The 210,222-nt window shown below is 72.6% G+C and carries 188 protein-coding genes, 7 tRNA genes, 2 pseudogenes and 1 riboswitch (1 of these 198 running past the window's edge); of the genes and pseudogenes, 58 read left to right on the top strand and 139 right to left on the bottom strand.

Features of this window, described 5'->3' with window-relative positions; all coding sequences use genetic code 11:
• Positions 1-425 precede the first annotated feature (425 nt).
• Both EV284_RS31055 and ptsP read left to right on the top strand, forming a co-directional pair.
• Positions 426-875, top strand: coding sequence for a PTS glucose transporter subunit IIA (locus EV284_RS31055; RefSeq protein ID WP_031180261.1), 450 nt, complete (start codon positions 426-428; stop codon positions 873-875).
• 88 nt (positions 876-963) lie between these two features.
• Positions 964-2,634, top strand: a complete 1,671-nt coding sequence (ptsP, locus tag EV284_RS31050) for a phosphoenolpyruvate--protein phosphotransferase (protein ID WP_130340027.1) — start codon at positions 964-966, stop codon at positions 2,632-2,634.
• An 84-nt stretch (positions 2,635-2,718) separates the two neighbouring features.
• Here ptsP and EV284_RS31045 read toward each other — a convergent pair whose 3' ends face one another.
• Both EV284_RS31045 and EV284_RS31040 read right to left on the bottom strand, forming a co-directional pair.
• Positions 2,719-3,615, bottom strand: coding sequence for a hypothetical protein (locus EV284_RS31045; protein WP_130340025.1), 897 nt, complete (start codon positions 3,613-3,615; stop codon positions 2,719-2,721).
• Positions 3,616-3,641: 26 nt separating this feature from the next.
• Positions 3,642-4,913, bottom strand: a complete 1,272-nt coding sequence (locus tag EV284_RS31040) for an MFS transporter (RefSeq protein WP_278045874.1) — start codon at positions 4,911-4,913, stop codon at positions 3,642-3,644.
• 45 nt (positions 4,914-4,958) lie between these two features.
• Between EV284_RS31040 and EV284_RS31035 the strand changes: the two genes are divergently transcribed.
• Positions 4,959-6,278 (top strand): aminotransferase class I/II-fold pyridoxal phosphate-dependent enzyme, encoded by a 1,320-nt coding sequence (locus EV284_RS31035; RefSeq protein WP_130340023.1) that lies wholly within the window; start codon positions 4,959-4,961, stop codon positions 6,276-6,278.
• Between the two features lie 7 nt (positions 6,279-6,285).
• Here EV284_RS31035 and EV284_RS31030 read toward each other — a convergent pair whose 3' ends face one another.
• Positions 6,286-8,253 carry an acetoacetate--CoA ligase gene (locus EV284_RS31030; RefSeq protein WP_130340021.1) on the bottom strand — a complete coding sequence of 656 codons (1,968 nt, stop codon included), beginning with the start codon at positions 8,251-8,253 and terminating at the stop codon, positions 6,286-6,288.
• 211 nt (positions 8,254-8,464) lie between these two features.
• Between EV284_RS31030 and EV284_RS31025 the strand changes: the two genes are divergently transcribed.
• Complete coding sequence (locus EV284_RS31025; protein WP_130340077.1) at positions 8,465-10,786, top strand: glycoside hydrolase family 31 protein; 2,322 nt, start codon at positions 8,465-8,467, stop codon at positions 10,784-10,786.
• On the opposite strand, the gene EV284_RS31020 is transcribed toward EV284_RS31025, so the two are convergent.
• The 6 genes from EV284_RS31020 to EV284_RS30995 form a co-directional block, all read right to left on the bottom strand.
• A complete protein-coding gene (locus EV284_RS31020) occupies positions 10,780-11,313 on the bottom strand; it encodes an NUDIX domain-containing protein (protein WP_130340019.1) in 534 nt (177 codons plus the stop codon). The genes EV284_RS31025 and EV284_RS31020 overlap by 7 nt on opposite strands.
• A 75-nt stretch (positions 11,314-11,388) precedes the next feature.
• On the bottom strand, positions 11,389-11,997 hold the full coding sequence (locus tag EV284_RS31015) for an ATP/GTP-binding protein (RefSeq protein WP_130340017.1): 609 nt from the start codon (positions 11,995-11,997) through the stop codon (positions 11,389-11,391).
• Positions 11,975-15,643, bottom strand: coding sequence for a hydantoinase B/oxoprolinase family protein (locus EV284_RS31010; RefSeq protein ID WP_130340015.1), 3,669 nt, complete (start codon positions 15,641-15,643; stop codon positions 11,975-11,977). Before EV284_RS31010 ends, EV284_RS31015 begins: the two co-directional genes overlap by 23 nt.
• 24 nt (positions 15,644-15,667) lie before the next feature.
• On the bottom strand, positions 15,668-16,066 hold the full coding sequence (locus tag EV284_RS31005) for a DUF742 domain-containing protein (RefSeq protein ID WP_130340013.1): 399 nt from the start codon (positions 16,064-16,066) through the stop codon (positions 15,668-15,670).
• Positions 16,067-16,075: 9 nt separating this feature from the next.
• Positions 16,076-16,510, bottom strand: a complete 435-nt coding sequence (locus EV284_RS31000) for a roadblock/LC7 domain-containing protein (RefSeq protein ID WP_030810398.1) — start codon at positions 16,508-16,510, stop codon at positions 16,076-16,078.
• Positions 16,507-19,206, bottom strand: coding sequence for a nitrate- and nitrite sensing domain-containing protein (locus EV284_RS30995; RefSeq protein WP_130340011.1), 2,700 nt, complete (start codon positions 19,204-19,206; stop codon positions 16,507-16,509). The genes EV284_RS31000 and EV284_RS30995 overlap by 4 nt, the downstream gene beginning before the upstream one ends.
• 417 nt (positions 19,207-19,623) lie before the next feature.
• Between EV284_RS30995 and EV284_RS30990 the strand changes: the two genes are divergently transcribed.
• Positions 19,624-20,154 carry a hypothetical protein gene (locus tag EV284_RS30990; protein WP_130340009.1) on the top strand — a complete coding sequence of 177 codons (531 nt, stop codon included), beginning with the start codon at positions 19,624-19,626 and terminating at the stop codon, positions 20,152-20,154.
• Positions 20,155-20,398: 244 nt separating this feature from the next.
• Positions 20,399-21,961: an APC family permease gene (locus EV284_RS30985; RefSeq protein WP_130340007.1), complete on the top strand. Its 1,563-nt coding sequence runs from the start codon at positions 20,399-20,401 to the stop codon at positions 21,959-21,961.
• Here the strand turns inward: EV284_RS30985 and EV284_RS30980 are convergent.
• From EV284_RS30980 to EV284_RS30965, 4 genes are all read right to left on the bottom strand, one after another.
• On the bottom strand, positions 21,953-26,602 hold the full coding sequence (locus tag EV284_RS30980) for a hypothetical protein (protein ID WP_130340005.1): 4,650 nt from the start codon (positions 26,600-26,602) through the stop codon (positions 21,953-21,955). The two genes, EV284_RS30985 and EV284_RS30980, sit on opposite strands and share 9 nt — an antisense overlap.
• A 39-nt stretch (positions 26,603-26,641) precedes the next feature.
• Positions 26,642-27,514 carry a hypothetical protein gene (locus tag EV284_RS30975; RefSeq protein ID WP_130340003.1) on the bottom strand — a complete coding sequence of 291 codons (873 nt, stop codon included), beginning with the start codon at positions 27,512-27,514 and terminating at the stop codon, positions 26,642-26,644.
• A 94-nt stretch (positions 27,515-27,608) separates the two neighbouring features.
• Positions 27,609-29,138 (bottom strand): hypothetical protein, encoded by a 1,530-nt coding sequence (locus tag EV284_RS30970; protein ID WP_130340001.1) that lies wholly within the window; start codon positions 29,136-29,138, stop codon positions 27,609-27,611.
• 95 nt (positions 29,139-29,233) lie between these two features.
• Positions 29,234-29,926 (bottom strand): GntR family transcriptional regulator, encoded by a 693-nt coding sequence (locus tag EV284_RS30965; protein WP_130339999.1) that lies wholly within the window; start codon positions 29,924-29,926, stop codon positions 29,234-29,236.
• A 130-nt stretch (positions 29,927-30,056) separates the two neighbouring features.
• On the opposite strand from EV284_RS30965, the gene EV284_RS30960 reads away from it, so the two are divergent.
• The 5 genes from EV284_RS30960 to EV284_RS30940 are packed head-to-tail and all read left to right on the top strand — an operon-like array spanning position 30,057 to position 34,471.
• A complete protein-coding gene (locus EV284_RS30960) occupies positions 30,057-31,361 on the top strand; it encodes an MFS transporter (RefSeq protein WP_130339997.1) in 1,305 nt (434 codons plus the stop codon).
• Complete coding sequence (locus EV284_RS30955; protein WP_130339995.1) at positions 31,358-32,197, top strand: putative hydro-lyase; 840 nt, start codon at positions 31,358-31,360, stop codon at positions 32,195-32,197. Before EV284_RS30960 ends, EV284_RS30955 begins: the two co-directional genes overlap by 4 nt.
• Positions 32,198-32,226: 29 nt before the next feature.
• On the top strand, positions 32,227-32,994 hold the full coding sequence (locus EV284_RS30950) for a 5-oxoprolinase subunit PxpA (protein ID WP_130339993.1): 768 nt from the start codon (positions 32,227-32,229) through the stop codon (positions 32,992-32,994).
• Complete coding sequence (gene pxpB / locus EV284_RS30945) at positions 32,991-33,608, top strand: 5-oxoprolinase subunit PxpB (protein ID WP_130339991.1); 618 nt, start codon at positions 32,991-32,993, stop codon at positions 33,606-33,608. Before EV284_RS30950 ends, pxpB begins: the two co-directional genes overlap by 4 nt.
• Positions 33,605-34,471: a biotin-dependent carboxyltransferase family protein gene (locus EV284_RS30940; protein WP_130339989.1), complete on the top strand. Its 867-nt coding sequence runs from the start codon at positions 33,605-33,607 to the stop codon at positions 34,469-34,471. Before pxpB ends, EV284_RS30940 begins: the two co-directional genes overlap by 4 nt.
• A gap of 34 nt (positions 34,472-34,505) precedes the next feature.
• Here the strand turns inward: EV284_RS30940 and EV284_RS30935 are convergent, their stop codons facing one another.
• Positions 34,506-35,924, bottom strand: a complete 1,419-nt coding sequence (locus EV284_RS30935; protein WP_130339987.1) for a HEAT repeat domain-containing protein — start codon at positions 35,922-35,924, stop codon at positions 34,506-34,508.
• A gap of 306 nt (positions 35,925-36,230) precedes the next feature.
• Positions 36,231-36,623 carry an ankyrin repeat domain-containing protein gene (locus EV284_RS30925; RefSeq protein ID WP_130339985.1) on the bottom strand — a complete coding sequence of 131 codons (393 nt, stop codon included), beginning with the start codon at positions 36,621-36,623 and terminating at the stop codon, positions 36,231-36,233.
• A gap of 220 nt (positions 36,624-36,843) precedes the next feature.
• On the opposite strand from EV284_RS30925, the gene EV284_RS30920 reads away from it, so the two are divergent.
• The 3 genes from EV284_RS30920 (at position 36,844) to EV284_RS30910 (ending at position 40,730) form a co-directional block, all read left to right on the top strand.
• On the top strand, positions 36,844-37,038 hold the full coding sequence (locus EV284_RS30920) for a hypothetical protein (protein WP_030810431.1): 195 nt from the start codon (positions 36,844-36,846) through the stop codon (positions 37,036-37,038).
• Positions 37,039-37,127: 89 nt separating this feature from the next.
• Positions 37,128-38,735 carry an ATP-binding protein gene (locus EV284_RS30915; RefSeq protein WP_130339983.1) on the top strand — a complete coding sequence of 536 codons (1,608 nt, stop codon included), beginning with the start codon at positions 37,128-37,130 and terminating at the stop codon, positions 38,733-38,735.
• A gap of 213 nt (positions 38,736-38,948) precedes the next feature.
• Positions 38,949-40,730 carry a hypothetical protein gene (locus tag EV284_RS30910; RefSeq protein WP_130339981.1) on the top strand — a complete coding sequence of 594 codons (1,782 nt, stop codon included), beginning with the start codon at positions 38,949-38,951 and terminating at the stop codon, positions 40,728-40,730.
• Between the two features lie 122 nt (positions 40,731-40,852).
• Here EV284_RS30910 and EV284_RS30905 read toward each other — a convergent pair whose 3' ends face one another.
• Positions 40,853-42,358, bottom strand: coding sequence for a PLP-dependent aminotransferase family protein (locus EV284_RS30905; protein ID WP_130339980.1), 1,506 nt, complete (start codon positions 42,356-42,358; stop codon positions 40,853-40,855).
• 102 nt (positions 42,359-42,460) lie between these two features.
• Between EV284_RS30905 and EV284_RS30900 the strand changes: the two genes are divergently transcribed.
• From EV284_RS30900 to EV284_RS30885, 4 genes are all read left to right on the top strand, one after another.
• On the top strand, positions 42,461-43,114 hold the full coding sequence (locus EV284_RS30900) for a hypothetical protein (protein ID WP_130339979.1): 654 nt from the start codon (positions 42,461-42,463) through the stop codon (positions 43,112-43,114).
• Positions 43,111-43,878 (top strand): glycerophosphodiester phosphodiesterase, encoded by a 768-nt coding sequence (locus EV284_RS30895; RefSeq protein WP_130339978.1) that lies wholly within the window; start codon positions 43,111-43,113, stop codon positions 43,876-43,878. Before EV284_RS30900 ends, EV284_RS30895 begins: the two co-directional genes overlap by 4 nt.
• A gap of 63 nt (positions 43,879-43,941) precedes the next feature.
• The gene (locus tag EV284_RS30890; protein WP_130339977.1) at positions 43,942-45,288 is read left to right on the top strand and encodes an MFS transporter; all 1,347 of its coding nucleotides are present in this window, start codon (positions 43,942-43,944) and stop codon (positions 45,286-45,288) included.
• A gap of 267 nt (positions 45,289-45,555) precedes the next feature.
• A complete protein-coding gene (locus EV284_RS30885) occupies positions 45,556-45,930 on the top strand; it encodes an RNA polymerase-binding protein RbpA (protein WP_003977404.1) in 375 nt (124 codons plus the stop codon).
• 101 nt (positions 45,931-46,031) lie between these two features.
• On the opposite strand, the gene fxsA is transcribed toward EV284_RS30885, so the two are convergent.
• The 4 genes from fxsA to EV284_RS30865 all read right to left on the bottom strand — a co-directional run bounded on the left by fxsA (position 46,032) and on the right by EV284_RS30865 (position 50,119).
• Positions 46,032-46,598, bottom strand: a complete 567-nt coding sequence (gene fxsA, locus EV284_RS30880; RefSeq protein WP_130339976.1) for an FxsA family membrane protein — start codon at positions 46,596-46,598, stop codon at positions 46,032-46,034.
• Between the two features lie 87 nt (positions 46,599-46,685).
• Positions 46,686-47,474: a polyprenol monophosphomannose synthase gene (locus EV284_RS30875; protein WP_130339975.1), complete on the bottom strand. Its 789-nt coding sequence runs from the start codon at positions 47,472-47,474 to the stop codon at positions 46,686-46,688.
• Between the two features lie 535 nt (positions 47,475-48,009).
• A complete protein-coding gene (locus tag EV284_RS30870) occupies positions 48,010-49,614 on the bottom strand; it encodes an amidohydrolase (RefSeq protein WP_130339974.1) in 1,605 nt (534 codons plus the stop codon).
• Between the two features lie 61 nt (positions 49,615-49,675).
• Positions 49,676-50,119, bottom strand: a complete 444-nt coding sequence (locus tag EV284_RS30865; protein WP_130339973.1) for an Lrp/AsnC family transcriptional regulator — start codon at positions 50,117-50,119, stop codon at positions 49,676-49,678.
• Between the two features lie 245 nt (positions 50,120-50,364).
• Here EV284_RS30865 and EV284_RS30860 point away from each other — a divergent pair, with 245 nt between their 5' ends.
• Both EV284_RS30860 and EV284_RS30855 read left to right on the top strand, forming a co-directional pair.
• Positions 50,365-50,808: a hypothetical protein gene (locus EV284_RS30860; RefSeq protein WP_130339971.1), complete on the top strand. Its 444-nt coding sequence runs from the start codon at positions 50,365-50,367 to the stop codon at positions 50,806-50,808.
• Between the two features lie 77 nt (positions 50,809-50,885).
• Positions 50,886-51,119, top strand: coding sequence for a hypothetical protein (locus EV284_RS30855; RefSeq protein ID WP_130339969.1), 234 nt, complete (start codon positions 50,886-50,888; stop codon positions 51,117-51,119).
• Here the strand turns inward: EV284_RS30855 and EV284_RS30850 are convergent.
• The 5 genes from EV284_RS30850 to EV284_RS30830 all read right to left on the bottom strand — a co-directional run bounded on the left by EV284_RS30850 (position 51,082) and on the right by EV284_RS30830 (position 57,434).
• Entirely contained in the window at positions 51,082-52,254 is a 1,173-nt protein-coding gene (locus EV284_RS30850; protein ID WP_130339967.1) for an acyl-CoA dehydrogenase, read from the bottom strand. The genes EV284_RS30855 and EV284_RS30850 overlap by 38 nt on opposite strands.
• 251 nt (positions 52,255-52,505) lie before the next feature.
• Positions 52,506-53,159 carry a TetR/AcrR family transcriptional regulator gene (locus tag EV284_RS30845; protein WP_130339965.1) on the bottom strand — a complete coding sequence of 218 codons (654 nt, stop codon included), beginning with the start codon at positions 53,157-53,159 and terminating at the stop codon, positions 52,506-52,508.
• 88 nt (positions 53,160-53,247) lie between these two features.
• Positions 53,248-54,618 (bottom strand): peptidase C39 family protein, encoded by a 1,371-nt coding sequence (locus EV284_RS30840; protein WP_130339963.1) that lies wholly within the window; start codon positions 54,616-54,618, stop codon positions 53,248-53,250.
• 274 nt (positions 54,619-54,892) lie between these two features.
• A complete protein-coding gene (locus EV284_RS30835) occupies positions 54,893-56,434 on the bottom strand; it encodes an amino acid permease (protein WP_130339961.1) in 1,542 nt (513 codons plus the stop codon).
• 43 nt (positions 56,435-56,477) lie between these two features.
• Positions 56,478-57,434 (bottom strand): hypothetical protein, encoded by a 957-nt coding sequence (locus EV284_RS30830; RefSeq protein ID WP_130339959.1) that lies wholly within the window; start codon positions 57,432-57,434, stop codon positions 56,478-56,480.
• Positions 57,435-57,688: 254 nt separating this feature from the next.
• Here EV284_RS30830 and EV284_RS30825 point away from each other — a divergent pair.
• Positions 57,689-58,319 (top strand): annotated as a pseudogene (locus tag EV284_RS30825) (hypothetical protein).
• A 435-nt stretch (positions 58,320-58,754) separates the two neighbouring features.
• Entirely contained in the window at positions 58,755-60,617 is a 1,863-nt protein-coding gene (locus EV284_RS30820; RefSeq protein WP_130340075.1) for an AAA family ATPase, read from the top strand.
• 184 nt (positions 60,618-60,801) lie between these two features.
• Here EV284_RS30820 and EV284_RS30810 read toward each other — a convergent pair whose 3' ends face one another.
• The 9 genes from EV284_RS30810 to EV284_RS30770 form a co-directional block, all read right to left on the bottom strand.
• The gene (locus EV284_RS30810; protein ID WP_130339957.1) at positions 60,802-61,920 is read right to left on the bottom strand and encodes a hemolysin family protein; all 1,119 of its coding nucleotides are present in this window, start codon (positions 61,918-61,920) and stop codon (positions 60,802-60,804) included.
• Positions 61,917-63,251 carry a hemolysin family protein gene (locus EV284_RS30805; protein ID WP_130339955.1) on the bottom strand — a complete coding sequence of 445 codons (1,335 nt, stop codon included), beginning with the start codon at positions 63,249-63,251 and terminating at the stop codon, positions 61,917-61,919. Before EV284_RS30805 ends, EV284_RS30810 begins: the two co-directional genes overlap by 4 nt.
• Before the next feature lie 293 nt (positions 63,252-63,544).
• A complete protein-coding gene (locus EV284_RS30800; protein WP_130339953.1) occupies positions 63,545-64,015 on the bottom strand; it encodes a PH domain-containing protein in 471 nt (156 codons plus the stop codon).
• Between the two features lie 15 nt (positions 64,016-64,030).
• Entirely contained in the window at positions 64,031-64,879 is an 849-nt protein-coding gene (gene hisG, locus EV284_RS30795; protein WP_130339951.1) for an ATP phosphoribosyltransferase, read from the bottom strand.
• A gap of 60 nt (positions 64,880-64,939) precedes the next feature.
• Positions 64,940-65,212: a phosphoribosyl-ATP diphosphatase gene (locus EV284_RS30790; protein WP_006378313.1), complete on the bottom strand. Its 273-nt coding sequence runs from the start codon at positions 65,210-65,212 to the stop codon at positions 64,940-64,942.
• Between the two features lie 34 nt (positions 65,213-65,246).
• On the bottom strand, positions 65,247-65,732 hold the full coding sequence (ribH, locus tag EV284_RS30785) for a 6,7-dimethyl-8-ribityllumazine synthase (RefSeq protein WP_030810496.1): 486 nt from the start codon (positions 65,730-65,732) through the stop codon (positions 65,247-65,249).
• 45 nt (positions 65,733-65,777) lie between these two features.
• Positions 65,778-67,112: a bifunctional 3,4-dihydroxy-2-butanone-4-phosphate synthase/GTP cyclohydrolase II gene (locus EV284_RS30780; protein WP_130339949.1), complete on the bottom strand. Its 1,335-nt coding sequence runs from the start codon at positions 67,110-67,112 to the stop codon at positions 65,778-65,780.
• Positions 67,109-67,750 carry a nicotinamide mononucleotide transporter family protein gene (locus EV284_RS30775; protein WP_130339947.1) on the bottom strand — a complete coding sequence of 214 codons (642 nt, stop codon included), beginning with the start codon at positions 67,748-67,750 and terminating at the stop codon, positions 67,109-67,111. The genes EV284_RS30780 and EV284_RS30775 overlap by 4 nt, the downstream gene beginning before the upstream one ends.
• Entirely contained in the window at positions 67,747-68,352 is a 606-nt protein-coding gene (locus tag EV284_RS30770) for a riboflavin synthase (RefSeq protein WP_130339945.1), read from the bottom strand. Before EV284_RS30770 ends, EV284_RS30775 begins: the two co-directional genes overlap by 4 nt.
• 154 nt (positions 68,353-68,506) lie before the next feature.
• Positions 68,507-68,637: riboswitch (FMN riboswitch) on the bottom strand.
• Positions 68,638-68,954: 317 nt separating this feature from the next.
• Here EV284_RS30770 and EV284_RS30765 point away from each other — a divergent pair.
• Both EV284_RS30765 and EV284_RS30760 read left to right on the top strand, forming a co-directional pair.
• A complete protein-coding gene (locus EV284_RS30765) occupies positions 68,955-69,695 on the top strand; it encodes an NAD(P)H-binding protein (protein WP_130339943.1) in 741 nt (246 codons plus the stop codon).
• A gap of 128 nt (positions 69,696-69,823) precedes the next feature.
• On the top strand, positions 69,824-70,036 hold the full coding sequence (locus tag EV284_RS30760; RefSeq protein WP_130339941.1) for a hypothetical protein: 213 nt from the start codon (positions 69,824-69,826) through the stop codon (positions 70,034-70,036).
• Between the two features lie 6 nt (positions 70,037-70,042).
• Here the strand turns inward: EV284_RS30760 and EV284_RS30755 are convergent, their stop codons facing one another.
• Positions 70,043-71,230: an ROK family transcriptional regulator gene (locus EV284_RS30755; RefSeq protein ID WP_130339939.1), complete on the bottom strand. Its 1,188-nt coding sequence runs from the start codon at positions 71,228-71,230 to the stop codon at positions 70,043-70,045.
• A 121-nt stretch (positions 71,231-71,351) separates the two neighbouring features.
• On the opposite strand from EV284_RS30755, the gene EV284_RS30750 reads away from it, so the two are divergent.
• Positions 71,352-72,566: an MFS transporter gene (locus tag EV284_RS30750; RefSeq protein WP_130339937.1), complete on the top strand. Its 1,215-nt coding sequence runs from the start codon at positions 71,352-71,354 to the stop codon at positions 72,564-72,566.
• Here the strand turns inward: EV284_RS30750 and EV284_RS30745 are convergent.
• The gene (locus tag EV284_RS30745) at positions 72,526-72,984 is read right to left on the bottom strand and encodes an acyl-CoA thioesterase (RefSeq protein ID WP_130339935.1); all 459 of its coding nucleotides are present in this window, start codon (positions 72,982-72,984) and stop codon (positions 72,526-72,528) included. The genes EV284_RS30750 and EV284_RS30745 overlap by 41 nt on opposite strands.
• Positions 72,985-73,205: 221 nt before the next feature.
• Here EV284_RS30745 and EV284_RS30740 point away from each other — a divergent pair, with 221 nt between their 5' ends.
• From EV284_RS30740 to EV284_RS30730, 3 genes are all read left to right on the top strand, one after another.
• Positions 73,206-74,612, top strand: a complete 1,407-nt coding sequence (locus tag EV284_RS30740) for a solute carrier family 23 protein (protein WP_130339933.1) — start codon at positions 73,206-73,208, stop codon at positions 74,610-74,612.
• A gap of 91 nt (positions 74,613-74,703) precedes the next feature.
• Positions 74,704-75,390: a DUF5995 family protein gene (locus EV284_RS30735; RefSeq protein ID WP_130339931.1), complete on the top strand. Its 687-nt coding sequence runs from the start codon at positions 74,704-74,706 to the stop codon at positions 75,388-75,390.
• A 112-nt stretch (positions 75,391-75,502) separates the two neighbouring features.
• Complete coding sequence (locus EV284_RS30730) at positions 75,503-76,435, top strand: LLM class F420-dependent oxidoreductase (RefSeq protein WP_130339929.1); 933 nt, start codon at positions 75,503-75,505, stop codon at positions 76,433-76,435.
• A 35-nt stretch (positions 76,436-76,470) separates the two neighbouring features.
• Here EV284_RS30730 and EV284_RS30725 read toward each other — a convergent pair whose 3' ends face one another.
• From EV284_RS30725 to fmt, 14 genes are all read right to left on the bottom strand, one after another.
• A complete protein-coding gene (locus tag EV284_RS30725; RefSeq protein ID WP_130339927.1) occupies positions 76,471-78,168 on the bottom strand; it encodes an NAD(P)/FAD-dependent oxidoreductase in 1,698 nt (565 codons plus the stop codon).
• Positions 78,169-78,217: 49 nt separating this feature from the next.
• Positions 78,218-79,012 carry a carbon-nitrogen hydrolase family protein gene (locus EV284_RS30720; RefSeq protein WP_130339925.1) on the bottom strand — a complete coding sequence of 265 codons (795 nt, stop codon included), beginning with the start codon at positions 79,010-79,012 and terminating at the stop codon, positions 78,218-78,220.
• Between the two features lie 183 nt (positions 79,013-79,195).
• Complete coding sequence (locus EV284_RS30715) at positions 79,196-79,576, bottom strand: DUF742 domain-containing protein (RefSeq protein ID WP_242625872.1); 381 nt, start codon at positions 79,574-79,576, stop codon at positions 79,196-79,198.
• A 6-nt stretch (positions 79,577-79,582) separates the two neighbouring features.
• Complete coding sequence (locus EV284_RS30710) at positions 79,583-80,020, bottom strand: roadblock/LC7 domain-containing protein (protein ID WP_086693336.1); 438 nt, start codon at positions 80,018-80,020, stop codon at positions 79,583-79,585.
• The gene (locus EV284_RS30705; protein WP_130339923.1) at positions 80,010-82,214 is read right to left on the bottom strand and encodes a nitrate- and nitrite sensing domain-containing protein; all 2,205 of its coding nucleotides are present in this window, start codon (positions 82,212-82,214) and stop codon (positions 80,010-80,012) included. The genes EV284_RS30710 and EV284_RS30705 overlap by 11 nt, the downstream gene beginning before the upstream one ends.
• A 106-nt stretch (positions 82,215-82,320) precedes the next feature.
• Positions 82,321-82,773 (bottom strand): Lrp/AsnC family transcriptional regulator, encoded by a 453-nt coding sequence (locus tag EV284_RS30700; protein ID WP_030810550.1) that lies wholly within the window; start codon positions 82,771-82,773, stop codon positions 82,321-82,323.
• Between the two features lie 29 nt (positions 82,774-82,802).
• Complete coding sequence (locus EV284_RS30695; protein ID WP_130339921.1) at positions 82,803-84,287, bottom strand: amino acid permease; 1,485 nt, start codon at positions 84,285-84,287, stop codon at positions 82,803-82,805.
• A 309-nt stretch (positions 84,288-84,596) separates the two neighbouring features.
• The gene (locus tag EV284_RS30690) at positions 84,597-86,039 is read right to left on the bottom strand and encodes a GuaB1 family IMP dehydrogenase-related protein (protein ID WP_165425683.1); all 1,443 of its coding nucleotides are present in this window, start codon (positions 86,037-86,039) and stop codon (positions 84,597-84,599) included.
• 126 nt (positions 86,040-86,165) lie between these two features.
• Entirely contained in the window at positions 86,166-86,501 is a 336-nt protein-coding gene (locus EV284_RS30685; protein ID WP_130339917.1) for a barstar family protein, read from the bottom strand.
• Positions 86,498-86,950 (bottom strand): ribonuclease domain-containing protein, encoded by a 453-nt coding sequence (locus EV284_RS30680; RefSeq protein ID WP_130339915.1) that lies wholly within the window; start codon positions 86,948-86,950, stop codon positions 86,498-86,500. Before EV284_RS30680 ends, EV284_RS30685 begins: the two co-directional genes overlap by 4 nt.
• Positions 86,951-87,076: 126 nt before the next feature.
• Positions 87,077-88,120: a sugar-binding domain-containing protein gene (locus EV284_RS30675; RefSeq protein WP_030810559.1), complete on the bottom strand. Its 1,044-nt coding sequence runs from the start codon at positions 88,118-88,120 to the stop codon at positions 87,077-87,079.
• Between the two features lie 90 nt (positions 88,121-88,210).
• Complete coding sequence (gene rpe, locus EV284_RS30670; protein WP_130339913.1) at positions 88,211-88,897, bottom strand: ribulose-phosphate 3-epimerase; 687 nt, start codon at positions 88,895-88,897, stop codon at positions 88,211-88,213.
• Between the two features lie 156 nt (positions 88,898-89,053).
• Positions 89,054-90,472 (bottom strand): transcription antitermination factor NusB, encoded by a 1,419-nt coding sequence (locus tag EV284_RS30665; RefSeq protein ID WP_130339911.1) that lies wholly within the window; start codon positions 90,470-90,472, stop codon positions 89,054-89,056.
• Positions 90,473-90,553: 81 nt separating this feature from the next.
• A complete protein-coding gene (fmt, locus tag EV284_RS30660; protein WP_130339909.1) occupies positions 90,554-91,486 on the bottom strand; it encodes a methionyl-tRNA formyltransferase in 933 nt (310 codons plus the stop codon).
• 342 nt (positions 91,487-91,828) lie between these two features.
• Between fmt and EV284_RS30655 the strand changes: the two genes are divergently transcribed.
• A complete protein-coding gene (locus tag EV284_RS30655; protein WP_130339907.1) occupies positions 91,829-92,356 on the top strand; it encodes a hypothetical protein in 528 nt (175 codons plus the stop codon).
• A 62-nt stretch (positions 92,357-92,418) separates the two neighbouring features.
• Here EV284_RS30655 and EV284_RS30650 read toward each other — a convergent pair whose 3' ends face one another.
• From EV284_RS30650 to pyrR, 14 genes are all read right to left on the bottom strand, one after another.
• Positions 92,419-94,566, bottom strand: a complete 2,148-nt coding sequence (locus EV284_RS30650) for a primosomal protein N' (RefSeq protein WP_130339905.1) — start codon at positions 94,564-94,566, stop codon at positions 92,419-92,421.
• A gap of 111 nt (positions 94,567-94,677) precedes the next feature.
• Positions 94,678-95,886 (bottom strand): methionine adenosyltransferase, encoded by a 1,209-nt coding sequence (gene metK / locus EV284_RS30645; protein WP_130339903.1) that lies wholly within the window; start codon positions 95,884-95,886, stop codon positions 94,678-94,680.
• Positions 95,887-96,149: 263 nt separating this feature from the next.
• A complete protein-coding gene (coaBC, locus tag EV284_RS30640) occupies positions 96,150-97,352 on the bottom strand; it encodes a bifunctional phosphopantothenoylcysteine decarboxylase/phosphopantothenate--cysteine ligase CoaBC (RefSeq protein WP_130340071.1) in 1,203 nt (400 codons plus the stop codon).
• A 127-nt stretch (positions 97,353-97,479) separates the two neighbouring features.
• Positions 97,480-97,752, bottom strand: a complete 273-nt coding sequence (rpoZ, locus tag EV284_RS30635) for a DNA-directed RNA polymerase subunit omega (protein ID WP_030810584.1) — start codon at positions 97,750-97,752, stop codon at positions 97,480-97,482.
• A gap of 84 nt (positions 97,753-97,836) precedes the next feature.
• Positions 97,837-98,430, bottom strand: a complete 594-nt coding sequence (gene gmk / locus EV284_RS30630; RefSeq protein WP_130339901.1) for a guanylate kinase — start codon at positions 98,428-98,430, stop codon at positions 97,837-97,839.
• Between the two features lie 60 nt (positions 98,431-98,490).
• Positions 98,491-98,814, bottom strand: a complete 324-nt coding sequence (locus tag EV284_RS30625; protein ID WP_030810589.1) for an integration host factor — start codon at positions 98,812-98,814, stop codon at positions 98,491-98,493.
• 256 nt (positions 98,815-99,070) lie between these two features.
• A complete protein-coding gene (gene pyrF / locus EV284_RS30620; RefSeq protein WP_130339899.1) occupies positions 99,071-99,910 on the bottom strand; it encodes an orotidine-5'-phosphate decarboxylase in 840 nt (279 codons plus the stop codon).
• On the bottom strand, positions 99,907-101,013 hold the full coding sequence (locus EV284_RS30615; protein WP_130339897.1) for a quinone-dependent dihydroorotate dehydrogenase: 1,107 nt from the start codon (positions 101,011-101,013) through the stop codon (positions 99,907-99,909). The genes pyrF and EV284_RS30615 overlap by 4 nt, the downstream gene beginning before the upstream one ends.
• A 78-nt stretch (positions 101,014-101,091) precedes the next feature.
• A complete protein-coding gene (carB, locus tag EV284_RS30610; RefSeq protein WP_130339895.1) occupies positions 101,092-104,400 on the bottom strand; it encodes a carbamoyl-phosphate synthase large subunit in 3,309 nt (1,102 codons plus the stop codon).
• Complete coding sequence (carA, locus tag EV284_RS30605) at positions 104,393-105,547, bottom strand: glutamine-hydrolyzing carbamoyl-phosphate synthase small subunit (protein ID WP_130339893.1); 1,155 nt, start codon at positions 105,545-105,547, stop codon at positions 104,393-104,395. The genes carB and carA overlap by 8 nt, the downstream gene beginning before the upstream one ends.
• The gene (locus tag EV284_RS30600) at positions 105,544-106,128 is read right to left on the bottom strand and encodes a hypothetical protein (RefSeq protein ID WP_130339891.1); all 585 of its coding nucleotides are present in this window, start codon (positions 106,126-106,128) and stop codon (positions 105,544-105,546) included. Before EV284_RS30600 ends, carA begins: the two co-directional genes overlap by 4 nt.
• Positions 106,125-107,411: a dihydroorotase gene (locus EV284_RS30595; RefSeq protein WP_130339889.1), complete on the bottom strand. Its 1,287-nt coding sequence runs from the start codon at positions 107,409-107,411 to the stop codon at positions 106,125-106,127. Before EV284_RS30595 ends, EV284_RS30600 begins: the two co-directional genes overlap by 4 nt.
• A gap of 5 nt (positions 107,412-107,416) precedes the next feature.
• A complete protein-coding gene (locus tag EV284_RS30590) occupies positions 107,417-108,397 on the bottom strand; it encodes an aspartate carbamoyltransferase catalytic subunit (RefSeq protein ID WP_130339887.1) in 981 nt (326 codons plus the stop codon).
• A gap of 91 nt (positions 108,398-108,488) precedes the next feature.
• Complete coding sequence (gene pyrR, locus EV284_RS30585) at positions 108,489-109,061, bottom strand: bifunctional pyr operon transcriptional regulator/uracil phosphoribosyltransferase PyrR (protein ID WP_031180175.1); 573 nt, start codon at positions 109,059-109,061, stop codon at positions 108,489-108,491.
• A gap of 252 nt (positions 109,062-109,313) precedes the next feature.
• On the opposite strand from pyrR, the gene bldD reads away from it, so the two are divergent.
• Positions 109,314-109,814 (top strand): transcriptional regulator BldD, encoded by a 501-nt coding sequence (gene bldD / locus EV284_RS30580; RefSeq protein WP_018549006.1) that lies wholly within the window; start codon positions 109,314-109,316, stop codon positions 109,812-109,814.
• Positions 109,815-109,963: 149 nt separating this feature from the next.
• On the opposite strand, the gene nusB is transcribed toward bldD, so the two are convergent.
• The 18 genes from nusB to EV284_RS30490 form a co-directional block, all read right to left on the bottom strand.
• Entirely contained in the window at positions 109,964-110,398 is a 435-nt protein-coding gene (nusB, locus tag EV284_RS30575) for a transcription antitermination factor NusB (RefSeq protein WP_130339885.1), read from the bottom strand.
• A gap of 2 nt (positions 110,399-110,400) precedes the next feature.
• The gene (efp, locus tag EV284_RS30570; protein WP_130339883.1) at positions 110,401-110,967 is read right to left on the bottom strand and encodes an elongation factor P; all 567 of its coding nucleotides are present in this window, start codon (positions 110,965-110,967) and stop codon (positions 110,401-110,403) included.
• Between the two features lie 49 nt (positions 110,968-111,016).
• Positions 111,017-112,123: an aminopeptidase P family protein gene (locus EV284_RS30565; RefSeq protein WP_130339881.1), complete on the bottom strand. Its 1,107-nt coding sequence runs from the start codon at positions 112,121-112,123 to the stop codon at positions 111,017-111,019.
• 70 nt (positions 112,124-112,193) lie between these two features.
• Complete coding sequence (locus tag EV284_RS30560; RefSeq protein ID WP_130339879.1) at positions 112,194-113,069, bottom strand: Pro-rich N-terminal domain-containing protein; 876 nt, start codon at positions 113,067-113,069, stop codon at positions 112,194-112,196.
• Between the two features lie 165 nt (positions 113,070-113,234).
• Complete coding sequence (aroB, locus tag EV284_RS30555) at positions 113,235-114,326, bottom strand: 3-dehydroquinate synthase (RefSeq protein WP_130339877.1); 1,092 nt, start codon at positions 114,324-114,326, stop codon at positions 113,235-113,237.
• Positions 114,323-114,841, bottom strand: a complete 519-nt coding sequence (locus EV284_RS30550) for a shikimate kinase (protein WP_130339875.1) — start codon at positions 114,839-114,841, stop codon at positions 114,323-114,325. The genes aroB and EV284_RS30550 overlap by 4 nt, the downstream gene beginning before the upstream one ends.
• On the bottom strand, positions 114,838-116,022 hold the full coding sequence (gene aroC / locus EV284_RS30545; protein WP_130339873.1) for a chorismate synthase: 1,185 nt from the start codon (positions 116,020-116,022) through the stop codon (positions 114,838-114,840). The genes EV284_RS30550 and aroC overlap by 4 nt, the downstream gene beginning before the upstream one ends.
• A 179-nt stretch (positions 116,023-116,201) precedes the next feature.
• Complete coding sequence (locus tag EV284_RS30540; protein ID WP_130339871.1) at positions 116,202-117,041, bottom strand: shikimate dehydrogenase; 840 nt, start codon at positions 117,039-117,041, stop codon at positions 116,202-116,204.
• On the bottom strand, positions 117,022-118,656 hold the full coding sequence (gene mltG, locus EV284_RS30535; protein WP_130339869.1) for an endolytic transglycosylase MltG: 1,635 nt from the start codon (positions 118,654-118,656) through the stop codon (positions 117,022-117,024). Before mltG ends, EV284_RS30540 begins: the two co-directional genes overlap by 20 nt.
• 122 nt (positions 118,657-118,778) lie before the next feature.
• The gene (gene ruvX / locus EV284_RS30530) at positions 118,779-119,243 is read right to left on the bottom strand and encodes a Holliday junction resolvase RuvX (RefSeq protein WP_130339867.1); all 465 of its coding nucleotides are present in this window, start codon (positions 119,241-119,243) and stop codon (positions 118,779-118,781) included.
• Between the two features lie 11 nt (positions 119,244-119,254).
• Complete coding sequence (alaS, locus tag EV284_RS30525; RefSeq protein WP_130339865.1) at positions 119,255-121,927, bottom strand: alanine--tRNA ligase; 2,673 nt, start codon at positions 121,925-121,927, stop codon at positions 119,255-119,257.
• Positions 121,927-122,274: a hypothetical protein gene (locus EV284_RS30520; protein ID WP_030810645.1), complete on the bottom strand. Its 348-nt coding sequence runs from the start codon at positions 122,272-122,274 to the stop codon at positions 121,927-121,929. Before EV284_RS30520 ends, alaS begins: the two co-directional genes overlap by 1 nt.
• Before the next feature lie 8 nt (positions 122,275-122,282).
• Positions 122,283-122,726 (bottom strand): DUF948 domain-containing protein, encoded by a 444-nt coding sequence (locus EV284_RS30515; RefSeq protein WP_031180163.1) that lies wholly within the window; start codon positions 122,724-122,726, stop codon positions 122,283-122,285.
• Between the two features lie 180 nt (positions 122,727-122,906).
• Complete coding sequence (gene rpsD / locus EV284_RS30510) at positions 122,907-123,521, bottom strand: 30S ribosomal protein S4 (RefSeq protein ID WP_018549020.1); 615 nt, start codon at positions 123,519-123,521, stop codon at positions 122,907-122,909.
• A gap of 343 nt (positions 123,522-123,864) precedes the next feature.
• A complete protein-coding gene (locus EV284_RS30505; RefSeq protein WP_130339863.1) occupies positions 123,865-125,220 on the bottom strand; it encodes a replication-associated recombination protein A in 1,356 nt (451 codons plus the stop codon).
• Positions 125,221-125,280: 60 nt separating this feature from the next.
• A complete protein-coding gene (locus tag EV284_RS30500) occupies positions 125,281-125,937 on the bottom strand; it encodes a vitamin K epoxide reductase family protein (protein WP_130339861.1) in 657 nt (218 codons plus the stop codon).
• Between the two features lie 223 nt (positions 125,938-126,160).
• Positions 126,161-127,420: a histidine--tRNA ligase gene (hisS, locus tag EV284_RS30495; RefSeq protein WP_130339859.1), complete on the bottom strand. Its 1,260-nt coding sequence runs from the start codon at positions 127,418-127,420 to the stop codon at positions 126,161-126,163.
• Between the two features lie 14 nt (positions 127,421-127,434).
• Positions 127,435-128,142, bottom strand: coding sequence for an MBL fold metallo-hydrolase (locus EV284_RS30490; protein WP_130339857.1), 708 nt, complete (start codon positions 128,140-128,142; stop codon positions 127,435-127,437).
• A gap of 191 nt (positions 128,143-128,333) precedes the next feature.
• On the opposite strand from EV284_RS30490, the gene EV284_RS30485 reads away from it, so the two are divergent.
• Together EV284_RS30485 and EV284_RS30480 are read left to right on the top strand one after the other, a co-directional pair.
• Positions 128,334-129,158 (top strand): peptidylprolyl isomerase, encoded by an 825-nt coding sequence (locus tag EV284_RS30485; protein ID WP_130339855.1) that lies wholly within the window; start codon positions 128,334-128,336, stop codon positions 129,156-129,158.
• 168 nt (positions 129,159-129,326) lie between these two features.
• Positions 129,327-130,556 carry a DUF349 domain-containing protein gene (locus tag EV284_RS30480; protein ID WP_130339853.1) on the top strand — a complete coding sequence of 410 codons (1,230 nt, stop codon included), beginning with the start codon at positions 129,327-129,329 and terminating at the stop codon, positions 130,554-130,556.
• 70 nt (positions 130,557-130,626) lie between these two features.
• Here the strand turns inward: EV284_RS30480 and EV284_RS30475 are convergent, their stop codons facing one another.
• From EV284_RS30475 to pgsA, 15 genes and pseudogenes are all read right to left on the bottom strand, one after another.
• Complete coding sequence (locus EV284_RS30475) at positions 130,627-133,143, bottom strand: bifunctional (p)ppGpp synthetase/guanosine-3',5'-bis(diphosphate) 3'-pyrophosphohydrolase (RefSeq protein ID WP_130339851.1); 2,517 nt, start codon at positions 133,141-133,143, stop codon at positions 130,627-130,629.
• A gap of 237 nt (positions 133,144-133,380) precedes the next feature.
• Complete coding sequence (locus EV284_RS30470) at positions 133,381-133,920, bottom strand: adenine phosphoribosyltransferase (RefSeq protein ID WP_130339849.1); 540 nt, start codon at positions 133,918-133,920, stop codon at positions 133,381-133,383.
• Positions 133,917-135,026 carry a protein translocase subunit SecF gene (secF, locus tag EV284_RS30465; RefSeq protein ID WP_130339847.1) on the bottom strand — a complete coding sequence of 370 codons (1,110 nt, stop codon included), beginning with the start codon at positions 135,024-135,026 and terminating at the stop codon, positions 133,917-133,919. The genes EV284_RS30470 and secF overlap by 4 nt, the downstream gene beginning before the upstream one ends.
• A 3-nt stretch (positions 135,027-135,029) precedes the next feature.
• Positions 135,030-136,811: a protein translocase subunit SecD gene (gene secD, locus EV284_RS30460; RefSeq protein ID WP_207229175.1), complete on the bottom strand. Its 1,782-nt coding sequence runs from the start codon at positions 136,809-136,811 to the stop codon at positions 135,030-135,032.
• A gap of 144 nt (positions 136,812-136,955) precedes the next feature.
• On the bottom strand, positions 136,956-137,498 hold the full coding sequence (gene yajC, locus EV284_RS30455) for a preprotein translocase subunit YajC (RefSeq protein WP_130339843.1): 543 nt from the start codon (positions 137,496-137,498) through the stop codon (positions 136,956-136,958).
• Positions 137,499-137,661: 163 nt separating this feature from the next.
• On the bottom strand, positions 137,662-138,732 hold the full coding sequence (gene ruvB, locus EV284_RS30450) for a Holliday junction branch migration DNA helicase RuvB (RefSeq protein ID WP_130339841.1): 1,071 nt from the start codon (positions 138,730-138,732) through the stop codon (positions 137,662-137,664).
• A 30-nt stretch (positions 138,733-138,762) separates the two neighbouring features.
• The gene (gene ruvA / locus EV284_RS30445) at positions 138,763-139,368 is read right to left on the bottom strand and encodes a Holliday junction branch migration protein RuvA (protein ID WP_130339839.1); all 606 of its coding nucleotides are present in this window, start codon (positions 139,366-139,368) and stop codon (positions 138,763-138,765) included.
• Complete coding sequence (ruvC, locus tag EV284_RS30440) at positions 139,365-139,940, bottom strand: crossover junction endodeoxyribonuclease RuvC (protein ID WP_130339837.1); 576 nt, start codon at positions 139,938-139,940, stop codon at positions 139,365-139,367. The genes ruvA and ruvC overlap by 4 nt, the downstream gene beginning before the upstream one ends.
• Positions 139,941-140,145: 205 nt before the next feature.
• Entirely contained in the window at positions 140,146-140,898 is a 753-nt protein-coding gene (locus EV284_RS30435) for a YebC/PmpR family DNA-binding transcriptional regulator (RefSeq protein WP_031180147.1), read from the bottom strand.
• Positions 140,899-140,978: 80 nt separating this feature from the next.
• Positions 140,979-141,584 carry a pyridoxal 5'-phosphate synthase glutaminase subunit PdxT gene (pdxT, locus tag EV284_RS30430; RefSeq protein WP_130339835.1) on the bottom strand — a complete coding sequence of 202 codons (606 nt, stop codon included), beginning with the start codon at positions 141,582-141,584 and terminating at the stop codon, positions 140,979-140,981.
• An 11-nt stretch (positions 141,585-141,595) separates the two neighbouring features.
• Positions 141,596-142,501, bottom strand: coding sequence for a pyridoxal 5'-phosphate synthase lyase subunit PdxS (gene pdxS / locus EV284_RS30425; protein ID WP_030810697.1), 906 nt, complete (start codon positions 142,499-142,501; stop codon positions 141,596-141,598).
• A 127-nt stretch (positions 142,502-142,628) separates the two neighbouring features.
• Positions 142,629-143,171 (bottom strand): membrane protein, encoded by a 543-nt coding sequence (locus EV284_RS30420; RefSeq protein ID WP_030810699.1) that lies wholly within the window; start codon positions 143,169-143,171, stop codon positions 142,629-142,631.
• Positions 143,168-144,376 (bottom strand): glycosyltransferase family 4 protein, encoded by a 1,209-nt coding sequence (locus EV284_RS30415; protein WP_130339833.1) that lies wholly within the window; start codon positions 144,374-144,376, stop codon positions 143,168-143,170. Before EV284_RS30415 ends, EV284_RS30420 begins: the two co-directional genes overlap by 4 nt.
• Entirely contained in the window at positions 144,373-145,281 is a 909-nt protein-coding gene (locus EV284_RS30410; protein WP_130339831.1) for a phosphatidylinositol mannoside acyltransferase, read from the bottom strand. The genes EV284_RS30415 and EV284_RS30410 overlap by 4 nt, the downstream gene beginning before the upstream one ends.
• Positions 145,278-146,001, bottom strand: a pseudogene (gene pgsA / locus EV284_RS30405) (phosphatidylinositol phosphate synthase). The gene EV284_RS30410 and the pseudogene pgsA overlap by 4 nt, the downstream one beginning before the upstream one ends.
• A 224-nt stretch (positions 146,002-146,225) precedes the next feature.
• On the opposite strand from pgsA, the gene EV284_RS30400 reads away from it, so the two are divergent.
• Positions 146,226-148,424, top strand: coding sequence for an elongation factor G-like protein EF-G2 (locus EV284_RS30400; protein ID WP_130339827.1), 2,199 nt, complete (start codon positions 146,226-146,228; stop codon positions 148,422-148,424).
• A 197-nt stretch (positions 148,425-148,621) separates the two neighbouring features.
• Complete coding sequence (locus EV284_RS30395; protein WP_130339825.1) at positions 148,622-150,265, top strand: hypothetical protein; 1,644 nt, start codon at positions 148,622-148,624, stop codon at positions 150,263-150,265.
• A gap of 35 nt (positions 150,266-150,300) precedes the next feature.
• Here the strand turns inward: EV284_RS30395 and EV284_RS30390 are convergent, their stop codons facing one another.
• Positions 150,301-150,861: an HIT domain-containing protein gene (locus EV284_RS30390; protein WP_130339823.1), complete on the bottom strand. Its 561-nt coding sequence runs from the start codon at positions 150,859-150,861 to the stop codon at positions 150,301-150,303.
• A gap of 67 nt (positions 150,862-150,928) precedes the next feature.
• Between EV284_RS30390 and EV284_RS30385 the strand changes: the two genes are divergently transcribed.
• Entirely contained in the window at positions 150,929-151,588 is a 660-nt protein-coding gene (locus EV284_RS30385; protein WP_130339821.1) for a potassium channel family protein, read from the top strand.
• Between the two features lie 31 nt (positions 151,589-151,619).
• Here the strand turns inward: EV284_RS30385 and thrS are convergent, their stop codons facing one another.
• The 3 genes from thrS to EV284_RS30370 all read right to left on the bottom strand — a co-directional run bounded on the left by thrS (position 151,620) and on the right by EV284_RS30370 (position 155,489).
• Positions 151,620-153,596, bottom strand: a complete 1,977-nt coding sequence (thrS, locus tag EV284_RS30380; protein WP_130339819.1) for a threonine--tRNA ligase — start codon at positions 153,594-153,596, stop codon at positions 151,620-151,622.
• A 94-nt stretch (positions 153,597-153,690) separates the two neighbouring features.
• Positions 153,691-154,926, bottom strand: coding sequence for a hypothetical protein (locus tag EV284_RS30375; RefSeq protein WP_130339817.1), 1,236 nt, complete (start codon positions 154,924-154,926; stop codon positions 153,691-153,693).
• Positions 154,923-155,489: a DUF4365 domain-containing protein gene (locus tag EV284_RS30370; protein ID WP_030810724.1), complete on the bottom strand. Its 567-nt coding sequence runs from the start codon at positions 155,487-155,489 to the stop codon at positions 154,923-154,925. Before EV284_RS30370 ends, EV284_RS30375 begins: the two co-directional genes overlap by 4 nt.
• Positions 155,490-155,658: 169 nt before the next feature.
• Here EV284_RS30370 and EV284_RS30365 point away from each other — a divergent pair, with 169 nt between their 5' ends.
• Positions 155,659-156,384, top strand: a complete 726-nt coding sequence (locus EV284_RS30365; protein WP_130339815.1) for a 3'-5' exonuclease — start codon at positions 155,659-155,661, stop codon at positions 156,382-156,384.
• Between the two features lie 73 nt (positions 156,385-156,457).
• Here EV284_RS30365 and EV284_RS30360 read toward each other — a convergent pair.
• The 3 genes from EV284_RS30360 to EV284_RS30350 all read right to left on the bottom strand — a co-directional run bounded on the left by EV284_RS30360 (position 156,458) and on the right by EV284_RS30350 (position 157,397).
• Positions 156,458-156,529 (bottom strand) — tRNA-Val (locus tag EV284_RS30360).
• Positions 156,530-156,811: 282 nt separating this feature from the next.
• Positions 156,812-156,883, bottom strand: a tRNA-Val gene (locus EV284_RS30355).
• Positions 156,884-156,944: 61 nt separating this feature from the next.
• Positions 156,945-157,397, bottom strand: coding sequence for a TIGR02611 family protein (locus EV284_RS30350; protein WP_130339813.1), 453 nt, complete (start codon positions 157,395-157,397; stop codon positions 156,945-156,947).
• Between the two features lie 190 nt (positions 157,398-157,587).
• Here EV284_RS30350 and EV284_RS30345 point away from each other — a divergent pair, with 190 nt between their 5' ends.
• Together EV284_RS30345 and EV284_RS30340 are read left to right on the top strand one after the other, a co-directional pair.
• Positions 157,588-158,001 (top strand): SsgA family sporulation/cell division regulator, encoded by a 414-nt coding sequence (locus EV284_RS30345; protein WP_010351314.1) that lies wholly within the window; start codon positions 157,588-157,590, stop codon positions 157,999-158,001.
• Between the two features lie 288 nt (positions 158,002-158,289).
• The gene (locus tag EV284_RS30340; RefSeq protein ID WP_030810732.1) at positions 158,290-158,850 is read left to right on the top strand and encodes a CGNR zinc finger domain-containing protein; all 561 of its coding nucleotides are present in this window, start codon (positions 158,290-158,292) and stop codon (positions 158,848-158,850) included.
• An 82-nt stretch (positions 158,851-158,932) separates the two neighbouring features.
• Here the strand turns inward: EV284_RS30340 and EV284_RS32870 are convergent, their stop codons facing one another.
• The gene (locus EV284_RS32870; protein ID WP_165425682.1) at positions 158,933-159,085 is read right to left on the bottom strand and encodes a hypothetical protein; all 153 of its coding nucleotides are present in this window, start codon (positions 159,083-159,085) and stop codon (positions 158,933-158,935) included.
• A 189-nt stretch (positions 159,086-159,274) separates the two neighbouring features.
• A complete protein-coding gene (locus tag EV284_RS30335; RefSeq protein WP_130339811.1) occupies positions 159,275-159,715 on the bottom strand; it encodes a hypothetical protein in 441 nt (146 codons plus the stop codon).
• Positions 159,716-159,958: 243 nt separating this feature from the next.
• Here EV284_RS30335 and EV284_RS30330 point away from each other — a divergent pair, with 243 nt between their 5' ends.
• Positions 159,959-160,483: a DsbA family protein gene (locus tag EV284_RS30330; RefSeq protein ID WP_130339809.1), complete on the top strand. Its 525-nt coding sequence runs from the start codon at positions 159,959-159,961 to the stop codon at positions 160,481-160,483.
• Positions 160,484-160,488: 5 nt separating this feature from the next.
• Here the strand turns inward: EV284_RS30330 and EV284_RS30325 are convergent, their stop codons facing one another.
• The 3 genes from EV284_RS30325 to EV284_RS30315 form a co-directional block, all read right to left on the bottom strand.
• On the bottom strand, positions 160,489-161,313 hold the full coding sequence (locus tag EV284_RS30325) for a GNAT family N-acetyltransferase (protein WP_130339807.1): 825 nt from the start codon (positions 161,311-161,313) through the stop codon (positions 160,489-160,491).
• A 70-nt stretch (positions 161,314-161,383) separates the two neighbouring features.
• On the bottom strand, positions 161,384-162,205 hold the full coding sequence (locus EV284_RS30320; RefSeq protein ID WP_130339805.1) for an aminodeoxychorismate lyase: 822 nt from the start codon (positions 162,203-162,205) through the stop codon (positions 161,384-161,386).
• Complete coding sequence (locus EV284_RS30315; protein ID WP_130339803.1) at positions 162,202-163,275, bottom strand: chorismate-binding protein; 1,074 nt, start codon at positions 163,273-163,275, stop codon at positions 162,202-162,204. Before EV284_RS30315 ends, EV284_RS30320 begins: the two co-directional genes overlap by 4 nt.
• A 179-nt stretch (positions 163,276-163,454) precedes the next feature.
• On the opposite strand from EV284_RS30315, the gene EV284_RS30310 reads away from it, so the two are divergent.
• From EV284_RS30310 to EV284_RS30290, 5 genes are all read left to right on the top strand, one after another.
• A tRNA-Gly gene (locus EV284_RS30310) sits at positions 163,455-163,527 on the top strand.
• 38 nt (positions 163,528-163,565) lie between these two features.
• Positions 163,566-163,639 (top strand) — tRNA-Cys (locus EV284_RS30305).
• Position 163,640: 1 nt separating this feature from the next.
• Positions 163,641-163,712 (top strand) — tRNA-Val (locus EV284_RS30300).
• 26 nt (positions 163,713-163,738) lie between these two features.
• Positions 163,739-163,810, top strand: a tRNA-Val gene (locus EV284_RS30295).
• Positions 163,811-163,873: 63 nt separating this feature from the next.
• Positions 163,874-163,945 (top strand) — tRNA-Val (locus EV284_RS30290).
• 52 nt (positions 163,946-163,997) lie between these two features.
• Here the strand turns inward: EV284_RS30290 and EV284_RS30285 are convergent.
• The 3 genes from EV284_RS30285 to EV284_RS30275 all read right to left on the bottom strand — a co-directional run bounded on the left by EV284_RS30285 (position 163,998) and on the right by EV284_RS30275 (position 165,648).
• On the bottom strand, positions 163,998-164,291 hold the full coding sequence (locus tag EV284_RS30285; RefSeq protein ID WP_130339801.1) for a zf-TFIIB domain-containing protein: 294 nt from the start codon (positions 164,289-164,291) through the stop codon (positions 163,998-164,000).
• An 81-nt stretch (positions 164,292-164,372) separates the two neighbouring features.
• On the bottom strand, positions 164,373-165,314 hold the full coding sequence (locus EV284_RS30280; RefSeq protein WP_242625870.1) for an aminoglycoside phosphotransferase family protein: 942 nt from the start codon (positions 165,312-165,314) through the stop codon (positions 164,373-164,375).
• 157 nt (positions 165,315-165,471) lie between these two features.
• Positions 165,472-165,648 carry a hypothetical protein gene (locus EV284_RS30275; RefSeq protein ID WP_086695998.1) on the bottom strand — a complete coding sequence of 59 codons (177 nt, stop codon included), beginning with the start codon at positions 165,646-165,648 and terminating at the stop codon, positions 165,472-165,474.
• Between the two features lie 590 nt (positions 165,649-166,238).
• On the opposite strand from EV284_RS30275, the gene EV284_RS30270 reads away from it, so the two are divergent.
• Positions 166,239-167,549: a serine/threonine-protein kinase gene (locus tag EV284_RS30270; RefSeq protein ID WP_130339797.1), complete on the top strand. Its 1,311-nt coding sequence runs from the start codon at positions 166,239-166,241 to the stop codon at positions 167,547-167,549.
• Here the strand turns inward: EV284_RS30270 and EV284_RS30265 are convergent.
• From EV284_RS30265 to EV284_RS30225, 9 genes are all read right to left on the bottom strand, one after another.
• Positions 167,531-168,352, bottom strand: a complete 822-nt coding sequence (locus EV284_RS30265; protein WP_130339795.1) for an RNA methyltransferase — start codon at positions 168,350-168,352, stop codon at positions 167,531-167,533. The two genes, EV284_RS30270 and EV284_RS30265, sit on opposite strands and share 19 nt — an antisense overlap.
• 31 nt (positions 168,353-168,383) lie before the next feature.
• Positions 168,384-169,619 carry a uroporphyrinogen-III C-methyltransferase gene (gene cobA / locus EV284_RS30260; protein ID WP_130339793.1) on the bottom strand — a complete coding sequence of 412 codons (1,236 nt, stop codon included), beginning with the start codon at positions 169,617-169,619 and terminating at the stop codon, positions 168,384-168,386.
• 175 nt (positions 169,620-169,794) lie between these two features.
• Positions 169,795-173,082: a nicotinate-nucleotide--dimethylbenzimidazole phosphoribosyltransferase gene (cobT, locus tag EV284_RS30255; protein WP_130339791.1), complete on the bottom strand. Its 3,288-nt coding sequence runs from the start codon at positions 173,080-173,082 to the stop codon at positions 169,795-169,797.
• Positions 173,083-173,466: 384 nt separating this feature from the next.
• A complete protein-coding gene (gene cbiE / locus EV284_RS30250) occupies positions 173,467-174,684 on the bottom strand; it encodes a precorrin-6y C5,15-methyltransferase (decarboxylating) subunit CbiE (RefSeq protein WP_130339789.1) in 1,218 nt (405 codons plus the stop codon).
• Between the two features lie 97 nt (positions 174,685-174,781).
• Positions 174,782-175,420: a GNAT family N-acetyltransferase gene (locus EV284_RS30245; protein ID WP_130339787.1), complete on the bottom strand. Its 639-nt coding sequence runs from the start codon at positions 175,418-175,420 to the stop codon at positions 174,782-174,784.
• A 150-nt stretch (positions 175,421-175,570) separates the two neighbouring features.
• On the bottom strand, positions 175,571-176,404 hold the full coding sequence (locus EV284_RS30240) for a MetQ/NlpA family ABC transporter substrate-binding protein (protein ID WP_130339785.1): 834 nt from the start codon (positions 176,402-176,404) through the stop codon (positions 175,571-175,573).
• Between the two features lie 54 nt (positions 176,405-176,458).
• Positions 176,459-177,289 carry a MetQ/NlpA family ABC transporter substrate-binding protein gene (locus tag EV284_RS30235; RefSeq protein ID WP_130339783.1) on the bottom strand — a complete coding sequence of 277 codons (831 nt, stop codon included), beginning with the start codon at positions 177,287-177,289 and terminating at the stop codon, positions 176,459-176,461.
• 76 nt (positions 177,290-177,365) lie between these two features.
• Positions 177,366-178,100, bottom strand: coding sequence for a methionine ABC transporter permease (locus EV284_RS30230; protein ID WP_130339781.1), 735 nt, complete (start codon positions 178,098-178,100; stop codon positions 177,366-177,368).
• A complete protein-coding gene (locus tag EV284_RS30225; protein ID WP_130339779.1) occupies positions 178,097-179,137 on the bottom strand; it encodes an ATP-binding cassette domain-containing protein in 1,041 nt (346 codons plus the stop codon). The genes EV284_RS30230 and EV284_RS30225 overlap by 4 nt, the downstream gene beginning before the upstream one ends.
• Positions 179,138-179,711: 574 nt before the next feature.
• Between EV284_RS30225 and EV284_RS30220 the strand changes: the two genes are divergently transcribed.
• Positions 179,712-180,071 (top strand): hypothetical protein, encoded by a 360-nt coding sequence (locus tag EV284_RS30220; RefSeq protein WP_031180113.1) that lies wholly within the window; start codon positions 179,712-179,714, stop codon positions 180,069-180,071.
• A 1-nt stretch (position 180,072) separates the two neighbouring features.
• Complete coding sequence (locus EV284_RS30215; protein WP_130339777.1) at positions 180,073-180,492, top strand: hypothetical protein; 420 nt, start codon at positions 180,073-180,075, stop codon at positions 180,490-180,492.
• Between the two features lie 22 nt (positions 180,493-180,514).
• Here the strand turns inward: EV284_RS30215 and EV284_RS30210 are convergent, their stop codons facing one another.
• The 3 genes from EV284_RS30210 to EV284_RS30200 all read right to left on the bottom strand — a co-directional run bounded on the left by EV284_RS30210 (position 180,515) and on the right by EV284_RS30200 (position 182,840).
• The gene (locus EV284_RS30210; RefSeq protein WP_130339775.1) at positions 180,515-181,012 is read right to left on the bottom strand and encodes a GNAT family N-acetyltransferase; all 498 of its coding nucleotides are present in this window, start codon (positions 181,010-181,012) and stop codon (positions 180,515-180,517) included.
• A 44-nt stretch (positions 181,013-181,056) separates the two neighbouring features.
• Positions 181,057-181,563: a sigma-70 family RNA polymerase sigma factor gene (locus EV284_RS30205; protein WP_130339773.1), complete on the bottom strand. Its 507-nt coding sequence runs from the start codon at positions 181,561-181,563 to the stop codon at positions 181,057-181,059.
• A 101-nt stretch (positions 181,564-181,664) separates the two neighbouring features.
• Complete coding sequence (locus EV284_RS30200) at positions 181,665-182,840, bottom strand: glycerophosphodiester phosphodiesterase (protein WP_130339771.1); 1,176 nt, start codon at positions 182,838-182,840, stop codon at positions 181,665-181,667.
• 209 nt (positions 182,841-183,049) lie between these two features.
• Between EV284_RS30200 and EV284_RS30195 the strand changes: the two genes are divergently transcribed.
• The gene (locus EV284_RS30195; RefSeq protein ID WP_130339769.1) at positions 183,050-183,799 is read left to right on the top strand and encodes a lysophospholipid acyltransferase family protein; all 750 of its coding nucleotides are present in this window, start codon (positions 183,050-183,052) and stop codon (positions 183,797-183,799) included.
• Between the two features lie 82 nt (positions 183,800-183,881).
• Here EV284_RS30195 and EV284_RS30190 read toward each other — a convergent pair whose 3' ends face one another.
• The 5 genes from EV284_RS30190 to EV284_RS30170 all read right to left on the bottom strand — a co-directional run bounded on the left by EV284_RS30190 (position 183,882) and on the right by EV284_RS30170 (position 189,786).
• A complete protein-coding gene (locus tag EV284_RS30190; RefSeq protein ID WP_130339766.1) occupies positions 183,882-185,405 on the bottom strand; it encodes an MFS transporter in 1,524 nt (507 codons plus the stop codon).
• On the bottom strand, positions 185,402-185,953 hold the full coding sequence (locus tag EV284_RS30185; RefSeq protein WP_130339764.1) for a TetR/AcrR family transcriptional regulator: 552 nt from the start codon (positions 185,951-185,953) through the stop codon (positions 185,402-185,404). The genes EV284_RS30190 and EV284_RS30185 overlap by 4 nt, the downstream gene beginning before the upstream one ends.
• A gap of 54 nt (positions 185,954-186,007) precedes the next feature.
• Positions 186,008-186,979 carry an aldo/keto reductase gene (locus EV284_RS30180; RefSeq protein ID WP_130339762.1) on the bottom strand — a complete coding sequence of 324 codons (972 nt, stop codon included), beginning with the start codon at positions 186,977-186,979 and terminating at the stop codon, positions 186,008-186,010.
• Between the two features lie 89 nt (positions 186,980-187,068).
• Complete coding sequence (gene argH, locus EV284_RS30175; RefSeq protein ID WP_130339760.1) at positions 187,069-188,505, bottom strand: argininosuccinate lyase; 1,437 nt, start codon at positions 188,503-188,505, stop codon at positions 187,069-187,071.
• 87 nt (positions 188,506-188,592) lie between these two features.
• The gene (locus tag EV284_RS30170; RefSeq protein WP_207229174.1) at positions 188,593-189,786 is read right to left on the bottom strand and encodes an argininosuccinate synthase; all 1,194 of its coding nucleotides are present in this window, start codon (positions 189,784-189,786) and stop codon (positions 188,593-188,595) included.
• Between the two features lie 91 nt (positions 189,787-189,877).
• On the opposite strand from EV284_RS30170, the gene EV284_RS30165 reads away from it, so the two are divergent.
• The 5 genes from EV284_RS30165 to EV284_RS30145 all read left to right on the top strand — a co-directional run bounded on the left by EV284_RS30165 (position 189,878) and on the right by EV284_RS30145 (position 194,227).
• Positions 189,878-190,465 (top strand): pyridoxamine 5'-phosphate oxidase family protein, encoded by a 588-nt coding sequence (locus EV284_RS30165; protein WP_130339756.1) that lies wholly within the window; start codon positions 189,878-189,880, stop codon positions 190,463-190,465.
• A 3-nt stretch (positions 190,466-190,468) separates the two neighbouring features.
• Positions 190,469-191,176 (top strand): L,D-transpeptidase family protein, encoded by a 708-nt coding sequence (locus tag EV284_RS30160; protein ID WP_130339754.1) that lies wholly within the window; start codon positions 190,469-190,471, stop codon positions 191,174-191,176.
• A gap of 87 nt (positions 191,177-191,263) precedes the next feature.
• Complete coding sequence (locus EV284_RS30155; RefSeq protein ID WP_165425681.1) at positions 191,264-192,646, top strand: ferredoxin reductase family protein; 1,383 nt, start codon at positions 191,264-191,266, stop codon at positions 192,644-192,646.
• Positions 192,647-192,663: 17 nt separating this feature from the next.
• Positions 192,664-193,431, top strand: coding sequence for an FMN-binding protein (locus EV284_RS30150; protein WP_207229173.1), 768 nt, complete (start codon positions 192,664-192,666; stop codon positions 193,429-193,431).
• The gene (locus EV284_RS30145; RefSeq protein WP_242625869.1) at positions 193,424-194,227 is read left to right on the top strand and encodes an FAD:protein FMN transferase; all 804 of its coding nucleotides are present in this window, start codon (positions 193,424-193,426) and stop codon (positions 194,225-194,227) included. The genes EV284_RS30150 and EV284_RS30145 overlap by 8 nt, the downstream gene beginning before the upstream one ends.
• A 28-nt stretch (positions 194,228-194,255) precedes the next feature.
• Here the strand turns inward: EV284_RS30145 and EV284_RS30140 are convergent, their stop codons facing one another.
• The 6 genes from EV284_RS30140 to EV284_RS30115 all read right to left on the bottom strand — a co-directional run bounded on the left by EV284_RS30140 (position 194,256) and on the right by EV284_RS30115 (position 200,255).
• On the bottom strand, positions 194,256-194,798 hold the full coding sequence (locus EV284_RS30140) for an arginine repressor (RefSeq protein ID WP_030812919.1): 543 nt from the start codon (positions 194,796-194,798) through the stop codon (positions 194,256-194,258).
• Between the two features lie 7 nt (positions 194,799-194,805).
• A complete protein-coding gene (locus EV284_RS30135; RefSeq protein WP_130339752.1) occupies positions 194,806-196,002 on the bottom strand; it encodes an acetylornithine transaminase in 1,197 nt (398 codons plus the stop codon).
• Positions 195,999-196,913: an acetylglutamate kinase gene (gene argB, locus EV284_RS30130; protein WP_130339750.1), complete on the bottom strand. Its 915-nt coding sequence runs from the start codon at positions 196,911-196,913 to the stop codon at positions 195,999-196,001. Before argB ends, EV284_RS30135 begins: the two co-directional genes overlap by 4 nt.
• Positions 196,910-198,061: a bifunctional glutamate N-acetyltransferase/amino-acid acetyltransferase ArgJ gene (gene argJ, locus EV284_RS30125; RefSeq protein WP_130339748.1), complete on the bottom strand. Its 1,152-nt coding sequence runs from the start codon at positions 198,059-198,061 to the stop codon at positions 196,910-196,912. The genes argB and argJ overlap by 4 nt, the downstream gene beginning before the upstream one ends.
• The gene (gene argC, locus EV284_RS30120; RefSeq protein WP_130339746.1) at positions 198,058-199,086 is read right to left on the bottom strand and encodes an N-acetyl-gamma-glutamyl-phosphate reductase; all 1,029 of its coding nucleotides are present in this window, start codon (positions 199,084-199,086) and stop codon (positions 198,058-198,060) included. Before argC ends, argJ begins: the two co-directional genes overlap by 4 nt.
• Positions 199,087-199,205: 119 nt before the next feature.
• On the bottom strand, positions 199,206-200,255 hold the full coding sequence (locus EV284_RS30115; protein ID WP_130339744.1) for a hypothetical protein: 1,050 nt from the start codon (positions 200,253-200,255) through the stop codon (positions 199,206-199,208).
• 199 nt (positions 200,256-200,454) lie between these two features.
• Between EV284_RS30115 and EV284_RS30110 the strand changes: the two genes are divergently transcribed.
• A complete protein-coding gene (locus EV284_RS30110) occupies positions 200,455-201,195 on the top strand; it encodes a VOC family protein (RefSeq protein WP_130339742.1) in 741 nt (246 codons plus the stop codon).
• A gap of 3 nt (positions 201,196-201,198) precedes the next feature.
• Here the strand turns inward: EV284_RS30110 and hchA are convergent, their stop codons facing one another.
• Positions 201,199-202,071, bottom strand: coding sequence for a glyoxalase III HchA (hchA, locus tag EV284_RS30105; protein WP_130339740.1), 873 nt, complete (start codon positions 202,069-202,071; stop codon positions 201,199-201,201).
• Between the two features lie 140 nt (positions 202,072-202,211).
• Here hchA and EV284_RS30100 point away from each other — a divergent pair, with 140 nt between their 5' ends.
• On the top strand, positions 202,212-204,089 hold the full coding sequence (locus tag EV284_RS30100; RefSeq protein WP_130339738.1) for a GMC oxidoreductase: 1,878 nt from the start codon (positions 202,212-202,214) through the stop codon (positions 204,087-204,089).
• Here the strand turns inward: EV284_RS30100 and rox are convergent.
• Positions 204,040-205,518: a rifampin monooxygenase gene (rox, locus tag EV284_RS30095; RefSeq protein WP_130339736.1), complete on the bottom strand. Its 1,479-nt coding sequence runs from the start codon at positions 205,516-205,518 to the stop codon at positions 204,040-204,042. The two genes, EV284_RS30100 and rox, sit on opposite strands and share 50 nt — an antisense overlap.
• Positions 205,519-205,810: 292 nt before the next feature.
• Between rox and EV284_RS30090 the strand changes: the two genes are divergently transcribed.
• A complete protein-coding gene (locus tag EV284_RS30090) occupies positions 205,811-206,968 on the top strand; it encodes an MFS transporter (RefSeq protein ID WP_130340063.1) in 1,158 nt (385 codons plus the stop codon).
• 94 nt (positions 206,969-207,062) lie between these two features.
• Here EV284_RS30090 and EV284_RS30085 read toward each other — a convergent pair whose 3' ends face one another.
• Entirely contained in the window at positions 207,063-208,424 is a 1,362-nt protein-coding gene (locus EV284_RS30085; RefSeq protein ID WP_130339734.1) for a HAMP domain-containing sensor histidine kinase, read from the bottom strand.
• Positions 208,421-209,164, bottom strand: coding sequence for a response regulator transcription factor (locus EV284_RS30080; protein WP_242625868.1), 744 nt, complete (start codon positions 209,162-209,164; stop codon positions 208,421-208,423). Before EV284_RS30080 ends, EV284_RS30085 begins: the two co-directional genes overlap by 4 nt.
• An 82-nt stretch (positions 209,165-209,246) precedes the next feature.
• Here EV284_RS30080 and EV284_RS30075 point away from each other — a divergent pair, with 82 nt between their 5' ends.
• Both EV284_RS30075 and EV284_RS30070 read left to right on the top strand, forming a co-directional pair.
• On the top strand, positions 209,247-209,906 hold the full coding sequence (locus EV284_RS30075) for a DUF4956 domain-containing protein (RefSeq protein ID WP_130339732.1): 660 nt from the start codon (positions 209,247-209,249) through the stop codon (positions 209,904-209,906).
• Positions 209,903-210,222, top strand: the start of a protein-coding gene (locus EV284_RS30070; protein WP_130339730.1) for a VTC domain-containing protein. Its footprint extends 499 nt past the window's final position; the window shows 320 of its 819 coding nt (coding positions 1-320); the start codon lies at positions 209,903-209,905; its stop codon lies off the right edge, out of view. Before EV284_RS30075 ends, EV284_RS30070 begins: the two co-directional genes overlap by 4 nt.

Genomic DNA, 210,222 nt, shown 5'->3' with positions numbered 1-210,222 from the left:
GTTGAGTTCTCAAGGAACGGTCGCTTCCTTTGTACTCACCCTCTCGGGCTTTCCTCCGGGCTTCCCTTCGGTGTTTCCGACTCTATCAGATCTTTTTCCGATCCGATTTCCTCGGTGCTTTCCAGGTTTTCACTTCGGCGTTTCCGCTTCCGCTTTTCCCTTCCGGCGGTCCAAACTCTAGCAGTGTTTTTCCGTGTCCCTGACCAGTCGATCGCAAGCATGCGAGAACTGATCCCGAGTTAGGATCTGACGAGTTTGGGTGCTGCCGAGGGTGAGCGCGCTGTCGCGCCGCCCGGTCTCAGGCAGGACGATGACTGTACACAAGTCCTGGCGACGACGCAAACCCCCGAGGATGGTGGTCTAGACCACTAGCTGCTAACTTCTCTGGGGAACCGCCACCTACCCCACTCATCGGGAGGCCCCCCATGACCAACGTGACGTCCCCCCTCGCCGGACGCGCCATCGGACTGGCCAACGTGCCCGATCCGGTCTTCTCCGGGGCCATGGTGGGCCCCGGCACCGCGATCGACCCCGTGCGTGAGCCCTCCGAGGTCGTGTCCCCGGTGGACGGCGTCGTCGTCTCCCTGCACCCGCACGCGTTCGTCGTGGTCGACGAGAGCGGCCACGGGGTGCTCGTCCACCTCGGTATCGACACGGTCCAGCTCAACGGCGAGGGCTTCGAGCTGCTCGTGAACAAGGGGGACACCGTCGCACGCGGCCAGGCCGTCGTGCGCTGGGACCCGGCCGCGGTCGAGACCGCGGGCAAGTCCCCCATCTGTCCCGTCGTCGCGCTGGAGGCCACGGCCGAGTCCCTCGCCGAGCTGCGCGAGAGCGGTGACGTGAAGACCGGCGACAGCCTCTTCTCCTGGTCCTGATCTCGTTGTCCTGACGGCTCGGCCGTCCTACGGCATGTACGACAACCAACGCGGCGGCGGGGGCCGCCGCACTAGCGGAGACGGTGAGATGGAGACAACGCTGCGAGGCGTCGGTGTGAGCCACGGTGTGGCGATCGGCGAGGTCAGGCACATGGGGACGGCCGTGCTGGAGCCGCCGGCCAAGCAGATCCAGCCGCAGGACGCGGAGCGCGAGCAGGGCCGTGCCCGGCAGGCCGTGGACGCCGTGGCCGCCGATCTGACGGCACGCGGCAATCTGGCAGGCGGCGAGGCGCAGGCCGTGCTGGAGGCCCAGGCCCTGATGGCCCAGGACCCCGAGCTGATGTCCGACGTGGAGCGGCGGATCGCCGTCGGCAGCACCGCCGAACGCGCGGTGTACGACGCGTTCGCGGCGTACCGCGAGCTGCTGGCCAACGCCGGTGAGTACCTGGCGGGGCGGGTGGCGGACCTGGACGACGTGCGCAACCGCATCGTGGCGCGGCTGCTCGGGGTGCCGATGCCGGGTGTGCCGGACAGCGACCACCCCTATGTACTGGTGGCCCGTGACCTGGCGCCCGCCGACACCGCGCTCCTGGACCCGGCGCTGGTGCTGGGCTTCGTGACCGAGGAGGGCGGGCCGACCAGCCACAGCGCCATCCTGGCGCGGGCGCTCGGGGTGCCGGCCGTGGTCGCGCTGCCCGGCGCGGGTGAGCTGCCGGAGGGCACGGTCATCGCGGTCGACGGCAGCTCGGGCGACATCTTCGTGAACCCGACCGGGGAGACGACGGCGCGGCTGGAGTCGGCCGCCGCCGAGCGCAAGGCGGCACTGGCCGCGTCGAGCGGTCCCGGTGTGACGGCGGACGGGCACAAGGTGCCGTTGCTGGCCAACATCGGCGGTCCGGCGGACGTGCCGGCGGCGCTGGAGGCCGGGGCCGAGGGTGTGGGTCTGTTCCGTACCGAGTTCCTGTTCCTGGACGACAGCAAGAACGCGCCGTCCGAGGAGAAGCAGGTGACGGCGTACCGGCAGGTGCTGGAGGCGTTCCCCGAGGGCCGGGTCGTGGTGCGGGTGCTCGACGCGGGTGCGGACAAGCCGCTGGAGTTCCTGACACCGGCTGACGAGCCGAACCCGGCGCTCGGTGTGCGGGGGCTGCGGACGCTGCTGGACCACCCGGAGGTGCTGCGGACGCAGCTGACCGCGCTGGCGAAGGCCGCCGAGGGACTGCCGGTCCACCTGGAGGTCATGGCGCCCATGGTGGCGGACCGTGCCGACGCCAAGGCGTTCGCGGACGCCTGCCGGGAGGCCGGGCTGCACGCCAAGTACGGGGCGATGGTGGAGATCCCGTCGGCCGCGCTGCGGGCGCGGTCGATCCTGCGGGAGGTCGAGTTCCTGTCGCTGGGCACGAACGACCTGGCGCAGTACACCTTCGCGGCGGACCGGCAGGTGGGTGCGGTGTCGCGGCTCCAGGACCCGTGGCAGCCCGCGCTGCTGGACCTGGTCGCGCTGTCCGCCGAGGCGGCGCGTGCCGAGGGCAAGAGCTGCGGGGTGTGCGGTGAGGCCGCGTCCGACCCGGTGCTGGCGTGTGTGCTGACGGGTCTGGGGGTCACCTCCTTGTCGATGGGCGCGGCGTCGATCCCGTATGTGCGGGCGACGCTGGCGAAGCACACGCTGGCGCAGTGCGAGCGGGCCGCGGCCGCCGCGCGTGCGGCGGACAGCGCGGACGAGGCGCGGGCGGCGGCTCAGGCGGTGCTGTCGGGCGAGTAGCCGGTTGCGCGCATACGTGTGTGCGCGCGTGTTCGTGGTGGTCAGGGGCGTCCCAGCCTTCGGGTGGGGCGCCCCTGGCGCGTTTCAGTGGTGGTGTCCGCGGTGGTCCTGGTCGTCGTCCGTGAGGTCGGGGGCCGCGCGGTAGTCCACGCCTGATTCGGGGGCGATGAGGTCGCCGGTGTCGATGTCGGTGCAGTAGGCGTCGAAGACCTCGGAGGCGGTGAGCGGCTGGAGGTGTCCGGCGCGCAGGCGCCAGCCGTGGACGCGGTCGGGGCGGTCCGGGGCGCTGACGCGGATGACGAGGCCGCCGGGGCTTCGGGTGGCGAGGCCGAGGGCGAGGACGCTGGTGAATTCGAGTGCTTCGGCCTGGTCGGGTTCGGCGGTGCCGTCGGCGCCGGCGTCGGCGTGGAGTACGGCGACGAGGGTTTCGGGTGGTCCGGCGACGCTGCACACGAGGTGCCGCGCGCCGGGCGGCGCGGTCTCCAGGACGCGGGCGAGCAGGGCCGACGCGCGGATGAAGGCGGCCCGGCCGATGTCCTCGCCGCAGGTGGCGCAGGGGCCGAGACGGGTCAGGAGGGTGGTGGCGTACTCCCAGGTGGCCTGGCGGACGGCTTCGCCGACGAGGGCGGGCAGGAGTGCGGTGAGGGGTTCGCCCTCGTAGGCGATGGTGGGGCCGAGGGCGGCGAGTTCGGCGGTGAAGCGGCCGCGGCTGGCGGGGGCTTCCGGGTCGATGCCGGTGGCGGTGCAGAACTCGGCGTACTCCTCGGGGTCGAAGAGGGCGAGTGCGGTGTGGCTGCCTTGCGCGGCACGGGCTTTGAGGACGGCTTCCATCTGGCGCAGGTAGGTGGTGTGGTCGTCGAAGGTGAAGCTGCGGTAGCGCCGCATGGCGCGGAAGTCGTGTTCGTCGGTGAGCAGGCCGACGGTGCCCGCGATCTCTCGGCGCAGGACGCGTCGCATGGTCTGGTGGTCGGTGTGCGCCATGGTTTTCCCCCTGTGTGCGCTGTCGATCAGTGCTCACTCACCGTAACCGGGGGCACTGACAACGGGGGCGGGCGGAGCCGGTCGCGGACCAGGCGGTGCTGCATTCCGCAGGTCAGGGCGATGGTGGCGCCGAGAGCGGTCCAGCCGAGGGGGCCGAGGGTGAGGGCGGCGGTCATGGCGAGGGGGCCGAGGGAGCGCTGGGCGGCCTGGGCGAGGCCGTGGACGCCGAGGTAGCTGCCCTGGGCGTCGTCGGGGGCGAGGGCGACGGAGAGTTCCCAGGAGACGGTGGCGTGCAGCATCTCGGCGAGGGTGAAGAGGGTGGCCGAGGCGGTGAGCAGGCAGGTCGCGCGGATCGGGTCGCCGGTGGCGGAGAGGGTCATGGTGAGGCCGCCCAGGGCGAAGACGGCGGCCAGCGGGAGGAGGAGCCGGCGGGAGGCTTCGGTGGTGGCGCCGAAGCGGGCGAGCGGCACCTGGAAGGCCACGACCAGCGCGCTGTTGAGCACGAGCAGCAGGGGTGCGAGGCCGTGCGGGACGCCCGGGGTGTGGGTGATCCAGAGGGGCAGGCCGATCTTGAAGTAGGTGTCGTCGAGGAAGAGCACGGTCTCGGTGCCCACGTAGGCGAGGTAGGTGCGGTCGCGCCAGGGGGTGCGGGGGCGGGCGCGGGGTGTGTCCTCCGCGCTGGCGGCGACGCGGCGCGTGGAGGGGGGTTCGGCGCAGGTGAGGGTGAGGAGGGCGACGAGCACGAAGGAGAGGGCGTCGCCGGTGAGGAGCCAGCGGTAGGCGGCGGCGGTGCCGAGGGTGAGGGCGGCGGCCGCGGCGAGCCCGCCGAGGGCCCAGCCGGCGTTGGCGGCGGTGCGGTTGACGGCCTGGTAGCGGACGCGCTCGGGTCCGGCGACGCGGGTGGCGTACAGCTTGGTGAGGATGTTGGCGGCGCGGTCCCCGAGGGCGCCGAGCGCGGAGTACGTGATCAGCAGGCCGTGATGGTCGGTGGTGAGGAGGGCGAAGGAGGCGACGGCGCGCAGGAGTTGCAGCGCGATGAGGACGTGGGTGAGCCGGAAGCGGTCGGCCAGGCGGCCGCCGAGAGGTGCGCCCGCGATGCCGACGGCGCCGGCGACCGCGGCGAGGGTGCCGATCTGGGCGGCGGAGAGGTGGGAGACGTAGGTGAAGTACAGGACCGAGACGGAGGCCCACAGGCCGCTGCCGATGCGGTCGAGGAGGGTGACGACGAGCATCCGGCGTCCGTCGCGGCCTCCCGGTACGCGTGCTCGGTGGTTGGCTGCGCCGGGCTTCGCGGCCACGGGTCCCCCTTGCCTCGATTTATGTACTGATACATAATCAGCTACGTGGCAACACAATATGAGATCAGCGGTACGACCGCCAAGGGGATTGCGCGTTCCGTCGAACAGGGCGTGTCCGAGGGCGCGTTGACGCCCGGAGCGGCGCTGCCTCCGGTGCGGCGGCTCGCCGGGGACCTGGGGGTGAGTCCGGGCACCGTGGCCACCGCGTACAAGGAGCTGCGGCGGCGCGGGATCGTGGTGACCCTCGGCCGGGGCGGGACGGTCGTGGCGGAGGCGCCCTCGGTGGCCTCCCGGCGCCCGCCCAAGGTGCCCGGGGGCCTGCGGGACCTGGCGGGCGGCCACCCCGATCCAGCACTGCTGCCGGCGCTGGTGCCGCCCTCCCGCCTCTCCCCCGGTGTCCGCTCGCACCGTGCGAGTCCCCGGCTCGCGCGGCTGGAGAGCGCGGTGCGCGAGTGGATCGAGGCCGACGGGGTGCCGGTGGAGCAGGTGACGTTCGCGCACGGGGCGCTGGACTTCGTCGGCCGGGTGCTCTCGGCCGAGCTGCGCCCCGGGGACGCCGTGGCGATGGAGGACCCGGGCTATCACCATCTGCTGGACCTCGTCGCGGCGCTGGGCCTGCGCACGGTGCCGGTCGCGGTGGACGGCGAGGGGATGCGCCCGGAGCAGCTGCGGGGTGCGCTGCGGGCCGGGGTGCGCGCGGTGGTGCTCAGCCCGCGGGCGCAGAACCCGTTCGGCGGGGCCTTCTCACCGGCGCGCCGGGACGCACTGGCCGAGGTGCTGCGGGAGTCGCCGGAGGTGCTGGTGCTGGAGAACGACCACGCGTCGGACATCTCCGCCGTGCCCCTGTGTTCCCTGGCCACGACCGGGCTCGCCCGCTGGGCCCACGTCCGCACGGTGAGCAAGTTCCTCGGCACCGACCTGCGGTGGGCGGCGGCCGCGTGCGACCCGGTGACGCTGGCGAGGCACGACGGGCGGTTGCTGCTGACCTCGGGCTGGGTCAGCCACCTGCTCCAGGAGACGGTGCACGGTCTGCTCACGGACCCCGGCACGCGCGCGCTGGTGGCACGCGCGCAGGCGGAGTACGCGCTGCGCCGGACCGCGCTGGCCCAGGCGCTGGGCGAACGGGGCGTCTGCGCGCAAGGCGGGAGCGGGATGAACCTCTGGGTGCCGGTGCGGGACGAGTCGGCGGTGGTGAACGGGCTGCGGTCGCGCGGCTGGTGGGTCGCGGCCGGGGCGCGGTTCCGGCTGGCGTCGGCGCCGGGGGTGCGGATCACGACGACGGAGCTGGAACCGCCGGAGGCGGTGCGGCTGGCCTCGGACTTCGCGGCCGTGCTGAGCGAGTCCGAGGCCACCTACGGCGGCTGAGGCGGGGTCAGGCGCGCTTGCGGGCGAGTTGCTCGTAGAAGCCGAGCAGGGTCAGGTCGTCGATGGAGCCGGGGTTGACCGCCTTCTCCAGCGGGGTGCCCTGGAGAAGGCGTTTGACCGGGACCTCGATGCGCTTGCCGGTGAGGGTGTGCGGGACACCGGGGACCTCGATGATCTCGTCCGGGACGTGCCGGGGCGAGAGCTGCTCCCGGATGGCCTTCTTCACGCGGTCCCGCAGGGCGTCGTCCAGGGCGGCGCCGGGGGCGAGGTGGACGAAGAGGGGCATCCAGTAGCCGCCGTCGGGCTGTTCGACGCCGATGACCAGGGATTCCTTGATCTCCGGGAGGCGCTCGACCACCTCGTAGATGTCGGCGGAGCCCATGCGGACGCCCTGGCGGTTGAGGGTGGAGTCGGAGCGGCCGTGGATGATCACCGAGCCGCGTGAGGTGACGGTGATCCAGTCGCCGTGCCGCCACACGCCGGGGTAGGTGTCGAAGTAGCTCTCGCGGTACCGGCTGCCGTCGGGGTCGTTCCAGAAGCGGATCGGCATGGAGGGCATGGGGTTGGTGACGACCAGTTCGCCCACCTCGTCCACCAGCGGAGCGCCGCCGGGGTCCCAGGACTGGAGGTCGGTGCCCAGGCCGGGGGCCTGGAGTTCGCCGGTGTACACGGGCAGGGTGGGGACGGCGCCGGCGAAGCAGGAGCAGACGTCGGTGCCGCCGCTGACGGAAGCGATCCACAGGTCGTCGCGGACCTCGTCGTGCAGCCAGCGGAAGCCATCCGGGGGGAGCGGGGAGCCGGTGGTGGCCACGCACTGGACGGTGGAGAGGTCGAAGTCGCGGGCCGGGTGGACGCCCGCCTTGCGGCACGCCATGACATAGGCGGCCGAGGTGCCGTACAGGGTGGTGCCGGTGCGTTCGGCGATCCGCCACTGGGCGCCGGTGTCGGGGTAGCCGGGACTGCCGTCGTACAGGACGATCGTCGTACCCGTGAGCAGGCCGGAGACGAGGAAGTTCCACATCATCCAGCCGGTCGAGGTGTACCAGAAGAAGCGGTCCTCGGGGCCGAGGTCGCAGTGCAGGCCGAGCTGCTTGAGATGCTCGACGAGAATGCCGCCCTGGGACTGGACGATGGCCTTGGGCAGACCGGTCGTACCGGAGGAGTACAGCACCCACAGCGGGTGGCCGAAGGGGACCTGTTCGAAGACCGGCTCGGTGTCGCCGGCCGTCAGCGCGGCCCAGTCCAGGGCGCCCTCGGGGGCGTCGGTGCCGAGCAGCGGGATGTGGACGACCGCGCGCAGGGTGGGCAGTTCGCGGCGGAGTTCGGCGACGGTGTCCCGGCGGTCGTGCTCTTTGCCGCCGTAGCGGTAGCCGTCGACGGTGAACAGGACGACGGGCTCGACCTGCTGGAAGCGGTCCAGGACGCTGCGGGCGCCGAAGTCGGGCGCGCAGGAGGTCCAGACGGCGCCGACGGCGGCCGTGGCGAGCAGGGCGACGACGGCCTCGGGGATGTTGGGCAGGTAGCCGCTGACCCGGTCGCCGGGGCGGACGCCGAGGTCGCGGAGGCGGGCGGCCAGCGCGCCGACCTGGCGGCGCAGTTCGGCCCAGGTCACCGGGCGGGGCTCGTGGGTCTCGTCGACGTACAGCAGCGCGGGATCGTCGGCCCGGTCGTCGGCGGCCCGCAGGGCGTGCTCGGCGTAGTTGAGGGTGGCGCCGGGGAACCACTCGGCGCCGGGCATGGCGCGGTCACCGAGCACGCGCGCGGAGGGCGTGGCGAAGCGGACGTCGAACCACCGGGTGACGGCCGTCCAGAAGTCCTCCGGCTCGGCTACGGACCACTGGTGCAGCGCCGGGTAGCCGCCCTCGGCCGGGGCGCCGTGGTGCTCGGCGGCCCAGGCCTGGAACCGGGTGATGCGGGCACGGGCGATCCGCTCGTCGGTGGGCTGCCAGAGCGGCTGCGGATGCTCGGTGGACATGATGCGGCTCCCGGACTGTACGCGTCGTTGCGTCGTCCGCGCACGGCTGAGGGGTGCGCGGGACAGGGCTGACAGGGACGATGCCATGTGATCGACTTCGGCACCAGGGCACGCCCCCACATGGTGCGTGTGTCAACGATGTGGTCCCACCACGGTGAACGGCAGTTGAACGGCACACGCGCGTGGCACGCACAGTGACAGGGTGAGCAGCATGGACGGTCGTGACCTGGTGCGTTCGTGGGGCGGGGTCGGCGCGGGGCGCGCCGCGCGGGCGATGCGGGCGGTGCGGGCCGCCTGGCACCGCAGGCGCAGCGACGCCGTGGGGCTCCCGCCGAGGGGCGCGGAGCGGGCGCGGGTGCCGGGTGAGGTGGTAGGCGCGGAGCCGGAGCCGGGCGGGGGGCTGATCCGGTTCGCGCGCTCGGAGCTGCGGATCGTGGTGGCGGTCGGCGGGGCGGTGTTCCTCGGCTGGGACGGGGCGGGTCCGGAGCCGTCGTACGCGCTGGCCGGTGGGGCGCCCGAGGTCGATCCCCGGGCGCTGCTGGAGCCGGACAAGGACGGCGGCTGGCGGGTGGTGGCCGAGCGGGTGACCGTCGCGGTGTCCCGGCACGGCGCGGTGGAGATCCGTACGCCCGGCGGTCTGGTGCTGCGCCGGGAACTGCCGCCGCGCTGGTGGGAGCCCCTCGGCGGGGGCGCGGCGCGCTGGACGCAGCGGGCCGAGGTGACGGCGGACGCCCGGTTCTTCGGGCTGGGCGGACAACCCTCGGGGCCCCGGCTGCGCGACGGCTCGTACCGGCTGTGGAACGGGGCGGTGTCCGTGGCGGTGCCGGTGCAGCTCGTGGTGGCGGACGCCTCGGCGCATCTGGTGTTCCACGACACGTCCTGGGACGGGACGGTGGTCCTGCGGGAGGGCGAGGAGGGCGCCGGTTCGGGGCACGACCGGGCCGGGCGCTGCGAGATACGGATGGCCGGTGGTCCGCTGCGCTGCTGGGTGATCGTGGGCACCCCCGCGCGTGTGCTCGGCGCCTGGGCGTCGTTGACCGGCGCGCCCGCGCTGCCGCCGGCCTGGGCGCTGGGACACCAGCACGCGCGGGACTTCGCCGGCGAGCAGGAGGTACGGGCGATCGTCGCGGGCTACCAGGAGCGCGATCTGCCCCTGGACGCCGTGCATCTGGACGCCGGCCACCACGACGGCGGACGCCCCTTCAGCGTCGACCCGGACCGCTTCCCCAAGCTGCCGGTGCTCGCGGAGGAGCTGCGCCGGGACGGCGTGCGGCTGGTGTCGGCCGTCGACGCGGCGGTACGGGTGGTGCCGGGGGACGCGGTGTACGAGGGCGGCTCGGCCGTGGACGCCTTCGTGCGGGACGCGTCGGGGCGGACGGTACGGGGTGAGGGGCGGGCCGGTGAGTCGGTGTTCCCGGACTTCACGCGCGCGTGGGCGCGTGCGTGGTGGGGCGCGCTCTACGAGGAGCGGCTGGAGCAGGGGTTCGCCGGGTTCTGGCACGGCGCCCACGAGCCCCGCGCGGGAGACGCGTTTGGGGAGCCGCCGCTGCCGCGCTCGGCCCGGCACGCCCTGGACGGGGCCGGCGGCGACCACCGGGAGGCGCACAACCTGGACGCCCTGTGCATGGCGCGGGCGGCGTACGAGGGACTGCGGGGACTGGCGCCCGGGGAGCGGCCCTTCGTGCTCTCCCGGTCCGGCTGGGCCGGAACACAGCGGTACGGCGGCATCTGGTCGCCGGGCGTGGGGACGGGCTGGCCGGCGCTCAGGGCGTCGCTGTCCCTGGTGCTGGGGCTGGGTCTGTGCGGGGTGCCGTACGCGGGCACGGACGTCGGGGGGCCCGGCGGTGACGCGTCGCCGGAGCTGTATCTGCGGTGGTTCCAGCTCGGCGCGTATCTGCCGCTGTTCCGCACGCGCACGGGCGCGGATGCGGGGCGGGAGCCGTGGGAGTTCGGGTCGGAGGTGCTGGGGCACGCGCGCGTGGCGCTGCTGGAACGGCGGCGCCTGGTGCCGTACTTCGTGACGCTGGCGCACCTGGCCCGGGGGACGGGGGCGCCGGCTGTGCGGCCGTTGTGGTGGGGGGCGCCGGAGGACCGGGCGCTGCGGGACTGCGAGGACGCGTTCCTGCTGGGTGACAGCCTGCTGGTGGCGCCGGTGCTGGACCCCGGTACCGAGCGGCGGGCGGTGCGGCTGCCCCGGGGGCGCTGGTACGACACGGTGACGGAGCGGGCGTACGAGGGGCCGGGGCAGGTGCTGGTGGAGGCTCCGCGGGGGCGGATTCCGGTGCTCGCTCGCGCGGGTGCCGTCGTTCCGGTGCGCGGTGCGGACGGCACCTTGACGCTGGAGGTGTGGGCGCCCGCGCCGGGGCGGGCCGGGGGCGGCCTGGTGGTCCCGGACACCGGGGAGGCCGAGCGGTACGCCACCCGGTGGGACGGCACGCGCGTGGTCGTCACCCGCGAGGCGGACGGCGGCCCGGCCGAGCCGTCCCGGCCGGTGCGGGTACGGGGGCTCGGCGGGGCCGCCACCGGTCAGTAGCGGCCCTGGAACCAGGCCCGGACGGCCAGGGTGTGCAGCGGGAAGGCGAGTTCCCCGGGGCCGCGCAGCAGGTGCCAGCCCTCGGTCTCGTCGGTGGCGGCGGAGGCCGGGAGCGAGTCCGCCGGGCGTTCCGGGAGGAGCCCGAAGAGCAGCAGATGGCCGTCCGGTGAGCTCATGGCGTCCACCAGCCGCAGGTCGCGGGCGTCGGCCTCGATGCCGGTCTCCTCGCGCAGCTCGCGGACGGCGGCGTGCTTCCAGTCCTCCCGGTCGTCGATGAAACCGCCGGGCAGCGCGACCCCGCCCAGCTGCGGGGCGACGGTCCGGGTGATGGCGACCAGGGCGGCGCCGTGGGTGTCGTACACGGGCTGGAGCACGACGGCCACCGGCAGCGGGTTGCGGTAGGCGGTGGTGCCGCAGGCGGGGCAGGTGCGCGGCCAGCCGGTGACGCCGTCCCCGTAGGGCGCGCCGCAGCTCGAACAGTGGGAACCGGGGCCGGAGTTGGCGGCCGGCTGCTGAATCTCGGACACGCGCGGACTGTATCCGATCACGGCGGGGGTGTCGCGGGGTGCCGGTGGGATGGGTGGGGCGGGATGCCCCAGGGGTCAGGTGGCGAGGGCGCGGCGGCGTTCGGCGGCCAGTTCCATGGCGTGCTGGACGACGCCGATCAGCACGGTCTTGACCGACTCCCGGTCGCGGGCGTCGGTCAGCAGCACGGGCACGCCGGGGTCGAGGTCGAGCGCCTTGCGGACCGACTCGGCGGGGTAACGGGCGGCGCCCTCGAAGCAGTTGACGCCGACCACGAACGGGATCGACCGGCGCTCGAAGTAGTCGACGGCGGCGAAGCAGTCCTCCAGGCGCCGGGTGTCGGCGAGGACGACCGCGCCGAGCGCGCCCTCGGACAGCTCGTCCCACATGAACCAGAACCGCTCCTGGCCGGGCGTGCCGAACAGGTAGAGCACCAGGTCGGCGCGGAGGGTGATGCGGCCGAAGTCCATGGCCACGGTGGTGGTGCGCTTGCCCTCGACGCCGTCGGTGTCGTCGACGGGCCGCCCGGCCTCGGTCAGCAGCTCCTCGGTGCGCAGCGGCCGGATCTCGCTGACCGCGCCGACCATGGTGGTCTTGCCGACGCCGAACCCGCCGGCCACCAGGATCTTGAGCGTGACGGGCTCGACGGGGGGCTTGCCGCGTTCAGCTCGTCGCTCGAAGACCATCGCTCGCTTCTCCTGCTCGGTGGGTGTCGGTGGGCCGGGTGCCGGTGTGGGGGTCGATGTCGGAAGAGTCGGTCGGTGGTCTGCCGTAGCCCCCGCCACCGGGGGTCTCGACGACGAGTACGTCACCGGGCCCGACCTCGGCCGAGCCGCTGGCGCCCAGGTCGGTGACCGTGCCGTCGGCGTGCTCGACCCGGTTGGCGCCGAGGGCGCCGGGTGCGCCGCCCGCCATACCGTACGGGGGGACGCGGCGGTGCTGGGAGAGGGTGGAGACGGTCATCGGTTCCAGGAAACGGAGGCGGCGTACCGCCCCGTCCCCGCCGCGCTGTCGTCCGGCGCCGCCGCTCCCCCGCCGCACCGCGAACTCGTCCAGCCGGACGGGCAGTCGCCACTCCAGGATCTCTGGGTCGGTGAGCCGGGAGTTGGTCATATGGGTTTGCACCACATCAGCGCCCGGAAAGGTGTCGCCCGCACCCGAACCGGAGGCGATCGTCTCGTAGTACTGGTGGTCGTCGTTGCCGAAGGTGACGTTGTTCATCGTGCCGGAGCCCTCCGCCTGCACGCCGAGCGCCGCGTAGAGGGCGCCGGTGATGGCCTGGGAGGTCTCCACGTTGCCCGCGACCACGGCGGCGGGTGGCTCGGGGGCGAGCATCGAGCCGGGCGGTACGACGATGTCCAGGGGGCGCAGGCAGCCGTCGTTGAGCGGGATGTCGTCGGCGACGAGGGTGCGGAAGACGTACAGCACGGCCGCGTGCACGACGGCGGAGGGCGCGTTGAAGTTGGTGCCGAGCTGGGCGGAGGTGCCGGTGAAGTCGATGGTGGCCCGGCGGGCGGCCCGGTCGACCCGCACCCGGACGCGGATGACGGCGCCCGAGTCGGTCTCGTAGGCGTACTCCCCGTCGTCCAGGGCGTCGATGACGCGGCGGACGGATTCCTCGGCGTTGTCCTGCACGTGCCGCATGTACGCCTGGACCACGTCGAGGCCGAACTCCTCGATCATGCGGCCCAGTTCGTCGGCGCCCTTGCGGTTGGCGGCGATCTGGGCGCGCAGGTCGGCGAGGTTGGTGGCGGGGTTGCGCGAGGGGTGGGGGGCGTCGGAGAGCAGCCGGCGGGTCTCCTCCTCGCGGAGGCGGCCGTCCTGGGTGAGCAGCCAGTTGTCGAAGAGGACGCCCTCCTCCTCGATGGTGCGGCTGCCGGCCGGCATGGAGCCGGGGGCGATGCCGCCGATCTCGGCGTGGTGTCCGCGCGAGGCGACGTGGAAGAGGAGCTCGGGGTCCCCGGGCCCGCCGCCGAAGACCGGGGTGATCACGGTGACGTCGGGCAGGTGGGTGCCGCCGTGGTACGGGTCGTTGACGGCGTAGCTGTCGCCGGGCCGCATCCGCGCACCCCGGCGGCGGATCACCTCTTTGACGCTGGTGCCCATGGAGCCCAGGTGGACGGGGATGTGCGGGGCGTTGGCCACCAGGTTGCCGTCCGGGTCGAAGAGGGCGCAGGAGAAGTCCAGGCGTTCCTTGATGTTGACCGACTGGGCCGTGGACTCCAGCTGGGCACCCATCTGTTCGGCGATGGACATGAAGAGGTTGTTGAAGACCTCCAGCAGGACCGGGTCCACTTCCGTGTCGGGCCGGGAACTCTCCGTGACGGCCGTCCGTTCCATCACCAGATGTCCGTGGTCGTTCGGGGCGGCCTGCCAGCCCTCGTCGACGACGGTCGTGGTGCCGGCCTCGGTGATGATCGCGGGGCCGGTGACGGTGTCGCCGGGCGGCAGGTCCTCCCGGCGGTGCAGGGGTACGTCGCGCCAGGCGCCGCCGGTGTGCAGGCGGGCGGTGCCGGGTGCGGCGGGGGTGCCCGCGTAGGGGGCGAGGGCGGAGAGATCGGGGGGCGGGGTGAGGCCGGTGGCTTCCACGGAGAGGGCTTCGACGACGATGCCGCGGTCCAGGGTGAAGGTGTAGGTGGCGCGGTGGCGTTCCTCGAAGTCCCGCCGCATGGTGTCGGGGTCGGTGAGGTCGACGGTGAGGGTGGTGTCGGTGCCGTCGTAGCGCAGCTGGGCGCGGCGTGCGGTGCGGACGCGGTCCTCCGGCACGTCCTCGGCGCGGAGTTGGGCGCGGGCGGCGGCCTCCAGCGCGTCGGCGGTGTCGCGGACGCCGGGCATCGCCGCCTCGGTCAGTGGTGCCTCGACGGACTGCTCGCGCATCGCCGTGACGTCGGCGAGGCCGATCCCGAGCGCGGAGAGGACACCGGCCATGGGGGGCACCAGCACGGTACGGATGCCGAGCGCGTCGGCGACCTGGCAGGCGTGCTGGCCGCCGGCGCCGCCGAAGGTGGTGAGGGCGTAGCGGGTGACGTCGTGGCCCTGCTGGACGGAGATCCGCTTGATCGCGCCGGCGATGTTGGCGACCGCGATGCGCAGGTACCCCTCGGCCACCTGTTCCGGGGTGCGGTCGTCGCCGGTGGCCTCGCGGATCTCGCGGGCGAGGTCAGCGAAGCCGTCGCGTACGGCGCCGGCGTCCAGCGGCTGGTCGCCTTCGGGTCCGAACACGGCGGGGAAGCGGGCGGGCTGGATGCGGCCGAGCATGACGTTGGCGTCGGTGACGGTGAGCGGGCCGCCCGCGCGGTAGCAGGCCGGGCCGGGGTCGGCTCCGGCCGAGTCGGGGCCCACCCGGTAGCGGGAGCCGTCGAAGTGGAGCACCGAGCCGCCGCCCGCCGCGACGGTGTGGATGTCCAGCATGGGGGCGCGCAGCCGGACGCCCGCGATCCGGGTGGTGAAGACGCGCTCGTACTCCCCGGCGAAGTGCGAGACGTCGGTGGAGGTGCCGCCCATGTCGAAGCCGATGACCCGGCCGTGCCCGGCCAGTCGCGACATGCGGGCCATGCCGACGATGCCCCCGGCGGGCCCGGACAGCACGGCGTCCTTGCCGCGGAACTGCCCGGCCTCGGTGAGCCCGCCGTTGGACTGCATGAACATCAGCCGCACGTCGCGCAGTTCGCCGGCGACGTGCCGGACGTAGCGGTGGAGCACGGGCGAGAGGTAGGCGTCGGCCACGGCGGTGTCCCCGCGCGGGACGAGCTTCATCAGCGGGCTGACCTCGCTGGACAGCGAGACCTGCGGGAAGCCGATCCGTCCGGCCAGCTCGCCGACGGCCCGCTCGTGGCCGGGGTGGAGGTGGCTGTGCAGACAGACGACGGCGACCGCGCGGATGCCGTCCTCGTACGCGCGGCGCAGCTCGCCCTCCAGGGCGGCCAGGTCGGGGGCGCGCAGTTCGGTGCCGTCGGCGGCGATCCGCTCGTCCACCTCGACCACGCGCTCGTAGAGCTGCTCGGGCAGTTCGATGTGGCGGGCGAAGAGGTGCGGCCGGTTCTGGTAGGCGATCCGCAGGGCGTCGCGGAAACCTCTCGTGATCACCAGCAGGGTGCGCTCCCCCTTGCGCTCCAGCAGCGCGTTGGTGGCGACGGTGGTGCCCATCCGGACCGCCTCGACGCCCTCCGGGGAGCCGCCGAGCAGTTCGCGGACCCCCGCCACGGCCGCGTCGGCGTACCGGGCGGGGTTGTCGGAGAGCAGCTTGCGGGTGAGCAGAGCGCCGTCGGGGCGGCGCGCGACGATGTCGGTGAAGGTGCCGCCCCGGTCGACCCAGAACTCCCAGCCTGTCACGTCACTACCCCGCTTCCGCGCTGGTCACAGCGCCCGGAGGCCGTCGATCACGTCGCGCAGAATACTCTCGTCCGGCAGCTCGGCCGGGGGCACCGGACGTGTCACGTGGACGAGTCCGGCGTGCACGAGGTCCCCGATGAGGACGCGTACGACTCCTACGGGCAGGTCGAGTCCGGCGGCGAGTTCGGCGACCGACTGCGGTTCGTCCCGGCAGAGGCCGGCGATCTCCACGTGCTCCGGCGCCAGCGTCGGGTCCTCCTCGGGGTCGCCGGCGTCCGGCTCGGTGACGACGACCGCGATCAGGTCGAGGACGTGCTGGCCGGGGCTGCTGGTGCGGCCACGTGTCATGGCGTACGGGCGGACGACAGGACCCGCCTCGTCGTCGAACCAGTGGCCGCCGCTTCTCTGACCCTCTCCGCTCATGTCGTCCGACTACCCGCCCACGGGCGGCTCGCTGCGCGGGGCACTGCCCAGATGGACGCCGACCCGCTTGACCAGCAGCGTCATCTCGTAGGCGACCTGGCCGACGTCCGAGTCCGCGTCGGAGAACACGGCGAGGCAGCTTCCGTCGCCGGCCGCGGTGACGAAGAGGAAGGCGTCGTCCAGCTCGACCACGGTCTGCCGGACGTTGCCCGCCTCGAAGTGACGGCCCACGCCCTTGGCGAGGCTGTGGAAGCCGGACGCCACGGCGGCCAGGTGCTCGCTGTCCTCCCTGGTCAGATCGGTGGACACGCCCATGGCAAGGCCGTCGCCGGACAGGACGACGGCCTTGCGGATGCTGGCGACCCGGTCGACCAGGTCGTCGAGGAGCCAGTTCAGCTCCTTCTTCTTGCTGTCCGTGTGGCCGGTCGCGTTCGGTGCGGTCATCGACCGTCTCCCTCAGTCGTTCCTGGTGCTGTGCCGCTGTGGGCTCGGTCGCCCTCAGCGTTCTCCTCGCGGCCTCGCTCCCAGCCGCGCTGGAGCGACGCCATCCGCGAGCGGACCTCGTCGGCGTCGCGTACGGCGGGCTCGAAGGTGTTCTCGGGGCGCCGGTCGGGCTCGCGCCTGAGCTGCGGCGCCAGGTTGGCCTGGCGTACGCGCCTGGGCAGCGGGGCGGTGCTGTCGGGCGCCGGGCCGGCGGGGGCGGCGGGCCCGTGGGCGGCCGCCGCGCTGATCGGGTCGGGGGTGTCCGGGCCGGTCCGGGTCCGTCGCGGCAGCTCCGGGGGCGGCGCGTCGGCGTCCGCCGACGGGGTCTCGGGCCGTTCGGCGGTGGCGGTCCGGGCGGTCCTGGGCGTGGGGCGCCTGCCGGAGTCGCCCCGGCGGCGGGTGGGCAGCGGGGGCGGGCCGTCGGGCTCGGCGCCGAAGGGTTCGGCACGTGAGGTGACGGGTTCGCCGTGCGAGCTGACCAGCTTGGGCGGCTCCCGCCGGGGCGGCGGGACGAGCGCGGCCGGGTCGTGGAGGTCGGCGGGGGCGAGGCTGCGGGCACGGAAGATGCCGCCGAGTTCGCCGTCGTCGTCCGCCAGCACGCTCGGGAATTCCCCGGCGGGCGCGTCGAGGGCGGGGCGGTCCACCGTGGCGCCCAGGCCGGCCGGCTCGTCGCGTTCCACGGGCCGGGCGGTCCCGCGTTCCCTGGTCCGCTGGGTCTCCTTGGACAGGTCGCCGAGCCGGATGCCGATGCCGTTGGTGTCGGGGGCATCGTCGGTCAGCAGCGCGTCGGGGATGAGGACGACGGCGGTGGTGCCGCCGTAGGGAGAGGGCTGGAGGGAGACGCGTACGTGCTGGCGGCGGGCGAGGCGGCTGACCACGAACAGGCCGAGCCGGTCGGTGTCGGACAGCTCGAACTCAGGGGTCTCCGCGAGCCGCAGATTGGCGTCGAGCAGCGCCTCGGCGGTCATGCCGAGACCGCGGTCGTGGATCTCCAGCGCGAAGCCGTTGGCGACCCGCTCGCCCACCACGTGCACATGGGTGTGCGGGGGCGAGAACAGCGTGGCGTTCTCCAGCAGTTCGGCCACGAGGTGGGTGAGGTCGGAGACGGCGGGGCCCACGACGGCGACGCGGGGCAGCCGGCGCACCTCCACCCGCTCGTAGTCCTCCACCTCGGCGACGGCGGCGCGGACGACGTCCATCAGCCGTACCGGGCGGCGCCACTGGCGGGAGGGGGCGGCGCCGGAGAGGATCACCAGGCCCTCGGCGTGGCGGCGCATACGGGTGGTGAGGTGGTCCAGCCGGAAGAGGTCGGCGAGTTCGTCGGTGTCCTCGGTGCGGCGCTCCATGGTGTCCAGCAGGGTGAGCTGCTTGTGCAGGAGCACCTGGCTGCGGCGGGCGAGGTTGACGAACACCTCGGAGACCCCGGCGCGCAGCTCGGACTGCTTCACGGCGGCTTCCACGGCGGCCCGCTGGAGGGTGTTGAGGGCGCGGCCGACCTCGCCGATCTCGTTCTGGTCGTACTCGGGCCGGGGCACCTCGCTCTCCACGTCGACCGGTTCGCCCGCGGAGAGGCGGCGCATGACGTGGGGCAGCCGGACGGCGGACGCCTCGTGGGCCTCCGTCCGCAGCCGCTTGAGGTCGCGGATGAGGCGGCGGCCGACGCGCACGGACAGCACGAGGGAGACCAGGAGGGCCGCGAGGCCGAGGACGCCGGCGACGGCGGCCTGGGCGATGACGCCGTAGGTGACGGGCCGTACCCGGTCGCGGAAGCGGTGGCCGGCCTGGTCGTCCATGGTGCCGAGGTCTTCGAGGACGCCTCCGGCGACGGCGTGCCAGCTCGCGGTGGTGACACCGCGCGGGATGCCGGCGCCGGTGGCGATGACCTCGCGCTCGGCCGCCCGCAGGGGTGCGGTGGTGGCGTTGCGCCAGTAGCTCTCGTAGCGGCCGCGTTCCGGGGCGGGCAGCAGGGGGAGGCTGACATCGTAGAGGAGGGTGCGCTGGGCGACGAGGTCGGAGACCTCGCGGGCCTCCTCGCGGGAGAGGCTGCCGACCACCAGGGCGGAGCCGAGGAGGGCGTCCTCGCGGGAGAGGAGTTCGCGGGCGCGGCCGGTGTTGACGAGTGCCCCGGCCTGCTTGTCCATCTCGACGTCGTCGACGCCGTCGACCGCGGCGACCAGGGCGTAGCAGGGGTCGACCAGGCGGTTGTAGAGGTCGAGGGCGCCGGCGCGGGTGACGGTGCGTTCCTCGACGCTGCGGCGCAGGGACTCCAGGCCGCCGAGGGCGTCGAGCGCGGTGGTGAGGCGTTCGCCGTCCTCGCCGCGCAGCGCGTCGCGGGTCTCGGGGTTGCGGGCGTTGGCGCGGAGGGTGGCCAGTGCGCGGTCGGTGGCGGTGCGGGAGCGGTGCAGTTCGGCGAGGGCGTCGGCGGCGCGCGGGTCGGCGAGGTAGACGAGGCTCTGCCGGCGCTCGTGCTGGAGGTCGCGGACGGTGTCCTCGGTGGGGTGGCCGATGTCCTTCACGGCGCGTGAGACGCGCAGCGACCGGGCGACCTCACTTCCCGTCAGCACGGTGGCGAACGCCCAGACCACGGTCAGGGCCACCAGCGGCACGAGAAGCAGCGCCACGATCTTCCGGCGGATCGACTTCCCGCGAAACCGCATGGCCTCCCCCAGCTCGACCCCATCACCCGGGGGACGTGTGTCCGACTTGGAACGGCGTGAGCCTACTACCGCCCCACAGGTGTCTCGAAGGCGCGTCTGATGACTGAACTTCCTTATGGCAGGCGGTAGATGGCGAGTTGTCCGGGCATTGGGGGAGATTGCGGCCGTGCCGGGAGGGGCCCAGGGGAAGCGGGCCGAAACAGTACGGACACCGGTTGGCTGGAAATTTTCACAAGTCGGGAATCTTCGAGACGCCTCGTTCGTCGTTCACCTGGGGATACGGGGAGGGAACCGGCCACATCGGCCGCGTCCTTCGACCCGGCCGCGTAAAACAGCGCAAGCCGGGCAGCCACTGGGGAGTCGGGGCCTTCGGGTTCCGGGGCGAGCGGTCTGCCGGCGGTGGGGAGTGACACGGTGATGGGCACGGCTGAGCGGCGCGATGCGCCCGAGGTGGGCGTGGCGGAGCGCCCGGCACGGATTCCGGGCCGGAGGGGTCTGGAGCGCGGGATACCGGCGCACACGCCGGATGGTGTGAGAGCCGGACGGCAGCAGGCCGCGTACCGGCCGCTGTGGGTGGAGGAGCCCGCGAAGCGGCGCCGGATGGCGGACCCGGTGCGTACGGCGGCGGTGCGGGCGGTGCTCATCATCGCGGTGACGCTGATCCAGGCGATGGTGGCGTTCCTGTGCACGCTGGCCGGGTCCTGGGCGGCGTTCCCGATGGTGATCAGCAGCGTGGCGAGCACGGTGGTGGCCACCTGGGCGGTGGTCGACGTCTGGGTTACCCGTCAGGTGTGGAACCAGCGGTACGGAGTGGTCTCCGAGCCCAGCAGCACCGCGCGGCAGCTCCGCCGGGAGCGGCGGGCGGCGCGGCGCCGCGAGCGCACCGCGCGGCGGGACCAGGAACGGATAGCCAGGCGGGCCGGGGCGAAGCGGCTGTCCCACCCCTGAGGTCGCGGGCGAACCGCGCGGGCTCACGTCGTGGCGCTCTCCGCGGCCCGGCCGGGTCGCGCGCCGGGCGCGGAGCTCGCCGCGCCCGGCCACCGAGCGGGAACCGCGCCACGAGATGCCGGGCGCCACATCGGGGCGTTGCGTGGATGGCTGCGGGAGAAGCCGGGCGAACAGGCTCCGTGAGGGCCGAAGCGGGGTAGGACACGGCCACCCCCGTTTCCCTCTGCCCCCAGGAGTCACACCGATGACCAAGGCAGCACCGCCGTCAGATACGCCCGGGCACGACGACAGCGAACTCGCGGAGTTCGGGTACCGGCCCGAACTGAAGCGCACGCTGGGCAACTTCCACACCTTCGCCGCCGGGATCAGCTACATCTCGATCCTGACCGGCACCTTCCAGCTGTTCTACTTCGGCTACGGCAGCGGCGGTCCCGCCTACTGGTGGTCGTGGCCGATGGTGTTCGTCGGCCAGTTCGCGGTGGCCCTGTGCTTCGCGGAGCTGGCGGCCCGGCATCCGGTGGCGGGCTCGGTCTACAACTGGTCCAAGCGGCTCGGCAATCCGCACCTCGGCTGGCTCGCCGGATGGATGATGCTGATCGCGTCCATCGTGTCGATCGCGGCGGTGGCGCTCGCCTACCAGCTCACGCTGCCGCAGATATCGTCCGCCTTCCAGTTCGTCGGCGACGGCACCGGCACCTACGACGTGGCGGCCAACGCGGTGGTCCTGGCCTCCGTGCTGATCCTGTTCACCACGCTGGTGAACGCCTTCGGGGTGAAGCTGATGGCCCGGATCAACACCGCGGGGGTGTTCGTCGAGCTGGTCGCCAGTGTGGTGCTCATCGTCATGCTGGCCGTCCACATCACCCGTGGCCCGCAGGTCGTGCTGGAGACCAACGGCACCGGCGCGGGCCACGGCGCCGGTTATCTCGGCGCGTTCCTCGTGGCCTCGCTGGCGTCGGCGTACGTGATGTACGGCTTCGACACCGCCGCCTCGCTCGGGGAGGAGTCGCTGAACCCGTCCCGCAACGCGCCCCGCGCCATCCTGCGGGCGATCATCGCCTCCTTCGTGCTGGGCGGCCTGGTGCTGCTGCTCGCGCTGATGAGCGTCTCCAGCCTGAAGGGCGACAAGCTGTCCACGGACGGGCTCCAGTACGTGGTGCTGGACGTGCTCGGGCCGACAGCCGGCAAGGGGATGCTGTGGTGCGTGCTGATCGCGGTCACGGTGTGCGCGCTGTCCGTGCACACGGCGGCGATCCGGCTGGCGTTCGCCATGGCGCGGGACAACAACCTGCCCGCGTCCTCGGTGCTGGCCCGGGTGAGTCCGCGGTTCCGGACGCCGGTGGTGCCGGCCGTGGTGATCGGGGTGCTGGCGCTGGCGATCCTGGTGGTGAACATCCGTCAGCCGCAGATCTTCACCGTGGTCACCAGCATCGGCATCATCATGATCTACCTGGCCTACCTGGGCGTGACCGCGCCGATGCTCGTGGCACGGCTGCGCGGCCGGTGGACCCCGGCCGGGGAGGGGCGGTTCTCGCTCGGCCGCTGGGGACTGGCCGTCAACGTGCTCGCGGTGCTGTGGGGCGCGGGGATGACCCTCAACCTGATCTGGCCACGCCCGGCGGTGTACAACGCGAGCGCGCCCTACCACTGGTATCTCCGGTGGGGCGCCGTGCTGTTCGTCGCGGTGATCGCGGGCGGCGGCTTCGCGTACTACTGGTTCGTCCAGCGGCACCGGACGGGGGTACTGGCGGAGCACCGGCTGGAGGTCTCCACCGAGACCTCCGAGCCGGCGCCCGCGTCAGACTGAGGGCACTTCCGCCGGCGGCCGCTTGTACATCCGGGTCGCGGTGATCTCGCTGCGTACGCCGTCCCCGTCCTGGCGCTGCTGCGGCAGGCCCGGCCGGAGGTGCTCCTCCACGCTGATGTACTTCAGCCCGGCCCGGAGGTCGGCGTCGTTGCGCAGCCGGATGACCAGCGGGAACTCGGCCAGCGCGGTGGTGTCGAACAGGCCGGTGGTGTACAGCAGCTGGACGCCCAGCGCGTCGGACACGGCGCGCTGCAGCTCCAGCAGGTAGGTCGCGTTGGCGCGGCCGATGGGGTTGTCCAGGAACAGCGTTCCGGCGTGCCGGTGCCTGTCGCGGCCCCGGTCGTTGGAGCGCAGGGCGGCCATCGTGCAGTAGAGCGCGATGGCCGCGGTGAGCAACTGGCCGCCGGAGAACACGTCGCCCATCTGGCCGACGGGGACCCGCTCGGCGCGCAGGACCGCGTCCGGCTTGAGGATCTCCACCGCGACACCCTTGGGTTGGAGCGCGGCCGCGACCCCGCGCAGCAGCAGGGACATGCCGTCCCGGCGCAGGTCGGAGTTCTTCTTCACGGCGGCCCTGGTGGCCTCGTCGACGACCTCGCCGAGCCGCTCGGTGAGGGTGGCCTGGTCGGGCTCCTCGAAGCGGATGCGGAGGAACTCCTGCCCGGACCACTCGCCGAGCCCCTCGGGCAGCCGGGAGAGCCGCTGGGCGGAGCGGAGGGTGGCGAGGGAGGACTCCACCAGGCCCCGGAGCCGGTCCACGATCGAGTCGCGGTTGCGCTCCAGCTGGGCCAGCTCGTCGGTGAGGACGCGCAGCCGGGGTGCGAAGGCGTCGGCCCACTTCCGGGCGTGCTCGGGCAGCGCGGCGGCGGGCAGTTCGCGGATCTGCTGCCGGGCCGGGGTGCGGACCTGCTCGTAGCGGGTGGAGTTGGCGTGCCGGACCAGGATGTCGCTCGCCTCGCGGACGGCGGTGTCGGCGGCCGAGAGGTCGGCGGCACAGCCGCGCAGCGAGCGGCGGGCCTCGGCGGCGGACTGCCGGGCCTCCTCCAGGGTGCCGGGGTAGGGCTCGGGGTCCTCCCGCTCGTCCTCGGCGGCCGGTTCGCGCAGCAGGTCGCGGAGCATCGCCGCGATCTCGTCGAAGCCGCCCGCGCCGTCCTCGGCGGTGCGGTGCGCCTGCTGGAGTTCGGCGTGCGCGGCGCGGGCCTCGGCCAACGCCTCGGTGTGGGTGGCGAGTTCGGCGGTGGCGGTGCGCAGCAGGGCTTGCGCGTGCTCGGCGTCGCGCGGCCGGCGGTCCTCGGGCAGCTCGGTGTGGGCGTCGCCGTCCTCGGGGGCGTGCCGCTCGGCCTCGCCGCGGAGCCGGCCGAGCTGTTCGCTCGCCGTGGACATGCGGGTCTCCAGCAGTTGCACCAGTTCCTCGGCGCGGGCTGCGGCCGCCTGCCGGGAGGGGCCGTCGGACCCGTCGGGCGACTGAAGGAGCTGTTCGGCGCGGGTACGGACCTTGTTGCTGAGCCGGTCCAGGTCGGCGCGGGCGGCGCTCTCGTCGCTCTCCGCGCGGGCCTGTTCGGCGCGCAGGTCGGCGCCGACGCCGACCTTCTCGTACACCTGCGACGCGGCCCGGTACGCCTCCCGCAGCGCGGGCAGGGACGCCTTCGGGGCGCCGTCCTCCGCTTCGGGCACGTCGTCGGGGGCGCCCGCGATCTCGGCGCGCTCGGCGCGCAGGGCGCGGGCGGTGCGGCGGGCGTCGTCGGCGCCGCGCTGGGTGGCGCGCCGGTCCTCGTCGGCGGCGCGGGCGCGTTCCAGGAAGGACTGGGTACGGGCCTCGGACTCGGCGGCGTCGTCGGCCAGTTCGCGGAGCTTGACCTGCCAGGTGGCGCGTTCGCGCAGCCGGTGGGCGAGACCGGCGAGGGCGTCCGCGACGCGGCTGGCGCGCTGGGCGGCCTGCTGGCGTTCGTCGCGCTGCAAGGTGGCCTCGGCGGCGGTCTCCTCGGCCTCCGCGCGGGCGGTGCGGGCCTCGGTGAGTTCGGCCTCGGCCTCGTCGGCGAAGGCGCGGGCCTCCTCGGCGGCGGCCGCGAGTTCGACGATCCGGCCGGCCGGGCAGCCGGTGCGCCAGGAGGCGAGCCGGGCGGCGAGTTCGCGGTCCTTGCCGAGGCGGGCGGCGAGCGCGCGGATCTCGTCGTCGCGCTCGGTGGCCCGCGCGCGCAGGGCCTGGCGTTCCTCGTCGGCGGCGTGCTCGTCGTGCATGGCCGGGTTCGGCGGCACCAGGAAGACGTCGGTGGGCCGCGCCTCGGCGGCGGGGGCCGGGGCGAGGAGGGCGGCGGCGGTGCCGACGGCGACGGCGGAGCGGGGCAGCAGGGCCGCCTCTCCCAGGGCCTCGCGGGCGCGGGCGTGGGTGTCCGGGTCGGTGATGATCACACCGTCGACCAGCTCGGGGCGGGTGGCGAGGACGCGCGCGTGGTCGGCGGGGTCGACGGCCTGGGCGAGGTAGCGCCAGCCGGGCAGCGCCGGGATGCCGTGCTCGCCGAGGTACTCCACGGTGGCGAGCACGTCGGGGCCGGGCGGCAGCAGGCCGCCGTCGCCGAGCGCGGAGAGGATGCGGGTGTCGTCGGCGGCGGCGGTGCGCAGCTCGAACAGGGTGCGCTCGGCGGCGGACACCGCGTCGTCCAGAAGGCCGCGCAGCTCGTCGGCGAAGCGGTCCAGCTCCTCGGCGGTGAGCGGCCCCCCGTCGGCGCCGTCGCGCACGGGCTCCGGGGCGTCGGAGCCGTCGCGCGGGGCCGGGATGGCGGAGCGGGCGGCGCCGGCGGCGGGCAGACCGAGCAGCTCCGTGAGGCGTTCCTCGGCGGCCAGGGCCTCCGCGAGCCGGCGCTCGGCCGCGTGGGCGCGCTCGGCGGCGGTGGCCGCGTCGGCCGCGCGGGCGGCGGTGAGTTCGGCGCGGGCCTCGGCGGCGGCCGTCTCACGGGCGTGCTCGACGGCCGCGCGGGCCGCCTCGCGGGCCGCGTCCCAGGCGGCGACGGCCGTCTTCTCGGCGTCGCTCGCGGCGAGTGCGGCCCGCGCGGGGTCGGCGTCGGGGGCGGTGTCGTCCAGCCAGCCCGCGCGGACCGCCTCGGCCGTCTCCTGCTCGACCTCGGTGAGGCGCTGGCGCAGGTGCCCGATCTCGCTGCGGGCCCGCTGGGCGTCGGTCGCGGCGGAGGTGGAGTCGCGGTACGCGGCGTCGCTGACCTCCTGGAGGGCGGCGGAGCGCTCCTCCTCCTCGTTGGCGAGCGCCTCGGCGTTCCCGGCGGCGGCGTGCAGGGCGCGGACGAGGTCGACGGCGGCCCTGGCGCGGGCGGCGAGCGCGGGCGCGGCGTCCCGCTCGGCCTCCTGGATGGCGGCGGAGACACGGGCGACCCGGTCGGCGGCGGCGCGGTGGCGCAGCACGACCTCGGCGGCCTGCCAGGCGGCGTGCAGGGTACGGGCGTCGGCCAGCTCGCGCTTCTGCGCGGCGGCGGCCTTCTCCGCGGCGGCAAAGGCCAAGGAGGCGTGCCGGTAGGCGAGTTCGGCCGCGATCAGCGAGCTGCGCCCGCGGGCGCCCTCGGCGTGGGTCACGGTGTCGGCGGCGGCCGTGACCTGCTGGGCGAGGTCGGTGGCGCGGACCCGCTCGCGCACGGCCCGCGCGGAGAGCCGGCGGGCCAGGGTGCGGGTGCGGCGCTCGGCACCGGTGTGCACGTCGCGCGCGCGGGCGCGGGCCTCGGCCGCCTCCACGATCCGGCCGAGCAGGTCGACCGAGCCGGCGGTGAAGTCCCGCTCCGCGATGAGTTCGGCGCGCCGGCCCAGCTTGTCGCCGAAGCCGCCGACGAGGTCGGCCAGCCCGTCGGTGTCGCGGGTGTCGGTGACGGCGCGCAGCAGCAGGTCGGTGAAGTCGGAGTCCTTCTTGACCGCGAAGAGGCCGGCCGCCTCGCCCTCGTCGGCGTTCATCTCCCGCTGGTAACGGAAGAGTTCGGGGTCCAGGCCGAGGTCGCCGAGGTGCTCGGTCCAGCGCTCGTGGATCTCCTCCCAGTGCGCCTCCAGGTGCGGGTAGTTCTTGCCCGCCTCGGTGAGGGCGTCCCGGAAGCCCTTCATGGTGCGCCGGCGCCCCTGCGCCCCGGAGGCGCCCTCCACCAGCGGCCGTACGGCGGTGGACTCCGCGACCGGCAGGCTGTCCAGGCTCAGACCCGGGCCGGGCCGGAACGAGTACCAGGCTTCGGCGAACTTGCGCGGGTCGCCCGAGACCTGACGGCCGCGCCACTCGCTGACCTTGCCGACGACCACGCACTCGCCGGTCTGCACGTGCTGCCACTCCAGCGCGACGTGCCCGCAGTCGTCGGCGAGCAGGAACTTGCGCAGCACGCCGGAGCTGGCGCCGCCCAGGGTGTTGCGGTGGCCGGGCAGCATCACCGAGAAGATCAGCTTGAGCAGGACGGACTTGCCGCCGCCGTTCTCCAGGAAGAGCACACCGGCGGGCGCGGGGCGGCGCGGCGGGCCGACCGGCTCCTCCTCGAAGAACTCCGCCTGCGTGGGCGCCGGGTCGGGCACGGGGGCACCCACGCCGCGCAGGTCGAGCACGGTGTCGGCGTAGCGCGCGCCGGCGGGCCCGATGGAGTAGAGGCGGACGCGGGACAGCTCGTACATGGCGGACTCTCGTGAGGTCTTCGAAAAGGTGCGGGCGGGTCAGGAGTGGAAGGGCAGTCCGGCGTCGGCCACCAGGTCCAGGTCGTCGGTGTCCTCGGCGGGCAGCAGGGTGGCGGTGCCGCCGGTCTCGGTCACCACGCCCAGCTCCAGCAGTTCGCTGAGCGCCGCGCCGCCCGCCATGTCCCGCACCTGCAACTGGTAGCGAGCGGTGGTGCGGTAGGTGCCGCCGTGGTCGTCACCGGTGCGCTGGAGGAACCCGGACTCGGTGAGGAAGCCGAGCGCCTTGGCGACGATGCCGGTGGTGGAGGCGGCCGGGCGCCGGGCGTCCTTGGTGGCGCCGGTGGCGCTGCGCCGGGCCCAGATCCGCCAGGCGGCCTCCAGACCGGGGGCGTCGGTCACCGGGTCGGTGTTCTCCCCGGACTGCTCGGCCCGCTCCTCCAGCCTGCGGCACGCCTGCCGTACGAAGGCGTCGACGCCGTTGACCGTGACGCGCCCGATGTACGAGTCGTCGGCCAGGTCCTCGGGCCGGGGGAAGGCCAGCGCGGCCACGGCCAGGTGGGCCAGGCCGTGCAGGAACCGGTCGGCGGAGTCGGCGGTGGTACGGCGGGCGTAGTCGCCCATCCGCACCGCGAACACCGAGTCCTCGGCGGCCGTCACGGCCATCCCGGCCCGTGGCGACACCTCCAGCACCACCAGCCCCAGCCCGGTCGCCACGGCATCGGCCAGCCGCGCGAACGCCCCGTCCTCCCGGTACCGCCGCAGCAGCTCGGTGTACTCCTGGTCCCGCGCGGGCTGAAGCTTCGGCTGCAGCCCGAACGCCACCAGCCGCGCCGCGTCGGCGGCGTCGGCGGGGGTGACGGCCGGCGGCGCCCCCGGCGCTTCGACGTCACTCCACTCGACGTGCTCGGTCACGACGCAAACTCCTTCACTCTGGAACGGGGGGCAACCACAGCCCACCCAGGGGCGCGGGGAACTGCGCGACCAGCCACGGCGAACGGAAAGCCACTCACCCGGCCACCGCCCGATCGCTGGCCATCCCCGCCGCGTCCAACAAAGCGGTCCCCACGATCAGATCCGCCCCACCGAAGTCGGGGTCATCCAACTCCGTACCGTCATCGACGGCGAACAACAGCTTCGCCTCTCCCTGGCGATAGGCGGTCCCCACAGCGGGACTGGCCGCATGAACAGCCATCAGCGCGACCAGATACGCCAACTCGAACCCCTCGGCAGCCCGAGCCTCCGCAAGCAGCCCCGACAACCTCCGAGGAGCGTCGGCCGGCAGATCCAGCAGAGCCCTGGCGGCAGCCACCTGCTGCTCCGAGAACCGGCTGTCGTCCGGGGTGGCGATCAGATCCGGCTCGGGCATCTCCGCGCCCAGATGCTCCCGCTCGACCGGCGGCGTCAGCAGGATGTCGACCAGATCCCCCACCCGTACCGACACCGGCGTACGCAATCCCACCCCGCTGCCGAAGAACGCGTCGGTGACCCGGATCGCCTGCTGGAGCGGCAACGGCAGGACGGGGGCGACCAGATGCCCGTACAGGTCCATGCCGGAGGTCCCCGTGGGCGTGGCGAACGCCTGCCGGTCCTGCTCCGCGCGGAACAGCGGTCCCGCCTCCAGCAGCCGGGACTGGAGCTGGGTGTGGCGGCGGATGCAGTCCTTGACGATGTCGACCAGCTCGGCCGCGCGCCGCTTGTGCTCCGGCTCCTCCGTCTCGTCGCGGGCCTTGCGGATGTTGGTGAGGATCGCGTTCTCGTGGCGGTAGCGGTCGGCCACGTGGTCCAGCGCCTCGGCGATCATGTCGGGCACGGAGTTGAGCCAGTCGACCGCGCGGACGTTGCGCCGGGTGGCGTCCAGGGCGCGGCGCAGGGTCTCGGAGTACTGCACGGTGCGGTAGCGGGCCTGCTCGGCGGCGAGCTGGGCGTCGGCCAGCCGGCCCCGGTTGATCAACACCTCCAGCTTGACCTCGGCGGCGATCTGGGCGCTGGTGACATCGGTGTCGAGGGCGCCGACGAGGACGTTGACGGCTTCGTCGGTGGTCCGCAGGTACACCGTGCCGCCGGGGCCCGGGACCTCTTCGACGAGCTTGAAGTCGTAGTCGCGGCGGACGTAGCTGCCGTCGGAGGCGAAGGTGCCGTACACCGCGCGGAAGCCGCGGTCGGCGCTGCCGACGTTGATCAGGTTCTCCAGCACCCAGCGGGCCACCCGCTCGTGCTCGGCGGTGGTGCGGTCAGGGGCCTGGGCGGCGATGCGCGGGACGAGCCGGGCGACGATCTGCTCGTGGTCGGCGCCGGTGTCGAAGTCCATGTTGAGCGTGACCAGGTCGATGGCGGCGAGCGCCACCTCGGCCATGCCGTACGTCGAGTACTCACCGGCCAGGTTGGCCTTGCGGGCGTCCAGGTCGTGCAGCGGGGCCGTGCAGGCGAGCGCGCGCAGCCGCCGCGCCAGCCCCTCGTCGGCGGCCGGGCCCGGTGCGGGGCGCGGCGCCGCGCTGAGCTGGGGCGGAACGCTGTCCGTCGGTGCAGGCGAAGTCACGGTGCACAGATTAGGTCCTCGGTCCGACAACCACCCAAACGGTGTGGAAGCGACGGCCGTCACAGCGGCGCGAGAGCCCCTGGCCGAAAGGCGTCTCACTGCTCGTCGACCCGGCGGCGGTAGACCTCCAGCACTCGTTCGAGGGAGTCCGCGAGATAGGTCGACAGCAGTTCCTCCGCTCCGGCCCGGTCGCCGGCGCGCAGGGCGTCGAGGATCTGGCGGTTGCGGGCGAGGTAGGGCTCGTGGAGGCGGCGCGGGTGGTCCACGTGGTGGAAGGCGAGCCGGAGTTCGGCGAAGACGCTGCGCATCAGCTCGTCGGTGCGGTCGCTTCGGGCCAGGGCGACCAGTTCGCGGTGGAAGTGGAAGTTGGCCGTCCCCAGCGATTTCCAGTCACTTTCCCGAGCGGCCGACTCGCCCTCGGCGACCGCCCCGGCGAGTTCGTCGAGGGCGTAGGGGGGTTCGCCGAGGCCGCGTACGACGGCGCGCTCGACCAAAGCGCGGGTGCGGTAGATGTCCTCCACGTCCGCGACGCTCGGCACCCGGACGAAGACGCCCCGGTTGAGTTCGTGCACCAGCAGCCGTTCATGGGTGAGCAGCCGGAACGCCTCGCGCAGGGTGTTGCGGGACACCCCGAGGGCGCCGCCGATGCTGTCCTCCGACAGCCGGGTGCCCGGCGGGAAATAGCCCTCGGCGATCCGGCTCCGGAGGATGTCGGAGACGCGTTCGGCTGTGCTGGTACGGCCCAGGAGGGCGCGGTCGTCGGCCAGTTGACCCCACTGCTCTGCCATGCCCGGAATTCAACCGCAGAGCGGGGGACGAGACAACGTACCCATTGAAGGATCGTTGAACGATCCTCTACGGTGCTCGGCACGGCTCAACGAACCGCACCCCCCTTCACGCTTCTGCGAGGTGCCGCCCATGAGCACGACTCCCCCGCCCCCGCTGACCGCCGTCCCAGACCGGACCGCCCACGAGGAAGGCCCCCTGGGCTGGTTCCGCGCCCTCGGCCCGCGCGGCCGGCGGGCCTTCGCCGGGGCCTTCGGGGGCTATGCCCTCGACTCCTACGACTACTTCACGCTGCCGCTGACCATGGTCGCGCTGGCCGCGTACTTCCACCTCGACAGTGGCCAGACCGGGCTGTTCACCACGGTCACGCTGGTGGTGTCCGCCGTCGGCGGGGCCCTGGCGGGCATGGTCGCGGACCGGGTCGGCCGCGTGCGGGCCCTGATGATCACCGTCGTCACCTACGCGGTGTTCACGGTCGCCTGCGGCTTCGCCCCCACCTACGAGACGCTGCTCCTCTTCCGCGCCCTGCAGGGCCTCGGTTTCGGCGGTGAGTGGGCGGTCGGGGCCATCCTGGTCGCCGAGTACGCGAGCGCGCGGCACCGGGGGCGCACCCTCGGCGTGGTGCAGAGTTCCTGGGCGGTCGGCTGGGGTCTGGCCGCGATCGTCTACACGCTGGTGTTCTCCTTCGTCGGCGAGGACCTGGCCTGGCGGGTGCTGTTCTGGACCGGCGCGCTCCCGGCCCTGCTGGTGGTGTGGCTGCGCCGCCGGGTGCACGACGCGCCGCAGGCCGCGGCGGCCCGGGAACACAGCCCGGGGCGCGGCTCGTTCACGGCCATCTTCCGGCCGGGCACGGCGAAGGAGCCGGGGCTGCTGCGTATCACCCTCTTCGCGAGCCTGCTCTCCACCGGCGTGCAGGGCGGCTACTACACCCTGGCCACCTGGGTGCCGACGTACCTGAAGACCGAGCGCGGCCTCTCCGTGGTCGGCACCGGCGGCTATCTCGCGCTGCTGATCTCCGGGGCCTTCCTCGGCTATCTCACCGGCGGCCTCCTCACCGACCGGCTGGGCCGGCGCCGCACCATCTGGCTGTTCGCCCTGCTGTCGGCGGTCTGTGTGCTGGCCTACGCGAACATCCCGCCCGGCGCGGGCACCCTGCTCCTGGTCCTGGGCTTTCCGCTCGGCTTCTGCATGTCGGCCATCTTCAGCGGCTTCGGCTCCTATCTGAGCGAGCTGTACCCGACACCGGTGCGCGGTACCGGACAGGGCTTCACCTACAACACCGGGCGCGCGGTGGGCGCGGTCTTCCCGACGCTGGTGGGCTTCCTGGCCGACAGCTGGGGCGTCGGCGGTGCCCTGGCGTTCGGCGCGGCGGGCTACGGGCTGGCGGCGCTGGCGCTGTTCGGGCTGCCGGAGACACGCGGACGGGAGCTGGCATGACCCGCCCCGGCCCGACCGGCGACCGTCCGGTGGCCCTGGCCGAGTCCGGCGCCCGCGACTGGAGCCCCCGCACCGCGCGGGCCCGCTTCCGGGCGGGCCTGACCGGTCCCACGGCGGGTGTCGCCGCGGGCCACACGCAGGCCAACCTGATCGCCGTGCCCGCCGACTGGGCCTACGACATGCTGCTGTTCTGCCAGCGCAACCCACGCCCCTGCCCGGTGCTGGACGTGACGGACGCGGGCGCGGTCACCACCGACCTCGCGCCCGGCGCCGACCTGCGCACCGACCTCCCGCGCTACCGCGTGTGGCGGGACGGCGAGCTGGTGGCCGAGCCGTCCGACGCGCGCGCGTACTGGCGGGACGACCTGGTGGCGTTCCTGCTGGGGTGCAGCTTCACCTTCGAGTGGGCGCTGGCCGGGGCGGGCGTGCCGATCCGCCACGTCGAGCAGGGCCGCAACGTGCCGATGTACGTGACCGACCGCCGGTGCCGTCCCGCGGGCCGGCTGCGCGGGCCGATGGTGGTGTCGATGCGTCCGGTGCCGCCGGAGCGTCTGCGGGCCGCGATCCGGGAGAGCGGGCTGCTCCCGGCCGTGCACGGCGGCCCGGTGCACTGCGGCGACCCGGCCGCCCTCGGCATAGCGGACCTGGCGCGGCCCGACTTCGGTGACCCGGTGGACTTGGCGCCCGACGACATCCCGGTGTTCTGGGCGTGCGGGGTGACCCCGCAGGCGGCGGTGACGGCGTCCCGGCCGCCGTTCGCCCTCACGCACGCGCCGGGGCAGATGTTCCTGACCGACGCGCGCGACGAGCAGTACCGCGTGGCCGGCGTCGACTGATCCGCGTGACCCGAGGAGGTTCGTACCCGATGACCGTGACCGGACCGGTCGATCTCAACGCCGACCTGGGCGAGGGCTTCGGCCGCTGGCAACTGACCGACGACGAGGGACTGCTGTCCGTCGTCACCAGCGCCAACGTGGCCTGCGGCTTCCACGCCGGGGACGCGGCAACCATGCGCCGGGTGTGTGAACTGGCCGCCGCGCGCGGGGTGGTGATCGGCGCCCAGGTCTCCTACCGCGACCTCGCCGGTTTCGGCCGGCGCGCGATGGACGTGCCGGCCGCCGAGCTGGCTGCCGAAGTCGCTTACCAGATCGGCGCGTTGGAGGTGTTCGCGCGGGCCGCCGGTGCCCGGGTGGCCTACGTCAAGCCGCACGGCGCGCTCTACAACCGCGTCGTACGGGACGTAGAGCAGGCCGGCGCGGTGGTCGAGGGGGTGCTCCTGGCCGGCGCGCGGCTGCCGGTGCTGGGACTGCCCGGCTCGCGCCTGCTGGAGGCGGCCGGGAAGGCGGGCCTCCGCGCGGTCCCGGAGGCGTTCGCGGACCGCGCCTACACCGACGAGGGCACCCTGGTGCCGCGCGACCGGGAGGGCGCCGTGGTCAGTGACCCGGAGGCGGTGGTGGACCGCTCGCTGGAACTCGCCCGCTCCGGCGAGGTGACCGCGCTCTCCGGCGCCCGCGTCCGGGTACGGGCCCGCTCTCTGTGCCTGCACGGCGACACCCCCGGCGCGGTCGGGCTGGCCCGGCGGGTCCGCACCCGGCTGGCGTCGGCGGGCGTGCCGGTGGAGGCGTTCGCGTGAGGGCGCTCCGGGTGGGCGCGCACGCCCTGCTGGTGGAGGTCGCCTCCGCCGAGCAGGCGCGCGCCCTGCACGCGGAGTTGCTGCGGCGGCGCGCGGCGGGCTCGCTGTCCGCCCGCGAGATCGTCCCGGCGGCCCGTACGGTGCTGCTGGACGGCGTGGACGACCCGGTACGCCGGGCCGCCGAACTGACCGCCGCCGGGCCGCCGTCCGCCCCCGAGGCCGCCTCCGCGCCGATCGAACTCCCGGTCCGCTACGACGGACCGGACCTCGCCGAGGTCGCATCCCACTGGGGCGTGTCCACGCGCGAGGTCGCCGAGATCCACGCGGGCACCGGGTTCACGGTGGCCTTCTGCGGCTTCGCCCCCGGCTTCGGCTACCTCACCGGCCTGCCGGAGCACCGGAAGGTCCCGCGCAGGGCCACCCCGCGTACGGCGGTCCCGGCCGGGTCGGTCGCGCTGGCCGGCCCCTACACCGGGGTCTACCCGCGTGCGTCGCCGGGCGGCTGGCAGTTGATCGGCCGTACGGACGCCGTGCTGTGGGACACCGCGCGGGAACCGGCCGCCCTGCTGGCACCGGGCACGCGGGTGCGCTTCGTCCCGGTGGGGGCGGCGTGACGGACCGTGCGCTGGTGGTGGTGCGGGCGGGCGCGCTGACGACGGTGCAGGACCGGGGGCGGCCCGGCCACGCCCACCTGGGCGTCCCCCGCTCCGGCGCCCTCGACCCGCCCGCCGCCGCGCTCGTCAACCGGCTGGTCGGCAACTCCCCGGACGCCGCGGTACTGGAGACGACGCTCGACGGCTGTGCCCTGCGGGCCCGTTCGGCGGTCACCGTCGCGGTGGGCGGGGCGCCCTGCCCGGTGCGGGTGGGCGGCCGCCCGGCGCCCTGGGGCGCACCGGTCCGGGTGCCCTCCGGCGAGGTGCTGGAGGTGGGGGCCGCGGTGGCGGGGGTGCGGTCCTACGTGGCGGTCGCGGGCGGGGTCGCGGTGGAGCCGGTGCTCGGCAGCCGGGCCACGGACCTGCTGTCGGGCCTGGGCCCACCACCGCTCGCCGACGGCACGGTGCTCCCGCTGGGCCCGCCGACGGCCGCGCCGGCCCGCCTGGACACCGCCCCGCAGCCGGCGCCGCCGGCCGAGCTGGTGCTCCGGGTGACGCTGGGGCCGCGCGAGGACTGGTTCACCCCGAGGGCCCTCGAAGACCTGACGACCCGTATGTACCGCGTCTCCCCGGCCGGCAACCGCATCGGGCTGCGCACGGAGGGGCCCGCGCTGGAGCGCGCCCGCTCGGACGAACTGCCCAGCGAGGCCATGGTGCTGGGGGCGGTCCAGGTCCCGCCGGACGGTCTGCCCCTGGTCTTCCTGGCCGACCATCCCACGACGGGCGGCTACCCCGTCCCGGCGGTGGTCCACCCGGCGGACCTGCCGGGCGCGGCCCAGGCGAGGCCGGGCACGCCCCTGCGCTTCGTACGCGTACGCCGCTGACGGGGCCGCCCTTGATCGGGCGGGCCCCGTCGGCTCACAGCGTCTGCGGGTCCTGTTCGAAGCGGCTGCGGACCGCCGTCTGGACCTCGTCCTCCTCGGCGGGGTCGGCGGCCAGGCGGCGCAGGCGTTCGACGACGCGGGCGTCGCCGGTCTCGGCGTGGCGGGCGGCCAGTTCGCGGGTGGTCTCCTCGCAGTCCCACAGGCACTCGACCGCGAACCCGGCGGCGAAGGAGGGGTCGGTGGCCGCGAGGGCCCGGGCCGCGCGGCCGCGCAGATGGGAGGAGGCCGTCTCCCGGTAGATGTGGCGCAGTACGGGCGCCGCGCAGGCGATGCCCAGGCGTCCGGCGCCGTCCACCAGGGTCCACAGGGTCGGCGCGTCGGGGCCTTCGCCCCGTACGGCCTCGCGCAGGGCGCCGAGGACGAGGTCGCTGTCCTTCGCGCCGCCCCGGCAGGCCAGCACGCGGCCGGCGGCGGCGCCGAGCACGTCGGGCCGCTGGGCCCAGCGGCGGGCGCGGTCGACGGCGGCCGGGGTCCGCATCCGCTCGAAGGCGTCGAGCGCGGCGTCCACCACGACACCGGCTCCGTCCGCGACGGCGGCCTCGACCAGGTCGAGTGTCTCGGGCGCCTCGCTGTCGGCGAGATAGCGCAGCGCGGTGCAGCGGGCGCCGTCGGTGCCGGACCGGGCGGCGGCCAGGATCTCCGGCCGGTCCTCGGGCGCGGCGACGGCGACCAGGCAGCGGGCGGCGGGGACATGGAGGGCGGCCCCGCGCTCCAGGCCCTGCTGGGCCCATGCGAAGACGGCGTCCACGCTCCAGCCGGGGCGGGGTCCGGTGGGCCGTAGCTGCCGCTGCCAGCGGTCGAAGCTGCCGGCCTCACTGGCGGCGCGCACACGGGCGGAGACGGACTCGCGCGGGTCGTCGGCCCACAGCCGCCAGGGCCGCGGCTCGAAGGCGTCGCGTACGACGGCGGCGAGTTCGGCCTCGCCGGCCGGGTCGGTTCCGAAGCGGGCCAGCACGGGGACGGCGAGGGCGCGCAGGCCCGCGTCGTCGTCACGCAGGGCCAGCTCGTCCAGCGCCCAGGCCCAGTTGGCGCCGTGGGCGGCGTACCGGCGCAGCAGGGCGAGCGCGTCGAGCCTGCCGTAGGAGGCGAGGTGGCCGAGGACGGCGAGGGCGAGCCCGGTGCGGGACTCGTCGGTGTCGAGGGCGTCCTCGGGGTCGAGGAGGTGGGCCTCGATGGCGTCCAGGCCGCCGTTGAGATCGAGATAGAGGCGGGCGTAGTAGAGGGAGCGGTTCTCCACCTGCCAGTCGTGGCGGGGGTCGTGGAGGACGCAGTGGTCGAGGGCCTGGAGCGCCTCGGCGCGGGGGGCGGTGAGCGCGTGCAGGGTGCCGTCGCCCCGGCCCCGCTGGAGCAGGCCGAGCAGGGTACCGCTGGGCGCTATGACCGGATCGAACATGGGAAACAGCCTCACATCAAGCGTCGACGCAACCGGGGACCACTCATCACCTGGCCGCGTGACACAACGTCGGAGTGCCCGCCGTCTCTTGCTTGCTGCTGCCCATTTCTCTCTGCCTCTCGTCGGGGCCCCTGGCGGGCCGCTTCACGGCCCGCGTGGTGCGGCATCTCCCGCCCGGCCATCACGTCCGTGAATCACGTCGTCATGATGACCCGCGGTTTGTGCCGCCGCGACCGTATTTACGGCGGTCCCCCTCCGCCTCCCCCTGTCGATCTCCGCCCCCCGAAGGGGCCGGTCTTTGAAGTGTCAGTGCGCGCCGAACAGTTCCAGGAGTTCGATCTTGCCGAACATGCGGGCGGTGTCGATCGCCGAGGGCGTGCCCGCGGCCGGATCGGCGCCGCCGTCGAGCAGCGCCTGGATGACCGCCGTCTCACCCTTGAACACGGCTCCGGCGAGCGGCGTCTGTCCGCGGTCGTTGACCCGGTCGGCGTCGGCGCCGCGCTGGAGCAGTGCCCTGACCGCGTCGGCGTGCCCGTGGTACGCGGCGAGCATCACCAGGCAGTCACCGCGGTCGTTGGTGAGACCGACCGGGACGCCCGCGTCGACGTAGGCGACCAGTTCCCCGGTCCGGCCCTGCCGGGCCAGGTCGAAGATCTTGGTCGCCAGCTCCACGACCTGCGGGTCGGGGGCTTCGCTCATCGGCCGGACCGCCTCTCATGACTTCCGTTCGGGTGAATCGCCAGCGTACTGGCTCGCGCACCGGCGTGGGGGCTCTGCCCGGCCGGGTGACCGACGGCTCCACCACCCGTGGGAAAAAAGCCGAATTTCACCCAGTTGCACCTTTTATCGTATGGATACATTCTGTGATCCTGGAAGTACTCATGGTGACTGTCCCCCCTTCGACACCAGGAGGTCCCAAATGATCCTCTCCATGTCCGGCGTGGTCCTGCTCGGCATCATCGTCTTCCTGTTCTTCCGCAAGGACGGGCTCAAGGGCTCCCACGCCGTCGTCTCGGCGCTGTTCGGCTTCTACCTGGCGAGCACGGCCATCGCGCCCAGCATCAAGGCGGGCGGCGAGAGCCTGGCGAGCCTCCTCGGCGGCATCAAGTTCTGACCGAGCCCCTCCCCCGAGGCCACGCGGACCGGCGGGTCCCGTCCGAGGGGGAGTCTCCCCACGCCCGCACCCACCTCCAGGAGACAGCAGTGGCCCGGCGCCCACTCCCCCGCATTCTGAGCAAGGACAGCGCGCAGCTCGCCCGCACCCAGCTCGCCCGGAGCCGGGAGCTGGCCCGGACGGCGGCCGACAGCGCCACGGACGTCCTCCACCCGCTGATCACCATCTCGCGCGGCCTGCGCCGGCTGGCCCTGGCCGGCCGGGCCAAGGTGGCGGCCACCCCCAAGGACAAGCGGGGCCCGCTGCTGTTCCTGGCAGCCGCCGTGGTCATGGCGGTCGCGCTCATGCCGTACGGTCCGCTGCTGGCCGCCGTGTCCCTGATGGTCGCGGCTGCCTGGTACGGGCGCGACCACGCCCCGGCCGCGCCCGAGGGCCCCGACCCCGCCCGGGCCGAACGGCTCCAGTCGCTCTACGAGGCGCTGGTGCCCTGCTTCTCCACCGCCGACGACCCGGCCCCGCTGTACGCGCACGGCGGCGCGTGGGACGCGGTCTTCACCGAGCACGAGTTCGACGAGGGCGGCCGGCTGGAGCAGATCGTCATCCGCTACCCGGCGTACTTCCCGGACGGCGACCCGGAGTCCCGCGCGCGGGTCGAACGGCTGCTGACCGCCAAGGCGGGCCGCGGCCGGGAGTACCGCTTCGCCTGGGAGGAGGAGGGCAACCGGCTCACGCTGAGCGTCCTCGCCGCCCTGCCCACCGGCATCACCGCCCAGCACTTCGTCACCGCGCCGGGCGAGACGGTGCTCGGCTTCACCGACCCCGACGAGGTGCAGCGCACCCTTCCGCTCTCCTACGGCGAGGAGCGGTGTGACGTGCCTCCGGTGGTCTGGCGCACCGGCAGCCGCTCGCCGGAGCCGCATCTGCTGGTCATGGGCCAGCCCGGCAGCGGCACGTCCACGCTGGTGCGCTCCATCGCCCTCCAGGCGCTGCGGCACGGTGACGTGATGATCGTGGACGGGGGCGGCACCGGCGAGTACTCCTGCCTGATCGGCCGGGAGGGCGTGCTCGCCGTGGAGTGCGCGCCGGCCGGGGCGGTGGCCGGTCTCGAATGGGTCGCGCAGGAGACCGAGCGGCGGCTCCTCGCGGTCAACCAGGCCCGGCAGGCGGGCGGTCCGCCACCGGAGGACACCACGCGTCCCCTGTGGGTCCTCCTGGACCGGCCGACCGTCTTCACCCACCTCGCCGAGGCGGAGCACCGGACCGACCCGCAGGCCCTGCTGCAGGTCCCGCTGCGGCACGGGCGGGCGGCCGGGGTGACGGTGGTGGTGGCCGAGCAGTTCGACAGCGCGGACACCCTGAGCGAGGCGATCGGCCAGCACACCCGCGCCCGGGTGGTCCTCGGCCCGGCCTCCCCGCAGCAGGTGGCCGCCTTCCTGGGCGCCCCGCCGCCCACCACCCCGCCGGACCACACCCCGCCCGGCCGCGGCTACGCCCGCCTCGGCTCCGGCCCGGTCCACCGCCTCCAGGTGCCGGCCACCCCGGACCCCTACGACGAGGCGACCCCGGAACCGGAGCGCCAGGCCGTACTGTCCCTGCTGCCCGGGCGCACCACGCCGGCGGCCTCGGAGCCGCCCCGCCCGACAGAGGTCGTCTCCCCCGCCGAACCGGCGGACGCCGTCCCGGCGGACCGGGCCTGACCTCCGTACGTACGTGACGTGCCCGCTCCGAGGGGTCGGAGCGGGCACGTTCCGCGTGTACGACTGGGCAGTTTCGTCTGGATCAGCGCGATCGCGTGCGAGTTCCAGCCCGGAACCCGACGGGTCCGCCTGCCGGAGAAGTACCGAACGATAGGGTGCCCTCTCGATCTGCACATGACAGATCAGCAACTCACTGTCCGGGGGGACCTCCACGTGAGACCACGCCTGTTCATCTCCACGTCGGTCGCGGCCGGCTTCCTCGCGGGCCTGGCCCTGCCGGGCCAAGCCCTGGCCGAGACCTCGGCGCCAAGCCCTGCGCCCGTGACGGCCGACGACACGTCGACGGCTGACGCCACGGGAGCGGCCGCAATCGCCACCGACCCCGCTCCGCCGGACGGCCAGGGGCCGGTGTCACTCACCAAACCGGTGCCGGGTCTGCCCTGGGCAGCCGCCGCTCCCCTCGACTACACCAATGACCGTGCCCACTTCACCGTCTCCGCACGGTCGTCCGGCAACGGCGCAACTGTCACCTCGCTCACTGCCCGCTTCTACCCGCTGCACGCGCCCGCGGACGCGGCACCCGTACTCACCGTGACGGACTTCGAGTACGTGGCGGCGGGTGTGTGGCGGCCGGCGGCCCCGATCGTGCTGCCGGCCTTCGGCGCCTACCGGGTTGCGCTGGACGTCCGCGACGACCACGGCTACGACGTCACGCTGCCCGCAGGCGGGACGGTGGAGTACCAGCAGGTCGTTCACTTCAGCTCCTACACGCAGACCGTCCCGTCGAACTTCGACTTCGACCACCGGACCGTCACCGTCCAGGGGTCCCTCACCCTGACCGACCCGGGCACCGGCCAGGTCAGCCCCTTCGCAGGCGCCACCGTGTCCGTCTACGGCAACGCCGGCGGCCCTACGCTGAAGGCGACGACGGCCGCCGACGGCACCTTCACGACCTCGTTCGACGCCGACGGTGCGATACAGGCTGTCGGCGAATACGACCCCGGCCGCGAGGACAGCTGGACCCACACCCGTGCGTACGCGTACCTCTCCCATCCCGACCTTCCGGCGCCCGAACCCACCCGGATCCGGTTCACCTCGCCACCGGACGTCTATGTTCCGGCCGCCGGCACGGCCACCGTGACCGGCGTCGTGGAGCGCAGGGTCGGCGACGCCTGGCTCCCCGTTCCCCACATATTTGTCGACCTGTCAGGCCCGCAGACCGGTTCCGAGTGGTTGCCCGGCTTCAGCGACGACCGGGGAGCTTTCGCCATCCCGATCTCCCAGGCCGGCGTCTACCAGGTCCGTGGCGAGGCGACGGACTACCTGCAGCAGAGCCCCGTCGAAAGCGTCCGCGTCCACATTCCCCAGCCCGGAGCCCAGTTCAGCAGTCTCAGCATCTCCCAGGACGCCACGGGCCAGGGCCGAATCGCCGGCCGTCTCACCCTGGGACAGGCCGGCTCCCCGCCCCCTGGCACCACGGTCCAGATGCAGTACTCCGCCGACGGCAGGAGCTGGCGCAACGCGGCTACCACCACGGTCGGACGCCAGGGCCTCGGCAAGGACGAATTCCTGTGCGGCGTCCGCCAGGGCGGCAACGCCAACGGCTACTGGCGCGTCTCCTTCCTCGGCAACAGCGACTGGCTGCCCGTCACCGGCAACGCGGTACACCTGTGGCGAACCCCCACCCGGATCGCCGGCGGGAGACCGAGCACCACGCACGCGAGCCACAATCAGAAGCTGTCCTTCTCCGGGAGCCTCCAGCAGTCTGCCGCGGGAGAATGGCATGCCTACGGCCACGCCCCCGTGCGACTGTGGTTCCAGCCGTCCGGCAGCAAGACCCGGCACCTCATGTCCACGGCCACCACCGACGCGCGCGGCCACTACAGCCTCACCGCCAAGGACACCAGCACCGGTACCTGGTACGTCACCTACCAGTCCCCCGATACCCACCACCTCGACTCGACGGGCGTGCACACCTGGGTCGGCGTCAAGTAGTCCGCTCACGCGAGCGGTGCTTCAAACGCCCCGAGCAGTGGCGGGGCATCGCTGCCCGCTACGGGAAGCCTGCCGCTGCCCACCTCGCCGGGCTCCATCCGGCAGGCATCTTCGGGAACCCGTCACGCCACGAACGCCCCCGGCGCGTCCCCGCCCCCGGTGGCCCCCGACTCCACCAGCCGCGCGGCCGAGGCCAGGCGGGCCGCCGCCTCGTCGGCCACCGCGCCGCCCACCGTGAAGGGCAGCCGCAGATACCCCTCGAAGGCGCCGTCCACGCCGAAGCGGGGTCCGGAGGGGACGCGGACGCCGACCCGCTCGCCCACCTCGGCGAGGCGGGAGCCGGAGAGGCCGCCGGCGCGGACCCAGAGGGTGAGACCGCCGGCCGGCACCTCGTACTCCCAGTCGGGCAGCTCGCGCCGGAGGGCGGCGAGCAGGTCGTCGCGGTTGTCGCGGGCCTGGGAGCGGCGGAGCGCCACGGCCTGCTCCCAGCCGCCGCTGGTGAACAGCCAGTGCACGGCGAGCTGTTCGAGGACCGGGGTGCCGAGGTCGGCATAGGCGCGCGCGGCGACCAGGCTGCGGATGACGTCCGGGGCGGCCCGGACCCAGCCGATGCGCATCCCGGCCCAGAACGCCTTGCTGGCCGAGCCGACGGTGATGACGGTCGAACCGGCCGGGTCGAAGCCACACATCGGGCGGGGCATGGCGCGGCCCAGCTCCTCCTCGAACCACAGCTCGCTCATCGTCTCGTCGGCGACCAGCACGGTCCCGGCCGCGCGGGCCGCGTCCACGAGCCGGCGCCGCTGGTCCTCGTCGGCCAGCGCACCGGTCGGGTTGTGGAAGTCGGCGACGACATAGGCGAGCCGGGGCGCGGCCTCGCGGAGCACCTGGCGCCAGCGGTCGAGGTCCCAGCCGCCGAGCCCCTCGGCCATGGCGACCGGAACGAGCCGTGCGCCCGCCTCCCGCATGAGCTGGAGGATGTTGGCGTAGGACGGCGACTCGACGGCGATCCGCTCACCCCGGCCCGCGAAGAGGTGGCAGATGGCGTCGATGGCGCCCATCGCGCCGGTGGTCACCATGATCTGCTCGGGCATGGTCGGGATTCCCCGGGCGGTGTACCGCTCGGCGATCGTGGCGCGCAGCGCGGGCAGTCCGGCCGGGTAGTCACCGTGGGTGTGGGCGTAGGGCGGGAGGGCCTCCAGGGCACCGGAGACGGCGCGGGTGAGCCAGGGCTCGGGCGCCGGGAGGGCCGCGCAGCCCAGGTCGATCATGGAGCCGAGGGCCTCGGGCGGCAGGGGCTCCAGGCCGCGTGCGGGCAGCGGGTTGCCCGCCGGGACGGCCGTCCAGCTGCCGGCGCCGCGCCGGGACTCCAGGAATCCCTCGGTGCGCAGCGTCTCGTACGCGGCGGCGACGGTGGTGCGGCTGACGGAGAGGGCGAGGGCCAGCTCACGCTCGGCGGGCAGCCGGGCGGCCACGGGGACGCGGCCCTCCAGGACGAGCAGCCGGATGCCGTCGGCCAGCGCGCGGTAGGCGGGCGGACGGCGCGTGCCGGGGCCACCGGGCCGTTCCTGCTGGGAGTTGAGGAGGCGGGCGAGCTGAGCGGCACCCACCGCCGAGGTCCACTGCGCCATGAAGATCAGTCCACCTTCCCCGGATTGGCCATGGATGGCTCTCCGTCCCACGCCACAGAGTGACACGGGCAAGGCCACAGTCTCCACCCCAGGGGGTATTCCATGTCCACTCCGGGCCGTCTCGCCCGTCGGCTGTTCCAGCTCTACGCCGGTCTCGCGCTGTACGGGGTGAGCTCGGCGCTGCTCGTCCGCTCGGGCCTCGGCCTGGAGCCGTGGAACGTGCTGCACCAGGGGCTCGCCGCCCGTACGGGCCTCAGCATGGGCGTGGTGCTGACCCTGCTCGGCGCGGCCCTGCTGCTGCTGTGGATTCCGTTGCGCCAGCGGCCCGGCCTGGGCACCGTCTCCAACGTGCTGGTGATCGGCTTCGCGATGGACGCCACCTTGTCCGTGCTGCCCGGCGCGCACGGCCTGGCCGCGCGGATCGCGCTGCTGGTCCTGGGGGTCGTGCTCAACGGCGCGGCGACCGGCCTCTACATCGCGGCGGACTTCGGCCCCGGCCCGCGCGACGGCCTGATGACCGGCCTGCACCGGCGCACCGGCCGCTCGATCCGGCTGATCCGCACCTGCGTGGAGGTCACCGTGGTGGCGACCGGCTTCGCCCTCGGCGGCACGGTCGGCGTCGGCACCGTGCTGTACGCGCTGGCGATCGGCCCGCTCGCCCAGTTCTTCCTGCGGGTCTTCGCGCTGCGCCCGGCACCCGTACCGAGCAGGGTGGTTGCCGCCCACGAGCCGGAGCGCGCGATACTGCGCCGGTGACCGAGCCGATACGCCACCCGTACCTGGACCACCCCGGCCCCATCGCCTTCGCCCACCGGGGCGGAGCGGCGGAGGGGGTGGAGAACACGGTGGCGCAGTTCCGCCGGGCGGTCGCGCTGGGCTACCGCTACATCGAGACCGACGTCCACCTCACCGCGGACGGCACGCTGGTCGCCTTCCACGACGACTCCCTGGACCGGGTGACCGACGGCACCGGCCGCCTCGCCGACCTGCCGTGGGCGGAGGTCCGGCAGGCCCGCGTGGGCGGCCGGGAGCCCGTGCCGCTCTTCGCGGAGCTGCTGGAGACGTTCCCCGAGGTCCGCTGGAACGTGGACGTGAAGGCGGAGGCGGCCCTGCTGCCCTTCCTGGAACTGGTCGGGCGGACGGATGCCTGGGACCGCGTCTGCCTGGGCTCCTTCTCCGAGGCGCGGGTGCGCCGGGCGCAGCGGCTGGCGGGGCCCAGGCTGGCCACTTCCCTCGGCACCCTGGGCGTGCTGGGGCTGCGGCTGCGCTCCTGGGGGCTGCCCGCCCCGGTGCGCGGCTCGGCCGTGGCGGCGCAGGTGCCGCAGGCGCAGTCGGGCGTCCCGGTGGCCGACGGGCGCTTCGTGCGGGCGGCGCACGCGCGCGGGCTCCAGGTGCACGTGTGGACGGTCAACGATCCCGGGCGGATGCACCGGCTCCTGGAGCTGGGGGTCGATGGCATCATGACCGATCACATCGACACGTTGCGCGAGGTCATGGAGGACCGCGGCGTCTGGGTCTGAACTGGTCCCGCGACGCCTCCCCCGCCTTGGCACGGCACTGCGGCGGGGAAGCGAGGGCGCGGGGTGGGTATCGACACCGTGCGGGCGGGGGCGCCCGACGACATGGCGGGTTCACGGCGCGAGCAACGCGGCTGGTACTGGTACGACTGGGCGTGCTCGGTCTACTCCACGAGCGTCCTCACCGTGTTCCTCGGCCCGTACCTGACCGCGGTGGCCCGGCACGCGGCCGACGCCGACGGCTATGTGCACCCGCTCGGGCTGCCGGTGCGCGCGGGCTCGTTCTTCGCCTACACGGTCTCCCTGTCCGTGATCGTCGCGGTGCTGGTGATGCCCCTCGTGGGGAGCCTGGCCGACCGCACGGGCCGCAAGAAGCCGCTGCTGGCCGGGGCCGCGTACACCGGGGCGGCCGCGACCACGGGCATGTTCTTCCTGGACGGCGACCGGTATCTGCTCGGCGGCCTTCTGCTGGTGGTGGCCAACGCGGCGCAGTCGGTCGGGATGATGCTCTACAACTCCTACCTGCCGCAGATCGCGCCGCCCGCCGAACGCGACCGGGTCTCCTCGCGCGGCTGGGCCTTCGGCTACGCGGCCGGCTCCCTGATGCTGGTCGTCAACCTGGTGCTGTACCTGGGCCACGCCTCCTTCGGGCTCTCCGAGCCGGCGGCCGTGCGGGTATGCCTGGCCTCGGCCGGGCTGTGGTGGGGCGCCTTCGCGCTGATCCCGCTGCGCCGGCTGCGCGACCGGCACGCGCGCGTGGCGGCCGCCGCCCCGACCGGGCTGCGTCAGCTGGCGGCCACGGTGAAGGACATGCGCCGCCACCCCCGCACCCTCGCCTTCCTGCTGGCCTACCTCGTCTACAACGACGGCATCCAGACGGTGATCACCCAGGCCTCGGTGTACGGCTCGGAGGAGCTCGGCCTGGAGCAGTCCACGCTCATCGGCGCGGTCCTGCTGGTGCAGGTGCTCGCGGTCGCGGGCGCCCTGGCGATGGGCCGGCTGGCGAGGTCCTACGGCGCCCAGCCCACGATCCTCGGCTCCCTGGTGGCCTGGACGTGCACGCTGGCCGCCGGGTACTTCCTGCCCGCCGGGGCGCCGGTGTTCTTCTACGTGCTGGCGGCCGCGATCGGCCTGGTGCTCGGCGGCAGCCAGGCCCTGTCCCGCTCGCTGTTCTCCCATCTGATCCCGCCGGGCAAGGAGGCGGAGTACTTCTCCGCGTACGAGATGAGCGACCGGGGCATGAGCTGGCTCGGGCCGCTGCTGTTCGGGGTGACCTACCAGCTCACCGGAAGCTACCGCTCGGCGATCGTCTCCCTGGTGGCCTTCTTCGTCATCGGCTTCGTGCTGCTGGCGCGGGTACCGGTCCGGCGTGCGATCGGCGAGGCGGGGAACCCGGTCCCCGAGAGGATTTAGCGTTCAACACGAAAGGGCGGTAGTGTACGCGTTTGGCCTGCCAGGCGTACCGTTACTGCGCGTCAAAGAAAGCGAAACGCTGGGTCATATCTGCGATGAGATGTGACAAACCGGGCGCATGTGGGTACAACAAGGGGCGGCTACGACGGCGACGCACGACCCGGAACGGGACTCGGAACGGGAATCTTTACCGCCGACCGGACGTTGACCGGATGACGACGACAGCGACACCTGTCCTGTGGGCGACAAGCCCGGGAGGCACGATTCATGAGTGAGCGAGCTCTTCGCGGTACGCGCCTCGTGGTGACCAGCTACGAGACGGACCGCGGCATCGACCTGGCCCCGCGCCAGGCCGTGGAGTACGCATGCGAGAAGGGGCATCGTTTCGAGATGCCCTTCTCGGTCGAGGCGGAGATTCCGCCGGAGTGGGAGTGCAAGGTCTGCGGGGCCCAGGCACTCCTGGTCGACGGCGACGGCCCTGAGGAGAAGAAGGCCAAGCCCGCGCGTACCCATTGGGACATGCTGATGGAACGACGCACCCGCGAGGAACTCGAAGAGGTCCTCGAGGAGCGTCTGGCGGTCCTGCGGTCGGGCGCGATGAACATCGCGGTACACCCGCGCGACAGCCGCAAGTCCGCGTAGCCCCAAGGGGCTGCGCCGACCTGGCGCACAGAGAACCGCGGGCGCCGTACATCATCACGATGTACGGCGCCCGCGGTTCTGTGCTGTCCGGACCCGCCCGCTCAGCGGTTCAGCGGCGGCCGGGGTTCGCCGAAGGGGTCGTCGCGGCGCTCCCGGACGACCTCGCCCTGCACCACCTTGCCGTCGGGGCGGTGGATACGGGCCTGCTGGAAGGCGTCGCCGAGGGAACCGGGCGTGGCCCCGCGCAGCTTGCGGCTCACCACGTGCTCGGTGCGACGGCGGACCAGGTTCTGCACCGGGGGCAGCAGCAGGAGCAGTCCGGCCGCGTCGGAGAGCATGCCGGGGAGCATCAGCAGGAGTCCGGCGAGCATCAGCAGGCCGTTGCCGCCGCCGCCCGAGGAGGGGGCCGCACCGCGCCGCAGGGCCTCGTCCAGATTGCGGAAGGCGCGGCGGCCGGCCCGTTTCACCACGACCGCGCCCGCGACGAAGCTCGCGGCCAGGATCAGGAACACCGCGAGGCCCCCGGCCGCGTCCGCGACCAGGGTGAACAGCCAGATCTCCAGCACCAGCCACGCGGCGAGGGCGAGCGGCAGGTACCTGCGCAGCGCCGAGCGCTTGGGCCGCCCGGTCTGCCCGGTCCGCGGAGGGGTGGATGCGCCAGTCGTCATGCTCCCAGTGTGCCTGGGCCCGCCTCAGTGCCGCATAAGGGGTGGATTCATCCCCGCCGACCGGGACCGTACGGCCGGGACCGGCTCCTACCTGCCCTTGGCCTTGATCTTGCCGACGCGGTCGCCCACGCCCCAGGCGGTGACCCGCCACAGGGCCTCCACCAGGATGTCCCGGCTCATCTTGGAGTCGCCGAACTCGCGCTCCACGAAGGTGATCGGGACCTCCACCACGTGGTACCCGGCCTTCACCGCGCGGCGGGCGAGGTCGACCTGGAAGCAGTAGCCCTGCGAGGCGACCTCCTCCAGACCGAGCCCCTGGAGGGTCTCCGCGCGGAAGGCGCGGTAGCCGCCGGTGATGTCGCGGAGCGGCAGGTCGAGGGCGATCCGGGAGTACAGGCTGCCGCCGCGGGAGATGACCTCGCGCGACCGGGGCCAGTTCACCACCCGGCCGCCGGGCACCCAGCGCGAGCCGAGGACCAGGTCGGCGCCCTTGAGGGCGGTCAGCAGACGGGGCAGTTCCTCGGGCTGGTGGGAGCCGTCGGCGTCCATCTCGACCAGCACGCCGTAGCCGTGCTCCAGGCCCCAGCGGAAGCCCGCGAGGTAGGCGGCGCCCAGGCCCTCCTTGCCCTTGCGGTGCAGCACCTGGACGTGGTCGTCCGTGGCGGCCAGTTCGTCGGCAAGCTTGCCGGTGCCGTCGGGGCTGTTGTCGTCCGCCACGAGGACGTGCGCCTCGGGGACGGCCTTGCGTACCCGGCCCACGATGGCCTTGATGTTCTCCGCCTCGTTGTAGGTCGGAATGATCACCAAGGCCGTGCCGAGCGGACCGAACTGCCGCCCTCCGGCCTTGGCCGAGAGGGTCCCGTCGCCGTCGTTCACTGCTGCCCCTTCATGTCGTGCGCAGGCGTCCACCATAGTGGTCACGGCCTGCGATGACGCGGCGGCACGGGGCTCGGGCGGTGCCGGAAGCCGATGAGCGGGGCAGGAGCCCGCTTTCCGTCGCGTCTGGCTCGGCGGATGGGGGCCCGCGCCGCCCTTCGGGCCGACCTGGGACCCGCTGGCTGCGGATCGACCGAGAGCCGTTGTCTACTGAGCGCGCGGGCCCCATCCGGGTCACACCTTGCCGACCGGCCGGAGCGCTCCCTCGTCGGCGCCAGCACTGCGCCTGGCTGCCGTCGACGGCGCCCCGGTACGGCACACCGTCCTGACCCAGTGGCGCCGCGACGAGTATGTGAACACTCCCCGGTCGAACGTCCGTTGGTGGACTCGGCCGAACCTACCGGCCCCCTGCCGTCGGCTGTCAACAGCCCCCTGGCCAGCGGCTACGCCGGACAGGGCCCGGAAAAAGGCGAGGATGCGCAGGTCGGGCGACGAAGCGGTGCCACCCGTACGGCCGCACCGCCGGGCCGGGAGATCACTCGCCCGGCCGTACGAACACCGTCCGGCCCCCGACCACCGTCCGCAGGCAGACCGGGAGTCCGGTGCCGGGGGTGAGGTCGGGCAGGCCGGGGGTGCCGGAGCGGGGGTCGGTGGACCAGCGGGCCACCCGGTCGTCGGGGGCCTGCACGATCAGGTCACCGGTGTGCCAGACCGCGTAGTCGGCGGGGGCGCCCGGCACCAGGACGCCCGCGTCGTCCCGGCCGATGGCGCGCCAGCCGCCGCGCGTGTGCGCGGTGAAGGCGGCCCGCACCGACACCCGGTGCTCGGGCGTGCGGTGGAAGGCGGCGGCACGGACGGTGCCCCAGGGGTCGAGCGGGGTGACCGGGCTGTCGGAGCCGAAGGCGAGCGGCACCCCGGCGCGCAGCAGGGCCGCGTACGGGTTGAGGGTGCGGGCCCGCTCGGCGCCCAGGCGGCGGACGTACATGCCGTCCTCGCCGCCCCAGACGGCGTCGAACGCGGGCTGGACGGAGGCGATCAGGCCCAGCTCGGCGAAGGCGGCGACGGTGTCGGGGGTGAGCATCTCGGCGTGCTCGACCCGGTGCCGGGCGGCCCGTACGCGGGCCAGGCCGACCTTCTCGGCGGCGGTGCGCACACCCTCGGCCACGGCGGTGACGGCGGCGTCGCCGATGGCGTGGAAGCCGGCCTGCAGCCCGGCCTCGGTACAGGCCACGACATGCTCGGCGACCGCGTCGGCGTCCAGGTAGGCGGTGCCGGTGTGCGGGGCGTCGGTGTACGGCTGGTGCAGGCAGGCGGTGTGGGAGCCCAGCGCCCCGTCCACGAAGAGGTCGCCGGCCGCGCCCGCCGCGCCCAGCTCGCGGGCCTTGTCGACGTCCCGCTCGGCCCAGTAGCCGACGACGCGGGGGCCGGGCAGTTCCCCGGCGAGCCGGAGCAGGCCGGTGAAGTCGTCCTCGGAGGAGATCTGCGGGCCGCCGCACTCGTGCACCGAGCCGATGCCGAGGGAGGCCGCGTGCGCGAGCGCGGCGCGCTGGGCCTCGGCGCGCTGGACCGGGGCGAGCGCGCCGAGCGCGGCCTCGCGGACGGCGTGGTGGTCGTCGGCGGTGAGCGGGGCGTCGGCGCGGCTCACGGCGGCCGGGACGAGGTCCAGCAGGGCGGTGCTGACGACGGCGGAGTGGACGTCCGCGCGGGAGAGGTAGAGCGGGCGGCCTCCGGTGGCCGCGTCCAGCTCCGCGCGCGCCGGCGGACGACCGCCGGGCCAGCGGGCGGCGTCCCAGCCGTGGCCCAGCAGGACCCGGTCGGCGGGGCGGGCGGCGGCGAACTCCCGGACCAGGGCGAGAGCCGCCTCCAGGGAGGGCGCGCCGGAGAGGTCGAGGCCGGTCAGCGCGAGTCCGGTGGCGGTGGTGTGCACATGGGCGTCGGTGAAGGCGGGGGTGACGAGGGCGCCGTCGAGGTCGATCACCTCGTCGACCCCGTCGGCGAAGGCGTCGGCGGCGCCCTCCGAGCCCACCCAGGCGACCTGACCGCGCTCCACCACCATCGCGGTGGCGAAGGGGTCGGCGGGACTGTGGACCTCGCCCCGGCGCAGGAGGACGGTCTCGGGGCCGGCGGGCTGCTCACTCATGCCCACCAGTCTCCCCCGTACCCGCGAGGCACCCGGAACCGGGGCTCGCGAACGGGGGAGCTCAGGAGATCTTCGGCGGGCGCGCCTCGTACGGCGTGGAGAGCACGACCGTGGTGCGGGTGGAGACGCCGGCCAGGGAGCGCAGCCTGGCGAGGAGTTCCTCCAGTTCGTGCGGGGTGGCCACCCGCACCTTGAGGATGTAGTTCTCGTCCCCGGCGACGCTGTGGCACGCCTCGATCTCGGGGACGCCCGCGAGCCGCTCGGCGATGTCGTCGGGGGCGCTGGGGTCGAACGGTTTGACGGAGATGAACGCGGTCATCGGCAGGCCGACGGCCTCGGGGTCGACGACGGCGGCGTAGCCGCGGATGACGCCCCGCTGTTCGAGCCGGCGCACGCGCTGGTGCACGGCCGACGTGGACAGGCCCGTGGCCTTGCCCAGGTCCGTGTAGCTCATCCGCCCGTCCGTGACGAGCAACTGCACGATCTGACGGTCCAGCTCCTCCATGGGCCAGAACCTACCGTGCGCCCCCGCGCGCGTGCGCGCGGGGGAAGCGGGGGACGACTTCGGCGGGCTCCGATGGCGCGGCACGCGGCATCTGGGCGGATATCCGCCGTTAGCCTGTGACGAACGCCACACCATGTGAGCGCGCTGCGTGAGGTTCTCGCGGTTACCGCCGAGAACCTGCGGGAAGTGCTTGCTGTGGTCGAGGCCGCAGCGCCTTCACGGCCCAGCCTTAGGGGGAGAATCCCATGCAGAGTGTCAAGCGCCCCGTTCGTTCTGCCGTCAAGCGGCAGCAGCTCGTCGTCGAGCCCGAGCCGGAGGGTGTCGAACCGGACTCCGGTGACGCCTACGGCCCCGACGCCGACTACGACACCTTCGAGATGTACCGGGTGATCTGCCCGGACTGCGCGCAGGCCATCGCGCTGCTGGCGGACGAGGAGTCCCTGCCGGAGCACGCGCTGTGCGCCTCGCCGTGGAACCCCTTCGGCCTGACGGCCTGTGCCGGCACGGGCCGCGCGGCGGCGGACGCCCGCCCCGCCGACGAGTCCTTCGCGCCGCAGGAGCAGGACACCGCGCTGCTGCTGACGCTCCCCCAGGGCCTGGACTGGCGGACCCAGCCGTTCTCGCACGTGGGCGGTCCGGGCTCGCGCCCGATGCAGGTGCCGTTCATGCGCGGCAAGGCCGCCGCCTGAGCGGTGCGGACGACGCTGAACTGACGCTCGATTCCGCCCGCCGGTGACCTGCCCGGCCGCGCTCGCGTTGGCCGGGCATGACTCCCACCCAGACGGCCACCGGGCGTCAGCGCCGCGTCTACGTGCCCCGGCCGGCGGACGCGACCCCGCCCCCGGACCCGCCCATCTACACCGAGCTGATGCGGGTCTGGGCCGACCGGGGCCGCACACTGCCGGGGCGCCACGACCCGGAGTGGGCCGAGCTGGCCGCCCCGACGGTGCGCAGGGGGCAGTTCAGCGACTCTCCGGCCCCGCCAGATGACGTGCGATGACCATCCGCTGGATCTGGTTGGTGCCCTCGACGATCTGGAGCACCTTGGCCTCGCGCATGTAGCGCTCGGCCGGGAAGTCGGCGGTGTAGCCGTAGCCGCCGAGGACCTGCACGGCGTCGACGGTGACCCGCATCGCGGTGTCGGTGCAGTGCAGCTTGGCCATGGCGGCCTGCTTGGCGAACGGCCTGCCCGCGTCCTTGAGCCGGGCCGCCGCCAGGTACAGCGCCCGGCCCGCCTCGATCTGGGTGGCCATGTCGGCCAGCAGGAAGCGCAGTCCCTGGAAGTCCGCGATGGGATGCCCGAACTGCCGGCGCTCGGTCGCGTACGCCACCGCCTGGTCCAGGGCCGCCTGGGCGACGCCGATCGCGCAGGCCGCTATGCCGAGCCGGCCCGAGTCGAGCGCCGAGAGGGCGATGCCGAAGCCCTGGCCCTCCTCGCCGATGCGCCGCTCGTCCGGGACGCGTACGCCGTCCAGGTGAACCTGGGCGGTGGGGCTGCCCTTGAGGCCCATCTTCTTCTCCGGCAGGGCCGCGCTCAGGCCCTCGGCGTCGCCGGGCACCAGGAACGCGGTGATGCCGCGCGGGCCGTCGGCGCCGGTGCGGGCCATCACGGTGTAGAAGTCCGCGATGCCGCCGTGGGTGATCCACGCCTTGGTGCCGCTGAGCACCCAGTCCTCGCCGTCGCGGACGGCCCTGGTGCGCAGGGAGGCCGCGTCGGAGCCCGAGGACGGCTCGGAGAGGCAGTAGGCGCCGAGCAGACCGCCGCCGAGCATGGCGGGCAGGTGCTCGACCTGCTGCTGCTTGGTGCCGTGGGTGGCGAGCGCGTACGAGGCGAGGGTGTGGACGCTGACGCCGAGACCGACGGTGAGCCGGGCCGCGGCCAGCTCCTCCAGCACCTGGAGGTAGACCTCGTAGGGCTGCTCGCCGCCACCGTGCTCCGGGTCGTAGGGCAGGCCCAGCAGGCCCGCTTCCGACAGCAGGGTGAAGACCTCGCGGGGGAAGCGTCCGGCGTCCTCCTCCTCGGCCGCCGTGGGCGCGATCTCACGCTGTGCGATGTCCCGGACCAGGGCGAGCAGATCCCTCGCCTCGTCCGTGGGCAGTTGACGCTCCACCGGCTGCGTTTCGCGGTCGGACATGGCGTCGGACTCCTCCCTGTGCGGGCACATCGGCGGATGTGCGCCTTGGGTGGGGCGGCTCCGCGCGATCGCTCCGGTGGCGCCGAGGCCCGCCTCCGGGTCTCGGAGGCGGCTGACCAGCGGCTTGTGCCGTGAGTATGCCCGATCGGAGACCTCCCGTCACCAGTTAACGACCGCTTACTCGAAGAATCCAGCCGGAGCCGTCCGCACCCCCTTCGGCCGGGGCGCGGACGGGGCCGTACGGGGGAATCTCAGCCGTCGCGGCGGGCGGGCGGCGGGGCCGGACAGGAGGGGTCCAGCTCCTCGATGGCGCGCAGGGTGCCGCCGAGCGTCTTGACCAGCAGTTCGCCCAGGGCGGCGCGGGTCAGCTCCGGACGTCCGATCCAGTCCAGCGTGGTGCCCTCGACGCTGCACACCCAGGAGAACAGGCCGGTACGGGCCAGCGGGCCGATGTCGGTCCTGCCGTACGCGCCGTCGGCGATGGTGGCGACGATCGCCTCGCGCACCCCGTCCCGGATGGCGTGCACCTCGGCGTCGAAGCCGACACCGCCGCTGACGATGGTGCGGTACGCGGCCTGGTGGTGCTCGGCGAAGTGGAGGTAGCCGTCGATGGTGCGCTGGAGGCGGTCCACGGCGGGGAGTTCGGCGCCGCCGGCGGCGAAGGCGACCAGCTCGGCGACGGAGTCCTGGACGATCGCCAGGTAGTAGCCGCGCTTGGAGTGGAAGTAGTAGTAGATCAGGCCCTTGGCGACATGGGCCTGGCGGGCGATGTCGTCCATGGACAGCGCGTCGTAGGAGGTGTCCGCGAACAAAGTACGCCCGATGGCGAGGAGTTCGGCGCGGCGGGCCGCGGAGCGGTCGGTGCCACGCGCGGGCACGGCCGCTTGTTGCTGACGCACACTCACAGTCTGCCCTGGTCTCGACGTTCGGCGGGACCCGCGCAGTATGGCAGAGGGGGCGGCCGGACCGGAGCCCGGCCGCCCCCGTGCCGGGTCAGCGCACGCCCACCGCCGCGAGCGCGCGGAGCTGGCGCGGGGTCGGGCGGGCCGGGAAGTACAGGTAGCAGACGCCGCCGGTACCGCTCTTGACCTTGCCGTTCGCGTCGTACCGCTTGGTACGCAGCCAGATGTTCTCCCACTCGCGCCGGGCGTAGACCCGGCGTACCTCGGGGTCGCTGGGCGAGGCCGGGTCGTTGGCGATGACGTCGCCGTCGGCGGTGAAGCCGATGACCGTCATCAGATGGCCGGAGGTGCCGTAACCGGCGCCGGTCAGCTCGGTCTTGAGGAAGGACTGGGAGGTGATGGCCGGGATGCCCGCCGCGATCAGGGTCTCCAGGTCGGTGAGCGAGGTCAGCCGGGTCACCACGCCCTGGATGCCGGGGAAGGTGGCCGCGTAGGCCGCGTTGAACGGCCAGTTGCCGCAGCCGGTGTACTGGTGGTCGTAGGTGTACCGGGCCGCGTGGTCGACCTGCGGGTCGGCGTAGGAGGGGTCCACCCAGGCGAGCTGCTCCGGGGTGAGCCGGCCGCCCCAGTACTCGATGATCATCTGCGAGGAGGTCGGACTGCACCACGCCTCGCCGCCGTTGTCGTACTCGGGGTACTGGCCCTTGTGGATCTCCTGCGAGTAGCGCGGTACGGACAGTTCGCGGGCGAGGCCGGGCGTGGAGGCCGGGACGGTGAAGCGGTCGGGGACGTCGGAGCCCATCGCGCCCACCCGCCACACGGTCGGGGTGCGCCGGGTGCCCGGCGTCCGGTACAGGGTGAGGCGCAGCCGGTACGCCACCGCGCGCAGGCCGGTGCTCGCGTCGTCGATGGCGAAGGTGTCGGTCCACACCGAGCTCTTGCCGTCGCTCTGGTCGTCCACCGAGGTCCGCTTGATGTCCTCGTCGCCAGCAGCCCAGCGGCCCATCACGTACCAGGGGGCGGTGGTGCCGTCGGAGTAGGCGGCCTGCAGCTCGATCTGGAGCCAGGTGCCGGCCGGGGTGTCGGCGTTCCAGGACGCGATCAGCTCGGTGGCGGGCACCTGGAGCCGGTGGACCGAGGAGGTCCAGGTGGCGTACTCCCAGGCGGCGGTGGTGCCGGTGTGCGGGTCGGTGTAGTCGGTGCGGCCCTCGGGCACGGCGATGGTGATGCCGGGACGCCGGCCGGCCAGGGTCCGGACACCGCGTCCGGTGCCGCCGCGCCAGTCGGGGTACGTGGTCCAGGCGCGGTTGTCGACGGGACGGGCGGGCGCGCGGCCCGCGTCGTCGGCGTCGGCGGCCGCGGTTGCGGTGGCGGCGGCCGCGGGTACCGTCCCGGCGGCCACCGCGACGGCGACGGCTGCGGCGAGAACGGTTCGGCGGGACGGCTGCTCGGCTCTGCTCATGGGCGCGACTACCCCCAGGTGTCCGGTTCGGGACGGTTCAGGTGCACGGGCGTGCGCCAACTCGGGTGCACGGTTGTGCGCCAACTATGGAGCAGCCGACATGCCCCTGCCAGCACTTCCGCGCATGCCGCGCCCATGAATATTGGTCTTGGCCAATGGCGGCGACCGGCGCCCCGGCATGGCACGGCCCCGGTGCGGGCGGGACGCCGCACACCGGGGCCGTGCCATGGCAGGCTCATGTCACCCGCAGGCCGCCATCCTGTCGTCCAGCGGCTCAGACCAGGTCCATCGCCGCGACCTCGTCGGGGCGGCCGTAGCTGACCGGGCCCTGGAAGCGGCGGCGGGCGGTGGTGAACCACCACACCGTGGCGATGAGCAGCACGGCCGCGAGCGCGATCGGCGCGTAGTTGAAGGAGTCCACGGTGATCGGGGACGCCTGCGGGAGCATGAACAGGACGCTGCTGAGGAGGATCCAGACCACCGCGACCCAGCCGATCGGCCGGCCCCAGCGGCCCAGGTGCCAGGGACCGGGCTGGAAGTCGTCACCGAGCCGGAGCCGCAGGAAGATCGGCACCGCGTAGGCGAGGAACAGTCCGACCACGTTGACGCTGACGATGGCCGTGAACGCCGTGTGGGACCACCAGCCGGGGACCACCAGGGCGAGCGAGCAGGCCACGGCGAGCCAGACCGCCTTGACGGGCGTCCGGGTGCGCGGGGAGACGGAATGCCACCAGCGGGAGCCGGGCATGGCGCCGTCGCGCGAGAAGGCGAAGATCTGCCGGGTGTTGCTGGTGAGGTTGGCCAGCCCGCAGAAGAGCATGGCGCCGATGACGATCAGCAGCATGACCTTGGCGGTGCCGACGCCGAGCCCGTCGATGAGAATCTGGACGGGCGGGGCGTCCGAGCCGGCCACCTTGGTGTAGTCGCTAATGCTGTAGACCAGCGCGAGCATCAGGATCAGGCCGGTGAGCGCCGAATAGCCGATGGCGCGGGTGATCCCCTTGGGGGCGTTGACGGTCGCCTGGACGGTTTCCTCCGACATGTGGAAGCTGCCGTCGAAGCCGGTGAAGGTCCAGCTCGTGACCAGCAGGCCCAGCATGCCGCCGTAAAGGCCGTTGGTGAAGCCGGTGTTGTTCTCGAAATGCGTGACGAACGACGCCGACTGGTGATGATCGGGAATCACGATGAGTGCGCCCACGATCACCACGAGTCCGATCAGCAGCCACCACACGGAAATCCGGTTCAGCACCGCGACGAGCTGGACGGTGTAGGTGTTGGCGAGACCCTGGAGCACGATGATCAGCGCGGTGATCAGCACCGTCTGGTGGGCGGTGGGCTCGTAGGAGGACCACTGCAGGGCGACGAACGCCTGGATGAAGGTGGCGGCCGCGTATCCGGTGGCGGCGGTGCCGCCGATCTGCCCCACGAAGTTCAGCCAGCCGGTGAACCAGGACCAGGCGCCCTTGTGCCGCTTGGCGAGTTTACCGGCGGAGAAATACAGCGCCCCGCTCGTCGGATAGGCGGAGGCGACCTCCGCCATGGCGGCTCCGATGAAGAGCACCATCACCGAGACGCCGATCCAGCCGAACACGAGAATACGGGGACCGCCCGCGTTCAGACCGAATCCGAAGGACGAGAAAATACCCGAGAGGACATTGATGATGGTGAAGGAGATCGCGAAATTGTCGAACGCTTTGAAACGGCGCGTGAGTTTGCGCGGATAACCCATCGCATGCAGGGTCGCGTCGTCGTCGAGCACGACCGGTTCCTCGGCCGCCGAAGCCTTGGCCCGTGGCGGCGATATCCGTTCCGACACTGATCTGCCTTTCTGTTGGGGGGTGGACGCGTGAGGTGCGGTCTCAGGTGGGCCCGGGGACGGGCAGCCCGCAGGCGCGCCGGGCGCGGGAGAGCTGCTCGGCGGGGTCACCGAAGGCGCTCCAGGGCATGCGGGAGGCGTACGGGCCCATCGCCGCGAAGACCGCCCGTGCCTCGAACTCGCTCTGGCCCATCACCAGCGCGTGCGCGAGGTAGGCCAGGTCGAGCACCGGAGTGAAGCGGGAACCGGCCACCGTGGGCAGCCAGTTGCGGTAGGCGGCCAGCGCGGTGGAGCGCCACTGCGGCTGCTCCCAGACCCGGTCGGCGAGCAGCTGGGTCGGGTTGTAGCTCTCCACCAGCGCGACCAGCGGCAGCAACCGGAGCGCGGAGTCGGCGGGGGCCCGCTGGCTGAGGAAGGCGGCCACGTCCCAGGCGGCGTTGACCGTGCCGCCGTGCCGGGTGAAGAAGAAGGAGAGGAAGCGGTGGTGGGCCTCGCGGTGCCAGGGGTCCAGGGACAGGATGTGGGCGAACAGCCGCCAGGGGCCGGGCGGCGCGGTGAGCAGGCCCTGCGGCGCGGGTTCGCGCAGTTGGTGCAGCCGGGTCATGGTCAGCTTGGCGACCCAGGGCGTGGGGTCGCCGGGGGCGAGGGCGGCGGCGCGCTCGCAGGCGGCCAGCGCTATCCGCTCCAGCGCCTCGGCGCGTTCGTCGCGCGCGTCGGCGGCCCGCATCGCGCGCTGCACGGCCACCCGGGCCCACATCAGCGCGGCCTCGGGCGACGGTTCCTCGGCGAGCCAGCGCTCCACCAGGTCGGTACCGGCCGCCTCCGAGGCCAGCACCAGCGAGCGGTGGGCGCGCAGGGCGAAGTCGGACCGGGTCTCGGCCAGGGCCTCGCAGGCGTAGCGGTGACGCCCCGCCCGCACATCGACGCATACGCTCGCCAGGACGCGGTCGTCGGCCGCCGGATGCCAGACGTACTGCCCCTCGAATAACTCCGCGGCCATGCTCCCCTGTCCGTCCCGATACGACGCGTCGCAGTTGTGCAGGACGCACCTTACTCACCGGGCGACACACCTGGAACGCCGAATTTCACATATCGGTCGGCGGATTCCGGGGGAAAATCTCCACCGTTTGCCCCTTGGCCCGCGGACGCCTCGGGAAGGCGCGTTTTCCGGCCCGTCGGGCACCTGGCCCTCACCCCCTACTAGACTGATTCCGGCAGAACTCCCCCACACCGCACCACACCTCGGGAATCACCATTCACGACCTCGCCCGCCGGCTGCGCGCCCTTCCCCCGTCCCTGGGGCCGGTCCGGCTGATCGGTGTCGACGGGCACGCGGGCTCCGGGAAGTCCACCTTCGCCGGACACCTGGCCGCCGCGCTCGGCGGGGCCCCGGTGCTGCACCTGGACGACATCGCCACCCACGAGGAGCTGTTCGCCTGGACCGCCCGCCTGACCGCCCAGGTGATCGAGCCGCTGGGCCGGGGCGAGAGCGCGCGGTACTTCCCCTACGACTGGACCCTGCGCGCCTTCGGCCCGGTCCGCGTCCTGCCGCCCGCTCCCGTGCTCCTGGTCGAGGGTGTCGGCGCCGGGCGCCGGGACATGCGCCCGCATCTGGCGGCCCTGCTGTGGATGGAGCTTCCCGCGCCGGAGTCCTGGGCGCGCGGCCGCCGCCGGGACGGCGAGGCCCAGCGCGCGTTCTGGGACGGCTGGACCGAGGCGGAGCGCACCCACTTCGCCGCCGACCCCTCGCGCCCCCACGCGGACCTGACGGTACGCGCGGCACCCGGGGGGTACGAGGTGCTGCCAGGGCCCGCGAGCCCCCTCCGGCCGGGCTTGGCCGGCCCGGATTCTCACTCACGGTGACGAGTCGTCCGCTGTGTGCTGAACTCGTGAAGACCTATCGCCTCGGAAGTTCGTTCAGGGTCCCAACTCTGCTTGACCCGGCCCCCGTACAGGTCTTACGTTCTCCACACACGGCCCCTCGCGGGTCGTCGCCAGGACACGAAGCCCCCGATCGTTCCCCCGTGATCGGGGGCTTCGTTCTGCCCTCGGCCGGGCTCCGGAGCGCCGCTCGCACCGATTCGATCACCCTCGGTGACCGCGCCCCATGCGCCCCGCATGCTCCCACCTCGTCAAACGCCCTCTGCGGCACCCTTCGGCAGCCGGTGCCCCCACGGGTACGATGCCCTCGGTGCGACCTTCTGGCAGCAGCCTCGCGCACCGGCAACTCCGGTCCGCGGTACAGCGGTTCGACCGCGGCGACCGCCGAGCGCCTGCCCGGCGGGGCAACCAACGGGGGGCACGGTTCGTGGGGGACGTGATGGACTTCGGCACGCAGGGCCCCGAGGCCCCGGCCGACCTCGCCTGGGTGCGAGGCGTGGACGCCTACACGATGGGCGCCTACCCGCAGGCCGAGGAGGAGTTCCGCGCCGCGGCGCGGCTGGACCCGGGGATGGCTGACGCCTGGCTCGGGCTGCACGCGCTCAGGGTCGACACGACCACCGCGCTGCTGCGGATGTTCCGGCACCGCGAACGCTTCGGCGAACAACGCGCCCGGCACCGCCGCTCCCTCAACTCCTGGTACTGGCTGGGCTGGTGGGTGCAGCCGGTGCTGGAGAGCCCCCGCGACCTGCTGCTGGCGCACGCCTCGCACTGGCTGGACGGCCGCCATGTGCCGGAACTGGACCGGGCGCTGGCCGGGCTGCCGCCCGTGGACACCGATCCGCAGGTGCGGTTCCTGCACGCCTGCCGGGCCTACCTGGTCAAGGACTGGGACCAGTTGGTCCGGCACACCGACCCACTGCTGGACGACCCGCTGCTCGGCATAGAGGCGGGCCTGTTCGGCGGCATGGCCCGCGTCCGGCTGGAGACGTACGGGCAGGCCGAGCCGCTGCTCTCCACCGCGCTGATGCGCTGCCGCAGCGAGCAGCCGCAGCGCAAGGAGCTGCGCTACTGGCTGGCCCGCGCCCATGAGGGCACCGGCCGCAGCGCCGCCGCGCTCCCGCTGTACCGGGCCGTGCACCGGGTCGACCCGGCCTTCATGGACACCTCCGCCCGGCTCGCCGCGATCGCCGAGGGCGACGGGTACGACGACCCCGCCGACTTCGCGGCGGTCACCCTGTCCGGTGCCGGCCAGGACACGATGGACGGTCCCGACAGCCTCGACCCCCTCTTCGGCACCGAGGGCCGCGACCTCAGGTTCGCCGAGACGGACCTGCCCACCGGCCCGCTGCCCTCGGCGCCCGACCGCGCGGTCCGCCTCAAGAGCGGGCTCTCCTCCTCCAACCTGCCGGCCGGACCGACCGATCCGGGCTTACTGGAGGAGGCGCTGGCGGAGCTGGAGCGCATGGTGGGCCTGGAGCCCGTCAAACGCCAGGTGAAGGCGCTCTCGGCGCAGCTGAACATGGCCCGGCTGCGCGCCGGGCAGGGGCTCCCGGTGCAGCCGCCGAAACGGCACTTCGTCTTCTCCGGCCCCTCCGGCACCGGCAAGACCACGGTGGCCCGCATCCTCGGCCGGGTCTTCTACGCCCTCGGCCTGCTCGGCGGCGACCACCTGGTGGAGGCCCAGCGGGCCGACCTGGTCGGCGAGTACCTGGGCCAGACCGCGGTGAAGGCGAACGAGCTGATCGACTCGGCCATCGGCGGCGTGCTCTTCGTGGACGAGGCCTACGCGCTCTCCAACTCCGGGTACGGCAAGGGCGACGCGTACGGCGACGAGGCGCTCCAGGTGCTGCTGAAGCGGGCCGAGGACAACCGGGACCACCTGGTGGTGATCCTCGCCGGGTACCCCGAGGGCATGGACCGGCTGCTGGCCGCCAACCCGGGTCTGTCGTCCCGCTTCACCACCCGCGTGGACTTCCCCTCCTACCGCCCCCAGGAACTGACCGAGATCGGCCGGGTGCTGGCGGCGGAGAACGGGGACGCGTGGGACGAGGAGGCGGTGGACGAGCTGCGCTCCATCGCCGGGCACGTGGTCGACCAGGGCTGGATCGACGAGCTGGGCAACGGCAGGTTCCTGCGCACCCTGTACGAGAAGAGCTGCGCGTACCGGGATCTGCGGCTGTCCACCTGTCCGGGCGTCCTCTCCCGCGAGGACCTGGCCACCCTCCGTCTGCCGGACCTGATGCAGGCGTACGGCGAGGTGCTGTCGGGGCGGGCGCCGCAGGACCCGTCGGCGATGTGACGGGCCCCGCGGCGGTCACGGCCTGGGGTCCTTCGTTTGGATCAGGCCGGATCAGGGAGCGGGGTCTGGTGCCGTGCGTCGCAAGGCGGAGGAGGGCGCCATGGCGGAGCCATGGCAACCGACGACAACGCCGCGAGGCGCGGTGCCGGACCCCGCGAGCCCGGCAAGATCCAAACGAGAGGCCCTAGGTGGCCAGTGCCTGCTCCGGGTCCCCGCTCTTGCGCGGCCGGGCCGGGGACGGGCGCAGGGACACCGGTTCCGTCCTCGGGGCGGGCTGAGGGGTGTCCGGGTGGGCCGGGTCGTGGACCTCGCCCACCAGCAGCTCCAGCGCGTCCTCCAGCGCGACCAGGCCCAGCACCCGGCCGGAGGCGTCCGCCACCTGGGCCAGGTGCGTGGCGGCCCGGCGCATGACGGTCAGCGCGTCGTCCAGCGGGAGTTCCGCCCGCATCGTGGCCATCGGACGCCAGACGTGCTGCGGGACGGCGCGGTCGGAGTCCTCCAGGTCGAGGACGTCCTTCACATGCACGTACCCCATGAAGGCGCCGGCGCCCGCGGCCACCGGGAAGCGGGAGTAGCCGGTGCGCGCGGTGAGCTCGACGATCTCCCCCGGGGTCACCGAGGGCGGCACCGTCACGAGGGTCTCGCGCTTGAGGAGCACGTCGGTGACCGGGCGGGAGCCCAGTTCCAGCGCGTCCTCGAGACGCTCCTGCGCCTCGGGGTCCAGCAGCCCGGCCTGGCCCGAGTCCTCCAGCAGGCGGTTGAGCTGCTCGCTGGTGACGACGGCCTCGACCTCGTCCTTGGGCTCGACCCGGAAGAGCCGCAGGATGCCCTGGGCGCAGGCGCCCAGCGCCACGGTGACGGGCCTGCAGATCCGGGCGAAGTACACCAGGCCGGGGCCGAGCCACAGCGCGGCCTTCTCGGGCGCGGCCATGGCAAGGTTCTTCGGCACCATCTCACCGATGACCAGGTGGAAGAAGACCACCGCGGCCAGGGCGATCACATAGCCCAGCGGGTGGATCACACCCTCGGGGACATGGACGGCCTCGAACACCGGCTCCAGCAGATGGGCCACGGTCGGCTCGGCGACCGCGCCCAGGGTCAGCGAGCAGATGGTGATGCCGAACTGGGCGGCCGCCATCATCTGCGGCAGCCGCTCCAGACCGTGCAGCACCTGGCGGGCGCGGGCGGTGCCGACGGGCTCGATCTGGCTGCGCCGGACGGAGACGAGCGCGAACTCGGCACCGACGAAGAATCCGTTGGCGAGCACGAGCACCGCGGCGAAGAGGAGTTGGACGACGCTCATCGGGCGGCCTCCGTCGGCTGGGCGGCGGGCGCCGTCCGGACCAGGCGGACGCGCTCGGCGCGGTAGTGGCGGACCTGGCGCACGGAGAGCCGCCAGCCGGGCAGTTCGGCCCGGTCACCGGGGGCCGGGATACGGCCCAGCAGATCGGCCACGAGCCCGGCGACGGTCTCGTACGGCCCCTCGGGGGCGTCCAGACCGATGCGGGTGAGGACGTCGACACGGCAGCCGCCGTCCACGTCCCACGCGGGGCGGCCGTCCTCGGGCGGGGCGGGGGCGACTTCGGGCACGACCTGGCGGTCGTGCTCGTCGCGGACCTCGCCGACCAGTTCCTCGACGATGTCCTCCAGCGTGACCACGCCCGCGGTGCCGCCGTACTCGTCGACGACGACCGCGATGGGCTGCTCGCTGCGCAGCCGGGTCAGCAGGGGGCGTACCGGCAGGGTCTCGGGGACCAGCAGCGCCTTGCCGGCGATGCGGGCGACCGGGGTGCGCAGGCGCTCGGCGGCCGGGACCGCCAGGGCGTCCTTGAGGTGGACCATGCCCACGATCTCGTCGATCTTCTCCCGGTAGACGGGGAAGCGGGACAGGCCGGTGGCCCGGGTGAGGTTGACGACGTCCTCGGCGGTGGCCGAGTCCTGGAGCGCGCTGACCTTCACCCGCGGGGTCATGACGTGCTGGGCGGTCAGGTCGCCGAGGGACAGGGTGCGGACGAACAGGTCGGCCGTGTCCTGCTCCAGGGCGCCGGCCCGGGCGGAGTGCCGGGCCAGGGAGACCAGCTCGCCGGGGGTGCGGGCGGAGGCCAGCTCGTCGGCGGGCTCGACGCCCAGGGCGCGCACCAGCCGGTTGGCGACGGTGTTCAGCACGGAGATCACCGGCCGGAACAGCCGCGAGAACACGTGCTGCGGGCCGGCGACGAACCGCGCGACCTGGAGCGGCTTGGAGACCGCCCAGTTCTTGGGGACCAGCTCACCGACGACCATCTGGATCGCGGAGGCCAGCAGCATGCCGACCACCACCGCGACACCGGAGGCGGCGCCCTCGGGGACGCCGAGCGCCGCGAGGGGGCCGCCGAGCAGGTCCGCGAGGGCCGGTTCGGCGAGCATGCCGACGACGAGCGAGGTGATGGTGATGCCGAGCTGGGTGCCGGAGAGCTGGAAGGAGAGTTCCTTCAGGGACTCCACGACCGTACGGGCGCGCTTGTCGCCCTCGGCCGCGGCCTGCTCGGCGTCCTGGCGCTCGACGGTGACGAGGCCGAACTCGGCGGCCACGAAGAATCCGTTGGCCAGGATCAGCAGGAAGGCCGCTCCTAGGAGCAGCAGGGGGATGCTCATGATGCCGCCGCCTCCGCGTGCACGCGGGCCGGATGGTCCGCGGTATGTCGGCAGGGGGCGGCGCAGGTACTACAGGACGATCCGTCCATCGCCGGAGAGGGTCACTCCTCGGATAGCAGGGAAAACCTCCGCGCGCCGGGCGTGGCACGACGGAGGCGGAGGCGTGTCGTAAAACGCCTCCGCCAACAGATTAGTCAAGACCGGGGCAGGTGCGGCAAGGGTGACCGCCCCTGAATGGCCCCCGAGACGGGACCCCGAGGGGCCCCGGAGGCCGCGCTCGGCCCGCCGGAGGCTCAGCTCCGGGGGAACTCGGGATCGCGCGGCGCCTGCTGCTCCACCAGAGTGCGCAGGCTCCGCGCGTCGGCGATGGCACGCTGCTTGGCGACGCCGGGCTGGATGCCGAGCGCGGCCAGGCTGGTGCCGTCGCTGAGGTCGAGGAACACCCAGGGGTCGCCCGGACGCAGGTTGACCCCGACGATCTCGGCCCAGGCCAGCTTGCGGCTGCCGGCGATGTTGACGACCGTGACGCCGGACTCGTCGGCGACGACCTTCACCCGCGCCAGCCGGGCCAGCACCCAGGCCATCAGGGCGCCGGTGACGATGAAGCTGAGGCGCTCCCCCGGCCCCATGTCCAGCAGCAGGGCGACGGCGGTGACGACCACGAAGATCGCCAGTCCGGCGGTGAGCAGGATCACGCGCGTGCGTTCCGGCCGGAAGGTGACCGGGAGGGTGGGCTGGGCGGGGGGCTGGGAGAGCTCGGGCATCTGACTCGCGGTTCCTCAGAGACGGCAGGCGTGGATGGCCGTGGTCAGGATGGCCCGGGCCCCGATGGCGTAGAGGTCGTCCATGATCCGCTGGGCGTCCTTGGTGGGGACCATGGCGCGCACGGCGACCCAGCCCTCGTTGTGCAGCGGGGAGACGGTCGGGGACTCCAGGCCCGGCGTGAGCGCGACGGCCTTCTCGAGCTGCTCCACGCGGCAGTCGTAATCCATCATCACGTAGGTCCGCGCGACCAGGACGCCCTGGAGGCGGCGGAGGAACTGCTCGACCTTGGGCTCGTCGGTGTCGGCGCCGGTGCGGCGGATCACGACGGCCTCGGACTTCATGATGGGCTCGCCGAAGACCTCGAGCCCGGCGTTGCGCAGCGAGGTGCCGGTCTCCACCACGTCCGCGATGATCTCCGCCACGCCCAGCTCGATCGCGGTCTCCACCGCGCCGTCGAGGTGGACCACGGAGGCGTCGATGGCGTTGTCCGCGAGGTGGCGGGCGACGATGCCCTCGTAGGAGGTGGCGACCGTACGGCCCTTGAGGTCGGCCGTGCCGGTGAAGGTGCCGGGGCGGGCCGCGAAGTGGAAGGTGGAGCGGGCGAAGCCGAGCGGGAGGATCTCCTCCGCGCCGGCGCCGGAGTCGATCAGCAGGTCCCGGCCGGTGATGCCGATGTCGAGCTGCCCGGAGGAGACGTAGATCGCGATGTCCCGGGGGCGGAGGTAGAAGAACTCGACCTCGTTCACCGGGTCCACGGTGCGCAGTTCCTTGGACTCCCGCCGCTGCCGGTAGCCGGCCTCATGCAGCATGTCCCCCGCAGGTCCGGACAGGGAACCCTTGTTGGGGACGGCGATGCGCAGCATGAGGTCGGCTTCCTTCGTGTGACGGGGTGGTGCGACGGGTTCGGCGTACGGGGCGACGGATCACAGATGGGCGTAGACGTCGTCCAGCGAGATGCCGCGGGCGACCATCATCACCTGGACGTGGTAGAGCAGCTGCGAGATCTCCTCGGCGGCGGCTTCCTTGCCCTCGTACTCGGCGGCCATCCAGACCTCGGCGGCCTCCTCGACGACCTTCTTGCCGATGGCATGGACGCCCTTGCCCACCAGTTCGGCGGTGCGGGAGGTGGCGGGGTCGCCGGTGGCTGCCTTGTGCTGGAGCTCGGTGAAGAGCTCCTCGAACGTCTTATTGGACATGGTGGTCCTCAGCCTACGCGGTCCGGGCGGGGTCTCAGTGCCAGGGTTCGGAGACCGAACGGAGCGTGGCGGCCGTGGCCACGGCCGCGGTGACCGCCTCGTGGCCCTTGTCCTCGCTGGAGCCCTCGATGCCGGCGCGGTCCAGGGCCTGCTCCTCGGTGTCGCAGGTGAGGACGCCGAAGCCGACGGGGACGCCGGTCTGCACCGAGACCTGGGTGAGGCCCTGGGCGACGCCCTGGCACACGTAGTCGAAGTGGGGGGTGCCGCCGCGGATGACGACGCCGAGGGCGACCACGGCGTGGTAGCCGCGGTCGGCCAGGACCTTGGCGGCGACGGGGAGTTCGAAGCTGCCGGGGACCCTGATCAGGGTCGGCTCGTCGATCCCCAGGTCGTGCAGGGCGCGCAGGGCGCCGTTCACCAGACCGTCCATCACCTTCTCGTGCCACTGCGCCGCGATGACGGCGACCCTGAGGTCGCTGACGTTGCGTACGGACAGTTCCGGTGCACCCTTGCCGCTCACGTTGCTCCTTCGCGCTGTTCGCTCTGTTGTCGCTTGCTGGATCGCTTACTGGTTGCCGCAGGTGGACACGGCGGGGGTGTCCAGCCAGGGCAGGTCATGGCCCATCCGGTCGCGCTTGGTGCGCAGGTACCGGACGTTGTGCTCGTCGGCGTGGACCGGCATCGGCTCGCGGCCGGTGACCTGGATGCCGTGCCGGGTGAGCGCGTCGGTCTTGTCGGGGTTGTTGGTCATCAGGCGCACGTCGCGCACGCCGAGGTCGGCCAGGATCTGGGCGCCGGCCGCGTAGTCGCGGGCGTCGGCGGGCAGGCCGAGTTCGAGGTTGGCGTCGAGGGTGTCCCGGCCGCGCTCCTGGAGTTCGTAGGCGCGCAGCTTGGACAGCAGGCCGATGCCGCGTCCCTCGTGGCCGCGCAGGTAGACGACGACTCCCCGGCCCTCGGCGTGGATGCGGGCGAGGGCGGCGTCGAGCTGGGGGCCGCAGTCGCAGCGCAGGGAGGCGAAGACGTCGCCGGTGAGGCACTCGGAGTGGACGCGGGCGAGCACGCCGGTGCCGTCACCGATGTCGCCGTGGACGAGGGCGACGTGTTCGACGCCGTCCGGGGCCCGGTAGCCGTAGGCGGTGAAGGTGCCGTGCCGGGTGGGCAGGCTCGTCTCGGCCTCGCGGCGGACGGTGGGCGCGACGGCGAGGGGAGCTGTCCCGGGCTGCTCGGCCTCGGCCTCGGCCTCGGGGGCGCGCAGGTGGGTGACGAGGTCCGCGATGGAGATGATCGTCAGCCCGTGCTTGCGGGCGAACGGGATCAGCTCGGGCAGCCGCAGCATGCGGCCGTCCTCCCCGGCGATCTCCACGATGGCTCCGGCGGGGCGCAGTCCGGCGAGGCGGGCGAGGTCGACGGCGGCCTCGGTGTGGCCGTCGCGGACCAGGACGCCGCCCTCGCGGGCGCGCAGCGGGAAGATGTGGCCCGGGCGGACCAGGTCGGCGGGCTGGGCGGTGCCGCTCGCCAGCAGCTTCAGGGTGGTGGCGCGGTCGGTGGCGGAGATGCCGGTGGTCACGCCGTGCGCGGGCGAGGCGTCCACGGAGACGGTGAAGGCGGTCTTCATCGACTCGGTGTTGTCCTCGACCATCTGCGGCAGCCGCAGCCGGTCGAGTTCGGCGGCCTCCATGGGGGCGCAGATCAGGCCCCGGCACTCGCTCATCATGAAGGCGACGATCTCGGGGGTGACCTTCTCGGCGGCGATGACGAGGTCGCCCTCGTTCTCGCGGTCCTCGTCGTCCACGACCACCACGGGCCGGCCCGCGGCGATGTCGGCGACGGCCTGCTCGACGGGGTCGAGGCGGAGGTCTTCGATGCTGTCACCGGGGTGCAGCGGGGGTGCCGAGGTCATGCGGGCGTTCCTTCCAGGACGGGCCGCGCGTTCCTGCGGGAGCGCAGCCACCAGTCGCGCATGCCCCACAGGACGAGCGCGCCGTAGATCACGTAGACGAAGCCGGAGAAGGCGTAGCCGTTGGCGAAGTTCAGCGGGACGCCGACGACGTCGACGAGCAGCCAGGCGATCCAGAACTCGACCATGCCCTTGGCCTGGGCGTACATGGCGACGATGGTGCCGACGAAGATGTACGCGTCGGGCCAGGGGTCCCAGGACAGGGACGGGTACGCCGTGAAGAGCAGCGCGACGGCGACGGTGCCGGCGGCGGCCGCCACGATCATGGCGGCGCGTTCGCGCCAGGTGGCGAAGCGGGGGGCGATGTGGCCGTCGGCCGCCTTGCCGCGGCTGCGGCTCCACTGCCAGAAGCCGTAGACGGCGACGGCCATGACGACGACCTGTTTGCCCGCGCTGCCGGCGAGGTGGCCGTAGAAGGCGGCGAAGAGGATCAGGCCGGAGACGAACTGGACCGGCCAGGTCACGAGCGAGCGGCGCCAGCCGAGCGCGAGGGCGGCCAGTCCGAAGAGGTTGCCGATCATGTCCGACCAGAGGATGTGCTGGCCGAAGAGGGTGAACGCCTCGGTGTTGAGCGAGTTCACGCGCCTGCCTCCCGTCCGGCCGCGAGCAGCCGCTCGACGTACTTGGCGATGACGTCGACCTCGAGGTTGACCGGGTCGCCGGGCTGCTTGTGCCCGAGCGTGGTCAGGGCGAGCGTGGTGGGGATGAGGCTGACGGTGAAGAAGTCGGGGCCCGCCTCGACCACGGTGAGGCTGATGCCGTCGACCGTGATGGAGCCCTTCTCCACGACGTAGCGGGAGAGGCTGGCGGGGAGCGAGATCCTCACGATCTCCCAGTGCTCGGACGGGGTACGGGCGAGCACCTCGCCGGAGCCGTCGACGTGGCCCTGCACGATGTGGCCGCCGAGGCGGGCGCCGACGGCGGTGGGGCGTTCGAGGTTGACGCGGGAGCCCACAGCGAGGGCGCCGAGGCTGGAGCGCTTGAGGGTCTCCGCCATCACGTCGGCGGTGAACTCGTCACCCTCGTGGTCGACCACGGTGAGACAGACGCCGTTGACGGCGATGGAGTCGCCGTGCCGCGCGCCTTCGGTGACGACGGGGCCACGGAGCCGGAAACGGGAGGCGTCGCCGAGGTTCTCGACGGCGGTGACCTCGCCCAGCTCTTCCACGATTCCGGTGAACACGTCCCCGGTCCTCCTGCCTCTTCGGGCACGGACTCCGGGGGCCGGTCGATGACGACGGCATGGACGAGGGGAATGCACCGGGTCACGACGCCGAGAGGGACCCGTCCCGAGGGACGAGACCTGATACGGCGGCGTGCATGGTGATGCCCGCCCGCCGCGCACTGCCTCCCATCCGGACTTTAACCGTCGGTCCAGGAATTTCACCTGGTCAACCGGCCGCTGGAAGCGGCCGGGTCGCGGACTGTAACCGCCGGTTCGGACTTTCACCGACCCCGGAGTGCGCTGCTTCTGGTACACCGCAAGTCTGCCACGCCCGCCGGTCGGCCATACAGGGGGCCGGTGTGGGCTGCCTCACAGGCACACCGTTCGGGTGAGCGACCGGCACAACACCCCCACCTCGCCAGGGAATTGAGCTTGGTCCGGACCTATTGACCGGAGTGGTCTAGTCCTTTTATGGTGCGACCGGACCCGGCGGCGGTGACGAAGGCCCTTGCCCGCCGCCGGGTCACCCCAGCCGATGTCACATCCGCCGGGGCCCCAGCCGTCCTGGTCGCGGGGCGTGCCGGACGGCCCGCCCGGGACCTTCGGGAAGGCGAGCGGCGATGACCACGATCCTGGTGACGGGCGGCACCGGCACACTCGGCCGGCTGTTGACGGAGAGGCTGCGGGCGGACGGCCACGAGGTACGGGTGCTCAGCCGGCACAGCGAGCCGCACGCGGTCGATCTGCGCAGGGGCGGGCCCGCGCTGGACGCGGCCCTCGCGGGTGCGGAGACCGTGGTGCACTGCGCCAGCTCGCCGGGCGGCGGCGACGAGAAGGCCGCGGGCCGGCTGATCCCGGCCGCGCTGCGGGCCGGGGTGGCGCACCTGGTGTACATCTCCATCGTCGGCGTGGACCGGGTACCGCTGCCCTACTACCGCGCCAAACTCGCGGTGGAGCGCCGGATCGAGGAGTCCGGGACCGGCTGGACCGTGCTGCGCGCGACCCAGTTCCACGACCTGATGGCCACCTTCCTCGGCACACTCACCGCACCCCCGCTGGCCCTCCTCCCGGCCGGCCTGTCCGACCAGCCGGTGGAGGTCTGCGAAGTGGCCGCCCGCCTGGCGGAGCTGGCCGTCGCCACCCCCTCGGGCCGCGTCCCCGACCTGGGCGGCCCCGAGATCCGCTCCGTCCCCTCCCTGGCCCGTGCCTACCTCGACGCCACGGGCGGACACCGCCGCCTGCTGGAGGTCCCCCTGTTCGGCCGGACGTACGGCGCCTTCCGCGCGGGCGGCCACCTGGCACCGGAACGGGCGGTGGGCAAGGGGACGTTCGAGGAGTACCTGGCGCGCCGGTTCGGCTGAGGTCGCCGTGCGCCGGAGAGGTGGCGCGGCCAAGGGTGACGTGAACGGCTCTTCGAGGACTGCCGCTCGCTGGCTACGTTGTCCCCCTGGGGGGCGTTCCCGGCGCGCCTACGGAGGAGGTGGTCCGCGTGGTGGTCGCGTCGGCGGGCGTGGCGCTGGTCCTGGCGTGGTCGGTCACCGTGCTGGTCCGCCGCGACCGGCGCCGCTCGCCCGGCAGCCCCGAGGCCCTGCGGATCGAGGCCGCGGCGACGCGGGGGCTGCGCGACGCCCGGCGCCGGGCCCACGCCTTCCACCACTTCGGCGACATCGACGGCGTGAGCGCCCTGCGGGACCGCGACTGAACCCTGCTACGGAGCGAACAGGTCGTCCTGCGCCCGGTCGCGGGCCGTCAGCAGGGCGCCGCGCAGGACGGCGGTGCCGCCGAGCGTGCCGGCCCGGACCTCGGTGGGCAGGGGGGACAGGCGCTTCAGGCGGGCGGCGACGCGTGCCGCGAGGGGTTCGCCGCCGGCCTGGCCGACCTCGCCCCCGAGGACGACGCAGCCGGGGTCGAGGACGGCGGTGACGGCGGCGGTGCCGATCGCGAGGCGGTCGGCCAGGGTGTCGAGGAAGCGGGTGGCGGCTTCGTTCCCGGCGGCCACCGCCCGGGCGACCAGCCGGGCCGCGCCCGGCCCGTCCAGCGGGACCTCGGCCGGGAGGCCGTGTTCCCGGGCCAGGGCGCCGATCGCGGCGGCGCCCGCCAGGGCGTGGAAGCCGCCGTCGCAGTCGGTGGCGGAGGGCAGCGAGCCGGTGCCGGGGACGGGCAGGAAGCCGATCTCACCGGTACCGCCGGAGGCACCCCGGCGGAGCCGGCCGTCCAGGACGACGGCCGCGCCGACCCCGTGCCCGAGCCACAGCAGCACGAACGTGTCCCGGTCCCGGGCGGCGCCCTCGCGCTGCTCGGCGAGGGCCGCCAGGTTGGTCTCGTTCTCGACGGTGACCCGCGCCTTCGGCAGGTGCCGCTGGAGCGCGGCGACCAGACTGCGGTGCCACGCGGGCAGCCCGCTGGAGTCCCGCAGGTCACCCGTGGCGGGGTCCACCAGACCGGGCGCGCCGATGCCGACGGTGTGCAGCCCCGCCCACGCGTCCGGCCCCGCCGTGCGCGCCGCCTCCTCCACGGCCGCGACCGCCTGCTCGACGGCCGGCCCGGTGCCGCCCCCGGCGTCGATCGGTACGGCCACCTCCGCGAGCACCCGCCCGACCAGGTCGGAGACGAGCACCAGGACTCCCCCGGTGCGCACGTCGAGGGCGGCCAGATGGGCGCGGTCGGCGGCGATGCCGTACAGCCGGGCGTTGGGACCCCGGCGCTGCTCCCCCGACTCCCCCACCACCCGGATCAGACCGGAGACGGTGAGGCGTTCGACGAGGTCGCTCACGGTGGGCCGGGACAGTCCGGTGAGCTGCTTGAGCTGACCCGCCGTCAGCGGGCCCTCCTGCTGCAGCAGCCGCAGGGCGAGCCGGTCGTTGATGGCCCGTGCGGTGCTCGGTGATGCGGGCATGACGGGAATCCTCCCAGAAGCGGGCTGCCGGAGGCACTCTATCTATCAGGCAGGGTCCCTGATAGTTTGCGCGGGTGCCGAGGACGGTACAGCGGGCGACTCCCTGGGGAGGGACGTGAAGATGGGTGACGTGAGCCGGCCGGCCGGGGAGGTCAGGCGCGCCCGGTACGCCGTGGCGGCCGTGTTCGCCGTGCACGGGGCGGTGACGGGCTCCTTCGCCACCCGGGTGCCCTGGATTCAGGACCACGCCGGGCTGAGCGCGGGCCAGCTCGGGTTCGCCCTGGCCTTCACCGCGCTCGGCGCCTCCTGCGCGATGCCGCTGGCCGGCCGGATCAGCCACCGCTTCGGCAGTCGTACGGCCCTGCGGGGGCTGCTCGCGCTGTGGACGCTCTCCCTGGTGCTGCCCTCGCTGGCGCCGAACCTGCTCACGCTGTGCCTGGGGATGTTCGCCTACGGTGCCGCCTCCGGCATGGCGGACGTGGTGATGAACGCGCTCGGCGTGGAGATCGAGCGGCTGCTCGGCAAGTCGATCATGTCGGGGCTGCACGGCATGTGGAGCACGGGCGCGCTGATCGGCTCGGCGGCGGGCACACTGGCCGCGCATCTCGGCTCGGACGCCCGGCTGCACCATCTGCTGGCCGCCGCCGTCCTCACCCTGCTGGGCCAGCTGGCCTGCGCCTGGGTGCTGGACGTGCAGCCCGCCGAGGACGAGGAGCCGCCGCCGAGGTTCGCGCTGCCGCCCCGCTCGGCCCTGCTGATCGGCGCGGTCGGCTTCTGCGCCGTGTTCGCGGAAGGGGCGAGCCTGGACTGGTCCGCGGTGTTCCTGCGGGACCGGCTGGACGGCTCGCCGGGCCTGGCGGCGGCGACCACGACCGGGTTCATGCTGACCATGGCCATCGCCCGGATCGCCGGGGACGCGGTGGTGAACCGCTTCGGCGCGGTGCGCACGGTCCGGGCGGGCGGCCTGCTCGCCGGAGCGGGCGGACTGCTGGTGGTCCTCGCGGACCGGCCCCCGCTGGCCATGACCGGCTTCGCGCTGATGGGGCTCGGCATCGCGGTGGTCGTCCCGCTGTGCTTCGCGGCGGCCGGGCACTCGGGGCCCAACCCGAGCCAGGCCATCGCGGGCGTGGCCACGATCACCTACACCTCGGGGCTGATCGCGCCGAGCCTGATCGGCGGGGTGGCGCAGGCGACCAGTCTGACCGTGTCGTTCGTCGTGGTGACCGTGCTGGCGTGCGCCCTGGCCGGGTTCGCGGGCGTGCTGCGCACCGCTGAGCGCGGGGGCGGCGGCGAGGTCAGCCGGCGGGCCGCAGCAGTTCCCGGCCCGCCTGCCTGAACCCCTCGCTCCAAGGCGCGGGCCGCAGCGTGACCGCGTCCAGCCGGACCAGGACGCGGGTGCCGCGCGCGTAGGTCGTGGCGCCGTCGGCCGAGCAGAGCCGGAAGCCGTAGGTGAGGCCGGTGGTGCCGAGCCGCTCCAGCCAGAGGTGGACGGCGTAGGCGCCGGGGCGGGTGACGGGCGCCTCATAGCCGATGACGAGTTCGCGGACCGCGGTGCAGGCGTCCCCGGCCGCCGCCCAGTCGCCGTCGAAGCGGACCCCGCGGGCGCTCCACAGCTCGGTCCAGGCGCGCTCCACCAGCAGCGGGTAGCGGGCGTTGTGCAGCAGCCCGAGCGCGTCCAGGTCGTCGAAGTGCACGGCGACGGGGACGAGTTGGCCGTACGGGACGGTGGGGGTGGTCGGGGCTTCGGCGGTCACGGGCGGGGCTCCTGGGCACGGCGGGCGGGGCGGCGCGCGCCCCGGGACCCCGCCATACTAAGCGACCGCTCAGCGCCTCTCGGAGGGAACTCCGCTGGTCAGGGCGGGGTCCCCGGACACCCGTTCCCGGCGCGCGGGAGGCACCGCGGGCGCGAAGCGCACCTCCGTACCCCTGACAATGGTGCGGACCGTCTTCAGTACAGAGAAAGCGAAACCCCACCATGGACCTCGGCGTGCGCTGGAAGCTGCACGGTGACGGGAAGAGTCCCGCACCCGGAGCGGTGGTACGCCCCGACGAACGGCTGACCTGGCCGCGCACGGTGGGCCTGGGCGCCCAGCACGTCGTGGCGATGTTCGGCGCCTCCTTCGTCGCCCCCGTGCTCATGGGCCTGGACCCCAACCTGGCGATCATGATGTCGGGTGTGGCGACGGTGATCTTCCTGCTCGCCACGCGCGGCCGGGTCCCCAGCTACCTGGGCTGCTCGCTGTCCTTCGTGGGCGTCGCCGCGGTGATCCGCGCGGACGGCGGCAGCAGCGCGACCGTGACCGGCGCGATCCTCGTGGTCGGTGTGGTGCTGTTCCTGGTGGGTCTCGCCGTGCAGCGGTTCGGCGCGCGGATCATCCACGCCGCGATGCCGCCGATCGTCACGGGCGCCGTGGTCATGCTGATCGGCTTCAACCTGGCGCCGGTGACCGCGACGACGTACTGGCCGCAGGACCAGTGGACGGCGCTGCTGGTGATGCTGTTCACCGGGCTGGCCGTGGTCTGCCTGCGCGGTTTCTGGTCGCGCATCGCCATCTTCCTGGGCCTGGTCTTCGGCTACCTGATCTCCTGGATCTTCGACCTGACCCTCGGCAAGATCCACTCGGCGGACGCGAGCGGCAAGGTCACCGACCACTGGCGCCTGGACCTCTCCGGCGTCTCCAAGGCGGACTGGATCGGGCTGCCCGCCTTCCACGGACCGGCGTTCCAGTGGTCGGCGATCCTGGTCGCGCTGCCCGTGGTGATCGCGCTGGTCGCGGAGAACGCGGGCCACGTCAAGGCGGTGGGCGAGATGACCGGCGATTCGCTGGACGACAAGCTCGGCACCGCGATCTCGGCGGACGGTGTCGCCTCGGTGCTGTCCACCGCGGTGGGCGGCCCGCCGAACACCACCTACTCCGAGAACATCGGCGTGATGGCCGCGACCCGCGTCTACTCCACGGCCGCCTACTGGGCCGCGGCCTGCTTCGCCCTGCTGTTCGGCGTCTGCCCCAAGTTCGGCGCGGTGGTGGCCGCGATCCCCGGCGGCGTCCTCGGCGGCATCACGGTCATCCTGTACGGCATGATCGGCCTGCTCGGCGCCCAGATCTGGCTGCACGGCAAGGTGGACCTGCGCAATCCGCTGAACCTGGTCCCGGCGGCCGCGGGCATCATCATCGGCGTCGGCAACGTCACCATGAAGTTCACCGACACCTTCTCGCTGAGCGGCATCGCGCTGGGCACGCTGGTCGTCATCACCGGCTACCACGCCCTGCGCGCCTTCGCCCCGGCCCACCTGAAGACCCAGCAGCCGCTGCTGGACGAGGGCACCTCGTCGTACGACAAGCCGGCCGAGGGCCGCGCCGAGGGGTCCGGCACGCCGTAGCGGCGGGCGTACCGGCCCGGCGTTCGCTCGTTCCGGCGAAGCACCGGGCCGGTCGGCCCGCCGGCCGGTGCGCGGCTGCCACCCTTCCCCCATGGTGCTGCCGCGATACTCCACCACCCCCGTGGACGCCGTCCTGACCCGGATGCGCGCGCTCGACGCGGCGCTGCCCGAGCGGGACGGGGTCGCCGTGTTCAACCGGGTCTACCTCACCGTCACCGAGGAGGTGGACCGGCGGCTGGACGCCGGTCAGTTCCCGGACGCGTGCGCGGCGGCCGCGCTGGACGTCCGGTTCGCCGAGCGGTACCTCGCGGCGGTGGACGCGGTCGAGGACGACCGCCGTCCGCCCGCCTGCTGGCGCCCGCTGTTCCAGCTCCGCCGCCATCCCGGCGTACGGCCTCTGCAGTTCGCGCTGGCCGGTATCAACGCCCACATCGGGCACGACCTGGCGCTCGCCGTGGTGGACACCTGCCGGGCCCTGGGGTGTGCGCCGGCCGAGCTGGAGGACGAGTTCGACCGGGTGGGCGAGCTGCTGGCCGAGCTGGAGGAGCGCATCCGCGAGGATCTGATGCCGGGTCCCGACCTGCTCCAGATCGCCGACCCGATCACGCATCTGCTGGGCGCGTGGAGCCTGGAGCGGGCCCGCGACGCCACCTGGTCGGCGGCGCGGGTGCTGTGGGCGCTGCGCCGCTGCGGCGACATGGCCGAGGAGTTCACGGCCCGGCTGGACGCGGCGGTCGGCTTCGCCGGGCGGATGCTGCTCACCCCGCTCGGTGACTGAGGCGGCCCGAGCTGGACCGAGGTGGCCTGAAGTCACCCCATCGGGTGACCTGCGGAACAGGCGGGCGAGGGCCGCGCGTTGAAGGGGCATCCCGACGCGAAGGAGCACCGGTATGACGACCAGGCTCGGCCTCGGCCTTCCCCAGATGCGCCAGTACGACCTCGGCAGGGACGTGCCCGACGTGGCACGCGCCGCCGAGGAGATCGGTTACGACAGCCTGTGGGTCTTCGAGCGGGCCCTGGTCCCGGAGCCCGCCACCCAGGGGCTCTACGGCATACCGGGTGTGCCCTGGCCGGAGTACTACCGGGGCGTGGCCGACCCGCTGGTCACCCTCACCCTGGCCGCCACCGCGACCTCGCGGGCCGAGCTGGGCTCCAGCGTGCTGGTGGCCCCGCTGCACCTGCCGTTCCAGCTCGCCAAGTCGCTGGCCACGCTGGACGCGGTGAGCGGCGGCCGGGTCATCGCGGGCTTCGGCACCGGCTGGTCCCTGGACGAGTACGCGGCCTCGGGCGTGCTCCCCTTCGAGGAGCGCGGCACGGCGCTGGACGAGGTGATCGCGGTGTGCCGGGCCGTGTGGGGTCCCGATCCGGTCGTCCATCACGGCAAGACCACCGACATCGCCTCCGCGGTCGTCGGCCCGAAGCCGGTGCGGCCGGTCCCGGTCCTGCTGGCCGCGACCAACCGGCGGGCGATGCGGCGGCTGGTGGAGCGGGCCGACGGCTGGCTGCCGGGGGCCTACGGTCCCGAGCAGCTCGCCGCCCAGTGGCGCGACCTGCGGGAGCTGGCCGAGGAGAGCGGCCGTACGGAGCCGGTCCGCACCGTCATCAGGGTCAACGCGCGCGTGACCGCCAAGCCGCACACCGGGACGGACCGCCCGCTGTTCGAGGGCACCACCGACCAGATCGTGGCCGACGTCGCGGCCCACACCGGCATCGTCCCGGACGCGGAGGTACTCCTCGACGTCCAGAGCGAGGCGCGGGACGCGGCCGAGCTGAAGGACACCGCCGCCGAGCTGTACGAGAAGGCGCGGGCGGCCGGGGTCTGAAGCCCGGCCGCCCGCGCCCGCCCGAGCCCTCCGGCTCAGTCCTCGGGCAGCTCCACGGGCGCGATCTCGTCGTACACGTCGCCGGGGCCCGGGTTGGTCGGGTCGGTCTCGCCGCCGAAGTGCCGCATGACGCCCCAGACCGCGTTCAGCGCGGTCTGGACCGCGCCCTCGGCCCAGCCGGCCGTCCAGGAGATGTCGTCACCGGCGAGGAAGACGCCCCGCTTGTCCTCGGGCAGCCGGTCCTGCATGAAGTGCGTGAACAGGCGGCGCTGGTAGCGGTAGTGGCCGGGCAGGTTGGCCTTGAACGCGCCCATGAAGTAGGGCTCGTTCTCCCAGGAGACGGTCACCGGGTTGCCGATGATGTGCTTCCGGATGTCGACCTTCGGGTAGATCTCGCCGAGCGACTTCAGCATGACCTCCATCCGCTCGTTCGCGGACAGCGGCAGCCACTTCAGGCTGTCGTCGCACCAGGTGTAGGAGAGGCAGATGACGGCGGGCTTGTCCGGGCCCTCGTCCAGCAGATAGGTGCCGCGCGTCATCCGGTCGGTGAGCGTCATCGACATGACGTCCCGCCCGGTCTCCTCGTCCTTGTCCAGCCAGAACGGCCGGTCGACCGGCACGAAGAGCTTGGAGGACTCCATGTAGTGGGTGCGCTCGATCGCGGTCCAGTGGTCGATCGGGAAGAGCGAGTCGTCGCAGGCGATCTTGGAGAGCAGCATCCAGGACTGCGCGGTGAAGATGGCCGCCCGGTAGGTCCGGATGTCTCCGCCCGCGTCCGTGACCGTGATCCGGTTGCCGGAGGTGCGGTTCAGCCGGGTCACGGCGGGGCGGGGCTCGCCGTTCACGTGCAGGGAGGCCAGCGAGGTGCCGTAGGGCCAGTGGACGATCTTCTCCGGCTCGCGCTCCCACATGCGCAGCGGGAGCTGCTGGGAGCCGCCGACGATGCCCCGGTGGTGGTCGTCCGCCTCGGTGTAGACGACGCGCAGGATCTCCAGGATGGAGTTGGGGAAGTCGGTGTCCCAGCCGCCGGTGCCGAAGCCGACCTGGCCGAAGATCTCGCGGTGCCGGAAGGACTTGAACGCCTCGGAGTCGCAGAGGAAGCCGTAGAAGGTCTGGTTGTCGAGCTTCTCGACCAGCTGCGCCCAGATCTCGCGGATGCGCGGCACGTCACGCTCGCGCATGGCCCGGTTCATGTCGGAGAAGTCGGCGCCCTCCTCCAGGCACTTGCCCCAGGCGGCGGCGACGTCCCGGTAGACCTGCGGCAGGTCCTCGACGGTCTCCGCGTAGTGCGACTCGCCCTTGAGGTCGACGACGGTGGACGGCGTGCCCTCGGCCAGCGGGTTCGGGAAGGGCCGGGTGTGCAGGCCGACGAGGTCGATGTAGTGCTGGAGGGCCGTGGAGGACGGCGGGAAGCGCATCGCGCCCATCTCGGCGGTCAGCGACTCGTCGCAGCCCTCGAACCCGACGGTCCGCAGCCGGCCGCCGAGCTGGTCGGCCTCGTAGACGACGGGCTTGAGGCCCATCTTCATCAGCTCGTACGCGGCGACGATGCCGGACAGGCCGCCGCCGATCACGGCGACCTCGGTGCCGTGTTCGGTCGCCGGTATCTGGCCGAGCCCCGCCGGGTGGGCGAGGAAGTCGTCGTAGGCGTAGGGGAAGTCCGGGCCGAACATGGTGATCGGCGGCTGCTGCTCGTCGGCGTGCTCGACGGCGTTGGGCACCGTGGACGTCATGGGGTACGGACTCCTTGCGCGGAAGTACTGCGACGAACTGGGGGGAGGTTCAGGCGGTGAGCGAGCCGTACAGACCGGGGCGGCGGTCCTTCAGGTAGGGGTTGGCCTCGCGGCAGGCGGCCAGGAAGGCGGGGTCGGCGTCGGCGAACACCAGCTCGGCCGAGGCACGCCCGGCGCGGACGCGGGCCACCCCGTCGGGTCCGGCCAGCGTGGTGAGCCCGACGAACTCGAACTCCCCTTCCTGGCCGACCCGGTTGACGTAGGCCACGTACATCTGGTTCTCGAAGGCGCGCACCGGGATCATCGACTCCGGCACGAACTGGTACGGGTGCATCTGCGCGGTCGGCACGATCAGCAGGTCGGTGCCGGCCAGCGCGTGGGCGCGCACGTTCTCCGGGAACTCGACGTCGTAGCAGATCAGCAGGCCCACGGTGAGGCCGTGCAGCTCGGTCTGGACGACCTGCCGGCCGCCCGGTGTGAAGTGGTCGCGCTCGAAGCAGCCGAAGAGGTGGGTCTTGCGGTAGTTCGCGAGCCGGGCGCCCTCGGCCGAGATGATCTGGGCGGAGTTGTACACCGCTTCGCCGTCGCGCTCGGGGTAGCCGTAGGCGATGGCCAGGCCGTGCCGGGTGGCGATGTCGGCGACGGCGTCGGCCGAGTCGCCGTCGGCGGGCTCGGCGAGGTGCGGGATCTCGCCGCCGATCGCGTATCCGGTCAGGAACATCTCCGGTGCGGCCAGCAGCCCGGCGCCCGCCTCGGCGGCGCGGCCCGCGGCCTCGTCGAGGACCTTGAGGTTCTCGGCGACGGAACCGGGGCGGCCGGAGCTCTGGAGCAGGGCGGTGCGCATGGGTGTTCCTCACCGGGAAAAAGGGGGATTCGGGGGCATCGGGGAGCCAGTAAGACGGTACGGTCCGCGCGCTCACCCGGACAAGAAGCACCCGTTGCGCGCCGGTGCGCGGTTCGTTGCGTCGACGAGCCCCTGTACGGCGATTCATTGCGCGACCCACCGGTGCACGCGCGTAGAAAGCGGCTACAGCTCGCGCAGCCGCCGCACGATCTCCCGCAGCAGCTCCGGGTCGGCGGCGCCGTCGTGGACCGGGAGGCGGCGGGGCGCGTCGATGCGGATCAGCCCCTGTTCGGCCAGGTCACCGAGGAGGACGCGGACCACGGTGAGCGGCAGGTCGGCGTCGGCCGCCAGCTCGACGACGGGGCGCGGACCGCGCCGGACATGGCCGAGCAGCGCCGCGCGGGCGTGGTCGACACCGGGATGGTCCGGGCCGGACTCCAGCGCCGTGACCCGCGACATCAGGTCGATGGCGTGCCGTGCCGAGGGCCGGGTGCGGCCGCGGGTGACGGTGTAGGGGCGGACCATCGCCCCGGTGTCCTCCTCGTACCAGTACTCCTCGTCCACCGCCGGTCACGGCGCCGAGCGGGCCGCGGCGTCCAGATGACGGCCGAGGCGGCGGACGAGGAGGGCCATCTCGTGGGCCAGCTGCCCCACGTCGGTGCGGGCCTCGCACAGCACGGCGAGCCGGCTGCCGTGTCCGGCGGGGGTGATGAAGAGGTAGGCGTCCTCCAGCATGACCATGGTCTGCCGGACCTCGCCGGCCGCGAACCGCTCCCCCGCCGAGTCGGCGAGTCCCTGCAGGCCCGAGCAGACGGCGGACAGGTGCTCGATGTCGCGGCGGCGCATGCCGTCGGAGCTGCTGAGCGGCAGGCCGTCGGCGGTCAGGAGCACGGCCTGGCGGACGTGTTCGGTGCGCGAGACGAGGTCGTCGAGCAGCCAGCCCAGGTCGGTACCGGGCGCGCCCTCGGGCACGGCCGGGTTCTCCGGGTTCAGATCGTCACCGTACATCGTCGGTGTCCGTCCCTTCGTCTGCGTTGACGTCGGCGGGAATGCCGTTGCGGCCGTCGCTCAGGCCCCGCTGGAAGGCGGCGAACAGGGCGCGCATCTCCTCGGGGTCGGCCGCGCCGAGCGGGGTGTCGTCGGCGGGCGGCGGGTCGGCGCGGAGTTCCGGGGCGAGGGACGCCTGCCGGGTGCGGGTGGGCAGCGCGGCGGTGCCGGGAGTCACCGGTAGGGGCGTGCGCACCGGTCTGCGGGGGCTCGGGGGTGCGGGGGCCGGGCGGGCCGGAGCGGGTTCGACGGCCGCCAGTACCCCGGCGGGGATCAGCACCGTGGCGGTCGTGCCCCCGTAGGGGGATTCCCCGAGGCTGACCTCGATGCCGTGCCGGGCGGCGAGGCGGCCGACCACGTACAGGCCGAGCCGGTCGTGCCGGGTGGGGTCGAAGGCGTCGGGGTCGCGCAGGGTGCGTGCGGCCTCCTCGCGCTGTCCGGCGTCGAGCCCCAGGCCCCGGTCGTCGACGCGCAGGACGAGGCGGCCGTCCTCGTGTCCGGTGCGCAGGGTGACCTCGGTGTGCGGGGGTGAGAACAGGGTGGCGTTCTCCAGCAGTTCGGCCAGCAGGTGCACTACGTCAGCGACGGCGTCGGCCGCGATCCCGTCGCCCGGCATCGGCGGCACCACGACGCGGGTGTACGCCTCGATCTCGCTCACCGCCGAGGCGACCACGTCCGCCACCGGTACCGGTCCGCGCCAGCGGCGGCCGGGGGCGGCGCCGGAGAGGATGATCAGGCTCTCGGCGTGGCGGCGCATCCGGGTGGTGAGGTGGTCGATCCGGAACAGCTCGCCCAGCACGTCCGGGTCGTCGGTGCGCCGCTCCAGTGTGTCGACGAGCTTCAACTGCCGGTGCACGAGCGCCTGGTTGCGGCGCGCGATGTTGAGCAGGACCGCCGACAGACCCTGGCGCAGAGTGGCCTGGTGGACGGCGGCCTCCACGGCGGCGAGCCGGGCGGCGTTGAAGGAGCGGCCGACCTGTCCGATCTCGTCGTCGCCGGCTTCGCCGGCCGTGAGCGGCGGGGCCTCGGCGACCGCGTCGACCCGCTCCCCCGCGCTCAGCCGGCGCATCACGTCCGGGAGTTGGCGGGTGCTGAGCAGGTCGGCCGCGTCGCGCAGGTTCTCCAGCCGCCGGGAGACGCGCCGGGCACCGCGTACCGCGAGCCACAGGGAGAGGGCCGCGGCGGCGAGCCCGGCCGCGCCGACGACGGCCGCCTTGGTCAACTCCCGGTAGGCGAAGGCCCGTCCGCGTGCGGCGGAGTACTCGGCCGCGCGGGAGCACATCCGCATGTAGCTGTGCACGGCCCGGTCCGCGACCGACCGCCAGGTGTCGGCGGCGACGGCCTCGTCCGCGCCGCCGGCCCCGGCGGCGAGCAGCGCGTCCTCCGCGTGTTCCAGCGCCCGGTGCGGACCGTCGTCGCGGAACTCCTCGTACAGGGCGCGGGAGTCGGCGGGCAGGTCGGGGGCGTAGGTCCGCTCGAAGACCCGGCGGTCCTCGATGGTGGCGGTCAGCAGGGCGTACTGGGCCGGGGTGAGGGTGTCCGCGGCTCGCGCGCCGGCGACCAGGGCGTCCTCCCGGGAGACGAACTCCCTTACGCGCACCAGCTCGACGAGGATCTGCGCCTCGCGGGCGAGCTGTCCGGCCTGGAGCGCGGTGAGCGCGGACTGGACGGCGAAGCCGGGCTCGACGAGGGCGCTGTACTCGGTGACGGCCCGGTCCCAGACGATCCGCCGCGCCAGTACGTCCCGGCGCAGCGCCTCCAGTTTCCCGGTGGCCGTGACCACGGCGTCCAGGGCCCGCCGCTGCCGGGCGGTGAGCCGGTCCCGGTCGCCGCTCGCCATGGCCCGCCGCATCGCGGTGACCGCGCGGTCGGTACGACGCTGCTGGGCGAGAAGGGCGGCGGCCGGCGCGGTCGTACGCGGGCCGCCCAGATAGGCCGCGGACAGGCGGCGCTCGATCTGGATCTGTCCGACCGCGGTGTCCACGGGGGTGCCGTAGTCCTCGTACACCCCCTGGAGCCGGATCAGGGCCCGTAGTTCGCCGGTGACGGAGACCATGGCGAAGCTCCACAGCACCGTCAGGGCGAGAGCCGGGGCCAGGGCCAGGGCCACGATCCGGGCGCGGACGGTCCGGGGACGTCCGACGGGCCAACGCATGGATCACCTGCCGGTTACCAGTCGGTAGAAAGTGCCGGACAACCTACGGGACCGCTCCGTGGAGCGCAATGGTTACCGTAGGTAGCCCGACCATCCCCGCAGCCGGTCAGCCCGGCGCGCCCGAGGAGAAACGTCGCAGCAGCGGCGAGAGCACCAGAACCGACTTGGTGCGCTCCACGAACGGCTCGCCGGCGATCCGCTCCAGGACCCGCTCGAAGTGCCGCATGTCGGAGGCGAAGACCTGGGCGATGGCGTCCGCGTCCCCGGTGACGGTGGACGCGGCCACCACCTCCTGGTAGCGCTCCAGACCGCGCAGGATGGTCTCCGGCGAGGTGTTGCTGCGGCAGTAGATCTCGATGTACCCCTCGGTCTCCCAGCCGAGGGCCGCCGGGTCCACCCGGACGGTGAACCCGGTGATGGCCCCGGTGGCCCGCAGCCGGTCCACGCGCCGCTTCACGGCGGGCGCGGACAGGCCGACCAGTTGCCCGATGTCCGCGTAGGAGCGGCGGGCGTCCTCGGCGAGGGCGTGCACGATGCGTTCGTCGAGATCGTTCAGCACTGCGGGTGGTTCACTTTTCTGGGGGAGTTCTACGGTCGCCCGGCGACGGCGGTTTCCGCGTTCGCCATCCGGGACCGGCGATAGCCGTAACTGAAGTAGAACACGAGCCCGACGGCCATCCAGACTCCGAAGACCGCCCAGGTGACGGCGGAGAGGGAGGCCATCATCCACAGGCACAGCAGGAAGCCGATCGCGGGCATCACCGGAGCGAACGGAACCCGGAACGTGCGGCGCATGGCCGGGCGCGTCCGGCGCAGCACCACGACGGCGACGTTGACCAGCGCGAAGGCGAACAGTGTGCCGATGCTCGTGGCGTCGGCGAGCTGGCCGAGCGGGATCGCGGCGGCGAGGACACCGCAGAACAGCGAGACGATGACCGTGTTGGCGCGGGGCGTGCCGGTCTTCGGGTGGACCCGGGCGAACACCTTGGGCACCAGGCCGTCGCGGGCCATCGCGAACAGGATGCGGGTCTGGCCGTAGAGGACGGTCAGCACGACGCTGGCGATCGCGATGACGGCGCAGGCCGCCAGGAGCGTGCCCCAGAAGGTCTGCCCGGTGACGTCCTTCATGATCTCGGCGAGCGCGGCCTCCGAGTCGCCGAACTGCCGCCAGGGCTTGGCGCCGACGGCGACGGCCGCGACGAGGACGTACAGCGCGGTCACGATGACGAGCGAGAGCATGATCGCGCGCGGCAGGTCGCGCTGCGGGTCCTTGGCCTCCTCGCCGGCGGTGGAGGCGGCGTCGAAGCCGATGTAGGAGAAGAACAGGGTGGCGCCGGCCGCGCTGACGCCCGCCATGCCGAGCGGCATGAAGTGCTCGTAGTTGCCGGAGCGCAGGCCCTGGACCCCGATCGCGCAGAACAGCACCAGCGCGGCGATCTTCACGGCCACCATGATGGTGTTGGCGCGCGCCGACTCGCGGGCTCCGCCGAGCAGGAACGCCATCGCGAGCAGGACGACGATCAGCGCGGGCAGGTTGAAGATGCCGCCGTCCCCGGGCGGCGCGGAGAGCGCGTCCGGGATGGTGACGCCGATGGTGCCGTCGAGCAGCTCGTTCAGGTACTCGCCCCAGCCGACGGCGACGGCCGCGACGGAGACGCCGTACTCCAGGACCAGGCACCAGCCGCAGATCCAGGCGATCAGCTCGCCCATCGTCGCGTACGCGTACGAGTAGGAGGAGCCGGCGACCGGGATGGTGCCGGCCAGCTCCGCGTAGGAGAGGGCCGAGAACAGCGCCGTCAGGCCGGCGATGACGAAGGACAGGGTGACCGCGGGTCCGGCCTTGGGGACCGCCTCGCCGAGGACGACGAAGATGCCGGTGCCGAGCGTGGCACCGATGCTGATCATGGTGAGCTGCCACAGGCCGAGGGAGCGCCGCAGCGAGCCTCCCTCACCGTGTCCGCCCTCCTGCACCAGGCGTTCCACCGGCTTACGGCGCATGAGGCGCGCGCCGAGACCCGCGGAGAACGGGGCGGTGCCGGGTGGGGACTGCGAGGGTACGCCTTGGTCGAGCACGCGCTGGCTCCTTCATCGCTGCCGGTCGAAGAGGACGAGAACCGGCGGAACCCCTGACAGCCGGGACCCACCGAGCGGGGTCCCCGCCACGCCTGTGTACAGCGCCTGACCCTATGAGTTCGGGTTTCCCGGGCGTAATGCAGCAACCTTGCGCGTCTCCGCAAGATCGTTGCGTTCAGCGCATCCCGGCGCGAGATCGTTGCGCGCGGTGACGTCCGGGCGGCCGAGGAGCCTCGGGGACGGCCCCGCGCACGTACGGCCCCCGCTCCCGGCGAGGGGAGCGGGGGCCGTACCAGAGCGAGCGGGTGATCAGTTCCAGCTCGCGTGCAGGGGCATGCCCTCGGCGTAGCCGGCCGCGCTCTGGATGCCGACGATGGCCTTCTGGGCGAACTCCTCCAGCGAAGCGGCACCGGCGTAGGTGCAGGAGGAGCGGACGCCCGCGATGATCGAGTCGACCAGGTCCTCCACGCCCGGCCGGGCCCGGTCGAGGAACATGCGGGAGGTGGAGATGCCCTCCTCGAAGAGCGCCTTGCGGGCGCGGTCGTACGACGACTCCTCGGAGGTGCGGTTGCGCACCGCGCGGGCGGACGCCATGCCGAACGACTCCTTGTACAGGCGGCCGTCGGCGTCCTGCTGGAGGTCGCCGGGCGACTCGTAGGTGCCGGCGAACCAGGAGCCGACCATCACGTTGGAGGCACCGGCCGCGAGCGCCATGGCCACGTCGCGCGGGTGGCGGACACCGCCGTCGGCCCACACGTGCTTGCCGTGCTTCTTCGCCTCGGCCGCGCACTCCAGCACCGCGGAGAACTGCGGGCGGCCCACGCCGGTCATCATCCGGGTGGTGCACATGGCGCCCGGTCCGACGCCGACCTTGATGATGTCGGCGCCCGCCTCGATCAGGTCGCGGACGCCCTCGGCAGAGACGATGTTGCCCGCGACGATCGGCACCTGCGGGTCGAGGGCGCGCACGGTGCGGACCGCGCTGATCATCGACTCCTGGTGGCCGTGCGCGGTGTCGATGACCAGGGTGTCCACGCCCGCGTCGAGGAGCTGCTTGGCCTTGCCCGCCACGTCGCCGTTGATGCCCACGGCCGCCGCGATGCGCAGCTTGCCGTCGGCGTCCACGGCCGGGGTGTACAGGGTGGCGCGCAGGGCGCCCTTGCGGGTGAGGATGCCGGCCAGGCGGCCCTCGGCGTCCACGGCCGGGGCGTAGCGGCGGTTGGCCGCGTCCAGGATGTTGAACGCCTCGCGCGGGTCGATGCCGGCGTCCAGCAGCAGCAGGTCGCGGGACATGACCACTTCGAGCTGGGTGAAGCGGTCGACCCCGCTGAGGTCCTGGTCGGTGACGACACCGACGGGACGGTGGTCGGCGTCCACGACCACACCGGCGTTGTGGGAGCGCTTGGGCAGCAGGGCCAGCGCGTCGGCCACCGTCTGGTGGGGGGACAGCACGATCGGGGTGTCCAGCACGAGGTGGCGGCTCTTGACCCAGGAGACGACCTCGGTGACGACGTCGATCGGGATGTCCTGCGGGATGACCACCAGGCCGCCGCGCCGGGCCATCGTCTCCGCCATCCGGCGTCCCGCGACGGCGGTCATGTTGGCGACGACCAGCGGGATGGTGGTACCGGTGCCGTCGGGAGAGCCGAGGTCCACCGCCTGCCGGGAACCGACCGCCGATCGGCTCGGCACCATGAAGACGTCGTCGTACGTCAGGTCGTAGGCGGGCTGGATGTCATTGAGGAAACGCACGTGCCGCACATCCCAGTCGATCAGAGGTGACCCCCTGACGGGTGCGCCAGGGGGAAAGAGCACGTACTTCATTCTCCCATGCCAGGGCCCTGGTCATGCCCTCACGGAACCTCCAGGGACCCGCGGTCACAGCTCGGAGGTTCCTCCAAGGGCGAGCATCACGTCGAGGAACGAGGTGCGGTCCACCGCCTCGGAGAACACGTCCCGCGCGATGCGCCACTCCTGCCCGTTCAGCTCGGCGAACGGCTCCCAGTTCCGTACGACGATCAGCAGGCCGCGCTCGATGGCGGCCGGGGGCCAGACGGTGGTGTCGGTCAGGGAGTCCAGCAGGGCGTCCCAGTTGCGGCCGAACCAGTCGGGCAGGTTCAGGGCGGCCACCACCCGGTCCATCAGCCCGGCCTTGTCGCGGACCCCCTGGAGGTCGAGGGTGACCGCCACCCGGTCGACGAGGTCTTCGCTCATCTCAGCACCGCCCGGAACGAGTTGTAATGATCATCGGTGTAGTAGAACTCCCCGCCGTCACCGGTGACCATGCGCCGGGCGCCCCGGCCGCCGGAGCCGGGGGTGGGCACGGTGTACTCGTGGTAGTAACCGCGCTGGTGCCTGGGGAGACGGCCCTCGAAGTTCCCGAAGACGATCCCGTCCCGCGCGTACGGGTAGGGGCCGCCCTTGTCGATGAGGGCGAGGGTGCGCCGGGCCTCGACGGGCAGCCGGGGCTCGGGGACGGTGGCCATGCCCGCGGCCCAGGCCGGGACCGAGGCGGCGTTCCGGGAGGCGGCCGGGGGCTCGGTGGCCGCGTCCGTACCGGCGCAGCCGGCCAGCAGGGCACCGAGGACGGCCAGCACGCCGGCGAGCAGACGCGCCCGGCCGCCGCTTCTCTTCAGGATCTGGGGGACGGACCGCGACAGCATGCCGCAGATGCTGCCACGGCCCGCCCGCCGTGGCAGCGTTCCGCCGGATTCCGGCCTCGGACCCCGTGGGGACGCGAGCCCCCCGGGGGACGCGAGACCCCGGGGGGACTCAGACCCCGGGGGGACTCAGACCCCGTCGGGGTCGGCGCGGCTGAGCGCGGGCTTCGGCGCGGCACCCGCGGTGAGCAGGTAGTCCGCGGCCGAGGTGTCCGTCACCAGGCTGGTGACCAGCCCGGAGCGCAGCACCGCGTCGATCGCCGGGGCCTTGCGCTGCCCGCCCGCGATGGCCACGACCTCGGGGATACGGCGCAACTGGTCGGTCTTGACCGTGATGCACCGCTCGCCCAGGTCCCGTCCGATCCGGCGTCCGTCGGCGTCGAAGAGGTGCGCGGACATCTCGGCGGCGACGCCGAGCGAGGCGTAGTGCGCGCGCTCCTCGTCGCTGAGCATGTCGTGCACCGTGGAGATGCCTGGCTCCCAGGAACCGATGGAGACGCAGGCGACCGTGACCTTGTCGAAGTACTCGAAGGCGCGGGCGATCCCGGTCTGGTTGCGCAGGGCGGCGGCCGTGGCCTCGTCCGGCAGCAGCATCGGCGCGTAGATGGGGTGGGCGTCCCCGCCGGAGACCTGGGCGGCGCGGCGGACGGCCTCCACCGAGCCGCGCTCCGCGGTCCCGGCGTCGTACACGCCCGTCAGCTGCACCACCGTGCACGGCGGAAGCCGGTCGAGCGCGGCCGCCATGTGGATGGTGGAGCGGCCCCAGGCGAGGCCGAGGACATCACCCTCGTCGACGAGTTCACCGAGCAGGTCGGCGGCGACCTCGCCCAGGTTCTCCGGGTCGGGGGTCTCCTCGGCGTCGGCCGGGGACTCGACCACGACGGCGTGCCTGAGGCCGTACCGGGCCCGGAGCGCGTCCGAGCGCTCGGCGTCCAGCTCGGCCGGGACTCGGATCTCGATGCGGACGAGATCCCGTTCGAGGGCGGTCTCCAGGACCCGGGCCACCTTGAAGCGGCTGACGCCGAACTCCTCGGCGATCTGGATCTTGGACTTGCCCTCCAGGTAGAAGCGGCGGGCCATGGCCGCCGCCTGCACCAGCTCAGCGGGTCCCATCCGCATGGCTGACCGGCCCGCCGACATACCCGACACGGCGCTCTCCTCACTGCTGTTCACACTCTGGATTCGCCGTTCATCCTCGCAGATCCGGCGCCGTGAATCCGCCCTGATGGGCGGCCTTCTCTCAAGCGTTCACCTCGGCGTGGCTCAGTGGCCGCACGCCCAGGTCGAATCGGCGATCGCCCGGTCCGCCTTCGCGCGCAGCGCACGGACCGCCTCGGCGGGGTCCTCGGCCCCGTACACGGCCGATCCGGCGACGAAGACGTCCGCCCCCGCCTCGGCGCACCGCTCGATCGTCTCGGCCGAGACACCGCCGTCGACCTGGAGCCACATCTGCAGGCCGTGCTTGGCGATCAGCTCGCGGGTACGGCGGATCTTGGGCAGCGTGATGTCGAGGAACGCCTGCCCGCCGAAGCCCGGCTCGACCGTCATGATCAGCAGCATGTCCAGCTCGGGGAGCATGTCCTCGTACGCTTCGATCGGCGTCGCGGGCTTGAGGGCCATGGCGGCGCGGGCGCCCTTGGCGCGGATCTCGCGGGCGAGCCGGATGGGGGCGTGCGCCGCCTCGACGTGGAAGGTCACCGAGGAGGCTCCGGCCTCGACGTACTGCGGGGCCCAGCGGTCGGGGTCCTCGATCATCAGGTGGCAGTCCAGCGGGATGTCCGTGGCGCGGGCCAGGGACTCCACCACCGGGGTGCCGAGCGTGAGGTTCGGGACGAAATGGTTGTCCATGACGTCGACGTGGAGGTAGTCGGCCCCCTCGACCGCCTTCGCCTCGTCGGCGAGGCGGGCGAAGTCTGCGGACAGGATGCTGGGGTTGATCTGCGCGGCCATGGACCAAGCCTGCCATGCCCCTCCGGGGGGCGCGGCGTCGGCCCGGTGGAGGTGCGGTTGTTCTTCGGGTACCGGGCCGGTGGGGGTTGGTCGCGCAGTTCCCCGCGCCCCTGGGGTGGCTGCCCTGGGCGGGGTTTCAGCCGTGCCGCAAGTCCTTCATGCCGTGCGGCGGATCAGGGCCAGGTACATGGCGTCCGTGCCGTGTTTGTGGGGCCAGAGCTGGATGTCGGGGCCCTCGCCCAGGTCGGGGACGCCGGGGAGGAGGGGGCGGGCGTCGATCAGTTCGGCGTCGGGGTGCTGCTTCAGGAGGTCGGCCACCACGGCCCGGGTCTCCGCGAGGTGGGGGGAGCAGGTGGCGTAGCCGACCACTCCGCCCACGCGGACGGAGTCCAGGGCGGTGCGCAGGAGGGCTCGCTGGACCGGGGCGAAGTTCTCGAGGTCCTCGGGGCGGCGGCGCCAGCGGGCCTCGGGGCGGCGGCGCAGGGCGCCGAGGCCGGTGCAGGGGACGTCCATCAGGACGCGGTCGAAGGTTCCGGGGCGCCACGGCGGACGGGTGCCGTCGGCGGTGATCACCTGGTACGGGCCGGGGTTGCCGGCCAGCGCCTTGGCCACCAGGCCCGCTCGGTGCGGCTGCTTCTCGGAGGCGACCAGGGTGGCACCGCGCTGGGCGGCCAGGGCGGCCAGCAGCGCGGCCTTGCCGCCGGGGCCGGCGCAGCCGTCGAGCCACTTCTCGTCGGGACCGTCCAGGGGCGCGTCGGCGAGGGCGAGGGCGACCAGCTGGCTGCCCTCGTCCTGCACACCGGCCCGCCCCTCGCGCACGGCCTCCACCGCGCCCGGTTCGCCGCCCTCGGTGAGGCGTACCGCGTACGGGGACCAGTTGCCGGCCACGGCCGCGTCCTCGGTCAGCAGTTCCTCGGCGGTGGACCGGCCGGGCCGCGCGACGAGGGTGACCTCGGGACGCTCGTTGTCCGCCGCGAGGAGTTCCTCGATGCCGGCGCGGCCGCCGCCGAGGGAGTCCCACAGCGCGGAGACGACCCAGCGGGGGTGGGAGTGGACGACGGCGAGGTGGTCCTCGGGGTCCTCCTCGTAGGACGGCGCGACCCGCTCCAGCCAGCCGTCCAGGTCGTGCTGGGTGATCTTGCGCAGCACGGCGTTGACGAACTTGGCCCGGCCGTCGCCGAGCACCACCCGCGCCAGCTCGACCGAGGCGGAGACGGCGGCGTGGGTGGGGATGCGCGTACCGAGCAACTGGTGCGCGCCGAGGCTCAGTACGTCGAGCACCGGCGGGTCCACCTCGCGCAGCGGGCGGTCCACGCACTCGGCGATGATCGCGTCGTACGTGCCCTGGCGGCGCAGCGTGCCGTAGACCAGCTCGGTGGCGAGGGCGGCGTCCCGTGCGTCGAAGTCCCCGTTCTCCCGCGCCTTGCGCAGCAGCGGGGGCAGCACGAGGTTGGCGTAGGCGTCCCGTTCGTCCACCGCGCGCAGCGCCTCGAAGGCGAGGATGCGGACGGGGTCCTTCTGGGGGCGCCGGTAGGGCTTGGCGGGCCGGTGCGGCCGACGGGACTGCTCGCTCACGGGAAAGGTGCTCCGGATGTGGTCAAGGGGGTGCGGTCACCAGCGTACGTCGGCGGACCGTCACCCCCCACTCGCGGGGTGTCAGCCGCCGAGCGCCTCGCCCTCGGCGATCCGCGCCCCGCGCGCCCAGTCGGCGGCCCGCATCGGCTTCTTGCCCTGCGCCTGCACCCAGAGCAGTTCGACCGCGTACGAACCCGTGCCCACGTGCACGCTGTTCTTGCCGACGGCGAGCCTGCCGGGCGCGAGGTCCGTCCGCTCGGGCACCGGCGCGACCTGCACGAGCTTGAGCCGCTCGCCCCGGAACACGGTCCACGCGCCGGGGGCGGGCGTGCAGCCGCGCACCACCCGGTCGACGCGCAGCGCGGGCGCCGCCCAGTCGACCTTGGCGTCCTCGACCGTGATCTTCGGCGCGAGCGTGATGCCCTCGGCGGGCTGCGGTACGGCCTTGAGGGTGCCGTCCGCGATGCCGTCCATGGTGGCCGCCAGCAGCCCGGAGCCGGCGAAGGCGAGCCGGGTGAGCAGGTCGCCGCTGGTGTCGGTGGGCCGGATCTCCTCGGTGACGGTGCCGTAGACCGGGCCGGAGTCCAGGCCCTCCTCGATGAGGAAGGTGGAGGCGCCGGTGATCTGGTCGCCGGACATGATCGAGTGCTGCACGGGCGCGGCTCCGCGCCAGGCGGGCAGCAGCGAGAAGTGCAGGTTGACCCAGCCGTGGACGGGGATGTCGAGGGCGACGCGGGGCAGCAGGGCGCCGTAGGCGACGACCGGGCAGCAGTCCGGGCCGATCTCCCGCAGCCGCTCCAGGAAGGCCGGGTCGCGCGGACTGGCCGGCTTCAGCACCTCGATCCCGGCCTCCTCCGCCCGCTGGGCCACGGGCGACGCGACCAGCCTGCGGCCCCGCCCGGCGGGCGCGTCGGGCCGGGTGACGACAGCGGCCACCTCGTGCCGACCGGAGTCGATCAGAGCGTCCAGAGCGGGAACGGCGACCTCTGGGGTACCGGCGAAGACGAGCTTCATGGTCAGGAACGAGCCTCTCGGACGACGGCGGACGGCAGCGGACCAGTCTATGACTGCCGGCGGACGCCGGACTGCCCGCCCGCGGACGCCGGGCTGTCCGGCCGCCTCGGCCACCCACCCGGCCCGAGGCAGACGGCCATCAGCCCCCACATGTCGTCCAGCCTCTCCCCGCCGACGGCGAACGAGCGGTGCGCGGGTGGGGGACCCCGGCGTACAGACACACCCCGCGCGCCCCCACCCCGTGACCAGCGGAGCGCCCACGCGTTGGTCAAGAGAGAGTTGACCACTTCGGGCCGCTTCGGCCGCCCACTTCCTTTCAACGCCGGTTCGAGAGGCTTGTTCATGGCCGACCACGCAACGCACGACGCCCAGGCCCGTGCCAGCCTGCACTTGCTGGTGCGCGACATCGAGCGGGTCCGCCGGCAGGTGGACGCGCTGCGCACCCTCACCGCCCAGCTCGGCAACGTCTACCGTCCCCGCCGCTCCGGCCCGTCCACCGGCTTCGTCGTCTACGGACGCGCCCCGGCCCCGACGGTCCGCCTCGCCCAGGAACTCCGGGACAGCGTCGAGACCCTGGTGACGGCGGCCGTGGACTTCGACCGTTCGCTCGGCTTCTCGTGGGACGCGGTGGGCTCCGCGCTCGGCGTCACCAAGCAGGCCGTGCACCGCCGTTACGGCGCCCGCCGGGCCGCCGCCCAGGCCGCGGCCGAGGCCGAGCGGGCCGGCGAGCCCTCGGGCACCCGCACCATCAACACCGGCGTGCCGACCGTCCCCGCGGCCCGCTCCATGCCGACCCAGCCGACCTCGGGCAGCCCCACCCTCCGCGACGACCCGAGGCCCCCCGCCTTCCCCGGCCCCCGCAGCGGCTGACCGCCCGACCCGCGCCCTCCCGGCAACCGACCGGGAGGGCGTTCGTGTGCCGGGCCGAACCCTCAGCCGATGTCCGGCGGATCGATCCGCACCCGTACCGGCTCTCCACTCCCCAGCGCCATCCGCGCAGCCTGGGCCGTCTTCAGGGCGGACGCCAGGGCGGACCCGCTGCCGGGCGGTACCCGGATCAGCGCGCGTTCCCACTGCTCCCCCGGCGGGGGCGCGCCGGGGCGGCGGGGCCGGCCGGGCAGGGTCGGCGGCAGCGGCACCGGCCCCAGCACCTCCGCGTCCGGGGGTGAGTCCACGGCCGCGAGGAACTCGGCAACCGCCTCCGTCGTCCCGGACACCGCGGCCATCCGGGACACGGGGGGAAACCCGAGCTCGGCCCGCTCGGCCAGCTCACGGACCGCGAACCCGACAGGGTCCCAGCGGACGAGCGCCTGCACCGGCCGGAGGGTCGGCTCGGCCACGACCACCACGGTCCCGCCCTCGCCCTGCGGCCGGACCAGCGCGGCAGCGCCGATCCACCGGCGCAGCGCGTCCTCGCCGGAGCGCAGGTCCGGCCGGCCGAGCATGGCCCAGCCGTCCAGCAGCAGCGCGGCCGCGTAACCGCCCTCGGCCACCGGCTCGGCGCCCGGCGTGCTGACGACCAGGGCGGGCGCGTCCGGCACGGTGTCGAGCACGTGCTCGCGGCCGGAGGTACGCACCGGCACGGCGGGGAAGGCGCGCCCGAGCTCCTCGGCGGTACGGCGTGCGCCGACGACCTGGGCGCGCAGCCGGAAGCCGCCGCACTCGGGGCAGTGCCAGGAGTGCTCCTCCCGCCCGCACCACTCGCAGCGCAGCGCCCCCGCGTCCTGCGCCTGGAGCGGCCCGGCGCAGTGCGCGCACCGCGCGGGCGCCCGGCACTGGGCGCAGGCCAGGCGGGGTACGTAGCCGCGCCGGGGCACCTGCACCAGCACCGGGCCGGTCCTGAGCCCCTCCCGGACGGCCTGCCAGGCGAGGCTGGGCAGCCGGGCGGCACGGGCGGCCTCGTCCCGGGCGAGGTCGGTGTCCCCGACGGTGCGGACCAGCGGCGCGGTCCGGCGGACCTGGTCGCGTCCGGCGGTCAGGGGCCGCGCCCAGCCGCTCTCCACGAGCTGCGCGGCCTCCACCGTGCAGCTCCAACTGCCCACCAGAAAGGCGCACTTGTCGAGGGAGGCGCGCAGCAGCAGGACATCGCGGGCGTGCGGCTGGGGTGCGTGCTGCTCGCTGTGGCTGTCGTCGCCGTCGTCCCAGATGGCCACGAGCCCGAGGTCCCGCACGGGGGCGAACATGGCGGCGCGGGTACCGACGACCGCCCTTACGGAGCCGCGCCGGACCGCGAGCCACTGGGCGTACCGCTTCTCGGGGCCGGCGTCGGCGGTCAGCAGTGCGTGGCGGCCCTTGCCCAGCAGGCCGGTCAGCGCGGCGTCGACCCGCGCGGCGGTCCGTCCGTCGGGGACGACGACCAGGGCACCGCGTCCCGAGGCGAGGGTGGCGGCGACGGCACGGGCGATCTCCTCGCTCCACCCGGGTCCGGGCAGCGCGTTCCACACCGCACGGGGTGAACCGCCGGCGGCCAGGGCGTCGAGGAAGGCGGGACCGTGCTCGTAGCGGGCCCAGGTGCCCGCCTCCGGGGCGGGGGGCGCGGGGAGGGGCTCGGGGGAGGCCCGCTTCTCCGCGCGGGCGCTGCGCGGCGGTACGGCCAGTTGCAGCACGTCTGCGAGGCTGCCCGCGTACCGGTCGGCGACGGCGCGGCACAGGCCGAGGAGTTCCTCGCCGAGCACCGGCTCCGGGGAGACGACCTGGGCGAGGGCGGCGAGCGGCCCGGCGTAGTCGGACTCGTCCCGCCGCTCGATCAGGTAGCCGTCGATCAGGCCGCCGCCCTCGCGCCGCCCGTCGCGCACCCGGTGCCGCCCGGCGCCGAACCGCACCCGGACCCGGACGCCGGGCTGGGCGTCGGCGTCGAGCTCCTCGGGCACCGCGTAGTCGAAGTACCGGTCGAGGTGCAGGACACCCTTGTCGACGAGCACCCGCGCGACCGGCCGGTCCTTGGCGAGCGCGGCCCCCCGCCAGGTGCGGGGCTTGGCGCGCGGTACGTCGGCGCCGCGCACGCTCTCCCGGATGAGCGCGAGCTGCTCCGGCGGCGGCCCCTCGGCCCCGCCGTCCCCCGGCCCGTTGTCGCTGCTCACGCTTGCATTCTTACCAAAGACCACGGACAGCACCGCCCGCCGAGGCACCGGGAACGTGCCGGGGCCCGGCGTCCCCCAAGGGAGGCCGGGCCCCGGTTCGCGTGGTGCGGATCAGACGCCGGCGGCCTTGCGCAGGGCGTCGACGCGGTCGGTGCGCTCCCAGGTGAAGTCGGGGATCTCGCGGCCGAAGTGGCCGTAGGCCGCCGTCTGGGCGTAGATCGGGCGCAGCAGGTCGAGGTCGCGGATGATCGCGGCCGGACGCAGGTCGAAGACCTCGTCGATGGCCTTCTCGATCCTCTCGGGCTCGATCTTGGCGGTGCCGAAGGTCTCCACGAAGAGACCGACCGGCTCGGCCTTGCCGATCGCGTAGGCGACCTGGACCTCGCAGCGCGAAGCGAGGCCCGCGGCCACCACGTTCTTGGCGACCCAGCGCATCGCGTACGCGGCCGAGCGGTCCACCTTGGACGGGTCCTTGCCCGAGAAGGCGCCGCCACCGTGCCGGGCGAAGCCGCCGTAGGTGTCGATGATGATCTTGCGGCCGGTGAGGCCCGCGTCACCCATCGGGCCGCCGATCTCGAAGCGGCCGGTCGGGTTGACCAGCAGGCGGTAGCCCTCGGTGTCGATCTTGATGCCCTCGTCCAGCAGGGCCTTCAGCTCGGGCTCCACCACGAACTCGCGGATGTCGGGCGCGAGCAGCGACTCGAGGTCGATGTCGGAGGCGTGCTGGGAGGAGACCACGACGGTGTCGAGACGGACGGCCTTGTCGCCGTCGTACTCGATGGTGACCTGGGTCTTGCCGTCGGGGCGCAGGTAGGGGATGGTGCCGTTCTTGCGGACCTCGGAGAGGCGCTTGGACAGGCGGTGCGCCAGGAAGATCGGCAGCGGCATCAGCGTCGGCGTCTCGTCCGAGGCGTAGCCGAACATCAGGCCCTGGTCGCCCGCGCCCTGCTTGTCCAGCTCGTCCTCGTCGCCCTCGACCCGGGACTCGTAGGCCGTGTCGACGCCCTGCGCGATGTCCGGGGACTGCGCGCCGATGGACACCGAGACGCCGCAGGAGGCGCCGTCGAAGCCCTTCTTGGAGGAGTCGTAACCGATCTCCAGGATCTTCTCGCGCACCAACTGGGCGATGGGCGCGTAGGCCTTGGTCGTGACCTCGCCGGCCACGTGCACCAGGCCGGTGGTGATCAGCGTCTCGACGGCGACGCGGGACGAGGGGTCCTCGCGGAGCAGCGCGTCGAGAATGGTGTCGCTGATCTGGTCAGCGATCTTGTCGGGGTGACCTTCGGTCACGGACTCCGAGGTGAACAGGCGACGGGACACAACGCTCCCTGGGGTTGCAGCGGCTGCTGGCTGATCATTGAAGGACCACGTCGGGAGCTGCGCCCAACGTCGTCCGTGAACAGTTTATCGGTCGCACCTGGCCGCGGGGCCACCCGTTCTCGCCCAGCGAGAACGCTGTGACCTGCGGCACAGGCATTCTGCACGCTGGAGCGCGGCCTTGAACAGATCCGCCACACGCCATCCCGGTATGAAAAAAAGACTCCGGGTGGCCGAAAACGGACCGCCCCGAACGGCCCAGCCGCTCAGCCCAGCCGAGCCGTCACCAGGTCCCAGACGGTGTCCGCCAGGTCCTCCTTCGGCCCGTGCGGTACGGCCGTCTCGGTGCCGTCGGCGCCGAGGACCACCGCCTCGTTCTCCTCCGAGCCGAAGGTCCGGCGCTCCCCCACCTCGTTGACCACCAGCAGGTCGCAGCCCTTGCGGGCAAGCTTCGCGCGGCCGTTGGCGAGCACGTCGTCGGTCTCGGCTGCGAAGCCGACGACGACCTGGCCGGGGCGGGCGCGCTCGGCGGAGACCTCGGCGAGCACATCGGGGTTGCGGACCAGGGCGACCGGCTCGGGCTCCTGGCCGTCCTTCTTCTTGATCTTGCCGCTCGCGTAGACCGCCGGGCGGAAGTCGGCGACGGCGGCGGCCATGACCACGGCGTCCGCGTCGGCCGCTGCCTTGAGCACCGCCTCGCGGAGCTGGACGGCGGTGCCGACGTGCACGATGTCCACCCCGGCCGGGTCGGGCAGGGAGGCGTTGGCCGAGACCAAGGTCACGCGGGCCCCGCGCGCGGCGGCGGTCCGGGCGAGGGCGTACCCCTGCTTGCCGGAGGAGCGGTTGCCGAGGAAGCGCACCGGGTCGAGCGGTTCACGGGTGCCGCCCGCCGAGACCACGACATGGCGGCCCGCGAGGTCGGGTCCGCTCACGCCCCGCGCGAGCACCCGGCGGCACACCTCGAAGATCTCGGCCGGGTCGGGCAGCCGCCCCTTGCCGGTGTCGACGCCGGTGAGGCGGCCCACGGCGGGCTCGATGACGACCGCGCCCCGGCGGCGCAGGGTGGCCACGTTCTCCTGGGTGGCCGGGTGCTCCCACATCTCGGTGTGCATCGCCGGGGCGAAGACCACCGGGCAGCGCGCGGTGAGCAGGGTGTTGGTGAGCAGGTCGTCGGCGAGGCCGTGCGCGGCCTTGGCGAGCATGTCGGCGGTGGCGGGCGCGACCACCACGAGGTCGGCGTGCTGCCCGATGCGGACGTGCGGCACCTCGTGGACGCTGTCCCAGACCTCGGTGGAGACCGGGTTGCCGGACAGCGCGGACCAGGTGGCGGCGCCGACGAAGTGCAGTGCGGAGGCGGTCGGCACCACCCGCACGTCGTGCCCCGACTCGGTGAACCGTCTGAGCAGCTCACAGGACTTGTAGGCGGCGATGCCACCGCTGACGCCCAGCACGACCTTCGGCTTGTCCACCGTCTCCACCGTCTCCCCGACTTCGAGAACCTTTGACACCCATGACACACCACAGGCCCGGCAGCATGACTGCCGGGCCTGTGGAAAAGTCGACCGCGATCTGAAAGTACGACCGCGAGCGGTGGAACTACTGGACCGGGCCCTCGATGGCCTCGGAGGTCAGCAGACCGGCGTTGATCTCGCGCAGCGCGATCGAGAGCGGCTTCTCGTGGACGTGGGTGTCGACGAGCGGACCGACGTACTCGAGGAGGCCCTCACCGAGCTGCGAGTAGTACGCGTTGATCTGACGGGCGCGCTTGGCCGCGTAGATCACCAGGCTGTACTTCGAGTCGGTGGCCTCGAGGAGCTCGTCGATCGGAGGGTTGATGATGCCCTCGGGCGCGGTGATGGAAGAGGACACGCTCTGCCTTCCGATGGGTGGGAAAGAATCAGTCGGTGTGGAGCACCGTGACCGGTAGGCCCTGTTCATGGACGGCGGTCACGATCACACAACGTCCATCAAGGCTAGCAGCTCCCCGGCCACGTCCTCGACGGAGGTGTTGACCAGGGTGACGTCGAACTCGGGCTCGGCGGCCAGTTCCGTCCGGGCCGCCTCCAGCCGGCGCTCGATGACCTCCGGCGGCTCGGTGCCCCGGCCGGTGAGCCTGCGCACCAGCTCGTCCCAGGACGGCGGGGCGAGGAAGACCAGTTGGGCGTCGGACATCGACTCGCGGACCTGCCGGGCGCCCTGGAGGTCGATCTCCAGCAGCACCGGCTCGCCCTTCTCCAGCCGCTCCAGCACGGCCGCGCGGGGCGTGCCGTAGCGGTTGCCGGCGAACTCGGCCCACTCCAGCAGCTCGCCGTTGGCGATCAGCTTGTCCATCTCCTCGTCGCTGACGAAGAAGTAGTGGACACCGTGCTGCTCGCCGGGGCGCGGCTTGCGGGTGGTCGCGGACACCGACAGCCAGACGTCGGGGTGTTCTTTGCGCATATGGGCGACGACCGTGCTCTTGCCGACCCCGGAGGGGCCGGAGAGCACGGTCAGCCGCGGACGTGCGTCCGGGGGTACGGGGGACGTCCCCCGGAATGTTCCAGCCATGCAGCGATTATTCCAGCAATCCCGGAGTGTCCGGGACTCCGGTCCGGGCAGCGCCCGGACTCAGGAGCCGGTGCTGCCGAACTCACGCTCCAGAGAGGCGATCTGGTTGGAACCGAGGCCGCGGACACGGCGGCTCTCGGAGATCCCCAGACGCTCCATGATCTGCTTGGCGCGGACCTTGCCCACGCCCGGCAGGGACTCCAGAAGGGCCGAGACCTTCATCTTGCCGATGACCTCGTTCTCCTGGCCCTGCTTGATGACCTCGTGCAGCGAGGCGCCGGAGTGCTTGAGTCGATTCTTGACCTCGGCCCGCTCCCGGCGAGCCGCGGCGGCCTTTTCGAGCGCGGCTGCGCGCTGTTCAGGGGTAAGGGGCGGAAGAGCCACGCCTACGTCACCTCGGATGTCGAACTGTCGGATACGGACCGGTGAGGAACCTAGTCGCCCCACACCTGGGGAGCCACGAGCAACACGCTCGCCCGCTCTCACTGCCTCGGAGACTAGCGGGCATGTCCGCCGGAGTCAGCGAGAACAGCGGAAAAGTCCTGGTCAGCCTCCGTGAGGCCGGACTTTTCGGGCATACTGCCCACGATTCGTGGATGTATTCGCCTCTCGGACCCCCGGTCGAGCCCGTCCGCGGTGCTCAGGAAGCCGGGACGGCGGCCCGGATCTCGTCCGCGAAGGCCGCCGTGGCCGCCCGCAGCGCCCCGATGTCGGGACCGTGCCGCAGCACGCCCCGGCTGACGTTCGGCACCACGTTGCCCACCGCGCTCCCGAACACCGCCGGCAGGTCCGCCGGGGTGGCGCCCTGGGCACCGACGCCGGGGGCGAGCAGCGGCCCGTTGATGGCGAGGTCGTAGGACGAGAGGTCCCCCACCGTGGCGCCCACGACCGCGCCGAAGGAGCCCAGCGGCTCGGCGCCCGCGTTCTCGGCGGCGAGGTGGGCCAGCACGGTCGCGGCGACACTGCGCCCGTCCGCGCGGACCGCGTGCTGCACCTCGGGGCCCTCCGGGTTGGAGGTCAGCGCGAGCACGAACAGCCCGGTGCCGCTCTCGCGGGCCAGCTCGACCGCCGGGGCGAGCGAGCCGTAGCCGAGGTACGGGGAGACGGTGAGCGCGTCCGAGAACAGCGGGGCGTCCTTGTGCAGGAACGCCTCCGCATACCCGGCCATGGTGGAGCCGATGTCGCCGCGCTTGGCGTCCATCACGACCAGGGCGCCCGCCGCGCGGGTCTCCTCGACGACGCGCTCCAGGACGGCGACACCGCGCGAGCCGAACCGCTCGAAGAACGCGCTCTGCGGCTTCACGACGGCGACCCGGTCGGCGACAGCCTCCACGACCGTGCGGCCGAACCGCTCCAGGCCGGCCACGTCGTCGTTCAGGCCCCAGTCGGCGAGCAGCGAGGCGTGCGGGTCGATGCCGACGCACAGCGGGCCGCGCTCGTCCATGGCACGGCGCAGACGGGTACCGAAGGGCTCGGTCATACGGGCTTCCTGACATCGGCGCCGACCGCGTCGGCGAGGGTGGCGTACGGGCTGGCCTTGAGCCGGGCGGCGAGGCCCTTGTGCACGGCGCGGGTCCAGAAGGGGCCCTCGTAGACGAAGGCGCTGTAGCCCTGGACCAGGGTGGCGCCGGCCAGGATGCGCTGCCAGGCGTCCTCGGCGCTCTCCACGCCGCCGACGCCCACCAGGGTGATGCGATCCCCCACGCGCGCGTACAGGCGCCGCAGCACCTGAAGGGAGCGCGCCTTGAGGGGGGCGCCGGACAGGCCGCCGGTCTCCTTGACCACGGAGGGCGCGGAGCGCAGGCCGAGGCCCTCGCGGGCGATGGTGGTGTTGGTGGCGATGATGCCGTCCAGGCCGAGTTCCACGGCGAGGTCGGCGACGGCGTCGACGTCCTGGTCCGCCAGGTCGGGGGCGATCTTCACCAGGAGCGGCACGCGGCGGGCGCCGGTGGCGCGGTCGGCGGCCTCGCGCACCGCGCCGAGCAGCGGGCGCAGCGCCTCGGTGGCCTGGAGGTCGCGCAGGCCGGGGGTGTTCGGGGAGGAGACGTTGACCACGAGGTAGTCGGCGTGCGGGGCGAGCCGCTCGGCGGACTTCACGTAGTCGGCGACCGCGTCCGCCTCGGAGACGGCCTTGGTCTTGCCGATGTTGACGCCGACGACCGTCCGGAACACCGGGCGCCGGGAGGCGAGGCGGGCGGCGACGGCGAGGGAGCCCTCGTTGTTGAAGCCCATGCGGTTGATCAGGGCGCGGTCGGCGACCAGCCGGAACAGCCGCTTCCTCGGGTTGCCGGGCTGGGCCTCGCCGGTGACGGTGCCGATCTCGACGTGGTCGAAGCCGAGCATGGAGAGTCCGTCGACGCCGACGGCGTTCTTGTCGAAGCCGGCGGCGAGGCCGAAGGGGCCGTGCATGCGCAGGCCGAGGGCCTCGGTGCGCAGTTCCTCGTACCGGGGGGCCAGCGCGGCGGCGGCGAAGGTGCGCAGGACCGGGACGCGGGCGAGCAGACGGATCCAGCGGAAGGCGAGGTGGTGGGCCTGTTCCGGGTCCATCCGCTGGAAGATCAGCCGGAAGAACAGCTTGTACATGGGGAGAGTCCTCGAAGGCGGGGGCGGGCGTGGCTCATGAAGAGGGGGACACCGTTTCCGGTGTCCCCCTCGGCGCGGCTAGTCGCGGGCCGCGTTCAGATGTTCCGCGTGCTCCTGGAGGGAGCGGACGCCCACGTCCCCGCGGCCGAGGGCGTCGATGCCCTGGACGGCGGCGGCGAGCGCCTGGACGGTCGTCAGGCAGGGCACCGAGCGGGCCACGGCCGCCGTACGGATGTCGTAGCCGTCGAGGCGGCCGCCGGTGCCGTAGGGCGTGTTGACGATGAGGTCGACCTCGCCGTCGTGGATGAGCTGGACGATGGTCCGCTCGCCGTTCGGGCCGGTGCCCTCGGACTGCTTGCGCACGACGGTGGCGTTGATGCCGTTGCGCTTGAGGACCTCGGCGGTGCCGGAGGTGGCCAGCAGCTCGAAGCCGTGCGCGACCAGCTCGCGGGCCGGGAAGATCATCGAGCGCTTGTCGCGGTTGGCGACCGAGATGAACGCGCGGCCCTTGGTGGGCAGCGGGCCGTACGCGCCCGCCTGCGACTTGGCGTACGCCGTGCCGAAGACGGAGTCGATGCCCATGACCTCGCCGGTGGAGCGCATCTCCGGGCCGAGCACGGTGTCCACGCCGCGGCCCTGGATGTCCCGGAAGCGGGACCAGGGCATCACGGCCTCCTTGACGGAGATCGGCGCGTCCAGCGGGAGTTCGCCGCCGTCGCCGGTGGCGGGCAGCAGGCCCTCGGCGCGCAGCTCGGCGATGGTCGTGCCCAGCGAGATGCGGGCGGCGGCCTTGGCGAGCGGGACGGCGGTCGCCTTGGAGGTGAACGGGACCGTGCGGGAGGCGCGGGGGTTGGCCTCCAGGACGTAGAGGATGTCGCCCGACATGGCGAACTGGATGTTGATCAGTCCGCGGACGCCGACGCCCTTGGCGATGGCCTCGGTGGAGGCGCGCAGCCGCTTGATGTCGAAACCGCCCAGCGTGATCGGGGGCAGGGCGCACGCCGAGTCGCCGGAGTGGATGCCGGCCTCCTCGATGTGCTCCATGACGCCGCCGAGGTACAGCTCCTCGCCGTCGTAGAGGGCGTCGACGTCGATCTCGATGGCGTCGTCCAGGAAGCGGTCCACGAGGACCGGCCGGGACGGGCTGATCTCGGTGGACTCCTCGATGTACGCGGAGAGCCGCTCCTCCTCATACACGATCTCCATGCCGCGTCCGCCGAGGACGTAGGAGGGGCGGACCAGGACGGGGTAGCCGATCTCGTCCGCGATGGCCTTGGCCTCGGCGAAGGTGGTGGCGGTGCCGTGCTTGGGCGCGGGCAGGCCGGCCTCGGCGAGCACGCGGCCGAAGGCGCCGCGGTCCTCGGCGGCGTGGATGGCCTCGGGCGGGGTGCCGACGACCGGCACACCGTTGTCCTTCAGGGCCTGCGCGAGGCCCAGCGGGGTCTGCCCGCCGAGCTGCACGACCACACCGGCGACGGGGCCGGCGAGGGACTCCGCGTGCACGATCTCCAGCACGTCCTCCAGGGTGAGCGGCTCGAAGTAGAGCCGGTCGGAGGTGTCGTAGTCGGTGGAGACGGTCTCCGGGTTGCAGTTGACCATCACGGTCTCGTACCCGGCGTCGGAGAGCGCGAAGGAGGCGTGGACGCAGGAGTAGTCGAACTCGATGCCCTGGCCGATGCGGTTGGGCCCGGAGCCCAGGATGATCACGGCGGGCTTCTCGCGCGGCGCGACCTCGCTCTCCTCGTCGTAGGAGGAGTAGAAGTACGGCGTCCGGGCGGCGAACTCGGCGGCGCAGGTGTCGACCGTCTTGTAGACCGGGCGGATGCCGAGCACGTGCCGGACCTCGCGGACGACGTCCTCGCGCAGGCCCCGGATCTCCCCGATCTGGAGGTCGGAGAAGCCGTGCCGCTTGGCCTCGGCGAGCAGCTCGGCGGTCAGCTCCGGCGCCTCGGCCAGCTCGTCCGCGGTCTCCTTGATGAGGAAGAGCTGGTCCACGAACCAGGGGTCGATCTTCGTGTACTCGAAGATCTCCTCGGGCGTGGCACCGGCGCGGATCGCCTGCATGACCGTGTTGATCCGGCCGTCGGTGGGGCGTACCGCCTCTTCGAGGAGGGTCTGCTTGTCGCCGGGGTCACCGATGAAGGTGAACTGGCTGCCCTTCTTCTCCAGCGAGCGCAGCGCCTTCTGGAACGCCTCGGTGAAGTTGCGGCCGATGGCCATGGCCTCGCCGACCGACTTCATCGTGGTGGTCAGCGTGGAGTCGGCCTGCGGGAACTTCTCGAAGGCGAACCGGGGGGCCTTGACGACGACGTAGTCGAGCGTGGGCTCGAAGGAGGCCGGGGTCTCCCGCGTGATGTCGTTCGGGATCTCGTCCAGCGTGTAGCCGACGGCCAGCTTGGCGGCGATCTTGGCGATCGGGAAGCCGGTGGCCTTGGAGGCGAGCGCGGAGGACCGCGAGACGCGCGGGTTCATCTCGATGACGATGACCCGGCCGTCCTCGGGGTTGACCGCGAACTGGATGTTGCAGCCGCCGGTGTCGACGCCGACCTCACGGATGATGGCGATGCCGACGTCGCGCAGCAGCTGGTACTCGCGGTCGGTCAGCGTCATCGCGGGGGCGACGGTGATCGAGTCGCCGGTGTGCACGCCCATCGGGTCGAAGTTCTCGATGGAGCAGACGACCACGACGTTGTCGTTCTTGTCGCGCATCAGCTCCAGCTCGTACTCCTTCCAGCCGAGGATGGACTCCTCCAAGAGCACCTCGGTGGTCGGGGAGAGCGTGAGGCCCTGGCCGGCGATGCGGCGCAGCTCCTCCTCGTCGTGGGCGAACCCGGAGCCGGCGCCGCCCATGGTGAAGGACGGGCGGACGACGACGGGGTAGCCGCCGAGGGTGTCGACGCCGCTGATGACGTCGTCCATGGTGTGGCAGATGACCGAGCGGGCGGACTCGCCGTGGCCGGTCTTCTTGCGGACCTCCTCCACGACGCCCTTGAAGAGGTCGCGGTCCTCGCCCTTGTGGATCGCCTCGGGCCGGGCGCCGATCAGTTCGACGCCGTACTTCTCCAGCACCCCGCTGTCGTGCAGCGAGATGGCGGTGTTCAGGGCGGTCTGGCCGCCGAGGGTGGGCAGGAGGGCGTCGGGGCGCTCCTTGGCGATGATCTTCTCGACGAACTCGGGGGTGATCGGCTCGACGTAGGTGGCGTCGGCGATCTCCGGGTCGGTCATGATCGTCGCCGGGTTGGAGTTGACCAGGATCACGCGCAGGCCCTCGGCCTTGAGCACGCGGCACGCCTGGGTTCCGGAGTAGTCGAACTCTGCGGCCTGACCGATGACGATCGGGCCGGAGCCGATGACCAGGACGGACTGGATGTCGGAGCGCTTAGGCACGCTGGCCCTCCCGGACGGTGCTCATCAAAGACGTGAAGCGGTCGAACAGGTAGGCGGCGTCGTGCGGACCGGCCGCCGCCTCGGGGTGGTACTGGACGGAGAAGGCCGGCTGGTCGAGGAGCTGGAGGCCCTCCACCACGTCGTCGTTCAGGCAGACGTGGGAGACCTCGGCGCGGCCGAACTTCGTCTCGCTGACCTTGTCCAGCGGCGCGTCGACGGCGAAGCCGTGGTTGTGCGCGGTGACCTCCACCTTGCCGGTGGTGCGGTCCTGGACCGGCTGGTTGATGCCGCGGTGGCCGTACTTCAGCTTGTAGGTGCCGAAGCCGAGGGCGCGACCGAGGATCTGGTTGCCGAAGCAGATGCCGAACAGCGGGGTCTTCCGCTCCAGCACGGCGGTCATCAGGGCCACCGGGCCGTCGGCCGTGGCCGGGTCGCCGGGACCGTTGGAGAAGAACACGCCGTCGGGCTCCACGGCGTAGACGTCCTCGGCCGTGGCGGTCGCCGGGAGCACGTGGACCTCGATGCCGCGCTCGGCCATGCGCTGCGGGGTCATGCCCTTGATGCCGAGGTCGATCGCGGCGACGGTGAACTTCTTCTCGCCGACCGCGGGGACGACGTACGCCTCCTTGGTGGCGACCTCCTCGTAGAGGCTCGCGCCCTTCATGTGCGGCTGGGCCTTGACCCGCTCCACCAGTTCGGCGTCGGGGGCGAGCGCCTCGCCGGAGAAGATGCCGGCGCGCATCGAGCCGCGCTCGCGCAGGTGGCGGGTGAGGGCGCGGGTGTCGATGCCGCTGATGCCGACGACGCCCTGGGCGGTCAGCTCGTCGTCCAGGGAGCGCCGGGAGCGCCAGTTGGACGGCACGCGCGCGGGGTCGCGGACCACGTAGCCGGAGACCCAGATGCGGCCGGACTCGTCGTCCTCGTCGTTCCAGCCGGTGTTGCCGATCTGGGGGGCGGTGGCGACGACGATCTGGCGGTCGTAGGAGGGGTCGGTCAGGGTCTCCTGGTAGCCGGTCATGCCGGTGGAGAACACGGCCTCGCCGAAGGTCTCCCCCACGGCCCCGTAGGCGCGGCCGCGGAAGGCGCGGCCGTCCTCCAGGACGAGTACGGCGGGAGTCTTCGCGGCTCCCCTGGTGGAGGTCGTCATCGTGCGCCTTCCGTGTGGTTGGTCATCTGGTTCAGGGTGTCGACCCAGGTGGTGTGTTCGGCCGCGTGGTCGGAGCGGAAGCCGGAGTCGATCAGCTTCTCGCCGTGCTCCCAGGTCACCACGAGCAGTCCGCCCTCGGTGAGGACCTTGCCCGCGATGCCCTTGTCGAGCCGCGCGCCGCGCAGCGCCGCGGCGGGGATGAGGAAGTCGGTGGCGCCGGGGCGCTCGACGGCCAGCCCCGCGTCGGTGAGGGTCAGCTCGGCCCGGCTGCGGGAGCCCAGGCCGTGGGCCACGATCCGGTCGAGCCACTGCCCGGCGGTGGTGGAGCCGTGGTAGCGCCCGCTCATGGTCAGGATGGCCGGGCCGAGGTCGTCCGGCACCTCGGGGAGTGCGGGCAGGTCGCTCTGGAGGGTGCCGCGCCACTTCCAGCCCTCGCGCATCAGCCAGTAGACGAGGGCGACGAAGAGGGCCAGGCCGACGAGCCAGCCCAGGCGGGCGGCCCAGTCGGTCACCGCGGCCGACTTCTTCTCGTCGGCCAGGACCGTGGCGAGCGATGCGGCGAGGTGAGGTGCAGGTGTCACGTGAGCTTCCCGTCCATGAGCGTGGCCTTGCCCCGCAGCCAGGTGTGGGTGACACGGCCCGGCAGCTCGCGGCCCTCGTAGGGGGTGTTGCGGCTGCGCGAGGCGAAGCGCGCGGGGTCCACCTGTCCACGGTAGGCCGTGTCCACGAGGGTGAGGTTGGCGGGCTCGCCCGCGGCGACCGGGCGGCCGTGGCCGGTGGCGCCGCCGATCCGGGCCGGGGTGAAGGACATCCGGTCGGCGACCGCGGCCCAGTCCAGCAGGCCGGTCTCCACCATGGTCTCCTGCACCACGGACAGCGCGGTCTCCAGGCCGACCATGCCCATCGCGGCCGCGGCCCACTCGCAGTCCTTGTCCTCGTGCGGGTGCGGGGCGTGGTCGGTGGCGACGATGTCGATCGTGCCGTCGGCCAGCGCCTCACGCAGGGCGCGTACATCGCGCTCGGTGCGCAGCGGCGGGTTGACCTTGTAGGCGGGGTTGTAGGTGCGCACCATCTCCTCGGTCAGGAGCAGGTGGTGCGGGCACACCTCGGCGGTGACGTCGATGCCGCGGGACTTGGCCCAGCGGATGATCTCCACCGAGCCGGCCGTGGAGAGGTGGCAGATGTGCAGCCGGGAGCCGACGTGCTCGGCGAGCAGCACGTCCCGCGCGATGATCGACTCCTCGGCGACGGCCGGCCAGCCGCCCAGGCCCAGCTCGGCGGAGACGACGCCCTCGTTCATCTGGGCGCCCTCGGTGAGCCGGGGCTCCTGGGCGTGCTGGGCGACGACCCCGCCGAACGCCTTCACGTACTCCAGGGCGCGGCGCATGATCACCGCGTCGTCCACGCACTTGCCGTCGTCGGAGAAGACGCTGACCTCGGCGGCCGAGTCGTGCATGGCGCCCAGCTCGGCGAGCTTCTTGCCCTCCAGGCCCACGGTGACGGCGCCGATGGGGCGTACGTCGCAGTAGCCGGACTCCTTGCCGAGCCGCCAGACCTGCTCGACCACGCCGGCGGTGTCGGCGACGGGGAAGGTGTTGGCCATGGCGAAGACGGCGGTGAAGCCGCCGGAGGCGGCGGCACGGGTGCCGGTGAGCACGGTCTCGGAGTCCTCGCGGCCCGGCTCGCGCAGATGGGTGTGCAGGTCGACCAGGCCCGGCAGCAGCACCTTGCCGTCGGCCTCGACCACCTCGGCGCCCTCGGCGCTCAGCCCGGTGCCGACCGCCGCGATCAGCTCGCCGTCGATCAGTACGTCCTGCGGCTCGCCCCCGAGCACCTTCGCACCACGGATCAGGATCTTGCTCATGGGTCTTACTTCTCCTCGGTACGAAGGTGGGCGGTGCCGGCGGGCTCGTTGCCGCCGAGCAGCAGGTAGAGGACGGCCATGCGGATGGAGACGCCGTTGGCGACCTGCTCCACGACCGTGCAGCGGTCGGAGTCGGCCACCTCGGCGGTGATCTCCATGCCCCGGACCATCGGGCCGGGGTGCATCACGATGGCGTGGTCCGGCAGCTTGGCCATGCGGTCGCCGTCGAGGCCGTAGCGGCGGGAGTACTCGCGCTCGGTGGGGAAGAACGCGGCGTTCATCCGCTCGCGCTGGACGCGGAGCATCATCACCGCGTCGGACTTGGGCAGCGTGGAGTCCAGGTCGTAGGAGACCTCGCAGGGCCAGGTCTCCACACCGACCGGCAGCAGGGTGGGCGGGGCGACCAGGGTGACCTCGGCGCCCAGGGTGTGCAGCAGGTCCACGTTGGAGCGGGCGACCCGGCTGTGCAGGACGTCGCCGACGAGGGTGACGCGCTTGCCGTCGAGGTCCCGGCCGAGCCCGGCGTCGGCGCCGACCAGCCGGCGGCGCATGGTGAAGGCGTCCAGCAGGGCCTGGGTGGGGTGCTGGTGGGTGCCGTCGCCGGCGTTGATGACCGGGGCGTCGATCCAGCCCGAGTTGGCGAGGCGGTAGGGGGCGCCCGAGGCGCTGTGCCGGATGACGACGGCGTCCACGCCCATCGCCTCCAGCGTCTGGGCGGTGTCCTTCAGCGACTCGCCCTTGGAGACGCTGGAGCCCTTGGCAGCGAAGTTGATGACGTCGGCGGAGAGGCGCTTCTCGGCGGCCTCGAAGGAGATCCGGGTGCGGGTCGAGTCCTCGAAGAAGAGGTTGCAGACCGTGCGGCCGCGCAGGGTCGGCAGTTTCTTGATCGGCCGGTCCGCGACCCGGGCCATCTCCTCGGCGGTGTCGAGGATCAGGACGGCGTCGTCGCGGGTGAGGTCGGCGGCCGAGATGAGATGACGCTGCATCTGTCAGGCTCCGTAAGGCAGTTAATACGGGAGGTTTCGGGCGGACCGGGGTGCGCCGGGGCACGCCGAAGCGGCCGGGCACCCGTCGGCGCTACTGGTCGGCAGACTTGGCACCGAGCAGCACGGTGTCCCGTCCGTCCTCCTCGGCGAGCTGGACCTTGACCGTCTCCCGCAGCGACGTGGGGAGGTTCTTGCCGACGTAGTCGGCGCGGATCGGGAGCTCCCGGTGTCCGCGGTCGACGAGGACGGCGAGCTGCACCGCGCGGGGGCGCCCGATGTCGTTCAGGGCGTCGAGGGCGGCGCGGATGGTGCGGCCGGAGAAGAGCACGTCGTCGACGAGCACGACGAGGCGGCCGTCGACACCCTCACCGGGGATCTCGGTGCGGGCGAGGGCGCGGGGAGGGTGCATGCGCAGGTCGTCGCGGTACATCGTGATGTCGAGCGAGCCGACCGGGATCTTCCGGCCGGTGACCTGCTCCAGCTTGACGGCGAGCCGCTGGGCGAGGAAGACGCCTCGCGTGGGGATGCCGAGGAGCACCACGTCGTCGGCGCCCTTGGCGCGTTCGACGATCTCGTGGGCGATGCGGGTCAGAACGCGGGCGATGTCCGGGCCTTCGAGTACGGGCCGGGCATCGGAGTTCAGCGGATTGGCGTGCGTGTCCATACGAAACGGACCTCCTTCTCCGCCTCACGGGACGGACCTTAAAGGACGTCGGATTTGCGCCAACCACCCTAGCAGGTCGCCGGAGCGGCTTCTTCACCCACTTGGCCCAATGGGCGGCCACTACCACGGAAGAGTCGGTGTGGACCATTCGGCTTGACGCAGGAGAATCACGCTGCGTAACCTCACAGTGAGTTACCAGCCGCGCGGTGGGATCACCTGCCGCCCGCGTCTACACAGTGTCCGGGGAGCTATATGTCCAGCGAATACGCCAAACAGCTCGGGGCCAAGCTCCGGGCCATCCGCACCCAGCAGGGCCTTTCCCTCCACGGTGTCGAGGAGAAGTCCCAGGGGCGCTGGAAGGCCGTGGTGGTCGGTTCCTACGAGCGCGGCGACCGTGCCGTGACCGTGCAGCGCCTGGCCGAGCTGGCCGATTTCTACGGCGTTCCGGTGCAGGAGCTGCTGCCGGGAACCACGCCGGGCGGGGCCGCCGAGCCGCCGCCGAAGCTGGTCCTGGACCTGGAGCGGCTGGCCACCGTGCCGGCCGAGAAGGCGGGCCCCCTCCAGCGCTACGCGGCGACGATCCAGTCCCAGCGCGGCGACTACAACGGCAAGGTGCTGTCGATCCGCCAGGACGACCTGCGCACCCTCGCCGTCATCTACGACCAGTCCCCCTCGGTCCTCACCGAGCAGCTCATCAGCTGGGGCGTCCTGGACGCGGACGCGCGCCGCGCGGTCGCCCACGAGGACAGCTAGCCGCTCCGCGGGGTTCAGCAGCAGAAACGTGCCGCCGGGGTGTCAGGGAGACCTTCCCTGACACCCCGGCGGTTCTTTCTATGCCCCACAGGAACGCCGGAGGCCCGCAGCAGGCGTGCTGCGGGCCTCCGGCGTCTTTGTCGTACCGGTTACGCCTCGTCCCGGCGCAGGCCGGGCTTCAGCTCCTTGAAGCGGCCCAGGAGGCCGTTCACGAAGGCCGGCGAGTCGTCCGTCGAGAACTCCTTCGCGAGCTGCACCATCTCGTCGAGGACGACCGCGTCCGGGGTCTCGTCCTCCCAGATGAGCTCGTACGCGCCGAGGCGCAGCAGGTTGCGGTCGACGACCGGCATCCGGTCGAGCGTCCAGCCCACCGCGTACTGGGCGATCAGGTCGTCGATGCGGCGGGCACGCTCGGCGTACCCCTCGACGAGCTGCATGGTGTACTCGCTGACGGGGGGCTGCCGGGTGTCGCTCCGGGAGAGCCGGACCCAGTCGGCGAGGACCGTGATGACATCGGTGCCGCGCTGGTCACCCTCGAAGAGGATCTGGAAGGCGCGCTTGCGGGCCGTGTTGCGGGCGGCCACGGTTAGCTGTTCACCCGGCCGAGGTAGTCGCTCGTGCGGGTGTCGACCTTGATCTTCTCGCCGGTCGTGATGAAGAGCGGGACCTGGATCTGGTGGCCGGTCTCCAGGGTGGCGGGCTTGGTGCCACCGGTGGAGCGGTCGCCCTGGACGCCCGGCTCGGTCTCCTGGATGACCAGCTCGACGGCGGCCGGCAGCTCCACGAAGAGCACCTCGCCCTCGTGCTGGGCGACGACGGCGGTGAAGCCCTCGATCAGGAAGTTCGCGGCGTCGCCGACGGCCTTCGGGTCGATGTGGAGCTGGTCGTACGTCTCCATGTCCATGAAGACGAAGTACTCGCCGTCCTTGTACGAGTACTGCATGTCGCGCTTGTCGACGGTGGCCGTCTCGACCTTGACACCGGCGTTGAAGGTCTTGTCGACCACCTTGCCGGAGAGGACGTTCTTGAGCTTGGTGCGCACGAAGGCCGGGCCCTTACCGGGCTTGACGTGCTGGAACTCGACGACGGACCAAAGCTGGCCCCCGTCGAGCTTGAGCACCATGCCGTTCTTGAGGTCGTTCGTGGAAGCCACGGTTGCGGAATCTCCTGGACTGACGTACGACCCCGGCGCACGCACCTGTCTACAGGGCGAGCAGTTCCTTGGTCGTGATGGTGAGTAGCTCGGGTCCGCCGTCCGCCTCGGGGCGGACGACGAGCGTGTCATCGATCCGGACTCCGCCCCGGCCCGGAAGGTGGACCCCCGGCTCGACGGTGACCGGCACGCAAGCGTCAAGTTTACCCATGGCCGCGGGGGCGAGCTGCGGGTCCTCGTCGATTTCGAGCCCGACCCCGTGTCCGGTGGCCGGCTGGAGGGCCGCGCCGTGCCCGGCGGAGTCCAGCACCTGGCGCGCGGCACGGTCCACGTCACGGCAGGCTGCACCGGGCGCGAGGGCCTCGCGACCGGCCCGTTGGGCTGCGAAGACCAGGTCGTACAGCTCGACCTGCCAGTCGGCCGGCGAGGTGCCGATGACGAAGGTCCGGCCGATCTCGCACCGGTAACCGCGGTAGGCGGCGCCCAGGCAGACGGAGAGGAAGTCACCCTCCTCCACCCGCCGGTCGGTGGGGCGGTGGCCCGGGCGGCCGGAGTTGGGGCCGGTGGCGACGGAGGTCGGGAAGGCGGGCCCCTCAGCGCCGTGGTCGACCAGCCGGCGCTCCAGCTCCAGCGCGAGGTGGCGCTCGGTGCGACCGACCAGGATGGACTCCAGCAGCTCGCCGAGGGCCTGGTCGGCGATCTCGGCGCCGATGCGCAGACAGGAGATCTCCTCCTCGTCCTTGATCAGCCTGAGCTGCTCCACGGCCGTACCGAGCCCGGCGAGGCGCACCTTGGGCGCCACGGCGTCCAGGGCCCGGTACCGGGCGACGGTGAGGTGGTGCTCCTCCACGGCGAGGGCCTCGCTGCCCTGGCTCCCGGCCAGGTCGGCGGCGGCCACGGCCGGATCGCGGCCGGGCGCGGACAGGATGTGCAGGACCAGGGACTCGTCGGGGCGCCCGTCCGCGGGCCGGTCCTCCGGCGGGACGGGGCACACCAACTGGTCCTGGTCCCTGCCGAGCAGCAGGACGGCGCCCTGGGGCGCGGCGCCCGCCAGGTAGCGCACATTGGCGGGGCGGGAGATGAGCGCTGCCGCGGTACCGGCCGCGTTGCAGCGTTCCCTCAGCCGGGATCGGCGGGTCGCGTACACCTCTGACATGAGACGAGCGTAGAAGTTGTGCCCGGTTTGTGCCGGTTGGCGGGGGCCGAGTGGGGTGCGGCCGGTGTCCCTACCAGTTCGGCGGGCTGGCGATCGCGCGGGCCAGCACCTCGTCGAGGACCCGTGCGGTGCCGGGGACGTCCAGCTGGGAGTTGTCGATGATGGGCAGCCCGGAGCCGTACCAGCCGGCCATGCGGCCGTGGATGCGGGCCACCTCCTCGTCGGTGAGGCGGCGGTTGCCCGAGCGCTCGGCGTTGCGCTCCAGGACGATGTCCAGCCCGGGCAGCAGCACCACCGGGAGCAGGCCGGGGCCCACATGGCGCTTCCAGCCGCCGAGACCCACCACCGGGCGGTCCGGGAAGACCGCGTCGTCGAGGATGCAGGAGATCCCGTTGGCCAGGAAGTTGCGGGCGGCGAAGCCGCAGGTGCGGCGGGCCAGGCGGTACTGGGCCTCGGAGTGGTCGTTCCACCCGGTCTGGGGGTCGGCGAAGCCGGAGCGGACCCACTCGCGGACGTCGTCCAGGCTGATGTGGGCGGTGGCGGCCCGTCGGTGGTCGGCCCAGTACTTGGCCACGCTGGTCTTCCCCGCGCCCGCCGGACCGATCAGCAGCACGGCGAGCGTGGTGGCTCCGGGGTCGGGCGCCGTCATGTGGGGCGGCGCCGCGGGGACGCCGACAGGGCCGCCCGGCGGCAGCGTCACATGCCCGGAGGCGTCGGGCGCGGGCGGCGCCACCGGGTGCTGGGGGGCCGGGTGCTGGGGGGCCGGGTGCGGTGGAACCGGGGCCTGCGCGGGCAGAGCCGGCGGCGCGGGCGGTACGGGACCCGAGAAACCGGGTGGCGGGACGCCGGGGCCCTGGGGCGCCCCCGCGGCCGGTGCCCAGGTGGTGTGCGGCCCGTGCCCCGGCTGGTGGGGCGGCGGCAGCGGAGATCCCACTGCGTGCTGCATCCGTTGCCACTCCATCTCGTACACACACTCGGCGCCGGAAGGCGGGTACGGAGCCCGCACCCTACCGAACGGTACCGCCCCCGGCCGTCGATTGGTGAAACGGCCGGGGGCGGTGCGAAGTGCCCGCTCCGGGTGGGGAATCGGGCACTCCGGGCGGTACGGGACCTACTGGCCGACCTCGCCGTAGGCGGCGAGGAGGACGGCCGGGTCGGGGCCCTCCAGCACGGTGGGCCGGGCGAGGCCGTCCAGGACGATGAAGCGCAGCATGTCCCCGCGGGACTTCTTGTCGACCTTCATCGCCTCCACCAGCTTGGGCCACTGGTCGTAGCGGTAGTGCAGGGGCAGGCCGACGGACTCCAGGACCGCGCGGTGCCGGTCGGCGGTCGCGTCGTCCAACCGCCCTGCCAGACGGCCCAGTTCGGCGGCGAAGTGCATACCGACGGCGACGGCCGCGCCGTGCCGCCACTTGTAGCGCTCGTTCTTCTCGATGGCGTGCCCGAGCGTGTGGCCGTAGTTGAGGATCTCCCGGCGGCCGGACTCCTTGAGGTCGGAGGAGACCACGTCCGCCTTGACCCGGATCGAGCGCTCGATCAGCTCGGCGGTGTGCGGACCGGCCGGGGTGCGGGCGGCCTCCGGGTCGGACTCGATCAGGTCGAGGATCACCGGGTCGGCGATGAAACCGGCCTTGATGACCTCCGCGAGCCCGGAGACGTAGTCGTGCACCGGCAGGGAGTCCAGCGCGGCCAGGTCGCACAGGACACCGGCCGGGGGGTGGAAGGCACCGACGAGGTTCTTGCCCTCGGCGGTGTTGATGCCGGTCTTGCCGCCGACCGCCGCGTCCACCATGGCGAGCACGGTGGTGGGTACGGCGATCCAGCGCACCCCGCGCAGCCAGGTCGCCGCGACGAAGCCGGCGAGGTCGGTGGTGGCACCGCCGCCGACGCCCACGACCACGTCGGTGCGGGTGAAGCCGGACTGGCCGAGTGCCTTCCAGCAGTAGGCGGCGACCTCGGCGGTCTTCGCCTCCTCGGCGTTGGGCACCTGGATGGCGACCGCCTCGTACCCCTGCTCCGCCAGGTCGGCGCGGAGCGCGTCGCCGGTCCCGGCGAGCGCCTCGGGGTGGATGACGGCGACCCGCTTGGCCTTCTGGCCGATCAGTCCGGCCAGCTCGCCCAGCAACTGGCGGCCCACCAGGACCTCGTAGGGGTCGGTGCCCGCCGTCCCGGCGATCTGGATGCGGGTGACTTCCTCGCTCATGCTTCCTTCAACTCCAGTGCGTCCAGGACGGCTCGGGCGACGTCCTCGGGGCCGCGTCCGTCGGTCGGCACGACGGCGGTGGCGACCTCTTCGTACAGATGGCGGCGGGCCTCCATCAGCGCGCGCCACTGCTGGCGCGGGTTGACGGCGAGCAGCGGGCGGGCGGCGTTCAGCCCGGTGCGGCGCACGGCCTCCTCGACGTCCATCGAGAGGTAGACCACCCGCTGCGCGGTCAGCAGCGCCCGGGTGTCCGCGTCGAGGACGGCGCCGCCGCCCAGCGCGAGGACGCCCGCGTGCCCGGCGACCGCCTCGGCCACCGCGCGCTTCTCCAGCGCGCGGAAGGCGTCCTCGCCGTCGTCCACGAAGATCTCGGCGATGGTGCGGCCCTGGGCGGCCACGATGTCGTCGTCGGTGTCCCGGAACGCGGCGCCCAGCCGGTCGGCCAGCAGCCGTCCGACGGTGGACTTGCCGACGCCCATCGGTCCCACCAGGACGACCACGGGCGCGGTGCTCATCCGATCGCCAGGTTGTCGAGGTAGGAGCGGACGTTGCGCCGGGTCTCGGCCACGCTGTCGCCGCCGAACTTCTCCGCGACCGCGTCCGCGAGGACCAGGGCCACCATCGCCTCGGCCACGATGCCGGCGGCCGGGACCGCGCACACGTCGGAGCGCTGGTGGTGGGCCTGCGCGGCCTCGCCGGTGGCGACGTCGATCGTGGCCAGCGCGCGCGGCACGGTGGCGATCGGCTTCATCGCCGCCCGCACCCGCAGCAGCTCACCGGTGGTCAGACCGCCCTCGGTGCCGCCGGAGCGGCCGGTGGCGCGCTTGATGCCCTCGGGGGTGCTGAGGATCTCGTCGTGCGCCTTCGAGCCCGGCACCCGGGCCAGGTCGAAGCCGTCGCCGACCTCGACGCCCTTGATCGCCTGGATGCCCATGAGGGCGGCCGCGAGCCGGGCGTCCAGCCTGCGGTCCCAGTGCACGTGCGAGCCGAGTCCGACCGGGACGCCGTACGCCAGCACCTCGACCACGCCGCCGAGGGTGTCGCCGTCCTTGTGGGCCTGGTCGATCTCCGCGACCATCGCCTTGGAGGCGTCCGCGTCCAGGCAGCGCACCGGGTCCTCGTCGAGCCGCTCGACGTCGGCGGGCGTCGGGTACACGCCGTACGGCGCCTTCGCGGCGGCCAGCTCCACGACGTGGCTGACGATCTCGATCCCGGCGGTCTCCTTCAGGTACGACCGCGCGACCGCGCCCAGCGCGACCCGGGCCGCCGTCTCCCGCGCGGAGGCCCGCTCCAGGATCGGCCGGGCCTCGTCGAAGCCGTACTTCTGCATGCCGGCGAGGTCCGCGTGGCCGGGTCGGGGGCGGGTCAGCGGGGCGTTGCGCGCCAGGCCGGCCAGCACCTCCTCGTCCACCGGGTCGGCCGCCATGACCTGCTCCCACTTCGGCCACTCGGTGTTGCCCACCATGACCGCCACCGGGGAGCCGAGCGTGAGCCCGTGCCGCACACCGCCGAGGAACGTGACCTCGTCACGCTCGAACTTCATCCGCGCGCCACGCCCGTAGCCGAGCCGCCGCCGCGCCAGATGATCCGCCACCATCTCCGTGGTGATCGGCACGCCGGCGGGAAGTCCCTCCAGCGTCGCGACGAGTGCGGGACCGTGGGACTCCCCCGCGGTCAGCCAACGCAGCCTGCTCAACGTTGCTCCTCAGATTTCGCGCCCGGCACTGCCCCGCTTACGCGTGTCCGCGCGTACGGCGGCGGCCCGGCCGGGTGCGCGATCCCGGCCCGCCACCTCCGATCCTCCCACGCCGGGCCCGGTATCCGGGCCTCGGTCCGGATTTCGGGACCCGGGCAGGGGGGAGGGCGGGCGGCCGGTCAGCGGGCGGCGAGGGCCCGTTCGCCCGCCCGGCGCATGGCCTCCAGCGGGGCCGGGGTGCGACCGGTCATCCGCTCCACCTGGAGCACGGCCTGGTGGACCAGCAGGTCCAGACCGCCGACCACGGCCCCGCCGAACATCGACCAGCGGGCGGCCAGCTCGGTGGGCCAGGGGTCGTAGAGCACGTCGAAGAGGGTGGTGGGGCGCTCGGGTACGGCGGTGGCCAGGGCGTCCGCGGCGCCCGCGGGGGTGGTGGCGATCACCAGGGGCGCGTGCAGGGCCTCGGCGGCGTCCGCCCAGTCGGCGGTGCGGACGTCCATGTCGAGGCGCTCGCCCCACTCCCGCATCTCGGCGGCGCGGGCGGCACTGCGGACGTACACGACGACCTCGCCCGGGCAGATCCGGGCGAGCGCGGCGAGCGCGGAGGAGGCGGTGGCGCCGGCGCCGAGGACGGCGGCGGACTCCACCTCCTCGATCCCGTGCTCGCGCAGCGCGGCCACCATGCCGGGGATGTCGGTGTTGTCCCCGATCTTGCGCCCGTCCTCCGTGAACACCACGGTGTTGACCGCGTCCACGGAGGCCGCCGTCTCACCGACCTCGTCCAGCAGGGGCATGACGGCCCGCTTGAGCGGCATCGTCAGCGACAACCCGGCCCACTCGGGCCCGAGCCCCTCGAAGAACCCGGCCAGCCCCGCCTCGTCCACCTCGAACCGGTCGTACGACCAGTTGTCGAGCCCGAGTTCCGCGTACGCGGCCCGGTGCAGCACCGGGGAGAGCGAGTGGGCGATGGGCTTGCCGAGCACCGCGGCGCGGCGGGGGTCAGTGGCCCGAGTTTGCATTGAACTTTTCCGTCAGCTTCTGGAATTCCGCGTTGGTCTTCGCGAACTCGGTCTTGCTCATGCCGTCGGTCGCGACGAAGTACATCCAGCCCTCGTCCGTCGGGTCCAGCGCCGCCCCGAGCGCCTCGTCACCGGGGTTTCCGATCGGACCGGGCGGCAGACCCTTGTTGGTGTAGGTGTTGTACGGGTTCTTGTCCCCGTAGATCTCCTTGAGGGAGATGTGGATGTTGCTCGCGCCCTTGAGGTAGTTGTAGGTCGAGTCGAACTGGAGCAGCCCGTTGGTCTCGGTGTTGTCGGGCTTCAGACGGTTGTAGATCACTTCCGCCATCTTGCGGAAGTCGTCGTGCGTCTTGCCTTCCGCCTGCACGAGGCTGGCCACGGTCAGGAGCTGCCACGGCGATTCGAGCCCGACGTCCGGCGCCTTCTTGTCCAGGCCCAGAGCGGTGTACTTGTCGTTGGCCCGGCCGACCATCGCCTTCAGGACGTCCTTGGGCTTCTGGTCCTTGCCGACCGCGTAGCTGGACGGGAAGAGGAAGCCCTCCAGCGGGTCCTTCAGACCGGGGTGGTTGAGCGCCCACGTGGGCAGGCCGAGGGACTTGTACTCCTTGGCGGCCACCTTCTGGGTGGTGCCGTTCGCCAGCTTCAGCCGCTTGTCGATCAGCGCGTAGACGGCCGCGTTGCGGGTGCCCTCGGCGATGATCAGGTTGTTGCGGCTCTTCGGGCTGAGCATCAGCTCCACCGCGCTGGCGGCGGACATGTGCTTCTGGAGGGTGTAGACGCCGTCCTGGAGGGACTTGCCCTTGGGGTTGGCGAGCTGGGCCGAGACGAAGGCGTCGACGCTCTCGACGACGCCGGCCTCCTTCAGTTTGCGGCCGATGTCGGCGCCGACCGCACCCTTGGGGATCTCGACCGTCACCGCCTCGCCGTTGCCGCTGCCCGCGTAGTCCGGGGCGGGGGCGAAACGATTTTTGTAGAACTGGTAGCCGAAGTAGGCGACGCCGCCGAGGCCGCCGCCGAAGACGAGGACGACGACCATCAGGGCGCAGCCGGTGCGGCCCTTCTTGCTCTTGACGGGCTTGCGGCCCTTGCCGCGCCGCTCGGCGGGTTCCGCCGTGCCGTCGTCGTCCCCGGGGGGCGTGGGGTGCTCGTCGTCGCCCCGGGGGTCCCAGCCGGGCTCGTGTGCGGGCTCCGGGTCCCGGTGGCCGGGGGGCTGGGGCGGGGGGTAGGCGTCCTCGGTGCCGTAGAGGTCGGGCTGCTCGGCGCCGTAGGCGACGGGGTGCTGCCCATAGGGGTCGCCCGGATCGGCGGCGTAGGGCACATGGCCGTGCGTACCCGTGGCGTCCCAGCCGCCCTGGTGCTGCTGGGGATGCGGGTGCTGCCCGGTCTGCTGGGGATCGAAGTGCTGGCCCTGACCGTCGTACTGGGGGTACTGCTGACCCCCGTAGTGCGGCTGCTGGTCCTGGGACCAGCCGTCGTACTGCGGGTGCTGCGGCTGGCCGCCGTAGGGGTACTGCTGTCCCGCGTGGGGCGCCTGCGCTCCCCACCCGGCGTCCCCGTACAGCGGGTCCTCCGGATGCCACGGTTCGGTGCCTGGGCCCCGGCCATACTCAGTCATCGATCCCCTAGAGCCGCGAGGCCGACGGTCGCCCGGCTCCAGGACCGGCTTCCCTTCCGCCTCTTGCTGTGCGGCGGCTGTTCGAACACCGCCGCATCGCGCGGAACGTTACCGCACCGCGATCAGATGACCACTTCGACGCCCTCACCGGGTGGTGCACCTGACACCCGTTCGGATTCCAGCGCCTGCTGGAGGATGATCACCGCGGCCGCCTGGTCGATCACGGAGCGGCCCTTCTTGGACTTCACGCCCGAGGCGCGCAGTCCCTGACTGGCCGTCACGGTGGTCATCCGCTCGTCGACCAGCCTGACCGGCACCGGGCTGATGCCCCGGGCCAGCTCATCGGTGAACGCGCGCACCTTGACCGCCGCCGGGCCCTCGCCCCCCTTGAGGGAGCGAGGGAGCCCGACGACGACCTCGATCGGCTCGTACTCCTCGACCAGTTGCCGCAGCCTGCGGTGCGCGGCCGGGATGTCCCGGCCGGGGACCGTCTCCACCGGCGTGGCGAGGATTCCGTCGGGGTCGCACGAGGCGACCCCGATCCGGGCGTCCCCGACGTCGATGGCGAGCCGGCGTCCTCTGCGCATGACGGCCCGGCCTACTTCGCGGTGTCGGCGACGAGGCGCTCGACGGCGTCGACGGCCTCGCCGACGGCGGCCGGGTTCTGGCCGCCGCCCTGGGCGACGTCCGGCTTGCCGCCACCGCCGCCACCGAGGGTCTTGGCGGCGGTACGGACCAGCTCACCGGCCTTGAGGCCGCGCTCACGAGCCGCCTCGTTGGTGGCGATCACGGTGAGCGGCTTGCCGTTGTTCACCGTGAACAGGGCGACCACGGCGGCCCGGCCGCCCTGGATGCGTCCGCGCACGTCCAGCACCAGCTTGCGCAGGTCGTCCGGGGTGGTGCCGTCCGGGACCTGACCGGCGACCAGGGCGACACCGCGTACGTCCTTGGCGGACCCGGCGAGACCGGCGGCGGCCTGGAGCACCTTCTCGGCGCGGAACTTCTCGATCTCCTTCTCGGCGTCCTTCAGCTTGCCGAGCATCGCGGAGACCTTCTCCGGCAGCTCCTCCGGGCGTCCCTTGATCAGCTCGCTGAGCTGGTTGACGACCGTGTGCTCGCGGGCGAGGAAGTTGTAGGCGTCCATGCCGACGAGCGCCTCGATCCGGCGTACGCCGGAGCCGATGGAGGACTCGCCGAGCAGCTTCACCAGGCCGAGCTGGGCGGTGTTGTGCACGTGCGTGCCGCCGCACAGCTCCTTGGAGAAGTCGCCGATGGTGACCACGCGGACCCGCTCGCCGTACTTCTCGCCGAACTCGGCGATGGCGCCCTGCTTCTTGGCCTCGTCGATGCCCATGACCTCGGCGTGCACGTCCAGGTCGCGGGAGAGCACCTCGTTGATCTTCTGCTCGACGTCGGTCATCACGGCCGTCGGGACGGCGGCCGGGGAGCCGAAGTCGAAGCGGAAGCGGCCGGGCTGGTTCTCCGAACCGGCCTGGGCGGCCGTCGGGCCGAGGGCGTCGCGCAGCGCCTGGTGGGTCAGGTGGGTGGCCGAGTGGGCGCGCGCGATGGCCTTGCGGCGGCGGGCGTCGATGGAAGCCTGGGCCTTGGCGCCGACCGTGACCTCGCCGACCTGGACGACGCCCTTGTGGACGTAGACGCCCGGCACCGGCTTCTGGGTGTCGCGGACCTCGATGACGGCACCGGTGTCCACCTTGATGCGGCCGGTGTCACCGATCTGGCCACCGCCCTCGGCGTAGAACGGGGTGCGGTCGAGCACGATCTCGACCTCGTCGCCCTCGGTGGCGGCCGGCGAGGAGACGCCGTCGACGAGGATGCCGACGATCGTGGTCTCGCTCTGGGTGTCGCTGTAGCCGATGAAGTCGGTGGCGCCGGCGGCGTCCGCGATCTCGCGGTAGGCGCCGAGGTCGGCGTGGCCGGTCTTCTTGGCGCGGGCGTCGGCCTTGGCGCGCTCCCGCTGCTCCGTCATCAGGCGGCGGAACCCGGTCTCGTCCACGGAGAGGCCCTGCTCGGCGGCCATCTCCAGGGTCAGGTCGATCGGGAAGCCCCAGGTGTCGTGGAGCAGAAACGCCTTGTCGCCGGAGAGCACGCTGCCGCCGGACTGCTTGGTCTCGGTGACGGCGGTGTCGAGGATGTTGGTGCCGGCCTTGAGCGTCTTGAGGAAGGCGTTCTCCTCGGCGACGGCGACCTTCTCGATGCGCTCGCGGTCGGTGATCAGCTCCGGGTACTGCTGGCCCATCATGGCGATCACGACGTCGATCAGCGGCTTGACCACCGCACCCTCGGCGCCCAGCAGGCGCATGTTGCGGATGGCGCGGCGCATGATGCGGCGCAGCACGTAGCCGCGGCCCTCGTTGCCGGGGGTGACACCGTCGCCGATCAGCATGACGGCGGTGCGCATGTGGTCGGTGACCACGCGCAGCGAGACGTCCGAGGCCTGGGCGTCGCCGTAGGCCACGCCGGTCAGCTCGGTGGCCTTCTGGATGACGGCCATGGAGGTGTCGATCTCGTACATGTTCTGCACGCCCTGCAGAATCATGGCGAGGCGCTCCAGGCCGAGGCCCGTGTCGATGTTCTGGCTCGGCAGGTCCCCGAGGATCTCGAAGTCGTCCTTGCCGATGCCCTCGCCCCGCTCGTACTGCATGAAGACGAGGTTCCAGATCTCGACGTACCGCTCGTCGTTGACGGCGGGGCCGCCCTCGACGCCGAACTCGGGGCCGCGGTCGTAGTTGATCTCGGAGCAGGGGCCGCAGGGGCCGGGGACGCCCATGGACCAGTAGTTGTCCTTCATGCCCAGGCGCTGGATGCGCTCCTTGGGCACGCCGACGACGTCGTGCCAGATGCGCTCGGCCTCGTCGTCGTCCTTGTAGACGGTGATCCACAGGCGCTCGGGGTCGAGGCCGTAACCGCCCTTGTCCTGGGGGCTGGTGAGCAGCTCCCAGGCGAACTTGATGGCGCCTTCCTTGAAGTAGTCGCCGAAGGAGAAGTTGCCGCACATCTGGAAGAAGGTGCCGTGGCGGGTGGTCTTGCCGACCTCTTCGATGTCGGGCGTGCGCACGCACTTCTGCACGCTGGTGGCGCGCTGGAAGGGCGGCTTGACCTCCCCCAGGAAGTAGGGCTTGAAGGGCACCATGCCGGCCGGGACGAGGAGCAGAGTCGGGTCGTCCGCGATGAGCGACGCCGAAGGGACGACGGTGTGCCCGCGCTCCTCGAAGAAGCTCAGCCAGCGGCGGCGAATCTCGGCCGACTCCATCAGTGGTCCTCATTCCGGTTGTACGAGTACGTCGTGTTCTCGATGTACTTCACTGTGCTGCTGTTGTTCTCGATGGCGGTGATCCGCCGGGGCTCCGGCAGGGCGGGGCTCTCGTGGATGCCGAGCGCCTCCTCCAGCTCCGCCTCGCGCTGGACCATGTTGTCGCGGACGTCGAGTGCGAAGCCGACCGCCGCGTCCTTGAGCCGGTGCCCGGTCTCCAGCGCCTTGTTGGCAGCGGTGACGGCGAGGCTCTCGGGGGTGAGCTGCTTCAGCTTGCGGTTGACCTTGGTGGTGGCCCACACACCGGCGGCGACGCCGGTGCCGAACCAGAACGTACGGCGGAACATCGCGGTCCTCAGTCCTTCTTTCGCTTGCCCCGCCGTGCGGCCGGGACCGTCCGGCCCACGATCACCGTACGGCGCGGCGTCTTCGCGGGCTTGGCCTCGTCGCGGCCGCCGAGCGCGCGGCGGACGCCGTAGCCGAAGGCGGCGACCTTGACCAGGGGGCCGCCGAAGGTGGAGGCGACGGTGGAGGACAGCGCGGAGGCGTTCGACGTCACCTCCTGCACGTCGGAGGCGATGGCGTCGACGCGCTCGATCTGGGTCTGCGCCGAGCGCACCGCCGTGGACGCGTCCGCCAGCAGCGGGACGGCCTGGTCGGTCACGTCCGCCACGAGCTTGGTGGTCGCCTTGAGCGTCTGGGCCAGCCTCGCCAGCGCTACGGCGAGGAAGGAGACCAGGATCGCCCAGAAGACGGCCACCAGGATCCCGGCAACCTCTCCACCGGACACTGTGCGCACCAGCTCCCTGAAACGTGCTTGAGCATCGAAAAAGTCGTGCACCGAGCCTATCGCGCCACCGGTGGGGCTCCGTACCGGATTACCGGGCTCCGTCGGGGATGCCGGGAACGCGCGAACCCGCCGCCCCCTCCGCCGGAGGGCGGGGGGACGACGGGCCGTGGTGCTGCGCCGGGGCTGGGATCAGCGGGCGTAGTACTCGACGACGAGCTGCTCGTCGCAGATCACCGGGATCTCCTTGCGGTTCGGCTCACGGTCCAGGCGGAACGCCAGGGCCTTGAGGTTCACCTGGAGGTAACGCGGGGTCTCGCCGTCGGCGGCGAAGCCACCCTCACGCGCGACCTGGAAGAGCGTCTTGTCCTTGGAGCGGTCGCGGACCTGCACGACGTCGTCCGGACGGACACGGAAGGACGGCTTGTCGACCTTCTGGCCGTTGACCTGGATGTGGCCGTGGACGACCATCTGGCGGGCCTGGTAGATCGTGCGGGCGATGCCCGAACGCAGGACCAGCGCGTCGAGGCGGCGCTCGAGCTCGATGATCAGGGCCTCACCGGTCTTGCCCTGGACCTTGGCGGCACGCTCGTAGGCGCGGACGAGCTGACGCTCGGACACGTCGTACTGCGCGCGCAGACGCTGCTTCTCGAGCAGACGGACCTTGTAGTCCGAGTTCTGCTTGCGGCCGCGGCCGTGCTCGCCCGGCGGGTAGGGGCGGGCCTCGAAGTACTTGACGGCCTTCGGGGTCAGCGCGATGCCGAGGGCACGCGACTTCTTGACCTTGGGGCGGGACTGGTTCGCCATGGAACCGACACCTCGTGTTTCTTATGCGAATACGGCTTCACCAGGGTTAGGGGAGGTCGCATCCGCAGCCGGGGAGACCCTGCCTGTCCTTGCCGGACGGGCCGGGCAGCCGTTCCCCGAACTGGGCACATACGTGCAGCACGCGAGTGGCCCACCGACCGGTTCCGGCGGCTGGCCGGAGGGTGGTGGGCTGCCCGCGACACCTTCGACGGTGCGCGACGCTCCTGGAGAACCCCGCCCTGGGGCCGGACTCTCCGGCTGGATGTCCCGCTCTGGTGAGCCGTTCCCCCTCGTCGGGGGCCCGGACACGGGACTCAGCACTTCGAGGCAGTCTACAGGGCGCTCAGGACCGCTTTCGACCCAGGTGCTTCCTGGTCCATTCGACCGCGTCCGCGTACCGCGCCTCGGCGCCGTGCCGGGTCGGGGTGTAGTACTCGCGGTCCTTGAGGGCGTCCGGGGCGTACTGCTGGGCGGCAATGCCGTCGGCCTGGTCGTGCGGGTAGACGTACCCCTTGGCGTGGCCCAGTTTCTTGGCGCCCTGGTAGTGCCCGTCCCGCAGGTGGGGCGGGACGGGGCCCGCGAGGCCCTTGCGCACGTCGCCCATGGCCTCGCCGATCGCGGTGGTCGCGGAGTTGGACTTGGGGGCGAGCGCGAGCGCGATGGTGGCGTGGCTGAGGGTGAGCGCGGCCTCGGGGAAGCCGATCATCGCGACGGCCTGCGCGGCCGCGACGGCTATGGGCAGCGCGTTCGGGTCGGCGACGCCGATGTCCTCGCTGGCCGAGATCATCAGGCGCCGGGCGATGAAGCGGGGGTCCTCGCCGGCCTCGATCATGCGGGCCAGGTAGTGCAGGGCGGCGTCCACGTCGGAGCCCCGGATGGACTTGATCAGGGCGCTGGCCACGTCGTAGTGCTGGTCGCCGTCTCGGTCGTACTTCACCGCCGCGCGGTCGACGGTCTCCTCCAGCGTGGTCAGGGTGATCTCGCCGTCGCCCTTGTCGAGGGAGGCGCCGGCGGCGGCCTCCAGCACGGTGAGGGCGCGGCGGGCGTCACCGCCGGCCACCCGCAGGATGTGCTCCTCGGACTCCTCGGGCAGGGTGAGCGTCCCGCCGAGGCCCCGCTCGTCGGCAAGGGCGCGGCGCACGAGGTCGCGTACGTCGTCGTCGGTGAGCGGTTCGAGGGTGAGCAGCAGGGAGCGGGAGAGCAGCGGGGAGATGACCGAGAAGTACGGGTTCTCGGTGGTGGCCGCGATCAGGGTGACCCAGCGGTTCTCCACGGCCGGGAGCAGGGAGTCCTGCTGGGCCTTGCTGAAGCGGTGGATCTCGTCGAGGAAGAGGACGGTCTCCTTGCCGAAACCGCCGGTGGCGCGGCGGGCGCCGTCGATGACCGCGCGGACCTCCTTGACGCCGGCGCTGATCGCGCTCAGCTCCACGAAGCGCTGGTCGGTGGCGCGGGAGACGACGTGGGCGAGGGTGGTCTTGCCGGTGCCGGGCGGGCCCCAGAGGATCACCGAGGAGGGTCCGGCCGGACCCCGGCCGCCTTCTCCGACCAGTCTGCGCAGCGGTGAGCCGGGCTTGAGCAGGTGGCGCTGGCCCACCACCTCGTCCAGGGTGCGCGGACGCATGCGCGCCGCCAGGGGACTGCCCGCGGGCTCCTTCTCCTGGCGTTCTTCGGCTGCGGCGGTGAACAGGTCGGCTTCCACATCGAAAACCCTAAATCACGCCACTGACAACGACCCCGGCCGCGGGTCGGGACCGGCCGGTCAGCTCGTCCAGAAACTCCACCAGCGGGTCAGGACCAGCATGGCGATGATGCCGATGTGCAGCACGGGCAGGACCCAGGTGAACTCGCCGAAGAAGGAGCGCAGCGCGCGCGGGGCGGGCAGGAAGCCCTGGCGCACGTTGAAGGAGGTCACGTACCAGAACATGATGATCGTGGCGACCCAGGCCAGCGAGCACCACAGGCACAGGGCGTTGATCCGGTACAGGGACTGGAACTGGAGCCAGGTGCAGAAACCGACCCCGAAGAGCGTGCCCGCGTTGAAGGTGAGCCAGTACCAGCGGGGGAAGCGGGCACGGGCGAGCAGGCTCACCCCGACGCAGATCACGATGCCGTAGGCGACCAGGCCCAGCATGGGGTTGGGGAAGCCGAAGGCTGCGGCCTGCTTGCTCTCCATGACGCTGCCGCAGGAGACCACGGGGTTGAGGCTGCAGCCGGGGACGAAGGTCTTGCCCTCGACCTTGGCCTCGAGCAGCTTGAACTTGTCGAGCGTGATGACCCAGGCGGCGAGCAGTCCGGCCGCGCCGGTGATCACCAGCATCAGGGCGAAGGCGCGGCTGCCGCCCTCGGCGCGGGCCGTGCCGCGAGAACGCTCGGGCCCCGACTGGGTGGAGACGTCGTTGACTGTCGTCTTGCTCATCACGCCGATTCCGTCACTCGCTAGATCGGACCTGCTTCGGGCATCGGTCATTGTGCCGCACAGGCGCCCTCGCGCACCGTTCGCTGTGCATAAGTTCGAGGCCGACGGGGCACCTTGTCTCCATTTTCGGCCGGTTCCGGCCGAACGGCAGCACAGGCGATCGAACGGTGACGGGCCGGACGGCAGTCCGTCCGGCCCGTGGCCGCTCACCGCGCTCGGCGGCTCAGAGCCGGGACTCCAGCTCCGCGACGACCTCGTTCAGGCCGACCGCGGTCTGCTCGCCGGACTCCATGTCCTTGACCTGGACCTGGCCCTCGGCGAGGTCGCGCTCGCCGAGCACCAGCGCGTAGCGGGCGCCGGAGCGGTTGGCGGCCTTCATCGCGGCCTTCAGGCCCTTGCCGCCGTAGGAGAAGTCGGCGGCGACGCCGACCTTGCGCAACTCGGTGACCTTGGCGAACAGCACCCGCCGGGCCTCCTCGCCGAGCGGGACGGCGAAGACGCTGGTGGCGGACGGCAGGTCCAGCTCCACACCCTCGGCCTCCAGGGCGAGGACGGTGCGGTCCACGCCGAGCGCCCAGCCGACCGAGGGCAGCGCGGGGCCGCCGATCATCTCGGAGAGGCCGTCGTACCGGCCGCCGCCGCCGACGGCGGACTGGGAGCCGAGGCCGTCGTGGACGAACTCGAAGGTGGTGCGGGTGTAGTAGTCCAGGCCGCGGACCAGCTTGGGGTCGTCCTCGAAGGCGACGCCGGCGGCGGTGATCAGCTCGCGGACCTCCTCGTGGTACGCCTTGCAGGCGTCGCACAGGTAGTCGCGCAGCAGCGGGACGCCGGTGAGCTGCTTCTGCACCGACTCGCGCTTGTCGTCCAGGACGCGCAGCGGGTTGATCTCGGCGCGGCGCAGGGTGTCCTCGTCGAGGTCGAGTCCGCGCAGGAAGTCCTGGAGCGCGGCCCGGTACACCGGACGGCACTCGGCGTCGCCCAGGCTGTTGAGCAGGATGCGGAACTCGCGCAGGCCCAGCGAGCGGTACGCCTGGTCGGCCAGGATGATCAGCTCGGCGTCCAGCGCGGGGTCCTCGGCACCGATCGCCTCGGCGCCGACCTGGGAGAAGTGGCGGTAACGGCCCTTCTGCGGGCGCTCGTAGCGGTAGTAGGAGCCGGAGTACCAGAGCTTGACCGGGAGGTTGCCCGCCTTGTGCAGGTTAGCCTCCAGGGCGGCGCGGAGCACGGAGGCGGTGCCTTCGGGGCGCAGGGCGAGGCGGTCGCCGCCCTTGGTCTCGAAGGCGTACATCTCCTTGGTGACGATGTCGGTGGACTCGCCGACACCGCGCGCGAACAGCTCGACGTTCTCGAAGCCCGGCGTCTCGATGTAGCCGTACCCGGAGTTGCGCAGGGGGGCGGCGATGGCCTCCCGGACGGCGAGGTACTGCGCGGACTGCGGCGGGATCAGGTCGTACGTGCCCTTGGGGGCCTTGAAGGTGCTCAACGTAAGCTCTCTCGTCACATTCCTCGTCGGGGAGCCGGGTCGGTTCCCTGGCCGGCGGCCACCTGCCGCAGATAGGGGTTGGTGGCGCGTTCCTGGCCGATGGTGGTCTGGGGGCCGTGGCCGGACAGGACCACGGTGGAGTCGTCGAGCGGCAGGCACACGCGTGCCAGCGACCCGAGCATGTCCTCCATCGATCCGCCCGGCAGGTCGGTGCGTCCCACGGAGCCGGCGAACAGCAGATCCCCGGAGAAGAAGACCGACGGGACGTCGGCGCTCTCGGGCATCCGGAAGGTCACCGACCCCTTGGTATGGCCCGGCGCGTGGGCGACGGAGAACTCCATCCCGGCCAGCTCCAGCCTCGCCCCGTCGGTCAGCTCCCGGACGTCGTCCGGCTCCCCCACGGTGAGTTCGCCCATGAGCGGCATCCCGATGGACCGGCCGAGCGCCTTCTCCGGGTCGCTCAGCATGTAGCGGTCGTCGGGATGGATCCACGCGGGCACGTCGTGCGCGCCGCACACGGGGACGACGGAGGCGACGTGGTCGATGTGGCCGTGGGTCAGGACGACGGCGGTCGGCTTGAGGCGGTGCTTCTTCAGCGCTTCCTCGACGCCGGGGGCGGCCTGATGGCCGGGGTCGATGATCACGCACTCCTCACCGGCGGCGGGGGCGACGAGATAACAGTTCGTCCCCCAGGCCCCGGCGGGGAACCCGGCAATGAGCACGATCGTCCTTCGTTGTGTCGGTACGGGAGGGCTCGCGCGCGGGCGGACCCGTGGTGCTGAAGCCCCCTAGAGCCTACCGGCGCTGCCGTTTCCTCAGCGAACCCATATACGGTACGGGGCTACACGCGCCTGTCGGATCACAGGACGCACACGTACCGGTCGGCATACGACACGCATGAGGGAGAAACCCGGTGGTCAGCCAGGAGCAGCGACGGCGTCAGCTCGCACGGGAGAAGTTCTTGCGGCAGCAGCAGCGGCGCACGGACTCGCGACGCAAGGCGCGCATGCGCAACTCGGTGATCGCGTCGGTGCTCGGCGTGATCGTGATCGGCAGTGTGGCGCTGTACACGACGGGCGTGATGAAGGACGACGGCGACAAGAAGGTGGACGCCGCCGGGTCCTCGCCGAGCGCGGCCGCGAGCCCCAGCAAGGCCCCCGACCCCTGCGAGAAGCCGGCCAAGGGCTCGGTGAAGAAGCAGTCCTGGAAGAAGGAGCCGGCGATGTCGATCGACACGTCGGCGGACTACACGATGAAGCTGGCCACCACCTGCGGCGACATCGGGGTCGCTCTGAAGGCGTCGGCGGCCCCGCACACGGCGAACTCCTTCTCCTACCTCGCGGACAAGGGCTTCTTCGACCACACCAAGTGCCACCGCCTGACCACGAACGGGATCTACGTCCTGCAGTGCGGCGACCCGACGGGCACCGGCACCGGCGGACCGGGCTACACGATCCCGGACGAGAACCTGAAGGACAAGAGCCTCAAGAAGAACACCTACCCGGCGGGCACGGTGGCGATGGCCAACACCGGGCAGCCGCACACCGGCGGCAGCCAGTTCTTCCTGGTGTACAAGGACAGCCCGCTGCCGCCGTCGTACACCCCCTTCGGCACGATCGACAAGGCCGGGCTGAAGGTGCTGGACAAGATCGCCAAGGCGGGCGAGAACACCGGCCAGGGCGACGGCGCCCCGAACGCGACGGTCGTGATCGACAAGGCGACGGTCACGAAGTCCTGACCCCGCCAGGGCGTTCCGGTCCGCCTCGGCGGGCCGGTCGCCTGCGGAATTGGGTGCCGCCGGATGCGGACAGGCCCCCTGCCGGTCGCCTATGTTGGCGATGACGAAACTGTGGACGATGCCAGGGAGCCGGGAGGCTCCCCACCGGCATCATGTGGAGGAGGCGCTGTGAGCAGCGACCCGTGGGGCCGCGTCGACGAGACGGGGACCGTGTACGTGCGTACGGCCGAGGGCGAGCAGGTCGTCGGATCGTGGGCGGCCGGCTCCCCCGAGGAGGCGCTTGCCTACTTCGAGCGCAAGTACGAGGGCCTGGTTGTCGAGATCGGCCTCCTCGAGAAGCGCGTGCAGACCACCGATCTGTCCGCGAAGGACGCCCAGACGGCGATCGGCCACATCCGCGAGCAGGTGGACGCCCACCACGCGGTGGGCGACCTGGACGCGCTGCGGACCCGGCTGGACAAGCTCGTCGAGAAGGTCGAGTCGCGCCGCGAGGAGCGCAAGGCGCAGCGGGCCAAGCAGTCGGACGAGGCCCGCAAGGCCAAGGAGGACCTGGTCACGGAGGCGGAGCAGCTCGCGGCGTCCGACCAGTGGCGGGTGGCCGGTGAGCGGCTGCGGGCCCTGGTGGACACCTGGAAGGGCCTGCCCCGGCTCGACCGCAAGTCCGACGACGAGCTGTGGCACCGCTTCTCGCACGCCCGGTCGGCGTTCTCCAAGCGCCGCAAGGCACACTTCGCGCAGCTCGACTCGCAGCGCGAGGACGCCCGGCGCCTGAAGGAGCGGCTGGTCGCGGAGGCGGAGGCGCTGTCGGGTTCGACGGACTGGGGTGCCACGGCGGCCCGGTACCGCGAGCTGATGGCGGACTGGAAGGCCGCCGGCCGCGCCCAGCGCGAGCACGAGGACGACCTGTGGAACCGCTTCCGGGGCGCGCAGGACGTGTTCTTCGCCGCGCGCAGCTCGGTGTTCGCCGAGCGGGACGCGGAGCAGGGCGAGAACCTGAAGCTCAAGGAGGCGCTGGCCGAGGAGGCCGAGCAGATCCTCCCGGTGCGGGACCTGAAGGCCGCGCGTGCCGCGTTCCGTTCGGTCAACGAGCGGTGGGAGGCCATCGGGCACGTGCCGCGCGACGCGCGGGGCAAGGTCGAGGGCCGGATGCACGCGGTGGAGCGGGCGATCCAGGAGGCCGAGGAGGCCGAGTGGCGCCGGACCAACCCGGAGGCGCGTGCGCGCGCGGCGGGTCTGACCGGTCAGCTCCAGGCCGCCGTGGACAAGCTCCGCGGCCAGGTGGAGCAGGCCCGCGCCCAGGGCAACACCTCCCGCGCCGACAAGCTGGAGCGTGAGCTGGAGGGCCGCCAGGCGCTGCTGGACCAGGCGCTGAAGGGTCTTGAGGAGTTCGGGGGCTGATCGCTCCCCGCCCGCATACGCCGGAGGGGCTCCGTACGCACCGTACGGAGCCCCTCCGGCGTATCCGCCGCTAGCCCCGGTTGCGGGCCGAGGTCACGCGGTAGACGTCGTAGACGCCCTCCACGCCCCGGACCGCCTTCAGGACGTGGCCCAGGTGCTTGGGGTCGCCCATCTCGAAGGTGAAGCGGGAGGTGGCGACCCGGTCGCGGGAGGTCTGCACGGCCGCCGACAGGATGTTGACGTGCTGGTCGGACAGGACGCGGGTGACGTCCGAGAGCAGCCGGGAGCGGTCCAGCGCCTCGACCTGGATGGCGACCAGGAAGACCGAGGACTGGGTGGGCGCCCACTCGACGTCGAGGATGCGCTCGGGCTCGCGGGAGAGCGAGTCCACGTTGACGCAGTCGCTGCGGTGCACCGAGACCCCGCTGCCCCGCGTGACGAACCCGATGATCGGATCGCCCGGTACCGGGGTGCAGCAGCGGGCCAGCTTCACCCACACGTCGTCGACGCCCTTGACCACGACACCGGGGTCGGCGCTGGAGCGGCGCTTGCGGCTGCGCCGGGTCGGCGGGACCGGCTCCTCGATCTCCTCGGTGGCCGCCTCCTCGCCGCCGAGTGCCTGCACGAGCTTCTGCACGATGTTCTGCGCGGAGACGTGGCCCTCGCCGATCGCCGCGTACAGCGCGGAGATGTCCGAGTACCGCATCTCGTGCGCCAGGGTGACCAGGGAGTCGCCGGTCAGGATGCGCTGGATCGGCAGGTTCTGCTTGCGCATCGCGCGGACGATCGCGTCCTTGCCCTGCTCGATCGCCTCGTCCCGGCGCTCCTTGGAGAACCAGGCGCGGATCTTGTTGCGGGCGCGGGGCGACTTGACGAAGCCCAGCCAGTCGCGGGAGGGCCCGGCGCCGGGCGCCTTGGAGGTGAAGACCTCCACCAGGTCGCCGTTGTCCAGGGTGGACTCCAGCGGGACCAGGCGTCCGTTGACGCGTGCTCCTATGGTCCGGTGGCCGACCTCGGTGTGCACCGCGTAGGCGAAGTCGACCGGGGTGGCACCGGCGGGGAGCGCTATCACGTCGCCCTTGGGCGTGAAGACGAAGACCTCGTTGCGGGACAGGTCGAAGCGCAGGGACTCCAGGAACTCGCCGGGGTCCTCGGTCTCCTTCTGCCAGTCGAGCAACTGGCGCAGCCACGCCATGTCGTTGAGGTGGTCGTCCTTGCCCTTGCCGGACGACTTGGGCGCGTCCGTGCGCACCTTGGAGGCGCCGGCCACGGCCTCCTGCTTGTACTTCCAGTGGGCGGCGATGCCGTACTCGGCGCGGCGGTGCATGTCGAAGGTGCGGATCTGCAGCTCGACCGGCTTGCCGTTGGGTCCGATGACCGTCGTGTGCAGCGACTGGTACATGTTGAACTTCGGCATCGCGATGTAGTCCTTGAACCGGCCGGGGACCGGGTTCCATCGCGCGTGGATCGTGCCGAGCGCCGCGTAGCAGTCCCGGACGGTCTCCACCAGGACGCGGATGCCGACCAGGTCGTAGATCTCCGCGAAGTCCCGGCCGCGGACGATCATCTTCTGGTAGACGCTGTAGTAGTGCTTGGGCCGGCCGGTGACGGTCGCCTTGATCCGGGCGGCGCGCAGGTCGGCCTGCACCTCGTCGGTGACTATGGCCAGGTACTCGTCGCGCTTGGGGGCGCGCTCGGCCACGAGCCGCACGATCTCGTCGTACATCTTGGGGTAGAGGATGGCGAAGGCCAGGTCCTCCAGCTCCCACTTGATGGTGTTCATGCCCAGGCGGTGGGCGAGCGGCGCGTAGATCTCCAGGGTCTCGCGCGCCTTCTTCTCCTGCTTCTCGCGCTTGAGGTAGCGCATGGTGCGCATGTTGTGCAGGCGGTCGGCGAGCTTGATGACGAGGACGCGGGGGTCCTTGGCCATGGCGACGACCATCTTGCGCACGGTCTCGGCCTGCGCGGCCTCGCCGAACTTGACCTTGTCCAGCTTGGTGACGCCGTCCACCAGCAGCGCGACCACGTCGCCGAAGTCCCGGCGCAGGTCGTCCAGGCCGTACTCGGTGTCCTCGACGGTGTCGTGCAGCAGCCCGGCCATCAGGGTCGCCGGGTCCATGCCCAGCTCGGCCAGGATGGTCGTGACGGCCAGCGGGTGGGTGATGTACGGGTCGCCGCTCTTGCGCTTCTGGCCGCGGTGCCAGCGCTCGGCCACCTGGTAGGCGCGCTCGATCTGGCGGAGCGTGGCGTTCTCAATCTTGGGGTCGTTGCTGCGCACTATCCGCAGCAGCGGCTCCAGCACCGGGTTGTACGGGTTCGCGCGCTGCACACCGAGCCGGGCCAGGCGGGCGCGGACGCGGTTGGAGGAGCCGGAGCGGGGCGCGGTCTGACCGGCCGCGGGGCGCACGGGGGCGGGCTTGGGACGCGCGGTGTCGGCGGTCTTCTCCACCGGCGCCGACTGGGCGTGCTCGACCGAGCCGCGCCGGTCGTTCTTCGCGTCGTCCGACGGGTTCGGCGCGGGCTTCACCGCGGGCGCCGAGGCGGACTCCGGCTTGGCGGCGGTCAGTGGCTGGGCCTCGTCTGGCAAGAGGACTCCTAGTGCGCGATCCGGGTCCCCCGGTCAGGCTCCGGAAACCCCATGGTAGCGATCCCGCGCCCCGTCATCGCCTTCAGGCGGCGGGAGAACGGTCCACCAGTGGAACACGTGGGACGGGTGAGGGATTCCTGAGGCCGGACCCCGAAGGACGCGGAACGCGGAGCGGCCGCGAGCGCGGGCCCTAAAGCCCGGTGCGCTCGCGGCCGCTCAGGGTCCGCCCGGTCCGTCTCAGACCTGGAGCAGCGCCTCCAGGGGCGCGCCGTCCAGGGCCGCCTCCAGGCGGGCACGGCCCTCGAGGAAGCCCAGTTCCATGAGGACGGCGACGCCCGAGACGCTCGCGCCGGCGCGCTCGATCAGCTTGATCGCGGCCTCGGCGGTGCCGCCGGTGGCGAGCACGTCGTCCACGATGAACACGCGGTCACCGTCGGACAGGTCCTCGGCGTGCACCTCGATCTCGGCGGAGCCGTACTCCAGGTCGTACGCCTGGCGCAGCGTCGCTCCGGGGAGCTTGCCGGCCTTGCGGACGGGGATGAAGCCGAGGCCCGCGCGGACCGCGACCGGCGCGCCCAGGATGAAGCCCCGCGCCTCCAGGCCGACGATCTTGGTGGCCCCGGTGGCCGTGGCGAGTTCGGCCAGCGTGTCGGTGAGGGCCGTGAAGGCGGCGGGGTCGGCCAGGAGCGGGGTGATGTCCTTGAACATCACGCCCGGCTCCGGGTAGTCGGCCACGTCGCGGATACGGCTGAGCAGCAGCTCCTGGATGGAGGTCATCGGCGCTTTCCAGAGGGTCGGCCGCGGCCCCGGTTGCGGGTCGCGGACTGGTCGCGCGGGCCCACCACAGCGGGCGCCGCGCCGTCGGACGGTTCTCCGGTGGCGGACCGGGACTCCTCCTGGGCCTCTCCGGCGGCGGCCTGGGCACGCTTGGCCAGGACCCGCTTCCTGAGGGCCTTCATCGCCGGCTCGCGCTCCTTGAGGTCGGCGACGAGCGGCGTGGCGATGAAGATCGAGGAGTACGCGCCGGCCGCGAGGCCGACGAACAGCGACAGGGAGATGTCGTTGAGGGTGCCCGCGCCGAGGAAACCGCCGCCGATGAACAGCAGGCCCGCCACCGGGAGGAGGGCGACCACCGTGGTGTTGATGGAGCGCACCAGGGTGCTGTTGATCGAGTGGTTGGCGACGTCGCCGTAGGTGAAGCGGGTCTGCTTGGTGATGTCCTTGGTCTGCTCCTTGAGGCTGTCGAAGACGACGACCGTGTCGTAGAGCGAGTAACCGAGGATGGTCAGCAGACCGATCACCGTGCCGGGCGTGACCTCGAAGCCGACGAGGGCGTAGATGCCGACGGTGATGGTGATGTCGTGGATCAGCGCGACGAGGGCCGCGATGGCCATGCGCCACTCGAAGGCGATCGCCAGGTAGATCACCACGAGCACCATGAAGATCGCCAGGCCCTGCCAGGCCTTGTTGGCGATCTGCTCGCCCCAGCTCGGGCCGACCAGGTCGGCGTTGAGCCGCTCGGGGTCGAGCTTCAGGTCCTTCGCCAGGGTCTGCTTGACCTGGTCGGACTTGGCGGTGTCGAGGCCGGCGATCTGGATGCGCAGGCTGCCGTTGCCGAGCTTCTGCACGACGGCCTCGTGGCCGGAGGCGTCGTGGGCGTACTCCTCGACCTGGGCGACCGAGGCGCTCATCTTGGTCGGGGTGGTGAAGACGGCGCCGCCCTGGAAGTCGATGCCCATGTTCAGGCCGCGCACCGCCAGGCCGAGGATGGCCGTGATGGTGATCAGGATGGAGACGCCGTACCAGATCTTGCGCTTGCCGATGAAGTCGTAGCTGACTTCGCCGCGGTGCAGCCGCGCGCCGAGGTTACCGAGTTTCGACATCGCTCACGCCCCCTTGGGGTCGACGGGGCCCGTGGTGGGACCGGAGGGACGGCGGGTGCGGCGCAGCGGGGGCTTGGCGCCGAGGCTCCGCGGGTCGAGGCCGGACCACTTGTGGCCCTCGGCGAAGAACCTGCGGCGGGCCAGCAGCGTCATGAGCGGCTTGGTGAAGAAGAAGACCACCACGACGTCGAGGACGGTGGTCAGGCCGAGTGTGAACGCGAAGCCCTGGACCTTGCCGACGGTGACGATGAACAGCACGGCGGCGGCCAGGAACGACACGAAGTCGGAGACCAGGATGGTGCGCCGGGCGCGCGGCCAGGCCCGCTCCACGGCGGGGCGCAGGCTGCGGCCCTCGCGGATCTCGTCCCGGATGCGTTCGAAGTACACGATGAACGAGTCCGCGGTGATACCGATGGCGACGATGGCACCGCAGACGGCGGGCAGGTTGAGCGCGAAGCCGATGGCCGGGCCGAGCAGCGACATGATCACGTAGGTGAGGATCGCGGAGACCAGCAGGGAGGCCATGGCCACCAGCGACAGACCGCGGTAGTAGGCCACGAGGTAGATCACGACCAGCACGAGGCCGATGGCGCCCGCGAGGAGGCCGGCCTTGAGCTGCTCGCCGCCGAGGGCCGCGGTGACCGTGGTGACGGTCTCCTCCTGGAAGGAGAGCGGGAGCGCGCCGTAGGACAGCATGTTGGAGAGGCTCTGGGCCTCCTCCTGGGTGAACCGGCCGGAGATCTCGGCCTGGCCGCCGGTGATGGCCTGCTGCACGTACGGGCTGGAGACCACGTCGCCGTCGAGGACGATGCCGAACTCGTTCTGCGGCTGCTGGTTCTTGGCGAGCTCGCCGGTGATGTCGGCGAACTTCTTTGCGCCGGAGGAGGTGAAGGTCATCTGCACCTGCCAGCCGGAGGCGCCCTGGGTGTCGAAGATCGCCTGGGCCTTCTTCACCTCGGTGCCGTCCACGGCGGCGGGGCCGAGCACGTACTTGTACCAGACCTTGTTGATCTCGCCGCAGGCCACGGTGGGCTCACCGGGCTTGCCGGCCTTGCCGACCTTGGCGCGCTCGGCGGGCTTGGTGCAGTCCAGGGCCGCGTACTGGGCCTGGAGCTTCGCGGCGTCCGCGTTCGCGCTCGGCGTCGGCGAGGGGCTCGCCGGGGCGCCGGAGGACTTGGCGCTCGCCGAGCCGGTGGGCGACGGGGTGGCGTCGGCCTTCAGCGCGTCGCTGACGGCGCGGCCCTGCGAGGTGGCCGAGGCGTTCGGCGAGGGGGCGCCGGAGGGCGAGGTCGCCTTCTGGTCGCCGGAGGGGCTGGCGGCCGGGCTCGGGGAGCCGCTGGCGCCGGAGGAGGTGCTCGGCGACGGCTTGGGGGCCGCGCCGCCGCTGGGCTCGCTGGCCAGGACCGGGCGGAAGTACAGCTTGGCGGTGGTGCCGACCTGCTGCTGGGCCTCCTTGGAGTTGGTGCCCTTCGGGATGTTGACGATGATGTGATCGTCGCCCTGGGTCTGCACCTCGGCCTCGGAGACACCAAGGCCGTTGACACGGCGGTTCATGATGTCGACCGCGGTGTCCATGTTGGCCTTGTTGATCGCCGACCCCTGGTCGGCCTTCGCCTTGAGCGTGATGCTCGTACCGCCGGCAAGGTCGATGCCGAGACGCGGGGTGGTGTGACCGGCGAGGAACATTCCGCCGGTCATCGCCACGATGGCGATCAGGATGAGGACCAGCGAGCGCCCTGGCTTGCTCTGGGCACTCGCGCCCCGGCCCTTCTTAGGTGCTGCCACCTTCTCGTACTCCCTCTCGGGCCGCCCGGTGCGCCGTGGGCGCCGGTGGCCATGACATGGTGTCGGGATTCCGTGCGGGAAACAGAGGCGTCCGGGGCGTGCCGCGCGCCCGGTGAGAGGCGCCGGGACGCCCCGGGGACGTGACTACTTCGCGTCGGTGTCGCCGTCGGTCTTCTTCGGCGCCTCGGCCGGCTCGGCCGTCTCCGCCTTGTTCACGACGGTGTCGTCCTTGGCGGCGGGCTCGACGGTCTCGGCCTTGTCGGCGAGCGTCTTGTCCTCGGCCACCGCGGTCTCCTCGGCGGCGTCCTTCTTGCCGAAGTCGACGGCCTTGTGCTCGGCGTCGGCGGCGGTGAGGGAGGAGGCGTCGTCCGGGACGACCTCGGAGTCCGACTTCAGGTCGTGCTCGACGCCGTGGATGATGCGGTTGTACTCGTCGTCGGAGAGGACGGCGCCGATCGCGTTCTTGGCGAAGATCAGCTCGACGCCCGGTCCGGCGTCGAGGAGGACGGTGTCCTCCGTGACCTCCTTGACCGTCGCGTACATCCCCCCGATCGTGCGGACGCCCGAACCGGGCTGCATCTCGTTCCGCATGTTGGCGGCCTGCTGCTGCTTCTTCTTGGCCGAGCGCGTCATCAGGAACATGACCGCGATGAGCACGATGAAGGGGAGAAGGGTATAGACATTCACGGGACGGAATTTCCTTCGCGTGACCGCGCGGTGAGCGGCCTGTTGGAGGGGGCTGGTCGGCGTCGCCCACAAGGGCGGCATCGGCGGAGTCTAAGCGAGTCCGCGCGCATGGAACAACGCTCAGCATGGCACCTGGGTTCCTCCTGGGGCCAATGCGCCGCTCTCACGCCCCGAACAGGTCCTGTTGTCCGTTTCCCGTGGCCGGCCGCTGCGGTGGGGTGAGCCCCAGGTGGGCCCAGGCGGCCGGGGTGGCCACGCGCCCGCGCGGGGTACGCGCGAGCAGGCCCTCGCGCACCAGGAACGGTTCGGCGACCTCCTCCACCGTCTCCCGCTCCTCCCCCACCGCGACGGCCAGGGTGGACAGGCCGACCGGTCCGCCGCCGAACAGTTTCAGCAGCGCCTCCAGCACGCCCCGGTCGAGCCGGTCGAGGCCGCGCCCGTCCACCTCGTAGACCGCGAGGGCGGCCGCCGCGATGTCCTCGGTGATCAGGCCGTCTGCCTTGACCTGGGCGTAGTCCCGCACCCGGCGCAGCAGCCGGTTGGCGATCCGGGGCGTGCCGCGCGAGCGGCCGGCGATCTCGGCGGCGCCGGACGGGTCGATCTCGACGTCCAGCAGGGCGGCCGAGCGGTGCACGACCCGCTCGAGTTCGCGCGGCTCGTAGAACTCCATGTGCGCGGTGAAGCCGAAGCGGTCGCGCAGCGGGGGCGGCAGCAGACCCGCGCGCGTGGTGGCGCCGACCAGGGTGAACGGGGGCAGCTCCAGCGGGATGGCGGTGGCGCCGGGGCCCTTGCCGACGATGACGTCGACCCGGAAGTCCTCCATCGCCATGTACAGCATCTCCTCGGCGGGCCGGGACATGCGGTGGATCTCGTCGAGGAAGAGGACCTCGCCCTCCTGGAGGGAGGAGAGGATCGCGGCGAGGTCGCCGGCGTGCTGGATGGCGGGGCCGGAGGTGATGCGGATGGGGGCGCCCATCTCGGCCGCGATGATCATCGACAGGGTGGTCTTGCCGAGGCCGGGGGCGCCAGAGAGCAGCACGTGGTCGGCGGTGGCGCCGCGCGCGCGGGCGGCGCGCAGCACGAGGTCGAGCTGTTCGCGCACCTTCTCCTGGCCGATGAACTCGCCGAGGTCCTTGGGGCGCAGGGCGGCCTCGACGGCCTGGTCCTCCCGGTCGGCGGCGGTGTCCACCAGCCGTTCCGCGGCGGCGCCGTCCGTCGTGTCGTCCCAGTTCACTTCAGGTGCTCCTAGCGGGATGCGCGCGGGTCAGCGGGCGCGGTTCAGGGTCTGGAGGGCGGCCTTGAGCAGCTGGCCGACCTGGGGGGCGCCGCCCGCGGCCTCGGCCTGGGGGGTCACGGCGGTGACGGCCTCGTCGGCCTCGCGGGTGGCGTAGCCCAGGCCGATGAGGGCCGCGTGCAGCTGGTCACGCCAGCCCTGGCTCACCGGGGCGCCCACGGCGGGGGCGCCGAGGGGGGCGCCGAGCCGGTCCTTCAGCTCCAGCAGCAGTTTCTGCGCGCCCTTCTTGCCGATGCCGGGCACGGCGGTGAGGGCCTTCTCGTCGGCGGTGGCGACGGCGCGGCGCAGGGTGTCGGGGCGGTGGGTGGCGAGCATGGCCTGGGCGAGGCGGGGGCCGACGCCGCTGGCGGTCTGGAGCAGCTCGAAGACCTGGCGCTCGTCGTCGTCGGCGAAGCCGTACAGGGTGAGCGAGTCCTCCCGGACGACGAGCGAGGTGTGCAGCCGGGCGTCCTGGCCGACGCGGAGCTTCGCCAGGGTGTCGGGCGTGCACTGCACGGCCATGCCGACCCCGCCGACCTCGACGACCGCCGAGTCGGGGGCGAGGGCGGCGACGGTGCCGTTGACGAAGGCGATCATGCCGTTCGGCCTTTCGTTGCGTGGGCGGTGCGCGGTGCTGTTCTCTGGACCGTCTTCTGGGCCGTGTGCCGGTCGACCGCCTGCTGGAGCCGGTTCTGGGCGGGGGCGCGCCAGATGTGGCAGATGGCGAGTGCGAGGGCGTCGGCGGCGTCGGCGGGCTTGGGGGGCGCGCTGAGCCGGAGCAGCCGGGTGACCATCGCGCCGACCTGGGCCTTGTCGGCGCGACCGGTGCCGGTGACGGCGGCCTTGACCTCGCTGGGGGTGTGCAGGGCGACCGGGATGCCGCGCCGGGCCGCGCAGAGCATGGCGACGGCGCTGGCCTGGGCGGTGCCCATGACGGTGCTGACGTTGTGCTGGCTGAAGACCCGCTCCACGGCGACGAACTCCGGCTGGTGCTCGTCCAGCCACTGTTCGAGGCCCTGCTCGACGGCGAGGAGCCGGTGGCTCAGCTCGGCGTCGGGGGGCGTACGGACGACACCGACGCCGACCATGGTGAGCGGCCGTCCCGCGACACCGTCGACCACGCCCACCCCGCACCGCGTCAGTCCGGGGTCCACCCCGAGCACTCGCACCTGTCGCCCCCTCTTTGCGGCTAAACCGCCGCCGCTCTCGCGGAGGTGGCCGAGCACCGTCGTGGTCGCCCCATTGATGGTCGCGGCCCGTGGACGGCGATCATTCGAATATCGCCAGGCTAGCCGCTGCCACTGACAACGATGACGGGCCGGCGGGATGTGTCCCGCCGGCCCGTAGATCCGTTCCGCGAAGCCCGCGGAGGCGTTACGCGTCGACCTTCTCCATGACGTCGTCGCTCACGTCGAAGTTGGCGAAGACGTTCTGGACGTCGTCGCTGTCCTCGAGGGCGTCGATCAGCTTGAAGATCTTCCGGGCGCCGTCCTCGTCCAGCTCGACCTGCATGGTCGGGACGAAGTTGGAGTCGGCGGAGTCGTAGTCGATGCCGGCCTCCTGGAGGGCGGTGCGGACCGCGACCAGGTCGGTGGCCTCGCTGAGCACCTCGAAGGACTCACCGAGGTCGTTGACCTCCTCGGCACCGGCGTCCAGGACGGCGCCGAGCACGTCGTCCTCGGTCAGCTCGCCCTTGGGGACGATGATGACGCCCTTGCGGTTGAACAGGTACGACACCGAGCCGGGGTCGGCCATGTTGCCGCCGTTGCGGGTCATGGCGACGCGGACGTCGGAGGCGGCACGGTTGCGGTTGTCGGTGAGGCACTCGATGAGCACCGCGACGCCGTTGGGGCCGTAACCCTCGTACATGATCGTCTCGTAGTCGGCGCCGCCGGCCTCGAGGCCGCCGCCGCGCTTGACCGCGGAGTCGATGTTCTTGTTGGGGACCGACTGCTTCTTCGCCTTCTGGATGGCGTCGTAGAGCGTCGGGTTGCCCTCGATGTCGACGCCGCCCATGCGGGCCGCGACCTCGATGTTCTTGATGAGCTTCGCGAAGAGCTTGCCGCGCTTGGCGTCGATCACGGCCTTCTTGTGCTTCGTCGTAGCCCATTTAGAGTGGCCGGACATCTGCCTGTCTCCTTCGCGTAACCCGATCCGATACGGACTCCCCGGGCGCTGGGAGAGCCTGAGGGGTACCGCCGCAGATCCTACAAGGACTCCGGTGTCCGGTTCGCGCGGACCATGTCGACGAAGAGCGCGTGCACACGGTGGTCGCCGGTCAGTTCCGGGTGGAACGAGGTGGCGAGCACGTTGCCCTGGCGTACGGCGACGATGTGGCCCTCGTGCTCGGCGAGCACCTCGGCGGCCGCGCCCACGGACTCCACCCAGGGGGCGCGGATGAAGACGCCCTCCACGGGGGCGCCCTCGACGCCCTTGACGTCGACCGCCGCCTCGAAGGACTCGTTCTGGCGGCCGAAGGCGTTGCGGCGGACGATCATGTCGATGCCGCCGATGGTCTCCTGGCCCGAACGCGGGTCGAGGATCTTGTCGGCGAGCAGGATCAGCCCGGCGCAGGTGCCGTAGACGGGCAGCCCGGCGCGCACGCGGGCGCGCAGGGGCTCCATCAGGCCGAAGAGGACGGCCAGTTTGGAGATGGTGGTGGACTCACCGCCGGGCAGGACGAGGGCGTCCACCTCGGCGAGTTCCTCGGGGCGCCTGACCGGCCTGGCCACGGCGTCCGCCGCGGCCAGGGCGATGAGGTGCTCCCGTACGTCGCCCTGGAGGGCCAGGACGCCGATGACGGGGGTGTTCATGGGTGCAGGTCCTACCAGCCGCGGTTGGCGTAGCGCTCGGTCTCGGGCAGGGTGTCGCAGTTGATGCCGACCATGGCCTCGCCGAGGTTGCGGGAGGCGTCCGCGACGATCTTCGGGTCGTCGTAGAAGGTGGTGGCCTTCACGATGGCGGCGGCGCGCTTGGCCGGGTCGCCGGACTTGAAGATGCCGGAGCCGACGAAGACGCCCTCGGCGCCGAGCTGGCGCATCAGGGCGGCGTCGGCCGGGGTGGCGACGCCACCGGCGGAGAACAGGACGACGGGGAGCTTGCCCAGCTCGGCGACCTCCTTGACCAGCTCGTAGGGGGCGCGCAGCTCCTTGGCGGCGGCGAACAGCTCGTTGTGGTCGCAGCCGCGCAGCTTGGCGATCTCGCCCTTGATCTGGCGCAGGTGGCGCACGGCCTCCACGACGTTGCCGGTGCCGGCCTCGCCCTTGGAGCGGATCATGGCCGCGCCCTCGGCGATGCGGCGCAGGGCCTCGCCCAGGTTGGTGGCACCGCAGACGAAGGGGGTGGTGAACGCCCACTTGTCGGAGTGGTTGACCTCGTCGGCCGGGGTGAGGACCTCGGACTCGTCGATGTAGTCGACGCCGAGGGACTGGAGCACCTGGGCCTCGACGAAGTGGCCGATGCGGGACTTGGCCATGACCGGGATCGAGACGGCGTCGATGATGCCCTCGATCATGTCCGGGTCGGACATGCGGGCCACGCCGCCGTCCTTGCGGATGTCGGCCGGGACGCGCTCCAGGGCCATGACGGCCACGGCGCCCGCGTCCTCGGCGATCTTCGCCTGCTCGGCGTTGACCACGTCCATGATGACGCCGCCCTTGAGCTGCTCGGCCATGCCGCGCTTCACACGGGCGGTGCCGGTCTCGGGACCCTGGTTGTCGATGATGGACACGCGTGACCTCACTGGTGGGTAAGACGGTTTCTGCACCGTCGAGGAAACGCGACCGGGCCGGGCCACATCAAGGGCCAATGGGAAGCCGGTGGATCATTTTGTCCCGGCGTGCCCCGTGGCACCCCGCTCAGGCCACCCGTTCGACCAGCGCGGCGGGCGGTTCGTCGTCCATCTCGAAGGCCAGCGGGAACGGCGCGTGCCCGGCCAGCCGGAACCAGCGGACCTTGCGGTGCTCGCGCAGGCGGCGGGCGGCGCCCACGGCGTCGTTGTGGAAGCGGCGGGCCATCGGCACCCGGCGCACCGCCTCGGCCAGCTCGTGCGCCGCGTCCTCGCCGCCGGGGGCGGCCCGTACGCCCTCCACCTGGCGGGCGTCCTCGAACACGGCGCGCAGCGCCTGGCTCAGCTCGCTCTCCGCGACCTCGCGCTGCTCCTCCTCGGCCTGCCGGGCGGCGTGCGCGGCCTCGTAGAGCACGATGGAGGCGGCCGGGTCCAGGACGCCGGAGGTGGCGAGTTCCTGCGCCACGGACGCCCGGCGCAGCAGCTGCGCGTCCAGGGCGGCGCGGGCGGCGTCCATGCGGACGTGCAGCCGGTCCAGCCGTCCGGCGGTCCAGCTCAGGTAGACGCCGATCGCCAGCAGTGCGACGAGAATCCAGATGAGGGTGGGGATCACGCGCGAAGGTTATCGGTGGAGGACGGGGTGCCGGTCTCCGCGTCCCGCTCGCGGGCCAGGCCGAACCGCGACCACAGGCCGGGCCGCTCGTCGGTGGCGACCGCCGCGGTACCGGTGGTGACCGTCTCGTAGACCGAGAGGATGTCCGCGCCGACCGTGGACCAGTCGAAGCGGCGCACATGGGCGCTGCCCCGCTCCCGCAGCTCCGCCCGGCGCCCGGGGTCGGCGAGCAGGGCGACGGCCTTCCCGGCGAGCGCGCCGGCGTCCTCGTTGGCGAAGACCTCGCCGGCCTTGCCCTGGTCGAGCACCTGGACGAAGGCGTCCAGGTCGGAGGCGAGCACGGGGGCGCCCGCCGACATGGCCTCGACCAGGATGATGCCGAAGCTCTCGCCGCCGGTGTTGGGGGCCACGTACAGGTCGACGCTGCGCAGGAAGCGGGCCTTGTCCTCGTCGCTGACCATCCCGAGGAACTCCACGCGGGAGCGCAGCTCCTCGGGCAGTTCCTCGACGGCCGCCTCCTCGTCACCCCGGCCCGCGACCAGCAGCCGGGTCTCCGGGTGCGCGGCGACGATCTTCGGCAGGGCCCGCATCAGCACCGGCAGGCCCTTGCGGGGCTCGTCGATGCGCCCTATGAAGCCGATGGTGCCGCCCTGCCACTCCGCCTTGGGCTCGGCGTCGGCGAAGAAGTCCACGTCGACCCCGTTGGGGATCACCACCGCGTCCCCGCCCAGGTGCTCGACCAGGGTGCGCCGGGCGTACTCGCTGACCGCGATCCGGGCGCTGATCTTCTCCAGCGCGGCCTGGAGGATCGAGTAGGCGGCGATCATGGCGCGGGAGCGCGGGTTGGAGGTGTGGAAGGTCGCCACGATGGGCCCCTGCGCCGCCCAGCAGGTGAGCAGGCCGAGCGAGGGCGAGGTCGGCTCGTGGATGTGCACCACGTCGAACGCGCCGTCGTGCAGCCACCGCCGCACCCGGGCCGCCGACAGGAACCCGAAGTTCAGCCGGGCCACCGACCCGTTGTACGGCACCGGCACCGCGCGGCCCGCCGAGACCACGTAGGGCGGCAGCGGGGTGTCGTCGTCGGCCGGGGCGAGCACCGAGACCTCGTGGCCGAGGCGGATGAAGTACTCGGCGAGGTCCCGGATGTGGAACTGGACGCCACCGGGCACGTCCCAGGAGTACGGGCAGACGATCCCGATTCTCACGCGGGTCCCTTCGCCGGGTCGAGGTCGGCGAGCCACAGCCGCTGGAGCATGTGCCAGTCCTCCGGGTGCTCGGCGATCCCGGAGGCGAAGGCGTCGGCCAGCGCCTGGGTCATCACGGCCGTCTTCTCGGTCCGCGTACCCGCCTCGGGCACCTCGACCGGCGGGTGCACCCGGCCCTGCATCACGGGCGAGTCGTCGTACCAGAGGGTGACCGGGAGCAGTTGGGCGCCGGTCTGCTGGGCGAGCAGGGCGGGCCCGGCGGGCATCCGGGCGCGCTCGCCGAAGAAGTCCACCTCGACGCCGGCGGCCGACAGGTCCCGGTCCGCGACCAGGCAGACCAGGCCGCCGTCGCGCAGCCGCCGGGCCAGGGTGCCGAACGCGGAGGCCCCGCTGTGCGCCAGCACCTCCATGCCGAGGCCCTCGCGGTAGGCGACGAACCGGTCGTACAGCGTCTCCGGCTTCAGGCGCTCGGCGACGGTGGTGAAGGGGATGCCGAGGGTGGTGGTGACCCAGGCGCCGGCCAGGTCCCAGTTGGCCAGGTGCGGCAGCGCCAGTATCACGCCCTTGCCCGCGGCCAGGCCGTCCGTCAGATGGTGGGCGCCCTTGGGGTCGAAGCCGGTGCGCACCCGCTCCGGGCTCCAGGCGGGCAGCCGGAAGGACTCCATCCAGTACCGCAGGTAGGAGCGCATCCCCGCGCGGGACAGCTCGGCCAGCCGCTCCGGGGAGGCGTCCGGCACCACGCGCGCGTAGTTGGCCTCCAGTCGCTGGACACCCTTGCCGCGCCGCTTCCAGGCGGCGTCCGCGACGGTACGGCCCAGCCGGGCGGCGACCGGTTCGGGGAGCTTCTTGACGGTGCTCCAGCCGAGCCCGTACAGCCCGTCGGTGAGACGTTCGGCGGCGGTCACTTGGCCGCCTCGCTCCCGGCGTCGAGCCGGGCCGCCTCTTCCGCCTCGGCGGACTCGCGGCGGACGGTGACGACCCGCTGGACCAGGGTGACGAGACTGCCCACCGCGACGATCCACAGGGCGACCGGCAGCAGGTACTGGATGCCGGGCACCCCGAACTTGTGCAGGCCCGCGAAACCGGCCGCGACCAGCGAGATCACCAGCCGCTCGGCCCGCTCCACCAGACCGTTCACCGCCACCGGCAGCCCGATCGCCTCGCCGCGCGCCTTGGTGTACGAGACCACCTGGCCGCTGGCCAGGCAGAAGATGGAGACCGCGCACAGCACGTCGTCCTGGCCGTTGCCCGCGTACCAGAGGGCGAAGCCGCCGAAGATCGCGCCGTCCGCGACCCGGTCCAGGGTGGAGTCCAGGAAGGCGCCCCAGCGGCTGGAGCGGCCGAGCTGGCGGGCCATGTTCCCGTCGACCAGGTCGGAGAAGACGAAGAGCGTGATCACGATCGTCCCCCAGAAGAACTCTCCCCGGGGGTAGAAGACCAGCGCACCCGCGACCACTCCGGCGGTGCCGATGAGCGTCACCGTGTCGGGGCTCACCCCCCGCCGGATGAGAAACGCGGCGAACGGCGTGAGGACACGCGTGAAGAATGCACGCGCGTACTTGTTCAGCATGGCCTTCCAGACGGTCGGTGTCGCCGTGGCCCCTGGTGGCCGTCGGCTGGCCCATCGTAGCCACGCGCGCCCGCGCACGGGGGCGCGTACCCTCCGCCACGGCACGATCCGTGACCATCCACACGGTGCCGCGCGGCCTCGGGGGTCCGTCGTATGGACGCGGCATGACGGGAGTGGAAAGCTCGAAGGACCGCGGGCGCCGCCGGAGCCGCCGCACCCACGCGGGACCCCGCCGCGTTCGCGTCCCCGATGACCTCACCGTGCACGGGAGGCAGAACCATGGGCGACAAGACGCACACACACCCCGGAGCCGCCGGCAGAGCGGTGACGGCCGACCACCCCGCGTCCGTACGGAACGTGGTGCTGGTCGGCCCCTCCGGATCGGGCAAGACCACCCTGGTGGAGGCCCTCGCGCTCACCGCGGGGGCGGTGAACCGGGCGGGCCGTGTCGAGGACGGCGGCACCGTCTCCGACCACGACGACATCGAGCACCGCCAGCACCGCTCCGTACAGCTCTCGCTGGTCCCCGTCGAGTGGGACGGCATCAAGATCAACCTCCTGGACACCCCCGGGTACGCCGACTTCGTCGGGGAGCTGAGGGCCGGTCTGCGCGCGGCGGACGCGGCTCTCTTCGTCGTCTCCGCCGCCGACGGCGTGGACGGCGCGACCCGGATGGTGTGGGAGGAGTGCCAGGCCGTCGGCATGCCCCGCGCCATCGTCGTCACGCACCTGGAGTCGGCCCGCGCCGACTTCGAGGAGACGACACGGGTGTGCGCCGAGGCGTTCGGCGCCGACGACCCCGACGCGGTCCTCCCCCTCTACCTCCCGCTGCGCGGGTCAGCCGGACCCGACGGGCACGCGCCGGTGACCGGGCTGGTCGGCCTGCTCTCGCGGAAGCTCTTCGACTACTCCCCCGGCGAACGCAAGGAGTCGGAACCCGGCGAGGACCAGCTGCCCACCCTGGACGGCGCCCGCGACCGGCTCATCGAGGGGATCATCGCCGAGAGCGAGGACGAGACCCTCATGGACCGCTACCTCGGCGGCGAACAGGTCGACGTCAAGACCCTGATCGAGGACCTCGAACGCGCCGTCGCCCGCGGCACCTTCCACCCCGTCCTCGCCGCCGCACCCGCCGCCGAGGGCGCCCGCCAGGGCCTCGGCACGGTGGAACTCCTGGAGCTGATCACCCGAGGCTTCCCCACCCCCTTCGAGCACCCCCTGCCCGACGTCACCGGCATCGACGGCACCCCCCGCGAGCTGGCCCCCTGTGACACCGAGGGCCCGCTGGTGGCCGAGGTCGTCAAGACCTCCTCCGACCCCTACGTGGGCCGCCTCTCGCTGGTCCGCGTCTTCTCCGGCACCCTGCGCCCCGACGACACCGTCCACGTCTCCGGGCACGGTCTCGCCGACCGGGGCCACGAGGACCACGACGTCGACGAGAAGGTCGGCGCCCTCTCCATGGCCTTCGGCAGACAGCAGCGCCCGGTCACCGGGGCGGTCGCCGGCGACCTCGTCTGCGTCGCCAAGCTCGGCCGCGCCGAGACCGGCGACACCCTCTCCGCCAAGGACGACCCCCTGCTCATGGAGCCCTGGCGGATGCCGGACCCGCTGCTCCCCCTCGCCATTCAGGCCCACAGCAAGCCCGACGAGGACAAACTCTCCCTCGGCCTGTCCCGGCTGGTCGCCGAGGACCCGACCATGCGCCTCGAACAGAACCAGGACACCCACCAGGTCGTCCTCTGGTGCCTCGGGGAGGCCCACGCCGACGTCGCCCTGGAACGGCTCCGCAGCCGCTACGGCGTCCAGGTCGACGTCGTCCCGCACAAGGTGCCGCTGCGCGAGACGTTCGCGGGCAAGGCGGCCGGCCGCGGCCGGCACGTCAAGCAGTCCGGCGGCCACGGCCAGTACGCCATCTGCGAGATCGAGGTCGAGCCGCTGCCCGGCGGCTCCGGCATCGAGTTCGTGGACAAGGTCGTCGGCGGCGCCGTGCCCCGCCAGTTCATCCCCTCCGTCGAGAAGGGCGTCCGCGCCCAGGCCGCCAAGGGCGTCGCCGCCGGCCACCCCCTGGTCGACGTGCGCGTCACCCTGCTCGACGGCAAGTCCCACTCCGTCGACTCCTCCGACGCCGCCTTCCAGACCGCGGGCGCCCTCGCCCTGCGCGAAGCCGCCGCCGAGGCCCGCATCCACCTGCTGGAGCCGGTCGCCGAGATCACCGTCCTGGTGCCCGACGACTACGTCGGCGCCGTCATGAGCGACCTGTCCACCCGGCGCGGCCGGGTCCTGGGCACCGAACAGACCGGCGCCGGACGCACCCTGATCCGTGCCGAGGTCCCCGAGTTCGAGATCGGCCGGTACGCCATCGACCTGCGCTCCCTCTCCCACGGCACGGCCTCTTTCAGCCGCGCCTACGCCCGTCACGAACCGATGCCGCCCCAAGTCGCGGAGAAGCTGCGCGAACAGGACGGCGAGAGCGAGTGACTCCCGGCGCCGGCGGGCGGCTTCGGCCGTCCGCCGACGCACGGGGCACCGCTGCCGATACGCTGGCCGACGGGCCCCGGACCGGCCGAACCGGCGCCGTGGCCACGGGACATCGCAACGATGTCCGGTTCGGCAGGTGTGCGCGGCGGGGAAGCCGGGAAGGCCGCAGGAGCGACACGGCGGCGATGGGGGCGGGAATGTCGGTAGGGACGGAGTGGGACGGGCCTCAGGTGCCCGTCTCCGGGGACGAGGGCCAGGCGGCGACCCTCGCACTGGCCTCGGCGGCCTACCGGGACACCCCCATGCTCGAGATCAAGAAGGCCGACAACGAGTGGCACACGTCCACCGTCAAGGCCGGCCGCATCCCGCTGTTCCGCCCCAACCTGGGCGAAGCCTTCTCCCGCACCGTCGCCGACCGCCTCCTCGCACCCGGCCGCAAGCCCCTGATCCAGTCCTTCGGCGCCGACCCCCAGGTCGTCGTCGAACACTGCCTGGCCGCCAACAACATCCGCCGCGAGCGCGACAACAAGCTGACCCTGGTGATGGTCGTCTGCGGCCTGATCTTCCTGCCCGGCCTCCTCGCCTGGCTCCTGGTCTTCCTGCTCCGCTCGTTCCTGGCCAAGCGCGAGGGCCGGGCCGGGGCGCTGGGCACCGCGCTGCTCGCCGGAGTCGGCGTCCTCGCCGTGCTCTTCCTGCTCAAGCTGCCCTTCGGCGGCTTCTGGGGCTGGTACACCCGCGCCGCCGTCGTCGTCCCCGTCCTCGGCTGGTTCTGGGCCCGCCGCGTCTGCGAGCGCACCGCCGCCGACCTGCGCGAACGCTGGGCCGGGCTGCTCTCCGGCAGCAGCGTCGGCGCCAAGGTCCCCGAGGCCGTGCCCCGCAGCCCCGGCGAGACCGCCGCCGAGCAGCTCCGCCAGTCCCTCGCCCGGCTCGGCGCGGAGCAGCGCTCCAACTCCGTCTTCTACGCCGGGCCCAAGGGCATCCTCGGCATGGGCACCCGCTGGGGTTCCTGGCAGCTCGCCGAGGAACTGGTCTCCGCCGATCCGCCGCGGGAGATCCACCCCTTCCGGAGCTGGGACGTCATACGCGCCATCCACGACCAGCTCAGCCTGCTGGAGCGCGGCCCCCTCAACACCGGCGGCTTCCCCCGGCCGTCGATAAGGCACTGGATCGTCACGCCGATCGGTGAGAAGGCCGACGCGGTCTCCCGGCCCGAGGGCACGGACGTCGAGGCGTTCCAGGTCAAGCCGCACGCCATACAGGAGATCTGCAACAAGCAGCAGTTCGGCAGCGGCGACCGGCACTATCTGGGCGTCCAGTGGACCCTGTGGGACGGCCAGCTCGTCCTCACCATGATGATCACGGTGACCGTGCTCCACGAGACCCTGCGCATCGAGGTCACCGGCCACGCCCTCGGCCCGGTCAACCCCCTCTTCCACGCCAAGCCGGCCGCCCCCACCAAGGAGGTCGCCAAGACCCTCAAGCCGTGGGAGAACCGCACGGTCAAGCTCCCCCTGGTCCCCACGGACGAGGTCGTGCGGCTCGCCGTCCGCGCCCCGCTGACCTGGTTCCCGCCGACCCTGAACTGGCTCGGCGGCTCCATCGGCCTGCCCGAGCCCTTCGGTCTGCGGCATGCCTGGGCCGACCAGCCCTGGCGCCACCGCTTCATGGCCGACGACGCCCTGCGCGCCGCCACCCCGGTCCTCAGGGTGGTGCACTCCGCCGCGATCAAGGTGCTCAAGGAGAACGGCGTGGACACCGAGAAGTTCGGCGCCCGCTCCGCCTTCCTCAGCGGCCTGGTCCAGGACCCGGCTCCGAGGAAGGCCGACCTGTACGACGCGTAGGTCCTCCGGCTGCCCAGCGGATCGTGACGAGCCGGTCAGGCAGCCGGCCAGGCGTCCGCCAGCATCTTGCGGGTGTCCCCCAGCAACTGCGGCAGCACCTTCGTCTGGCCCACCACCGGCATGAAGTTGGTGTCGCCGCCCCAGCGAGGCACGATGTGCTGGTGGAGGTGGGCCGCGATACCCGCGCCCGCCACCGAGCCCTGGTTCATCCCGATGTTGAACCCGTGCGCCCCGGACGCCGTCCGCAGCGCCGTCATGGCCTGCTTGGTCAGCTCCGCCAGCTCGGCCGTCTCCGGACCGGTCAGATCGGTGTAGTCCGCCACATGCCGGTACGGCACCGTCATCAGATGACCGCCGTTGTACGGGTACAGGTTGAGCACCGCGTACACGTGCTCACCCCGGCGCACGATCAGGCCGTCCTCGTCGGACTTCGCCGGGATCGAGCAGAACGGGCAGCCGTCGTCCGCGCCCGGACCGCTCGGCTTGTTCTCGCCCTGGATGTAGGCCATCCGGTGGGGCGTCCACAGGCGCTGGAACGCGTCCTGCGTCCCCACTCCGATCTGCTGCTCCGGCTCACTCGTCATGCAAGGCAGCATATGGCTTCGCCCGTTCGCGGCGTGTCGCCGGGGCGGCGGGAAGGCTCCCGGCGGACAAGCTGAGCCGGTGGACCACGACAGCACCATGACCCGCTGGGAGCACCACGCCGAGATGCCGCTCACCGTGGCGTCCCTGACGTTCCTCGGTTCCTACGCGGCCCTCGTCCTCGCCCCCCGCCTCGGCACCGCCTGGGACGACATCTGGCTGGTGCTGCTGCTCGCCTGCTGGGCCCTGTTCGCCGTGGACTACGCCATGCGCTGGAGGCTCAGCGGCCAGGGCGTGAGCTTCGTCCGCACCCACTGGCTGGACACCCTCGTCCTCCTCCTGCCACTGCTGCGCCCGCTGCGGATCGTGCGGATCTACGAGTCCGTGGAGCACCGGCGCGGCATGCCCCGGCTCCCGCTGTACGCGCGGGTCATCGCCTACTCGGGGCTCTCCACCCTGCTGATGGGCTTCACCGGCGCGCTCGCGGTCTACCAGCAGGAGAGGGGTGCGCCCTCCTCCCACATGCGGACCTTCGGCGACGCCGTGTGGTGGGCGTGCTCCACGCTGTCCACGGTGGGCTACGGCGACGTCGTCCCGGTCACCGCGGGCGGCCGGGTCATCGCGGCGGCGATGATGGCGGGCGGCCTGGCCCTGCTGGGCGCGGTGACGGGGTCGTTCTCCTCGTGGCTGCTGCAGGTGTTCGCGCGGGAGGAGGACGACGAACCCCCGAGGCGGGGATGACGCCTCGGGGGTTCGTCGGGATCCGTCCGGGTCAGACCTGGACCCGCTCCGCCACGACCTTCTCGATCTTGGCGATGGCGTCCTCGAACGGGATGCCGTTCTCCTGCGAGCCGTCCCGGTAGCGGAAGGAGACGGTGTCCGCGTTCATGTCCTCGTCACCGACGATGATCATGAACGGCACCTTCTGGCGCTGGGCGTTCCGGATCTTCTTCTGCATGCGGTCGGAGGAGGAGTCCACCTCGACCCGCAGACCCTTCCGCTTGGCCTCGGCCGCGAACTTCTGCAGGTACTCGACGTGCGCGTCCCCGATCGGGATGCCCACCGCCTGCACCGGGGCCAGCCACGCCGGGAAGGCACCCGCGTAGTGCTCCAGCAGCACCGCGAAGAACCGCTCGATGGAGCCGAACAGGGCACGGTGGATCATCACCGGGCGCTGCTTGGAGCCGTCGGGGCCGGTGTACTCCAGGTCGAACCGCTCGGGCAGGTTGAAGTCGAGCTGGATGGTCGACATCTGCCAGGTACGGCCGATCGCGTCCTTGGCCTGGACGGAGATCTTCGGGCCGTAGAACGCGGCGCCGCCGGGGTCGGGCACGAGCGGCAGACCCTGCTTCTCGGCGACCTGGCGCAGCGTCTCGGTGGCCTCTTCCCAGGCGTCGTCCGAGCCGACGAACTTCTCCGGGTCCTTGGTGGACAGCTCGAGGTAGAAGTCGGTCAGGCCGTAGTCGCGCAGCAGGCCGAGCACGAAGGTGAGCGTCCTGTCGAGCTCCTCCGCCATCTGCTCACGGGTGCAGTAGATGTGCGCGTCGTCCTGGGTGAAGCCGCGGGCACGGGTGAGGCCGTGCACGACGCCCGACTTCTCGTACCGGTACACGGTCCCGAACTCGAAGAGGCGCAGCGGCAGTTCACGGTAAGAGCGGCCGCGCGCGTCGAAGATCAGGTTGTGCATCGGGCAGTTCATGGGCTTGAGGTAGTAGTCCACGCCCTCGTCGAGCTGCATGGGCGGGTACATGCCGTCGGCGTACCAGTCCAGGTGGCCCGAGGTCTCGAAGAGCTTCCCCTTCGTCGCGTGCGGGGTGTAGACGAACTCGTAGCCCTCCTCCTCGTGGCGGCGCCGCGAGTAGTCCTCCATGACCCGGCGGACGATGCCGCCCTTGGGGTGGAAGACGGCGAGGCCGGAGCCGATCTGCTCCGGGATGGAGAAGAGGTCCAGCTCGCTGCCGAGCTTGCGGTGGTCGCGCTTCTCCGCCTCGGCGAGGAACTCCAGGTGCGCCTTCAGCTCGTCCTTGGAGGGCCAGGCGGTGCCGTAGATGCGCTGGAGCATCGGGTTCTTCTCGCTGCCGCGCCAGTAGGCGGCCGCGTTGCGCATCAGCTTGAACGCCGGGATGTTGCGGGTGGAGGGCAGGTGGGGACCGCGGCAGAGGTCCTTCCAGCACAGCTCGCCGGTCTTGGCGTCCAGGTTGTCGTAGATGGTCAGCTCGCCGGCGCCGACCTCGACGTCCGCGCCGTCGTCGGAGGAGGCCGAGCCCTTGAGGCCGATCAGCTCCAGCTTGTAGGGCTCGTCGGCCAGCTCCGCGCGGGCGTCCTCGTCGGAGACCACGCGGCGGGAGAACTTCTGGCCCCGCTTCTGGATCTCCTGCATCTTCTTCTCGATGGCCTTGAGGTCATCGGGGTGGAAGGGCTTCTCCACGTCGAAGTCGTAGTAGAAGCCGTCCTTGACCGGCGGGCCGATGCCCAGCTTGGCCTCGGGGAACAGCTCCTGCACCGCCTGGGCCATGACGTGCGCGGTGGAGTGGCGCAGGATGTTGAGACCGTCCTCGGAGGAGATCTCGACGCCCTCGACCTCGTCGCCGTCGGACAGCTCGTAGGCGAGGTCCTTCAGCTCGCCCGCCACGCGCGCGGCGATGACGGAGCGCTCGCCCGCGAAGAGCTCGGCGGCGGTAGTGCCCGTCGTCACCACGCGCTCTTCCCGCTCGGAATCGCGTTGGATGATCACACGGACGTCTGACACCGGTCTCTCCTGACTGAAGGCTTGAGTGCGGCGCCGTACCAGGAGCGCGCGCACAAGGGATCGTACCGACCCGCCCCCGCCGACCGCGAAACGGTTACTCTGCGTCGCCGTCCCCGTACGCCTCTCCGCACGCCTCCCCGAAGAAGTCGAGGTTCTCCTGGAGGGACTTCATCAGCCGGTCGCGTGCGCTCTCGTCGACCCGTACGGGGACGACCCCGGTGGCGCCGGTGAGCCTGCGGAAGCCGCCCCGGCGCTCCAGCCGGCCGCGCACGCGGACCGGGAGGCCGACAAGGTGCGCGTGGCCCGCCGTCCGGTAGTCCTCCTCGCCGAGGGTGAGCCGCAGGTGCGGGACCTCGGCGCCCGCGAGCACCCGCAGCCGTACGGTGCCCGGGCCGCGCGGTCCGGATCGGCGGAGCCGGACGACGACACCGGTGACGCTGACGCTCTCGGAGGGTTCGGCGCGCAGGTAGCGGGCGCCCGCGGCCCTCAGGGCGGGGAGGTCGCCGGGGGAGAACTCGACGGGTCCGGCCGAGGCGGCGCAGCCCTCGGGGATGCCGGCCGCGGGGGCCCAGGCGATGGCGACACGGGCGCCCTCGGTACCCCGGACGAGGGCGGTGAGGGCCTCGGTGAGTTCGCGGCTGACGCCGGCTTCCACCGCCCCGTCGAAGGCGTCCGTGTTTCCGGTGGCGCGCTGGTAGTCGATGGCCTCGCGGGTGGCGTGCAGGGCGTGGTGGAGACGGACGGTGAGGGGGCGGCCGGCGGGGACGGGGGCGAAGGCGGTGAGGGCGCGGCCTTCGGCGCCGGGGCCGAGGAGGACGTCGCCGAGGAGTGCGGTGGCCGGACCGCGGTGCCGGGCACCGTGGTAGCCGCTGCGGGCGCGGGTGGCGAGGGCGGCGGCGAGGAGGGTCTGGCGGGCGGCGGCGCGCAGTCCCTCGTCGAGGCTCCAGGGGGTGGCTCCGTCGACGGGTCCGGCGGGGGTGTCGCGGTACCAGCGGATCTCGTCGCTGGGGACGGCGAGGGCGATGAGGATCTCGCGGGCGGAGGGTGCGGCGCTGCGGTGCAGGGCGTGCAGGGCCTCGCCGAGGAGGTCGTCGGCGTCGGGGAAGGCGCGGCTCTCGGGGACGAGGAGGCTGGTGGGGCCCTCGGCGGGGGTGGCCGGGGTCCAGCGGCCGTAGCGTCCGGGGACTCCGCCGCGTCTGTGCCAGCCGTGCCGGCGGAGCAGGGTGGTGAGGTCGGCGGGGTCGACCCGGGCGGGGTCGGGGGGCCGGTGCCAGGCGGAGTCGTCGGGGTGGGGGCGGAGCACACGCAGGGGTTCGTCGGGGCTTGTCATGGCCTGCCTCCGGTGCCGACGCGCGTCATGATCTCGCAGAGGGCGCGGTCGTCGAAGATGCGCGCGGTGGGGACGCGGACGGTGGTGCGGGTGCGTCCGGTGACGGGGTGTCCGGCGAGGTTGACCCAGTAGCAGCAGTGCCTGAGGTCGAGCCGGTCGTGTCCGGCGCGCAGCCAGTCGTCCTGGGAGCGCGGGACGATCATGACGACGAGGATCTTGTGCACCGAGACGGGGGTGCGGGCGAGTTTGCGCAGGTGGTCGTTGTCCAGCGTGAAGGAGAAGGAGGGGCCGGGGGGCCGGGGGGCGAGCTGGTAGGTGCACTTGAGCTGCACCTTGATGGTGACCTCGTCGTCCACGGTGTGGCCGGGGGCGCTGTGGCTGACGTGCCAGTCGATGCCGTTGTCGGGGAACGGCTGGGACAGCGAGCAGCCGGCCGCGGCGGCGACCGCGTGCAGATAGCCGACCTGCAGGGTCTCCATGCAGGCGGTGGTGGCGAGGGTGCCGCGAAGGTGACCCGTGCGGTCGGGCAGCAGCCCGCCCCGCTCGGGCTGCGCCATGGCCATGGGACAACAGCCTTCCGAACCGGGGGTTTCCCCATTGCGGGCCGCTGAACTGCAAAGACCCGTACTCCTGTTGTCTCCTCCCGGCGTACGGCGCAAACGGGCCGGGTATCACCAAACGGGCAGAAGACGGAACGTCAGCCGCCATGCGCGGGCGAGGAGTTGGGTTGGGATGACGTGCTGGTACGAAGGGGCGCTGGCCGCCTTCGACACGGAGACGACGGGCGTGGACGTCGAGACCGACCGGATCGTGTCGGCCGCCGTCGTCGTCCAGGACGCGCCGGGGACACGGCCGCGGGTGAGCCGCTGGCTGGTCAGTCCGGGGGTGCCGGTGCCCGAGGGGGCGACGGCGGTGCACGGACTGACGGAGGAACACCTCCAGCGCAACGGCCGCTGGCCGGCGCCGGTGGTGTACGAGATAGCCCAGCAGCTGGCGGAGCACACGGCGATGGGCCGGCCGCTGGTGGTGATGAACGCGCCCTTCGATCTCACGCTGCTGGACCGGGAGTTGCGCCGCCACCGGGCGTCGTCGCTGGACCGCTGGTTCGAGTCGGCGCCGCTGCGGGTGCTGGACCCGAGGGTCATGGACAAGCAGTTGGACCGCTACCGCAAGGGCCGCCGCACGCTGGGCGACCTGTGCGAGCAGTACGGGGTGGAGCTGCGGGACGCGCACGACGCGGCGGCGGACGCGATGGCGGCGCTGGACGTGATGCGGGCGATGGGACGCCGGTTCGCGGCGCGGCTGGAGCGGTTGTCCCCCGCGGAGTTGCACGCGTTGCAGGTGGGCTGGCACGCGGCGCAGGCGCGGGGTCTCCAGGCGTGGTTCGCGCGCAGCGGGTCGCCGGAGCTGGTGAGCACGGAGTGGCCGCTGCGCCAGGAGTTGTCGGCGGCGGCGTAGCCGGGGTCGGTGTACGCGGCCCCGGACAGCGGAAGAGCCGGCCCGCTGTGTGCGGACCGGCTCCTCGTGCCGGTGGGCGATACTGGGTTCGAACCAGTGACCTCTTCGGTGTGAACGAAGCGCTCTCCCACTGAGCTAATCGCCCGGCAACGCACTGAACCATACAGGCCCCGGCGGGGTGAGTCCAAACCGTCACCGCCCGCCCCGGAGCGCCCGAGTGCCGTGCGCGCGGTGCCGGGTGGGGGTGACCGGGAATCAGAAGACCGTATGCGAAGGGGACTTGGCGGCGCGACGAATTCGCATGTTGTCGCACTTGCGCGAAATCCGGACGCTTTCCATCGGAATATCGTCCGCATTTCCCCGCCGCCTTTTACGTGCACACGCCGAAGGCCCGCCTGCTGTTCGCAGACGGGCCTTCGGACCAGGGTGGGCGATACTGGGTTCGAACCAGTGACCTCTTCGGTGTGAACGAAGCGCTCTCCCACTGAGCTAATCGCCCTGGGCGCAGGAAGAACATTACCCCATGTCAGCGGGTGCCTGTGACCACCTGCGGCACCGGCTCACTGGTCCTTGATCCTCCAGGGCGCGACGACGCCGAACTTCCAGAGGTAGATCCCGGCCAGCACGCCGATGATCACCAGCCCGATCACGGTCAGGGTGATGTTGCGGCGCCGCACCTTGGGGTCCAGCGCCTTCTGCGCGGCCTCGGTGACCTTGCGCTTGGTCCAGCGGAGCACGAGCTGGGCCCAGACGAACTCGGTCGCCCAGATCGCCATGCCGCCGAAGATCACGACCCAGCCGGGGCCGGGCAGCGGGAGCATGACGATGCCCGCTGCGACCACCGCGAGGCCGATCACGAAGACGCCGACCTGCCAGCTCAGGTGCAGAGCCCTGCGCTGCTTGACGAACTCCGGCGCCCGCGAGCCCAGCCCGTCACCGGCCGGCCCCTCGCCCGTCTCCGCCTCGTCCGGCACCACGGCGACCTCACCCGGCTCGTCACTCCCCGTATTCATACGGTCAAACCCTACCGGAGCGAATGGGTCACTGGAATGGTGGCAGATCTCGTATCACTTCTCGGCCGGAAGAGGTACCTAAAGCCACGCAAAACCCTCGAAGGGGTTTACAACGGCACCGTAGGTGGCATGTCGATTTCGCCGACGTGCGAATCCCCGAGCGCACACTGAGCGAAAGGCCCTGGCGCTTATGAACACCACGGTCAGCTGCGAGCTGCACCTGCGCCTCGTTGTGTCGAGCGAGTCCTCCCTGCCTGTCCCCGCAGGCCTGCGGTACGACACGGCCGACCCCTACGCCGTGCACGCCACCTTCCACACCGGAGCCGAAGAGACCGTCGAGTGGGTGTTCGCCCGCGACCTCCTCGCCGAGGGGCTGCACCGCCCCACCGGCACCGGCGACGTCCGCGTCTGGCCATCGCGCAGCCATGGTCAGGGCGTCGTCTGCATCGCCCTCAGCTCTCCGGAGGGCGAAGCGCTGCTGGAGGCCCCCGCAAGGGCCCTGGAGTCCTTCCTGAAGCGAACCGACGCCGCCGTGCCGCCCGGCACGGAACACCGGCACTTCGATCTCGACCAGGAGCTGTCGCACATCCTGGCGGAGAACTAGGCCCCGACACCCCACCGAGCCGCCCGGCGCCGTCCACTCGGGGAGACGGCGCGGGCTGAGACAACCGCATAGGGCACCCAGCGGCGTCGTCACCGTGAGCAGTCACGGAGGCGGCGCCGCTGTGCGCGTACGCGGCGCCCAGGGGGGCCGGGGAACCCCGGCGGCGGAGCGGGCGTTGCAGGGGCAGGAGCCGCCGTCGGGCGGCGCCCGGTGGGGAGGGCGCGGTTGTCGCTACCATCTGCCCCCATCGGCGGGCGCCCGCCCGACCCTCAGGCCAGGGAGCGAAACGTGCTGATCACCCACGACACCCGGTGCGCGCTCGACACCGTGGTGGATCTGGTGAACACCGCGCCGGAGGACGACACGGCGGCGGACGGACTGCCGGACGTGGCGGCGCTGGCGGAGTTCACCCGCGGTCACGCCGTCAGTGACATCGGCACGCTGTCGGAGCCGGACCTGGCGGCGGTGCGGGAGATCCGCAGCCGGTTCGCGGGCATCTTCGCCGCGCCGGACGCCCGCACGGCGGCCGGGATGATCAACGAGCTGGTCGCGGCCGCGGGCACCACCCCCCGGCTGACGGACCACGACGGCTACGACTGGCATGTGCACTACTTCGCCCCCGGCGCCTCGCTGGCCGACCATCTCGCGGCGGACTGCGGGATGGCGCTGGCCTTCTTCGTGGTGGCGGGCGAGGAGGAGCGGCTGCGGCGCTGCGAGGCCCCGGACTGCCGGCGCGCCTTCGTGGACCTCTCCCGCAACCGCTCGCGCCGCTACTGCGACAGCCGGACCTGCGGGAACCGGCTGCACGTGGCCGCCTACCGGGCGCGCCGCAAGGAGGCGGCCGGCTGAGCCGGGCCGGGATCGCGCCGGGTCGCGCCGGGCACGGTCGACGCCGGTCCCGGCGGGTGACGCCGGGACGGGCGCGTACGGCTCACAGCAACAGCAGATCGTGCAGCGCAGCCATGAGGATCAGACACCCGATCACCGCCAGGAAGATCATCAGCGGTGGCTGGGAAAGGGCGAAGAGGCACCCGCGCGGCTCGTCCTTCTGCGGCGCGGCCTCGCTCTGTGTCGTGTCGACCATCTCGCGGTGATGATGACCCAGGTCAGGCCCTGTACGCGATCAACACACACGTAAAGTGCGGGACTGCGCCGAATTCGCACCGTAGCTTTCGCGTCGCTCCGCGTGGTGAACGGTTTCGCACGCGCGGTGACGGTATGTGGCGACAGGCCCGTCATGCGCAGGTCATGCGTGCTGGCATATGCCAGTGGTTCATATGCCGTGCTTCTTGAGGATGGCCTCGATGTCGCTGAAGTCGTCCGAGGAGGACTGGGAAGCAGCGGGTGCCGAGGCGGGCCGGGAGCCCTGTCCCGCCTTCCGGCCCAGGGCGGGCGCCGAGGCCGAGGGGCTCACCGGGGCGGGACCGTCGGCGGCGGCCGCCCGCGCGGTGCGGGTGCCCCGGCGGTGCTCCACGGCGCGGACGAGGGCGAAGAGTGCCCAGGACGCGCCGAGCACCCCGAAGCCGGCCCAGGCCAGCGGGCTGAAGGCGGTACCGGCCAGCCAGCCGACGGCGCCCGTCATCACCAGGCCGACCGGGATCAGGGAGTAGGCGGCCGTGCGCAGGGCGGCCAGGAAGCGCTTGCGGTAGGCGGTGACCGCGGCGATGCCCAGGCCCGCCGCGGACACGGCGGAGCAGACGGTCTCGGCGAGCATCCGGTCCTCCTGGCGGGTCGGTCGGTCCCCCGGTCCGGTGTTCCGGGCCGGATGCGACGAGGGCACCGGCGGTGCGCTTCGTCCCCTTCCATCCTGCACCGTCCGCCCCCGGCGGGGCCATGGCCCGGTCCGGAGATCAGGGACTTCTCAGGGATGCCCCCGGGCCCCCTCGGGGTCCCCACCAGGCAGGGTGTCCCCTGCCGGGATTGGGCCGGGGGTGGCCCGCCTGGAAGACTGGGCCGCATGAGCGACACCTCCCCCGCGCACCCCGAGCCCGTCGTGCTCGACATCTGGTGCGAACTCCAGTGCCCCGACTGCCGCAGCGCCCTGGACGACGTGCACGCCCTGCGTGACCGGTACGGCGACCGGCTGGAGATCAGGCTGCGGCACTTCCCGCTGGAGAAGCACAAGCACTCCTTCGCCGCCGCCCAGGCCGCCGAGGAGGCGGTGGAGCAGGGGCAGGGCTGGCCGTACATCGAGGCGGTGCTGGCGCGGGCCGAGGAGCTGGACCGGCGCGGCGAGGCCGTGCTGGTGGACACCGCCCGTGAACTCGGCCTGGACGCAGAGGAGTTCGATGTCGCCCTGATCGACGGACGGCACATCCTGATCGTGGACGCCGACCAGGCCGAGGGCAAGGCGATCGGCGTCACCGGCACCCCGACCTACGTCATCGGCGGCGAGCGCCTGGACGGCGGCAGCAGTCAGGACGGGCTCCGCGAGCGGATCGAGGAGATCGCCGACCGCCTGCTGGCCGGCGCGGGGGCCTGAGCCCGCTACAGCAGCGGCTTGGTCAGCGTGCGGTACGTCGTCCCGTAGCCCAGCGACTCGTACAGCCGCTCGGCCGGGGTGTTGCCCGCGAAGACGTTGAGACCGAGGGCGCGGCCGCCCTCGGTGATCGTGCGGGCCTCCGCGAGGAGCATCAGGGCGCGGCCGTGGCCCCGGCCGCGCCGGGCCTCGTGCGTCTGGACGTCGTAGATCCAGCGCTCGCCCTCGCGGTGGCCCAGCCAGACGTGGCCCACCGGGGTCCCCTCGTGCTCCAGCACGCCGAACCAGACGCCGTCGGTGGCGAGCCCGTCCGGGAGAAGGTGGGCGTGGTCGCGCCGGGCCTTGGCGTGGGCCTCGGCCTCGGGGACGCCCCGCTCGATCCACTCCCCCGCGTACCGCTCCCGTTCCGCCTCCTGCCAGGCGGTGAACTCGCCCTCGGTCATCGGGCGGGCGGTGCTGCCGGGCGGGAGCCGCGGAGGCTCGTCCCCGAGCGGCTTGCGCATGCCCCGGTTGCGGAGGACGTAGCCGAGGGCGTCCGCGAGACGGGACGCGGCCTCGTTCTCCGCCGGGAGCGTCAGGTCGATCCGGCGGCAGCCCCAGCCGCGCGCCACTTCCTCGGCGGCGAGCATGGCCACCGTGCCCCGGCCCCGGCGCCGGTCCGGCTCGTCGATCCGCAGACCGGTGACCCGGGCCGCCGAGGGGCCGAGGAAGGGCGAGGTGTCCAGACGGACCTCACCCACCGGGCGGCTGTTCACGCACACCTGGAAGCGGCGCGAACGGGTGCCGTCCGCGTGCTGCTGAAGCGGCTCGGTCGGCCGCAGTGTCGTCGTCATCAAGGGAGTTGTACCCGCTCGGCGGCGCCGGTTCAGCCCAATTGACGGCGCCCGCCGGGCGGATGGCGTCTCACGGGTTCAGGTCGGCGCGCGAGCGCTCCTCGAAGATCCGCATGGCCTTGGCGGTCACCGGGCCCGACGCGCCCGGCAGTTCACGCCCGTCGACCCGGTGCACGCCCTGGACGTCGCGCAGCGAGGAGGTCAGGAAGATCTCTTCGGCGCGCTCCAGCACGTCCAGCGGGAGGTCGGTCTCCTTCGCGCCCGTCCACTCGACGGTCAGCGCGCGGGTGATGCCGGCCAGGCAGCCGGAGGGGACCGGCGGGGTGTGGATCTCGCCGTCGAGGACGACGAACACGTTGGAGCCGGTGCCCTCGCAGAGCTGTCCGACGGAGTTGGCGAACAGCGCCTCGGACGCGCCCTGTTCGCGCGCGCGGGCCAGCGCGACCACGTTCTCGGCGTACGAGGTCGTCTTCAGGCCGGTGAGGGCGCCGCGTTCGTTGCGGATCCAGGGGACGGTGACGACCGCCGTGGAGTCGGGGCGGCGGGTGGCCTCGGTCAGGGCGACGACCATGGTCGGGCCGTGCTCGCCGCGTTCGGAGCCGAGGGGGGCCTGGCCGCCGGTGTAGGTGATCCGGAGCCGGCCGAGCGGCATGGGGTTGGCCTCCAGCACGGCCGCGCAGGCGCGGGCGACCTCGTCGTGGTCGGGGTCGGGCAGGCCGAGGCCGCGGGCGGAACGGGTCAGCCGGTCGAGGTGCCGGGTGAGCGCGAACGGCTTGCCGTCGACCGCCTTCAGCGTCTCGAAGACGCCGTCGCCCACGGTCAGACCGTGGTCGAAGACGGAGACGCTCGCGGTGGTGGCGTCCCGCAGGGCGCCGTCCAGCCAGATGCTCATGTGCGGGCCTTTCCACTTTCCTGGTTCTGCCCCGACGCTACCGCGAGCAGCCGGGCCCTCTTCAGTTCGGTCTCGCGCCACTCCGCGGCCGGGTCCGAGCCCCAGGTGATTCCGGCGCCGGTGCCGAAGCGCAGGGCTGCCGGGCCGTCGCAGGACCGGTCGATCCAGAACGTGCGGATGCCCACCGCCAGCTCGGCGGTGCCCCGGTCGGCGTCGACCCAGCCGATGCCGCCGCAGTACGGGCCGCGCGGGGCGGTCTCCAGGGCGGCGATGATGCCGAGGGCGCTCGGTTTGGGGGCGCCGGTGACCGAGCCGGGCGGGAAGGTGGCCGCCAGCAGCTCGGGCCAGCCGGTGCCTTCGCGCAGTTCGCCGCGCACGGTGGAGACGAGGTGGACGAGTCCGGGGTGCTTCTCGGTGACGCACAGCTCGGGGACGGTGACGCTGCCGGTGGCGCAGACGCGGCCGAGGTCGTTGCGGACCAGGTCCACGATCATCACGTTCTCGGCGTGGTCCTTCTCCAGCAGGTCCGCCTCGGTGCGCCCGGTCCCCTTGATGGGCCCGGACTCGATGGTGCGGCCGGTCCGGCGCAGGTACAGCTCGGGCGAGGCGGTGGCGATCTCCACCCCGTGCTCCGGCAGCCGTACGGTGCCCGCGTAGGGGGCGGGGTTGCCGCGGGCCAGCAGGGCGGTGAGGGCGTCGACGTCGGCCTCGGGGCCGACCGGCGCGCTCAGCACCCGGCAGAGGTTGGCCTGGTAGACGTCGCCGGCCGCGATGTGCTCCCGGATGCGCCGCACGCCACTCATGTAGGCGGCGCGGTCCAGGGAGGTGGTCCAGTCCTCGGGGGCCGGACCCTGCCAGGCGCCCGGGACCGGGGCGGGGACGGGCGCGTGCCGTACGTCGGCGAAGCGCGCGCAGGTCAGCGCGCCCTCGAAGTCGGCGACGACGGCCCAGAAGCCGGTGGAGTCGAGAGCGGCCGGGTCACTGGTGACGTCGAGGAGACCGGTGGCGAGGCGCTCGCCGAAGCGGGCCAGGGGAGTCCGGGAGGAGGCGGCGGCCGGGAGGTGGAGCACGTGGCCGAGTCTAGGCCGGGTGTCCGAAAGCCGAGCCGGACGGGCGGCCGGGGGGACCCCTGACCGGGGTGGCCTCCGGGTGCACCGCAGCACGCTGCGCAAACGCGTTTTTGTGCTGGCTCAGGAATCCGCTAGAGTTCAACACGTCGCCGGGACGCGTAAGCCGACCGAAACGACAAGCGGACGTAGCTCAGTTGGTAGAGCGCAACCTTGCCAAGGTTGAGGTCGCGAGTTCGAGCCTCGTCGTCCGCTCGCAGGAAGTAGGGTGTCTTCCCGATCCCTACGCTCCTGGTGGAGTGGCCGAGAGGCGAGGCAACGGCCTGCAAAGCCGTCTACACGGGTTCAAATCCCGTCTCCACCTCCAAGGACGATTAGCTCAGCGGGAGAGCGCTTCCCTGACACGGAAGAGGTCACTGGTTCAATCCCAGTATCGTCCACTGGATCTTCTCGAAGGTCCCATCCCGCGCGATTAGCTCAGCGGGAGAGCGCTTCCCTGACACGGAAGAGGTCACTGGTTCAATCCCAGTATCGCGCACGCAGTGCCCATGATCCACTCCATGGAGTGATGTCGACCGGCGTCGATCGATCATGGTCCCGAGGACGATTAGCTCAGCGGGAGAGCGCTTCCCTGACACGGAAGAGGTCACTGGTTCAATCCCAGTATCGTCCACACACCGAGGAATCCCCCGGCCGTCTCGTACGGCCGGGGGATTCTTCGTCTCTCAGCTCGAGAAGAGCATGTGGCCGAAGCTCTTGTGGCGGTGGTGGCCGCCGTAGTGGCCGCCCTGGTGGTGGCCGCCGTGCTGCGGGGCGCCCCAGGCGGGGGCGGGCGCGGCGGGGTAGCCCTGCGGGGCGGGCGGCGGCGGGCCGGGCTGGGACCACTGCGACTCCAGGCGGGTCAGCGCCTCCAGCTCGCCGTAGTCGAGAAAGATGCCGCGGCAGCCGTTGCACTGTTCTATCTGGATGCCGTTGCGGTTGTAGGTGTGCATCGGCGCATGGCACTTCGGACACTGCATGGTTCGGCTCAACTCCTCGCCGTCGGGTCCTGCTTGGTGTTTCCCCAGGACAGACTCCGTGCTGCCCCGGCCGGTTGCAGCCTATTTGAGGAAATCGCGGGCCAACCGGGCGGGTACGCCCGGCATTCGCGCGCAGGCGTCCACGACGGCCCGCTCCGCTTCGTCCAGCGGCCGCCCGGCGGTGAGGGCCTTGGTGAGGGCGAGGGCGGCGGTCTGCACGGTCAGCGCGCGGGCCGGGACGTCCAGTACGGGCCAGGGGTCGGCCCCCCGGGGCACGGCCGGACCGTCCGCCTCCTGGTAGGCGGTCAGGAAGCGGAGCCATTCGCCGAGCGTGAGGAGGCCGCAGGCGTACCAGGCGGCGGGGCGGGCGAGGTCCCAGGCGGGGGCGCCGAGTCCGAGGTCGTCGACGTCGATGAGGTGCCAGGGTCCGTCGGGCGCGGGGTGGCGGACCAGTTGGCCGAGGTGCAGGTCGCCGTGGCAGAGGAACGGGGCGCCTGGGGCGGGGGCTTCGGCGCGGGCCCAGGGCGGGAGGGCGGCCCAGGCGGCCAGGACGGCCGGCGCCTCGGTGGAGGGGTGGTCGGTCAGGGTGCGGCGCAGGCGGGCCATCGCCAGGGCCGCTTTGGCGGGACCGCGCATCGCGGGCAGGCCCGCGGGTGGAGGGGTGCGGTGGAGTCGGGCGAGGAGGGTGGCCGTGGCTTCCCAGGGGGCGGCGTCGGGGTCGTCCCGGTCGACGGGGGCGCCGTAGGGCCAGTGGCTGACGAGGCGGCCGTCCAGGCGGGCCGGGGCCGGGGCGTGCGGGGGCAGCAGGATGCCGGGGAGTCGGGCGGCGACGGTGAGGCGGTGGGCCAGCTCGTCCGCGTCGGTGTCCGGGGCGTGGGCCTTGGCGACCCTCGCGCCGTGCCGGACGACGGTGGCGTCCGGGCGGTCGGCCAGCGTCCCGCGGACGCAGGCGCACGGCCCGTCGCCGGGGTGGAGAGCCGCCTTGAGCCGGGCCGACAGCGCCGGTGCCGTTTCCGTCGTCACGGGAGGCGAGCGTACCGGGGCCGGCGGAAACGCAATGCCGGCGCAGCTCCCCAGCTGCGCCGGCATTGCGTGCCGTCCGTCGCACCCCCGTCCCCACGGGGTTTTATGGATGTAAGGGAGATCCACCCGGACCGCTCTTCCGGGCCTGGGCCGCTTCTCAGCGGCCCAGCATCGCACCCACGGACGACGCCTGTGTGGCCACCGTCTCCCAGCCGTCGAAGACGAGCAGGAGCAGGGCCGCCAGGGGAAGGGCCATCAGGGTCGCCACGAGGGGGTGGCGGCGGCCCGTGCGGCGTCGGAGGAGTGTGTCGCGCCTCGGTGCCGTGGGGGCCATGGTTCCTTCTCCCGGCCGATTCGGTTGTTGGCAGCGGCGGGCGTGTGGCCTCGGGGGGCGAGCGCCGGGCCCGCCGCTTGACCTCAAATCTAGGTTCGCGGCGCCGGGCGGGCGTCATGCCCTCGTACCGAATGGCGGGCCTCCCGGAGGATGAGCCTCCTGTCCGCGCGTACTCCCCTGGGTGGAGACGTACGGGGGAGTCTCAGGGTCTTCCCGGAAGGGTCGCGGGCGGGCGCCCCGGCGTCTCCTCCCAGGGGTGGATTGCCGTGACTTCAGTCACTTTGGCCGCCCAGGGGCACGGCGGGCGGGAGGAAGGGCACCGCCGGACGTCGCGGCGGCGGCGGGGTGTCCCTCCCCCGCCCGGCGGGATGTGGACGGCCGCTGTCCGTTGACCAAAAGTCAATGTCCGCGCCTGGTCAGAGGGTTGACGACGTCCTTACAGCAACCACACAGCAAGATCCGTGTCGCTGACCGCGTTTCACCTCGGGCGTGGGGTAGGCGCAATCCATCGGCCCGAGAGGGCGCGGCCTCTGCGCGCGGGCGGCCGGGGAAACGTAAGCTGGGCACGTCACAGGGACCGGGCAGCGGGGATGAACATGGCGATGATGCGCCTGAGGCGCGAGGACCCGCGCGTCGTCGGCTCGTTCAGGCTTCACCGACGGCTCGGCGCGGGCGGGATGGGCGTGGTCTATCTCGGCTCGGACAAGAAGGGCCAGCGGGTCGCGCTGAAGGTGATCCGGCCCGATCTCGCGGAGGACCAGGAGTTCCGGTCGCGGTTCGCGCGCGAGGTGTCGGCGGCCCGGCGCATCCGGGGCGGCTGCACGGCGCGGCTGGTGGCGGCGGACCTGGAGGCCGAGCGGCCCTGGTTCGCCACGCAGTACGTGCCCGGCCCGTCCCTGCACGACAAGGTCGCCGAGGAGGGCCCGCTGTACGCGGCCGACACCGCGGCGATCGGCGCGGCCCTGTCCGAGGGGCTGGTGGCGGTGCACGAGGCCGGTGTGGTGCACCGGGACCTCAAGCCGTCCAACATCCTGCTGTCGCCCAAGGGTCCGAGGATCATCGACTTCGGTATCGCCTGGGCCACCGGCGCCTCCACGCTCACCCATGTCGGTACGGCGGTGGGCTCCCCCGGCTTCCTGGCGCCGGAGCAGGTGCGCGGCGCCACGGTCACCCCGGCCACCGACGTGTTCTCGCTGGGCGCGACCCTGGCGTACGCCTCGACCGGTGACTCCCCCTTCGGGCACGGCAGTTCCGAGGTCATGCTGTACCGGGTGGTGCACGAGGAGCCGCATCTGCACGGGGTGCCGGACGCGTTGGCGCCGCTGGTGCGGGCGTGCCTGGCGAAGGACCCCGCGGACCGGCCGAGCACGCTCCAGTTGTCGCTGCGGCTCAAGGAGATCGCGGCCCGCGAGGCGCAGGGGCTCGGTGAGGTACGGCCGCCCGGGCCGCGGACGCCGGTGGCGGACCGGGCCTCGGTGCGGCTCGCGGACACCTCACCCGACCAGCCGCGCACCACGCAGCGCCGGGCCGCCCCCGGTACCCCGCCGCCGCGCGGGGCCGCGCCCTCGCGGGGCGGGGCTCCTTCGCGCGGCGGTGTCGCGTCCCGGCCCGGCACCCGGCCGGGCCCGGCCGGGCGGGGTACCGGCAACCGGTCCGCTCCGCGCAGCGGCGCCGGCCGTCCGGCTCGTCCCACGGGGACCAAGCTCCGCCCGGCCAATCCCCGGCTGCTGCGGCAGCGGCTGACCGTGTTCGTGGTGGTGACGCTGCTGGTGGCCCTGGGCATCGCGGTGGCTCAGGGCTGCTCCGGCCCGGCGCGCGGCCTGGGCGGGGACGGCGGCGAGCAGCGTACGGGCGTGCAGCGGGGCGTCCTGCCGGGGGACGGTCAGGGACGGGTGGCGTAGAAGGCGACCGCCGAGGCCGCCGCCACGTTCAGGGAGTCGACCCCGGCCTCCATCGGGATGCGCACATGGACGTCGGCCGCCGCGAGCGCGGCCGGCGAGAGCCCGTCGCCCTCGGTACCCAGCATCAGCGCGAGCTTCTCCGGGCGCCGGGCGGCGAGTTCGTCCAGGTCGACGGAGTCCTCGGAGAGGCACAGCGCGGCCAGCTCGAAGCCGTGCGCGCGGAGGGTGTCCGCGTCGTGCGGCCAGGACTCCAGGCGGGCGTACGGCACCGCGAAGACCGTACCCATGGAGACCTTCACCGAGCGCCGGTAGAGCGGGTCGGCGCAGCGCGGGGTGAGCAGTACGGCGTCCACGCCGAGGGCGGCGGCGTTGCGGAAGGCGGCGCCCAGGTTGGCGTGGTCGACCATGTCCTCGAAGAGGGCGACCCGGCGCGGGGCGCCCTGGGGGCCGGCGGACTCCAGCAGCTCGGCCGGGGTGGGCAGCGGGTTGCGGGCCATCGAGGCGAGGGCGCCCCGGTGGACGTGGTACCCGGTGACGCTCTCGGCCAGCTCGGGGCTCACCACGTAGACCGGGCAGGTCAGTTCGTCGATGAGGTCGGCCATGGTGTCGACCCACTTGGGGGTGAGCATCATCGAGCGCATGCCGTAACCGGCGTTCCCCGCGCGGCGGATGACCTTCTCGCCCTCGGCGATGAACAGTCCCTCGGCGGGTTCGCGCCTGCGGCGCAGGGCCACGTCGGTGAGGTTCGTGTAGTCGGCGAGGCGCGGGTCGGCGGGGTCGTCGACGGTGATGAGCTGGGCCACGGGGTGCTGCTGCCTTGTTCTTCCGGAGGGGTCAGGGCTGTTCGGTGGTCGGAGTCACGTCCACCACGGCGCCGATGACGATGACCGCCGGGGGCTTCACGGCCTCGGCGCGTACGGTCTCCGCCACGGTGGCCAGCGTCGCGTCCACCCGGCGCTGGGCGGCGGTGGTGCCCTCCTGGACGAGGGCGACGGGGGTCTCGGGAGCCTTGCCGTGGGCGATCAGGGTCTCGGCGATCTTCCCGATCTTGTCGACGCCCATCAGGACGACGAGGGTGCCCCTCAGGCGGGCCATCGCGGGCCAGTCGACCAGGGAGCGGGCGTCGTCGGGGGCGACATGGCCGCTGACCACGGTGAACTCGTGGGCGACCCCGCGATGGGTGACGGGTATCCCGGCGGCGGCCGGCACCGATATCGAGCTGGAGATGCCGGGGACCACGGTGCAGGGGATGCCCGCCTCGGCGAGCGCCTGCACCTCCTCCATGCCCCGGCCGAAGACGAACGGGTCGCCGCCCTTGAGCCGCACCACGGACTTGCCCTGCTGGGCGTGCTCGATCAGGGCGTTGTTGATGGCCTCCTGGGCCATGTACCGCCCGTAGGGGATCTTGGCCGCGTCGATGACCTCGACGTGCGGCGGGAGTTCGGCGAGCAGGTCGCGCGGGCCGAGCCGGTCGGCGATGACGACGTCCGCCTCGGCGAGCAGCCGCCGGCCCCGGACGGTGATCAGGTCGGGGTCGCCCGGCCCGCCGCCGACCAGGGCGACGCCCGGCGTGCGGGTGCGGTGGTGCGGGGCGACCAGGGTGCCGTCGCTCAGGCCCGCCACGACCGCGTCGCGGATGGCGGCGGTGTGCCGGGGGTCGCGGCCGCGCGCGCTGGTGGTGAGGACGGCGACGGTCACGCCCTCGCTGGTGCCGGTCGCTGGCGTCCAGGCGGTGGCCTGGTCGGCGTCGTCGGAGCGGACGCACCAGACGCGGTGGGCCTCGGCCTCGGCGGAGGCCGCGGCGTTGGCGGCGGCGTCGTCGGTGGCGATCAGGGCGTACCAGGCGCCGGAGAGGTCGCCCTCGGCGTACGGGCGGCGCAGCCAGGTGATCTCGCCGGCGTCGGCCATCGCCTCGACGGAGGGGGTGGCCTCCGGGGTGACGAGAAGGACGTCGGCGCCCGCCGCGATCAGCGCCGGGAGGCGGCGCTGGGCGACCTGGCCGCCGCCGAGGACGACCACGCGGCGACCGGTCAGGCGGAGGCCCACGGGGTAGGCGGGGTGTTCGGCCATGAGGTGCGGCTCCTCGTGCGGTGTGCGGTGGGCGCGCCGCGCCTTCGGAGCGGCCCTGACGTGCGGATCTTAATGTCTGGGCCCCTGGTGGGGCACGGGTGGTCCGGCTGGTGAACTCCGGACCGGACCGCCCGTGGCCGTCGGCTGATTCTCGGTGACGCTGTTCTCGGTGACGCTATTTCTCGGTGACGCCCGCCGAGTCGAACGTCGCCACCTCGTGCATCGCGCGGGCCGTGCTCTGCACCAGCGGCAGCGCCAGCAGCGCGCCGGTGCCCTCGCCCAGGCGCAGGTCGAGGTCGACCAGCGGGCGCAGCCCCAGCTTGTTGAGCGCGGCCACATGGCCGGGCTCGGCGCTGCGGTGACCGGCGATGCAGGCCGCCAGCACCTCGGGGGCGATGGCACGGGCGACGAGCGCTGCGGCACCGGCGCTCACCCCGTCCAGGATCACCGGAGTACGCAGCGAGGCGCCACCCAGCAGCAGGCCGACCATGGCCGCGTGCTCGAAGCCGCCGAGGGCCGCGAGGACGCCGATCGGGTCGGCCGGGTCGGGCTGGTGGAGTTCCAGCGCCCGGCGGACGACCTCGGTCTTGCGGGCCAGCGTCTCGTCGTTGATGCCGGTGCCCCGGCCGGTGACCTCGGCCGGGTCGGCGCCGGTGAAGACCGAGATCAGCGCGGCGGAGGAGGTGGTGTTGCCGATGCCCATCTCGCCGGTGAGCAGCGCCTTGTTCCCGGCGGCCACCAGGTCGCGGGCGGTCTCGATGCCGACCTCGATGGCGGCTCTCGCCTCCTCGCGGGTCATCGCGGGGCCGGTGGTCATGTCGGAGGTGCCGCCACGGATCTTGCGGGGCAGCAGGCCGGGGGTGGCGGGCAGGTCGGCGACGACACCGACGTCCACCACGCACACCTCGGCGCCGACCTGGTTGGCGAAGGCGTTGCAGACCGCGCCGCCGCCCAGGAAGTTGGCGACCATCTGCCCGGTGACCTCCTGCGGCCACGGGGTGACGCCCTGGGCGTGCACACCGTGGTCACCGGCGAACACGGCGACGGCCGCGGGCTCCGGGATGGGCGGCGGGCACTGCCGGGACAGGCCGGAGAGCTGCGCGGAGATGATCTCCAGCATGCCGAGGGCGCCGGCCGGCTTGGTCATGCGCTTCTGCCGCTCCCACGCCTCCCCGAGCGCCTTGGCGTCGAGCGGGCGGATCTGTGCGACGGTCTCGGCAAGCAGGTCGTGGGGGTCCTCTCCGGGCAGGGCGCGGCGGCCGTACGTCTCCTCGTGCACCACCCAGGACAGCGGGCGGCGCTTGGACCAGCCGGCCTGCATCAGCTCGGGTTCGTCCGGGAACTCGTCGACGTACCCGACGCACAGGTAGGCGACGACCTCCAGGTGCTCGGGCAGGCCGAGCGCGCGGACCATCTCCCGCTCGTCGAAGAAGCTGACCCAGCCGACGCCGAGGCCCTCGGCGCGCGCGGCGAGCCAGAGGTTCTCCACCGCGAGCGCGGAGGAGTACGGCGCCATCTGCGGCTGGGTGTGCCGGCCGAGGGTGTGGCGGCCGCCGCGGGTGGGGTCGGCGGTGACGACGATGTTCACCGGGGTGTCGAGGATGGCCTCGATCTTCATTTCCTTGAACTGCTTCGCCCGGCCCTTGGGCAGCGACTTGGCGTACGCCTCGCGCTGGCTCATGGCCAGGTCGTGCATCGCGCGCCGGGTGTCGGCGGAGCGGATGACGACGAAGTCCCAGGGCTGCGAGTGGCCGACCGAGGGGGCGGTGTGGGCCGCCTCCAGGACGCGCAGCAGCACGTCGTGCGGGATCGGGTCGCTGCGGAAGCCGTTGCGGATGTCGCGGCGCTCGCGGATCACCTTCAGGACCGCTTCGCGCTCGGCGTCGTTGTACGCGGGCGCGGCCGGGCCCGGCGGGAGGGCGGGCTCGGGGTCCTCGCCCTGGTCGGCGTCGGTGGTGGCGAGGTCCTCGGCGTGCTGGACGAGGTCCGGCTCCGGTGCCTCGGCCACCGGGCTCTGCTCGGCGACGGCGTCCAGGTCGGGGAGGATCAGCGGCCGCGGCGGGGTGGGCGCGAGGTGCGGGGTGGTGGGCACCTGTCCGTCGACGGCCACGAACCGGCCGAGCGGCGGCTCCGGGTGCGGCTCCGGCGGCAGACCGGTGGGCAGCGGCTCCGCCGGGGCGGGCGCCTCCCCGGGGGCCTGGAGCTGCGGGCCGGACAGGGCTTCGTGTGCATCCACGGGGGCCGGGGGCTCGAAGGCGGGGGGCTGCGGGACGGCCACGTGCCCGGGGAGCTGGAACTCCTCGGCGGAAAGGGGTGCTTCGGGCTCGGGAGCGGGCTCCGGTACGGGGCTCTCCACGACCTCCTGCACCGGGGCGGCCGGGACCTCGGGCCCCACGGCCTGCGGGTCCTCCGCGGCCGGGGCCGCCACAGCCTCGGGCGCCATTTCGGCGGAAGCCTCCGCGACCTCGACCAGGGCTTCCTCGATGGCCGCCTCGGCCTCGTGTCCCGGAGCCGCGTCGGGCACGGCCTCCAGCACCGGCCCGGCCACCTCGGGCTCGGGGATCTCGACGACGAGGGGAGCCTGCGGCGCCTCCTCGACGACGGCCTCGGCCTGAGCGGTCAGCCGGTCCACGGCGGCCTGCGCGGCCTCCGCGGGCTCGACGGGCTCGGCCGGCGCGCTCTCGGCGACGGGAAGGACAGCCTCCGGCAGGGCCGCTTCCGGGACCACCTCCTGCGGGGCGGCCTCGTCCGCGACGGCTGCCTCAGGGGCGGCCTCGTCCGGCGCGACTGCCTCCGGAAGGACCGTCTCCGGGGCGACGGCCTCGGGAGCGACCTGCGCCGGAACAAGGGGCTCGGGAACGACCTGCTCCGGCGCCACAGCCTCAGGAACGCCCAGCTCAGGAACGCCCAGCTCAAGAGCGCCCTGTTCCAGGACAACCTCCGGAACAACCGTTTCGGCGGCCGGCGCCACACCCTCCACCGGTCCCGCACCCCACGGCGCGGCGGCCTGCGGGACCGGGTCGGGCAGCGCCTGCACGTCCAGGTACTCGGGGCCGGCCGAGGGCCGTACCGGTGCTCCGGCGGGGCCGCGGTCGGCGAGGGAGCGGACCGGGCTCGCGGAGGCGTCCGGGATGGGCGGACCGAGGTGCAGGGGGCGGCGCGGCGGCTGCGCCGGACCGGGGCCCTGCTCGGGCAGCCGTACGCCGCCGAGGTCGACGGAGCCGGTGTCCCGGCCCGCCGTCTCGTGGGCGTCGGGCTGGTGGACGGCCTCGACGATCGGTGCCGGGGCGGGGGGCGGCAGTTCGTTGCCCCACGCGCCCTGAGCGCCCGGCAGCAGCAGATCCTCGTCCTCGGCGGGCGCCTCGGCGAGGTAGGTGTACGCGCCGTGCCCGAGGCCCGGCTGCTCCACCATGCCTGCGCTCTCCGGCTGTCCCTCGGCCGGGACCTGGCCGGTGTCGGTCATGCGTACCCCTCGCCCATCGGTTTAGTGCTCCTACGACCAGCTCACCCGGAACGGCGCACCGACCGCCCCGTAGTGAGAACGAGCGTCGGTGCGCATCGGCACGAACGACCCGCCGGAAATGGCGACAAAGCCATTCGGTGGCATTCTCGCGGCCGTTCGGCCGTCGTGACAGCGAGATCACGCGACAGCCCGTTGTGGACTGCGCCACGTTGCGCGTCCTCCGGTTTTGCCGTACCTCACCCACCGCCCCAAAGCGGGCGAGCTTTCCGGACATTGACGAACGAATTTCCGGACCGCGGGTGCGGTACAACGATCGGCCAGCCTACCGCGCGCGGTACGACAAACCGATCACGGGGCGAACCGGTCCGGCAGGGCGGCGGTGGTTCAGCGCGCGGACTCGCGCGGGGGCAGCTCGCCGCCGAGGAGGAAGACGACGCTCCGCTCGTTCTCCGTCCAGGACTTGGTGTCGAGCCCGACGGCCTGGAGGAGGGCGCACTCGACGCGGTAGCCGTGCTCGGTGAGGTCGCGGCCGATGAGTTCCGCGGCGTCCCGGGTGGCCGCGTGGGCGACGATGCGCTGCGGGCGCCGGTCGGCCACGGCCGAGACGACGGCCGCTCCCCCGCCGCCGACGCGTACGACGTCCGGCTCGGGCAGGTTCTCCAGGATGTGCGGCGCCTCGCCGCGCACGATCTGGAGCTGGACCCCGAACTGGCGGGCGGCGGCGTCGGTGCGGGCGCAGGCGTCGGAGTCGGCGTCGACGGCGAGCACCGCGGCACCGGCGCGGGCGGCCTCCACGGCGAAGGCGCCGGAGCCGCAGCCGATGTCCCACACCAGGTCGCCGGTGCGCGGACCCAGCCGGGCGAGCTGGGCGGCGCGGAGCAGTTCGTTCTCGCCCTCCCCGAGGACGCCGTCGTACGCCTCGTCGGGCTGGGTCCAGCCGCGCGGGCCGGTGCCGGGGTCGCGGCCGGCGATCCAGCCGTCGCCCACGAGCGCGGCCTGGGGGCCGCCGATGACGATGACGACGTTGGGGTCGCGCCAGGTGTGGTCGGCGGCCTTGTCGGAGGTGAGGACGCTGACGCGCTCGTTCTCGGTGCCCATCTCCTCGCAGACGACGAAGGTGCGGTGCACCCCGTCCAGGAGCAGGCCGAGCTCGGCGGGTCCGGCGCCGGGGGCGGTGAGGACGGCGACCTTGCTGTGGGCGCGGCACACATTGACCGCGCGGCGCAGGGTGCGGGGGTGTGCGACGACCACATGGGCGTCGTCCCAGGGCATGCCCGCGCGGGCGAAAGCGCCGGCCACCGAGGAGACGCCGGGCACGACCTCGACCTCCAGGCCGAACTCGGGTGCGCGCAGGGTGCGGACGACGCCGAAGAAGCCGGGGTCGCCGTCGGCGAGCACGACGGCGGTGCCGCGGTGGCCGGCGATCCGGCGGGCGGCAAGGCCGACGCTGCCCAGGCGGACCCGCTCGGCGGCGGCCGGGATCTCCTGGAGCGCCAGGTGGTGGGGGGCGCCCGCGACGAGCGTGGCGGCGCCGAGGGCGCCGCGTGCCGCTTCGGTCAGCGGCGAGCCGTCCCAGCCGATCACCGTGACCCGATCGGCCATCGTCGTCAGTCTCCAGGTCTCGGTGTGTCGTCGGTGCCCAGGTACGGACTTGGTGAGGTTACCTGGTGGTCCGGCCCGGCGGGGCGGCGGGGCGGGGTCAGTTCCACTGGGCGTAGGAACCGAAGCCCCGGCTGTCGGCGAGCTGTTCGTCGCTGCCCTCCAGGTCCTCCGGCAGCAGGCTCCACACGATGAAGTCGGTGCGCATGTCGGTCCAGGTGCCGTCCTCGGTGCGCACGTGGACTATGCAGGCGTTGCGGAGCACGCCCTCGCTGATGCAGCCGATCTTCTGGGCCACCTGCTGGGAGGCGGTGTTGTCGGCGGCGGTGCGCAGTTCGATGCGCTCGAAGCGCTGGTCGCCGAAGAGCCACTTGGCGGTGGCGAGCGCGGCCTCGGAGGCGTAGCCCTCGCCGCGCGCCCAGGGGGCGATGATGTACGACAGCTCCGTGGACCGGATGCGCCAGTTGGTCTTCCCGAGCTGGACCACGCCCACCAGGCGCTGGGTGAGGAACTCGGTGACGGCGAGGTCGATGCCGCGTCCGGCGGCGCGTTCGGCGGGCGCGTACTGGGTGATCCAGCGGCGGGCGCCTTCCTCGGTGAAGGGCTGGGGCACGTCCGTCCAGGCGGCCACCTGCTCGTCGTTCATCATCTCGGCCAGGGCGGGCAGGTCGCCCTCGTCGAGGGGACGCAGGCCCAACCGCTCCGTCGAGATGGAGATGTTGGGGAAGGTGCTAGTCATGCGCCGCTCCGTAACCTTCGATGATTCGTGAGGGTCCGTCAGGGCCCCGCTGAACTGCCCAGCATGCAGCATGACAGCACCGCGACGCACGCACGGGCCCGCCCCCCGCCGCCCGTTCCGGGTGGCGCGGGGCGGGCCCGGTACGCCGGTTCAGTTGCCGCTGACGGGCAGGACCGACCCCTGGTACTTGTCCTCGATGAACTTCTTCACCTCGGGCGAGGTCAGCAGCTTCGCCAGCTTCCGCACCCGCGGGTCGTCCTCGTTGCCCTTCTTGACCGCGAGGAGGTTGGCGTAGGGGTTGTTCTTCGCGGACTCCAGGTAGACGGCGTCCTTGGTGGGGCTGAGGCCCGCGTCCTGGGCGAAGTTGTTGTTGATGACGGCGGCGTCCATGTCGTCCAGGGAGCGCGGAAGCTGGGCGGCCTCCATCTCCTGGAACTTCAGGTGCCTGGGGTTGCCGGTGACGTCGGCCGGGGAGGCGTCGGCGCCCGCGCCGGGCTTCAGCTCGATGACACCCGCCGAGGCGAGCAGCTTCAGCGCTCGGGCCTCGTTGGTGAGGTCGTTGGGCACGCCGACGGTGGCCCCGTCGGGGAGCTTGGCGACGTCCTTGACCTTGTGGGAGTAGACCCCCATGGGCGGCAGGTACGCCTTCACCACCGAGACCAGGTCCGTGCCCTTGGACTTGTTGAAGTCGTCGAGGAACGGCTGGTTCTGGTAGAGGTTCGCGTCGAGCGTGCCCTCCTGGAGCGCGGTGTTCGGCAGGACGTAGTCCGTGAACTCCTTGATCTCCAGCTTGAGTCCGGCCTTCGCGGCGAGCTTGTCGTCGATGTGGTGGAGCACTTCGCCGGCGGGGACGGGGGTGACGCCGACGACGAGCGGGCCGTCGGCGTCACCTCCCTTGCCGGTGGCCGTGCCCGAGCCGCAGGCGGTCAGGCCGAGCGAGAGTGCCGCGGCGGTGGCCGCCGCGAGCCAGGTGGTCTTGCGCATGGGTCGATCCCCTCGAGAGCGGTCGGGGTCCGGCTGCCGGGTGGGTCAGCGGGATCAGAAGGAGGGGATGACGGAACCCTGGTACTTGTCCTGGATGAACTTCTTCACCTCGGGCGAGGTGAGCAGCTTCGCCAGCTTCTTGACCCGCGGGTCGTTCTCGTTGCCCTTCTTGACCGCGAGGAAGTTGCCGTAGGGGCTGTTCTTCGCGGACTCCAGGACGATGGCGTCCTTGGCGGGCTTGAGGCCGGAGGAGATGGCGTAGTTGCCGTTGACGACCGCCGCGTCCACGTCGTCCAGGGAGCGCGGGGTCTGGGCCGCCTCGACCTCCTTGAACTTCAGGTTCCTGGGGTTCTTGGCGATGTCGGCGGGGGTGGCCTCGGAGCCGACGCCGTCCTTGAGGGTGATCAGCTTGTCGGCGGCCAGCAGCTTGAGCGCGCGGGCCTCGTTGACGGCGTCGTTGGGGACGGCGACGGTCGCACCGCTCTTGAGCTCGTCGGCCTTCTTGACCTTGTGGGAGTAGAGGCCGAGCGGTTCCAGGTGAACCGTGACGACGGGCACGATGTGGGTGCCGCGCTTCTTGTTGAAGTCGTCGAGGTACGGCTGGTTCTGGAAGTAGTTGGCTCCGACCGAGCCGTCCTCGGTTGCCGTGTTCGGCGTGATGTAGTCGGTGAACTCCTTGACCTGCAGGTCGAGTCCGGCCTTCTTCGCCAGGTTCTTCTGGACGAAGTCGAGGATCTCGGCGTGCGGGGTGGGGCTCGCGGCGACGATCAGCGGTCCGCTGGTGTCGGTGGAGCCGGAGTCCTTTCCGGAGCCGCAGGCGGAGAGACCGAGGGTGAGGGCTCCGGCGGCGAGGACGGCGGTGGTGAGCTTGGCGGCGTTACGCACGAAAAGTGCCTTTCCTTAAGAGGTGGTGCGAACCCGGACTTGGGTGGCCGGGAAGTCTTGGGGGGCCTGCGGGCGCTCAGGCGGCCTTGGAGACGTCGGCGGCGGCCGGCTCCTTGGCCTTGAGCAGGCGCAGCTTCGGCACCGGGCCGGAGCCACCGCGGCCGTGCAGGGAGCGGGCGGCGAAGTCGCCGGCGAACTGGATGAGGGAGATGACGACGGCGAGGATGCCGACGGTGATCCACATCAGTCCGGTCTCGAAGCGCTGGTAGCCGTAGCGGACGGCGAGGTCGCCCAGTCCGCCGCCGCCGACCGTGCCGGCCATGGCCGAGTAGCCGATGAGCGCGATGATCGTGGTGGTGGTGCTGGCGATCAGCGAGGGCAGCGCCTCCGGGATGAGCACCTTGCGGACGATGGTCCAGCTGTTGCCGCCCATGGCCTGCACGGCCTCGACGAGTCCGCCGTCCACCTCGCGGACGGCCGTCTCGACCAGCCGGGCGAAGAACGGGATGCCGCCGATGGCGAGCGGCACGATCGCGGCGGTGGTGCCGATGGTGGTGCCGGTCACCCAGCGGGTGAAGCTCATCAGCGCGACCATCAGGATGATGAAGGGCATCGAGCGGCCGACGTTCACGACCTGGCCGATCACCTTGTTGGCGACGACGTTCTGGAGCAGTCCGCCGCGCTCGGTGAGGACGAGGAGGATGCCCAGCGGCAGGCCGAGGGCGATGGCGATCAGGGTGGACCAGAGCACCATCGAGAACGTCTCGGAACACGCCTGGGACAGCAGCGGCTGTATCTCGGACCAGGTCACTTCGCACCCTCCGTCACCAGAACGGGCTCACCCTCGGCGTCGACCACGTCGACCTGGAGGCCCTGCTCGCGCAGGAAGCCGACCGGCACCACGTTGTCCTCGTAGCGGCCGGGCAGCTCGATGCGCATCCGGCCGATCTGGAGGCCGCCGACGGTGTCGATGGCCGCGCCGAGGATCGAGATCTCGATGTTGTAGGTGCGGGCCAGCTGGGAGACGACCGGCTGGGTGGCCGCCTCGCCGTGGAAGGTGATGTCGAGGACGGTGCGGTCGTCGGCACTGGCCTCGCCGCCGACCGGGAAGAGGGCGGAGGCGAGCTGTGAGCCGGGGGTGGCCAGCAGTTCGCTGACGGTGCCGGATTCCACGATGCGTCCCTTCTCCATGAGCGCGGCGGAGTCGCAGATCGACTTCACCACGTCCATCTCGTGGGTGATCAGCAGGACGGTCAGGCCCAGTTGCCGGTTCAGGTCGCGCAGCAACTGGAGGATGGAGCGGGTGGTCTCCGGGTCGAGGGCGCTGGTGGCCTCGTCGGAGAGCAGCACCTTGGGGTCGCCGGCCAGGGCGCGGGCGATGCCGACGCGCTGCTTCTGGCCGCCGGAGAGCTGGGCCGGGTAGGACTTCGCCTTGTCGGCGAGGCCGACGAGGTCGAGCAGTTCCAGCGCCTTGCGGGAGCGCTCCTTGCCGGACTTGCCGAGGATCTCCAGCGGCAGCTCGACGTTGTCCTGCACGGTGCGCGAGGACAGCAGGTTGAAGTGCTGGAAGACCATGCCGATGTGGCTGCGGGCCCGGCGCAGTTCCCTGCCCGCCCGCGGTCCGCGGCCGGCGAGGGCGGTGAGGTCCTGTCCGGCGACGGTCACGGTGCCGGCGGTGGGGCGCTCCAGCAGGTTGACGCAGCGGATCAGGGAGGACTTTCCGGCGCCGGACTGGCCGATGACGCCGTAGACCTCTCCTTCGCGGACGTGCAGGTCGACGCCGTCGAGGGCGGTGACCTCGCGGCCGCGCGAGCGGTAGACCTTGGTCAGGCCCGAGGTGGTGATCACAGGGGGTTTCCGTCACTGTCGAGTGCCGGGCGCGGGTGTGCGCGGCACAGGTGCATGGGGTTGCATTTCAGGGACGCGGCACGGTTCTCGCGGTGGCGAGTGAACCGGGGAGAACAGCGTGTGCGCGAACGGCACGGGCTCCGGTACGCCGGTGTTCCGGAGCCGGGCCGGGCCATGGCTCTCGCTTCGGGGCGCGAGGCTCGTCGGTGGTGCGGGGGCCCTCTAGAAGGTGCGCATTCGGCACGTCATGCGACACATACAACGAGCACCGGGCGTGTGGGTCGCCTCGGTCGCAAGGGTGCGGCTGCTCGTCGTGGTCATGCGGTCAGTAAACCAGACCGGCCGCGCGAACCCGAGGGACCTGTCCATATGCTGGACAGCCGTGGATGGTGCCGGTGAGACGCGCCGTCCCAGGTGAGCGCCCGGTCACCCGCTCCGGCACGGGGCGGGAGCGCGTCGCAGGGGCGCGGCGGGAGGGCCCTGCGGGGCGGGCGGCTGTGGCCAACGCCACGGCCCCCGCTCCCGCGCCGGGGGCGGCGACGGGCGTCCGATTCGGCCGTAATAAGGTCTCCGCATGCTCAATGCCCTGACGCTGGTGACCGGGATCGCCGCGCTGCTGCTGGCGGCCTGGTGCGGCTGGGCCGCACACCGGGACCAGCCGACCAAGGACTGGCACTTCATCGGCATGGCCGTGGTGTCCCTGCTGGCCGTGGTCCAGCTGGTCGTCGGGATCGTGCTGCTGGCCCGGGGCGAGAAGCCGGACCAGGGCACGACGATCTTCGTGGCGTATCTGCTGGGCGCGCTGGCGTGCGTCCCGGCGGCGGGCTTCATGTCGCTGGCCGAGCGCACGCGCTGGGGCTCGGTGACGGTCGCGGCGGGCGGCGTGGTGCTGGCCGTTCTCGAAGTACGGCTCTTTGACATCTGGGGAGGCTGACATGACGGCGCTGGAGGACAAGCCGGCCCGGCTGATCAGCGGGCCGGGCATGCTGCTGGTCTGGTTCTACGGCGTGATGGTGGTCGGCGCCGTGTCGCGGTCGGTCTACCAGATCGCCACGGAGTTCGACCGGGCACCGCTCGCGTACTCGCTGTCGGCGCTCGCGGGCGTGGTGTACGGGTTCATCACCTACACCCTGGTCCGGGGCGGTGAGGCGGCCCGCCGGGCGGCGGTGGTGTGCTGCGCCGCCGAGCTGGCCGGGGTGCTGGTCGTGGGCACCTGGACACTGGTCGAGCCGTCCGCGTTCCCGGACGCGACCGTGTGGTCGGACTACGGGATGGGGTACGTCTTCATCCCCGTACTGCTGCCCCTGACCGCGCTGTACTGGCTGCGCGCGGCGCGGCGGCGGCAGGCGGCCTGAGACCGCCTGCCCACCGGGCGCGTCAGGCCGTGGCCGCGTAGGCGGCGGCCGGCTTCTCCAGGACGATCATCTCGACACCGTCGGCCCCCAGCGAGCGGCCCACGGCCCGGTAGCCCAGCTTGCGGCAGAGCCGCAGCCCGCTCTCGCTGCGGTGCCCGGTGCGCATCCGGTACGTGGTGGCGCCGCGCTGCTCGGCGAGCGCCTTCTCGGCCGCGCCCAGCAGGCGGGCGCCGATGCCGTGGCCCTGGAGGCGGGGGTGGACGCAGAGCATGCCGATGGCGGCCGCGCCGTCCTCGGTGAGCCGGCCGCGCACCGAGCCGACCACCTCGTCCCCGAGCCGGGCGACGAAGACGCAGTCGGCGGCGACCTCCTCGCGGACCTGGTCCAGGCTCTGCACCAGCGGGTCGATGCGGTAGTTCCCGTAGCGCGCTGCCTCGCTCTGGAAGCAGAGGTACTGGAGCCGGAAGATCTGCTCCGCGTCCGGCTCGGCCGCCGCCGAGATGGTCACGCTCATGCCCATGTGCGCATGCCTCCCGCTCACCTGATCGCTGTTGTCCCCCACCTCTATCCCCGTGCTTCGGCGCTGGCAACCTCCGCCGTCAGCATTCGCCGCAGACATCCCAGACATCTGGAGCGTTCCGGCCCAAGGCTGCCCTGTGAGATGCCCAACTCCCCCGCGATCTCGCGGTAGGTGAGATCGCGCGGGGAGAGCAGGGCCGTCATGATGCGCGGACAGCGGCCGGGCAGCCTGCGGACCGCGTCCCGCACCACCCGGTGCCGGGCCGCGCTGAGGGCGAGCTGCTCGGGGTCCGGCCGGGTGTCGTCGGCGGGCTCGTCGTCGTAGGGCCGTTCCACACCGCGGGTGCGGCGGCTCAGCCGGCCCTCGTCGCGTACGGCGTCGCGGAGCCAGCCGGACGGGTCCGGGGGCGGGCCCTGGCTCTGCAGCCGCTCCAGCAGCCGGAGCCAGACGGCCTGTTCCAGGTCACCGGGCTCGCTCCCGGAGGCATATGCCTCGGCGGACGCCTCCGCGGCGAGGAGCGGGCGCAGGTCGGTCAGCAGGTCATGGGTCATATGCGTCGAGACGCGCCGTCCCGGCAGGCGGGTTTCCGGGACGGCGCGCTGTCACCCGGATCAGCGGGTGCGGGGCGTCGGTGTTGACGCTCCGCCCGGCCTCAGTGGCCCAGGAAGTCGGCGCGGGCCAGCACCCCGGTGTCGGCGTTGTCGGTGAAGACGCCGTCGATCCCGGTCGCGAAGTAGGTGCGGTACGCGCCGAACACGTCCCCGTAGCCGTCCGGGTCGCCGCCCTTGCGGAACTCGGCCGGGAGGAACGGGTTCTCGTTGCGCATGGTGTACGGGTGCACGATCAGACCGACCTTGTGCGCGTCGGCGACCAGCCGGGTCGGCTCGCCCAGGGTGCCGTCGGACTTCTTCGGGATGACCAGGTCCAGGGTGGGACCGATGCCCTGGGCGTACCCCGCGATCTCGCGCAGCCCCTTCGGCGTGACCAGGTCGGCCACCGTACGGGGGTCGCCGGTGGCGACGAAGTCGTACGGGCGGGTGCCCGCGGCGTCGAGGAGGACGACCAGCGGATTGTCGACGATCCGGTTGAGCCGCTGGATGCTGGTCGGCTCGAAGGACTGCAGGACGACCGGCGAGTTCCGGGTGTCCTTGCCGTACTTGCGCAGCAGCTTGGCCACCCGCTGCTCCGGGTCCAGGCCGAGGCGGCGGAAGTAGGTGGGGTGCTTCAGCTCGGGGTAGATCCACACCTGGCGGCCGCGCTCACGGGTGCGGGCGTCCTGCCACTTCAGCACCTCCTCGAAGGTGGGGATCTCCCAGCGGCCGTTGTAGAGGGTGTTGTGCGGGCGGTTGGCCGGGATGCGCTCGACGGCGCGCAGCGTCTTCAGCTCGGCGAGCGTGAAGTCCTCGGTGAACCAGCCGGTGACGGAGACGCCGTCGAGCACCTTGGTGGTCCGGCGGCCGGCGAACTCGGGGTGCGAGGCGACGTCGGTAGTGCCGCCGATCTCGGGCTCGTGACGGCAGACGAGGTGTCCGTCCCTGGTGGGCACCAGGTCACCGGCCTCCACGATGTCGGCACCGAGTTCCAGCGCGAGGTCGTAGGAGCCGAAGGTGTGTTCGGGGCGGTAGCCGCTGGCGCCCCGGTGGCCGATGATCGTCGGCACCGGCAGGCTCTTCAGGCCGCGTCCGCCGGACCCGGCCGTCCGGGTGTCCGCCGCCCGGGCGGCGGAGGGCAGTCCGAGGACCGCGCCGCCCGCGCCGAGGACCGCCGCACCGAGGACCGCGCGCCGTCCGGTCGCGCGCGAGGGCTGGTTGGTCCGGTCGCTTTCCATACGCGTCTCCCGCTGTCGTTACGAAGGTCTTCGTGGGTCTGACCTGTGCTGTGTCTCTTGGGGTGCGCGCCGATCGTAGGGGCGTGGACATGACGGAGGGGAGACCTCGGGGGGAACGCGCGGGTGCGGGCCGATGGCACGCCGGGGTTTTCCGCGGCGGATGAGCCCGTGTCAACAACACGTAAGACCTCGGTGAATCGCGCGGCCCGATGTGCGCTTTTCCCATAGCCGCGAGTAATGTCCTCACCTGCACAGACTCATATCGTCGGCTCGGCATGGAGGACCCGTTGTCCCGCTTCGCGCTCATCAAGGCAGTGCTCGCGCCGGCCATGCGCCTGATGTTCCGCCCCCAGGTGGAGGGCCTTGAGCGCATCCCCGGTGAGGGCCCGGTGATCCTGGCGGGCAACCACCTCACGTTCATCGACTCGATCGTGCTGCCGGTGGTGTCCAAGCGGCAGGTGCAGTTCATCGGCAAGGACGAGTACGTCACCGGCAAGGGGATCAAGGGGCGGGCCATGGCCTGGTTCTTCACCGGCGTCGGCATGATTCCGGTGGACCGGGACGGCGCGAACGGCGGTGTGGCGGCGCTGATGACCGGGCGCCGGGTTCTCGAGGAGGGCAAGGTCTTCGGCATCTATCCCGAGGGGACTCGCTCTCCCGACGGGCGGCTCTACCGGGGGCGTACGGGAATTGCCCGGCTGACGCTCATGACGGGGGCGCCCGTGGTGCCGTTCGCCATGATCGGGACCGACAAGCTTCAGCCCGGCGGGAAGGGGTTCCCCCGGCCGGGGAAGGTCACGGTCCGCTTCGGCGAGCCGATGGAGTTCTCCCGGTACGAGGGCATGGACCGGGACCGGTACGTGCTGCGGGCGGTCACCGATTCCGTGATGGCCGAGGTCATGCGGCTCTCCGGGCAGGAGTACGTGGACATGTACGCCACGAAGGCCAAGGCCGCGTAAGCCTTCGGCGATTCGGCCGTTTTCAGGGTGCGGGTGCTTCGGGGCTTGTCGCGCAGTTCCCCGCGCCCCTGAGCAGGCACAGTCAGGCTGCGTTTTCCAGCCTCTGCCCCTTCAGCAGGAACCACGCCGCCACCGCAGTCATCAGCAGGACCGTTGCTCCCGCTCCCGACGCCAGGTGCAGGCCGTGCACGAAGGACTCCCTGGCCGCTTCCAGCAGGGCCTGTGACGTCGGGGCGGGCATCCCCGCCGATGCTTCCACCGCCGCGCCCAGGGACTCGTGGGCGGACTCCGGGGTGCCCGGCGGGGCCGTGAAGTCGCGGTAGGCCGCCGTGACGATGGAGCCCAGCAGGGCGATTCCCAGGGCCGCGCCCAGTTCGTAGGCCGTTTCCGAGACCGCCGAGGCCGCGCCCGCGCGGTTCTTGTCGACGCCGGAGAGGATCACGTCGGAGGTGACGGTGAAGGAGAAGCCCGCGCCGGTGCCGACGACCAGCAGGGCGGCGCCGAGCAGGGGGTAGCCGGTGGTGGCGTCGAGCGTGGTGAGGACGGCCAGGGAGACGCCGATCGCGGCGAGGCCGCCGGAGACCACCGCGCGTACCGAGAAGCGGCGCGCCGCGCGGCCCGCGATCAGGCCGGCCACCACCGCGCCCACGGCGGCGGGCAGTTCGGCGAGACCCGCCTCGAAGGGGTGCCTGCCCTGGACCAGTTGCAGGAACTGGGACAGGAAGAAGACCAGCCCGGACATCCCGAGCACGGTCAGCAGATCCGCGAGCACCGCCCCGCTGAAGCCCCGGTGCCGGAACAGCCGCATGTCCAGCAGCGGGGCCGGCAGGGTGAGCTGGCGCCGGACGAAGCCGTACAGCGCGGCCGCGCCCAGCAGGCCGGTGGCCAGGGTGAGCGGACCGAAGCCGTGGGTGGCGGCCTCCTTGACCCCGTAGACCAGCGCGAGCATGCCGACCAGGGACAGCAGGACGCTCGCCAGGTCCCACGGGCCCGGGTCCGGGTCGCGGGACTCGGGCAGCGTGCGGATGCCGACCAGGACCAGGACCGCCATCACCGGCAGGTTGATCAGGAAGACCGAGCCCCACCAGAAGTGCTCCAGCAGGAAGCCGCCCACGATCGGGCCGACGGCCGTGCCGGCGGAGGCGGTGGCGCCCCAGATGCCGACGGCGAGGCTGCGCTCGCGCGGGTCGTGGAAGAGGTTGCGGATCAGCGCGAGGGTCGCGGGCATCAGGGTGGCCCCGGCCACGCCGAGCAGGGCCCGCGCCAGGATCATCAGGCCGGGCGTGCTCGCGTAGGCGTTGAGCACCGAGATCGCGCCGAACGCGGCCGCGCCGCACAGCAGGAGGCGCTTGCGGCCCACGCGGTCGCCGAGGCTGCCCATGGAGACGAGCAGTCCGGCGATGACGAACGAGTAGACGTCCCCGATCCACAGCAGCTCGGTGCCGGAGGGGTGCAGGTCCTCGCTGATGTAGGGGGTGGCGAGGCCGAGGACGGTGGCGTCGACGGCGACGAGCAGGACGGCGAGGACCAGCACCGCGAGTGCCAGCCAGCGGCCGGGACGCGGTTCGGTGTCGACGGGTACGGGCTGCCGCAGGGTGCTGGTCATGATTCCGCCCTGCGCAGCGCGCCGCCGAGCAGCAGTTCGGCGACCATCGTGGGGAAGTCGCGGGAGGCCACGCGGCCGTCCACCGCGGCCCAGGCGCACGAGGTGATCAGCCCGTAGAAGGCTTCGGTGAGCCAGCCGGGGGTGAGGTCGATGCGGAGTTCACCGTCGCGCTGACCGCGCTGGAAGAGGGCGCTGATCCGGGTGTCCAGGCCCAGCCAGCCGGTGTTCTGCCCCTCGCCCTCCCAGAGCTGGTTCTCGCCGTAGAGGAAGGCGAGCAGGCCGGCGGCCGGCTGGATCTCGGACACCAGACGGCGTACGGCGTCGGCGACGGGACCCTCGTCGAGACGGGCGCGGTCGAGCGCCCCCTCGCACTCCGCGATGCCGAGCGCCTCCAGCGCGCGGACCAGCGCGTCCCGGCCGGCGAAGTGGCGGTGGAGCGTGGCACGGCTGATCCCGGCGGCGCGCGCGACCTCGTCCATGGTCGCGGTGGACTTGCGGGTCAGCAGGGCGGCGGCGGAGCGCAGCACGTGGTCACGGTCGAGAGCCATGAGACAAGGATACCTCGCGTGAGACACGAGTGTCTCAGCACGGGCATGCGGGTCTCACTGCCAGGGCAGCTCGCCGCGCCGCGTCCAGTAGGTGTGCGGGTCCTCCGCGAGGGTGTCGAGCCGGTCTCGCTGGTCGTCGGTGAGGTCGACGGCGGCGGCGTGGAGGTTGGAGCCGAGCTGGGTGACGGTCGCGGCACCGGACAGGACCACACCGGCCCAGGGGCGGGCGAGGACCAGCGCGAGGGCTACGGCGTCGGTGCCGAGGCCGGTCTCCTCGGCGATGTCCCGCAGGGCCTCCGGCGCGTGCTCCGGGGCGAGCCGGCCGTTGGCCATGCCCTCCTTGACGATCACGGTGAGCCCGGCGTCGTGCGCCTCCGCCAGCGCGGGGCCGGCCGAGGTCTCCAGCGCGTTGTACGTGGACTGCACGGTGCGGAAGAGGGGCGCGCCGTCGACGGTGATCTCCAGGGCGGCCCGGATGGTGTCGGCCTGGGCGGGGCCGCTGGTGGAGAAGCCGATGGTGAGACCGCCCGCTGCCGCCTCCGCGAGGCGGGCGTGCAGGGCGCGGTCGGCGAGGGCGGGGCTGTCGGGGGTGAGGGAGTGGATCTGGTACAGGTCCAGCCGGTCGCCGAGCAGTCCGGCCGTCTCCGCGCGCTGCCGCTCGTACGTGGGCAGGGTGTGGTCCTTGACCTCGTGCCGGTCGGCCTCGGTGGACCAGCCGGCGGTGTAGGTGTAGCCCCACTTGCTGCCGACCACCACGTCGTCGGCCTCCGGGTGGGCCTTCAGCCAGTCCGCGAGGAACTCCTCGCTGCGGCCGTAGGAGCGGGCGGCGTCGACATACCGGACGCCCTGGGCGTAGGCGGCGTCGAGGAGTTCATGGGTGCGGGCGCGTAGCGCTTCGGCGCTCCGGTCGTCTCCGAGGTCTTCGGCTCGGTCCAGGTTGATGTAGCCGGGGCGGCCGACCGCGGCCAGGCCGAGGCCCAGGTGGCAGGTGGGGGTCGTTGCGGAGGAGAGGCGGGTGAAGGGCATCGTGGCTCCGTTCGGTCGGCTCCGGGGGGCGCGCGACCAACGTAACCGGCTGCGGGTGCGTTTGTGCTGGTCGCGCGGTCCCCACCCCTCTACAGGGCGCTTCCCCTGGCCGTGGCCCATGCGTGCTGCTCGGCCAAGTCCCGCTTCACCTCGGCCAGTTGCACCGCCACCGCGCTCGGCGCCGTACCGCCCCTGCCGTTGCGGGACGCCAGCGCGCCCTTGACGTTCAGGACTGTGCGGACCTCCGGGGTGAGGTGGGGGGAGATCTTGGCGAACTGGTCGTCGGTGAGGTCGTCCAGTTCCTTGCCGTCCGCCTCCGCGACCTTGACGCACTCCCCCGCGACCTCGTGGGCGACGCGGAACGGGACGCCCTGGCGGACCAGCCACTCGGCGATGTCGGTGGCCAGGGAGAACCCGGCCGGGGCCAGCTCCTCCATGCGCTCGCGGTGGACGGTGAGGGTGGCGATCATGCCGGTGAAGGCGGGGAGCAGCACTTCGAGCTGGTCGCAGGAGTCGAAGACGGGCTCCTTGTCCTCCTGGAGGTCCCGGTTGTAGGCGAGGGGCAGCGCCTTCAGCGTGGCGAGCAGGCCCGTGAGGTTGCCGATCAGCCGGCCGGACTTGCCGCGCGCCAGCTCCGCGATGTCCGGGTTCTTCTTCTGCGGCATGATCGAGGAGCCGGTGGAGAACGCGTCGTGCAGGGTGACGAAGGAGAACTCCTTCGTGTTCCAGATGATGATCTCCTCCGCGATCCGCGAGAGGTCGATGCCGATCATCGCGGTGATGAACGCGAACTCCGCGGCGAAGTCCCGCGAGGCCGTGCCGTCGATCGAGTTCCCCGCGCTGCCCCGCTCGAAGCCGAGGTCACGGGCGACCGCCTCGGGGTCCAGGCCGAGGGAGGACCCGGCGAGCGCGCCGGAGCCGTACGGCGAGACGGCGGTGCGCTCGTCCCACTGGCGCAGCCGCTCGGCGTCGCGGCCGAGGGCCTGGGCGTGGGCCAGCACATGGTGGGCGAAGAGCACCGGCTGGGCGTGCTGGAGGTGGGTGCGGCCCGGCATCGCCACGTCCGGGTGGGCCTCGGCGAGGCCGACCAGGGCGTCCTGGAGGTCCGCGATCAGGCCGCCGATGATCCGGGCGTGGTCGCGCAGGTACATCCGGAAGAGCGTGGCGACCTGGTCGTTGCGCGAGCGGCCCGCGCGGAGCTTGCCGCCGAGGTCGGGGCCCAGCCGCTCCAGCAGCCCGCGCTCCAGAGCGGTGTGCACGTCCTCGTCGGCGATGGTGCCCACGAACTCGCCCGAGGCCACGTCGGCTTCGAGCTGGTCGAGCCCCGCGAGCATCCGGGTCAGCTCGTCCTCGGTGAGCAGGCCCGCCGTGTGCAGCACGCGCGCGTGCGCGCGGGACCCGGCGATGTCGTAGGGGGCGAGCCGCCAGTCGAAGTGGACGGACGCGGACAGCTTCGCCAGGGCCTCGGCGGGACCGTCGGCGAAACGGCCGCCCCAGAGCCGTACGTCACCGCTGTTGCTGCTCACTGCGTTGCTCCTCGAGCTCGTGGTGTGCCACCGCCTCCCCACCCTGGCAGGCGGAGAGGCGGTCGGCCTACTGCTGAACGACGTTGCCTACGCGAGGTCCCGCTTGGCGGCGATCTTCGACGACAGGCTGTAGATGTCGATGAAGCCCTTGGCCGCGGCCTGGTCGAAGGTGTCGCCGGTGTCGTAGGTGGCGAGGTTGAAGTCGTACAGCGACGACTGGGACCGGCGGCCGGTGACGACGGCGCGGCCGCCGTGCAGGGTCATCCGGACGTCGCCGGAGACGTGCTCGTTGGCCTCGGTGATGAAGCCGTCCAGCGCCCGCTTGAGCGGGGAGAACCACTGGCCGTCGTAGACCAGCTCGCCCCAGCGCTGCTCCACCTGGCGCTTGTAGCGGGCGAGTTCACGCTCGACGGTGACGTTCTCCAGCTCCTGGTGGGCGGTGATCAGGGCGATGGCGCCCGGAGCCTCGTACACCTCGCGGGACTTGATGCCGACGAGGCGGTCCTCGACCATGTCGATCCGGCCGATGCCCTGGGCGCCGGCGCGCTCGTTGAGCTGCTGGATGGCCTGGAGGACGGTGACCGGGCGGCCGTCGACGGCGACCGGTACGCCGCGCTCGAAGGTGACGACGACCTCGTCGGCCTCGCGGACCTCGGCCGGGTTGGAGGTGTACTCGTAGATGTCCTCGATCGGGGCGTTCCAGATGTCCTCCAGGAAGCCCGTCTCGACGGCGCGTCCGAAGACGTTCTGGTCGATGGAGTACGGGGACTTCTTGGTGGTGGCGATCGGGAGGTTCTTCGCCTCGCAGAAGGCGATCGCCTTGTCCCGGGTCATCGCGTAGTCGCGGACCGGGGCGATGCACTTCAGGTCGGGGGCGAGGGCGACGATGCCGGCCTCGAAGCGCACCTGGTCGTTGCCCTTGCCGGTGCAGCCGTGGGCGACCGTGGTCGCGCCGTGCTTCTGCGCGGCGGCGACGAGGTGCTTGACGATCGTCGGCCGGGAGAGGGCGGAGACCAGCGGGTAGCGGTCCATGTACAGGGCGTTCGCCTTGATCGCCGGGAGGCAGTACTCCTCGGCGAACTCGTCCTTGGCGTCGGCCACTTCGGCCTCGACGGCACCGCACGCGAGGGCGCGCTTGCGGATGACGTCCAGGTCCTCGCCGCCCTGGCCGACGTCCACCGCGACGGCGATGACCTCGGCGCCCGTCTCCTCGGCGATCCAGCCGATGGCGACGGAGGTGTCCAGTCCGCCTGAGTAGGCGAGTACGACGCGCTCGGTCACGGGTTCTCTCCTCACGTGCATTCGCTGATATGCATGAGTATGCAGAACTCCGCATGATTCGTCAATCGCGGAGGTGGGGTAGGCAGCGGGCATGGGAAAGACATATGAGCGCATCGACGGCCGGCTCCGGGGCTTCATCGAGGAACAGCCCCTCTTCTTCACGGCGACCGCGCCCCTGGCCGGCGACGGCACGGTGAACCTCTCCCCCAAGGGGCTCAAGGGCTCGTTCGTCGTGCTGGACGAGGTCACGGTGGCCTACCTCGATTTCGCGGGCTCCACCGCGGAGACCGTGGCCCACCTGCGGGAGAACGGCCGGATCACCCTGATGTGGTGCGCCTTCCAGGGCCCGCCGAACATCGTGCGCGTGCACGGCCGGGGCGAGCCGGTCTTCCGCGACGACCCGCGCTTCCCCGGCCTGCTGGCCGCCTTCCCCGACATCGACCCGGCCCCGCACGGGCTGCGGGCGGTCATCGTGGTGCACGCCGACCTCGTCCGCGACTCCTGCGGGTACGCCGTGCCCCGCATGGTCTACGAGGAGGACCGCGATCTGCACGGGCGGCGCTTCGCCCGCGAGGACGACGCCTCGCTGAGCGAGTACTTCACCAGGAAGGAGCACATAGCCACGAGCATCGACGGGCTGCCCGGCCTGCCGTTGCCGCTGCCGCCCTCTACGGTCTGAGCCATGCGCCGCCGCCTGGTCACCGCCCTCGTGTCCGCCTCCTTCTGCGCGCTCGGTCTCGCGCGCGCCGAGCCGCCGGCCGACACGCCGTTGCCCGCGCGCCTCGCGGACACCGGCGGCGGCACCCAGCTCATCACCGCCGAGGCCCCGGACGCCCGCTCCACCACCGGCACCCTCACCTGGTGGGACCTGCGGGACGGACGGTGGACGGCGGCCGGGACGGCGCCCGCGCGGTTCGGCGCCGGCGGCCTGGTGGAGGGCACCTCACGGCAGCAGGGCACCGGCACGACCCCGGCCGGGCTGTACGACCTGCCGTTCGGCTTCGGTATCGAGGCCGCCCCGGCCGGGACGCGCGTCGAGTACCGCCCGGTCGCCGGGACTTCCTGGTGGTGCCAGGACAACGACTCCCGCGCCTACAACCGCTGGACCGACCCCCTCCCCGCCGACTGCCGCGCCTCGGAGTCCGAGCACCTGGTCTCCTACACCACCCAGTACGCCCACGCCCTCGTCATCGGCTTCAACTACCTCCATCCGGTGCGCGGGCGCGGCGCGGGCATCTTCCTGCACGTCAACGGCAAGGCGGCGACAGCCGGTTGCGTCTCCGTACCGCCCGACGCCATGGCGGAGATCCTGCGCTGGACCGACCCGTCCAGGCATCCGCACATCGCCATCGGCACGGAGAGCGGGCCCACCGCGCTCGTCCGCCACTGACCTCGCCGGCTCGGCCGCCGGGACGCTGAACACTCCGCCCGCACCGCACGTATGTGTGGGCCAAGGGTCAAGTCCCCCGGAGGAACCGTGACCACCACGCTCGCAGGCGGACGTGCCGCCCGCCGCCAGACGATGCGCCGCATCCGCCCGCGCCGCTCCCCGGCCGTCCCGCTGCTGCTCGTGGTGTGGGCGGGCGCGGCGGCCGTGCTGTGGCTCTGGTGGCACAACACCCCCTCGATCGCCGACAACGCCGGCCGGGTCCTGAACGCCGGGCGGATCACCGGGCTGCTGGCCGGGTACCTGATGGCGCTGGTCGTGCTGCAGATGGCGCGCGTACCGGCGCTGGAGCGGCGGGTCGGCTCGGACCGGGTGGCCCGCTGGCACGCGATGAGCGGCCGCTACACGCTCAGCCTGGTCCTGGCGCACGTCTTCCTCATCATGTGGGGGTACGCCCTCCAGGCGGGCAGGACGCTCGGCGACATCGTCCAGCAGACCGTCGACTCGGTGAACCAGCTCCCCGACATGGGCAAGGCGGCCATCGGCACCGGCCTGTTCGTGGTGATCGGGCTCTCCTCCGTCGGCGCGGTCCGGCGCAGGCTGCCGTACGACACCTGGTACCACGTGCACCTGCTGACCTACGCGGCGGTGTTCCTGACCTTCTGGCACCAGATCACCACCGGCAACGACTTCGCGGTCGAGCCGATGGCGAAGACGTTCTGGTACGTGCTGTACGGCCTGGTGACCGCGCTGGTGCTGTGGTACCGGGTCATCGTGCCGGTCCGGCTGAACCTGCGGCACCGGATGCGGGTGGAGGCGGTGATCGAGGAATCGCCGGGCATCGTGTCGGTGCTGATCTCCGGGCGGAAGCTGCACCGGATGGGCGCGGAGGCGGGCCAGTTCTTCCGCTGGCGGTTCCTGGCGCCGGGGATGCGGTTCAGCTCGCACCCGTACTCGCTGTCGGCGGCGCCCCGGCCGGGCATGCTGCGGATCACCGTGAAGGCGATCGGCGACCACAGCGCGCGGCTGCGCGAGCTGGAGCCGGGCACCCGCGTGTGGGCGGAGGGCCCCTACGGGGCGCTCACCGCGCAGCGGCGCAGCCGGGGCAAGGTGCTGCTGGTGGCAGGCGGGGTCGGGATCACGCCGATGCGCGCGCTGTTCGAGACGCTGCCGGGCGCCTCCGGTGACATCACCCTGCTGTACCGGGCCAACACCACGCAGGACCTCGCCCTGTGGGACGAGCTGGCCGCGATCGCCGAGGAGCGGGGTGCCCGGCTGATGTACGCGGTGAACAGCCCCGAGGGCGAGCGGCCGGACATCTCGGCGGAGAACCTCCGCCGCAAGATGCCCGACATCGACCGCCACGACGTGTTCATGTGCGGGCCGCCCGGCTTCGCGCAGTCGGTGTACGAGGCACTGCGCGGCGCGGGGGTCCCCGCCCGGCGCATCCATCACGAGTCGTTCGAGATGTGAGCGGAGCTCCAGAAGCCATGAGGAAGAGCCACCCCATCCGCCGCGTGATGCTGGCCACCGCGGCCACCGTGTCCGGTGTCGTGCTGCTGCTGTCGCTGAAGCCCGCGTCCGACCCGGCGTCGGCCTCGGCGGCCGCCCCGCCGGCGTCGGCGGCCGCGCAGGAGTCGCCGCAGGGCGGGTCCGGCGGCGGTGCCCCGGCGTCCGACCGGGCCGGCACGGTCACCGGGGACGCGGCGCAGACGCCGTACGGTGCCGTGCGGGTCCGGCTGACGGTCAGCGGCGGGAAGATCACCAAGGCGGAGGCCGTCGAGGCGCCGAAGGGCCCGACGAGCGACGAGAAGACCGCGCTCGCGGTGCCCCGGCTGAACCAGGCGGTCCTCGCGACGCAGAACGCGGACATCGATTCGGTGTCGGGGGCGACGTACACCAGCAGCGGGTACAAGAAGTCGCTCCAGTCCGCGCTGGACCAGGTCAAGAAGGGCTCCGGCGGCGGGAGTCCGGGTGCGGCCGAGGCGCGTACGGTCACCGGAAGCGCGGAGCAGACGCCGTACGGGGCCGTCCAGGTGCGGGTCACGCTCAGCGGGAAGAAGATCACCAAGGCGGAGGCCGTCCAGGCGCCCAAGGGCCCGACGAGCGACGAGAAGACCGCGCTCGCGGTGCCCCGGCTGAACCAGTCGGCGGTCGCGGCGGGCAGCGCGGAGATCGACTCGGTGTCCGGGGCGACCTACACCAGCACCGGGTACAAGAAGTCGCTCCAGTCCGCGCTGGACCAGGCCGGTGGCTGAGACGGTGGCCGAGCGGGCGGGGACACCGCATGTGCTGCGGCACGCCGAGGAGGTCATGGGGACCGTCTTCTCCTTCGACGTGCGCGGCGGCGACCCCGGCGAGGTGCGCGCGGCGCTGGAGACGGCGGTCGCGGGGCTGCACCGGGCCGACGACGTGTTCAGCACCTACCGCGAGGACAGCGAGGTGTCCCGGCTGGCCCGCGAGGAGCTGACGCCCAAGCAGTGCGCCCCCGAGGTGCGGGAGGTGCTGGCGCTGGCCGCCGAGGCGGAGCGGGTGAGCGACGGCTGGTTCAGCACCCGGTACCGGGGGACGCTCGATCCGACCGGCATCGTCAAGGGATGGTCCGCCGAGCGGGCCGCGCGCCTGCTGGCCGTTGTCCCCGGGGTGTGCGGAGTGAGCGTGAACGGCGGGGGTGACGTCCAGATGGTGGGCGCGCCCGAGCCGCACCGGGCCTGGCGGGTGGGCGTGGCCGATCCGCTCCGGCCGGGCGGGCTGGCGGCGGTGGTGTCGGCGGCCGGCGCGGACGAGCTGGCGGTGGCGACCTCGGGCACGGCCGAGCGGGGCGCGCACATCGTGGACCCGCGCACCGGCCGCTCCGCGGTGACCGACCTGGTCGCCGTGACGGTGGTGGCACCCCGGCTGACCTGGGCGGACTGCTGGGCCACCGCCGCCTTCGCAATGGGCTCCCGGGCGGGCCTGGCCTGGCTGGAGTCCCTCCCGGACGTGGAGGGACTGCTGATCACCGCGGGCGACGAGGTCCGCTGCACGGGGGGTCTGGCGGCCCGGCTGGGCTGAGCGGGACCCCCAGTGGCCTGCCGGCGGCCTACGGCGCGTTCTGGGCGAGGCGCAGCAGATGGTCGGCGAGGGCCTGGCCGCCGGTGGCGTCGCGGCTGATCAGCATGAGGGTGTCGTCGCCGGCGATGGTGCCGAGGACGTCATGGAGTTCGGCCTGGTCGATGGCCGAGGCGAGGAACTGGGCGGCGCCCGGCGGGGTGCGCAGCACGACGAGGTTGGCCGACGCCTCGGCGGAGATCAGCAGCTCCTGGGAGAGCCGCCGCATCCGCTCCTCCTTGGCGGAGCCGCCCAGCGGGGCGCGCGGGGTGCGGAAGCCGCCCTCGCTGGGCACCGCGTAGATCAGGTCGCCGTCGGTGTTGCGGATCTTGACCGCGTTCAGCTCGTCCAGGTCGCGGGAGAGCGTCGCCTGGGTGACGCTCAGCCCGTCGTCGGCGAGCAGCTTGGCGAGCTGGCTCTGCGAGCGCACCGGCTGCCGGTTGAGGATGTCCACGATCCGGCGGTGTCGGGCCGTCCGGGTCTGCGGTACGGCGGGTCCGCCCGCCGCCTGATCGTGGTCCTGCGCCTGGCTCATCGTCGTCTCATTCTCGGGGTCGTCCGTCCTCGGTGCGTGCGTCGAGGATGCCGGGCAGTGCCTGGAGGAAGGCGTCCACCTCGTCGTCGCGCAGGTTCAGCGGGGGCATGAGCCGCACGACGTCGGGGGCGGGCGCGTTCACCAGGAACCCGGCCTCCTGGGCCGCCGACTGCGCCTCGTTGGCGTGCGGCCCGGTGAGCACGATACCCAGCAGCAGGCCCGCACCCCGGACGTGGTCGACCAGCGGGTGGTCCAGCGCCTCGATCCCGGTGCGCAGGGCCTCGCTCTGCCGCTTGGCGTTGGCGAGCAGGTCCTCGCCCTCGATGGTGTCCAGGACGGCGAGTCCGGCGGCGCAGGCGACCGGGTTGCCGCCGAAGGTGGTGCCGTGCTGGCCGGGCCGCAGCAGGTCGGCGGCGCGGCCGAAGGCGACGGTGGCGCCGAGCGGCAGTCCCCCGCCGAGCCCCTTGGCGAGGGTGACGACATCGGGCAGTACGCCCTCGTGGGCCTGGTAGGCGAACCAGCCGCCGGTGCGGCCGACGCCGGTCTGCACCTCGTCCAGCACGAGCAGCGCGCCGGTGGCGGCGGTGATGGCGCGGGCGGCCTTGAGGTAGCCGGGCGGCGGCACCACGACCCCGCTCTCGCCCTGGATGGGCTCGATGATCACCATGGCGGTGTCCGGGGTGACGGCGGCGGCGAGCGCCTGCGGGTCGCCGTAGGGGACGTGCGTGACGTCGCCGGGCAGCGGGCGGAACGGCTCCCGCTTGGCGGGCTGGCCGGTGAGGGCGAGGGCGCCCATGGTGCGGCCGTGGAAGCCGCCGTCGGTCGCCACCATGTGGGTGCGCCCGGCGAGCCGGCCGATCTTCAGCGCGCCCTCGTTGGCCTCGGCGCCGGAGTTGCAGAAGAACACCTTGCCGTCCCGGCCGAACAGCCGCAGCAGGCGCTCGGCGAGGGCGACGGGCGGCTCGGCGACGAACAGGTTGGAGACGTGGCCGAGGGTGCCGATCTGCTCGCTCACCGCGCGGACGACCGCCGGGTGGGCGTGTCCGAGGGCGTTGACGGCGATCCCGCCGACGAAGTCCAGGTACCGCTTGCCGTCGGCGTCCCAGACGGCGGTGCCCTCACCCCGCACGAGGGGCAGGCGCGGGGTGCCGTAGTTGTCCATCAGCGCGCCCTGCCAGCGCGCGGTCAGTTCCTCGTTGCTCATGACTCCCCCGGTGTGTCCGGCTCGTCGGGCACGACCATGGTGCCGATGCCCTCGTCGGTGAAGATCTCCAGCAGGATCGAGTGCTGGACACGGCCGTCGATGACGCGGGCGGTGCGCACGCCGTTGCGCACGGCGTGCAGGCAGCCTTCCATCTTGGGCACCATGCCCGAGGAGAGGTCGGGCAGCAGTTTCTCCAGCTCGGTGGCGGTGAGGCGGCTGATCACCTCGTCGGAGTGCGGCCAGTCCTCGTAGAGACCCTCGACGTCGGTGAGGACCATGAGGGTTTCGGCGCCCAGCGCAGCAGCGAGTGCCGCAGCCGCCGTATCAGCATTGACGTTGTAGACATGTCCGTCGTCCTGGGATCGGGCGATCGAGGAGACGACCGGGATGCGGCCGTCGGCGAGCAGGGTCTCGATGGCACCGGTGTCGATCTCGGTGATCTCGCCGACGCGTCCGATGTCGACGAGTTCGCCGTCGACCCTGGGCCGGTGCCGGGTCGCGGTGATGGTGTGGGCGTCCTCGCCGGTGAGGCCGACGGCGAGCGGGCCGTGCTGGTTGAGCAGGCCGACCAGTTCGCGCTGCACCTGCCCGGCGAGCACCATCCGTACGACGTCCATGGCCTCCTCGGTGGTGACGCGCAGGCCGGCCCTGAACTCGTTGACGATGCCGTGCCGGTCGAGGGCGGCGCTGATCTGGGGGCCGCCGCCGTGCACGACGACGGGCCGCAGGCCGGCGTGGCGCAGGAAGACGACGTCCTGGGCGAACGCGGCCTTCAGACTCTCGTCGACCATGGCGTTGCCGCCGAACTTGATGACGACGGTGCGGCCGTGGTGGCGGGTGAGCCAGGGCAGCGCCTCGACGAGGGTCTGCGCCTTGGGCAGGGCGGTGTGCTTCCGCGTGGGGGTGCTCATGAGCTGTACGCGCTGTTCTCGTGGACGTAGTCCGCGGTCAGGTCGTTGGTCCAGATGGTCGCGGTCTCGGTGCCGGCGGCGAGGTCGGCGACGATGTGCACCTCGCGGTAGCGCATGTCGACCAGGTCGCGGTCCTCGCCGACCGAGCCGTCCCGGCAGACCCAGACGCCGTTGATGGCGACGTTCAGCCGGTCGGGCTCGAAGGCGGCCCTGGTGGTGCCGATGGCGGACAGCACCCGGCCCCAGTTGGGGTCCTCGCCGTGGAGGGCGCACTTGAGGAGGTTGTTGCGGGCGATGGACCGGCCGACCTCGACGGCGTCCTCCTCGGTGGCCGCGTTGATCACCTCGACCTTGATGTCCTTGCTGGCGCCCTCGGCGTCGCCGATGAGCTGGCGGCCGAGGTCGGCGCAGACCTCGCGGACGGCGTCGGCGAAGTCGTCGTAGCCGGGGGTGATGCCGGAGGCGCCGGAGGAGAGCAGGAGGACGGTGTCGTTGGTGGACATGCAGCCGTCGGAGTCGACCCGGTCGAAGGTGACCCGGGTGGCGTCGCGCAGCGCCTTGTCCAGCTCGGCGTCGGTGAGCTCGGCGTCGGTGGTGAGGACGACGAGCATGGTGGCGAGGCCGGGGGCGAGCATGCCGGCGCCCTTGGCCATGCCGCCGACCGTCCAGCCGTCCCGGCTCGCCACGGCGGTCTTGTGGTGGGTGTCGGTGGTCTTGATGGCGAGGGCGGCCTTCTCGCCGCCGTGCTCGCTCAAGGAGGCGGCGGCCTTCTCGACGCCGGGCAGCAGCTTGTCCATGGGCAGGGTGACGCCGATGAGGCCGGTGGAGCAGACGGCGACCTCGATGGCGCCGCGTCCGAGGACCTCGCCCACCTTCTCGGCGGTGGCGTGGGTGTCCTGGAAGCCCTGGGGGCCGGTGCAGGCGTTGGCTCCGCCGGAGTTGAGGACGACCGCGCTGATCTGCCCGCTCTTGAGGACCTGCTCGGACCAGAGCACCGGGGCGGCCTTCACGCGGTTGCTGGTGAAGACGCCGGCGGCGGCCCGTCGGGGGCCGGTGTTGACCACGAGGGCCAGGTCGGGGTTGCCGTTCTGCTTGATCCCGGCGGCGATGCCCGCCGCGGTGAATCCCTTGGCCGCTGTGACGCTCAAGGCGCGACTCCGATCGTGGAAAGCCCGGTGGTCTCGTCGAGCCCGAGGGCGATGTTCATGCTCTGTACGGCACCGCCCGCGGTGCCCTTGGTCAGGTTGTCGATGGCGCTGATCACGATGACCCGGCCGGTCTCCGCGTCCAGGGCGACCTGCACCTGGACGGCGTTGGAGCCGGTCACGGCCCCGGTCGCCGGCCACTGCCCCTCGGGCAGCAGCCGCACGAACGGCTCGTCGGCGTACGCCTTCTCGTAGACCGCGCGGACCGCTTCCGCGGTGACCCCGGCGCGGGCCCTGGCGCTGCACGTGGCGAGGATGCCGCGGGGCATGGGGGCGAGGGTCGGGGTGAACGAGACGCTCACCCGCTCCCCGGCGGCCGCGCTGAGGTTCTGGATCATCTCGGGGGTGTGCCGGTGTCCGCCGCCGACGCCGTAGGGGGTCATGGAGCCCATGACCTCAGCTCCGAGCAGATGCGCCTTGGGCGCCTTGCCTGCCCCGGAGGTGCCGGAGGCGGCGACGATCACGGCCTCGGGCTCGGTGATCTGGGCGTCGTAGGCGGGGAAGAGGGCGAGGGAGACGGCGGTGGGGTAGCAGCCGGGTACGGCGATGCGCTTGGCGCCCTCCAACGCGGCTCGCGCGCCAGGGAGTTCGGGCAGGCCGTAAGGCCAGGTGCCGGCGTGCGGGGAGCCGTAGAACCGCTCCCAGTCGGCCGGGTCGGCGAGCCGGAAGTCGGCGCCCAGGTCGATCACGAGCACGTCCGGGCCGAGCTGCTCGGCGACGGCGGCGGACTGCCCGTGGGGCAGCGCCAGGAACACCACGTCATGCCCGGCGAGCGCCTCGGCGGTCGTCTCCGCCAGCACCCGGCCGGCCAGCGGCGCGAGCTGCGGCTGCAACTCCCCCAGCCGCCGCCCCGCGCTGGAATGCCCGGTGAGCGTCCCTACCTCGACCCCGGCATGCCCGAGCAGCAGCCGCAGCAACTCCCCACCCGCGTACCCGCTGGCCCCGGCCACCGCTACACGCACCACCATGCCAACCTCCTTCAACTGGCATGACTATACGTAGTGCCGCAGTTTTATGCAATCAGGTGTACGAAGGGGCTGCCGATGGCGTGGCTGCCACCGGGACCGCGAAGACAGGGAAACGCCCCCTAGGACCGCGTGGCTCTCCCGCACTCGTCCCCGGCGGGCCCGCTCCGGCCGAACGGCGTGTCCCGGTCGTAGGGGTCGACCTCCTCACCGGACGCGTCCGCATGGCGGCCGGGGCCGAAGGGTGGGACGAAGTAACCCGTGGGGGTGCCGCAGCCGCCGTTGGTCATGTCGTACTTGTACGAGGTGACCGAGAAGGTGCCCGGCTCGGTGTGGACCTTGTCGGGGTCGTCCCAGCTCAGGACCAGTTCACGGCGGACGATCGTGCGCAGGATCTCGTCGTCGCCGCCCGTAGGGGCGACCGGGTAGACGAAGGTGACGTCGGCGGTCACCTGGAGGGCGCCGCGTTCGCCCTCCCGGTAGGTGAGCGCGCCGCGCGTCTTCACGACGTCGCCGACCAGGTGGGCGCGGGCGGGCTGGAAGCGGCTGAAGAGGAGGAGGGGGTCGTTCTTCTCGCCCGGGGCTCGGAAGGCGGTCTTCAGGAGGTGCTGGACGTCCTTCTGGTGCGGGTTGATCAGTGCGATCGCCCTCTCGGGATGCTCGCCCCGCAGCACCCCCCGGTCCAGGCTGGACGCGACGAGGAAGTCCCGGCTGCGGGTGAGGGCCCGGTCGACCTCGGCCGCGCTCATCCAGCCGACCGCCCTGGCCTGCTTCGGCATGGTGATCCCCGCCGCTCCGCTCGCCCAGGCCGCCGCCGGTGAGCCACGGAACGGGTCCTGGGCGGTGGGTCGCCGGGCGTCCGGCCGCGACGAGCCGGAACCGGTGACGAGGTCCACCACCCGTCCGGGCGCGAGCGCCACGAAGAGCAGGGCCGACGCGGCCAGCAGTCCGACCGCGTACCGGCCCACGTGCCGTCGGGGCCGCCCGGGCGGGGCGCCGCGCCGGCCGTCCGGGCCCCGGTCGGGCTCCGCGCGCAGCCGGCTCGCCACCTCGCGGGCCCGTGCCGAGGGCTCCTCAGGCGCGTCGGCGGTCCCCTCCACCGACTCGCGCAGGAACCGCTCCCACTCCTCGTCCGACCTGGACGAACCGTCCGGCTCCGTACCCGCGCCCATCCCGCACCCCTTGGTGATCAGTGAACCGCGCCCCACTCCCCTGGGACGCGTCCGCATGATGACACAGCGGGCCGACACCGGGGCGCGCCCAACTGGCCGCGTCAGGGGCTCACTTCACGCGTACAGCCCCGCTCCGGCCATGGCGGGTGCCGCCGCCGGGGCGCGGCGGCCGCGCGCTCGCGGACATAGGATCGCCGCCATGGGACTGCGACCTGTGCACGTCAACATCAAGGCCGTTGACGCCTCGGTGGTCGGGCGGTTCTGGGCCGAGGCGCTCGGGTGGACCGCTTACCGTCCCGGTGCGACGACCTACGTCGGGCCCGCCGGAGGGCTGGTCTGGCCGGACCCCGTGGTGATCGGGGTGGACGTCGTGCCCGTGCCGGAGCCCAGGACGGCGGCCAAGAACCGTACGCATCTCGATCTCGCCACGACCTCCCTGGACCACCAGGCGGAGTTGGTCGCGCGGTTGAAGGAGCGCGGCGCCACAGCGCTCGACATCGGGCAGGGGGACGTGCCGTGGGTGGTGCTCGCCGATCCCGAGGGGAACGAGTTCTGTGTGCTGGAGCCCCGGGAGCGGTACCGGGACACCGGGCCGATCGCGGCGGTGGTCGTGGACTGTGCGGAGCCGTCGGCGATGGCCCGGTTCTGGGGCGGGGCACTGGGCTGGACCGCGCACCGCTCGACCGCCGACCTCGTGCTGCTGCGGTCGGCCGACGGCACCGGTCCGTACCTGGAGTTGTTCCGCTCGCCCACCGCGCACACGGCATCCGACCGCGTCCATCTCGACCTGCTCCCGCGCCCCGGCGCCGACCAGGCGTCCGAGGTCACGCGGCTGAAGGCCCTCGGCGCAGCCGACCTCGACATCGGCCAGGGCGACGTGCCGTGGAGCTGCCTCACCGACCCCGAGGGCCAGGAGTTCTGCGTACTCGCGCTGCCCTGAGCCTCACTCCTTCGCCGCCTCGACCAGCACGTCCGCCGACAGCAGCCCCAGCGCGTTGGAGGCGAGCGGGCTGTCGCCGGTGAGGAGTCCGCGGTCCCGGTGCGTCTGGCCGGTGATCTCGGAGTTGAGGACCTCGACGCCCTGTTTCTCCAGCAGATCGGCGACCAGCCAGCGCAGCCGGCCGGGAAGGTAGCCCATCTCGAGGTTGGGGCCCGTGTCGAGGGCGTCGGGGAAGACGCAGAGCGAGTAGCCGGCGAAGGGCGACCTGTCCTTGCCCCGGGCGGCGGCGAGCAGCGCGGCCGGGCCGTGGCAGAGGGTGATCACGTACTTGTCGTTGGCGAGCGCCCAGTCCAGCGTCTCGGTCACGTCCTCACTCTCCGCGAGCCCGATCACCGCACCGTGCCCGCCGGGGATGAAGACGGCGAGGTAGTCCGACTCGGGCCCGAGCCTGTCCGCGACCACCTCGGACAGCTTCAGCGGCTCCTTCAACCGGGGTTTGACCGCCTCGTACGTCTCCATGACGGCCTTGTCCTCCTCCGGCATGGCCCACAGCTCCAGCTTCACGGGGTTGCCGCTGAGGGTGGCCACGTCGACGTCGAAGCCCGCCTCCATCATGTGGTGCAGCGGGAGCAGCATCTCGACGGGATGGTTGCCGGTGGAGAAGAAGGTGCCGTTCTCGGTGAGCAGATACCGCTCGTCCGTGCCGATCATCAGCACCTTCCACCGCCCGCCGGAGTAGGCGCCCTTGTGCTGGACTCCGTCGAAATCGGTCTTCGGCGCGGTGTACTTGCTCAGCGAGTACGGGGACGGGAAGAACGCGTTGTCCTCGGCCGGGTCCGGAGCCGGGTCCTTGCTCAGGGCGGTCGCGTCCGACATGGGAAACCTCCGTGGGGCAGGGCGGTCGGCGGGGGAACGTCCCTTTCTCCAACGTAGACACCGCGCCGGTCACCCGCATGATGTGCGGGTGCCGCCTCGGGGGTGCACAGTGGCCGGGGGGAGCGCGCGGAGGAGACGGGATGTCCCAGCAGCCACCGGAGACCGCTCAGGAATTCGACTTCGTCGTGGTCGGCTCGGGCGCCGGCGGCGGCCCCCTGGCCGCCGGTCTCGCCCTGGCCGGGCACCGGGTCCTGGTGCTGGAGGCGGGCGACGAACACGACTGCCCGTACTACTCGATCCCGATCATGCAGGCGTTCGCCAGCGAGGACCCCGACATGGCGTGGAGCTTCTTCGTACGCCACTGGGACGACGCGGCGACCCGGCGCGCGGACCACAAGTCCACCGGCGCCGAGGACGGCGTGCTGTACCCGCGCGGCAGCTCGCTCGGCGGGAGTACGACGGTCAACGCGCTGATCATGCTGTTCCCGCAGGGCAAGGAGTGGCAGCGCCTGGTGGAGCTGACCGGTGACTCCGGGTGGAGCCAGGAGGCGATGCGGGAACGCTTCCGGCGCCTGGAGAACTGGCAGGGCCAGGACGCCGAGCCGCTTCCCGGCGAGACCCCGGCCGAGCGGGACGCCAAGTCCCGGCACGGCAGGGAGGGCTGGCTCGGTACGACCCGCGCCGCACCCTCCCTGGCCCCCCGCGAACCTCGCTTCCTCGACATCATCGGCGCCGTCGAGCGCACCGCCCGCGACCGCTTCGGCATCCCCGACGACGTCCCCCTCCCGCGCGACCCCAATGCGGCCGACACCCCGCCGGACTTCCAGGGCATGGGCTTCATCCCGGTCTCGGTCGACGGCGGCACCCGCAACGGCACCCGCGAGCGGCTGCTCGACGTACGCCACCGGGTCGGGGACCTGCTGACGATCAGGACCGACACCCTCGTCACGCGCGTGCTGTTCGACGGCGACCGAGCGGTGGGGGTCGCGTACCGCGAGCAGCACCGGGCGTACGGCGCCTCGTCGGACCGTACGTGCCGGCTGCGGCCGGACGCGGCGGACCGGGACGAGGACGCGGTGAGCGAGGGGACGGCGTACGCGCGCAAGGAGGTCGTCCTGGCCGGGGGCACCTACAACACCCCCCAGTTGCTCATGCTGTCCGGCGTCGGACCTCGCGAGGAACTGGAGCGGCTCGGCATCCCCGTACGCGTCGAGGCGCCCGGTGTGGGGCGCAATCTGCACGACCGGTACGAGGCGTCGGTGGTGGCCGAACTCGACCGGGACTACCAGCTGTTCGAGGGCTCGTCGCTGGACGTGCCGCTCGCGGGCGAGGAACAGGACGAGTTGATCGGCGAGTGGTACGCCGACCGGGGCGGCCCCTACGGCACCAACGGCCAACTCGCCGCCCTCATCGGCAGATCGAGCGTCTCGGACGGCGACTCCGACCTGATGCTGCTGGCGATGCCGCTCGACTTCCACGGCTACTACCCCGGTTACGCCGAGGACGCCACCCACGGCCGCAACCGGCTGGGCGTGGTCGTGCTCAAGGGGCACACCAGGAACCGGGGCGGCTCGGTGACCCTGCGGTCCACCGATCCCACCGAACCGCCCGAGATCCGGTTCCACTACTTCTCCGAGGGCACGCCGGGCTGGGAGGAGGATCTGGACGGCCTGGTGGACGGGTTGCGGATCGCCCGGGAGGTGATCCGCAACGCCTCGGAGGCGGGGGTGCGGGGCGAGTTGGTGCCGGGGCCCGAGGTGCGCACCGACGACCAGCTGAAGGAGTGGGCGCGGACCCAGTCCTGGGGGCACCACGCGTGCGGCACCGCCAGGATCGGCGCGGCGGACGATCGGCTGGCGGTGCTGGACGGCGACTTCCGGGTGCGCGGGGTGGAGGGGCTGCGGGTGGTGGACGCGTCGGTGTTCCCCGACATCCCCGGCCTGTTCATCGCCTCCGCGGTCTACCTGGTCAGCGAGAAGGCGAGCGAGGCGCTGCTGGCGGAGTACCCGGCGCCGTGACCCCGGCCTCGCCGAACCACCTGGGCAGGTGGACGAGCAGTTCCTCCTGGCTCTCCCCCGCCCAGGCGACGTGGCCGTCCGGGCGCAACAGCACCGCCGGTACGTCGAGTTCGTCGCTGGTCTCGACGAGGTGGTCCACGCGGTCCGTCCAGCCCTCGGCCGAGAGGCGTCCGGTCTGGTCGAGGAGCAGGCCGCGAGCGGTGTGGGTGTGCTCGTAGAGGCGTCCCTGCTTGAGTTTGACGTCCCGCAGCCTGCGGCCGACGAGTTCGTGCCCGTCGCCCAGGTCGTAGCGGATGTCGACGGCGGTGATCATGCCGGTGATGTGGCGGTTGACCTCCTCGAAGTCCATGAGGCGGGCGAAGAGTTCGCGCAGTGCGGTGGGGCCGGGGTCGGTGCCGAGGAGGGTCATCGCGGCGCGGGTGGTCGCGAGGACGCGGGCGCCCACCGGGTGGCGTTCGGCGTGGTAGGTGTCCAGCAGGCCGCCGGGGGCCCGGCCGTGCACCTCGGCGGCGAGCTTCCAGCCGAGGTTGAAGGCGTCCTGGACGCCGAGGTTGAGTCCCTGGCCGCCGGCCGGCGGGTGGATGTGGGCCGCGTCTCCGGCCAGCAGGACCCGGCCGACGCGGTAGCGCTCTGCCTGCCGGGTGGCGTCGCCGAAGCGGGACAGCCAGCGGGGCGAGTGCACGCCGAAGTCGGTGCCGGCGACCGCCCGTAGCTGCTGCCGGAACTCGTCGAGGGTCGGGGCGGCGCGGTCCTCGGCGACGCCGTCGGCCGGCACGATGACGCGGTACACCCCCTTCTGGCCGTCCACGTCGGGCGAGAGGCCGAACCGCAGCTGCGTCTTGCGGACCTCCTCCACGACCGCGGCGATGGCCGCCGGGTCCTCGGTGGCCTCCATGTCGCCGAGCAGCGTCTCGACCGAGGCCGGCTCGCCGGGGAAGGCGACGCCGAGCAGCTTGCGTACCGTGCTGCGGCCGCCGTCGCAGCCGACGGCGTAGCGGGCGCGGAGGTCGGTGCCGTCGGCGAGTCCCACGGTGACCCCGTCCGCGTCCTGGCTCAGGGCGACCACTTCCTGTCCGCGCCGGATCTCGGCGCCGAGCTCGCGGGCCCACGCGCCGAGGAGGCGCTCGGTGACGGCCTGCGGGGTGGCCAGGCCGTACGGGTGGGCCGTGTCCAGCTGGTCCGGCCACGGCTTGACGATGCCGCCGAACAGGCCGCCGACCTGGAACTTCTCGCGCTCCGCGAGGAACCTGTCCAGCAGGCCGCGCTGGTCCATCACCTCGACGCTACGCGCGTGCAGGCCGCGGCCGCGGGACTGGCTGCTCGGCTCGGCCAGCCTCTCCAGCACGACCACGTCCACTCCGGCCAGCCGCAGTTCCCCGGCCAGCATCAGCCCGGTCGGCCCGCCGCCGACCACGATCACATCGAACATCAACCCGCCCCATCAAAGAAATCACTCACTGGCCGACAGACAGGGGCATACTCCGCGAGCGCCCCATTTCCCTCACTCCCGACCGCGGCCGCCCATTCTGCGACACCGAGGGGGCCTTGCCGCAAGGCCCCCTGTGCGCTATATCTTGAGAGTGGCAAGAGGCGCGTGACCTCTTGCCTTCGTTGTTTTCCGGGTCCGGGCTCCGGCAGAGTCCGGGGCGGGTCGGCGGGCCGCGGATACATTCGTTCTCGTGTCCAGTGAAGAATCCGGGAGCCCCGTCCCGGCCCGGCATATGTGGCCGCTGTACGCGGCCGGGTTCACCACCGCCTTCGGCGCGCACGGCATCGCCGCCACCCTCGGCGGGCGCACCGACGACGCCGTCACCTCCCTGCTGGTACTGGGCGGGCTGCTCGCCCTCTACGACGGTGCCGAGGTGGTCCTCAAGCCCGTCTTCGGCACCCTCGCCGACCGCGTCGGCCCCCGCCCGGTGCTGCTTGGCGGGCTGGTGGCCTTCGCCGTCGCGTCCGCGCTGTACGTCGTCGCCGACAGCCCGGGCTGGCTGTGGGCCGCGCGTCTTGGCCAGGGAGCGGCGGCCTCCGCCTTCTCGCCGTCCGCGTCCGCGCTGGTCGCCCGGCTCAACCCGGCCGCGAAGCACGGGCGGGCGTTCGGCGGCTACGGTTTCTACAAGTCGGTCGGCTACACCCTGGGTCCGCTGCTCGGCGGCGTGCTGGTATGGGCCGGCGGGCTGCGCCTGCTGTTCGCGGTCCTCGCGGTGCTCGGCGCGGCGGTCGCCGTCTGGGCCGCCCTCGCCGTGCCCGTCGTGCCCCCGCTGCCCAAGGTCCGGCAGACCCTCCTCGACCTCGGCCGCCGGCTGGCGGACCCCGTCTTCCTCGCCCCGACTGCCGCGCTCGCCGCGGCCACCGCGGCGCTGTCGGCCGGCGTCGGGTTCCTGCCCGTCTCCGGCCGGGCGGCAGGGCTGGGCACGGTGGCCACCGGGGCAGCGGTGTCGGTGCTCGCCGGCTGCGCGGCCCTCGTCCAGCCGCGGGCGGGGCGTGCTCTGGACGAGGGGCGCCTGACCGCCCGCACGGGCCTGGCCGCAGGGCTGTCGGTCACCGCCTCGGGCCTGGTCTGCGCGATGCTGCCGGGGCTGACCGGCATCCTCCTGGGGGCCGCCCTGATCGGCGCGGGCACGGGGCTGATCACCCCCCTCGGTTTCGCCGCGCTGGCCGCGCGCACACCTCGGGAGCGTCTGGGACAGACCATGGGCGCCGCCGAGCTGGGCCGGGAACTGGGCGACGCGGGCGGTCCGCTGCTCGTCGCCGCCGTCGCGTCATTCGCCACGCTCACCTATGGCTTCGGGGCGCTCGCCGTGGTCATCGGAGCCCTCGCGGCGGCGTTCGTCCGCCGACGCTCGGTGTCGCCCGTTCCCGGTCCGAGGGCCGAAGGGTGAGTGGCCGCGGACATCGCTCACTTCCGGTGCCGCAGGCCGGCGCGGCACCTGGACGAAGCGGGCCACGGCGACGATCCCGTCCCCGGCGCGCTGCTCAGCAGGGAAGGTCGAGCGTGACGGCGCTGCCGTGTGCGGTGTTCTCGGCGTGCGCCGTGCCGCCGTGGGCGATGGCGACGGCGTGGACGAAGGCGAGTCCGAGGCCGGCACCCTCGCTGGTGCGGCTGGCCTCGGCGCGGGCGAACCGGTCGAAGGCCCGGGGCAGGAACTCGGGTGGGAAGCCGGGCCCCTCGTCCGTGACGGTCAGGCGCAGCCCGCCCTCGTGGACGGTGGCGGTGAGGCGGACGGTTCCGTGGCCGTGGCGCAGGGCGTTGTCGAGCAGGTTGCCGAGTGCGGGCTGCAGCCAGCGGGCGTCGACGTCGATCGCCGTGTCGGGCACGTCTGCGCTCAGGACCCGCCCCGCCTGCTCGGCGGTGCGCCGGTGCCGGGCGACGGCGGCCTCGACGAGGTCGGCCAGACGTGTCCGGGCCCGGGTGAGGTGATGGCCGCTGCCTAGCCCCTCCAGGTCGAGGAGCGCGTTGGAGAGGCCGATCAGGCGCTGGACCTCGGTGTCGACCGAGCGGAGGGTGTCGGTCAGTTCCCCGGCGGTACGGGGGCGGTGCAGGGCGACGTCGAGTTCGGCGCGCATCAGGGTCAGCGGGGTGCGCAGTTCGTGGCTGGCGTCGGCGACGAACCGGCGCTCGCGTTCGGCGGCGGCCTGAAGGCGGTCGAGCATGTGATTGAGGGTGTGCCCGAGCCGGGTGATCTCGTCATGGCGGTCGGCGGGCACGTCGAGCCGCGTGTGCGGAACGCCGTCGGCGAGGGTGGCCGCGCCGCTGCGGTAACGCTCGACGGGGCGCAGGGCCCCGCGGGCGGTGCGGTAACCGACGTACGAGGCCGCGATCAGGGTCAGGGCGGACGCGAGAGCGAGCTGGGCGAGGAGTTCGCGCAACGCCTCGTCGCGGTGTCCGCGCCGGACGGCGGCGACCACGACGCGAGGCTGCCCGCCCGTCGTGACATGCCTGGCCTGCAGCCGCAGCGTGTCCGCGGTGATGGGCAGGAGGGAGCCGACGTCCCGGCGGACGGTGGCACCGTGGGCGACGGCGTCCAGCTCGGCGGGGGCGAGCAGCGGCTGGTGGCGGAGGGCGTCGCTGGAGCGCAGGACACGGCCGTGCGCGTCGAGGACCTGCTGGAGGCTTCCGCTGGGGCCGGGCGGGAGCGGCGTCCGGGCGCGGACGGCGGCGTCGAGGCTGCGCTGGTAGGTGGTGAGGTCGTCGTTGAGCTGCTGGTCCAGTGCTGTCCTGACCCGCCAGTAGACCAGTCCGGCGGCACCGGTCAGGACGAGGGCCATGGTGACGGCGACGGCCAGGACGAGGCGGGTGACGACGGGCAGCCGCCGCAACCAGTCCCGCGGGTTCACCGGGTGGTCTCCAGCCGGTAGCCCCGTCCGCGCAGGGTCGTGATGGTCGTACGGCCGAAGGCGCGGTCGACCTTGGCGCGCACCTTGGAGACGTGGACGTCGATGGCGTTGCTGCGCAGGTCGGTCTCGCCGTCCCAGACTTCGTCGAGCAGCTGGAGGCGGGTCACGACCCGGCCCGCGTTCTCCATCAGCACCCGCAGGACGTCGAACTCCCGCCGGGAGAATTCCAGTTCGGTGTCCGCCCGCCAGACCCGCTGCTGCCCGGGGTCGAGGACGAGGTCTCCGACCTGGAGCCGGCCGGCGGGGTCGGGGCGGCGCCGGGATATCGCACGCAGCCGGGCCAGCAGTTCCTCCATGGCGAAGGGCTTGACCACGTAGTCGTCGGCGCCCGCGTCCAGTCCCGCGACCCGCTCGTTGACCGCGCCGCGCGCGGTGAGCAGGATCACGGGGACGTCGATGCCCTCGCCGCGCAGGGTGCGGCACACCTCCACGCCGTCCAGGCCGGGCAGCATCACGTCCAGCAGCACGGCGTCCAGGCGGGGATCACGGGCGGCGACGAGACCGGAAGGCCCGTCGTAACGGCCTTCGGCGGTGTGACCGGATTCGGTGAGGTAGCGGACGACCAGGTCGGTCAGGCGGGTCTCGTCGTCGACGACCAGGCAGTGCATGCCGGTCAGGCTAACCGCCCGCGCGGTCGGCCCCTGCGGCCCGGAAGGCTTCATGGTCTGTTCATGTGACATCCCTACCTTCCTACGAGTCGCGGTGCTCCGCGGGCCGCGGCCGGTCCGCCGTCCGACGTGCCGTGACGGAAGGGACAACCCCATGTACGCAGCGGTCACGCTGCTCGCCGCCAAGGGCATCACCGACCACGTCGCCCCCATGGACCTCATAGCCCGCGGTGGTCTCGACGTCATCGCCCTGCTGATCCTGGTCGGCTTCCTCTACCGGCGCCGCCCCAGCGCCCCCGCGATGCCGCTGGTCCTGGCCGCACTGAACGTCGGCCTGTTCGCCGCGATGAGCACCATGAGCGCCGGCAAGTTCCCTGCCGGGGTCGGCTTCGGGCTGTTCGGCATCCTCTCCTTGGTCAGGCTGCGCAGCGCCGCGTTCACCCTCCGGGATGTCGCCTACACCTTCGTCACCCTGGTGATCGCCCTGTGCACCGGGCTGCCCCAGCGCCAGACCTGGCCCGTGGTCGCGCTCGACGCGGTCGTGCTGGTGGCCGTGCTGGTGGTCGACGACCCCCGGTCCTACGATGCCCCGGCCCGGACCGTGAAACTCACCCTGGACCGGATCTACGACGACCCCTCCCTGATCGCCCCGGACGTGGCGTTCCGTTTCGGCCGGGAACCGCTGTCCGTGGTCGTCGACGAGGTGGACTACGTGCGCGAGACCACCCGCGTCTCCGCCCGCTATCCGGCTGGTCCGGCCGCATCCGGCACCGCTGCGGAAGCCGAACCGCGTGAGCAGGTGATGGCACCATGACCTCCGCGTTCCCGTTCGCGACCGGGCTGGGTCTGTCAGCCCTGCGGGGCGCGGCGCTGGGCGAGATCGACGCGGTGGCGGCCCTGCAGCGTCGCACCGACCGCAAGTACCTTGTCCCGCTGCACCAGGCGCGCGTCTTCGTCCGCCTGCTCGCCGACAGCCACCACGTACTGGACCTGGCGGGACGCCGTACGACGCACTACCTCAGCACCTACTTCGACACCGAGCGGCTCGGCGCCTGGCACGCCCACGTCCAGGGCCGACGACGCCGCTGGAAGGTCCGCACCCGCCTCTACGCGGAGGACGGGCTGTGCCG

This window comes from Streptomyces sp. BK022, assembly GCF_004217355.1.
GTDB lineage: Bacteria > Actinomycetota > Actinomycetes > Streptomycetales > Streptomycetaceae > Streptomyces > Streptomyces griseoluteus.
This window is presented reverse-complemented; position numbering and strand designations above follow the sequence as displayed.

Coding starts and splice junctions, on each gene's coding strand:
- EV284_RS31055 (WP_031180261.1), top strand. CDS start 426: ATGACCAACGTGACGTCCCCCCTCGCCGGACGCGCCATCGGACTGGCC.
- ptsP (WP_130340027.1), top strand. CDS start 964: ATGGAGACAACGCTGCGAGGCGTCGGTGTGAGCCACGGTGTGGCGATC.
- EV284_RS31045 (WP_130340025.1), bottom strand. CDS start 3,615: ATGGCGCACACCGACCACCAGACCATGCGACGCGTCCTGCGCCGAGAG.
- EV284_RS31030 (WP_130340021.1), bottom strand. CDS start 8,253: ATGTCCACCGAGCATCCGCAGCCGCTCTGGCAGCCCACCGACGAGCGG.
- EV284_RS31025 (WP_130340077.1), top strand. CDS start 8,465: ATGGACGGTCGTGACCTGGTGCGTTCGTGGGGCGGGGTCGGCGCGGGG.
- EV284_RS31015 (WP_130340017.1), bottom strand. CDS start 11,997: ATGGTCTTCGAGCGACGAGCTGAACGCGGCAAGCCCCCCGTCGAGCCC.
- EV284_RS31005 (WP_130340013.1), bottom strand. CDS start 16,066: ATGAGCGGAGAGGGTCAGAGAAGCGGCGGCCACTGGTTCGACGACGAG.
- EV284_RS31000 (WP_030810398.1), bottom strand. CDS start 16,510: ATGACCGCACCGAACGCGACCGGCCACACGGACAGCAAGAAGAAGGAG.
- EV284_RS30995 (WP_130340011.1), bottom strand. CDS start 19,206: ATGCGGTTTCGCGGGAAGTCGATCCGCCGGAAGATCGTGGCGCTGCTT.
- EV284_RS30990 (WP_130340009.1), top strand. CDS start 19,624: ATGGGCACGGCTGAGCGGCGCGATGCGCCCGAGGTGGGCGTGGCGGAG.
- EV284_RS30985 (WP_130340007.1), top strand. CDS start 20,399: ATGACCAAGGCAGCACCGCCGTCAGATACGCCCGGGCACGACGACAGC.
- EV284_RS30980 (WP_130340005.1), bottom strand. CDS start 26,602: ATGTACGAGCTGTCCCGCGTCCGCCTCTACTCCATCGGGCCCGCCGGC.
- EV284_RS30965 (WP_130339999.1), bottom strand. CDS start 29,926: ATGGCAGAGCAGTGGGGTCAACTGGCCGACGACCGCGCCCTCCTGGGC.
- EV284_RS30960 (WP_130339997.1), top strand. CDS start 30,057: ATGAGCACGACTCCCCCGCCCCCGCTGACCGCCGTCCCAGACCGGACC.
- EV284_RS30955 (WP_130339995.1), top strand. CDS start 31,358: ATGACCCGCCCCGGCCCGACCGGCGACCGTCCGGTGGCCCTGGCCGAG.
- EV284_RS30950 (WP_130339993.1), top strand. CDS start 32,227: ATGACCGTGACCGGACCGGTCGATCTCAACGCCGACCTGGGCGAGGGC.
- EV284_RS30935 (WP_130339987.1), bottom strand. CDS start 35,924: ATGTTCGATCCGGTCATAGCGCCCAGCGGTACCCTGCTCGGCCTGCTC.
- EV284_RS30925 (WP_130339985.1), bottom strand. CDS start 36,623: ATGAGCGAAGCCCCCGACCCGCAGGTCGTGGAGCTGGCGACCAAGATC.
- EV284_RS30920 (WP_030810431.1), top strand. CDS start 36,844: ATGATCCTCTCCATGTCCGGCGTGGTCCTGCTCGGCATCATCGTCTTC.
- EV284_RS30905 (WP_130339980.1), bottom strand. CDS start 42,358: ATGGCGCAGTGGACCTCGGCGGTGGGTGCCGCTCAGCTCGCCCGCCTC.
- EV284_RS30900 (WP_130339979.1), top strand. CDS start 42,461: ATGTCCACTCCGGGCCGTCTCGCCCGTCGGCTGTTCCAGCTCTACGCC.
- EV284_RS30885 (WP_003977404.1), top strand. CDS start 45,556: ATGAGTGAGCGAGCTCTTCGCGGTACGCGCCTCGTGGTGACCAGCTAC.
- fxsA (WP_130339976.1), bottom strand. CDS start 46,598: ATGACGACTGGCGCATCCACCCCTCCGCGGACCGGGCAGACCGGGCGG.
- EV284_RS30870 (WP_130339974.1), bottom strand. CDS start 49,614: ATGAGTGAGCAGCCCGCCGGCCCCGAGACCGTCCTCCTGCGCCGGGGC.
- EV284_RS30865 (WP_130339973.1), bottom strand. CDS start 50,119: ATGGAGGAGCTGGACCGTCAGATCGTGCAGTTGCTCGTCACGGACGGG.
- EV284_RS30860 (WP_130339971.1), top strand. CDS start 50,365: ATGCAGAGTGTCAAGCGCCCCGTTCGTTCTGCCGTCAAGCGGCAGCAG.
- EV284_RS30855 (WP_130339969.1), top strand. CDS start 50,886: ATGACTCCCACCCAGACGGCCACCGGGCGTCAGCGCCGCGTCTACGTG.
- EV284_RS30850 (WP_130339967.1), bottom strand. CDS start 52,254: ATGTCCGACCGCGAAACGCAGCCGGTGGAGCGTCAACTGCCCACGGAC.
- EV284_RS30840 (WP_130339963.1), bottom strand. CDS start 54,618: ATGAGCAGAGCCGAGCAGCCGTCCCGCCGAACCGTTCTCGCCGCAGCC.
- EV284_RS30830 (WP_130339959.1), bottom strand. CDS start 57,434: ATGGCCGCGGAGTTATTCGAGGGGCAGTACGTCTGGCATCCGGCGGCC.
- EV284_RS30820 (WP_130340075.1), top strand. CDS start 58,755: ATGGACTTCGGCACGCAGGGCCCCGAGGCCCCGGCCGACCTCGCCTGG.
- EV284_RS30810 (WP_130339957.1), bottom strand. CDS start 61,920: ATGAGCGTCGTCCAACTCCTCTTCGCCGCGGTGCTCGTGCTCGCCAAC.
- EV284_RS30805 (WP_130339955.1), bottom strand. CDS start 63,251: ATGAGCATCCCCCTGCTGCTCCTAGGAGCGGCCTTCCTGCTGATCCTG.
- EV284_RS30800 (WP_130339953.1), bottom strand. CDS start 64,015: ATGCCCGAGCTCTCCCAGCCCCCCGCCCAGCCCACCCTCCCGGTCACC.
- hisG (WP_130339951.1), bottom strand. CDS start 64,879: ATGCTGCGCATCGCCGTCCCCAACAAGGGTTCCCTGTCCGGACCTGCG.
- EV284_RS30790 (WP_006378313.1), bottom strand. CDS start 65,212: ATGTCCAATAAGACGTTCGAGGAGCTCTTCACCGAGCTCCAGCACAAG.
- EV284_RS30780 (WP_130339949.1), bottom strand. CDS start 67,112: ATGACCTCGGCACCCCCGCTGCACCCCGGTGACAGCATCGAAGACCTC.
- EV284_RS30765 (WP_130339943.1), top strand. CDS start 68,955: ATGACCACGATCCTGGTGACGGGCGGCACCGGCACACTCGGCCGGCTG.
- EV284_RS30755 (WP_130339939.1), bottom strand. CDS start 71,230: ATGCCCGCATCACCGAGCACCGCACGGGCCATCAACGACCGGCTCGCC.
- EV284_RS30750 (WP_130339937.1), top strand. CDS start 71,352: ATGGGTGACGTGAGCCGGCCGGCCGGGGAGGTCAGGCGCGCCCGGTAC.
- EV284_RS30740 (WP_130339933.1), top strand. CDS start 73,206: ATGGACCTCGGCGTGCGCTGGAAGCTGCACGGTGACGGGAAGAGTCCC.
- EV284_RS30735 (WP_130339931.1), top strand. CDS start 74,704: ATGGTGCTGCCGCGATACTCCACCACCCCCGTGGACGCCGTCCTGACC.
- EV284_RS30730 (WP_130339929.1), top strand. CDS start 75,503: ATGACGACCAGGCTCGGCCTCGGCCTTCCCCAGATGCGCCAGTACGAC.
- EV284_RS30725 (WP_130339927.1), bottom strand. CDS start 78,168: ATGACGTCCACGGTGCCCAACGCCGTCGAGCACGCCGACGAGCAGCAG.
- EV284_RS30720 (WP_130339925.1), bottom strand. CDS start 79,012: ATGCGCACCGCCCTGCTCCAGAGCTCCGGCCGCCCCGGTTCCGTCGCC.
- EV284_RS30710 (WP_086693336.1), bottom strand. CDS start 80,020: ATGTACGGTGACGATCTGAACCCGGAGAACCCGGCCGTGCCCGAGGGC.
- EV284_RS30705 (WP_130339923.1), bottom strand. CDS start 82,214: ATGCGTTGGCCCGTCGGACGTCCCCGGACCGTCCGCGCCCGGATCGTG.
- EV284_RS30685 (WP_130339917.1), bottom strand. CDS start 86,501: ATGAGCGAAGACCTCGTCGACCGGGTGGCGGTCACCCTCGACCTCCAG.
- EV284_RS30680 (WP_130339915.1), bottom strand. CDS start 86,950: ATGCTGTCGCGGTCCGTCCCCCAGATCCTGAAGAGAAGCGGCGGCCGG.
- rpe (WP_130339913.1), bottom strand. CDS start 88,897: ATGGCCGCGCAGATCAACCCCAGCATCCTGTCCGCAGACTTCGCCCGC.
- fmt (WP_130339909.1), bottom strand. CDS start 91,486: ATGAAGCTCGTCTTCGCCGGTACCCCAGAGGTCGCCGTTCCCGCTCTG.
- EV284_RS30655 (WP_130339907.1), top strand. CDS start 91,829: ATGGCCGACCACGCAACGCACGACGCCCAGGCCCGTGCCAGCCTGCAC.
- gmk (WP_130339901.1), bottom strand. CDS start 98,430: ATGGCTGGAACATTCCGGGGGACGTCCCCCGTACCCCCGGACGCACGT.
- pyrF (WP_130339899.1), bottom strand. CDS start 99,910: ATGACCGAGCCCTTCGGTACCCGTCTGCGCCGTGCCATGGACGAGCGC.
- EV284_RS30615 (WP_130339897.1), bottom strand. CDS start 101,013: ATGTACAAGCTGTTCTTCCGGCTGATCTTCCAGCGGATGGACCCGGAA.
- carA (WP_130339893.1), bottom strand. CDS start 105,547: ATGACGACCTCCACCAGGGGAGCCGCGAAGACTCCCGCCGTACTCGTC.
- EV284_RS30595 (WP_130339889.1), bottom strand. CDS start 107,411: ATGAGCAAGATCCTGATCCGTGGTGCGAAGGTGCTCGGGGGCGAGCCG.
- EV284_RS30590 (WP_130339887.1), bottom strand. CDS start 108,397: ATGCAGCGTCATCTCATCTCGGCCGCCGACCTCACCCGCGACGACGCC.
- pyrR (WP_031180175.1), bottom strand. CDS start 109,061: ATGGACACGCACGCCAATCCGCTGAACTCCGATGCCCGGCCCGTACTC.
- bldD (WP_018549006.1), top strand. CDS start 109,314: ATGTCCAGCGAATACGCCAAACAGCTCGGGGCCAAGCTCCGGGCCATC.
- EV284_RS30565 (WP_130339881.1), bottom strand. CDS start 112,123: ATGTCAGAGGTGTACGCGACCCGCCGATCCCGGCTGAGGGAACGCTGC.
- EV284_RS30560 (WP_130339879.1), bottom strand. CDS start 113,069: ATGCAGCACGCAGTGGGATCTCCGCTGCCGCCGCCCCACCAGCCGGGG.
- aroB (WP_130339877.1), bottom strand. CDS start 114,326: ATGAGCGAGGAAGTCACCCGCATCCAGATCGCCGGGACGGCGGGCACC.
- EV284_RS30550 (WP_130339875.1), bottom strand. CDS start 114,841: ATGAGCACCGCGCCCGTGGTCGTCCTGGTGGGACCGATGGGCGTCGGC.
- EV284_RS30540 (WP_130339871.1), bottom strand. CDS start 117,041: ATGCAAACTCGGGCCACTGACCCCCGCCGCGCCGCGGTGCTCGGCAAG.
- mltG (WP_130339869.1), bottom strand. CDS start 118,656: ATGACTGAGTATGGCCGGGGCCCAGGCACCGAACCGTGGCATCCGGAG.
- ruvX (WP_130339867.1), bottom strand. CDS start 119,243: ATGCGCAGAGGACGCCGGCTCGCCATCGACGTCGGGGACGCCCGGATC.
- alaS (WP_130339865.1), bottom strand. CDS start 121,927: ATGGAGTCGGCCGAGATTCGCCGCCGCTGGCTGAGCTTCTTCGAGGAG.
- EV284_RS30520 (WP_030810645.1), bottom strand. CDS start 122,274: ATGTTCCGCCGTACGTTCTGGTTCGGCACCGGCGTCGCCGCCGGTGTG.
- rpsD (WP_018549020.1), bottom strand. CDS start 123,521: ATGGCGAACCAGTCCCGCCCCAAGGTCAAGAAGTCGCGTGCCCTCGGC.
- EV284_RS30500 (WP_130339861.1), bottom strand. CDS start 125,937: ATGAGCAAGACGACAGTCAACGACGTCTCCACCCAGTCGGGGCCCGAG.
- EV284_RS30470 (WP_130339849.1), bottom strand. CDS start 133,920: ATGACCTCCATCCAGGAGCTGCTGCTCAGCCGTATCCGCGACGTGGCC.
- secF (WP_130339847.1), bottom strand. CDS start 135,026: ATGTCGAAACTCGGTAACCTCGGCGCGCGGCTGCACCGCGGCGAAGTC.
- ruvA (WP_130339839.1), bottom strand. CDS start 139,368: ATGATCGCCTTCGTCAACGGCACCGTCGCCGCCCTCGCCCCCGACTCG.
- EV284_RS30435 (WP_031180147.1), bottom strand. CDS start 140,898: ATGTCCGGCCACTCTAAATGGGCTACGACGAAGCACAAGAAGGCCGTG.
- pdxT (WP_130339835.1), bottom strand. CDS start 141,584: ATGAACACCCCCGTCATCGGCGTCCTGGCCCTCCAGGGCGACGTACGG.
- EV284_RS30400 (WP_130339827.1), top strand. CDS start 146,226: ATGGGCGACAAGACGCACACACACCCCGGAGCCGCCGGCAGAGCGGTG.
- EV284_RS30395 (WP_130339825.1), top strand. CDS start 148,622: ATGTCGGTAGGGACGGAGTGGGACGGGCCTCAGGTGCCCGTCTCCGGG.
- EV284_RS30390 (WP_130339823.1), bottom strand. CDS start 150,861: ATGCTGCCTTGCATGACGAGTGAGCCGGAGCAGCAGATCGGAGTGGGG.
- EV284_RS30375 (WP_130339817.1), bottom strand. CDS start 154,926: ATGACAAGCCCCGACGAACCCCTGCGTGTGCTCCGCCCCCACCCCGAC.
- EV284_RS30370 (WP_030810724.1), bottom strand. CDS start 155,489: ATGGCCATGGCGCAGCCCGAGCGGGGCGGGCTGCTGCCCGACCGCACG.
- EV284_RS30365 (WP_130339815.1), top strand. CDS start 155,659: ATGACGTGCTGGTACGAAGGGGCGCTGGCCGCCTTCGACACGGAGACG.
- EV284_RS30350 (WP_130339813.1), bottom strand. CDS start 157,397: ATGAATACGGGGAGTGACGAGCCGGGTGAGGTCGCCGTGGTGCCGGAC.
- EV284_RS30345 (WP_010351314.1), top strand. CDS start 157,588: ATGAACACCACGGTCAGCTGCGAGCTGCACCTGCGCCTCGTTGTGTCG.
- EV284_RS32870 (WP_165425682.1), bottom strand. CDS start 159,085: ATGGTCGACACGACACAGAGCGAGGCCGCGCCGCAGAAGGACGAGCCG.
- EV284_RS30335 (WP_130339811.1), bottom strand. CDS start 159,715: ATGCTCGCCGAGACCGTCTGCTCCGCCGTGTCCGCGGCGGGCCTGGGC.
- EV284_RS30330 (WP_130339809.1), top strand. CDS start 159,959: ATGAGCGACACCTCCCCCGCGCACCCCGAGCCCGTCGTGCTCGACATC.
- EV284_RS30325 (WP_130339807.1), bottom strand. CDS start 161,313: ATGACGACGACACTGCGGCCGACCGAGCCGCTTCAGCAGCACGCGGAC.
- EV284_RS30320 (WP_130339805.1), bottom strand. CDS start 162,205: ATGAGCATCTGGCTGGACGGCGCCCTGCGGGACGCCACCACCGCGAGC.
- EV284_RS30285 (WP_130339801.1), bottom strand. CDS start 164,291: ATGCAGTGTCCGAAGTGCCATGCGCCGATGCACACCTACAACCGCAAC.
- EV284_RS30275 (WP_086695998.1), bottom strand. CDS start 165,648: ATGGCCCCCACGGCACCGAGGCGCGACACACTCCTCCGACGCCGCACG.
- EV284_RS30270 (WP_130339797.1), top strand. CDS start 166,239: ATGAACATGGCGATGATGCGCCTGAGGCGCGAGGACCCGCGCGTCGTC.
- cobA (WP_130339793.1), bottom strand. CDS start 169,619: ATGGCCGAACACCCCGCCTACCCCGTGGGCCTCCGCCTGACCGGTCGC.
- cobT (WP_130339791.1), bottom strand. CDS start 173,082: ATGACCGACACCGGCCAGGTCCCGGCCGAGGGACAGCCGGAGAGCGCA.
- cbiE (WP_130339789.1), bottom strand. CDS start 174,684: ATGGCCGATCGGGTCACGGTGATCGGCTGGGACGGCTCGCCGCTGACC.
- EV284_RS30245 (WP_130339787.1), bottom strand. CDS start 175,420: ATGACTAGCACCTTCCCCAACATCTCCATCTCGACGGAGCGGTTGGGC.
- EV284_RS30240 (WP_130339785.1), bottom strand. CDS start 176,404: ATGCGCAAGACCACCTGGCTCGCGGCGGCCACCGCCGCGGCACTCTCG.
- EV284_RS30220 (WP_031180113.1), top strand. CDS start 179,712: ATGCTCAATGCCCTGACGCTGGTGACCGGGATCGCCGCGCTGCTGCTG.
- EV284_RS30215 (WP_130339777.1), top strand. CDS start 180,073: ATGACGGCGCTGGAGGACAAGCCGGCCCGGCTGATCAGCGGGCCGGGC.
- EV284_RS30210 (WP_130339775.1), bottom strand. CDS start 181,012: ATGGGCATGAGCGTGACCATCTCGGCGGCGGCCGAGCCGGACGCGGAG.
- EV284_RS30205 (WP_130339773.1), bottom strand. CDS start 181,563: ATGACCCATGACCTGCTGACCGACCTGCGCCCGCTCCTCGCCGCGGAG.
- EV284_RS30200 (WP_130339771.1), bottom strand. CDS start 182,840: ATGGAAAGCGACCGGACCAACCAGCCCTCGCGCGCGACCGGACGGCGC.
- EV284_RS30195 (WP_130339769.1), top strand. CDS start 183,050: ATGTGCGCTTTTCCCATAGCCGCGAGTAATGTCCTCACCTGCACAGAC.
- EV284_RS30190 (WP_130339766.1), bottom strand. CDS start 185,405: ATGACCAGCACCCTGCGGCAGCCCGTACCCGTCGACACCGAACCGCGT.
- EV284_RS30185 (WP_130339764.1), bottom strand. CDS start 185,953: ATGGCTCTCGACCGTGACCACGTGCTGCGCTCCGCCGCCGCCCTGCTG.
- EV284_RS30180 (WP_130339762.1), bottom strand. CDS start 186,979: ATGCCCTTCACCCGCCTCTCCTCCGCAACGACCCCCACCTGCCACCTG.
- EV284_RS30165 (WP_130339756.1), top strand. CDS start 189,878: ATGGGAAAGACATATGAGCGCATCGACGGCCGGCTCCGGGGCTTCATC.
- EV284_RS30160 (WP_130339754.1), top strand. CDS start 190,469: ATGCGCCGCCGCCTGGTCACCGCCCTCGTGTCCGCCTCCTTCTGCGCG.
- EV284_RS30150 (WP_207229173.1), top strand. CDS start 192,664: ATGAGGAAGAGCCACCCCATCCGCCGCGTGATGCTGGCCACCGCGGCC.
- EV284_RS30140 (WP_030812919.1), bottom strand. CDS start 194,798: ATGAGCCAGGCGCAGGACCACGATCAGGCGGCGGGCGGACCCGCCGTA.
- EV284_RS30135 (WP_130339752.1), bottom strand. CDS start 196,002: ATGAGCAACGAGGAACTGACCGCGCGCTGGCAGGGCGCGCTGATGGAC.
- argB (WP_130339750.1), bottom strand. CDS start 196,913: ATGAGCACCCCCACGCGGAAGCACACCGCCCTGCCCAAGGCGCAGACC.
- argC (WP_130339746.1), bottom strand. CDS start 199,086: ATGGTGGTGCGTGTAGCGGTGGCCGGGGCCAGCGGGTACGCGGGTGGG.
- EV284_RS30115 (WP_130339744.1), bottom strand. CDS start 200,255: ATGGGCGCGGGTACGGAGCCGGACGGTTCGTCCAGGTCGGACGAGGAG.
- EV284_RS30110 (WP_130339742.1), top strand. CDS start 200,455: ATGGGACTGCGACCTGTGCACGTCAACATCAAGGCCGTTGACGCCTCG.
- hchA (WP_130339740.1), bottom strand. CDS start 202,071: ATGTCGGACGCGACCGCCCTGAGCAAGGACCCGGCTCCGGACCCGGCC.
- EV284_RS30100 (WP_130339738.1), top strand. CDS start 202,212: ATGTCCCAGCAGCCACCGGAGACCGCTCAGGAATTCGACTTCGTCGTG.
- rox (WP_130339736.1), bottom strand. CDS start 205,518: ATGTTCGATGTGATCGTGGTCGGCGGCGGGCCGACCGGGCTGATGCTG.
- EV284_RS30090 (WP_130340063.1), top strand. CDS start 205,811: ATGTGGCCGCTGTACGCGGCCGGGTTCACCACCGCCTTCGGCGCGCAC.
- EV284_RS30080 (WP_242625868.1), bottom strand. CDS start 209,164: ATGTCACATGAACAGACCATGAAGCCTTCCGGGCCGCAGGGGCCGACC.
- EV284_RS30075 (WP_130339732.1), top strand. CDS start 209,247: ATGTACGCAGCGGTCACGCTGCTCGCCGCCAAGGGCATCACCGACCAC.